The 230686-nt window shown below is 41.1% G+C and carries 178 protein-coding genes, 9 pseudogenes and 2 riboswitches (2 of these 189 only partly in view); of the genes and pseudogenes, 98 read left to right on the top strand and 89 right to left on the bottom strand.

All coding sequences use genetic code 11. The features are described from left to right. The 5 genes from NSTC731_RS14330 to NSTC731_RS14310 form a co-directional block, all read right to left on the bottom strand. Nucleotides 1-260, bottom strand: partial view of an HAD family hydrolase gene (locus NSTC731_RS14330; protein ID WP_445631389.1) — the 5' portion only. The gene continues 475 nt to the left of window position 1, outside the view; only the first 260 of its 735 coding nucleotides appear in the window; its start codon is at nt 258-260; its stop codon lies beyond the left edge, outside the window. A gap of 161 nt (nt 261-421) precedes the next feature. Next, nucleotides 422-1486, bottom strand: a complete 1065-nt coding sequence (locus tag NSTC731_RS14325; protein WP_445631388.1) for a 30S ribosomal protein S1 — start codon at nt 1484-1486, stop codon at nt 422-424. A gap of 377 nt (nt 1487-1863) precedes the next feature. Beyond that, nucleotides 1864-1971, bottom strand: coding sequence for a photosystem II reaction center protein T (locus NSTC731_RS14320; protein WP_084227385.1), 108 nt, complete (start codon nt 1969-1971; stop codon nt 1864-1866). Between the two features lie 113 nt (nt 1972-2084). After that, a complete protein-coding gene (psbB, locus tag NSTC731_RS14315) occupies nt 2085-3614 on the bottom strand; it encodes a photosystem II chlorophyll-binding protein CP47 (RefSeq protein ID WP_445631387.1) in 1530 nt (509 codons plus the stop codon). 538 nt (nt 3615-4152) lie between these two features. Further along, on the bottom strand, nt 4153-4479 hold the full coding sequence (locus NSTC731_RS14310) for a hypothetical protein (protein ID WP_289795423.1): 327 nt from the start codon (nt 4477-4479) through the stop codon (nt 4153-4155). Between the two features lie 659 nt (nt 4480-5138). Here NSTC731_RS14310 and NSTC731_RS14305 point away from each other — a divergent pair. After that, nucleotides 5139-6791 carry an ABC transporter substrate-binding protein gene (locus NSTC731_RS14305; RefSeq protein ID WP_445631386.1) on the top strand — a complete coding sequence of 551 codons (1653 nt, stop codon included), beginning with the start codon at nt 5139-5141 and terminating at the stop codon, nt 6789-6791. A gap of 370 nt (nt 6792-7161) precedes the next feature. After that, complete coding sequence (locus NSTC731_RS14300; protein ID WP_445631385.1) at nt 7162-8187, top strand: ABC transporter permease; 1026 nt, start codon at nt 7162-7164, stop codon at nt 8185-8187. On the opposite strand, the gene NSTC731_RS14295 is transcribed toward NSTC731_RS14300, so the two are convergent. Then, nucleotides 8184-8789: a hypothetical protein gene (locus NSTC731_RS14295; protein ID WP_445631384.1), complete on the bottom strand. Its 606-nt coding sequence runs from the start codon at nt 8787-8789 to the stop codon at nt 8184-8186. The genes NSTC731_RS14300 and NSTC731_RS14295 overlap by 4 nt on opposite strands. Before the next feature lie 41 nt (nt 8790-8830). Then, on the bottom strand, nt 8831-9373 hold the full coding sequence (locus tag NSTC731_RS14290; RefSeq protein WP_445631383.1) for a hypothetical protein: 543 nt from the start codon (nt 9371-9373) through the stop codon (nt 8831-8833). A gap of 190 nt (nt 9374-9563) precedes the next feature. Between NSTC731_RS14290 and NSTC731_RS14285 the strand changes: the two genes are divergently transcribed. From NSTC731_RS14285 to NSTC731_RS14265, 5 genes are all read left to right on the top strand, one after another. Further along, nucleotides 9564-10634: an AAA family ATPase gene (locus NSTC731_RS14285; RefSeq protein WP_445631382.1), complete on the top strand. Its 1071-nt coding sequence runs from the start codon at nt 9564-9566 to the stop codon at nt 10632-10634. Between the two features lie 83 nt (nt 10635-10717). Continuing rightward, nucleotides 10718-13426, top strand: coding sequence for an ATP-binding protein (locus tag NSTC731_RS14280; RefSeq protein ID WP_445631381.1), 2709 nt, complete (start codon nt 10718-10720; stop codon nt 13424-13426). Between the two features lie 167 nt (nt 13427-13593). Further along, complete coding sequence (locus NSTC731_RS14275; RefSeq protein WP_445628360.1) at nt 13594-14505, top strand: IS982 family transposase; 912 nt, start codon at nt 13594-13596, stop codon at nt 14503-14505. A gap of 30 nt (nt 14506-14535) precedes the next feature. Then, complete coding sequence (locus NSTC731_RS14270) at nt 14536-14808, top strand: hypothetical protein (protein WP_445631380.1); 273 nt, start codon at nt 14536-14538, stop codon at nt 14806-14808. A 35-nt stretch (nt 14809-14843) separates the two neighbouring features. Continuing rightward, nucleotides 14844-15721, top strand: a protein-coding gene (locus tag NSTC731_RS14265; RefSeq protein ID WP_445626187.1) for an IS630 family transposase whose coding sequence is annotated in 2 segments (ribosomal slippage) — nt 14844-15173 and nt 15176-15721 — 876 coding nt in all. Because the reading frame shifts where the segments join, the coding sequence is not laid out codon by codon here. 74 nt (nt 15722-15795) lie between these two features. Here NSTC731_RS14265 and NSTC731_RS14260 read toward each other — a convergent pair. Both NSTC731_RS14260 and NSTC731_RS14255 read right to left on the bottom strand, forming a co-directional pair. Further along, on the bottom strand, nt 15796-16911 hold the full coding sequence (locus NSTC731_RS14260) for an ABC transporter permease (RefSeq protein ID WP_445631379.1): 1116 nt from the start codon (nt 16909-16911) through the stop codon (nt 15796-15798). Between the two features lie 169 nt (nt 16912-17080). Beyond that, nucleotides 17081-17962, bottom strand: coding sequence for an Npun_R2479 family HD domain-containing metalloprotein (locus NSTC731_RS14255; RefSeq protein WP_445631378.1), 882 nt, complete (start codon nt 17960-17962; stop codon nt 17081-17083). Between the two features lie 570 nt (nt 17963-18532). Between NSTC731_RS14255 and NSTC731_RS14250 the strand changes: the two genes are divergently transcribed. The 4 genes and pseudogenes from NSTC731_RS14250 (at nt 18533) to NSTC731_RS14235 (ending at nt 26154) form a co-directional block, all read left to right on the top strand. Continuing rightward, nucleotides 18533-19990 carry an efflux RND transporter periplasmic adaptor subunit gene (locus NSTC731_RS14250; protein WP_445631377.1) on the top strand — a complete coding sequence of 486 codons (1458 nt, stop codon included), beginning with the start codon at nt 18533-18535 and terminating at the stop codon, nt 19988-19990. A 148-nt stretch (nt 19991-20138) separates the two neighbouring features. Continuing rightward, nucleotides 20139-23360, top strand: a complete 3222-nt coding sequence (locus NSTC731_RS14245) for an efflux RND transporter permease subunit (RefSeq protein ID WP_445631376.1) — start codon at nt 20139-20141, stop codon at nt 23358-23360. 303 nt (nt 23361-23663) lie between these two features. Continuing rightward, nucleotides 23664-24699, top strand: a pseudogene (locus NSTC731_RS14240) (IS630 family transposase); the annotation flags it as partial. Nucleotides 24700-24777: 78 nt separating this feature from the next. Further along, nucleotides 24778-26154, top strand: coding sequence for an alpha-amylase family glycosyl hydrolase (locus NSTC731_RS14235; RefSeq protein ID WP_445631375.1), 1377 nt, complete (start codon nt 24778-24780; stop codon nt 26152-26154). A 170-nt stretch (nt 26155-26324) separates the two neighbouring features. On the opposite strand, the gene hisD is transcribed toward NSTC731_RS14235, so the two are convergent. Then, entirely contained in the window at nt 26325-27602 is a 1278-nt protein-coding gene (hisD, locus tag NSTC731_RS14230) for a histidinol dehydrogenase (protein ID WP_445631374.1), read from the bottom strand. A 135-nt stretch (nt 27603-27737) separates the two neighbouring features. On the opposite strand from hisD, the gene NSTC731_RS14225 reads away from it, so the two are divergent. Both NSTC731_RS14225 and NSTC731_RS14220 read left to right on the top strand, forming a co-directional pair. Continuing rightward, complete coding sequence (locus NSTC731_RS14225) at nt 27738-28526, top strand: tryptophan-rich sensory protein (RefSeq protein ID WP_445631373.1); 789 nt, start codon at nt 27738-27740, stop codon at nt 28524-28526. Between the two features lie 164 nt (nt 28527-28690). Then, nucleotides 28691-29386: a pentapeptide repeat-containing protein gene (locus tag NSTC731_RS14220; protein WP_445631372.1), complete on the top strand. Its 696-nt coding sequence runs from the start codon at nt 28691-28693 to the stop codon at nt 29384-29386. 22 nt (nt 29387-29408) lie between these two features. Here NSTC731_RS14220 and NSTC731_RS14215 read toward each other — a convergent pair whose 3' ends face one another. Beyond that, nucleotides 29409-29927: a hypothetical protein gene (locus tag NSTC731_RS14215; RefSeq protein ID WP_445631371.1), complete on the bottom strand. Its 519-nt coding sequence runs from the start codon at nt 29925-29927 to the stop codon at nt 29409-29411. A gap of 764 nt (nt 29928-30691) precedes the next feature. Between NSTC731_RS14215 and NSTC731_RS14210 the strand changes: the two are divergent. Further along, nucleotides 30692-32335, top strand: a pseudogene (locus tag NSTC731_RS14210) (calcium-binding protein); the annotation flags it as partial. A 196-nt stretch (nt 32336-32531) separates the two neighbouring features. Here NSTC731_RS14210 and NSTC731_RS14205 read toward each other — a convergent pair. After that, nucleotides 32532-32708 (bottom strand): hypothetical protein, encoded by a 177-nt coding sequence (locus NSTC731_RS14205; RefSeq protein WP_445631370.1) that lies wholly within the window; start codon nt 32706-32708, stop codon nt 32532-32534. 517 nt (nt 32709-33225) lie between these two features. On the opposite strand from NSTC731_RS14205, the gene NSTC731_RS14200 reads away from it, so the two are divergent. Next, the gene (locus tag NSTC731_RS14200) at nt 33226-34896 is read left to right on the top strand and encodes an MBL fold metallo-hydrolase (RefSeq protein WP_445631369.1); all 1671 of its coding nucleotides are present in this window, start codon (nt 33226-33228) and stop codon (nt 34894-34896) included. A 61-nt stretch (nt 34897-34957) separates the two neighbouring features. On the opposite strand, the gene NSTC731_RS14195 is transcribed toward NSTC731_RS14200, so the two are convergent. The 8 genes from NSTC731_RS14195 to NSTC731_RS14160 form a co-directional block, all read right to left on the bottom strand. Beyond that, on the bottom strand, nt 34958-35269 hold the full coding sequence (locus tag NSTC731_RS14195; RefSeq protein WP_012408115.1) for a DUF6679 family protein: 312 nt from the start codon (nt 35267-35269) through the stop codon (nt 34958-34960). Between the two features lie 576 nt (nt 35270-35845). Next, the gene (locus tag NSTC731_RS14190) at nt 35846-36064 is read right to left on the bottom strand and encodes a hypothetical protein (protein ID WP_194042969.1); all 219 of its coding nucleotides are present in this window, start codon (nt 36062-36064) and stop codon (nt 35846-35848) included. Nucleotides 36065-36332: 268 nt separating this feature from the next. Continuing rightward, entirely contained in the window at nt 36333-37121 is a 789-nt protein-coding gene (locus NSTC731_RS14185; protein ID WP_445631368.1) for a Nif3-like dinuclear metal center hexameric protein, read from the bottom strand. Between the two features lie 32 nt (nt 37122-37153). Then, a complete protein-coding gene (locus tag NSTC731_RS14180; protein ID WP_445631367.1) occupies nt 37154-37903 on the bottom strand; it encodes a hypothetical protein in 750 nt (249 codons plus the stop codon). Nucleotides 37904-38215: 312 nt separating this feature from the next. Then, on the bottom strand, nt 38216-38629 hold the full coding sequence (locus tag NSTC731_RS14175; protein ID WP_445631366.1) for a secondary thiamine-phosphate synthase enzyme YjbQ: 414 nt from the start codon (nt 38627-38629) through the stop codon (nt 38216-38218). 141 nt (nt 38630-38770) lie between these two features. Then, nucleotides 38771-39571, bottom strand: a complete 801-nt coding sequence (locus NSTC731_RS14170; protein WP_445631365.1) for a class I SAM-dependent methyltransferase — start codon at nt 39569-39571, stop codon at nt 38771-38773. A gap of 170 nt (nt 39572-39741) precedes the next feature. Next, nucleotides 39742-40842, bottom strand: a complete 1101-nt coding sequence (locus tag NSTC731_RS14165) for a glycosyl transferase (protein WP_445631364.1) — start codon at nt 40840-40842, stop codon at nt 39742-39744. Between the two features lie 71 nt (nt 40843-40913). Further along, nucleotides 40914-42107: an aminotransferase class V-fold PLP-dependent enzyme gene (locus NSTC731_RS14160; protein WP_445631363.1), complete on the bottom strand. Its 1194-nt coding sequence runs from the start codon at nt 42105-42107 to the stop codon at nt 40914-40916. A gap of 23 nt (nt 42108-42130) precedes the next feature. Between NSTC731_RS14160 and NSTC731_RS14155 the strand changes: the two genes are divergently transcribed. The 3 genes from NSTC731_RS14155 (at nt 42131) to NSTC731_RS14145 (ending at nt 45534) form a co-directional block, all read left to right on the top strand. Then, entirely contained in the window at nt 42131-42319 is a 189-nt protein-coding gene (locus tag NSTC731_RS14155) for a hypothetical protein (RefSeq protein ID WP_445631362.1), read from the top strand. 273 nt (nt 42320-42592) lie between these two features. After that, entirely contained in the window at nt 42593-43957 is a 1365-nt protein-coding gene (locus NSTC731_RS14150) for a histidine phosphatase family protein (protein ID WP_445631361.1), read from the top strand. Between the two features lie 269 nt (nt 43958-44226). Further along, entirely contained in the window at nt 44227-45534 is a 1308-nt protein-coding gene (locus NSTC731_RS14145) for a dihydroorotase (protein WP_445631360.1), read from the top strand. 66 nt (nt 45535-45600) lie between these two features. Here NSTC731_RS14145 and NSTC731_RS14140 read toward each other — a convergent pair whose 3' ends face one another. The 4 genes from NSTC731_RS14140 to NSTC731_RS14125 form a co-directional block, all read right to left on the bottom strand. Beyond that, nucleotides 45601-46692, bottom strand: coding sequence for a hybrid sensor histidine kinase/response regulator (locus tag NSTC731_RS14140; protein WP_445631359.1), 1092 nt, complete (start codon nt 46690-46692; stop codon nt 45601-45603). 255 nt (nt 46693-46947) lie between these two features. Then, nucleotides 46948-47682, bottom strand: coding sequence for a response regulator transcription factor (locus NSTC731_RS14135; protein WP_445631358.1), 735 nt, complete (start codon nt 47680-47682; stop codon nt 46948-46950). A gap of 155 nt (nt 47683-47837) precedes the next feature. After that, a complete protein-coding gene (locus NSTC731_RS14130) occupies nt 47838-51176 on the bottom strand; it encodes a PAS domain S-box protein (RefSeq protein WP_445631357.1) in 3339 nt (1112 codons plus the stop codon). Between the two features lie 263 nt (nt 51177-51439). Then, on the bottom strand, nt 51440-51736 hold the full coding sequence (locus NSTC731_RS14125) for a hypothetical protein (protein ID WP_445631356.1): 297 nt from the start codon (nt 51734-51736) through the stop codon (nt 51440-51442). Between the two features lie 659 nt (nt 51737-52395). On the opposite strand from NSTC731_RS14125, the gene NSTC731_RS14120 reads away from it, so the two are divergent. Then, complete coding sequence (locus tag NSTC731_RS14120) at nt 52396-58263, top strand: PAS domain S-box protein (protein ID WP_445631355.1); 5868 nt, start codon at nt 52396-52398, stop codon at nt 58261-58263. 12 nt (nt 58264-58275) lie between these two features. Beyond that, entirely contained in the window at nt 58276-59355 is a 1080-nt protein-coding gene (locus NSTC731_RS14115; protein ID WP_445631354.1) for a hybrid sensor histidine kinase/response regulator, read from the top strand. Nucleotides 59356-59489: 134 nt separating this feature from the next. Here NSTC731_RS14115 and NSTC731_RS14110 read toward each other — a convergent pair whose 3' ends face one another. The 4 genes from NSTC731_RS14110 to NSTC731_RS14095 form a co-directional block, all read right to left on the bottom strand. Beyond that, nucleotides 59490-60041, bottom strand: a complete 552-nt coding sequence (locus tag NSTC731_RS14110) for a transposase (protein WP_445632092.1) — start codon at nt 60039-60041, stop codon at nt 59490-59492. Between the two features lie 2 nt (nt 60042-60043). Then, the gene (locus NSTC731_RS14105; RefSeq protein WP_445628212.1) at nt 60044-60433 is read right to left on the bottom strand and encodes a helix-turn-helix domain-containing protein; all 390 of its coding nucleotides are present in this window, start codon (nt 60431-60433) and stop codon (nt 60044-60046) included. A gap of 61 nt (nt 60434-60494) precedes the next feature. Further along, a complete protein-coding gene (locus NSTC731_RS14100) occupies nt 60495-61592 on the bottom strand; it encodes a DUF6745 domain-containing protein (protein WP_445631353.1) in 1098 nt (365 codons plus the stop codon). Then, nucleotides 61579-61872, bottom strand: a complete 294-nt coding sequence (locus tag NSTC731_RS14095; protein WP_445631352.1) for a hypothetical protein — start codon at nt 61870-61872, stop codon at nt 61579-61581. Before NSTC731_RS14095 ends, NSTC731_RS14100 begins: the two co-directional genes overlap by 14 nt. A gap of 451 nt (nt 61873-62323) precedes the next feature. Here NSTC731_RS14095 and topA point away from each other — a divergent pair, with 451 nt between their 5' ends. From topA to NSTC731_RS14060, 7 genes are all read left to right on the top strand, one after another. Beyond that, on the top strand, nt 62324-64975 hold the full coding sequence (gene topA, locus NSTC731_RS14090; RefSeq protein WP_445631351.1) for a type I DNA topoisomerase: 2652 nt from the start codon (nt 62324-62326) through the stop codon (nt 64973-64975). 402 nt (nt 64976-65377) lie between these two features. After that, entirely contained in the window at nt 65378-65518 is a 141-nt protein-coding gene (locus NSTC731_RS14085; protein WP_445631350.1) for a hypothetical protein, read from the top strand. Between the two features lie 19 nt (nt 65519-65537). After that, on the top strand, nt 65538-65987 hold the full coding sequence (gene aroQ, locus NSTC731_RS14080; RefSeq protein ID WP_445632091.1) for a type II 3-dehydroquinate dehydratase: 450 nt from the start codon (nt 65538-65540) through the stop codon (nt 65985-65987). Nucleotides 65988-66114: 127 nt separating this feature from the next. Continuing rightward, nucleotides 66115-67056 carry an ADP-ribosylglycohydrolase family protein gene (locus tag NSTC731_RS14075; protein ID WP_445631349.1) on the top strand — a complete coding sequence of 314 codons (942 nt, stop codon included), beginning with the start codon at nt 66115-66117 and terminating at the stop codon, nt 67054-67056. A gap of 229 nt (nt 67057-67285) precedes the next feature. Next, a complete protein-coding gene (locus NSTC731_RS14070) occupies nt 67286-69982 on the top strand; it encodes an HD family phosphohydrolase (RefSeq protein ID WP_445631348.1) in 2697 nt (898 codons plus the stop codon). A 266-nt stretch (nt 69983-70248) separates the two neighbouring features. Then, nucleotides 70249-70677 carry a cytochrome P450 gene (locus NSTC731_RS14065; RefSeq protein WP_445631347.1) on the top strand — a complete coding sequence of 143 codons (429 nt, stop codon included), beginning with the start codon at nt 70249-70251 and terminating at the stop codon, nt 70675-70677. 110 nt (nt 70678-70787) lie between these two features. Then, nucleotides 70788-71363, top strand: a complete 576-nt coding sequence (locus tag NSTC731_RS14060; RefSeq protein ID WP_445631346.1) for a Uma2 family endonuclease — start codon at nt 70788-70790, stop codon at nt 71361-71363. A gap of 108 nt (nt 71364-71471) precedes the next feature. On the opposite strand, the gene NSTC731_RS14055 is transcribed toward NSTC731_RS14060, so the two are convergent. The 3 genes from NSTC731_RS14055 to NSTC731_RS14045 all read right to left on the bottom strand — a co-directional run bounded on the left by NSTC731_RS14055 (nt 71472) and on the right by NSTC731_RS14045 (nt 74643). Further along, complete coding sequence (locus tag NSTC731_RS14055; protein ID WP_445631345.1) at nt 71472-72707, bottom strand: DUF445 domain-containing protein; 1236 nt, start codon at nt 72705-72707, stop codon at nt 71472-71474. Nucleotides 72708-72911: 204 nt separating this feature from the next. Further along, entirely contained in the window at nt 72912-73616 is a 705-nt protein-coding gene (gene ubiE, locus NSTC731_RS14050) for a bifunctional demethylmenaquinone methyltransferase/2-methoxy-6-polyprenyl-1,4-benzoquinol methylase UbiE (protein ID WP_445631344.1), read from the bottom strand. 82 nt (nt 73617-73698) lie between these two features. Then, nucleotides 73699-74643 (bottom strand): response regulator, encoded by a 945-nt coding sequence (locus NSTC731_RS14045; RefSeq protein ID WP_445631343.1) that lies wholly within the window; start codon nt 74641-74643, stop codon nt 73699-73701. 305 nt (nt 74644-74948) lie between these two features. Between NSTC731_RS14045 and NSTC731_RS14040 the strand changes: the two genes are divergently transcribed. After that, nucleotides 74949-76037: a RuBisCO accumulation factor 1 gene (locus NSTC731_RS14040; RefSeq protein ID WP_445631342.1), complete on the top strand. Its 1089-nt coding sequence runs from the start codon at nt 74949-74951 to the stop codon at nt 76035-76037. A gap of 617 nt (nt 76038-76654) precedes the next feature. Continuing rightward, on the top strand, nt 76655-77428 hold the full coding sequence (gene aqpZ, locus NSTC731_RS14035; RefSeq protein ID WP_445631341.1) for an aquaporin Z: 774 nt from the start codon (nt 76655-76657) through the stop codon (nt 77426-77428). 347 nt (nt 77429-77775) lie between these two features. On the opposite strand, the gene NSTC731_RS14030 is transcribed toward aqpZ, so the two are convergent. Next, nucleotides 77776-78942 carry an FAD-dependent monooxygenase gene (locus NSTC731_RS14030; protein ID WP_445631340.1) on the bottom strand — a complete coding sequence of 389 codons (1167 nt, stop codon included), beginning with the start codon at nt 78940-78942 and terminating at the stop codon, nt 77776-77778. A gap of 116 nt (nt 78943-79058) precedes the next feature. Here NSTC731_RS14030 and NSTC731_RS14025 point away from each other — a divergent pair, with 116 nt between their 5' ends. Together NSTC731_RS14025 and NSTC731_RS14020 are read left to right on the top strand one after the other, a co-directional pair. After that, nucleotides 79059-81515 (top strand): ATP-dependent helicase, encoded by a 2457-nt coding sequence (locus NSTC731_RS14025; RefSeq protein ID WP_445631339.1) that lies wholly within the window; start codon nt 79059-79061, stop codon nt 81513-81515. 291 nt (nt 81516-81806) lie between these two features. Next, entirely contained in the window at nt 81807-82532 is a 726-nt protein-coding gene (locus tag NSTC731_RS14020; RefSeq protein WP_445631338.1) for a hypothetical protein, read from the top strand. On the opposite strand, the gene NSTC731_RS14015 is transcribed toward NSTC731_RS14020, so the two are convergent. Then, complete coding sequence (locus NSTC731_RS14015) at nt 82533-82697, bottom strand: hypothetical protein (RefSeq protein ID WP_445631337.1); 165 nt, start codon at nt 82695-82697, stop codon at nt 82533-82535. Nucleotides 82698-82762: 65 nt separating this feature from the next. On the opposite strand from NSTC731_RS14015, the gene rpmI reads away from it, so the two are divergent. The 6 genes from rpmI (at nt 82763) to NSTC731_RS13985 (ending at nt 87840) form a co-directional block, all read left to right on the top strand. Further along, complete coding sequence (gene rpmI / locus NSTC731_RS14010) at nt 82763-82960, top strand: 50S ribosomal protein L35 (RefSeq protein WP_445631336.1); 198 nt, start codon at nt 82763-82765, stop codon at nt 82958-82960. 19 nt (nt 82961-82979) lie between these two features. Next, entirely contained in the window at nt 82980-83336 is a 357-nt protein-coding gene (gene rplT, locus NSTC731_RS14005; protein ID WP_445631335.1) for a 50S ribosomal protein L20, read from the top strand. A 12-nt stretch (nt 83337-83348) separates the two neighbouring features. Then, nucleotides 83349-84164, top strand: a complete 816-nt coding sequence (locus NSTC731_RS14000) for a transporter substrate-binding domain-containing protein (protein ID WP_445631334.1) — start codon at nt 83349-83351, stop codon at nt 84162-84164. Nucleotides 84165-84338: 174 nt separating this feature from the next. Beyond that, nucleotides 84339-84863: a tetratricopeptide repeat protein gene (locus tag NSTC731_RS13995; RefSeq protein ID WP_445631333.1), complete on the top strand. Its 525-nt coding sequence runs from the start codon at nt 84339-84341 to the stop codon at nt 84861-84863. Between the two features lie 305 nt (nt 84864-85168). Further along, a complete protein-coding gene (locus NSTC731_RS13990) occupies nt 85169-87151 on the top strand; it encodes a primary-amine oxidase (protein WP_445631332.1) in 1983 nt (660 codons plus the stop codon). Between the two features lie 119 nt (nt 87152-87270). Continuing rightward, nucleotides 87271-87840, top strand: coding sequence for a peptidylprolyl isomerase (locus tag NSTC731_RS13985; RefSeq protein WP_445631331.1), 570 nt, complete (start codon nt 87271-87273; stop codon nt 87838-87840). 414 nt (nt 87841-88254) lie between these two features. Here the strand turns inward: NSTC731_RS13985 and mutS are convergent, their stop codons facing one another. The 3 genes from mutS to NSTC731_RS13970 form a co-directional block, all read right to left on the bottom strand. Beyond that, nucleotides 88255-90936, bottom strand: coding sequence for a DNA mismatch repair protein MutS (gene mutS / locus NSTC731_RS13980; protein WP_445632090.1), 2682 nt, complete (start codon nt 90934-90936; stop codon nt 88255-88257). Nucleotides 90937-91313: 377 nt separating this feature from the next. Next, the gene (locus tag NSTC731_RS13975) at nt 91314-91778 is read right to left on the bottom strand and encodes a tellurite resistance TerB family protein (RefSeq protein WP_445631330.1); all 465 of its coding nucleotides are present in this window, start codon (nt 91776-91778) and stop codon (nt 91314-91316) included. Nucleotides 91779-92194: 416 nt separating this feature from the next. Continuing rightward, entirely contained in the window at nt 92195-92554 is a 360-nt protein-coding gene (locus NSTC731_RS13970) for a hypothetical protein (RefSeq protein WP_445631329.1), read from the bottom strand. A 114-nt stretch (nt 92555-92668) separates the two neighbouring features. Here NSTC731_RS13970 and NSTC731_RS13965 point away from each other — a divergent pair, with 114 nt between their 5' ends. The 5 genes from NSTC731_RS13965 (at nt 92669) to NSTC731_RS13945 (ending at nt 98559) form a co-directional block, all read left to right on the top strand. After that, on the top strand, nt 92669-93106 hold the full coding sequence (locus NSTC731_RS13965) for a hypothetical protein (protein WP_445631328.1): 438 nt from the start codon (nt 92669-92671) through the stop codon (nt 93104-93106). Nucleotides 93107-93408: 302 nt separating this feature from the next. Continuing rightward, a complete protein-coding gene (locus tag NSTC731_RS13960; protein WP_445631327.1) occupies nt 93409-93825 on the top strand; it encodes a XisH family protein in 417 nt (138 codons plus the stop codon). Beyond that, nucleotides 93813-94148, top strand: coding sequence for a XisI protein (locus NSTC731_RS13955; RefSeq protein WP_445631326.1), 336 nt, complete (start codon nt 93813-93815; stop codon nt 94146-94148). The genes NSTC731_RS13960 and NSTC731_RS13955 overlap by 13 nt, the downstream gene beginning before the upstream one ends. A gap of 313 nt (nt 94149-94461) precedes the next feature. Beyond that, entirely contained in the window at nt 94462-95754 is a 1293-nt protein-coding gene (locus tag NSTC731_RS13950) for a hypothetical protein (protein ID WP_445631325.1), read from the top strand. 1638 nt (nt 95755-97392) lie between these two features. Further along, nucleotides 97393-98559, top strand: coding sequence for a PAS domain S-box protein (locus NSTC731_RS13945; protein ID WP_445631324.1), 1167 nt, complete (start codon nt 97393-97395; stop codon nt 98557-98559). Between the two features lie 11 nt (nt 98560-98570). Here NSTC731_RS13945 and NSTC731_RS13940 read toward each other — a convergent pair whose 3' ends face one another. Further along, the gene (locus tag NSTC731_RS13940) at nt 98571-99260 is read right to left on the bottom strand and encodes a CPBP family intramembrane glutamic endopeptidase (protein ID WP_445631323.1); all 690 of its coding nucleotides are present in this window, start codon (nt 99258-99260) and stop codon (nt 98571-98573) included. Nucleotides 99261-100245: 985 nt separating this feature from the next. Between NSTC731_RS13940 and glpK the strand changes: the two genes are divergently transcribed. The 3 genes and pseudogenes from glpK to argC all read left to right on the top strand — a co-directional run bounded on the left by glpK (nt 100246) and on the right by argC (nt 103665). Next, nucleotides 100246-101760, top strand: a complete 1515-nt coding sequence (glpK, locus tag NSTC731_RS13935) for a glycerol kinase GlpK (RefSeq protein WP_445632089.1) — start codon at nt 100246-100248, stop codon at nt 101758-101760. 233 nt (nt 101761-101993) lie between these two features. Continuing rightward, a pseudogene (locus NSTC731_RS13930) lies at nt 101994-102619 on the top strand (hypothetical protein). A gap of 71 nt (nt 102620-102690) precedes the next feature. Then, nucleotides 102691-103665: an N-acetyl-gamma-glutamyl-phosphate reductase gene (gene argC, locus NSTC731_RS13925; RefSeq protein ID WP_445631322.1), complete on the top strand. Its 975-nt coding sequence runs from the start codon at nt 102691-102693 to the stop codon at nt 103663-103665. Between the two features lie 134 nt (nt 103666-103799). Here argC and NSTC731_RS13920 read toward each other — a convergent pair whose 3' ends face one another. The 6 genes from NSTC731_RS13920 to NSTC731_RS13895 form a co-directional block, all read right to left on the bottom strand. Next, nucleotides 103800-104789: a DUF1350 family protein gene (locus NSTC731_RS13920; RefSeq protein ID WP_445631321.1), complete on the bottom strand. Its 990-nt coding sequence runs from the start codon at nt 104787-104789 to the stop codon at nt 103800-103802. 161 nt (nt 104790-104950) lie between these two features. Continuing rightward, nucleotides 104951-107821, bottom strand: coding sequence for a hypothetical protein (locus tag NSTC731_RS13915; protein WP_445631320.1), 2871 nt, complete (start codon nt 107819-107821; stop codon nt 104951-104953). A gap of 367 nt (nt 107822-108188) precedes the next feature. Next, nucleotides 108189-111953, bottom strand: a complete 3765-nt coding sequence (locus tag NSTC731_RS13910) for a TonB-dependent receptor (protein WP_445631319.1) — start codon at nt 111951-111953, stop codon at nt 108189-108191. Next, nucleotides 111950-113386, bottom strand: coding sequence for a hypothetical protein (locus tag NSTC731_RS13905; RefSeq protein ID WP_445632088.1), 1437 nt, complete (start codon nt 113384-113386; stop codon nt 111950-111952). Before NSTC731_RS13905 ends, NSTC731_RS13910 begins: the two co-directional genes overlap by 4 nt. Nucleotides 113387-113656: 270 nt before the next feature. Next, nucleotides 113657-114220 carry a hypothetical protein gene (locus NSTC731_RS13900; protein ID WP_445631318.1) on the bottom strand — a complete coding sequence of 188 codons (564 nt, stop codon included), beginning with the start codon at nt 114218-114220 and terminating at the stop codon, nt 113657-113659. A 176-nt stretch (nt 114221-114396) separates the two neighbouring features. Continuing rightward, entirely contained in the window at nt 114397-116916 is a 2520-nt protein-coding gene (locus NSTC731_RS13895; protein ID WP_445631317.1) for a beta strand repeat-containing protein, read from the bottom strand. Between the two features lie 948 nt (nt 116917-117864). Here NSTC731_RS13895 and thrC (NSTC731_RS13890) point away from each other — a divergent pair. Together thrC (NSTC731_RS13890) and NSTC731_RS13885 are read left to right on the top strand one after the other, a co-directional pair. Then, complete coding sequence (thrC, locus tag NSTC731_RS13890) at nt 117865-119175, top strand: threonine synthase (RefSeq protein WP_445631316.1); 1311 nt, start codon at nt 117865-117867, stop codon at nt 119173-119175. An 89-nt stretch (nt 119176-119264) separates the two neighbouring features. Beyond that, nucleotides 119265-119540, top strand: a complete 276-nt coding sequence (locus NSTC731_RS13885) for a ubiquitin-like small modifier protein 1 (protein WP_322692526.1) — start codon at nt 119265-119267, stop codon at nt 119538-119540. Nucleotides 119541-119789: 249 nt separating this feature from the next. Here the strand turns inward: NSTC731_RS13885 and NSTC731_RS13880 are convergent, their stop codons facing one another. Both NSTC731_RS13880 and NSTC731_RS13875 read right to left on the bottom strand, forming a co-directional pair. After that, on the bottom strand, nt 119790-120143 hold the full coding sequence (locus tag NSTC731_RS13880) for a hypothetical protein (RefSeq protein WP_445631315.1): 354 nt from the start codon (nt 120141-120143) through the stop codon (nt 119790-119792). A 445-nt stretch (nt 120144-120588) separates the two neighbouring features. Continuing rightward, entirely contained in the window at nt 120589-122256 is a 1668-nt protein-coding gene (locus NSTC731_RS13875; RefSeq protein ID WP_445631314.1) for an iron uptake porin, read from the bottom strand. A 255-nt stretch (nt 122257-122511) separates the two neighbouring features. On the opposite strand from NSTC731_RS13875, the gene NSTC731_RS13870 reads away from it, so the two are divergent. Further along, nucleotides 122512-124887, top strand: a complete 2376-nt coding sequence (locus NSTC731_RS13870; protein ID WP_445631313.1) for a hypothetical protein — start codon at nt 122512-122514, stop codon at nt 124885-124887. Between the two features lie 169 nt (nt 124888-125056). Here NSTC731_RS13870 and NSTC731_RS13865 read toward each other — a convergent pair whose 3' ends face one another. Next, complete coding sequence (locus tag NSTC731_RS13865) at nt 125057-125251, bottom strand: hypothetical protein (RefSeq protein WP_194041136.1); 195 nt, start codon at nt 125249-125251, stop codon at nt 125057-125059. 932 nt (nt 125252-126183) lie between these two features. Between NSTC731_RS13865 and thrC (NSTC731_RS13860) the strand changes: the two genes are divergently transcribed. After that, complete coding sequence (gene thrC / locus NSTC731_RS13860) at nt 126184-127275, top strand: threonine synthase (protein WP_445631312.1); 1092 nt, start codon at nt 126184-126186, stop codon at nt 127273-127275. A gap of 103 nt (nt 127276-127378) precedes the next feature. Here thrC (NSTC731_RS13860) and NSTC731_RS13855 read toward each other — a convergent pair whose 3' ends face one another. Beyond that, on the bottom strand, nt 127379-127846 hold the full coding sequence (locus NSTC731_RS13855) for a hypothetical protein (protein ID WP_445631311.1): 468 nt from the start codon (nt 127844-127846) through the stop codon (nt 127379-127381). A 144-nt stretch (nt 127847-127990) separates the two neighbouring features. Between NSTC731_RS13855 and NSTC731_RS13850 the strand changes: the two genes are divergently transcribed. The 3 genes from NSTC731_RS13850 (at nt 127991) to NSTC731_RS13840 (ending at nt 130436) form a co-directional block, all read left to right on the top strand. Continuing rightward, on the top strand, nt 127991-128890 hold the full coding sequence (locus tag NSTC731_RS13850) for a YihY/virulence factor BrkB family protein (protein WP_445631310.1): 900 nt from the start codon (nt 127991-127993) through the stop codon (nt 128888-128890). Nucleotides 128891-128977: 87 nt separating this feature from the next. Next, nucleotides 128978-129484, top strand: a complete 507-nt coding sequence (locus NSTC731_RS13845) for a DUF4112 domain-containing protein (RefSeq protein WP_445631309.1) — start codon at nt 128978-128980, stop codon at nt 129482-129484. 19 nt (nt 129485-129503) lie between these two features. Next, on the top strand, nt 129504-130436 hold the full coding sequence (locus tag NSTC731_RS13840; protein WP_445631308.1) for an alpha/beta fold hydrolase: 933 nt from the start codon (nt 129504-129506) through the stop codon (nt 130434-130436). A gap of 1049 nt (nt 130437-131485) precedes the next feature. On the opposite strand, the gene NSTC731_RS13835 is transcribed toward NSTC731_RS13840, so the two are convergent. Together NSTC731_RS13835 and NSTC731_RS13830 are read right to left on the bottom strand one after the other, a co-directional pair. Beyond that, nucleotides 131486-132136: a hypothetical protein gene (locus NSTC731_RS13835; protein ID WP_445631307.1), complete on the bottom strand. Its 651-nt coding sequence runs from the start codon at nt 132134-132136 to the stop codon at nt 131486-131488. A 200-nt stretch (nt 132137-132336) separates the two neighbouring features. Next, complete coding sequence (locus NSTC731_RS13830) at nt 132337-133434, bottom strand: D-alanine--D-alanine ligase family protein (protein WP_445631306.1); 1098 nt, start codon at nt 133432-133434, stop codon at nt 132337-132339. An 822-nt stretch (nt 133435-134256) separates the two neighbouring features. Here NSTC731_RS13830 and NSTC731_RS13825 point away from each other — a divergent pair. Then, entirely contained in the window at nt 134257-135948 is a 1692-nt protein-coding gene (locus tag NSTC731_RS13825; RefSeq protein ID WP_445631305.1) for an NAD-binding protein, read from the top strand. A gap of 112 nt (nt 135949-136060) precedes the next feature. Beyond that, nucleotides 136061-136660, top strand: coding sequence for an arsinothricin resistance N-acetyltransferase ArsN1 family B (locus NSTC731_RS13820; RefSeq protein ID WP_445631304.1), 600 nt, complete (start codon nt 136061-136063; stop codon nt 136658-136660). Nucleotides 136661-136775: 115 nt separating this feature from the next. Here the strand turns inward: NSTC731_RS13820 and def are convergent, their stop codons facing one another. Together def and NSTC731_RS13810 are read right to left on the bottom strand one after the other, a co-directional pair. Continuing rightward, on the bottom strand, nt 136776-137306 hold the full coding sequence (def, locus tag NSTC731_RS13815) for a peptide deformylase (protein ID WP_322704675.1): 531 nt from the start codon (nt 137304-137306) through the stop codon (nt 136776-136778). A 154-nt stretch (nt 137307-137460) separates the two neighbouring features. Then, nucleotides 137461-138705 carry an HhoA/HhoB/HtrA family serine endopeptidase gene (locus NSTC731_RS13810; protein ID WP_445631303.1) on the bottom strand — a complete coding sequence of 415 codons (1245 nt, stop codon included), beginning with the start codon at nt 138703-138705 and terminating at the stop codon, nt 137461-137463. 293 nt (nt 138706-138998) lie between these two features. Between NSTC731_RS13810 and dnaA the strand changes: the two genes are divergently transcribed. The 4 genes from dnaA to NSTC731_RS13790 all read left to right on the top strand — a co-directional run bounded on the left by dnaA (nt 138999) and on the right by NSTC731_RS13790 (nt 144579). Continuing rightward, nucleotides 138999-140381 carry a chromosomal replication initiator protein DnaA gene (gene dnaA, locus NSTC731_RS13805; RefSeq protein ID WP_445631302.1) on the top strand — a complete coding sequence of 461 codons (1383 nt, stop codon included), beginning with the start codon at nt 138999-139001 and terminating at the stop codon, nt 140379-140381. A 558-nt stretch (nt 140382-140939) separates the two neighbouring features. Then, nucleotides 140940-142103 carry a DNA polymerase III subunit beta gene (dnaN, locus tag NSTC731_RS13800; RefSeq protein ID WP_445631301.1) on the top strand — a complete coding sequence of 388 codons (1164 nt, stop codon included), beginning with the start codon at nt 140940-140942 and terminating at the stop codon, nt 142101-142103. 377 nt (nt 142104-142480) lie between these two features. Continuing rightward, a complete protein-coding gene (locus NSTC731_RS13795) occupies nt 142481-143143 on the top strand; it encodes a restriction endonuclease (protein ID WP_445631300.1) in 663 nt (220 codons plus the stop codon). Further along, nucleotides 143140-144579, top strand: a complete 1440-nt coding sequence (locus tag NSTC731_RS13790; protein ID WP_445632087.1) for an SAM-dependent methyltransferase — start codon at nt 143140-143142, stop codon at nt 144577-144579. Before NSTC731_RS13795 ends, NSTC731_RS13790 begins: the two co-directional genes overlap by 4 nt. 176 nt (nt 144580-144755) lie before the next feature. Here NSTC731_RS13790 and NSTC731_RS13785 read toward each other — a convergent pair whose 3' ends face one another. The 4 genes from NSTC731_RS13785 to NSTC731_RS13770 all read right to left on the bottom strand — a co-directional run bounded on the left by NSTC731_RS13785 (nt 144756) and on the right by NSTC731_RS13770 (nt 151530). Beyond that, the gene (locus NSTC731_RS13785; RefSeq protein WP_445632086.1) at nt 144756-148061 is read right to left on the bottom strand and encodes a GAF domain-containing protein; all 3306 of its coding nucleotides are present in this window, start codon (nt 148059-148061) and stop codon (nt 144756-144758) included. A gap of 270 nt (nt 148062-148331) precedes the next feature. Beyond that, a complete protein-coding gene (locus NSTC731_RS13780) occupies nt 148332-149504 on the bottom strand; it encodes a TRC40/GET3/ArsA family transport-energizing ATPase (protein WP_445631299.1) in 1173 nt (390 codons plus the stop codon). A gap of 104 nt (nt 149505-149608) precedes the next feature. After that, complete coding sequence (locus NSTC731_RS13775; RefSeq protein ID WP_445631298.1) at nt 149609-149890, bottom strand: hypothetical protein; 282 nt, start codon at nt 149888-149890, stop codon at nt 149609-149611. 245 nt (nt 149891-150135) lie between these two features. Beyond that, on the bottom strand, nt 150136-151530 hold the full coding sequence (locus NSTC731_RS13770; RefSeq protein WP_445631297.1) for a hypothetical protein: 1395 nt from the start codon (nt 151528-151530) through the stop codon (nt 150136-150138). A 605-nt stretch (nt 151531-152135) separates the two neighbouring features. Here NSTC731_RS13770 and NSTC731_RS13765 point away from each other — a divergent pair. Continuing rightward, nucleotides 152136-152873 (top strand): DUF4886 domain-containing protein, encoded by a 738-nt coding sequence (locus NSTC731_RS13765; protein ID WP_445631296.1) that lies wholly within the window; start codon nt 152136-152138, stop codon nt 152871-152873. Between the two features lie 200 nt (nt 152874-153073). Here NSTC731_RS13765 and NSTC731_RS13760 read toward each other — a convergent pair whose 3' ends face one another. The 3 genes from NSTC731_RS13760 to NSTC731_RS13750 all read right to left on the bottom strand — a co-directional run bounded on the left by NSTC731_RS13760 (nt 153074) and on the right by NSTC731_RS13750 (nt 155368). Next, nucleotides 153074-153709 carry a DUF416 family protein gene (locus tag NSTC731_RS13760; RefSeq protein ID WP_445631295.1) on the bottom strand — a complete coding sequence of 212 codons (636 nt, stop codon included), beginning with the start codon at nt 153707-153709 and terminating at the stop codon, nt 153074-153076. Nucleotides 153710-153921: 212 nt separating this feature from the next. Beyond that, entirely contained in the window at nt 153922-154548 is a 627-nt protein-coding gene (locus NSTC731_RS13755) for a DUF416 family protein (RefSeq protein WP_445631294.1), read from the bottom strand. Nucleotides 154549-154594: 46 nt separating this feature from the next. Beyond that, nucleotides 154595-155368: a DUF416 family protein gene (locus NSTC731_RS13750; protein ID WP_445631293.1), complete on the bottom strand. Its 774-nt coding sequence runs from the start codon at nt 155366-155368 to the stop codon at nt 154595-154597. Between the two features lie 193 nt (nt 155369-155561). Between NSTC731_RS13750 and NSTC731_RS13745 the strand changes: the two genes are divergently transcribed. The 3 genes from NSTC731_RS13745 (at nt 155562) to NSTC731_RS13735 (ending at nt 157391) form a co-directional block, all read left to right on the top strand. After that, nucleotides 155562-156236 carry a HupE/UreJ family protein gene (locus NSTC731_RS13745; protein ID WP_445631292.1) on the top strand — a complete coding sequence of 225 codons (675 nt, stop codon included), beginning with the start codon at nt 155562-155564 and terminating at the stop codon, nt 156234-156236. A 160-nt stretch (nt 156237-156396) separates the two neighbouring features. After that, nucleotides 156397-156960, top strand: a complete 564-nt coding sequence (locus NSTC731_RS13740; RefSeq protein ID WP_445631291.1) for a hypothetical protein — start codon at nt 156397-156399, stop codon at nt 156958-156960. Nucleotides 156961-157013: 53 nt separating this feature from the next. Continuing rightward, nucleotides 157014-157391 carry a DUF2358 domain-containing protein gene (locus NSTC731_RS13735; protein WP_322687975.1) on the top strand — a complete coding sequence of 126 codons (378 nt, stop codon included), beginning with the start codon at nt 157014-157016 and terminating at the stop codon, nt 157389-157391. Between the two features lie 256 nt (nt 157392-157647). Here the strand turns inward: NSTC731_RS13735 and NSTC731_RS13730 are convergent, their stop codons facing one another. Continuing rightward, nucleotides 157648-158346 carry a Uma2 family endonuclease gene (locus tag NSTC731_RS13730; RefSeq protein WP_445631290.1) on the bottom strand — a complete coding sequence of 233 codons (699 nt, stop codon included), beginning with the start codon at nt 158344-158346 and terminating at the stop codon, nt 157648-157650. A 536-nt stretch (nt 158347-158882) separates the two neighbouring features. Here NSTC731_RS13730 and bchB point away from each other — a divergent pair. Next, entirely contained in the window at nt 158883-160409 is a 1527-nt protein-coding gene (gene bchB / locus NSTC731_RS13725; protein ID WP_445631289.1) for a ferredoxin:protochlorophyllide reductase (ATP-dependent) subunit B, read from the top strand. Between the two features lie 149 nt (nt 160410-160558). After that, nucleotides 160559-160777 (top strand): hypothetical protein, encoded by a 219-nt coding sequence (locus tag NSTC731_RS13720; RefSeq protein WP_445631288.1) that lies wholly within the window; start codon nt 160559-160561, stop codon nt 160775-160777. A 50-nt stretch (nt 160778-160827) separates the two neighbouring features. Here the strand turns inward: NSTC731_RS13720 and NSTC731_RS13715 are convergent, their stop codons facing one another. The 3 genes from NSTC731_RS13715 to NSTC731_RS13705 all read right to left on the bottom strand — a co-directional run bounded on the left by NSTC731_RS13715 (nt 160828) and on the right by NSTC731_RS13705 (nt 162549). Further along, nucleotides 160828-161628, bottom strand: a complete 801-nt coding sequence (locus NSTC731_RS13715) for a tetratricopeptide repeat protein (RefSeq protein ID WP_445631287.1) — start codon at nt 161626-161628, stop codon at nt 160828-160830. Between the two features lie 256 nt (nt 161629-161884). Beyond that, the gene (locus NSTC731_RS13710; RefSeq protein ID WP_445631286.1) at nt 161885-162259 is read right to left on the bottom strand and encodes a type II toxin-antitoxin system PemK/MazF family toxin; all 375 of its coding nucleotides are present in this window, start codon (nt 162257-162259) and stop codon (nt 161885-161887) included. Further along, nucleotides 162259-162549, bottom strand: a complete 291-nt coding sequence (locus NSTC731_RS13705) for a DUF2281 domain-containing protein (RefSeq protein ID WP_445631285.1) — start codon at nt 162547-162549, stop codon at nt 162259-162261. Before NSTC731_RS13705 ends, NSTC731_RS13710 begins: the two co-directional genes overlap by 1 nt. A gap of 80 nt (nt 162550-162629) precedes the next feature. Between NSTC731_RS13705 and NSTC731_RS13700 the strand changes: the two genes are divergently transcribed. Then, on the top strand, nt 162630-162929 hold the full coding sequence (locus NSTC731_RS13700; protein WP_445631284.1) for a Txe/YoeB family addiction module toxin: 300 nt from the start codon (nt 162630-162632) through the stop codon (nt 162927-162929). Nucleotides 162930-163017: 88 nt separating this feature from the next. On the opposite strand, the gene NSTC731_RS13695 is transcribed toward NSTC731_RS13700, so the two are convergent. The 3 genes from NSTC731_RS13695 to NSTC731_RS13685 form a co-directional block, all read right to left on the bottom strand. Continuing rightward, nucleotides 163018-163794 carry a hypothetical protein gene (locus NSTC731_RS13695; protein ID WP_445631283.1) on the bottom strand — a complete coding sequence of 259 codons (777 nt, stop codon included), beginning with the start codon at nt 163792-163794 and terminating at the stop codon, nt 163018-163020. 415 nt (nt 163795-164209) lie between these two features. Further along, nucleotides 164210-164353 (bottom strand): hypothetical protein, encoded by a 144-nt coding sequence (locus tag NSTC731_RS13690; protein ID WP_445631282.1) that lies wholly within the window; start codon nt 164351-164353, stop codon nt 164210-164212. Nucleotides 164354-164370: 17 nt separating this feature from the next. Next, nucleotides 164371-164793, bottom strand: coding sequence for a hypothetical protein (locus NSTC731_RS13685; protein WP_445631281.1), 423 nt, complete (start codon nt 164791-164793; stop codon nt 164371-164373). 660 nt (nt 164794-165453) lie between these two features. Between NSTC731_RS13685 and NSTC731_RS13680 the strand changes: the two genes are divergently transcribed. Together NSTC731_RS13680 and NSTC731_RS13675 are read left to right on the top strand one after the other, a co-directional pair. Next, on the top strand, nt 165454-168540 hold the full coding sequence (locus NSTC731_RS13680; RefSeq protein ID WP_445631280.1) for a plasmid replication protein, CyRepA1 family: 3087 nt from the start codon (nt 165454-165456) through the stop codon (nt 168538-168540). A 104-nt stretch (nt 168541-168644) separates the two neighbouring features. Then, entirely contained in the window at nt 168645-170465 is a 1821-nt protein-coding gene (locus NSTC731_RS13675) for a tetratricopeptide repeat protein (protein WP_445631279.1), read from the top strand. Between the two features lie 95 nt (nt 170466-170560). On the opposite strand, the gene NSTC731_RS13670 is transcribed toward NSTC731_RS13675, so the two are convergent. Continuing rightward, the gene (locus NSTC731_RS13670) at nt 170561-171775 is read right to left on the bottom strand and encodes an FAD-dependent oxidoreductase (RefSeq protein WP_445631278.1); all 1215 of its coding nucleotides are present in this window, start codon (nt 171773-171775) and stop codon (nt 170561-170563) included. 256 nt (nt 171776-172031) lie between these two features. On the opposite strand from NSTC731_RS13670, the gene NSTC731_RS13665 reads away from it, so the two are divergent. From NSTC731_RS13665 to NSTC731_RS13640, 6 genes and pseudogenes are all read left to right on the top strand, one after another. Continuing rightward, a complete protein-coding gene (locus tag NSTC731_RS13665; RefSeq protein WP_445631277.1) occupies nt 172032-172742 on the top strand; it encodes a pentapeptide repeat-containing protein in 711 nt (236 codons plus the stop codon). Between the two features lie 275 nt (nt 172743-173017). Further along, nucleotides 173018-174493, top strand: a complete 1476-nt coding sequence (locus tag NSTC731_RS13660) for a pentapeptide repeat-containing protein (RefSeq protein ID WP_445631276.1) — start codon at nt 173018-173020, stop codon at nt 174491-174493. Nucleotides 174494-174754: 261 nt separating this feature from the next. Further along, nucleotides 174755-175021, top strand: coding sequence for a hypothetical protein (locus tag NSTC731_RS13655; RefSeq protein WP_445631275.1), 267 nt, complete (start codon nt 174755-174757; stop codon nt 175019-175021). Between the two features lie 284 nt (nt 175022-175305). After that, the gene (locus NSTC731_RS13650; RefSeq protein ID WP_445631274.1) at nt 175306-176604 is read left to right on the top strand and encodes a P-loop NTPase fold protein; all 1299 of its coding nucleotides are present in this window, start codon (nt 175306-175308) and stop codon (nt 176602-176604) included. 485 nt (nt 176605-177089) lie between these two features. Further along, complete coding sequence (locus tag NSTC731_RS13645) at nt 177090-177431, top strand: hypothetical protein (RefSeq protein WP_445631273.1); 342 nt, start codon at nt 177090-177092, stop codon at nt 177429-177431. After that, nucleotides 177428-180953: pseudogene (locus NSTC731_RS13640) on the top strand (nSTAND1 domain-containing NTPase). Before NSTC731_RS13645 ends, NSTC731_RS13640 begins: the two are co-directional and overlap by 4 nt. A 317-nt stretch (nt 180954-181270) precedes the next feature. Here NSTC731_RS13640 and NSTC731_RS13635 read toward each other — a convergent pair. Continuing rightward, entirely contained in the window at nt 181271-181459 is a 189-nt protein-coding gene (locus tag NSTC731_RS13635) for a hypothetical protein (RefSeq protein ID WP_445631272.1), read from the bottom strand. A gap of 36 nt (nt 181460-181495) precedes the next feature. Here NSTC731_RS13635 and NSTC731_RS13630 point away from each other — a divergent pair, with 36 nt between their 5' ends. From NSTC731_RS13630 to NSTC731_RS13585, 10 genes and pseudogenes are all read left to right on the top strand, one after another. Continuing rightward, nucleotides 181496-181723 (top strand): hypothetical protein, encoded by a 228-nt coding sequence (locus tag NSTC731_RS13630; RefSeq protein ID WP_445631271.1) that lies wholly within the window; start codon nt 181496-181498, stop codon nt 181721-181723. Nucleotides 181724-181731: 8 nt separating this feature from the next. Beyond that, nucleotides 181732-182106 (top strand): HAD family hydrolase, encoded by a 375-nt coding sequence (locus tag NSTC731_RS13625; RefSeq protein WP_445631270.1) that lies wholly within the window; start codon nt 181732-181734, stop codon nt 182104-182106. A gap of 346 nt (nt 182107-182452) precedes the next feature. Further along, nucleotides 182453-182692, top strand: a complete 240-nt coding sequence (locus tag NSTC731_RS13620) for a helix-turn-helix domain-containing protein (RefSeq protein ID WP_445631269.1) — start codon at nt 182453-182455, stop codon at nt 182690-182692. Between the two features lie 4 nt (nt 182693-182696). Then, nucleotides 182697-185831 carry a PAS domain S-box protein gene (locus NSTC731_RS13615; protein ID WP_445631268.1) on the top strand — a complete coding sequence of 1045 codons (3135 nt, stop codon included), beginning with the start codon at nt 182697-182699 and terminating at the stop codon, nt 185829-185831. Then, nucleotides 185828-186304 (top strand): response regulator, encoded by a 477-nt coding sequence (locus NSTC731_RS13610; protein ID WP_322692564.1) that lies wholly within the window; start codon nt 185828-185830, stop codon nt 186302-186304. Before NSTC731_RS13615 ends, NSTC731_RS13610 begins: the two co-directional genes overlap by 4 nt. Further along, nucleotides 186304-186612, top strand: a pseudogene (locus NSTC731_RS13605) (response regulator); the annotation flags it as partial. The gene NSTC731_RS13610 and the pseudogene NSTC731_RS13605, both read left to right, overlap by 1 nt. Nucleotides 186613-186648: 36 nt before the next feature. Then, nucleotides 186649-188268 (top strand): hybrid sensor histidine kinase/response regulator, encoded by a 1620-nt coding sequence (locus NSTC731_RS13600; protein ID WP_445632085.1) that lies wholly within the window; start codon nt 186649-186651, stop codon nt 188266-188268. Nucleotides 188269-188847: 579 nt separating this feature from the next. After that, a complete protein-coding gene (locus tag NSTC731_RS13595) occupies nt 188848-190074 on the top strand; it encodes a pentapeptide repeat-containing protein (RefSeq protein WP_445631267.1) in 1227 nt (408 codons plus the stop codon). A 399-nt stretch (nt 190075-190473) separates the two neighbouring features. Next, on the top strand, nt 190474-190962 hold the full coding sequence (locus NSTC731_RS13590; RefSeq protein WP_445631266.1) for a type II toxin-antitoxin system VapC family toxin: 489 nt from the start codon (nt 190474-190476) through the stop codon (nt 190960-190962). Nucleotides 190963-191393: 431 nt separating this feature from the next. Beyond that, complete coding sequence (locus NSTC731_RS13585; RefSeq protein ID WP_445631265.1) at nt 191394-192923, top strand: YifB family Mg chelatase-like AAA ATPase; 1530 nt, start codon at nt 191394-191396, stop codon at nt 192921-192923. Between the two features lie 9 nt (nt 192924-192932). On the opposite strand, the pseudogene NSTC731_RS13580 reads toward NSTC731_RS13585, so the two are convergent. Further along, nucleotides 192933-193562, bottom strand: a pseudogene (locus NSTC731_RS13580) (type I restriction endonuclease). A 211-nt stretch (nt 193563-193773) separates the two neighbouring features. Between NSTC731_RS13580 and NSTC731_RS13575 the strand changes: the two are divergent. The 6 genes and pseudogenes from NSTC731_RS13575 to NSTC731_RS13550 all read left to right on the top strand — a co-directional run bounded on the left by NSTC731_RS13575 (nt 193774) and on the right by NSTC731_RS13550 (nt 198742). Further along, the gene (locus NSTC731_RS13575) at nt 193774-194787 is read left to right on the top strand and encodes a YihY/virulence factor BrkB family protein (RefSeq protein WP_445631264.1); all 1014 of its coding nucleotides are present in this window, start codon (nt 193774-193776) and stop codon (nt 194785-194787) included. Nucleotides 194788-194969: 182 nt separating this feature from the next. Next, entirely contained in the window at nt 194970-195521 is a 552-nt protein-coding gene (locus NSTC731_RS13570) for a DUF421 domain-containing protein (RefSeq protein WP_445631263.1), read from the top strand. A gap of 40 nt (nt 195522-195561) precedes the next feature. After that, nucleotides 195562-196857 (top strand): adenylosuccinate lyase, encoded by a 1296-nt coding sequence (gene purB / locus NSTC731_RS13565; protein ID WP_445631262.1) that lies wholly within the window; start codon nt 195562-195564, stop codon nt 196855-196857. 337 nt (nt 196858-197194) lie between these two features. Continuing rightward, nucleotides 197195-197365: pseudogene (locus NSTC731_RS13560) on the top strand (IS5/IS1182 family transposase); the annotation flags it as partial. Between the two features lie 22 nt (nt 197366-197387). After that, on the top strand, nt 197388-197918 hold the full coding sequence (locus NSTC731_RS13555) for a nucleotidyltransferase domain-containing protein (protein WP_445631261.1): 531 nt from the start codon (nt 197388-197390) through the stop codon (nt 197916-197918). Nucleotides 197919-198202: 284 nt separating this feature from the next. After that, a complete protein-coding gene (locus NSTC731_RS13550) occupies nt 198203-198742 on the top strand; it encodes a DUF4126 domain-containing protein (protein WP_445631260.1) in 540 nt (179 codons plus the stop codon). Between the two features lie 153 nt (nt 198743-198895). Here NSTC731_RS13550 and hemH read toward each other — a convergent pair whose 3' ends face one another. Further along, nucleotides 198896-200062: a ferrochelatase gene (hemH, locus tag NSTC731_RS13545; protein WP_445631259.1), complete on the bottom strand. Its 1167-nt coding sequence runs from the start codon at nt 200060-200062 to the stop codon at nt 198896-198898. A 93-nt stretch (nt 200063-200155) separates the two neighbouring features. Here hemH and NSTC731_RS13540 point away from each other — a divergent pair, with 93 nt between their 5' ends. The 3 genes from NSTC731_RS13540 to NSTC731_RS13530 all read left to right on the top strand — a co-directional run bounded on the left by NSTC731_RS13540 (nt 200156) and on the right by NSTC731_RS13530 (nt 203248). Further along, a complete protein-coding gene (locus NSTC731_RS13540; RefSeq protein ID WP_334840874.1) occupies nt 200156-200779 on the top strand; it encodes a class I SAM-dependent methyltransferase in 624 nt (207 codons plus the stop codon). 95 nt (nt 200780-200874) lie between these two features. Then, complete coding sequence (locus NSTC731_RS13535; protein WP_445631258.1) at nt 200875-201396, top strand: DUF29 family protein; 522 nt, start codon at nt 200875-200877, stop codon at nt 201394-201396. 1021 nt (nt 201397-202417) lie between these two features. Beyond that, nucleotides 202418-203248, top strand: coding sequence for a dienelactone hydrolase family protein (locus NSTC731_RS13530; protein ID WP_445632084.1), 831 nt, complete (start codon nt 202418-202420; stop codon nt 203246-203248). A gap of 12 nt (nt 203249-203260) precedes the next feature. Here the strand turns inward: NSTC731_RS13530 and NSTC731_RS13525 are convergent, their stop codons facing one another. From NSTC731_RS13525 to NSTC731_RS13510, 4 genes are all read right to left on the bottom strand, one after another. Continuing rightward, entirely contained in the window at nt 203261-204202 is a 942-nt protein-coding gene (locus NSTC731_RS13525) for an extracellular catalytic domain type 1 short-chain-length polyhydroxyalkanoate depolymerase (protein ID WP_445631257.1), read from the bottom strand. 113 nt (nt 204203-204315) lie between these two features. Beyond that, a complete protein-coding gene (locus NSTC731_RS13520; protein ID WP_445631256.1) occupies nt 204316-204558 on the bottom strand; it encodes a hypothetical protein in 243 nt (80 codons plus the stop codon). A gap of 279 nt (nt 204559-204837) precedes the next feature. Next, entirely contained in the window at nt 204838-205110 is a 273-nt protein-coding gene (locus NSTC731_RS13515; protein WP_445631255.1) for a hypothetical protein, read from the bottom strand. Between the two features lie 399 nt (nt 205111-205509). After that, the gene (locus NSTC731_RS13510) at nt 205510-208623 is read right to left on the bottom strand and encodes an MFS transporter (RefSeq protein ID WP_445631254.1); all 3114 of its coding nucleotides are present in this window, start codon (nt 208621-208623) and stop codon (nt 205510-205512) included. A gap of 727 nt (nt 208624-209350) precedes the next feature. Here NSTC731_RS13510 and NSTC731_RS13505 point away from each other — a divergent pair. From NSTC731_RS13505 to NSTC731_RS13495, 3 genes are read left to right on the top strand one after another with little or no spacing between them, the layout of a single operon-like run. Beyond that, entirely contained in the window at nt 209351-209554 is a 204-nt protein-coding gene (locus tag NSTC731_RS13505; protein ID WP_445631253.1) for a high light inducible protein, read from the top strand. Nucleotides 209555-209595: 41 nt separating this feature from the next. Further along, entirely contained in the window at nt 209596-209808 is a 213-nt protein-coding gene (locus NSTC731_RS13500; RefSeq protein ID WP_445631252.1) for a high light inducible protein, read from the top strand. A gap of 41 nt (nt 209809-209849) precedes the next feature. Further along, a complete protein-coding gene (locus NSTC731_RS13495; protein WP_445631251.1) occupies nt 209850-210062 on the top strand; it encodes a high light inducible protein in 213 nt (70 codons plus the stop codon). A gap of 465 nt (nt 210063-210527) precedes the next feature. On the opposite strand, the gene NSTC731_RS13490 is transcribed toward NSTC731_RS13495, so the two are convergent. From NSTC731_RS13490 to ntrB, 4 genes are all read right to left on the bottom strand, one after another. Beyond that, a complete protein-coding gene (locus NSTC731_RS13490; protein ID WP_445632083.1) occupies nt 210528-211148 on the bottom strand; it encodes a universal stress protein in 621 nt (206 codons plus the stop codon). 259 nt (nt 211149-211407) lie between these two features. Beyond that, nucleotides 211408-211624, bottom strand: a riboswitch (cyclic di-AMP (ydaO/yuaA leader). Nucleotides 211625-211640: 16 nt separating this feature from the next. Beyond that, complete coding sequence (locus NSTC731_RS13485) at nt 211641-212477, bottom strand: ABC transporter ATP-binding protein (RefSeq protein ID WP_445632082.1); 837 nt, start codon at nt 212475-212477, stop codon at nt 211641-211643. Nucleotides 212478-212527: 50 nt separating this feature from the next. Further along, nucleotides 212528-213970 carry an ABC transporter substrate-binding protein gene (locus NSTC731_RS13480; protein ID WP_445631250.1) on the bottom strand — a complete coding sequence of 481 codons (1443 nt, stop codon included), beginning with the start codon at nt 213968-213970 and terminating at the stop codon, nt 212528-212530. A gap of 87 nt (nt 213971-214057) precedes the next feature. Beyond that, nucleotides 214058-214909 (bottom strand): nitrate ABC transporter permease, encoded by an 852-nt coding sequence (gene ntrB, locus NSTC731_RS13475; RefSeq protein WP_445631249.1) that lies wholly within the window; start codon nt 214907-214909, stop codon nt 214058-214060. Between the two features lie 98 nt (nt 214910-215007). After that, nucleotides 215008-215244: riboswitch (cyclic di-AMP (ydaO/yuaA leader) on the bottom strand. Nucleotides 215245-215659: 415 nt separating this feature from the next. On the opposite strand from ntrB, the gene NSTC731_RS13470 reads away from it, so the two are divergent. Further along, nucleotides 215660-216850, top strand: a complete 1191-nt coding sequence (locus tag NSTC731_RS13470) for a sensor histidine kinase (protein WP_445631248.1) — start codon at nt 215660-215662, stop codon at nt 216848-216850. Nucleotides 216851-216939: 89 nt separating this feature from the next. Here NSTC731_RS13470 and NSTC731_RS13465 read toward each other — a convergent pair whose 3' ends face one another. Then, on the bottom strand, nt 216940-218250 hold the full coding sequence (locus NSTC731_RS13465) for an aminopeptidase P N-terminal domain-containing protein (protein WP_445632081.1): 1311 nt from the start codon (nt 218248-218250) through the stop codon (nt 216940-216942). A gap of 304 nt (nt 218251-218554) precedes the next feature. Here NSTC731_RS13465 and NSTC731_RS13460 point away from each other — a divergent pair, with 304 nt between their 5' ends. Both NSTC731_RS13460 and NSTC731_RS13455 read left to right on the top strand, forming a co-directional pair. Further along, nucleotides 218555-219022: an NUDIX hydrolase gene (locus NSTC731_RS13460; protein ID WP_445631247.1), complete on the top strand. Its 468-nt coding sequence runs from the start codon at nt 218555-218557 to the stop codon at nt 219020-219022. 399 nt (nt 219023-219421) lie between these two features. Then, complete coding sequence (locus NSTC731_RS13455) at nt 219422-220663, top strand: FG-GAP repeat domain-containing protein (RefSeq protein ID WP_445631246.1); 1242 nt, start codon at nt 219422-219424, stop codon at nt 220661-220663. A gap of 105 nt (nt 220664-220768) precedes the next feature. Here the strand turns inward: NSTC731_RS13455 and NSTC731_RS13450 are convergent, their stop codons facing one another. The 11 genes and pseudogenes from NSTC731_RS13450 to NSTC731_RS13400 all read right to left on the bottom strand — a co-directional run. Then, nucleotides 220769-221536 carry an MBL fold metallo-hydrolase gene (locus NSTC731_RS13450; protein ID WP_445631245.1) on the bottom strand — a complete coding sequence of 256 codons (768 nt, stop codon included), beginning with the start codon at nt 221534-221536 and terminating at the stop codon, nt 220769-220771. A 3-nt stretch (nt 221537-221539) separates the two neighbouring features. After that, on the bottom strand, nt 221540-222139 hold the full coding sequence (locus NSTC731_RS13445; protein WP_445631244.1) for an anthranilate synthase component II: 600 nt from the start codon (nt 222137-222139) through the stop codon (nt 221540-221542). Nucleotides 222140-222456: 317 nt separating this feature from the next. Then, complete coding sequence (locus tag NSTC731_RS13440; protein WP_445631243.1) at nt 222457-222912, bottom strand: diacylglycerol kinase family protein; 456 nt, start codon at nt 222910-222912, stop codon at nt 222457-222459. A 153-nt stretch (nt 222913-223065) separates the two neighbouring features. After that, entirely contained in the window at nt 223066-223593 is a 528-nt protein-coding gene (gene ybeY, locus NSTC731_RS13435; protein WP_445632080.1) for an rRNA maturation RNase YbeY, read from the bottom strand. 127 nt (nt 223594-223720) lie between these two features. Then, entirely contained in the window at nt 223721-223876 is a 156-nt protein-coding gene (locus tag NSTC731_RS13430; RefSeq protein WP_094350437.1) for a DUF3285 domain-containing protein, read from the bottom strand. Between the two features lie 130 nt (nt 223877-224006). Next, nucleotides 224007-225129 (bottom strand): peptide chain release factor 2 gene (gene prfB, locus NSTC731_RS13425; protein WP_445631242.1). Its coding sequence is split into 2 segments (ribosomal slippage): nt 224007-225056 and nt 225058-225129, totalling 1122 coding nucleotides; the frame shifts between segments, so codons are not numbered across the junction. A 125-nt stretch (nt 225130-225254) separates the two neighbouring features. Then, nucleotides 225255-226386 (bottom strand): annotated as a pseudogene (locus NSTC731_RS13420) (PCRF domain-containing protein). Between the two features lie 121 nt (nt 226387-226507). Next, nucleotides 226508-226621: pseudogene (locus tag NSTC731_RS13415) on the bottom strand (peptide chain release factor-like protein); the annotation flags it as partial. Beyond that, on the bottom strand, nt 226622-229519 hold the full coding sequence (locus NSTC731_RS13410) for a peptidoglycan-binding protein (RefSeq protein WP_445631241.1): 2898 nt from the start codon (nt 229517-229519) through the stop codon (nt 226622-226624). It lies immediately after the preceding pseudogene. A 133-nt stretch (nt 229520-229652) separates the two neighbouring features. Next, nucleotides 229653-230636 carry a WD40 repeat domain-containing protein gene (locus NSTC731_RS13405; protein WP_445631240.1) on the bottom strand — a complete coding sequence of 328 codons (984 nt, stop codon included), beginning with the start codon at nt 230634-230636 and terminating at the stop codon, nt 229653-229655. Next, a protein-coding gene (locus NSTC731_RS13400) for a toll/interleukin-1 receptor domain-containing protein (RefSeq protein ID WP_445631239.1) crosses the window boundary here: on the bottom strand, nt 230534-230686 show its end. Its footprint extends 1707 nt past the window's final position; the window shows 153 of its 1860 coding nt (coding positions 1708-1860); its start codon lies off the right edge, out of view — the gene reads right to left on this strand; it ends in the stop codon at nt 230534-230536. Before NSTC731_RS13400 ends, NSTC731_RS13405 begins: the two co-directional genes overlap by 103 nt.

The following is a 230686-nucleotide window of genomic DNA, read 5'->3' as shown; positions in this document are numbered from 1 at the left end:
ATATATGCCGCAGCCGCAACTTCTGTTTCACGGCGGCTTGCTACTGATATTAAACCTGCGGGATCTAGAAAATTGCCATTGATGCCAAATGCCATTAATAGGGGTTCCCCAGTTCCAGGAATTTGAGCATCTATTAATCTTGCTGCTTTTTGTGCTAGCGATCGCAAATACGTTTCTGAATCTTCTAGAGTACCGTTTTTGTCAAACAAAATTGCCTGGATATTATCAAAAGTGATATTTTTACATTGAATGGTTGCCATAATATTTAACTTCTAACTACTTTCAATTTTTCTACAGACGCGATTAATCGCGTCTCTCCAAACTTATTCTCGATTCTCGACATAAAAAAAGAGGGTTTTTCCCTCTTTATAAAATGATTTGATACTCTTACTTAAAAACAAGTAAAACTATAAAAAATCTATTACTCTTCAATAGCTGCTGGAATTTCCTCTTCAATTTCCGTCGCTGCTGGAATTGCTGTTTCAAATGCCGCAACTACTGGAATATCTTCGTCAAGTTCTGTTGCTGGTGGAATATCTTCGTCTGCAAGAACTTCCCCCGGTGTAGCCGCAGCAGTAGCACCTTGCTGCTTGGCTAATAGCTGTTCGCGATACTTAGCAGCCATTTCTTCTGCCTTATCATAAACCAAATCTCGGTTTTTAATCATGTCACCGGGTTCGGGTTCTAGCTGCTTGGTAGATAGGGAAATGCGACCCCTTTCTGCATCCAAATCAATGATCATAACTTTTACTTCATCATTGACATTGAACACGCTATGAGGTGTATCAATATGTTCGTGAGAAATCTCAGAAATATGCAGTAGACCACTGACGCCGCCAATGTCGATGAAAGCACCGTAGGGCTTGATCCCACGAACAGTACCAATTACTACTTCGCCGACTTCTAGGCGGTTCATCTTGCGCTCAACCAACGCCCGACGGTGAGATAGAACGAGGCGGTTACGTTCTTCGTCCACCTCTAGGAATTTCAACGGCAGATCCTCGCCGACCAATTCTTCTTTAGGTTTGCGGGTACTGATGTGAGAACCTGGGATAAAGCCACGTAATCCCTCAATTCGTACCAATGCTCCACCGCGATTGGTTGCAAATACGCCAGAACGGACAGTCGCATCTTCTGCTTGTAACTGCCGCACGCGTTCCCAAGCCCGCATATATTCAATACGGCGAATGGAAAGGGTTAATTGACCATCTTCGTTTTCATCGGTAAGGATGAAAAATTCGCGCGTTTCGTTTGACTGTAATACTTCTTCCGGGCTATCCACCCGGTTAATAGACATTTCTTGTATAGGTATATATGCTGCGGTTTTAGCACCAATGTCAATCAGAGCGCCGCGCGGCTCTATACTGAAAACTGTTCCTGGGACAACATCACCAGGGCTAAAATGATAATCGTATTTGTCAAGTAGAGCAGCGAAATCTTCGTGAGTGAATCCAATTTCTGTAGCGGTTAAATTCTGATTGACCATGCTGATTTGTTCCTGGTTCTAGTCTCCGTAAAGGTGGTGCGACAATTGCGATGCGTTATGCAAGCAGTACTATGGCAGCTTACACAAAACATCCTTTTTCATCCTAGCGCAGAAAAGCTAGCATTAACACATATCTACTCCCAAGATTGGAAATTATATCACAATATTTGGTCATTGGTCACTTGTACTGAGCGTCTTGCCCTGAGCGAAGTCGAAGGGAGCCGAAGTATTGGTCATTTGTTATTGGTTAGTAGTGAGAAGCAACATAAAGGACAAAGGACAAATGACAAATGACAAACACAATAATATCCGTTGCCACCATACTTAGTAGCAACGGATATTAAGATTAAATCCGCTTAAAAGTCTGTGGATAGGATCTACTTATCTTTTGGTTTCTCAAAGCGAGGGGGTTCGCGAAATGCGATCGCAAAGAAGAGAGTACCTATACACAGAGTAAAAATCAAGATGTACGCAACGCTTTCCATATTACGATTTCCTCTTTATCCAGCCAGTTGTTAAAGTTTTTAATGCTGAGTCAATTGAGTGCTGAGTCAGAGCCTTAACTCGGAACTCAGCACTTCTTTACTCAGCACTGAAATTAAAGGGCTTCTTTCCGGCGGGTTGACTTGTCACCCACTTTTTGGAATAGACCCCACTCAACTTGCTCTTCAAGATCGGCGTCAACACCAGCAAATACGTCTCGGTAGATTGTCCGAGCGCCATGCCAAAGATGACCAAAGAAGAACAACAGAGCAAATACAGCGTGTCCAAAGGTAAACCAACCTCTAGGACTGGTGCGGAATACACCATCAGAGTTCAAGGTTTCCCGGTCAAATTCAAAGATTTCACCACCTTGAGCTTTACGGGCATACTTCTTCACATCAGCTGGTTCTGTAAAGGTCTGACCATTCAGATTGCCACCGTAGAAACTAACGGTGACACCAGATTGCTCGAAGCTATACTTAGATTCTGCCCGACGGAAGGGAATGTCAGCGCGGACAATTCCATCGGCATCAGTCAAAACCACTGGGAAGGTTTCAAAGAAGTTGGGGAGACGACGCACGGTCAATTCTCGTCCTTCGGAATCTTTGAATACGGCGTGACCTTGCCAAGATTGAGCAATGCCATCACCTTTCACCATTGGCCCTGTACGGAATAGACCGCCTTTGGCGGGGCTATTACCGACATAATCATAGAAAGCCAATTTTTCAGGAATCTGCGACCAAGCTTGCTCAAGGGTTGCACCTTGGCTAACGTTTGTTTGGACGCGGCGCTGAATTTCTTGACGGAAGTAGTTTTGATCCCATTGATAGCGGGTAGGGCCAAACAATTCAATGGGAGTGGCGGCGTTACCGTACCACATAGTACCTGCAACCACGAAAGCAGCAAAGAAGACTGCTGCAATACTGCTAGAAAGTACTGTTTCAATGTTCCCCATCCGTAGGGCTTTGTAGAGCCGTTCGGGGGGTCTAACTGTCAGGTGGAATAAGCCTGCAATAATACCAACAACACCAGCGGCAATGTGGTGAGCCGCAATGCCACCAGGGTTATAGGGGTTAAAACCATCTGGGCCCCATTCTGGTGCTACTGCCTGGGCGGTGCCAGTTAGACCATAAGCATCAGAAACCCATATCCCCGGCCCAAATAGTCCGGTGACGTGAAAAGCACCAAATCCAAAACAAAGGAGACCAGATAAGAACAGGTGAATGCCAAACATTTTTGGCAAGTCGAGAGCGGGTTCACCAGTGCGGGGATCTCTAAAAAGTTCCAAATCCCAGTAAACCCAGTGCCATACGGCGGCTAAAAATAGCAAACCGGAAAGAACAATGTGAGCGGCAGCAACGCCTTCAAATGACCAGAAGCCAGGATCGGTTGATGGCCCGCCAGTAACGTTCCAACCACCCCAAGATTGAGTAACACCCAAACGTGCCATGAACGGCAAGACGAACATTCCTTGACGCCACATTGGGTTGAGAATTGGATCGCTAGGGTCAAAAACAGCTAGTTCGTAGAGTGCCATCGAACCAGCCCAGCCTGCTACTAAGGCTGTGTGCATTAAATGTACAGAAATCAGTCGCCCTGGATCATTCAGAACGACTGTATGTACTCGGTACCAGGGTAGTCCCATCGACTACGCTCCTCCTCGATGAGTTAGTTTACAAAGCAATTTTCTTACTGAGGTTATGAAAGACGAAAATCGCCACTCATAAAACTCTCTCTTGTTTTTTGTTATTGCCACCAGAGTATCACCACAGCTTAGTCTTAATAAGTCAGACAGCGTGGGTGCTTTGGCAATGCTTACTCGCTTCGGGAGGTTTACCTATGTTAGGGTAGCCATCGCCAAGCAAAAATGAGAATGTTTTAAAAAGTGTAACTATTGATGGAATTGTTTGCAAGCGTGTAAATTGATGCGATCGCGTAGCATGTCCAAGTTTTTTCGCTACTAATACCCGTCGAGGATGAAATTTGCTTATCTTTTCTTTACGATGAGAGGGGCATTGGGAATTGGGAATTGGGAATTGGGCATAAAAGGCTTCAAGAAGAGGGAGCAGGGGAGGCAGGGAGTGAGGAAGTTAGGAGACAAGGGGACAAGGGGACAAGGAGATAAACAAAACTCCTAACTCCTAACTCAGCACTCCCAATGCCCCATGCCCCATACCCACTATCTACTGAACCACCAAGTGGATATTTTGCAGTTGACACTTCGCCTCGGCTGTACCCAGGCGTTCGATTACCTGTTCGGCGCTCATCAGACGCTTGAGTACTACTTGACCGATGGTCTGACTACCAATTACTGGTGTTGTTGGCTTCACTTCCACGGTTAAAACGGCTTCTTCAACTCGATAAAGCCAGAGTAATTCATTTTCTTCGACTAAACAAATATTCATTCGCTGAATATCTGGTTGGCGTCGCCATGCGGTTATTTGCCAGAGTCCATCAGATGCCCAGACTCTTGCAACTGCCCATCCCTCAGATAGAAAGAAATACTTCACGGTCTTAGTCTCACTATTTCGACTTTCAATCTGCTGTTAACAATATCGCGATCGCTTTAGTCGCTGATGTTCAAACACACTTCTTTTTGAGAATACAGCCGATCTTGACGAGAAAACCCTTTGTCGGTGTCTATTCCCAAGTAGCAACAAGTAAAATCTCAACGTACACTACTTGGGTTAAGTGTCAAAGCTTAACAAATACCCATTTTTTTAGTAAATATGAATTTACGACAAATTTAACCAACTGTTAAAAAATTTAATTACATAAAAACTTTTCAATACTTAACAAATCTTAAATATTAAATTTTATATTTTATTAATGATTTTTTGTAACCAAATAGTGCACAGGCGTATCCCAATACTGCTCGGTTAACCATTTTTAACTCGGCATAGGGTTTGGGGAAAAGGTTAATGGGTAAAGGTTAAAGGTTTTTTCTTTCCCCTTTTCCCCAAAACCCGACAAGTATTGAGGCGTATCCCGTCGTAGGGATCGCAGTAACAAACTTGATTATGAAGTTGAGTATCTGCCACAAGTTTTTGATTTAGATAGCTACGGAGCGTTCCATCGCAACAAGAACCACTATAAATTGTGAAGATTCAGCATAAGAGTCACAAATGTAGTAAAATTGCTGACCGCTGAGATCAAATATATTATTGCTATGACCTGGTTTTCCTTGTTCGTGAAACGATGGGGTCGGATTACACAATTCCTATCTTTGTTCTGTCTATGTTTATTTTTAGTTGTTAGTTGTGCTCCTCGTCCGCAGTCAACTACGCCGCCATCTGGTTCTGTAAATACTCCTACAGGTGATGGTCGGATTACTATCGGTACAACAGCCAAGCCAAGAACCCTCGATCCGGCTGATGCTTATGAGTTAGCAGCTTTGGGTTTAGTGTTTAATATGAGCGATCGCCTCTATAATTACGAATCAGGAAGCACGGAAATTAAACCCCAACTAGCCACAGCATTACCCAAAGTTAGTCAAGACGGCTTAACTTATACCATTCCTTTACGTCAGGGGGTAGTTTTTCATGATGGGACTCCCTTCAACGCTCAAGCAATGGCCTTTACCATTCAGCGCTTTATTGAAAATAAAGGAAAACCCTCATTCTTACTAGCTGATATAGTAGATTCAATAAAACCGACAAGCGAATATGAGTTGACAATCAAGCTGAAAAAGCCCTTTGCAGCTTTTCCCTCACTGTTGGCGTTTCCTGGAGTGTGTGCCATTTCACCAAAAGCTTACGAAATCGGCGCTGGGAAATTCAAGCCAAATATTTTTGTGGGAACTGGCCCTTACAAATTAGGACAGTATGGTACTGATTCCATCCGATTTGATGCGTTTGATAAATATTGGGGGGAAAAACCAGTTAACAAGGGTGTTAATCTCCAAATTCAAACTAGTCCAGTTAATTTGTTTAATGCTTTCCGTACAGGTGCAGTCGATGTAGCTTATCTGTCGTTGCAACCAGATCAAAATCGAAGCTTGGAAGAAGGTGGTAAAAAAGGGGATTGGCAAGCGATCGCAGCTGAAGGTAGTGTAGTAAGTTATCTGGTATTAAACCGCAATCAAAAACCTTTAGATAAATTAGAGGTAAGACAAGCGATCGCCTCCTTAATTGACCGTCCACTTTTAAACGAGCGAGTATTATTTGGTCAAGCAGATCCGCTTTATAGCATGATTCCCGCAACATTTAAAGTTTCTGTGCCATTATTCAAAGATAAATATGGTGATGCTAACTTCGATCGAGCTAAAGAATTATTGACTACTGCTGGCTTCTCCAAAGAAAATCCTGCAAAAGTGCAAGTTTGGTATCCTTCTAGTTCACCTACTCGTAGTTTGGCAGCACAGACACTCAAATCTCTTGTGGATGTCAAAATGGATGGAATACTGCAATTTGAAGTTACCCAAGCGGAAGGGCCTGCCTTTTTTAAAGATATTGCCAAGGGTTTGTATCCGGCAGCTTTACTTGATTGGTATCCAGACTTTTTAGATCCAGATAATTACGTCCAGCCATTTTTATCTTGTGATAAAGGTTCAACTGCTAAAGGATGCGAAGATGGAGGCAGTCAAACTCAGGGTTCGTTCTACTATAACGAAACTATAAATAAACTGATTGATGGGCAACGCAAAGAACAAAACCCTGAAGCGCGTCAGAAAATCTTTAACGAAATTCAAACGCAAGTAACTACTGATGTACCTTACGTTCCCTTATGGCAAAACAAAGACTATGTATTTGCCCGGAATGGTGTTAATGGCGTAAAACTTAACCCTACCCAAATTTTGGTTTACCAGACACTTAAAAAGTAGTCATTAGTCATTAGTCATTGGTCATTGATCGGTAGTAATTATATCGGTTTGCAGTTGAGTCTAATACAGACCTAACCCGCAATTCTTTACCCCAGTTGCTACAACGGGGAGAAAATATGCCCCTACTAGCATTGAGGAGTAAGATTCAAAGCCTCTCTCCTTGTAGAAGAGAGGTTTGGAGAGAGGTCAAAACTGTACTGCACTCAAGCGAGAACTGCTACAGTCATTTGCAAATGACAAATACTTCGGCTCCCTTCTCTACGAGAGGCTGCGCCAACGACTTCGCTCAGGGCAAGACGCTCAGTACAAGTGACAAATGACAAATGACAAATGACAAATGACAAATAACAAATGACAAATAACTAAAATTATGTCTCGTTCTAAAGCTTTACAATATTACATTGTTTCTCGGTTGCTTCTTGCGCCACTTCAGCTATTAACAATTATCACCATTGTATTTCTCTTATTAAGAGCAACACCAGGAGATCCAGCAGATGCAATACTTGGTGGACGTGCGCCAGAAGCAGCTAAAGAAGAATTGCGAAAACAACTCGGTTTAAACCTTCCGCTGTGGTTACAGTACCTCAATTATTTGGGAAATTTGTTGCGCTTTGATTTGGGAAGTTCTTTGTTGAGTCGGGGAGAGAATGTTTGGGACATAATTGGTCAATATTTCCCGGCGACGGTGGAGTTAGCAGTATGTAGTATGGCGGTTGCACTCATCGTCGGAATTGCAGTTGGGACTCTTTCGGCTTCTCGTCCGGGGACATATTTCGATGTTGGTGGGCGCTTATTTGGGATCATCACCTACGCACTCCCCATGTTTTGGGCGGGAATGCTTTTGCAGTTGATTTTCTCAGTCCAACTGGGTTGGTTTCCTAATTCCAACCGCTTTCCGCCCAATCTTCCGGCTCCCACTCCTGTGACTGGATTGTATACAATTGATAGCTTACTCGGTGGAAACTTCACCCAGTTTTTGGCATCCTTGCACCATCTGGCTTTACCAAGTCTCACTTTGGGAATTTTGCTCAGTGGAATTTTTGAGCGAATTGTGCGAGTGAATTTAAAGCAAACCTTGCAAGCAGATTATGTAGAAGCGGCTAGAGCTAGAGGTATTGGTGAAAATAAGATTTTAGCTTCCCACGCTTTAAAGAATGCCCTAATTCCTGTAATTACAGTGTTGGGATTGACTTTTGCCTCTCTGTTGGGTGGAGCGATTTTGACAGAAGTAACATTTTCCTGGCCTGGGTTAGCTAATCGATTGTATCAAGCGATCGCCGATCGCGATTATCCCACAGTCCAGGGAGTACTCGTATTTTTTGGTGCGATCGTTGTTAGCGCCAGTATTTTAATTGATATTTTAAATGCTTATGTAGATCCACGAATTCGGTATTAAATTTCTTGAGAAATACCACTGGCTAAAATCCCCAGAATTTTATTCACATCTTTGAGATAATATTCGCTTAAATCAATGCTCAATGTTTGTGCTTCTAGTTTCAGGAATTGCCAAATACTGCCCGTTGTGACTGCGCCGTAAATTGTTTTAATCTCACTTGTAGCTTGATCATTAAATATTTGGGCTGCTACCATTTCTGCTGCACACTGACCCAAACCGCCAGTAATATTTTCTTTTTTAGCTTCTACAACTGTAATTACTGGTGCTGTCAAAATTAGAATTTCTGGAGATTTCGTAATAATAAAATCGCAAGTACCGTTTAATCCTTTGGCATTATCGACAGTGAAATCTACTCCAGAAAATAAACCAATTTGTTCTTGTAATTGTCGGCGTAAATCAACTAAAATTGGTGCAATAATCAACTCAGAACGTGCTTTTTCACTATTGCTACCTAAAGCAATATCGAAGTTATAATTGAGTGTTTCTACAAGTAAATTACTCGCTGTTAATTCAGTAACGGGAGCGAAAATATCGCGTTTTTCTAACGTGGTTAAACTAAACTCTTGTTTTGCTTTAGCTAAACTAAACTCGCTGTAAGCCATAAAACTATTACTCGCTTTCCCTTTCAAACAGAAGACTGAAATTACTGTCCAACATCCAAATTAAAGTAGAAACTACTGTCTATAATTCTGTTGCTGCCAACATATTTGACAATAGATATGCTAACTCGGTGCTGTCCTGGTTCAAGCTTCCAAGTTTTTTGGAAGTTACCAATATTATGACAATCAGCATTAATTGGGAAGTTACTAGGAGTGAAAAGTCCATTTTTATAACTCTCAACTCCATTTGGAAACAAATAAACTTTTACTTCTACTCGATTGACTGGAGCTTTAGATGGTATGCAATAGGTTAGATTTGATAATCTTAGAATATCTCCAGCTTTTAAAGATATGCGATCGCGATTTTTTACTTGCTGAGGTTCGTTACTATTAAACTGCACTGTAAGATTATCAATGCATACTTTAGCCACAGTAACTTTATCACACGTTGTAGAAGTGGCGGTGACAGAGAGTGACTCTAGAGAAGATTTGTTCCCAAGCCCCATTATGACAGGCACTCCGGCAGCTGCTATGGTGGCGGTGGCAGCGATAAGAGCAAGTGCAAGCTGTTGTCTAAAAGTTGTCATTTCTCAAACTCCTCAACTTTTGTTCTGTAACACCATCATCACTTGAGACACAGGCTCTATAGGTAGGCGCTAGTAGGAAGTTTGAGTGATTAAATTGTTGTAAGGGAAAGTAGGCAAATGTAGGTTTGTAGGGTAAAGTATTACACTATTGGCTGATTTTGACTTCGCTCTGCCAATTCAATTACGCCTAATGGACTCAAAACAAGCGTTAGCATTCATTAATGCGCTGTTTGCTAAAAAGAATAATCAAGTCTTAAATGAATTGGAAGAACAGCTTTTTTTAGGAATCTGGGAAGGTCAGATTTATTCAGATATTGCTACTCAGACTTTTCTCTCTGAGCAATATTTGAGAGATGCAGGTGCAAATTTATGCAAAAAGATTACAAAAAATTTAGGGATAAAAGTTAATAAGAAAAATTTTAAAAATCAAATTAAATATCATTATCAACAGCATTCAGAAACAACTTTACCTTCCCAACAATCAATTCTAGAACCAATTCATCTAGCACAAGGAGATGAATCACAGTCAGATAATCTATTACCGCGAAATCAAAATCCCTTCATTCCCCTTAATGCCAGAGTAGAAGAAAAGTATTTATTCTTTGACCGAGAGCGCGAAATCCGGCGAATATTTGAGGTGTTGAATAGCGGTAGTAGTGTTGTTTTAATTGGGGAAGAGGGAATCGGAAAATCCTCGCTGCTATGGATGATTTGCCAAGAAGCAGAAACTCGTCTAAACGTTAAACGTCAGCCAGTTTTCTTAGACTTGAATTTATTTCATAATGAAAGTCAATTTTATAGTGCTTTGTGCCACGAGATTGGTATACCCGAAAGTAAAGACTATCAGTTAACCCGCAATTTGCGAAATTATAAAATACTACTGGCTCTAGACAATGTAGGAAAACTAAAGAGAGAAGATTTTACTCGCCAAATAAGGGATTATTTGCGCGGTTTAGCTGAAGGAAGTAATGCTCCGTTGAAACTGATTTTAGCTGCCACTAAACCTCTCAACAACTTATTTAACGATAGTCAGGAGCAAGGTAAGACTTCTCCGTTGGCAGGTATTTGCCAAGAGGAACACATTCATCCTTGGGATGAAGCTACTATCCGTGCTTTTATTACCAACCGTTTGGCTAGAACTTCAGTGAGTTTTACTGAAGAAGAAATCATCCAACTCATCCAAGAAAGTGGCGGACATCCTCGCAAACTGATGCAATTGTGTTATCAAACTTATTCGCGGTATGTGGAGAGTTTGCAATGAAATATAGTGCTTTACATCTCCTTTGCAAAGGAAGGTAATTTAGAGAATTAGGTTTTTTTACAGGTAAAAAAGGAGACTGAATAATGACCCAATACCTCGCTGTACCCCCCTTAGACTTAGCACCTAAATTGAGGCGACCTCTGTCACTTTGGAATCCCTTGGATTATATGCGCCTATTGCACTGGGTATTTTTCTTTCCCCAAGCTTTACGATGGTATACACTTTGGTACACCCAAAACTTGCCGGAAAGATTTTTTATTCCTGAAAATCTGAATTGGAAGAATGCTTGGGGATTATTGCCTAATAAAATTATAGCCAAATTATTTTTACAGGGTTTAATATTAGCGATTATTCTAGCATTAGGTCAGGTCTTTATTTTACAAAAAATAGGTTTTACATTAAATTATTTATATGTATTAGGTGGCATTTTTTTAATATTTATTGGTTATTTTTTCTTTTTATATCTATTTTATCTGTCTAGTTATGAATCGAATAGAAATAATTATTATATAGAAATTTTAAAAAGCTGGATAAGTTGTGGGCTACCTTTATTTATCAATTTAAGTATTACTTTTAATCTATTTTATAGTATTAGTGCTTTGCCATCTAAAGAACAAGCGGCAGATATATTAACTAGTTTAATTTTCTCAGCATTACGATTTGTTTGGTTAAGTATATCTATTCAGACAGCTTTTGTAATTCTAATAGATGTAGCAAATATTGAATCATTTTTTATAATTAGCATATTTATATTTGTATTTATTATAACGAATTTTCTAGTCATTTTTCAAAATCTTCCCGTTGAGTTTGGATTAGTAAAATCTACACTATTTATTTTATTATCAGGTATTGCCTCCATATTAGTTGTATGTTTTATATTCTTACGTCCTGATGACTGGCTTTTAAGTTTATTTAGAAAAAAAAACTTATGTAACGATAATAGAGGGCAGCAATTTCCCCATGTAACTCCAATACCTTTTCCCTATCTATCTGAACAATTAAAAATTTGGTTACATCATAATTGGGAAGAAGGAGCAATAAATGCTAAAAAACTTTTTTCTTATACTTTTCAATTTATACCTATTATTAAAGCTCTTAATCAAGTTTTAGCTGAAACAGATTTAGACCAAGTAGTATATCGTGTAGCACAATTGGCCGAACCTCCTTACAATTGGGAATTGATTCGTTGTCTTTGTGGTTATCTATTTCCTTTATCGTATCGATTGGATACTCCTGTTGCTGCTACTGCTGCTGGATTTTGGTTTTTACATCAAAAAAATCTTCGCGAGTCAACAAAAGCTTTTGCTGTTGTAAGTTCTCTAAATCAAGGCTCAGAGATGTATATTCTTACTCAAACTTTGTTCAACTTTGATAGAGCTAAGAATTTAAATAATATTGCTACTCTTCAAATACCAAATTTTCCAATAGAACGTTTGTTACGCCCGGAGACTTGGAAGGCAATTGCTAGTTTGCGCCGAGTTGCAGAAGATATCAAAGTTATTAAGGATAGTTCGTCTCGTTCTGCCAGAGCCTTTGCCCTTAGCCGTGCTATTGGAGAACTTAAAAGTTTGCGAGACAAATATTATATTTTACCTGAACTTGAACGAGAGCTAATCAACAAAATAGCGATTAATTGGTCAGTAGCCCTAATGGATGTAGCTACTGAGGTAGGGCAAGTTCGCATCGATCATCGTGTGGCTAATCCCTACATAGTTGGCGATCCCGTTCAAGGAAACCTTTTCATTGGGCGAGAAGATGTTATCAAGCAACTACAAGAACTTTGGGTGCTGGGTTATCAACTTCAGTCTGTAGTTATCTACGGTCATAGGCGCATGGGTAAAACCTCTATCTTGCTTAATGCTACTAACCGTCTAGGGTCAGGAATCAAGCTAGCATATGTCAATTTACTGCGTTTGGGAGATAGCCCTCAAGGTGTTGGTGAAGTGTTAATGGCAATTAGTGATGAAATCTCTCAAGCTGTACAACTTGCACCTCCTGCTGATTGTGATTTGCTGAATCTTCCCTACCGAACTTTTGAACGGTATTTGAAACAAGCGGAATCAAATTTAGAAGGTGGACTAATTATTGCCTTAGACGAATTCGAGAAGATTGAAGAATTGATTGATGCTGGCAAAATACCTTCAGACTTTATGGGTTATCTGCGAGGGTTGGTGCAAATGAGTTGTAAAGTCGCTTTTGCCTTTGCTGGTTTGCACACTTTAGAGGAGATGACAGCAAATTACTTTCATCCATTCTTTGGAAGCTTAATTAATATCCATGTCAGCTTTCAAGAACGTGCAGCTACGCGCCAAATTCTAGCTAACCCAGGTAATGAAGACTTCCTCCTCGACTATATACCGGAAGCTTTAGATAAAATTTATGCTTTGACACACGGTCAACCATATTTAGTGCAACTGCTGGGTTTTCAGCTAGTGCGCCGCTACAATGACTTTGTTTTTGAGCAAGGGCGATCGCGTGACCCAGTTTTCACAGTAGAAGACGTGGAAGCAGTTCTCAATAACCCTGAGTTTTTTAAACGGGGACGCTACTACTTTGATGGGGTTTGGGGTCAGGCGGCGCGGGGTGCTGAGGGTCAACAAGCGATTGTACAAGTGCTTGCACCTCACCCAGAAGGGCTAAGTCTGGATGCCTTAGCTCAGTCTACAGGTCTGAATGACACCAATTTACAGGAAGCGCTGAATACTCTAAAGCGTCATGATGTAGTTGAGGAAACTCAGGGAAACTGGCAGATTATGGTAGAACTGTTTCGCCGTTGGGTTTTGCAGCAGTAGAGTAACGTGAGTTCGACGGTTATAAAAAGGTAAAAAGCTTGCGATGTATAGATTTGCAAAACAAGGTTATTCACGGCAGCGATCGCTAAGATTAATTGAGGATTAGCCAAAAAATCACAAAAAAATGCCGAGACTAAAAATATCTAAGAAAAATAAGGGTCTCGGCTATGTCCACCATTGTATCTCGCCTTGATATCACGCAAATCTTCTGGGATGTGGATGATTTCTGCAATCAGTGGCAAAGCTTATGGCAACAAGTACCACAGTTACCATCCACCAAAGGAGAACGTCGCAGTCAGTCCAGGATGCATTTATCGGAAGTGATGACAATAGTAATCGCGTTTCATGGCAGTGGTTATAAGACTTTTAAGGAATTTTATACGTTGCACGTACTACAAAGCTGGCGTGGAGTGTTTCCAAATTTGGTCAGTTACACAAGATTTGTGGAACTCATGCCTTGGTGTTTAATGTTGCTGTGTTGTTTTTTGCATACACGAACAGGAGAAATTACAGGGATTAGTTTTATCGATTCCACCCCAATAGATGTTTGTCACAACTGTCGAGCGCATTCTCACAAGGTATTTAAAGGGTTGGTGAAATGGGGCAAAAATTCTGTGGGCTGGCACTTTGGATTTAAACTGCATTTGATTATTAATGATTGTGGAGAATTACTCGCATTTTCACTAACTCCAGCAAATATCGATGACCGAAAACCAGTCCCAGATATGACTAAAGATTTAATTGGTAAACTCTTTGGTGACAGAGGTTACATCTCTCAAAAATTATTTGAGGAGTTATATGAACGAGGGTTGCAATTAATCACAAAATCTAAAAAGAAAATGAAAAATCGCTTGGTAAAACTGATTGATAAAATTCTATTACGCAAACGTGCTGTGATTGAGTCCGTCAATGACCATCTGAAAAATATATGTCAAATCGAACACTCTCGCCATCGTAGTCCATTTAATTTTTTGGTGAATTTGATGGCTGGTTTAGCTGCTTATACCTATTTGCCTAAAAAACCTTCAATTGATATTTACCCAAAAGATTTGCCTGCGCTACCTCCTGCCATTTTTTAGTTCCGTCGAACTCACGTTAGAGTACGAGCGATGCCTACGGCTGGCTACGCCTACGCAAAAGTTATTTCGGAGTTCGCAAAAGTTATTTCGGGGTTCGCAAAAGCTATTTCGGAGTTCGCAAAAGCTATTTCGGAGTTCGCAAAAGCTATTTCGGAGTTCGCAAAAGCTATTTCGGCGTTCGCAAAAGCTATTTCGGAGTACGTATTTGTTATTTTGAAGTACCCATTTGCTATTTCGGAGTACGCATTTGTTATTTCGGAGTACCCATTTGCTATAGCAACGGACAAGACTGTTAGGACGTAAACTGAGAAGGTAAAAGAGAAAATTAAATACAGTCGATGCCAAAACCCTACAGTTATGATTTAAGACAAAAAGTAATCAATGCGATCGTATTAGATGGCATGACCAAAACTGAGGCGGCGCAAGTATTCCAAATCAGTCGCAACACCATAAATCTATGGCTACAAAGGCAGGCGGAAACTGGAGACTACCAGCCTAAGCCGACTCGTCCCCAGAAAACAAACGCCAAAATTATAGATTGGGAGGAGTTTAGTCAGTTTGCTCAAATGCACGGGGACAAGACACAAGTGCAAATGGCACAGCTATGGTCAGGTCAGATCAGTCCGAGGACGATTTCACGAGGGTTGAAAAAAATAGGTTGGTCTCGAAAAAAAAGTCTTATGGATACCGAGAACGAGATCAGGCTAAACGTGCCATTTTTATCCAGCAATTAGATTTAATTCCAGAGTCACAACGAGTGTATATAGATGAATCAGGAATGGATGCACGGGATGATTACGGTTATGGCTGGTGTCAACGAGGTCAAAGGTTTGAAGCACTCAAGTCAGGACGCAGAACGGGTCGGGTCAATATGATTGCTGCCTACTGCCAACAACAGTTGATGGCACCATTTACTGTGGAAGGAGCTTGTAATCGAATAGTTTTTGAAACTTGGGTTTCCACTTGCTTAATTCCTGTACTCCAACCAGGACAAGTGATTATTCTTGATAATGCCACCTTTCATCATGGCGGACGTATTGCCCAATTGATTGAGCAGGCAGGTTGTCAGTTATTATATTTGCCGCCTTATTCTCCAGACCTCAACCGCATTGAAAAGTGTTGGGCTTGGCTTAAATGTCGTATTCGCCACATCTTATCCTCTTGTTCTGATTTACGACCAGCTATGGAATCTGTTCTCAAATCTGCTGTGTCCTAACTCTACTGGCAACAGCTATATTTCGGAGTACCCATTTGTTATTTCGGAGTACCCATTTGCTATTTATTGAAGGCTTATCTTCTCAAACTACGAGGATCAAGTGCATCTCTCAGCCCATCACCAAGTAAGTTGAATGCCAGCACTGTGAGGATAATCAGCACAGCCGGCGGCCAAATTAGCCAAGGTTGCAACACCAAAATTGAAGCATTGCTAGCTAGAGAAAGCATATTGCCCCAAGAGGGGTCTGGTTGTTGAATACCCAAGCCGATGAGACTCAATATCGCCTCTGCACCAATAAAGCTAGGAATTGCAAGAGTCGCAGAGATAATTACATAACTAGCTGTTTGCGGTAAAACATGACGGATAATTATATAAATTGGGTTCGCGCCCATTGCCCGCGCGGCTTGAACAAATTCTCGCTCTTTAATTGATAGTACCTGTCCCCGAATGACCCGTGCTAAACCAGCCCAGCTAATCACCGAAGTAATCACCACAATCAGCAAAAAGCGCTGGGTACTACTTAAACCTGCTGGTAAGACTGCACCCAATGTCACCAAAAGATAAATACTGGGGAAAGTCATTAACACTTCTGCCAAGCGCATAATGATGCTATCAGTTACACCGCCGAAATAGCCGGAAATTCCCCCGATGAGCAAACCGAGGGGATAAGTAATGATAATGCCAAAAATCCCGATAAACATACTGATGCGGCCGCCATGCAGCAAGCGACTAAATTGGTCGCGGCCTTGGTCATCAGTACCGAAGATGTTGATTTTTGCGCCAGTTGTTGTGCCAAATAAATGCCAATTTAAGGGAATACCAGGAAAAATTGTGACTTCATCCCACGTAGGCGGTAGTGGCAAACTCATCTGCAACAAACGGTATTCTGACCCGGAGACAAATAGACGCAGAGGCGAAGGCTTTTTCGAGTCTACAATGAGTTCGCGATCGCCTGTATCTAAATTCGTATCTCCTTGAGTTGTCGGATAAACATAAGGGCCAATAAACTGCCCTGACTGAGAAACCCAGTGTATCTTGGTTGGTGGCAGCAGTGAACCATTAGGCTGTGAAGCATAGGGGTCATAAGGAGCTACGAAATCAGCTGCAATTACTGCTATATAGAAAATTAACAGCAAAGTTACCCCAAATCGTGCCAAAGGATTTTTCTTAAGTCGTCGCCACCAATCCATAGTAGTTAGGAGTTATAAGTTAGGAGTTATGAGTTATTAAGTTTTTATCTTAATTCATAACTCATGATTAATAATTTTCAACTCCCAACTTTTGTACAGACAAAGGTTAATCGCGTCTCTACTCCTATTTTGTACAGACAAGGGTTAATCGCGTCTCTACTTCCAACTTCTAATTCCCAACTGCTAACTTCTCTAAATACCGCTGCTGTTCTTCCTGTTGTTTTTGATGTTCCACAACAAATACATTTGAGTAGAGATTAGCGAGAATTTGTTTTCCCTGTTGTGTCAATGATAAGTAATGCAGTCCTTCTTGGATATAAGGATAGACGCCATTCCAGTAAAACTTAGCGTAGTTGTTACGCAAATCGGCAGGGGTTTTATAGCCCAAAACTTTATTTACACCAGTTTCTTCAAATTCGTAAAATAAAGAAGTAATTTTCTTTAGGTAACGCGGGTCGCTTAGTTGACCAATCAAATCAGCAGCACGCACTAATCCTGCAAAGCACTTCGTATCTTGATGGTCTTCCGCCGCAGGTACAGGAAATCGAGTCAATTCAATATTGCTTTTAATTGCCTCAGCATCGATTAACTTGTGACCTCCAAACCGCTCATCAATAAACAGCTTGGCTCTATCAACATGATACGGTGTCAGACTGGCATCAGAAGCGCCAGCAGCCACAGAAATCATTTTGCCATTTTTACCTGTGGCATATAAGTTTGCTGTTTCTCGGTCTTGTCGGCAAACTCCTTTAACATAGCCAATATCATGACTGACTAAAGAAATAATACAATGTAACCAGTCTTCACTAGAAACACCGCCTTCCCTGATGTGTTTGCCACGTAAAATTTCTTGTCCCACCAGGGTGACTAAGACAGTGTGTTCAACATTGTGGTAAAGGGCATCGCTATTGGCAATGTTTTCCAAAGCCATGTTACCCGCCCAGGCGATAATATCCTGATAATCATGTTTAAAGCAGCCATAAGTGCGGCGATAGCCGTCTCGAATTTCATTTACGAAGGCATCAATTAAAATTTCAGTGGCATTGAACATATCTGGTGACTCTGGTATATACCAATTTTTTATTGATTTTGATTGATTTCAAAATTCCCTAATCAAGGCCATCCTTGCTGGAATTTCAGGCAATGGAGTTTGCTCCTTTGTAACTCACGCGTACCTGTAGACGCTAGCTTTATCTATGTTTGGATATATAACTTCCTAGCAACACAAAGGCATTAGAGAAATGATTGATTACGTGTAAAAAATAATTTCCTGGTCTACCAAGGTACATAAATACTTTCGATTCTAATTAGATAAATCTAGATCGGCTATATTTAGTTTTTCATATCTAAGCATTGGATGACAGTGATCTCAATACAGATGGTGTGTGACATAGAGTAGCTCTATAAGATGAGAGAATTTTTTTATCATAATCTACATAAAATTTATTATCATTCTTTAACAGTAATTTCTCTTAGCTAAAAGGTTATATTATATACTGTTGTCGATAAAAGACATTCACTATGAAATACGTCATAGTTGATATCGAAGTAAATAAACTTCAAGTTTTTTTAAGAAAATACCAAGGTTTGGTATGTATAAACAGCAAGTAGAGGTGAAACTGTGAGCGATGAAAGTCTTTCAGAAGTTGAGGTGGAAGAAGCTATAACCTCTGAAAATCGGAATTTTTTAAGCAAATCAGATCAAAAGCAAACCAGGGCATGGTTGAAGCCATTATTCTTGGGTGCTGGTTTAGGAATTGCGATCGCCTTGGTTGGAATGAGTGTATTAAATCGTTTTCCATCCCGTCAACAAAGCGCGGTAGCGGATAAAAAAGTTAACCCAGCGATGACTGTCACCACCGCCACAGTAGAAACCGCCCGTGTTGTCCGTACACTCAAAACTACTGGGACTGTAGCCGCGAGTGATTTAATTCCGGTGCTACCGCAAACAAACGGTTTACAAATTAAAAGCATCCCCGCAAATGTCAAAGAAGGAGCTTTTGTCAAACAAGGTCAAGTGTTGGCAGTGTTAGATGGTTCCATACTGCAAAATCAAATTAGCCAAGCAAAAGCAGATGTGGAATCGAAACAAGCAGATGTGGCATCCAAACAAGCCGATTTGGCATCCAAGCAGGCAGATTTGGCATCAAATAAAGCAATAGTCCAGCAAAGACGAGCCGATTTAGCTCAAGCTAAGGCGAGATTGGAGGAAGCAGCCAAAAATTATCAGCGCTATCAAAAACTCGCTGACTCTGGAACAATCAGCAAACAAGAACTTGATACTCGTTCTTACGCTGTGAAAACTGCCATAGAAGTTGTCAACCTGTCCCAAGAAAATATACGTAGTGCCCAGGCTAATATCGGCAGTGCCCAAGCTAACATTAATAACGCCCAAGCGATCGTCAACAAAGCCAAAGCCGATGTTAAAAGCAGTGCTGCGAAAGTGCAACAACTGCAAACTCAATTGGAACAAACTGTAGTACGTGCGCCGGTTTCAGGAGTAATTGCCGAGAAACTAGCTAGAGTCGGTGATGTCACTGGCGTACCGCCGCAAACCCAGGTGGGGACGGTGATTGGTGGCACACAAAAGCTATTTTCGATTATCCGAGATGAAAAGTTAGAACTCCAGGCGAAGGTGCCCGAAACTCAACTAACTCAGGTGAAAATTGGCGCATCGGTGCAAATTACTTCTGATGTCGATCGGCGGGTGCGATCGCAGGGCCGAGTCAGAGATATACAACCACAGCTCAACGATCAAAGACGAGAAGCGACAGTGAAAATTGACTTGCCGCCAACAACTTTACTAAAACCAGGAATGTTTGCTAGTGCTGCAATTACTACTGACTCAGGGATGAAAATGGTAGTGCCACAAAAAGCAGTCCAGTCCCAAGCTGACACAAGTGTAATTGTATTCATCTTATCGGGTGAAAATACAGTCAGCAGCCAGAAAGTCGAGTTAGGAGATCCTGGCAATAACGACACAGTGGAAATCAAGAGTGGGTTACAGTTAGGCGATCGCGTTGTCGTTGATGGTGCAGGCTATCTCAAAGATGGCGATCGGGTTCGAGTTGCAAATTGAAGGGAATAGGGAAAAATGACCAATGACCAATACTTCGGCTCCCTTCTCTACGAGAGGCTGCGCCAACGACTTCGCTCAGGGCAAGACGCTCAGTACAAGTGACCAATGACCAATGACAAATGACAAATCCCAAATCTCAAATTTCCCAATGTCTTTTAATATCTCAGCCTGGTCGATTAAAAAACCTGTTCCCACGATCGTTTTATTTTTAATTTTGACGGTTGTCGGTTGGTTCTCATTCATATCCTTGGGAATTGATATTAACCCAAATATTGATGTACCAACAGTTTCGATCAAAGTTACCCAACCGGGTGCAGGCCCAGCAGAACTAGAATCCCAAGTGACGAAAAAAATTGAAGATGCTGTGGCGGGGTTGGGCAATATCGATTACATGATTTCTACCGTTAGCGATGGGAATTCTCAGACAACAATCAATTTTGTTTTAGGTACAGATAGCGATCGCGCCACCAATGATGTTAGAAATGCGATCGCTCAAATTCGCCAAGATTTACCCCAAGACATTAACGACCCCATTGTGGAACGCCTAGAATTTTCCGGCGGCCCGGTGATTACCTACGCAGTTAAATCAGATCGGCGTTCTGTAGAAGAATTAAGCAATCTCGTAGACCAAACTATTAGCCGCGCCTTGTTGGGAGTTCGTGGTGTAGCCCAAATTCAGCGTGTGGGTGGCGTTGACCGAGAAATTCGCATTAATCTGAATCCAGACCGCTTACAATCTTTAGCGATCACTGCTACTCAGGTAAACGACCAAATCCGCGCTTTGAACATTAATTTACCTGGCGGACGTGCCGAAGTTGGTGGTAGCGAACAAAGTATCCGTACTTTAGGAAGTGCCGTCAGTGTGGATATTTTGAAAACCTACGAAATCGTTTTACCACAAGGTGGTTCCGTACCTTTATCTAGCCTGGGAACTGTAGAAGATAAATTTGCTGATGTGCGCCAAGCCGCCCGTTTGAATAATCAACCTGTGGTAGCTTTTCAAGTCTTACGTAGTACTGGCAGCGTTCTGGTGACTGTGGAAGAAGGAGTGAAAGCAGCAGTCAAACAACTAGAAAAAACCCTTCCCCCCGATGTCAAACTGGATTTAATTTTTACTAGAGCCGATATTGTCCGCCAATCTTACCAAAGCACCATTGATGAATTGATTCAAGCTTCGCTGCTGGCGGTAATCGTGATTTTAGTGTTTTTACGGGACTGGCGAGCAACATTAATTACGGCTGTCACCTTACCCTTGTCAATAATTCCCACCTTCGCAGTGCAGCAAGCCCTTGGTTATACCCTCAACAATATGACTTTGTTGGCATTAGCCCTGGCAGTGGGCAACTTGGTAGATGATGCCGTTGTCGAAATTGAAAACATGGAACGCCACATGGCTATGGGCAAGTCAGCTTGGGACGCTGCTTTTGACTCTTCCGACGAAGTAGGGTTAGCGGTAATCGCCAGTTCAGCGACGATTATTGCAGTGTTTCTGCCCGTTGCCTTTATGGGTGGGATTCCAGGGCAATTTTTTCAACCATTTGGCGTTACCGTTGCCGTTTCCACAATTTTCTCAACTCTTGTCGCGCGGATGGTTACGCCGATGATGGGGGCGTATCTGTTAAAGGAGGCGGAGGGGCAGGGGGGCAGTGTTTCGACTACGCGGCAGTTGAGCGTAGTCGAAACTCAACAACCAGGCAGGAGGCAGGTGGTCACTGAGCGGAGCCGAAGTGAGGCAGGGGCAGGGGGAGTAATAAAAATTTTTAATTTTAAATTTATACTTCCAGGTGGTGGGAACGGAAGTAGAAAACTTGGAGATGAAAAGCGTCGCGGTTTTCAACCTTATAGATCGCTTTTACAGTGGGCGTTACGCCATAGATTGACAACAATGGCGATCGCTTTCGCTTTTTTTATTGCCAGTCTGATGCTGGTTCCCCTGATTCCCAAGGGTTTTGTTGATGATGGCGATTTCGGAATTTCCAACGTATCTATAGAATTACCTCCTGGTTCCACTTTGTCAGACGTTAACAAAGTAGTTACACAAGCAACTGATATTATCCGCCAAAATCCAGTAGTTGAACGCGTACTAGCAACAGAAGAGATCAATTCTGCCAACCTTGCGATTAATCTCAAACCCAGAGAGAAACGAAATATTTCCCAAAAACAGTTTGAGGAACAAGTACGTCCTAACTTTGAACAAATACCAGGAGCGAGAATTAGTTTTCAAAGTCAGTCACCGGGTGACAGTCGCAAAGGTTTATCAATTGTCCTCAGAAGTGAAAATCCCGAAGCTTTGAATCAAGCTGCTGATGCCTTAGAAAAGCAGATGCGATCGCTAGCTGGATTAGTAGAAGTGGCATCTACTGCAAGTTTAGTCAAACCAGAGATTTTGGTAATTCCTAACCCGCAACGGGCAGCAGATTTGGGAGTGACAGTGCAAGCGATCGCTCGGACTGCTTCCCTTGCAACCATCGGTGATAATGAGGCGAACTTAGCGAAATTTAATTTAAGCGATCGTCAAATCCCGATTCGCGTCCAAATCGATCCCGAAGCGCGGGCTGATATCAACACAATCACAAATTTGCAAGTCCCTAGTCAAAATGGCAGATTAGTTCCTCTCATAGCAGTGGCAGATATCCGCTTTGGTAGCGGCCCTGCTACTATCAACCGTTACGATCGCGCCCGTCAAGTAGCTGTAGAAGCGAATTTGCAAGGGCTTTCTTTAGGAGAAGCAGTCCAGACAATCAACCAACTACCTGCAATGCAAAACTTACCGCCAGGAGTAATACAGCAACCATCAGGTAGTGCCAAAATTATGCAAGACATTTTTGGTCGCTTTGGCGGTGCGTTGGGGCTGGCATTAATGTGTATCTATGCAATTCTGGTGTTGCTGTATAACAACTTTCTCCATCCATTATCGATTATGGCAGCCTTACCCTTTTGTTTAGGTGGGGCATTGGTAGCGTTGATGGTTGCTCAAAAACCCTTAGGAATATATGCCTTGATTGGTATCGTGTTGCTGTTGGGGATTGTCACCAAAAACTCGATTCTGTTAGTTGACTATGCGATCGTCAACATGCAAGAAGGCAAAACCCAGCGTCAGGCGCTCGTTGAATCAGGCGTATCACGTCTGCGCCCAATTTTAATGACTTCTTTCGCAACCATCGCCGGGATTCTGCCCTTAGCATTGGGAATCAGCGCGGGTTCTGAAGTTCGCCAACCAATGGGAATTGCCATTATGGGCGGTTTTACAACTTCCACTCTGTTGACACTGGTAGTAGTACCAGTGATATTTAGTTACATTGACAACTTCCAAACTTGGATTATGGATACAACACGCTATGGCTTTGGTAAGAAACCATCGCGTCAATAATGCCCAATCAATTTTGGATTTGTAATTGTTTTGCTCCCCTCTCCTGGTAGGAGAGGGGCTGGGGGAGAGGTCAAAATAGCACTCGTCGAACTCACGTCTTTTTAAGAGGAGATTAAGGGGGGTAATTCGACTTGTGTGTACACCGTAGCCTCAATACATACAGAGAGGGGTTCTTGAGGTTTAATAAGTAACCAAGCGGACATGATATAGGAATCATATTTGATTTCTGAAAAAAACCAAGCGATAATACTGAGATGTGCATCTGTCTAATAAAGAACAATGATAAACCAGCATCTACAAGCCGCGATCGCAGAACTACAAGAATTTATAGATGATCGCCCAGATGCGCGTGAGGTAAGGAAAGCTTTGGCAGTTAAACTGGTTTATCAAGGTTACAAGTATGAAGAAATTCAAATAATTTTAGATGTGTCACTTGGTTCGATAACAAGCTGGAAACAAGCCTACGAGGAATATGGAATTTCGGGGCTGCACTTGAACCACAAGGGAAGAAAAGGCTACTTAACTGCTCAACAACGAGAAGAAATCTTAAGTTGGTTGCAAACAAAGGAGTGTTGGGAACTTGGCGAACTCGAATATAAATTGGCTTTTGAATACGATCTAACTTATGAATCAAAACGGAGCTATTACGATTTATTTGATGCGGCAGGAATTAGTTGGAAGAAAACTACTTCTTTGAATCCAAAAGCTGACGAGGATGCTGTTGCTGCAAAAAAAAAAGAGATTGAAACACTGTTGGCAAGGCATCGGGAGGAAATCGAGACAGGAAAGTTAAAAGTATTACTGCTTGATGAATGTCATTTAATGTGGGGAGATTTAAGCGGATATGTTTGGGGAAGAACTGACCAAGAGATAACAGTGAGAGTTGTTAATGTACGAGATAAACAGACATACTACGGGGCAGTTGACTATTTGAAGGGAGGCTTACTGCTCAAAGCATATAACGCAGGTAACTCAGAAAATACGATTGATTATCTACGTTATTTATTAGATCAGTCGCCCAACCAAAGATTACTTCTTTTTTGGGATGGTGCTTCTTACCATCGTTCACATCTGGTTCAAAACTTTTTAGGCGAGATAAACCTTGGTTTGTCTCAAGAACACTGGAAAATTCATTGTGAACGCTAAAGCCCCTAATTGCCCATCACAAAATCCAATTGAAGATATTTGGTTACAAGCTAAAACTTGGGTAAGGCGTTTCTGTGCTTTGATTCCTTCGTTCTCTCATCTCAAATGGATGTTTGAGTGGTTTCTCCGACACACTACCTTTGATTTTGCCACTCTTCAAATGTACGGAGCTTTTTCAGAAATCAAATACTAGTCCTATATTACTCAATAAAAAGTCAAGTTTCTTTGGCAAACTAATAGTAAAACACAATACGGTTGAGGAGTAATATCTTTGATAATAAATATCTTCATTTGTGCAGTTGTCATCTGCGCAACTTGTATTTACCCGATTAAGACATTAGCAGGAGAAAAACCTTCTGCGATTTTTCATGCATTCGATCAACAGTACATTGATATTGAAAAGTTTGTTTGTGAAATAGGGAAGCAAGGATACTCTCACATTCAAATTTCTCCAGCCCAAAAATCTAATCCTGCTCTAGAATGGTGGGCACGCTATCAACCTGTAGATTACAGCATTATCGAAGGTAGAGGTTCACTCTTAGATTTAAAAGAACTTATTAATCAAGCCCACAGTTGTCAGGTCAAAGTGATTGCTGATGTTGTTTTCAATCACATGGCTAATTTAGATGGCAATGATGATTTTGAAGATTTAACTAAATTTCCAGGTCTTTCTATAAATGACTTTAATTCGGATTCAAATCGTCCAGGGAAAAAATCTTGTAGCATTAATTATAGTGATGGCAATAGAGATTCAGAAATTAATTGTTGGTTAGGTGGACTTCCTGAATTGAAATTTACCAATAATGTTAAAAAAATTCAAAAAGCTCATTTAAAACAATTGCTAGATTTAGGAATTGATGGATTTCGGTTTGATGCTGCCAAACATATCCCAGCAGATGTTCTTAAAGAGTACATCAGCTATGTGGATCGACAAAGTAAAGGCAAAGCATGGAATTATCTTGAGGTAATTGCAGATAGCGACACCAGTGCAGAAAATTATAACTGGATTGCTGCTGTCACAGATTTTGTTCTCTACAATTCAATGAAAAATGCCTTCAGCTTTGGTGGAGATTTGCGTTGTCTGCGAGTTCCTACAGCCATAAACGATCCGCGTAGCGTCACTTTTGGCAGAAACCACGATACGATCCGTGAGATTAATTCTAATGCCATTAACCCCTATAGCGATCCTTCTGACTCTTTCCTGGCAACAGCATATATCTTGGCGAGAGAAAGTGGCACTCCTTTAATACTCAACTGGGATAATCAAGATGTTCCTTTTATCAAATATGGTGTCAAATTCCGCCAAATTATGCATCAACGAGGAACTCAGGGAAAAAATACCAAAGGAAATGTTTTAGCAACAATTGATAGTCCGACTGTATTGCTAATGGAGCGGGGCAGTGAAGGATTTTTTGTTGTCAATAAAGGAGAGAATAAATTTAATATCCCAGCACTGGATTTGACTTTAACGAATTTAGATGGATGTTATCGGGAACTCCGTAATAATTTTACTGTTGCGATTGAACGTCGCCAAGGTGGGAAAAAATTTATAACTCGTTGGGGAAGCTGGAATAGAGGCGGTATGGAAGTTCAAAAACGCGATGCACTCTATTTTGTTCGAGAACCTTTTAATCAATGTCAAATGTAGATGCTCTCTCCTGCCTTCTGCCTGACTTCGGCTTTGCTCAGTGACCACCTGCCTCCTGCCTGGTTGTTGAGTTTCGACTACGCTCAACTGCCGCGTAGTCGAAACACTGCCTCCTGCCTCATCCCAACTACAAAGATTTACGCCGTTTTACTTATCTCAGTTTTTTATTATTACAAGCGTACAGATACACTACCTGCATGGGCTGGCAAACCTTCTGCCTCTGCTAAGGTGACAGCTGCTTTGCCTATTGTCTGCAATGATTCTTTGTCACATTCTAAAAAAGTAATTCGTTTGAGAAAGTCGAACACACTCAAACCAGAAGCAAAGCGGGCAGAACGGGCAGTTGGCAGTACATGGTTGGGGCCTCCTAAATAATCGCCAATCGCTTCTGGAGTATAGCGTCCTAAAAACACGCTGCCGGCACACTTAATTTGATTGGCAAGGAGTTGCGGGTTGTCCACACACAATTCCACATGTTCTGGAGCTAGTTGATTGAGCAGTGGTATACTCTCGGCTAAATCGCTAACTAAAATAACGGCTGCATAATTTTGCCAACTTGCACTGGCAACTTCTCTGGTAGGTAAATCAGTGAGAATTTTCTCAACAGCCTTGATTACTTGTTGCGCGAAGATTTTGGAATCAGTAATTAAGATTGACTGGGCACTAGGATCGTGTTCTGCTTGCGATAGTAAATCCCAGGCAATCCAATCTGGGTTGTTCTGGCTGTCGGCTACCACTAAAATTTCAGAAGGCCCAGCGATGCTATCAATGCCAACAGTGCCAAAGACTTGGCGCTTGGCTTCAGCAACATAAGCATTACCAGGGCCAACTATTTTATCTACTGGGGCAATGCTTTCTGTACCATAAGCTAATGCTGCGATCGCTTGCGCCCCACCAATGCCATATATTTCTGTAACACCGGCAACTTGAGCAGCGGCCAATACAACGGAATTAATCTCACCGCCAGGCATTGGTACTGTCATAACAATTCTTTCAACACCAGCAATTTTAGCTGGTAAGGCATTCATCAATAAAGAACTTGGATAGCTAGCCCGTCCCCCTGGTACATAAATTCCCACTTGCGAGAGTGCTACCCAATTCAATCCCAGTTTTACCCCGACTGCATCGCTGTAAGCAATATCTTGCGGTAGTTGTTTTTCATGGAAAGCCACAATCCTCTCAGCAGCAAATTCCAGTGCAGCCAAGACATCAGTAGGACATTGTGCTGCGTGTTCGGCAATAAAAGTTTCGCTTAAATGCAAAGACTGGAGATTGTTGCGATCGAAGCGGCTAGTATAGTCCTTGACTGCGGCATCACCACGCACTTTGACATCAGCTAGAATCTCACGTACTGTCCCACTAACATCAACTGTAACTTCCCGGCGATCGCTTACAAGGGTTTTGAATTTGACAGAAAAATCTTTGTCGGTAGTTTGAAGTAGCTGCATGGACAGTATCTTAAAAGCAGTGAGGTCAATAATTAGTTTAACTCCTGATTAACTCGCTAGATATGACTGTGGCTTATATGCATCGCTGTTTTTCAGATGTAAGCTAAAAGCACAAAAGATTATGAGTTGACATCTATGCAGCAGTCTACAAGAGACAATTACCGGGATCTTTGGCGACAGCTTGTTACTTTGGCTGCAATCTTTGGTGCTTTTTTTATCAACGTAGTATCGAATGTTTTTCCGCTCAATGGACTTAGTATCGGGGAAATTTCCAATACTTTGTTTAAAAATGTTCTGATTATCCCTGCCAATTACGCCTTTGCTATCTGGGGGCTGATTTACCTTGGGTTGTTTGCTTTTGGGGTATACCAAGCTCTACCTAACCAACGACATGAGCCTGATTTACGTAAGACAGGTTATTTGTTGGCGATCGCCTGTGTTGCTCAAAGTATCTGGGTGTATCTGTTTTTGTCTAGGCTTTTTGCTCTTTCTGTAATTGCAATGCTCTTGATTCTGTTGCCCCTAATTGGTGTTTATGTGCAGTTAGAAATTGGCAAATCGCGTGTACCTTGGCTAAAAAAATGGTGTATTCACTTTCCAATTAGCATTTATCTAGGTTGGATTAGCGTGGCGACTATTGTCAATGTAGCGTGTGCTTTGGATTTTCACAGGTGGAACGGTTGGGGAATTTCTGCTGTAATCTGGACTCTCATTATGGTATTAATAGCAACAGCAGTTGCAGCAGTTATGGTCATCCAGCGTCGAGACATCGCTTATACAGGAGTAACAATCTGGGCACTGGTAGCGATCGCATTCAAGCATTCTGATAACTCAATGCTCAGAAATACCGTATTAGTTTTGGCAATTATTCTAGTTTTAACCGCTACGATTAACAGCTTACGTACCCAACAAGAACATATTTAAGTGTGATGACGTACCCGCCCAGCGTCGGTCAAGAGAAAACTTTTAGCAAGCGTTCGTTAAGCACACACAATAATGGTCGGTTGTTACACACACCAGTCTGATTGTTATTAGTCAGAATAGATACTTGGAGCCATAATTGTCTGAAAAGACCAAAATTTATAAGAATGAAAAATATTATCTCGATTGGTTGGAATAACTGGTTAAAACGGCATAAAGAATCTGTTTTACTATTTGACTCAATTGCTGCGGCTAATGAGATTGCCTTGATGCTTAACGGTAAATGGGATGGCTGCAATGGTGTAATTGTGGCTTCTAGTGATGAGGTAGCTGTTAACACTGCTGCCAAACTATTAAAAGCCACTTGGTGTTATCAAGGCGCATCAAAAGCTGTTTTAAACAGAGTAACAACTGATGAAATTTTACGCCGTTATGCAATCGGAGAAAGAAATTTTGTTAATGCTAATTTGAGGTGTGCAATACTTGCGACCATGAAACTGAGTGAAATTAACTTAAGTTATGCCTCATTGAGTTGGGCAAACTTAAGTCAAGCCAATCTAAGTAAAGCTGATTTAACAGCAGCAGACCTCAGTCAAGCTAATTTAAGTGGAGCCGATTTAAGTAAAGCATACTTGATGAGAGCTAACCTAAGTGAGGCTAACCTGCAACAAGCTTCACTTCAAGGAGCTAACCTCAGTAGTGCTAACTTAAGTGAAGTCAACCTTACTGGTGCAGATTTAACAGGAGCTAATCTGTCATTAGCAGACCTAAGAGGAGCAAATTTTCACTTGTGCAATTTGAGTGGGGCTAACCTAACAAATGCCAAGTTAATTGAAAGTGACTTGGCTTTTGCTCAACAATAATCGCCGAACTCCAATATTATCTCTAGTCAGTTCCACCCCAAGTCCAGGTAGGATTGCCATTCTTTAAACGATTTTTTAGCACTACTAGGGGATAATCATTAGCATCAGAGCCACCAGCCAAATCTAAGATAAAGTAAACTTTACCTTTAACAAAGTGCATTCGTAAATAATTAATTTTTCCAGAGTAGTCTTGCCCGTCAACCTTAGTCATTCCAGCAGAAGCAAAGCATTTAGCATATTTTGGCTTGAGTGTCCCAACCCATGTAACACTAAAGCTATTACTGGCTTGAACAGAGATGTTACTGGTATAGGCACTCAGGTTAATAGAGCCATCTGTTGCAAAACTACCTTCTTGATAAGGACGGGGTTTTTCAGTGACAATCACCTTGTCTGGACAGCTTTGTTTTTGCTCGTTTTCACTATAAACTTTTAGCTCAATATTTTGTGATTGATTTTGTGCTTGGACGCACCAGTTGGACAGCAGAGGCAGTAAACCAATACTTGTGCCTATAATCAAAGTCAAAGGTTTAAATGAAATCATACTCATATCCGAACAAATATTAAATTGAATCTAGTCTTAGATTTTAGTAATTAATTGGGTAAATTCAAGTCAGGGTAATTACTGAGAAATGGAAAAGGGAAATATTAAAGAAGAAACTTTTACCCACAATCCTAAGAAGTCCATTTTTACTAACTCAAGCAAGACGAGACTCGCAAGTTTTGCTTAGAAATTCTCGAAAAAATTGCGATCGCTTGTAAGCTAAAACACCTAACGAACTAGATAGAGCGCAGACTTACACACGCTCTCAAAGTTAATTTAGGCTTGGCATACTTTTTAAACACCCTCAAAGCTAGTCGAGAATATTTTAATTAACCTGAGTACAACAAATCTCTCCTTACCTTGAACTAAATTTTTGAACTAAATTTAAAGTGTGTAACATCTAAGTAAATGCGGTAGTATATGGTTAGTGTTGGGTTATTTAGATGTTCTATATTTCAAAGTAGATATGCACGCAGAATTTACCGGAACGAGGGTATAAAAATCTCCTTTTTTGTCAGTAGTTAACTATTGACTTGAATTTACACCCTGATTAGTGTGTACAGTGCCATTTGACTTAGATAGTTTGAGAATAAATCAGTGCTACTGAAAAGCTTTTTCATAGAGTGAATCTTTGATGAATATTACTGTTCCTAATTTTTAAGTTATACGTCAACTTCGGTGAGTATTTTGTGCCCGAAAACAGCATTAAATTCAAAGTTGAGAACTGAAATTACTGAAAAAATAGAATCAGGTAGGCAAAAGTTATGGCAAACATCATTGGAACCAGCGGCTACGACTTACTACAGGGTGGTACTGGGAATGATACTCTCATTGGTGGTACTGGGAATGATTTTTTAACTGGTGGCGGTGGCAAGGATAAATTTGTTTACGACTTGGGCGACGGCACTGATACAATTACTGATTTTGGTGGCATAGGTAAAGGAACTAACCCGACAGCAGCAGTTATTGCTGAAGTGGATACCATCAAATTTCAAGGTGCAGGATTAACTGCTCAAAATTTACTGCTGATTCAGAATGGCAACGATCTAGAAATCACCTTTGAGGGGAATACTGATACCGTAGTTATTCTACAAAATTTCAAACTAGAAAATTTAGAGAATCTGAAAGCTTCTGGAGGCAAACCAGCAATTGGTAATATCCTGTTTGACGGGCAAAATAGCATCACCGACAGCTTTAATGTCCTCGATTCCAACTCTACTGATACTAGCCTGGGCATCAAGAACACAGTAACTTTCCTCAATGACCTCAACAATAACATTACGGGGTTAGAGGATTCCAATGATGTAGTTAATGGTCAAGGCGGTAATGACAACATCGATGGCTTGAGTGGAAACGATTTGCTCAGAGGTGGGGCGGGTGATGATACCCTCATTGGTGGTGCGGGAAATGATACCCTCATCGGTGGTACGGGGAATGACTCCCTTGTTGGCAATAATCTGCTTTCTGGGGGCTATGGCAATGACTATCTCTCGATCTCGGGCTATGAGAGCTTTAGCTACCCAGACTACGAATACAACTCTCGCTCGTCTGGTAAGAACACTCTCAACGGTGGCGTAGGTGACGATAACTTGAATGCTAGCGGTTCAACAGGCAATAATTTGCTCTCTGGGGACGATGGCAATGATAATCTCTCCATCTCTGGCTACTACGAAGGAGGCAACTACCAAGACTATGACTCTCGCTCGTCTGGTAAGAACACCCTCAACGGTGGTGCAGGTAAGGATACCTTGAGTGCTGGCGGTTCAACAGGTGATAATTTGCTCTCTGGGGGTGATGGCAATGATTATCTCTCCATCTCTGGCTACTTCAAATACACTCCTAGCGACCCGTATTCACCCCGCGATGTCTCCATTACATACGACTCTCGCTCGTCTGGAAAAAACACTCTTAACGGTGGCACTGGGGACGATAACTTGGATGCTAGTAATTCAAAAGGTGATAACTTACTCGATGGTGGCGCTGGCAATGATTATATCTCCGCTTCTAGCGCCTTTGGTAAGAACACAATCTATGGTGGCAGTGGGAATGATATCCTTATAGGTGGTTTTGGTAATGACATCCTTTATGGAGGAACTGGTACTGATACCTTTGTTTTCAATAGTTACAGTAAAGGTGTTGACAGTATTAACGACTTCAACGCGACTAATGAACTGATTCAGGTATCGGCTGCTGGCTTTGGCGGTGGGTTATCACCAGGTTCGCTTAAGACAAGTCAGTTTACCCTCGGAACATCTGTGACGACAAGCAATCAACGATTTATCTATAACAGTGCTACAGGTGGACTGTTCTTTGACCTTGATGGCAGTGCGTCTGGGTTTACTCAGGTAAAATTTGCACAACTATCTACTGGATTGTCAGTCAGCGAAAACAATTTTGTGGTTGTTTAATCGAAATTAGAGACTTCTAAATAAAAAATATCCCAAAACTGATGCAAAGATTCTCTCTGTGTTCTCTGCGCCTGGAATAGGTAGCCTGTGGCCTACGAACGCGAACAGTGTGTCGCAGACAGACGCTTTGCGTAGCAAGATCCCCGTAGGGGTATGCGTCTACGTTTATTGGGATAATTTATTTTTTGGAAATCCCTTAGCACTCTTTAATCACCAAGCAGTACGGTTTGCGAGATGCTATTTTCAAACGAAGATTTTTACGGGCTGTAAACGATTGCTCGTTGTCATATTGCTTTACATCTAGATAGACAGCTTGACCGAAAGGTTCTACAATCTGACTGATTGTGGTAAATTTACCTATTGCCCAATCCATATAAGCATAGTAAAGATTTTCTAGTGATTCCGTTTGATTGCAGAAGCACTAAATTAATATAGGAAAGTCTTTGAGTAAAGGGCAGCAGACAAATGGATGTAAAGCTGATTCTAGCTGGATTAACAGTTATATTTACACTTTCGTGCTTATTTTTTGGCACGAAGAATGGATTCTATGATTCAGATAATTATCATGGCAATGGCTCCGCACATTAAGATAAATCTGTAGACGCTCGATCGACTTCCCGGAGGGTGAGTTGGCTAAGAGCGCTCAAAACTTGTAAAGGGAAAACAAACAAGAGGCAAACTCCTTGAGCTACTAGTTTGATGGCTTCTGGTTAGCCCACCTTTCCGAATCAGTCCGGGTTCGGTGCAGGCGTCCTCCCCAATCAAAAATCTGTATTCTCAGGGTGTAGGGGCGCACGATAAAACTTACCCCTAAGTCACAAAACCAAAATTTGTGTAACTTTTGGCTTTTGGGATATGTCCATGATGATGAGGTTTGAGGGGAGGAGAGCATGAGGGATAATCTATCGGCATCCTCTCGCGTAGATGCTGCGGAACTAGGTAGTGAATTAGAATGTTTCCCCTATAGTGTCCAGCATGACAATGAGGGCGTGTGTTTGTTGGTGAAAATGGGCCCACACCGCATCCTATTGGACTGTGGTTTTGAGGATATTTCATCGCTGGCTAAGGGGCTGACTAAATCGGGACGTGGAACTAGTTCGCCCCTACCAGCAGATTTAGTTTTGATTAGTCATGCCCACCCAGATCATGCTAAAGGCTTACTGGCGCTGCATACAGCTTTTCCCAAGTTACCGATTTATGGTAGTGAGGTAACTAGCAAGTTACTACCGCTGAATTGGGTAGATGAAGACCCTGAGAAAATTTCCCAATTTTGTCATGCCTTGCCATTGCGATCGCCTGTGGAATTTCAAGATGGTTTGGTGGCAGAATTATTTCCCGCAGGGCATTTACCAGGAGCAGTGGCAATTCTCCTTACCTATACCACCCAGCAGCGTACTTACAAGCTACTGTATACAGGGGACTTTTTCTTATCAAACTCCCGACTAGTAGAAGGTTTGCGTTTAGAGGAACTGCGGGGTTTAGATTTGGATGTGCTAATCATTGAAGGTAGTTATGGCACATCCCGTCATCCTCACCGCCGCAACCAAGAAAATCAACTAGCCGAGCGAATTAATCGAGCGATCGCTGACCATTGTTCTGTAATCCTTCCCACCCCAGCTTTAGGATTAGGTCAAGAATTATTAATGCTCTTGCGATCGCATCACCACTTCACCGGACGAGATTTAGATATTTGGGTAGATGGTGCTGTCGCCACTGGATGCGATGCATATCTGGAACTGCTACCCCATCTCCCCCCATCAGTGCAGAACTTCGCCCGTCATCAACCCTTATTTTGGGATGAACGGGTACGTCCCCGCGTGCGTCGTCTACAACCAGAACATCGCCCCAATGTCGGTAAGTCACCTTGTATTGTCCTCACCGACTCGACATCTGATTTAGGCGAACACTGCCAATTAGACACCGGGCCTTGGCTGATTCTCCTACCGGAAAAAATTGATATAAAAGTTAACAAAGAATATTTAGCACCCACCACTGTTGAAACTTATCTCTTAGCTCAACATAGCGATGGCCCTGGTACTACGCAGCTAATTCATAATTTGCGACCCCAGCACGTCATTTTTGTTCATGGTTCCCCTGGCTATTTGGCAGACCTGACTAGCTTAGAGGAGTTGCAAAACCGCTACCACGTACATTCTCCGGCGGCTGATACTTTAGTAGAACTACCCATCGGCGACACATTTTTACAACCGGCAGCACCAGAGACTAACTATGAAGGCGAACTCACAGAGTTAGGAACAGTAATCACAATCACCTTACCGAATGTGATTACTGCCGATCAGCGTTGGCGGCAATTTGCCGATACTGGTTTAATCGAAGCTCGTTGGCAAGGGGAAGAATTAGTATTAAGGGGATTGTCTCAACGAGAACTGCTCAACCAAAACAGCGATCGCTATACCTGGACAGATGTAGACTGTTGTGGTACTTGCCGACATCAAAGGGGGCAGCGGTGTTGGAATCCAGCTTCCCCGTTGTATAACTTTAAAGTAACTCTCGAAGGTTACTGTCCTGCTTTTGAAGGCTTATCTAGTCCTGAGTCCTGAGTTCTGAGTGCTGAGTTAGGATTTATTACTCAGCACTCGATACTCAGCACTCAGCGCTGAATTATTCTGGATTCGAGTCAGTGTAACGGTTGTGAATGCGCTCTGCTTCGGGACAATCTTCAGTCATCAGAGGTTCTACATTACCGCGCGGTACTGAAGCCAATTTTTGCGTTACAGCACCAATGCTCTCGAGACGAACCATTTCTTCCCAAGAACAAACTTCGTCCTCTTCTTCTGTTTCATAGCGTAGGGTCACTAAATCTCCCTCTATGTCTATGATGCGGGCGCGTTCAATCCAGCGTTGCTGGTCCCGCAAGAAAACACATACCTCGCGCCCATCGCAACACAGTTGATAAATCTTGCGGTGTAGCATGTACTGTTTCTGCCTTTTTAAACAACGTAGTTAAACCTGTCAAAATCTGGGTTCTACCCCATTACATTACACCTTTAAGAGGTTAATTTCACTGTTTAGAACAAGTGCGCTTCATAACCCAATCCCAAGATTTGCTTCTATTTGTCAAAATATCAGGATAATGTTGGGTCATAAATCAATGGTTGCTCTAACAATGAACTCAATCTCCCTCCAGCTTATTTTAGGGAATGTCTGCTTCTATAGAAGTCAAACAGTTCGGTACCTGTCCTAACCAGGTTCATATTTGCTGCTGAGTCATTCTTACCATTATGTAATAAAGAATACTCCAAAACAATCGTTGATTGCGGTTGTTTAATTTGCCTACTTTTAATCATTGGCATTACTGGGAAGTCCGGGGACTTGGCTTTACTTTTACCCACTTGTATCTGATCTTAACTCATTCTCTTGCTGACCTTGATACTTTTCAACAACAACACCCAAATAGTTTTGAGTTTTTCAGTCAAAAACCTGAAAAAAGGCAACAGCGTCAGGGAAGAGTAGAGGAAAACACCATGAGAAAATTCTACTCCAGAAGTCTTAGGAGGATTTATGTGGTAAAGGAAATTCTATAAGCACGTTCGACGAGGATGCTTCTCGTTTAATTTTTCCGGCGCGAACTGCATCGTATAGGGCTGCAAGCTCTGGCAAATCCTCTGACTGATAGCATTTAGTGGCTAGCACCTGCTGGAGTAAACCCTCAGATTCAACACTAAGATATCCAGTTTGGAAAGCAGATGCAATAATTGTGCGAATCATCTTGATTAGGGCAGAGTGAGCAAATTATTAGGTCTAGTGTGGAACATTTTCCTTTCTTGCTAATTGATATGAAACATTAATACTGTGTGATTAGTATTACGTCAACCAGTGATTTACATCACAATATGAGTTTTTGATACTTTAATATTACACAGATAAAAGGGCAAAAAAATTTTCAGCATCAATGTTGAAAAGCTGATACTTAACAAAATTAAAATACAACAATTTTTTCGAGAAGCATCTACAAAATCCAATTAAACATCAGCAATCAAGCAAAAAACTGGCGGAAATCTTCATCTTTTTGACTTAATTGTACCCAGTCTAAGTTTAAAGACTGGAATTTTTGCATTAAGCGATCGCAAGCCGGACGTTCGGTAGCGTAATGTCCAGCATCGATTAAAATAAGATTGCAATCGCGGCTTTCTTGAAACTGATGGAATTTACAGTCAGAAGTTAGATAAGCTTGGGCACCTGTTTTGGCGACGGCTGAAATGTAACTAGCCCCCGAACCACCCAAAACAGCAACTCGTGAAATTGTTTGCTGTAAATCAGCAGTTGGGGAAAAAATCAAATTAGGGGGAGAAAGTCGGGTTTGAATGGTGGTGAGTAATTCCTGTAATGTCAGAAATGGTTCTAGCAAACCAACACGACCATATCCTAATCCTGGTTGTGTAACTTCGATGGGGGTAACTTCTTTGAGTTCTAAAATCTGAGCTAACACGTCAGCAGTCCCATCTTGCACTTGGTCAAAATTCGTGTGGGCAGTGTAAATACCAATATTATGGGTAAAGGCTAACCGTACCATTTCAGCGATCGCTTCACCAGTACGTAAAGATTTGAGAGGATTAAAAATCAAAGGGTGATGGGCAAATATCAGATTAGCATTTTTTGCGATCGCTTCCTGCATTACCGCCAAAGTCGGTGTCAAACAGACCAAAACCCGTGCTTTTTCCTGCAAAACTCCTGGTTCAATTTGCCAGCCACAATTATCCCAACTTTCACACCAAGCAGGATTCGCCCATGCTTCAAACCAAGTAATTAAATCAGCAATTTTCATAATTATCTTCTTCAGTAATTTTTAATTACTAATCAGCGTTTCTGTGGTTGAATATTTAATTTTAATGCTAATTGCTGGCGCATTTCTTGGAAAGGTTTGTTCCATACAGGGCTAGCATTCCAGTTCCATACTGTTACTGGAATAAGTTGTTCTTCAGCAAGATAAGTTAATAGACGGTATTCATCTTCTGGTTCGCGAGAAAAAGTGAAGGGGTTGCGGTAGCCCGTTTCACACAGTTTATAAGATACAACCTGACCATGATTAATACGTTGTAAAAGTTCCTTACCTTTGATGAGTAAATAATCTAAAAATAACAGACTAAAAGGCTCTATATGTGCGCGTTTTTCTGGCTCTTTTTGTACCCATCTAGCCCACTCAAACCCATACATAAAATCATGAACATAACGAAAGCGGATTTCTGTTTTATTGCCGAACATCTTTGTTAGACAAACCATCTTTTCACCAAAAACTTTTAAGAATGTAATAGCGCCCTCCTCTGCATTTAAAGCCTGCCTAAGCATACTGCTTACCAGAAAATCGAAATCCCAAAAGATGTTTTCTGGAAAGTTTTGCAATTGAGTGCGGACTATGCTTTCGAGAATTTCTTGAATAGTTGTGATAATTTGAATGTCGGTATTTTGTTCCGCAATCAAATTTCCTAACTCTGCAAAGCTGGTAATTAATGTTTTTTTGGGACTCAGTGATAATAATTTAACAGACTGCTGGGTAAAGATTTCATCAATAAACTGAAAAGTATTAGTTGGTATTAGTTTTTGATTCATAGTAATAGTAATAGCCCAAGCAGGTTACATTAAGTGTTATTTTATATTAAAACAAATAAGTTATTAAACTTATATAAATAAACTTAACTTTTAAGTTTACAAACTGACATGAAATACTCAGTGTATATCTAGTTAATTATCAATAAAGGAATTTTCTCATCCCCAGAGTGTAAAAATACTTAGCATAATCTGGCTAAAGTCAAGGTTTTGGGATTATTGATTATTGACTTTGGACAAGCTGCACAAAAAAAATAGGACACTTGCGTAAGTCCTAATAAAATTTAACTACGATTTCTAAATTTAAGAAATTTGCTATGCAGAAATGTGCACAACTAGTTCTCTAGAATGACTGCGTTGACGATGTTCCCAAATATAAATTCCCTGCCAAGTTCCTAATGCTAAATGACCGCGATTAATAGGTATATGTTCAGAAGTATGGGTAAGTGCAGTACGAATGTGTGCCGGCATATCATCGGAACCTTCGGCATCATGAATGTATTTGCCTGATTCTGGCACAAGTTTTGCCATAAAGTTAGCTAAATCTACAAGTACATCAGGATCGGCATTTTCTTGGATTACTAAACTAGCTGAAGTGTGGCGCAAAAATAAAGTACAAAGGCCAGTTTCTACTCCCGATTCTGCAACTATAGCTGCAATTTTTGCGGTGATGTTTTGAAAAGATTTGCCAGTAGTAGAAATTCTGAGTAACTTTTGATAGTGAGTCATGTGGAATACTGAAATTAAGGTATTATAAGCATATTAAACAACTTGTTCTGGCGATCGCCACACGACTCAACTATTATTAAAATTGACATCTAATCAAAATATCCTGCCAATTAAGAATGTTTACTAACAACAAATAATCTGTTAATTGGCAATTTTAGTCGCGTCTACTTCTAATCTCACTACTGGTGGAACATATATAAAACCCATGCGATCTGAAGGATAAGTTTCCAAGTATGTTTTGCTTATCTCTTCAACAAAATTTTGCTGTAAAGCTTCTGGTATTCTGGCGGTAAAGGGAAACAATATTGTTCGGATAAATCCATTCAATCTTTCCTTTCCTTCAAAAATTCCTTTTGTTGTTGAAAGTAATTTAACATGATTGATTTTTAAACCAACACTTTCTAACCAATTCTTATATTCATTTGGTTCATAAAAACCCCAAGGCCAAGTAAATTGAGCAAAATACTTACTCCAGCTTGCGCTCGACATAACTTTACTCATAACAGTATCTATATGAGAATTATTTGTTTTTCCCGTAAATTGCAGTAATACTCTACCATTTGGTTTGAGACTCCTTTCAATACCTGTAAGAACCGGAATGTGGTCGATAATCCAATGAAGACAAAAAAACGAAACAATCAAATCAAATTTTTTGTTAAAGTTCAAGTTTTTTGCATCTGCAAGTTGGAAACTAAGGTTAGGAAAATCACTTGGAGAAAAGGTTTTTTGAGCAAAATCAATCATTTCTGAAGAATTGTCAATACCTATAACTGAACCATTAGGTATATAACTGGCAATATCAGCAGTGACTTTTCCATCTCCACAACCAATGTCCAAAATACTTTCATTTCCTTTTAAGTTAAGTTTCACTATTGCCTCTTGTGCCCATTTTTGTTGGTCGGAAGAATTTTTGCAATAATCCTCTGGATTCCATTTTTCCATAACGGTAGTTCTCCTTGTGAGCGATCGGCAGTAAGCGATCGCCCCCCATTCACTCTGCAAAAATAACGTATCAAAGTTAACTAGCAGTTAAGTATGCAATCAAGAGGCGAAGGCAATTTCGGCATTTACAAAATTAAGATATATTAGTAATTTCGTAATATCATCTACTATTAGGAATACGCTCTACAATCTCTAGTTTGGTAATAATTGATAACAGCTTGAGCTATAGTTTCATTACCATCCTTAGCAATTGGTTGAGATTGCCTTGGAGGTTGGGGTAACTCATAAAGAAAATTCCAAGTCCCTTGAAAAAACTCAGATGGGGTGATGATTTGATGCTGATTATAATTAGCTATGCCTTCTACTATAAAAGTTGCTTCGGCAAAGTCTTCACGCGGTATGGTGACAATTGGTACTCCTAGTATTGTGGCTTCCGAAAAAGTACTATAACCAGGTTTAGAAACGACTCGCCCACAAATAGGCATAAAATCTACAGGGCGGTATTTGTGGTCATTAATTTTCACTAAATTCGGTAAATCAGGGGCAGAGCGATCGAATACAATAAATTGCCAATCTGGAAATCGCTCTAGGTTATCATAAGGGATTTGCTGTAAACCCAAACCACCAAAGGTCAACAAAATGGTTTTTTCGACTGGTGCAGTTATTCCCCAAAGAGAACGTAAATCATCAGCAGAGTGACGGGGAGAACCGCCTGTTAAGGCGACATCTGTGATATTATTAAAAGCTGGCATTGGTTCGTGGAAAGGAAGACGAAACAGGCGATCGCACTTTGAGTACCAATCACTAATCCAATCTGCAACTGCGGTAAATTCGCCTCCCCAATCTCGGTAGATAAAGTCCCAACCAAAATTACTCATCATCCAACAGGGAATATTTGCAGCTTTGGCAAACCCAGGAGCGAGGAAGGGAATATCTGCCAAGATAAGATTAACGCGATTTTGGCGGATAAAATTCACTTCTGAGGCAATCAGCGAATTTTGATGCTTCTTAATATCTAGCAACTTTTCTAAAGTTGCTACTTTATCCATTGTCAAACTATCTGTTTGCACCACACCCAAATCAAATGCACGAGGACGATAGATAAAATCGCCTTCTATATAACACTCTAGCAACCAGCGTGGGGCAGTACTCACCACAATTAGTAAAACTTCTGGACATAACTTTTGAATTGTTGCAGCTACAGAAGCCGTGCGGGTAGCATGACCAAAGCCGTGGTTAGTTATGGTTATGTATAAGATTGGGCGTTCCATTTTTAAGTTAGGAGTTAGGAGTTAGGAGTTAAAATCATAATCTCTACACGCTAACTTACAACTCCTAACTTTTAATTAATTTTGCAAAAATTTTGAATCGCCTCAATCAATTGGTCGATTTCCGATTCTAAAGTAAAGTAATGAACGCTAGCACGTATACAGCTAGGATCGGCAATTGTCCGAGTTAATATTTTTTGTGAGTCCAAAAATTGCACCAACTTCAAATGAGCTTGAGGCTGATTATTTGCAAGTTGAAAAGAGACTATACCGCTTTCAGGTGGAGAAGTTCGCAAACATTTAATATCAGGTAACGCCGTCAATTGTCGCCAGAGGTACTCGCTATTATGACAAATTTGCTCATAACGTTCCTGTGATGTTCCCCATTGCTGATGAATTGCGATCGCTTCCTTTAAACCAAGATACAACGGATAAGCTAATGTAGACACTTCATATCGTCGCCCATCTGGAAGCCAATCCACAGGTTGAGATTGACTATCTACAACAACACCATTCAAGCCAATAAACGTAGGTTTTAGGCTTTCTCGTGCTTCTGGTCGGACATACAAGCCACCAGCACCCGCAGGGCCACATAGCCATTTGTGACCAGTGAAAGCATAAAAATCTACTCCCAATTCAGTCAAGTTTAAAGGCAATAAACCAGCAGATTGGGCAGCATCTATTAATAGTGCAGAATGATTATTTCTGCATACTTCGGCAATTTTGTCCAGAGGTAAAACTTGGCCGGTATTCCAGAAAACATGACTCAATATTACTAGGCGGGTATTGGGGCGCAAGTGCTGGGAAATAATGGTTACAGGGTCGCCCTCATTTAAAGTCGCTTTTAGGGGACAAGTGGTAACTTCTACAGAGAATCTCCGCGAGATTTCTCTTGCTGTGGCAATTACGCCTGGATGTTCGCAGTCTGAGAGCAGTAGATGATCGCCAGCCCGCCATTCAATGCCCCACATGGCGATATTACAGCCAACAGTGACATTTTGAGTGAGAGTAATTGTTTGGCTTGGTGCATTTAATTCTAAAGCGATCGCTTCTCTTGCGGCTTGAGTTTGAGGTGCTATCCAGCTAAACGCCTCATTGCCAAAGGGGCCTATTTGCTGAACATAAGCTTGAGTTTCGGCGATCGCATCCATTGCCCTTTGGGGCATGGGTCCTTGTCCTCCATAGTTAAAATAAGCCTTATTCCCTAAAGCGGGAAATTGCTCTCGATGACGATGCAGCTTGATTGGTGATGCAGAAATACTAGTCATAATTTACAAGGGATATCTGCTGTTTGCAGGCTATTGATATTCAAAAGTATTTTGACAGTTTCTCATGCCGACGTTACGGCATCCCCTCGACTGGCAATGCTGGTTCCAAGACCTCATGGATTACATCTTTGATGGTATTTCCGGCGATCGCACCCAGTCTATTATCAATAGTGAGTGATAATGACTCTCACGATATCCCTATTCATGCCTAGAATTGCCTCCAGTCTACCATTTCGAGTCAAAGGATGGAACTATTAACAGATAAGAATGAATGCCGCGATCGTAAAAACGGCTAGAATGCTTGTACTGTAAGGAGTCATTTTAACTCAGAGTATTACTTGGAGTAATTAGGAAGTAAGATAAATCTGAGCATATATTGAGCATTGAAAATGAGTATAAATTTATACTTTTAATGTGCAACTATGCACTTAATTAATTATTTGAGCATTAATTGAGTATTTTTTGTAAAAATAAGGCTGAAGCTTTTGAAAAATAAAACTTTAAAGGTCATCATTGTGCGCCACGGTCAAAGCGGTTATAACACCGAGCGGCGCATCCAAGGACGCACTGATGCATCAACATTAACCGAAAAAGGTCGTAAGGATGCAAGTCTAGTAGGCAAAGCCCTCAGCAATATCTTATTTAATACGATTTACAGCAGTCCCTTACAACGAGCGAAACACACAGCAGATATTATCCATAGTGAGTTAGCTACTCATGCTCAAAAATCTGCTGTAGTTCAAGTTTCTGATTTGCTACTAGAAATCGATCTACCTTTATGGGAAGGATTGCTGACTGCCCAAGTCAAGCAAAAATTTGCTGAAGACTACCGCACTTGGCATCAACACCCCGACGAACTGCGGATGCTGCTTAATGATGCAGAAGGAACAAGAGAACATTTTCCCGTTCTTGCTTTATACGAACAAGCACGGCAGTTTTGGCAAGAAATTTTGTCCCAACATCAAGGCGAAACCATTCTCATCGTGGGACATAACGGAATCAATCGCGCTTTGATTAGCACAGCATTAGGAATCCCTCCCAGTCGCTACCACTCAATACAGCAATCTAACTGTGGGATCACCGTATTAAATTTTGCTGGCGGATTGGGCGAACCAGTCCAGCTAGAATCCTTAAATCAGACGCAACACACCGGAGAAACTCTACCCTCATTGCGACCGGATCATCAAGGAGTACGATTGTTACTAGTGCGTCACGGTGAAACCGACTGGAATCGCCAAACCAGGTTTCAAGGACAAATTGATGTCCCCCTCAACGACAACGGTAGACAACAGTCACAAAAAGCCAGCGAATTTCTCCAAGAAGTAGCAATTGATTTTGCTTGCAGTAGCACAATGCTGCGCCCTAAAGAAACAGCAGAGATTATCTTAAAACAACATCCGAATGTAAAATTAGAATTGCAAGATGGTTTAAGAGAAATCAGTCATGGTCTCTGGGAAGGAAAATTAGAAACAGAGATAGAGCAAGAGTTTCCAGGAGAATTGCAGCGATGGCGGTTGATACCAACGCAAGTGCAAATGCCTGAAGGGGAGAATTTGCAACAGGTGTGGGAGCGCAGCGTTGCAGCTTGGCAATCAATTCTGCAAACAGCATCAAATAATCAATTCAAAACTGTATTAGTAGTAGCTCATGACGCTACTAACAAAACCTTGCTTTGTCACATTCTGGGTTTATCGCTGGAAAACTTCTGGAGTTTTCGTCAGGGTAATGGTGCAGTTAGTGTTATCGACTACCCTGCTGGAATCGATGGTTTACCAGTACTGCAAGCAATGAATATCACTTATCACTTTGGTGGAGGTGTACTAGATAAAACAGCAGCGGGAGCATTGTGAGTGCTAAGTGCTGTTATCGTCAGCGGGACGTTTAGCCTGTGAGGAGTTAGAAGGAGTGAGGAGTGAGGAGTGAGGAATAAAGTTAGAAGCAATGACTGAAAAACAAATAACTCAGAAGTAGCTAGACGTAAATAAATTAAAGTTTGTAGTAAGGACTTTAGTCCTATAATCCTTTCTTTGAGCGATGAATCACTCACTACGAACTAGGATTTTACTTTATGTTTAATTATGCCTACCTACTTAACTCCTAACTCATAACTAAAACTTTTATGATTGAACTGCTGCAAAAAGTACGAGTAATTGACCCTGTTTCTGAAATCGATGAACTCTTTGATGTACTGATTGCTGATGGTTATATCCGAGAAGTGGCTTCACACATTTCTGACATCAGTTCCGATACTCAAATCAGAGATTGTCAGGGATTAGTTCTCGGCCCTGGATTAGTGGATTTGTACAGCCACTCTGGTGAACCTGGCTTTGAAGAACGGGAAACACTCTCGTCTTTCTTACAAGCTGCTGCTGCTGGCGGCTTTACTAGAGTTAGCATTTTACCCGATACATCCCCAGTTATTGATAACCCTGCGCTTGTGGCACAGTTGCAGAAGAGGAGAGGGGGGACAAGGGGACAAGGGGGACAAGGGGGACAAGGGGGCAATTTTTCTCCCTTGTCTTCTTCTCTCCCCCTGCTTCATCTCTGGGGTGCAATCACTGTAGATATTGCTGGGAAACAGATGACGGAATTAGCAGATTTAGCGTCTGCTGGGGTTGTTGGTTTTACTGATGGTAAACCTTTAGAAAATTTGGCGCTGGTGCGGAGAGTGTTAGAGTATCTCCAGCCATTGGGTAAACCAGTAGCATTTTGGCCTAGCGATCGCCAGTTAACAGCCAATGGTGTCATGAGAGAAGGGACAAATGCTCTGCGTTTTGGTTTACCCCCAATACCCACCAGCGCTGAAACAACTGCGCTCGCAGCTATGCTTGAATTGGTTGCAACCATCGGCACACCAGTTCATATCATGCGTGTCTCCACAGCTCGCAGCGTGGAATTAATTGCTTCAGCTAAAGCCGCTGGTTTACCCATCACCGCCAGCACCACCTGGATGCACCTTTTACTTGATACTAAAGCAGTTAAGAGTTATCACAGCAGCTTGCATTTAGATCCGCCTTTAGGTAATCCCAGTGATATGGCGGCGTTACGTACAGGGGTACGTGTGGGTGTAATCGATGCGATCGCTATCGATCACACACCCTACAGCTACGAAGAAAAAGTCCAAGCCTTTGCCGAAGCGCCTCCAGGAGCAATTGGTTTAGAATTAGCATTACCTCTTTTATGGCAATATCTGGTTGAAACTGAGGAATTTACAGCTTTAGAATTATGGCGGGCATTGAGTACCAATCCAGCAGAGTGTTTGGGAGAAAAAGTAAGTGCGATCGTACCTCATCAACCAGCGGAACTTACTTTATTTGATCCCCAGCAAACTTGGAAAGTTGAACGGAAAAGTCTTTATACACTTTCACAAAATACACCTTGGTTAGGACAACAGTTAAAGGGTCATGTTGTGCAAACCTGGTGTTAAAAAGCGCACTTAAAACCACTGAATATAACTTGGCTATTTTCTTGTGGTTATATTGGCAAGTACACCCTAGCAAGGCAAACTAACACTTACAATAGTTCCTTTCTCAGGAATGCTAGCGATTGTAAATTCACCACCATATAATTTAACTATATGCTGAACAATAGCCAGTCCTAAGCCAGAGCCTTGTTGCTCCCATAACTTTCGATTAAATTGTACAAAAGCTCCAATTTTGTTAATCTCTTCAATTGTCATCCCTTTGCCATTGTCAATTATATATAAATTAAATTTGCTACCTTCTATCTTACTCATAACTTGAATTTCACTGCTTGGCAAAGAAAATTTGAAAGAATTATCCAGTAATTCTTCAATCAGAATACTCAAGTTTTCTTCTGATAGTTGTACTGTAGATTCTTCGATATCTAACTTTAAATCTTTTGGTCTACAGTTTTCTTTAGCTTTTTTAAAAGCAATTTCAATAAGAATTTTTTCAGCAAAACATCTATCTTTTTTTTCTTTGAATTGACGAGTTTTTTCGAGACTTTTAGTTATTAACTCCAGATTACTATATAATAAAAATCTTTGAACTAGTACATTCAAGCGATTGGCGGATTTGTAAATTAATTCGGCAATTTCGACTTCTTCAGAGTCAGGCATGAACTCACAATTTTGTATTAACAACTGTGACATACCGAGAATACCATTTAAAGGCGTATTTAGTTCGTGAGGTAATGAGTGAGCAATATTCATTCTCAGTTCGTCTAGTTTGGCTTGAGCTTGGCGCTCAACCGAAGCGTGTTTATCAAGACGAGAAGCGATCGCATTGAGTAATTCTTCCGGAGTAAATGGTTTAGTCAAATAATCATCAGCTCCAAAATTCATTCCTTGACGAAAATCTGAACGCTCTGCCTTAGCAGTAACAAATATTAAAGGAATATTGATAGTTGCTTCATTTTGACGTAAAGCAGACAGTACGCTATAACCGTCTAGTTCAGGCATCATAATGTCACAGATAATTAAATCTGGTAATTTTGCTTGAGCAATTTCTAATCCAATCTTACCGTTTGCAGCTATCAAAGTTTCAAAATCAGAAAGTTGTAAAATTTCCTGAATATTTCCCCTGACTTGGGGTTCGTCTTCTATAATTAAAATTGTGTTCATTTATGATTAATAAAAATAAAAGTATCAGTTTTATATTATTGGTATAGCAATTTACGACCTAGTAAGATACGTTTCCAAAGCTACTAACCTTGGTTAACAAGATTTGGTATACTTCAGTTGCTTAGGAAACGCTATATCCACACAAAGCTTATCTTGCTAAACAAGAAAAATTAATTGTCAATAATACCGTATAATCATATTAATGATCTAAGTAAAAACGCCGATCTATTTCAATATATTTGTTGCGCAGATATACTATTTGCTATGGTTAAGCAAATTAAAATTTTGCAAAATATTGGCATTTTCTGGGGTTAATAATGCTTGTAAATTCTTCATTTCATTCAAAAACATCATTTCTCTAGCATACTCTTGTTGTAGGATACTCAAGTAGCGATCGCGCTCAACATCTGATTGAGCTTTTTTCAGCATATAGATTGCCATATTGATATTTGAAAGCGGATTGCCTAAATCTTGTAAAAGTTTTTGTAAAACCTCGTTACATATTTCTGCTAGGTGTTGGCTCTCTTGCAGTTTTTGTGAATTTATCTCTATCTCCTGCTTCAACTTGGTATTTTCTTGATGTTCTTGCTCGTATTGTTGTTTGATTAAAGCTGGTTTTTCTACTCGATCTAATCTGACCTGAATTGCCTTCAAAAGTTCGTCCATAGAGAAAGGTTTCGTCAGGTAATCATCGGCTCCTAATTCCATACCTTGGCGTAAGTCACCACGATCTACTTTTGCAGTCAGAAAAATTACTGGGATAAATTCAGTTACAGGATCTTGGCGTAAGGCCGTTAGCACACCGTAACCGTCAAGTTCAGGCATCATAACGTCACAACATATCAGGTCTGGTTGTTCTGTTTTAGCAAGTCGTAATCCTTCTAAACCATTATTTGCAGTAATAGTATTAAAATCAGAAAAACTTAAAATCTGTTGAATATTTGAACAGATTTGGACTTCATCTTCAATTATTAATATTTTTTTGTTCATTGGCTTCTTCAAATATTGATTTTTACTAGGCATTTTTGCGATATCTACAGACGCAGTAAATACAGTTGTTAAAACTAATTATTCAGATGAGAACTTGGATTTTACATTAGATTCCAAACAATCTCCCGCAGTTTATTGTTCCCTAAAATTATTTACTAATAACACATTCGATATTTTTCATTGAGGAAGTCACTTATAATCAGTGGCAGTTCTACCCTAAAAGTCGTACCTACTCCGACCTGGCTAGTGAGAGTAATTCTTCCTCTATGAAGGTCTATACAGTTGTTGACTATTGCCAAACCTAATCCAGTTCCTGGCGTATTACCAACATTACTCGCTCGGTAGAATGGTTCAAATAAGTTCTGTTGATCCTCTGGTAAAATACCAATACCCTCATCTTGAATTAGAAAAACTGCGCTTTCATCTTGAACTAATAAATCAATTTGAACATTGCTACTATCTGGCGAGTATTTGACAGCATTTGAAAGCAAATTGCTCAAGATTTGTCGCAAAAGTTTCTTGTCTATACAAGCCATAAAGGGATCGTCTATTAATGAGTTCCCTAAATACTGAGGAAAAAAGGTTAGGGTATGTTTTGAAGAATTGAGTTGAATTTCTTCTACCAAAGAACGACAGAAATTAATTAAATTAATACAAGTTGGTTCAAATGCCAATTTTCCAGCTTCAGCCTTATTAATTAGCAAAATATCATCTAATAGTTGAGTAGTATGTTGCACATAAGTCTCAATGCATTGGAGATGTTTATGCTTTTGTTCTTCATCTAGTTTATGGCTAAAGCTTTTTAAGATTCCAGCAGAGGAAGCAATCACAGCTAAAGGAGTTCGGAACTCGTGGGAGGTCATAGAAATGAAACGAGATTTCAACTCACTGAGTTCTTTTTCTTTTACTAAAGCTTTACAAATATTTTCTTCAGCTTGTTTGCGCTCGCGTATATCTTTAACTACACCGATCGCATAAATTGGTTTGCCAATCGGATCTCGAATTAGAGATACCGTTAGATTTATCCAAATTACATTAGCATTTTTATGTAAATAACGCTTCTCAATGGAAAATGTTTCTATTTTTCCTGCTATTAATTGTTGCAATTTATTTAGATGGATTTGTATATCTTCTGGATGTGTGATATCTCTAAAGTTTTTTTGGAGGATTTCTTCTTGGCTATAGCCTAAAAATTCACATAACTTTTGATTAACTTTAACAAAATGTCCATCTAAAGTTTCTAGCTGAATTCCCACAGCTGCTTGATTAAAAATAGCTCTAAGTTCTGCCTCACTTTGTTGTAAGTCTAAAGTGCGTTGTTTAACCCTGATTTCTAAATCTTGATTGAGTTTTTGTAGAGCTTCTTGCGCTCGTTGTCTTTGCAGTTCAGCAGATGCTCTGGCTGCAAATACTTTGAGAATTCCTTCAAATTTATGTTGGTCAGGTATAGGTTTGTCATCTACTATGCATAGTGAGCCAATTGGTTGACCAAAATCATCACTTAAAATAACTCCCATAGAACTTTCAGCTTCCATAGCAGCTAATCTTTTCGCATTAGGAAAGAGTTGCTGAATTCTCGAACTACACTGGTAAAATCCTTGCTTGAGCAAAGTTTCACATATAGTTGATTTTGGGTCATAGCAAATATTGGGTTGTAACTGCCCATCAGACCAAAATCCTAAAGTGTGAGCTTGCTCATCAATTAACTCACTTACTAAAGTATTACGGACATCTAAAGTCGAAGAAATATGCTCAACTAATGCTGGAAAAAAGTCACGTCCAGTTGTAGAAGCTGTACTTTCTATTAAACTTTGTAAGGCTATTTCAGCTTGTTTGCGTTTTGTAACATCGATTCCGATGGCAACGGCGGCTGTGTTTTGTTGATATTTTTGAGCTACGAGCAAATAATTACATGTTTTACCATTAATTTGGACATCAATAACCTTAGAATCTGCTACATCTTGCCTATTTAAAAATTCATGCATAAATTCTGTAAATTGTGGGCTATTTTCCATAAAGCCCAATTCTTGACCAACAAAAGCATCAGGAGTCAAGTTAAAACTTTCAGCTAAATGGCGATTAACCCCTAAATAATATCCATCATCATTTACCCAAGAAACAAACCCAGGTAGTGCATCTAAAACCGTTTGTAATTGCTCTTTTGCTTGTTGTAGATTTTTTTCTGCTAGTTTATATTCTGTAATGTCCTCGGAAATACACAATAGGTATTCGGGTTGATGGTTTTTGTCATACAAAGGAATTTTAGTCATGTGTAAAATTCTTCTGCCAAAACTAGGACTGTCAATAGGTTCTTCAGAAATATCTTGAAGTACACCGCTAGCAAAACTTTCTAGGTCTTTTTGATAGAAAAAGTCTGCTTGTTCTTTCGAGAAGAATTCGTAATCTGTTTTGCCAATAGCCTGTTCTGCTGTAACACCAAAAATATTTTCGCACGTATGATTCCAGAGCTTGATTGTTCCAAAACTTTCTGGTTTAGCATCTTTAACAAAGACGGCTACAGGCAGATTATTAATCATCGATTGTAAAAAGTTGCGAGTCTGTTGGAGTTCCTCTTGTGCTTTTCGGCTTTCAGTAATGTCAATGCCTGTACAAACAATATAATCAACTTGATTATTAGAGTTAAGTAAGACCTTATTTGACCAAGAAATTAAGCGGCGATCGCTATCTTTAGTAACTAAAGAAGTTTCGTAACGTTGAGGGAATTCTCTCTCGGCTAAATTTTGAAAAATATCTTTGATACATTTTGTTGTTTCAGGTAACAGCAGCACATCCCAAACACATCTTCCTTTAACTTCATCGAATGCGTAACCTGTAGCTTGTTCGCAAGTATGATTAAAGCGAACAACTTTTCCGTGGCAATCTAGTACTATAACTAAAGCGTCTGCTAGATTCAAAACGGTAGAAACAAAATTACGCTCCAATCGCAGTTCTGCCTCAATTTTCTGGCGTTCTACAAGTTTAACTCGTGTATGATTGTAAAGTTCGGCTTGTAGAATAGAAACTGCCAGTAGACTAGTGGGAGTAACTAATCCAATTAACTCTTCTCGATCTCCAATAATAGGCAGGTGGCAAATTCGATTTTTTCTTAGCAAATGTAAAGCAGTAAAAACATCTTTAAAATCTCTTAATTTCAATGTTATTAACTCTCTGGTCATCACTTGGGCAACACTGATACCCTCTATATTCTTGCCTTGTGCTGTCAGCTTAATTAAATCTCGCTGTGTAATTATCCCCACTAACTGCGAGTTTTCCAGAACTAAAACACAACTGGTGGCTTGAGATGTGTTGCTACCTATATCTTTACCAGGGTTAGGCAAATAATTGTTATGCTTGATTGGCAAACTATCATGATTAGCTGATGCTTGATTGATTAGTGCAATCACATCTGGAAGCATAATTTCAGAGCTAACAACAAGCGGATGACGAATGATAGTCTGTTGTAAATTATCAGATATGAGAGAGTTAATGAACATTATGTATATATGCTTGGAATGGAATTATATTTAATCAAAAGGTAAATAATATTTTACTTATATTTAATGAAAAAACATCAGTGTTTTCTATGATTTTTTTTATTGATATAAAAATTTATATTGTTTTTAATAATTTTTATTTATTATGAAATATGTTTTGGTTTTTTCCTGGGTTTAGTTATGAGTTGTTACTTGATGTAAAAAAATAACGATCTTTAAGGTAGATGCAGCTTAACTGTAATCCAAGTAATTAGAAGTCAACTTTAAAACATAGGATTATGTTCATAATCCCAACACTTGTTATCCCGCCAGGTTCTACTACTGGATTGACAGTCAAACTTATTCTCAATCCAGGGAATTGATGTAGGATTAGCATCTGAAGATGAAATTATCAAACTAATTGAAGACAATACATAAGAGGTGATAATAAAACTAGAGCTTCCTAGAATAATTAAAGCTACTAGTAACAACACAATATTAACAGAATTCCATTTGTGATTTACAGCTTGTTTAAGGTCTAATTTATGCTGTAACCGACGCTCTATACCTACTAGTGACATTAGGTTAAAACTCCTTTTGGAATTGTACTTAAACTGGAAATTTTCAAGAGAATGAACTGGTTACAAACAAATGTTTTCTAGTAATTATTGTTTGTAATAGTTTTAGTATTCAAAATTTAAATGAAAATGTAATCGAGGAAAAACAGGATTTTTTTTCTAATGAAATTGAGAGTATTTACTTGAATGGCTATTTGTGATTCCTGAATAAATACTGAGTCGCAACTCTAGCTCATCCGTAGGATAGAGGAGATTTTCTAGAAGAATGGTAAGGAACAAGCCAATAAAACCGATGATGTGAAACTTTAAAACAATCTGGCTGATGATAAAAATCACTGCAAAACAGAGGTTTGAGTGTTACTTTTGCGGCTGTTAATTGATGAATTTTGAAGACCGCAAATTTACTGAATCTCTGAGGAGGTGTTTAAGTAAAACTGCGAAGCCATTCGTTTATAACACCTAATCGTAAAGCGATTAAAATGCCAAAATTTTAAGGTATTTGGGCAAAATATCGCGCTAAAGGGCAATATAAAAATATCTCAGGTATTTTGCCTGTTCTATGTTTTTCTTGTCCAAGCGTGATTTGATTTACATCAAGCAATTAAGACGATGATATCGAGCTATAATTTTTTGAAACGCGATCGCGTTTGTATTTTTAACTTATGAGTTATCCTTCTTGCCTCACAATCCTGCTGATTGATGATTGCGCTGAAGATCGGGAAGCATATCGTCGCTTTTTGAAGCAAGACAGCCTGTATACCTACCGCTTTTTGGAATTTGAAACGCTAAGGCCAGCACTGAAATGGTGTCAACAGGAGATTCCAGATATCATTTTGCTAGATTTTGCGTTGCCTGATGGGGATGGACTGAAGTTTATTCAGCAGTTTTGGGAATGTCATAGCAATACTCAAACTGCTGTGATTCTGCTAACAGGACAAGGGGATGAAATCATCGCTGTTCGTGCGATGAAAAGTGGTGTGCAAGATTATCTGGTTAAAAATAAACTCACACCTGAAGTTCTTCAAGGTTCAATTCATCATGCCATTGAACGGATGGATTTGGCTCGACAGTTAGAACAAAGTCGGGAACAACAACAACTGATTGCTGCGATCGCCTTACGGATTCGTCAGTCTCTGAAACTAGAAGAAATTCTGCGTACCACAGCTACAGAAGTACGGCAGTTTCTTAAAGCAGACCGAGTAGTGGTCTATCAATTTCAGCCGGATATGAGCGGTACAATTGTCGCAGAATCAGTGCTTCCTGGTTGGACAGTGGCTATGGGAAAGCAGATTCTAGACACCTGCTTTCACAAGAAAGCCAGAAGTGACTATCGTCAAGGGAAAAAACGAGCAATCGACGATATTTATCAGGCTGGCTTAACCAATTGTCATTTGCAGCTTTTAGAACAATTTGAAGTTAAAGCCAATCTAGTAGTACCTATTTTGGTCAAAGAGCAATTATGGGGATTATTAATTGCTCACCAATGTAGTGCATCTCGTCATTGGCAATCAGTAGAACTAGATTTGTTGGATCGACTAGCGGTGCAAATAGCGATCGCCATTCAACAGGGAAGTGCATATCAGCAATTACAGGCAGAACTAGCAGAACGCCAACGGACAGAAGCAGCGCTAAAAACTAGCGAAGAGAAACTCAAGCTTACTCTGAGTTTTGCTGGTATTGGCTATTGGGAGTGGAACCCAATCATCAATCAAATATTTGCTAGCGAGAATGCAATTCGCTGTTTTGGTTCCGATCTGAGTGATGTGAACTGGACTTATGAAAAGTGGCGGGGTCAAGTCCATCCAGAGGATCGAGAATGGGTTGAGCCGCAACTGAGGCAAGCGATCGCCACCCAAACCGATTATGCTGTGGAATATCGAATTGTCTGGCAAGATGGCAGCATTCATTGGGTATCGGCAAAAGGACGCGGAGTTTACGACGCAACCGGACAACTACTGCGAATGCTGGGCGTGCTGATAGATATTACAGAACGCAAGCTTTCAGAACAAGAACGGCGGCGGGCCCAAATGCTGCGAATTGAATTACGTCTTCTGGAGCAAATTCTCGAAGTCGGCCTAGCAGGTTACTGGGACTGGGATATTCCGGGCAATCAAGAGTACTTGAGCTTAACCTTCAAGCAGATGTTAGGCTACGAAGATCGTGAATTGCCAAATACACCACACAGCTGGCAACGCCTGATTTTTCCAGAGGATTTACCGGGTGTTCTGGAACTTTTTGAGCAACACGTCCAAAGTCGCGGACAAATCCCCTTTTACAATGAGGTGAGATATCGACATAAAAATGGTTCTACCGTTTGGGTCATTTGTTCCGGTCGCGTCATAGCCTGGGATCGAGACGGCAATCCCCTGCGGATGATTGGTTGCCATATTGATATTACACAACGCAAACAGGCAGAAGCTCAATTGTTAGCGATCGCTAATTTGCAACAAGCCATTTTAGATGGTACTGACTATGCCATTATTTCTAATAACTCGAATGGCATCCAAACCTTCAACGCAGCTGCTCAGAAAATGTTGGGCTACACAGCAGATGAAGTTGTTCGGCAAATAAATCCAACTACATTTCACGACCCAGAGGAACTCAAGCAACGAGCAGCAGAACTCTCGTTGAAATTGGGTAGGGAAATTGCACCTGGTAGAGAATTTTTTACTATCGTCACTCAAGACGGAAGCACCTATGAAAACGAATGGACTTACATTCGTAAAGATGGCTCTCGATTCCCTGTATTTCTGTCAGTAAAAATTCTCCAGGATCTAAAAGGAAACAATATCGGATTTTTGGGTATTGCCAAAGATATTACCCAGCAAAAACAAATAGAGACAGCCCTTAGAGACAGCGAACTCCGTTATGCAAATTTGGCAGAAGCGGCTCCTGTAGCTATTTTCCGACTGGATGCCTTTGGTAACTGCATCTATGCTAACGATCGCTGGAGTGAGATGACTGGTAGACCAACACAGGCAGCATTGGGGATAGGTTGGTTACAGGCTTTGCACCCAGAAGACGCCGAGCGTTTGGGGAGGGAATGGTCTCTAAAATTTGAGCAAGAACGTGTTAACCCAAGGGAATTTTATCAGAGTGAGGGCAGACATCTACGCCCAGATGGCAGCATCAACTGGTTCTATGTCCAAGTGCTACCCGAAATTAACGCCAACGACACCATTATTGGCTACATCGGCACACTGACAGATATCAGCGAACAGCAAGCCGCACTGCGCGAACGCAAGCAAGCAGAAGAACAGTTGCATCACCTCTCCGAACGGCTAACCATAGCTATCAGCTCTGGAGGATTTGGTATTTGGGAATATGATTTCGTCCAAGCAAGGCAGATTTGGGACGATCGGATGTACGAACTGTATGGAGTGAGCAACACTGATTTTGACGGTTCTTTTGATGCTTGGTTAAACTGCCTGCACCCAGACGATCGCCCTTATATGTTGGAAACTATAGAGCAAGTTCTGCAAGGAAAGCAAGAATATAATGTCGAGTTCCGCATCGTTCAACCAAGTGGAGAAATTCGTTATCTTAAAGGCTACGGCATTCTCAAGCGTGCCCAACAGGGTGAACCTGTACAGATGATTGGAGTTAACTATGATATCAGCGAACGCAAACAAGCCGAAGAGGAACTTATCCACAATCGGGATTTGCGAGAAGCAATTTTTAACGAATCTGCCGATGCCATCTTTCTAGTCGATCCGCAAACTCTGCTCACCCTAGATTGCAATCGGCGGGCAGTAGAAATGTTTGAGGCGGTTGACAACGCTGAATTGGTCGATATCAATGGGCAGACACTCCAGTTGCGGCCATTCACTACCAACGAAACGGATGCGATCGTCAGAGATATGCACTCAAAAGGTTTCTGGAGCCTAGAGATTGAATATATTACTCTTCAGGGTAAGATTTTCTGGGGAAACATTGCAGCCAAGCCGATTACTGTAGCCGGACGCACCATGAATCTAGTTAGGATAACTGATATCAGCGAACGGAAAGAAGCACAAGAGGCATTGGCGAAATATGCCCATGAGGTCGAAGATTTATACAATAATGCTCCCTGTGGCTATCATTCCCTCGATAGCGAAGGCCGATTGCTCAAGGTAAACGAGACTGAACTGCAATGGTTGGGTTATACCCGTGAGGAAATGATTGGCCAACCCGTGCTGAATTTTTTCACTCAAGCAAGTGGCTTGTCCTTTGCGCAAAACTACCCTCACTTCAAAAAGCAGGGTTCGTTGAAGGATTTGGAACTTGACATGATTTGTAAAGATGGCACAGTTTTCCCAGTGCTGGTAAGCGCTACTGCTGTCAAGGATGCAGAGGGTAACTATGTATACAGCCGCACCACCCTGTTTGATATCCGCGAACGCAAACAGACCGCGCAAGAACTGGAAGAATCACGTAAAATGCTGCAAACTGTACTAGATACATTTCCGCAACGTGTTTTCTGGAAAGACCGCCAATCGCGCTTTCTCGGCTGCAATCCAGCATTTATCCGCCATTCTCAACTGACAATTGATGAAATTATCGGCAAGACCGATTTTGAATTACCTTGGGCCAAGTTAGCACACCTCTACTGTGCAGACGATGCGATGGTGATGAACACCCGAACACCTAAACTAGGCTATGAGGAGCCATTTGAAGGGGATAATGGCGAACAACTCTGGCTGCGAACAAATAAAGTTCCCTTGACCAATAGCGCAGGTGAGGTGATTGGCGTACTGGTATCTCACGAAGATATCACAGAAGGTAAACAAGCAGAAGCACAACTGCGGCAGACAAATGAGCAACTTGCTAACGCCAATGTGGAACTTGCCCGCGCCACTCGTCTCAAAGACGAATTTCTCGCAAACATGAGCCATGAACTGCGAACACCTCTCAATGCTATTTTGGGGATGTCAGAGGGCTTACAAGAAAGTGTATTCGGCTCGATTAATGAAAGACAAGCAAAAGCGATCGCCACTATTGAGCGCAGTGGCAGACATTTACTAGAACTAATCAACGACATTCTAGACTTGTCTAAAATTGAATCTGGCAAACTGGAACTGCAACCAAGTGATGTTTCTGTTAGGAGCCTTTGTGATACCAGCCTTGCCTTTGTCAAACAGATGGCTTTGAAAAAAAGCATTCGTCTTAGTACTCATATTTATGACAATATTGACAGCATCCAAGTAGACGATCGCCGCCTGCGTCAAGTACTGATCAACCTGTTAAGTAACGCTGTCAAGTTTACGCCAGAACGGGGATCTGTAACGCTAGAAGTCAGGCTGGAGGGGGCAGAGGGGCAGGAGGGCAGGAGGGCAGGGGAGCAGGAGGGCAGGGGAGCAGGGGAGCAGGGGAGCAGGGGAGCAGGGGAAGTAAATTCTTCCTTGTCTTCCTTGTCTTCCTTGTCTTCCTTGTCTTCCTTGTCTTCCTTGTCTTCCTTGTCTTCCTCATCCCCCTCATCTTCCCCAAATCTCTGCTTCCATATCACTGACACCGGCATCGGTATCGCCCCTGAAGAAATTGGCAAGCTGTTTCAGCCTTTTATCCAGCTTGACAGCAGCCTTAACCGCCAGTACAGTGGCACTGGTCTAGGTTTGGCACTGGTACAAAAGATTATTACCCTACATGGAGGAACAGTCTTAGTTAGCAGTGAAGTTGGAAAAGGAAGTTGTTTTACCGTCCGTATTCCCTATCGTACCAGCGATAATTTTCTCAGGAAGCAGGTAACTACTTCATTACCCAGCTATCCCTTAATTGCTGAAAATGCTCAAGTTGTGATTATTGAAGATTCTGTGGCCGCGGCCGATCAGATTACTCGTTATTTCAACGAAATGGGAATGCAATCTATCATCTATCCCCAAGGTGAAGGAGCCGTAGAAGAGGTGGTGCGAGTTCAACCTGCTCTAATCATTCTCGATCTGCAACTACCGAACCTATCGGGTTGGGAGGTGCTAAATCAACTCAAAACCAACCCAAAAACTAAAGATATTCCAACGATCATCATTTCAGTTATGGATGAACATAGCAAAGGACTAGCTCAGGGAGCGTTTGAATATCTGGTCAAACCCATTACCCGCGCTCAACTTCAGGTAACTATAGAGAAACTACAACATCCTGCCCGTTTTAACTCGCCAAATTTAATTGTATTGCCAGAAGTCTTTTTAGAAACTCCTTTGATTTTGTTGGCAGAAGATAATCAAGCAAATATTGATACGATGTCCGGCTATCTTGAAAGTCGAGGGTATCATCTCATTTTGGCAAACAATGGACAACAAGCTATTGACCTTATAGGAGTTCAACGCCCTGACTTAATTGTGATGGACATTCAAATGCCAGGAATGGATGGATTAGAAGCAATCCGCCGCATCCGTAACGATCGCCAATTTGTGCATATTCCCATAATTGCACTAACAGCGTTAGCTATGCCCGGCGATCGCGAAACAAGTTTCGCAGCTGGAGCTAACGAATATTTGACCAAACCCGTAAAACTTAAACAGCTTGTAACTACAATTCAACAATTTTTAGGAAGGTAGCGGAAATTCTCGATGGATAGTCAACTCTCTATTTTAGTAATTGATGATGAACCCGATAATTTTGATGTAATTGAAACCTTGCTGGATGGTGAAAACTACCAGCTATACTACGCTCCTAGTGGTCAACAAGCTCTAAACCGCCTCGACAGTTTTCAGCCCGATCTGATTTTATTAGATGTGATGATGCCCGATCTCGATGGGATGGAAGTTTGCCGACGCATCAAAGCCAATCCACAATGGCAAGCAGTGCCGATTATTATGGTGACAGCATTAACCGATAAAGAAGATTTGGCTCGATGTCTGGCGACGGGTGCAGATGACTTTATTAGTAAACCCGTCAATGGTGTGGAATTACGAGCTAGAGTTCATTCCATGTTGCGGATTAAACAGCAATACGACAACATGCAAGTATTGCTAAAACTGCGAGAAGATATGGTAAATATGATTGTGCACGATCTGCGAAATCCACTTACCAGTATTGTTTTAGGCGCAGAAATTCTACGGTTGTCAGGTTTGTCATTTGAACAGCATCAAAGAAAAGTCGATCAAATTTTAGTTGCTGGACAACAACTACAATTGTTGATCGATAGTTTGCTGATAGTGGCAAAGCTGGAATCTGGGAAAATGGTTCTCAATTATACAGAAGTAGACCTTTGTACGCTGTGTATGTCAGCATTGGCAGATATTGAGGCGATCGCTAATCAAAAGAACCTGACTCTGATACGCGAACTACCCGAATCTGGTGGTATTGTTGCAGTAGATGCAGTTATCTTTCGTCGAGTGCTGGATAATTTGCTCTCCAATGCCATTAAGTTCTCCCCGTACAAGTCTCAAGTCACTCTACGGGGAGAGTATTTAGCAGCAGGCGGTGTAAAAGTGCAAGTCGCTGATTCTGGTTCGGGAGTAAGTCTGGAGTTACGACAAATCATTTTCGAGAAGTATGAAATTGGAACTTCGATACCAGAAGTTTCGCAAATTGGTTTAGGATTGGCTTTCTGCAAAATGGCGATCGAGGCACATTCCGGTACGATTACCATCGAAGATAATTATCCAAATGGTAGTATCTTCACTGTATTACTCAAAAATGAATAATTAACTCCCAAGTTACTGCATTTAAGAATTTATAGTATGCCATTTCTGCTAATGTGACATCTAACATGAATAGATTGTCATTACCTTTTTGAACAATTTCTAAATGGGCAAGTCCTTTACAGCAAATTTGAGGTTCATGAGGTACAGTAGCAGCAATTAGTAAACCAATTTTTTAGATGCTTTGGATCAACTAGTTTCAGCGCAATTTTAATTAAACCATCAACGACAGATGCACTCTTGGGAGAAAATTGTTTCAGAAAAGCTTTTAATTGTGACCACCAATGTTCAATTGGATTGAATTCAGGAGAATAAGGAGATAGATAAAGAACACTTGCTCCCACTCCTTCAATCAAAAGCTTAATCTCTTCGACTTTATGAGCAGGTAGATTATCCATTACAACGACTGCACCAACCCATAATTGCGGAAGTAAAAAATGTTCTACAAAAACTTTATATGCATCTCCATCCATTGAGCCGTTTAAAGTCATCACGGCTAAAACCTTCTTTAAGCTAATTCCTCCGATTACACTTATTTTTGCTCCCCGGTAATATGGTTTAAAATTATACGTTCTAGTACCGCGCTCGCTTCTTTGATGAGTTCTAGTTAAGCCAAGTAAAACACCCATTTCATCTATAAATACAAGGTCTTCTGGGTCTACTTGCTTTACTTTCTCCCAATACTCTATTCTCAGTTTTTGGACTCTTTCTGTTTTTCCTTGGCTGCACTTTCACTTTTTTTTCGCGTTAATTTTTGTTTTTGTAATGCACAACACATCACACTTGCACACACCCAAACGTTGTATTTTTCTCCAAAATATTCGCAATATTCCAATAAAGTTGCGTCTGGGTAAATTTGAACCATTTCGGCTAATTCGCTCACGAAATCATCTAACCTACCCTTCATGGCTCCACCTTGCTTTTTAGGTTCTAGATGTCCTTGCACTCTATGAAGTTGGATTAGCTTTTGCACATAGCTTTTTGCTACACCAAATTGCACAGCAACCTTTCTTATTGAAGTACCACCCTTTTCGTAAGTATTTACTATTTTTTCTCGTAAATCGATTGAGTATGCTTTCATTTTAAGTCTTGATACACCAATATTATGTGTACCTCATTTACCTCGAAAGTGCTGTAAGTAATTATGTTTGCACACCAAATTCTTCTGGATCTACGCCCCAATTTACCCAGCTAATTGCTTCCCGCGCTGAGTTGATATTTGGTGGAACTCGCAAGGCGTGAATAAACCCTGTGCTAGGGCAAGTCATCTTTAATAAATAAATCGGCTCGATATCCACATTTTTATCAATTCTTAATAGTGTATATTCTTGCCAGTTGTCTAATTCAATAGCTTGTAGTTCTTGGCAGATTCTAGCGTAACCGATACCCTCAATTAATACTCGCCGTAGTTCGGCGTTTTCCTCTGATAAAAGCCATTGAGATTGCCATTGTTGCGGGTGGATTTTACCGTATTTTTCAGGCAAGGTTACGCCGTGGTAGGAGTAAAGACTATATCCATCGGTAAATTCAATGGCTGGTTCGCCTTCAGCGTGGAGACGATTTTCATTATCGAAGCGCAGGTGAAGGGGGCGATCGCAGACAAGACAAATGTTTTTACCTGCGAAAATCCAGCCGCACTCTTTGACTACTGACTCAAAAGAACTCCATTTAACTCGATCGTACACACAATTCAAAACCGAAATACAAAAATCATTGAAACTTGCACCGCAAGCTAATATTTCATATTCAATGCAGTCATCCTTGGCATTTTCTACTTCAAGTTGTAGTTGACTTTCCAGTTCTCTATCTAATTCGCTCCATAATTCCCAGCAATGGTTACAATTATTTATACTATTCTCTAGTTTCGTTTTTAATTCAAACCTCAGTAGAGAATTAAGTTCGCGATCAATTTGTTTATATAATTCATCCTCTAGATCGTGACATACGTTTGCAGGCGGTAGTTCATAAATACATAATTCCCCCCACAGATCCGAACCATCCCAATCGCTACCAAGTTCTTGTGATAATTTGCTTAAAGTAGTTATCAAAGCAGCATTCGGGCTATCATAAAAAACTATCTTAGGTTCTTCCATACCAATCAAAACATAAGTAGCTTTGATCGCTTCCGCAGCTTTTTCACGATCGATTCTCTCAGTTGAAAGTGCGATCGCTCTCCACTTCTCTCGATAAACTGGAATCAAAGCCTCTTGCTCAGGCGTTAACTTTTCAATCAGCGACATAACGCCAACCTTCAGGCTCGTATTCTCGCTGAATTTTCACCATCCAGTCACCTTGGGGAATAGAAATAGCTTTATGCTCCTCATGAGCTAGCAATGCCGAATCAGAAAACACACGTAAATAGAGTGTGCTATCTTTTTCGTATAATTCCGCATTGCCCTCAGTAATCTGATGTTTATGACCCGTAACTTCGCCTTCTGCCAAAGTTAAGTGAGGTATTTTTTGTCCTTCAACCTGCTGCACAGGTAGTAAGATAACATCACCCTGACGAATTGGTTGCATGGTTTTGCTTTCCTGACATAAGTATAAATGCTATTTCGCTTTTGCTCTCAAGTTTGATTTAATTTTGGCACAAGCTCTATTAAAGTCGGGCATTGGGCATTGGTAAATTCAATAATTATTCTTCCCTTGCTCCCCTCCTTTCTCATCTCTCATTCCCCATACTCTATGCCCCATGCCCCATGCCCAATTAAAAGATATTTTGAAAACTATAGTCGCCAATTATGCGTTAGATAAGTTAAAGATTGAAATAGCTGGAAATTCAAACCCAGCGTATCCTCATTTATCCTCTGGGACAGACTGGGCATTAAGTTCAGCGGATTTTTTCCCAAACAGGCAGTTTATGTGAGGATTAAATCACCGCCCTAAGCGTGACCATTTATCTTGACAATTTGTAAAAGTTACCTCAATTTGACTGTTTAGCTTAGTAGCTCTTGTTTTTATTGAAATTTCCATGTCAACTCTCGTCATCGTCGAATCTCCAACAAAAGCTCGTACCATTCGCAACTACCTGCCATCAGGCTATCGGGTGGAGGCGTCTATGGGTCATGTGCGTGACCTGCCCCAGTCGGCTAGTGAAATTCCCGCTGCCGTCAAAGGGGAATCATGGGCACAGCTAGGGGTAAATGTGGACGCCGACTTTGAACCGGTATATGTTGTCCCGAAAGACAAAAAGAAAATTGTTACCCAGCTCAAAGATGCCCTCAAGGATGTAGATGAACTGATTCTGGCAACGGACGAAGACCGGGAAGGTGAAAGCATTAGTTGGCATTTATACCAATTGCTGAAGCCGAAAGTTCCGACTAAGCGGATGGTGTTTCACGAAATTACCCAAGAGGCAATTAAAAAAGCTCTGAAAGACTGCCGCAATATTGATGAGCAGTTGGTTCGCGCTCAAGAAACCCGGCGAATTTTAGATCGGCTGGTGGGCTATACCCTTTCTCCCTTGCTATGGAAAAAAATCGCCTGGGGATTATCTGCTGGGCGAGTGCAATCTGTAGCCGTGCGACTTTTAGTCACTAAGGAACGCCAACGCCGCGCTTTCCGTGAGGGTACGTACTGGGATTTGAAAGCTAGTTTGTCAAAGGAAAAAACCCCCTTTGCTGCCCAGTTGGTAACACTGGGAGGAACCAAAATTGCTAACGGCAGCGATTTTGATGCCGCAACCGGACAAATTATCGCAGGTCGTAATGTCTTGTTGCTCAATGAAGAACAAGCGGTAGCTCTCAAGGAACGCTTAACTGGGAAAACCTGGAATGTTAACGACATCGAAGAACGCCCAGTGACGCGCAAACCGTCGCCACCGTTCACCACCTCGACACTGCAACAAGAATCTAACCGGAAACTGCGTCTCTCAGCCCGTGACACGATGCGGGTTGCCCAGAATTTGTACGAGCAAGGGTATATTACCTATATGCGGACAGATTCGGTGCATTTGTCAGACCAGGCGATCGCAGCTGCTCGCAGTTGTGTAGAAAAGCTCTACGGTCAACAATACCTCAGTCCCCAACCCCGGCAATACACCACCAAATCCAAAGGCGCACAAGAGGCGCACGAAGCAATTCGTCCAGCGGGTAGCACCTTCCGCACCCCCCAAGAAACTGGTTTGGGCGGTCGGGAACTTGCCGTTTACGATTTGATTTGGAAGCGGACTGTTGCTTGTCAAATGGCTGATTCCCGGCAAACTCAAATTACGGTGCAATTGCAAGTCGAGGATGCTGGATTCCGTTCTTCTGGCAAACGGATTGAATTTCCCGGATACTTACGTGCCTACGTCGAAGGTTCAGACGACCCAGAAGCAGCACTGGAAGACCAGGAAGTAATTTTACCAAATCTAAAAGTGGGCGATCGTCCCGATTGTACAGAGCTAGAAGCAGTTGGGCACGAAACCCAACCACCAGCAAGATACACCGAAGCAACTTTAGTGAAAACTTTAGAAAGCGAAGGTATCGGTCGTCCCAGTACCTACGCCAGCATCATTGGCACGATCGTTGACAAAGGTTATGCCCATTTAGTGAGTAACGCTCTTGTTCCTACCTTCACTGCTTTTGCCGTCACTGACTTGCTGGAAAAACATTTCCCGGATGTTGTCGATCCCAGTTTTACCTCGAAGATGGAGCAAACCCTGGATGACATTGCCACAGGTGAAGCGAAATGGCTACCCTACTTGCAGCAATTCTATCTGGGAGACAAAGGACTGGAAACACTGGTAAAAGAGCAGGAAAGTCAGATTGATGCCACCAAAGCGAGGACTGTAGAACTAGAAAATTTAGATGCCAAAGTCCGCATTGGGAAATATGGCCCCTACATTGAAGTCGAAAACGGTGAAGGGGTGATCACTGCCTCAATTCCCAAAGACTTGACACCAGCCGACCTCGACCCCAAACAGGTAGAAGTATTGCTGCGGCAAAAAATCACAGGCCCTGACCAGGTAGGCCGCCATCCCGAAACTGGCGAACCGATTTATGTAAAAATTGGTGCTTATGGGCCTTATGTGCAATTGGGTGACAAAACCGACGAAAACCCCAAACCGAAACAAGCCTCCCTACCCAAAGGTGTTACCCCAGAAACCGTTACCCTGGAAATGGCTGTTGGTCTATTGGCACTACCCCGGACATTAGGAGTTCATCCAGTTACTGGCGGCAAAATCCAAGCAAGTTTGGGACGCTTTGGCCCTTATGTGGTTCATGACCAGGGTAAGGAGGGGAAAGACTATCGCTCCCTGAAAGCTGCTGACAATGTATTGACAATTAACCTAGAGCGTGCATTAGAACTGCTATCCGAACCGAAAAAGGGGCGCAGTTCCACCAACAGCAAGTCAAAGGCAGCTTTACGCGAATTGGGTACGCATCCAGATGACGGGGAAACAATTAACATCTACGATGGCCCCTATGGTCCTTACATCAAGCATGGCAAAACTAATGTCAGTATCCCAGAAGGTCAAACGGTAGAAGATGTAACCCTGGCGGTGGCGCTGAACTTGTTGGCAGCTAAGACATCGACAGGAAAATCGACTCGCAAAACGAGTAAATCAACGACTTCCAAATCTAAGTCAACTGCGAAATCATCAACAACCGCTGCCAAGAAAAAGGGTACAGAAAACTAGTGATAAGTCAAACAATTTTGGATTTTAGATTTACGCTAGTGTAGCATTAGCGACAAAGGCGTGTCTTTGAGATTTATTTCGCCCATAACGGGCAAGACATGAATCTCAAAATTCTCTTAATCCACAATCTAAAATCTAAAATTCCTACTCAATAGTCTATCTAAAGTCCGATTTTTAACTCTTGACCCTTGATATCCATCCTTGATAGGATACAGTTCATTAGGTTCAAGTGTGATACTCTAAAAAGTAAGGGAAAACACAACGCTAAATTTTAGAAGTGGCTTATGTCCCAAATGCGGGATTGTGTATCAGCCCGATTGGAAGCCAGAGGTGCGAAAGTATGTTTTTTTCTGCGTACCTGTTAATCAAAAATTGAGGTAGTATCTCAGGAGCGGTCAGTTCATGGACTATATAGAAAAGGTGCTGGAAAAGCTTAAGGAATTAGCTCGTAGGTTAATTGAAAGCCTATTAGGGCCAGAGGCTGAACCGGAACCGGAACTGATTCCGATTCCTGTGAACGATCGCTCTCGGCGTCGCCAGTAACCCCACAGTGGTATCGACGTTGCAATCCTTAAGTATTCTGGCACTGCATGGGCCAAACTTAAATTTGCTAGGACAGCGAGAACCAGGAATTTATGGTTCGCTGACACTAGCTGAAATTAACCGCCTGTTAGAAGAAGAAGCATTCAAATTACAGGCGAAAGTTTTTCCTTTGCAGTCAAATCATGAAGGAATTTTGGTAGATAGTATTCATGGCGCGTTAGGGCAACATCAGGGAATTCTGATTAATGCAGGAGCATACACCCACACAAGTGTGGCCTTGCGAGATGCGATCGCTGCTGTTAACTTGCCCACAGTGGAAGTACATCTGAGTAATATTTACCGCCGGGAAGAATTTCGCCATCATTCTTATATCGCCCCAGTTGCGATCGGGCAAATAAGTGGTTTTGGGGTTCAAAGTTACTTATTGGGCTTACAAGCTTTGATAAATCATTTAAGAGTTAGGAGTTAGGAGTTAGGAGTTAGGAGTTGGGAATTAGTAGTAGAGACGCGATTAATCGCGTCTATACAAGAGTTAGGAATTAGCAATCTCTCATTAACTCCTCACTCCTCACTACTCACTTTTAACTATATAATTCATGCGTTACTCTCCTATAAGTCGGTTTAAAGGAACTTTACTCGGAGCAATCCTGGGAGGAAGTTTAGCTTCTGGTGGTAAAGTACAGTTTGAGAGTTCCCTAGATTTAGGTAAAATGGCGATTCTGGGTATCCAGAGTTTGATTGCCTTGGGTAGATTAGATTTAGATAATTGGATAGAGCGTCAGCAAGAAGAATCTCCTCATTTAGTAGTAACTGATGACATCTCGATAAAAATAATTATTGCCACATTACCAGTAGCCCTCTTTTTCCACGAAAATCCGATTAAGCTGCGACAAAACTTGTTGCGTGTGCTGAAAATCTGGGAGGATGACCCAGTAATCAGGGATGGAACACTAGCAGTAGGATATGCGATCGCTCTTGCCCTAACTGAAAAACTTGACCCTCTAACTCTTATCCCACAAACAATTTCTTTTATCGGAGAAACACCGACATCAATCCCAAAAAAATTATTAAGAGTCCAGAATTTATTAGAGCAAGGAGCCGGATTATCAACGACCCAAGCTGAGTTTGCTAAGGAAGAAAAACTTAGTAACACTATTGCTATGGCATTTTACTGCTTTTTGAGTACCTTAGAAGACTTTCGCCTGACAGTTTTACAGGCTACTCACAATCGCAATTCTCAACAAGATGCTACGCTTCTAAATTCACAGGCTACAGGTGCAATTACTGGTGCTTTGTCGGGAGCATATAACGGCATAGGCGGAATTCCCGTAAATTGGCAAGTCTTGCTCTTGCAGAGGAATTCTCCAGTATGGGGACTAACTAGCTTTTCTCAAGTGTTAGAATTGACCGATGCATTTGTAGGGGTATGGTCAGGAGTGTATAATCTTACCTTAAACCCAAAAGAGTTAACAGAGGAGGGATGTGAAATGGCTTTGCTTTCAGTTTACGCAGCTCCTCGCGTTATTCGGTCGCGTTAATCTTAAATTAACCAGATAAGGGGTTAAAGCTAGGCAAACTTCCGCCACAGTTGTATTAATTTCATATACTAGTATTTTTCAGTAAACCCTTGGACTGATTCTGTAGCTAACTATTGTGGTAAATCAGCAATAAAAAAGCCGCACCATCTAGTTACAACCGTCGCAGATCGAACTTTCCTGATGATTGTCTTTTTTGAACTATCAAAGTCGGCAATTGCAGGTAGAGATAATGAAAATGCATAAATTTTTGCAGTTCTTGAACCAGCAATTGACTCACTGGCGGCGACAGTACAAAACACTACGCCGTAAAGGAAAGTTAATGAGAAGTCCCAAAGGTAAAACCCATAGAAGGAAACTTCTAAGGACTATGCTCAAGAATGTATTTCTGTTTTTATCAAAAACCAATGAGAAAAGCGAACGCCGAAAACAAGAAAGAGCGCTAAGGTCAAAGGCAAAATCTGTCAACATTAAGAGTAGTATTTGTACAGTCGCTTTAGATTGGGCATATAAACAGCGTTACTCGGTGATTCTGGCGATCGCTGTAGTGTCTCTTACAGGTATTATTGGGCATAAATTATACAATCAGACTCAACTCAAAGTAGGACATCCTGCGCCCCAAACGATTACAGCGCCTTACACAGCTAGCATCGAAGATCAGAAAAAAACCGAAGCCGAGCGCAAAGCCGTCAGCACAAGCTCCTTACAGGTATTGATGCTTGATGCGCGAATCAACGAAAAAATCAACGAAAATTTGCAACAACTTCTAGATGATGGCAACGAAATTCGCGCTGTTGCTGGAGCTTTTCCTTTTTTCGATCCTGTAGTTTTATCCATCTCCACCCAACGTTACCTCCGCTCTTGTTCTGAGTCGGAATGGCAAGCAGTGCTATCGGCTGTAGAAAATAGTAAAAATCAGCAGCAGAAAAGAATCGGACAAACCACCCCAGCTGCACCCAATCAGAAACGGCAACCACGCATCACATCCAAATCTGATTCCCAGAGTCTACAAAAGACACAGCCAGTAGATTTTTCTCAAAACACTGATTTTACTCAAGCTGTAGCAGAACTAGAATCTTACCGTCTCACAACTCCAGAGAAAAGCTTGTCCTTAGTGATTGCCGAAATTTCCCAAACACGTCAAAGATACATCCAAGCCACTACCAAACTTTTAAAGTTAGAGACTGTTACCCCCGAAGCAGTATATGAAGAATCTCTACTTTTGGATTTATCAGATGTGGAATGGGAAAAAACCCAAATAGGAATCCATCAAAGTATAGAGCGGATTCTCACCCAAGGCATTCCACAGGGACTGCCAAAAAATATCTTGCAAGATGCGGTGAGTTTACAATTACAGACTTTTGTACCAGAATCCGCTGAAACTTTGGCAAAGAATCTGTTGTTAGCTGTACTCAAGCCGAATCTGCAAAAGGATGAAGAACAAACCAGACAAAATGCTCAAAAGGCGGCGGCTGGAGTGCCACCCGTGATGGTGAAAGTACGGCAGGGTGAGGTGATTGTCAAAAAAGGAGCGCAGATTACTGCATGGGACTTTGAGGTACTGGAGCATTATCATTTGATTCGTCGGGAGGTAAAGTGGCAGGAATTGGTGAAGTTGGGAGGCGCGATCGCGATCGCGATTGGCATTTTTGTCTGGGTAGAACGCCATATTGATTACGAATTGCGACAACGCGATCGCCTGTTGGTGTTATTGCTAACTCTGAGTGTGCCAGGAGTAATCGTCATTGGATTGCCCTATACCACTTGGAGCGCCCTTGGTTTATTGTTGGGAAGCTTTTACGGCCCCACTTTGGGGTTGACAGTTGTCGGCCTGCTGTGGCCGATATTAGGCATTAGTTTGGATATGAGCAAGGCTGCGCTTTTAGCTGGGGTTGGGGGAGGAATATTAGGTAGTTACATCGCCCAACGATTGCGATCGCGTGAAGAGTTGGCATTATTAGGCGTTGCGATCGCCTTAACTCAGGGTGGCATTTACCTGTTTGTTAAAATCTTAATTGGTCAAGTATTTGGTTCAACTTGGTATATTGTCTTCCAAGAAGCGGGATTATTTGCTTTATCCGGCTTAGGCTGGAGTGTTATCGCCTTGGGTTTGAGTCCTTATCTAGAAAAAGTTTTTGATTTAGTTACCCCAATTCGTCTAGCAGAACTGGCTAACCCTAATCGCCCTTTATTAAAACGACTCGCTACTGAAACTCCGGGAACTTTCCAACATACCTTACTTGTGGCTACTCTTGCTGAAGCTGCTGCCAAAGAATTAGGATGCAATGTTGAACTAGTCAGGGCTGGTACATTATATCACGATATTGGTAAAATGCACGACCCTCTTGGCTTTATTGAAAATCAAATGGGTGGGCCGAATAAACACGATACAGAGATTAAAGATCCTTGGAAAAGTGCAGAAATTATCAAAAAGCACGTAACTGAAGGGTTGGTAATGGCGCGCAAACACCTTTTACCTACGGCGATTCAAGCTTTTATTCCAGAGCATCAGGGAACGATGCTGATTGCTTATTTCCATCACCAAGCCCAGCAAATGGCTCAGGAAGATCCAAGTTTAACTGTAGACGACGCAGATTTTCGCTACGATGGGCCAATTCCCCAGTCACGGGAAACCGGGATTGTCATGTTAGCAGATTCTTGTGAAGCAGCGCTGCGATCGCTGCAAGTATCGGCTAAATCTGTGGGAGAAAAGCGATCGGTTAAAGATGTCTCCACAGAACAAGCTTTAGCAATGCTAAATAATATCCTGCGTGCCAAGTGGCAAGACAATCAACTCGTAGATTCAGGATTAAAACGGGAAGAGATGTCACAAATTGCCCAGATATTTGTGGATGTTTGGGAGCAATTTCATCACAAACGCATTGCTTATCCGAAGTTAAAGGCTAGTAGCACTGGGCGGAATTCGTAATGCGATGTCTATGCCTACGCACACCTGCTAATAATGTTGTTAAGAGGTTTTTTTTTGAGGTGCGATCGTAGTTTCAATTTGTACCATTTAGTCGATATGTCTCAGATTTTGCAGCAGAAGTAGAACTTTCACCTTTTCTAGCAAGTTCAGCCATCCATTTTTTAGTTTTAAATATTCCGTTCATCAAAGCTTCCTCTGGTGGGAACCTAACTGCGCTTTACAATTAAGTAGATACTGTAGCTAATTACTGCTGGAGGTACTCAAATATGCGGCAGCTAAAATCCGCCGAGTCAATGCCTGGTAGCTATGGCTTGCCCATCTTGGGGGAGACTTTAGAAATATTTCGGGATTTAGAACTGTATCTATGGCGAAGATTCCAGCAGCATGGTTCAGTTTTTAAAACGAGCCTCATGGGGCGTAAACGTGCTTATTTAATTGGCCCTGATGCTAATCGGCTGGTGCTGGTGGAACAGGCGGAAAATATGTCGTCGCGGATCGGGTGGTATTTCTTAGAATCAACATTTGGCAACAATATTTTATTACAAGATGGGGAAGAACATCGCCTAACTCGTCGCTTAATGTATCCAGCATTTCACGGCAAAGCGATCGCTCCAGTTCGTCAGCCTTCTAAAGTTAAAGATACTCTACAAGCATATATTGAGCCTTTGGTGATAAAGCATCCCTTAAAGAGTTAAATTTCTACATGACTGAAAATAGCTGTCTAGTAAGCATGGTAATTATTAGATGGTAAACCTAGTATGTCAACCAAGTGCTACGCTACAGTTAGCAAGCTTGAGAGGCAATTATGACTGCCCTGATTCTGAACCTCAGCCCCACCATTGAACTAACAGATGAGCAGTTCTTCCAACTGTGTCAGAATAATCGAGATTTGCGACTTGAGCGCACAGCAGAAGGAGAATTAATTATCATGCCACCAACTGGATGGGAAAGTGGAAATCGTAATTCAAAACTAACAGCCCGGTTAGAGTTTTGGGCTGATGCTGATGGCACAGGTTTGACTTTTGATTCTTCAACGGGTTTTAAACTCCCCAATGGCGCAAATCGCTCTCCAGATGCATCTTGGGTCAGCCGAGAGCGATTAGAAGCCCTGAATCCAGACCCCGACAAATTTCTACCACTCGCTCCAGATTTTGCGGTAGAATTACGCTCTGCTTCAGACAGCTTAAAGACAGTGCAACAAAAAATGCAGGAGTACATTGACAACGGTGTGCGTTTAGGATGGCTGATCGATCCGCAAAACCAACAGGTGGAAATTTACCGTCCAGGACAGGAAGTTGAGATTTTGCGATCGCCTACTAGCTTATCAGGAGAGGATGTATTACCTGGATTGGTGCTGGATTTAGCACAGATTTTGAGTTAGGCGATCGCTTTTTACTCACATCTCTTCTCAAAAGGCGATTGCTCAATTTCACTCATTTCAAAATCGGCAGAACTTGCAACTCTAATGTAATACAAATTTACAGAAAAATTAATATTGACTTAATACTAAAAACACTGATTGCAATAACCCCACAACCAAACCCAAAATACCACCTAAAGTCACAATTGCTTGCAATTCATTTTTGACAATTCCCTCAATTGCAGCTTCTAAATCAGCAGGTGAAGTTGATTTTACACGATCGACTATCACTTGATCTATTGACAAAATCGGAATTGCTTGCGCCACAATTGCTTCTAAATCTTTTTCCAAATACTTCTCTAAAATTAAAGCCAATTCTTGACTCATGACTTCTAAAGAAGTACTGACAACTGGTGAAGTACTAACACGATTCAGCAGGACTACAGCAATATTTTCCCAATCAACAGAATCAGTTAATCCTTGTAAAAAATCGCTGCCACTATTTTGCAGGTAATGGCGGACACTTTCGCGGGTGGTTTTTCGGAGTTGACGAACCGTACCCATTGGCAAGTTTTGTAATGATAAATTTTGCAGTAATTTGCGAATGCGATCGCGCATTTGCAAATCTTGAGTCAATTCCTGCAAGCGAGTATTAGCAACCTCTTTTTCATCCAAACAAAAAGTTCGTAGCCGTGTAAGAGTATTACGTAAGCCAAACAAATTTGCTACTACCCAATAAGTTCCACTGGTTTTTTCGCGGAAGCCTTCATCGATAATTTGAATTGTGCGATCGGTCAAAAAATCAACTATCGTTTGGCGTAAAAGATCCGGCGGTAAAACTACTTGCAACAACCAATCAGCAAGCCGTGTAGCTTGTTCTTCACTCAGTTGAAATTCCAGCAATATCTGGTCAAAAATTTGATTTATCTGCGCTTCTAAAAAATCTTCACGCCGCGCTAAAACCTTAAGCAATCGTGGCAAAGATTCCCCTAGTAAATCCCGCAAAATTCCCGCTACAATTTTGGCACTTTTCTCGTTTTTATCTGTTTTGATTTGTTCAATTGCTAATCGCAACAACCAAAGAATCGCTGATTGCACGCGTTCTGTTTGCAACAAACGCCGCGCCAGATTTTGCAATTCTTGCGGTGTCAAAAGTGACCCCATGATTGTTTTAGAAATGTTCAAAGCCAAACGTTCCTGGTTGCGGGGAATCAATCCAGGGGTGAAGGGTACTCTTCGTCCAGCAATATAAATTGCTTGGTAAGGACGGAACAACATTTTAATGGCTATATCATTTGTGAAATAGCCAATAATTCCACCCAGTACCGGGGGAGACACATAAAGCCAAAGATGAGACCAGTCCAAGGGAAGAATTAAAAAAGTTAAGAGTTAGGAGAGACGCGATTAACCCTTGTCTGTACAAGAGTCAGGAGTTAAAAGTTAGGAGTTAAGAGTTAGGAGTTAGGAGTTAACAGTAGAGACGCGATTAACCCTTGTCTTTAGAAGAGTTAGGAGTTAGAAATGATAAATTTTAAATGAGAATTTATCACTACTGATAATTCATAACTTTTAACTAATAACTCCTAACTTACTAAGCACTAGCACTCCCATCATACCGTTCGCAATGGGGTAGTGTGTGGCAACTGCAAAACCAACTTGATGAGCTAACTCTATTTGCTCTTTACCGATGGGAAAGCGATCTAAGCTGGGACTGATGTAAGCATATTCTTCTTTTAAGCCTAAATAATTGGCAACTGGTACCACAAAATTGTCCAAATACCACTGTTGAAAGGCGCGTAGCTGAGGATTACTCGGTCGATGAAAGTCTAAAATTGCGGCTTTAGCTCCCGGTTTCAAAACACGGTATAACTCTTGGAGACTGCGGGGAATATCTTTAACATTTCTTAAACCATAGCCCATTGTTGCAGCATCAAATTGGTTGTCGTCAAAGGGTAAATTCAGGACATCAGCTTCTACCCAGGTGATAGCAGGTTGCGGGTACTGCCAATACGAGCGTTCTTTAGCTTTTTCTAGCAGGTTTTGGGAAAAATCCACTCCATACACCTGTCCTGTTGCTCCGATACGCCGTGCTAAACGTAAAGCTAAATCACCACTACCGCAACACAAATCTAATGCAGTATCTCCTGGTTTAACTGCACTCCATTTTACTGCCATTTCCTTCCAGATTCGATGCTGTCCCAGACTCAACCAATCGTTCAACTGGTCATAAACTGGAGCAATACGGTTAAAAATGGACTGAATTTCGTTAGTCATTGGTCAATAAGTCATTGATCGTTAGTCATTCGTCATTTGCCAAAGATAAAGGACAAATGACTAATGACAACTACACAATACCTTAATGGGCGTGACTACTAGTCAGAGCGATCGCTACCAGTTGCGCTGATAAATTAATTAGCACCAATTCATCTTCTCGCAAAGTGCAAGGTTGTTTCCACTGTAGCGACAATACACCTAAAAGTTGATTGCGGTAGCTAATTGGGATGACTAAGTGTGCTTGCACGCCCGTATTTTGGTAGTGAATTGCATCAACTAATTTAGTGTCTTTAAGTACATTTAAGGAAACTTGCATTTGTCCTGTAGCGATCGCTTCCTTGGTTAGTGGGTCAAGAGATAGCCAATTTTCTATTGTACCTGTATAGCTATAAGTTCCTTGAGTTGCAACCAGAGTTTTTCCATCTGTAAGTTGTAAAATACAGCCGTCTGCCCCAAAAGTTTCACTCACAGCCCTAGCAATGGGAGCGAGAGTTTCTTCTAAGCTAGAAGCGGCTTGAGTTACCTGTACCAAAACACTCAGTAACGCCATTTGAGCATGAGCGCGGCGTAATTCTTCTGTACGTTGCTTAAGCAAGTCGTAGGTTTCGGCTGCTCTTTGCACTACTGCCTTCAGTTCCCCTGGGTCCCAAGGCTTGGTAATATATTTGTAGACTTGTCCGGCATTAATTGCTTCTACCAAGTCTTCTATATCAGTAAATCCAGTGAGAATTATTCTTACTGTATCGGGAAACTGAGGTACAGTTTTGCTGAGAAATTCAGTCCCTTTCATTTCTGGCATCCGTTGATCGGAGATAATCACCGCTACCTCCCCTTCTGCCGCCAAAACTTGTAGAGCGTTCACCCCACTATCAGCTTTTAGAACATTAAAGTCACGTCGAAATGTGCGATAAAGTAAATCGAGATTATCTGGCTCATCGTCAACTACCAGTATTTTCAGCTTTTTTGGTCGTTCGAGAGTCATAACTTGAGATTGGACTTTATCAATTTCGAGATTGGGTTTATCCATAAGATTTTCCTTTAAATATTCACTCTCTTGTTATATTCCATACCAAGTTTAGTTGAGAATAGCCAAAAATCGCCAAGGGTTTATACGGAGTTATTTTGCATATTTGAGAACGCTAATAGTGAGCGCTACAGAGGAAATTTATCTGCCCAAATATCTGAAAAAATGTTCCACTAGAAAAACTAACTAAATCAGCAAAACTATGACAGTTTTGATTGTGGATGAGGTGTAAGTCTGGGTATAGATTAGAATAATACTTGCTCATGAGGTGTTAATTAACCTCTCAAGTTGAAGCTTGCACTCCGATTATGACTGATCTACCACCCAACACTCAGAATCCCGAAGATAATGCTAACAATGATGTAGCACAAGAGTTACTGCGAAGACTGAGGCAAAAACAAGGCAACTGGGTGGAATGGGGAGCCGCGATCGCCTCGTTGCTAAAAATCGGTTACAACCCCCAAGAAATTTTTGAGGCGACTGGATTTGAGCCGATTCAACAAAACCAAGTGGTTGTTGGTTCTCAAGTTTACAATTCTTTGGAAAAGTTTGGAGTATCGCAAGAAACGCGATCGCACTATACTACACGTGGCAGCGATGTTTTATACGAGCTACGTTTACTTACTCAAGAAGAACGCGCCGCCGCTGCCGAACTGATATTTGCCCACAATGTTGATGCTGATGAGGCACGGGATATAGCAAAAGCAATTAAAGAGTTTTCCTATTTTCGCACTTTGCCAGAAGGGTTTTCTGCTCATCCTGGAGATGCGGTTGCTCACCAAGTTTGGAAACTAGCACGCCAAAATGCAGATTTACAACAGCGATCGCGCCTAATTGCCAAAGGTTTGCGTTTTGCTCATACGCCAGGTGCAAGGCAAAAAATCGAACAACTACTGACTGATTTTACTACTGTTCCTCAGCGTCCAGCGCCAATTTTACCGTTTTACCGCCTGGAATTTGAAGAACAGTTACCCCGAATTTTGCCTGTAGTAGGAGAGTTGCCATTATCACGCCAAGACTTGCAAGCTGTGCCCATAGTGACAGAAATTGAACCTTTTCGGATGGTCAAGTTTTCTGGAGAGCAAGCTTGGGTACCTTTACCTGGTTGGCAAGTACTATTGGCGGCAGAAGATCCAGTAGTGATTTTAGCAAATAGCGATCGCTTCCCCATCCAAACCCAAAGCCAAACAGAGCCAGTCTTAGTTGTCATAGATCGTGCCCAACGAGAATGGGATGCCTCCAGCTATTTTGTCGTTGAAAATGGTGGTGAATTAGATTTTCAATGGTTTGAAACTGAGCCAGAAATTCCTCTACTAGGACAAATTACGATCATTGTGCGTCCTAAGAGAATTCTGGATGAAGAATTAACTAAGGATTCATGGCAGATTGACGAATAAATTCAATTTTTGACGAGCTAACTGCGTAACACTCCTACGCCTGAAGGTGTGGGAGTGTTGGACATGAAACCAACTAAAGCAAAAATCTCAACACGCTTGAGTTAATGAAAATCGGAGGTTGGTTGAAGAACTAAACCCAACATTTTTGGCCATTTGTTGGGTTTGTCTTGATACCATTACTAGATAAGCAAGCTAAGCAGTTTACGGTTTTTGAAGCTAAGACCAACCGGATTGCAACAACTATATTATAGCGGTTATCGATTTGATAAGAATACCAAAGCCCTTACTGTAAAATCATTTCAGGAAAATTTTTGTTTTTCTTTTCACTCAACTGCATACCGCTATATAAAATGAAAATTATTAAAAAATTAAGTATTTTTTTGGTTATTTGAAATTTTACTGTATTTTCATATTTTATCACGATAATTAACTATTGAGAAAAAAATTCCGATTTTTTTCAATTTAGTTTCATCACAAAATAAAAGCAATAGATTTTCTGTTGACAGCTTAGTTTCATCACAAAATAAAGGCAATAGATTTTCTGTTGACAGCAATGACTTAAAGATTGTGTAACGTAACTATTACTCATTTGTAGCGAAACAAGGAATTTTCCAAAAATGTCTCTCACAAAACGTTGTTTGGCAGAATTTATCGGCACATTTTGGCTTGTTTTAGGTGGCTGTGGTAGTGCTGTTCTAGCCGCAGCCTACACAGCAGATGCTGCAAAAATCAGCGAGAATACTTCTTTTCCGTTGGGGATTGGATTAGTAGGTGTATCTTTGGCATTCGGGCTTACTGTCCTCACAGGGGTTTATGCTCTTGGTCATATTTCTGGTGGTCATTTCAATCCAGCTGTTTCCTTTGGATTGTGGGCAGGTAAGCGCTTTCCGGGATCTGACTTACTACCTTATATCGCCTCTCAAGTAATCGGTGCAGTTGTTGGTGCGGGCATTATCTACCTAATTGCTAGCGGCAAAGCTGGATTTACCCTGACTGGTTCCAACCCACTAGCTACCAACGGTTACGGTACTCATTCTCCAGGTAGTTACACACTATTTGCTTGTTTGATTACTGAAGTTGTGATGACTTTCATGTTTCTACTGATTATTCTGGGTGTGACTGATAGCCGCGCTCCTAAGGGATTTGCACCCCTAGCAATTGGTTTTGGACTCACCTTAATTCACCTAATTAGCATTCCTGTAACCAATACCTCGGTTAATCCTGCCCGTAGTACGGGAGTTGCTCTATTTGCAGGTGTAGAACTTTTTTCGCAAGTCTGGCTGTTTTGGATAGCTCCGATCTTGGGGGCTATTTTAGCAGGATGGTTGTATGTAGCCATCTTTAGTGAATCAACCGTAGGTGAACGGCAAAACGTCAAAGAGCTAGTCTAAAAGTCATTTTCAACTGTACCATCTGGCGCGATATTTCTGGTTTTACAGCAGCCGATCAAAACCACAGCCTGCCGTAGGCATCGCTTGAGATTTCATTTTTAGACTTCTTAACAATCCCCTGACTGAACAAATTAGCCAAGCGTTATTTGTTCAGTCAGGGGATTAAAAGAATGTTCAATTGCTCGCCCAGAAATTGCTTTTTAATGCCAGGATATTCTTGTGTTTTCCCACTTACAAAGACACTAATTAGTTTTGTGTGTCGCCTGAACCGGAAGAATGACCGTAGTCAGGCGCGATCGCTAGCCAATTATTCTTGCTCATAACCAACTTTAAGAACCAATATAAAATCAGTATTTATCGAGTTTCAAGCTAACTCTGTAAGCATGAATAGCTCTATAGTCATTGTCAAACTGTTGTGACAACAACTTCATTAATGTATTTCTTACTGCCACAACAACAGGATTCTCTAATTGAGCAACTTTTCCTATTAGTAAAGATTGTTCAACAATCTTTTTGGTGCGAACCAGCCGCCGCGATTCGTATTGGCGCAAAGCTGCTGCGGGATCTGAATGTTCTAGCAAACACTGAGTAACGACCAGCGCATCTTCAATTGCCATGCACGCCCCTTGTCCCATCGTTGGTAGAGTTGGGTGTGCGGCATCACCAAGTAACGTGATGTTTGAAAAGCTCCATTTGGGAATCGGTACACGGTCATAGAGATCAGTCTTCAAAATACTGGTTTCATCAGTTGCAGCAATGAGTTCAGGAATGGGGGTAGGCCAATCTTGAAACATTTCCTGAAGTTCTTGCTTGGGACCAACAGGTGCGTCGGATTGTCCTTCTGCGGCTTTGGATGCTACATACCAATACATTCGCCCTTTACCAATCGTCACAAATCCGAAGGCTTTGCCGGAACCCAGAAATTCACAAATGTATCCAGGTTTATAAGTGTTAGGTATGTAATTCGTCAGCCCTCGGTACGATGTCATCCCACGATAAATCGGTTTTACTTGACCAAACAGTTGCGATCGCACCTTTGATCTGAGTCCATCAGCTCCAATCAACACATCGCCTTCATCTGCTAAACCAGCAGTAAAATAGGCACGAACTTTGTTTCCAACTAGCTCGAAACGCTCAAATGTCTGACCCAAAACAAAATGCTCACTCGACAGTTTCCGCCAGAGCAGCGAGAGCAAATCAGCACGATGGATGGCTAAGGCTGGCACTTCAAAATGATTGATGCAGAGGTTCATTAATTCTTTGCCCATCTGGGAGAAGAACTGATAATTGGTAATTGGATTGCTCTGGCGTAACACATCGTCCAACACGCCTAACTCCTTTAGGACATGGGTAGCGTTTGCCCAAAGCGCGACTCCTGCCCCAACTTCGCGTAATGTTGCCGTGCGCTCGTAAACAATGGGTTCAAATCCAGCCCGGTAAAGAGCAAGCGCAGTTGCAGTGCCACCGATGCCGCCGCCAATCAAAATAATTTTCTTTGTTGTTAGTATCTTCATATAGCTATTAGCTAATTGGTTTGCAATTAAATATTTGTCACTACAGATAAACAACAATGATTTTTGATATCTGCGGTTTTGGATTAAATCTTAAATTTAAAATATAAAATTTTATAATGTCAGACACTAATTTTACTGCTGCTTTACCTCCAGAATCACTCCACCCAGAATTGTCTGGGCTTTTGCCTGTGTCATCCCTACGGGCAGAAGCCATAGCACGCATCCGCAACAGTCTCCGCCCTGGACAGCAGCAAATGGCTGATTGGCAATCTGGCCCTTTGGCGATTTCAGCCGTTCCTGGTGCAGGCAAATCTACTGGAATGGCGGCGGCGGCGGCGATCGCGATCGCTCGTCAATATGAGCGTTCATCCTCCCGCCGTCAGTTGGTAGTCGTTACTTTTACTCGCTCCGCTGCTGCCAATATTAAAGCGAAGATTCGTAAATTTTTACGAGATGATTTATCTCTACCTCAAACAGGATTTTTTGTCTATACCCTACACGGTCTAGCGTTGAACATTGCCAACCGCCATTCTGATTTGTCAGGTTTAGAGTTAGAAAATGTCATATTAATTACACCGACCCAAAGTCACCGCTTGATCAGAACTGCTGTAGAACAATGGATTGTAAATAATCCAGATGTATATTTGCGGTTATTGGAAGGTCATCAATTTGATGGAGAAGAGACAGAAAGGTTGCGTCGTCAATCGGTATTGCGAACAGAAGTATTACCAGAATTGGCTAATACGGTAATTCATGAAGCAAAAAGTTCTGGGATATCGCCAGAATTGTTGCGGGAGTGGAGTAAGCAAACCACAGACGAATATGCAATTTTGAGTGTAGCGGCGGGATTGTACGAGCAATATCAAAACTTGATGCGATCGCGTGATTTTATCGATTACGACGATATGATTTTAGCCGCACTGCGCGTTTTAGAAAACGACAGCGCCCGCCGCATCGAGCAAAACCAAATATTCGCCGTCTTTGAAGACGAAGCCCAAGATTCTAGCCCTCTTCAGACGCAGCTATTAGAAATTTTGGCAAGTAATCAAGAATATCAGCAAGAAAATTCTCCACTCCTAACTCCTAACTCCTCACTCAATACAGACGTAATGAATCGCGTCTCTTGGCACTCCCCACTAAATTTAGTCCGAGTTGGCGACCCTAACCAGGCGATTAACTCTACCTTTACTCCAGCCGATCCGATTTATTTCCGGCAATTTTGCGAAGAGTGCGATCGCATCGAACGATTGGCAACGATGGATCGAGCTGGTCGCAGTACTAGAATTATCATTGAAGCCGCTAACTTTGCCCTCAAATGGATCAATAATCAGTGGTTAGCAACAACCAAAACTAACAACAAACAACAGATTCCTGACAACCGACAAGTACCATTTCGCTTGCAGACAATTCGCCCTGTGGAAGTTGGCGATCCGCAAGCTAACGCCAACCCCGCACCCGTAGGACGAGGATTAGAACTTTATACCCCGCGTGATATTCATCACACCGTTGAATTGTTATCTCAAAGAGTAATTGAGTTATTTGGTGAAGATCCAACAAAAAATAGTGCCGCGATTTTAGTCCGAGAAAATCGTCAAGGACGATGGTTAGCAGAAGCTTTGACACCTCTGTGCAAAGAGCATAAAATTACACTTTACGATGTGGGAGAACGCGATCGCCGTTCCCATGTTCCTCAAGAGATTTTGGCATTATTGCAATTTTGCGATCGCCCCCACTCCCCCGATTACCTCAAAGCAGCCCTAGAAGCATTAGTACAGCGCCAATTAATTCCTACCCAAGACCTCAACGCCCTTGCTAGTTTGCCAGAAGAGTTTTTGTATCCTGGCCCCCTAGCAGCACCCCAGCCAGAAACAGTACAAAAAGCTGCCCGCTTGTGTCGCAGCTTGCTCCGCGCTCGTTTGGAATTGCCTCTTTACCAGCTAATTTCCTTTCTCGCCTTGACTTTAAATTATGACCAAGCAGAATTGGCAACTGCTGATAAACTCGCAGAACGGGTAAACCAGCAGATAGCTGGCAATAGTTCGATGGGAAGAATGCTGTCAGCTTTAAGTGAAATTGTTAGTTCCGAACGGTTTGAACCAGTGGAAACCGAGGATTCGGAAGAACGTTATACCCGTCGCGGTCAACTGACAATTATCACTATGCATAAAGCTAAAGGGCTAGATTGGGACTATGTGTTTCTTCCCTTTCTCCACGAAAACTTGATTCCTGGCAGATTTTGGGTTCCTCCCCAAAGCCAATTTTTAGGCGACTTTACCTTATCAGAAGTAGCTCGCGCCCAAATTCGCGCTACTCTCCACGAAGAATCCATCATACCGGATGTTAGTCAAGCATGGGAGGTGGCAAAAAATTTGAAAACATCTGAAGAGTATCGTTTACTCTATGTGGCCATGACACGGGCCAAGCTTTTGTTGTGGATGTCTGCGGCGCAGAAAGCCCCTTTTACTTGGAGTAAACCAGACAATTTACAAGAACAAGCACCTTGTCCGGTGTTTCCAGCATTAAAACGTCAATTTCCTGAATGTGTGGTGAATTTAGCGGCAATGAGCAAATAAGTATATCTGTTCACGTGAAAGTCGCACACTGAGCAAATATCCCGCCCAGAACTAAAGTTCCGGGCTGATAGCTAAAGTCCACTCAAGTGGACTGAACTAAATTTCTTCTTTAGTCCTCTAAAAGAAGCCTTTCGTTACGAGACTCGGAATTTATTCCGAGGCGGGATAGATAGCCAACCACTTTTCAAACAACCTCTTATAAGGAAACTGAATTAAGAGTGCAACGTCAAACAAACTATGATTGCAATTGCAATATTATCTGTTAAATTTTTAACAATCAATACATAATATATGAAATCCATCGTCCGAGCATCTGCCGTAATTAAAAGTACCTTCCAGTCACCCAGAGGAATTTTCTTGACGCTAGTGTTGACAAGCTTGCTATCTTGTGGATTCGGAGTCATTGAAAACAATTCTGCTGGGGCTATTCCTTACCCAGACGGCACTCAAATATCCCAATCCCAAGCAAACGAGTTACCAAAAACGATCGCTAATAAAATTTTAGGAGATGCATCCTTCCGTTCCGGTCTACGTAAGCGGGAATTAGAGATTACCCAAGTCACATCGAAAACCTTTGGTAATCCCTGTGAGTTTAAATTTGGAGAAGTTTGTACTAGGGAATACAACCCCATTGAAGGCTGGGAAGTAGTTGTCAAAGTCCGCCAAGATTCGTGGACTTACCATGTAGATAAATCTGGAAAGCAAAGAATATTAGATCCGAAAGTGAGTACTTCACAAACATTGCCAAAAGCGATCGCAGATGCAATTTTGACCGATGCCTCAAGCCGTTCTGGGGTGGAAATTACTGATGTAAAAATTACTCAAACTACACCAAAAACCTTTGGAAATCTCTGCCAATTCAACTTTGGCGAAGTCTGCACTCAACAGTACGACCCCGTGGAAGGTTGGGAAGTGATTGTCAAGGTTAAAGAGCAATCTTGGATTTACCATGTGAATAAATCCACTTCGCAAATAATTTTAGATCCCAAAGCCAACGCTACTGAAAAAAGTAAATAATCAATGGCTTTGGTTTTTCCCCATATCCTGATTCCGTGCTTTGACCATCAAAGCACGGATATAGTCATTTTTACCATTTGTATCAGCTTCGCGATCGCTCCGAAAACTTGCCGTAAAGTCGCGTTTTAGAACTTCGTAACGATCGCCGTTGCTTAAATCCTTCATTTAATTGCAGTTATAGCAATTTTAATAGTATATAATAATGGATCGTGTCGAATCAAAGCTAGACCATGCCTAAACTAAAGACTCGTAAAGCCGCGGCAAAACGATTCCGTGCCACCGGTAGCGGCAAAATCGTCCGTCGCAAAGCTTTCAAAAGCCACCTTTTAGAACACAAATCTTCTGACAAAAAACGTGATATGCGTAAGAGTGCGCTTGTACACGAACGCGACGAACTTAACGTGCGCTTGATGCTCCCATATTTGTAAGTATTTTAGGAAATAAATTATGACTCGGGTAAAACGCGGTAATGTAGCTCGCAAACGCCGCAATAAAATTCTCAAACTAGCTAAAGGTTTTCGCGGTTCCCATTCAACTTTGTTTAGAACTGCCAACCAACAAGTGATGAAGGCGCTACGGAGTGCCTACCGCGATCGCAAAAAGAAAAAGCGCGATTTTCGCCGCCTCTGGATTACCCGCATCAACGCTGCTTCCAGGCAACACGGCTTGAGTTACAGCCAGTTGATCGGTAACTTGAAAAAAGCTGATATCCAACTAAATCGCAAGATGTTGGCACAATTGGCAGTCCTCGATCCAGCTAGTTTCGGCAAAGTTGCACAATTGGCACTTCAAGCTAAAGGATAAAGGTGGTGAGGGATGTATAACAGATGTAACAGACGGCAAACAATTACTCGGTTACATCTGGTATTATCCATCACTATCTTTTGGATTTTTTGCTTTTCTCTAGTGGGAACGGGATTAACTGCATCTGCTGCCGAAATGTCAGAAATTCAGCAGCGGGGCTATTTAAATGTTGCCGTGAAAGATAACTTGCGTCCCTTGGGATTTAAAGATGACAACGGGAATTTGCAAGGCTTAGAAATTGACTTGGCCAAGCGTTTGGCAGTTGACTTGGTTGGTAAAACCGAAGCTGTAAAATTTCAACCTGTAGCGAATCGCGATCGCCTGTCTGTAGTCTTAGACAAGAAAGTTGATTTTGCGATCGCTAGAGTCACAGCAACCGAATCTCGCAGCCGCATAGTTAGTTTCAGTGTTCCCTACTATTTGGATGGCACTAGACTAGTTACAAAAAATACTTCAATTCAGCAGTTGAGCGATCTATCAAAACAAAAGATTGCCGTACTCAATAACTCCAGCACTATTGCTCAAGTGCGGTACTATGTGCCAAATGCCGAGTTAGTAGGAGTGAATTCATATATAGAAGCGCGAGAGCAAATAGAAAATAATGCCGCCGCCGCCTTCGCCGCAGATGCTAGTGTTCTAAGCGGTTGGGTGCAACAATATCCTCAATATCGGTTACTGCCAACTAAGTTATCAACTGAACCCTTATGTGTAGTAATGCCCAAGGGATTGCAGTACGATGAATTAAGACGAAATGTGAATCAAGCGATCGCTCGTTATTTAGAAAAAGGTTGGCTCCAGCAACGCTCTCAATATTGGGGTTTACCGTAAATTGGTCATTAGTCATTGGTCATTGGTCATTAGTCATTAACGAATAACAAGGAACAAAGAACAAAGAACAAATGATCAAAGGACAATAGTCATTAACGAAGAACAAAGGACAAATGACAAATGACAAAGGACAAATAACAAATAACAAACTTTATAATATTTCTATTTGCAGTAATGGATAACAGTCTAGCCGTTGTTTATCTCTCAATTTTGGTGGTGATACTCACAATTGCAGCCGTGGGTGTTTTTCGCCAGATTTTCAAAACTCGCAAGGTTGAAGGCTCTTTTGCCAGATTGCGAAAGAAGTTAGAGAAAGAAAAGGGTACGACTCAAGAATATTATGAGTTAGCCAGTATTTATTCAGAAAAAAAAATGTATTCTCCAGCGATCGCGCTATTTCAAAAAGCTCTCAAAGCTGCTGAAGATGAGGGAGAAGAAAATATCGCCCCTATCTACAACGGACTGGGCTATGTTTATTTTACCCAAGAGCAATATGACTTAGCAATTCGTCAATACAAAGAAGCTCTCAAGTCTAAACCAGACTACGTGACAGGATTGAATAATCTCGGTCATGCCTACGAGAAGAAAAAATTAAATACTCAGGCGTTACAAGCTTACGAAGAAGCACTCAAATTTGCTCCAAATAACTCTATTGCTAAACGTCGTGCTGAATCTTTACGCCGTTTGGTTTCTGCGTAAGATAAGCATAATCCCCGAACCCCCACCCCGCAAGCTTACTGTGTATACATAAGTTTGAAATAGCTCAAAAATCACGGTTTTACCCCACCCTAACCCTCCCCTTATAAAGGGGAGGGAACTAGATTTCTTGTTTCCCCCTTTTATAAGGGGGGATTAAGAGGGGTAATTCGACTTGTGTATACACCGTAGCCGCTTACGGGGTGGGGTTATTTTATAATTAATTTCGCTTTAGCCTCTTAATTTATCGGTTTTCAATCTTAGGTTTGGAAATAGATAACTATAAGTCTTTTGTAAAAATGTAAAAGATGATTAAGCGGCTAAAGCGTTTTTTATGGCTAGCTATTGTTATCCTTGTTGTCATTTTTATCTCAATCGGATTAATGGAAACATTGATGGCTCAACCGCCTTCGATTTCCCATCCTCTCACTTCGCTAACTGAGGTAGAAATTAGCACAGCTGTTTCGGTCATCCAAAGAGAAAAAACTTTGAGCGAAATGGCAGCTTTTCCACTTATTGCTTTACAAGAACCAGATAAACAAGAAGTTATAAATTTTACACCTGGTAAAGTAATTGGGCGAAAAGTTTTTTTGGTAATCTATGAACGTTCAAAAAACAAAACCTTTGAAGGAATTGTTGATCTCAAAAGCAAAACCTTAAGTTCTTGGAAAGAAATACCGTCTGTTCAACCTGCGATCGCTAATTCAGAATATGAACTAGCAACTCAGGTAGTTAAAGCCGATCCCCGATGGCAAAAAGCGATGCAAAGGCGGGGAATTAGCGATTTCGATCGAGTTAAAATCAGTTGGTGGGCACCAGGAATTCTCAGCGAACACGAAGAAGCAACAGGTAATCGTCTTTGTCGGGGCTTATCTTACTACAAAGGCAAAGGCTGGAACTATTACGGTAGTCCGATTGAAGGAGTTTTAGCAACAGTTAATTTGAATTCGGGTAAAATTGCCAGTTTTGTTGATAGAGGAAATGTACCTTTCTCTCAAGAAAACTGGGATTACGATCTCAAATCCTTGGGTAAATTACTTTCACCACTGAAAGCATTAAAAATACTCCAACCGAATGGTAGAAGTTTCCAGCTTGAAGACAATGAAATTAGCTGGCAAGGTTGGAAGTTTCGCTATTCAATACATCCTCGCAATGGATTAATGCTCTACCAAGTGACACACAAAGACGGGGAAAACATTCGACCAGTTTTATACCGTGCTAGCCTTTCAGAAATGGTAGTACCTTATGGCGATCCTAAGCCTACTTGGTCGTTTAGAAATGCCTTTGATGTTGGAGAATATAACTTAGGTTTACTAGCAAATACGATGGAATTAGGTAAAGAAATTCCTGAAAATGGCTTGTTACTAAATGCTGTATTTGCTAATGAGCAAGGAGAACCTTATCAAATACCAGGGGTTATCGGTATCTACGAACGCGACAACGGAATGCTGTGGAAACACTATGAATATAATACTCAGCGTAATGATGTCCGTCGCAGTCGAGAATTAGTGATGAAGATGACGGTAGCCATTGACAACTATGATTACAGCATCAATTGGATCTTTCACCAAGATGGGACTTTGGAAGTCCAAAATGAATTAACGGGTATTGTATTAGCGCAGGGAACGGCTGCCCAAAAGCAATCTGATGATGATTCCTATGGTCGATTAATTGCTCAGAATATCTTTGGAGTCAATCATCAGCACTTTTTCAATTATCGCCTAGATTTCGATGTCGATGGTCAGGCTAACTCTGTGATGGAAATGAATGTGAAAGCTTTGCCGATGGATGAGAAAAATCCTTTAGGAAATGCGATCGCACTTGCAGAAACCCCACTAGCCAAAGAAACGGCTGCTGTGCGCGATTTGGATATGAAAAGCAGTCGAGAATGGATGATTGTTAGTGCAGACAAAAAGAATGCTCTCGGTGCTGCACCTGGATATATGCTGATGCCTGAAGGAAATTCTATATTTTTTCCTGTGGAAGGCTCAAAAATCCGTCAACGGGCAGAATTTGCAACTCATCACGTGTGGGTAACAAAATATAAACCGACTGAACTCTATGCTGGGGGCGATTATCCCAACCAGACGAAACCCGGACAGGGTTTACCGAAATATATTGCAGACAATGAGTCTTTGCTGGGTGAAGATATCGTACTGTGGTACACAATGGGCGTAACTCATATTCCGCGATCGGAAGATTGGCCTGTGATGCCTGTTCACCGAGTTGGCTTTAAGTTAGTCCCTAGAGGATTCTTTAGCCGTAATCCAGCGATAAATTTGCCTGAGTAAAATATTTGTTGGCTCAAGTTTCCTGCCTTCAGGTTTTTTGTTATGTCTAAAGGCGGTAACTTGAATGCTGATAAACTTATATAGTTCAAACATTGGCACTGGTTAAAATAGGATATCTAATGAATTTTCCAGAAATTAATATTCCCGGTGATGGCAAGCTACACGCTCGTTTAATTACTTCCTTGGGTGAAATTGTAGTTCGTTTGGAAGAAGAACGAACTCCCAACACCGTTAAAAATTTTGTCGGTCTAGCAACTGGAACAATCGACTGGAAAGACCCGAAAACAGGTCAATCAGGTAAGGGAACTCCAGCTTACGATGGAGTTCGCTTTCATCGGGTCATCCCTAATTTTATGATTCAGTGTGGCGATCCTCTGAGTCGTTATCTAGATACAGCCAACCGCTGGGGTACTGGTGGCCCGGGATATCAATTTGAAGATGAGTTTCATCCTGAATTGAGACACACTCGTGCAGGTATCCTATCGATGGCTAATGCCGGACGCGGTACTAATGGTTCGCAATGGTTCATTACAGAAGCACCAACGCCTCACCTTGACAACAATCACAGTGTTTTTGGTGAAGTTGTCGAAGGTCTAGATGTAGTTAGCAAGATTGCTAATGTACCTACAACTAGAGATCGTCCGAATAAAGAAGTGGTGTTAGAAAAAGTAGAAATTTTTCGGCAGTAATTAACACCTTGGTTTGTAGTAAGCACTTTAGTGCTTAGAGGATGTTTGAAAAGTCATGATTGATGTATAAAATATTTTTTACCCCACCCTAACCCTCCCCTTATAAAGGCTACGGTGTACACACAAGTCTGAAGTCGTTGATAAATATCGGTTTTACCCCACCCTAACCCTCCCCGATGCATTGGGGAGGGAACCAGATTTCTTATTTCCCCCCAATGCATCGGGGGGATTAAGGGGGGTAATTAGACTTGTGTGTACACCGCAGCCTTATAAAGGGGAGGGAACCGGATTTTCTTGTTTCCCACCTTTACAAGGGGGGATTAAGGGGGGTAATAATTCGGTTAAAATCACAGCTAACTACTTTTAAAACATTCTCTTAGAAAATAAGGACTAAAGTCCTTACTACGAACTTGTTTATCCATCGAGATTTTGCAGTCCTACTGCAATCTTACTGTGTTTTTCAATTTGCCCCATCACTTGTTTTGCGCGTTGAATAACTACGGCTGGTAAACCTGCTAATCTTCCCGCTTCAATTCCATAAGACTTATCAGCACCTCCGGGTTGGACTTGGTGCAAAAAGATAATTTGGTCGGGTAATTCTTTCACTGTCACTTGATAGTTAGCCACATTCGGGATAATGCTAGCCAGTTCATTTAACTCGTGGTAATGGGTGGCAAAAATTGTCCGCGATCGAATATCCACTGCTATATATTCTGCCACCGCCCAAGCGATGGAAAGACCATCAAATGTTGCTGTGCCGCGACCAATTTCATCTAATAATACCAGCGACCTAGATGTGGCATGATTGAGAATATTTGCAGTTTCATTCATCTCCACCATGAAGGTAGATTGACCAGTCGCTAAATCATCTACTGCACCGACACGAGTAAAAATGCGATCGCATATTCCCAATCTGGCAAACCTCGCGGGTACAAAACTACCAATTTGCGCCATTAACTGAATCAATCCTACCTGACGCAAATAACAACTTTTACCACTGGCGTTTGGCCCGGTAAGAATAATTAAATCGGGATTGTCATTTGTCATTTGTCCTTTGTCATTTGTCATTTGTCCTTTGTCACTTGTACTGAGCGTAGTCGTTGGCGCAGCCTCTCGTAGAGAAGTATTTGTTATTTGTTCTTGGTCATCTGCTAATGACTCTTGACCCAATTGCGTTGAATTCGGTACAAAGAACCCCGCTGGTAAAGACTGTTCCACCACTGGATGACGACCATCAACAATGTTTATCTCTCTTCCTGGCAATATTTCGGGACGACAATAACCTTGATGTACCGCTAACTCAGCCAAACCACACAACACATCCGCCGCCGCTACTGCACGAGACAGATTGCGAATTACTTCTGCCTCTTGTGCTACCTCTTCCCGCAACGCTGTAAAAATCTCATATTCCAACTGATTTAAATCTTCTCGCGCCGTCAAAATCCGGGCTTCTCGTTCTTTTAAATCTGGGGTGATATAACGTTCCTCATTGGTCAGAGTTTGCTTGCGAATATAGTTAGCGGGTACAAGGTCTGCTTTGGTGCGAGAAATGCTGATGTAATAACCAAAGGTTTTGTTAAATCCTACTTTGAGTGTGGAAATTCCTGTCTTAGCTCTTTCATCAACTTCCAAGTTGGCAATCCATTGCTGGTCTGCTTCTACAGTTGCTTTTCTTTCATCCAACAAGGGATTTACACTAGGGCGAATTAATCCGCCTTCTTTAATTAGTATGGGTGGTGACTCTACAAGATGCGCGTGTAACTTTTGTGCTAATTCTTCCAACACACTTGGGACTTTTTGCAAAGCTTTCAGGAAGGGAGAACGCGTCTCAATTACTAAGTTGGATAATTCCGGTAAACGTGAGAGAGAATCTGCCAAAGCTACTAAATCTCTAGCATTCGCTGTACCAGAACCCGCCCTTCCTGTGAGGCGTTCTAGATCGTAAATTTGCTTTAACAAATGCCGCAAATCTTGACGCAGGGGCGTATTTTCCATCAATTCTTGGATGGTATCAAGACGTGCCCGAATGCCTTTAATATCAAGTAGCGGTTGCAACAACCAACGCCGCAGAGCACGCCCACCCATTGCTGTACTAGTTTTATCTAACGCCCAAAGTAGGGAACCGTGAAAAGTTCCATCCCGGACGGTTTGGGTAATTTCTAGGTTACGGCGGGTTTGATTGTCAACTATTAGATAGTCGGTGAGAGTGTAGCTGCGGAGTCTTTGAAGAGTGACAGGGTTTTCTTTTTGAGTATCTTCCAGGTATTCCAGAAGACCGCCAGCCGCACGAACGGCGAGGGGAAGACGATCGCAACCGAGTCCTTCGAGCGATCGCACTTTAAATTTCTGCAATAATCTCGGTTTAGCTTCTCCTTGAGAAAAGGGAAGTTGCGATCGCAAACTATAGCAAAATGATGGTGGCAAACACTCAGGAAGATGTGGCGAAGTTTCTCCCGGACGCAGCAAACTACCCAAATCGGGCGCATTTGTCGGAACTAACACCTCTGAAGGTTGTAAGCGCATTAATTCTTGAGTCAAATGTTCTAAATCGCTACCTTGAGTCGTGAGAAATTCTCCTGTAGAGATGTCTGCATAAGCTAAACCCCAATGATTTGCGGCAATTACTACTGCTGCTAAGTAATTATTGCGACTGGATTTGAGCATTCCTTCTTCTAGCAAAGTACCGGGGGTAAGGATGCGCGTTACTTCTCGCCGCACTAATCTCCCAGCAGCTTCAGAAGCATCTTCCACTTGGTCGCAAATTACGACTGCATAGCCTTTTTCTACTAGCATCGTCGCGTAGCGTTCCCAAGCGTGATGCGGAACACCAGACATCGCCACCCGTCCCTGTTCCCCAGCTTGCTTACTAGTGAGAACTAATTCCAACTCTTGCGCTAGTTTGACAGCATCTTGGAAATAGCATTCAAAGAAATCTCCTACCCGATACAGCAATACCGCGTGAGGATATTTATCCTTCGTCTCGACATAATGCAAGTACATTTGACTTAGCTTACTGCGATCCACCTGTAGATGGTCAGAAATAAAAGTACTTGCATCGGGCTTGGTAGATGGAGTTTCGGAGTGAGAGGCGGTCATAGATGCTATCGAGTTATGCACAGAAATTCCACAAGATCCGATGATAACGTGATGTGAAAGTTGAATGGCGATCGCTCAAGGATATTTTACCTTTATCTGAAAAATGTTAATTTTGATACAATGCAAAATTCCCAACTTCTTCATGAAGCCGGGAATCTGAACAACTTAACTCAAACAAAATTATTTCATATTCTAAATTAGCAACCCCAAATTAAAGATGGTAGATGACTGATACCAATTTGAAAAATGATTGCGACAGATGGAAAACTGAAACACTTATTTAATGGAGATTTCACAATCCAAAATCGTTCGACTGAGCGCAGCCGAAGTCTAAAATCTAAAATCCAAAATGGTATGGGGTTGCAAGTCAAAAAATATTACTCTTCTTCCTCTTCTTCGTCTTCTTCTCCAAACACTGCGTCTATAAGTTCTTGTGCGCGTTCGTCTGAAATATTTAAGGCTTCTTGAAGTTCAGAGATATAATCTTGTTCGCTTTCAGGTACTTCTTCGTCAATCCCTACTACTAAGATAGCTGTAATGTATGCAGCTTCCCGATAACCTCTATTGGGTAAGGATTCGATAGACTGAGCGATTAAATCTTCTGGTTCTTCTTCTTCAATCAAGCTGACGACTTTTTCGGTCAATTCTTCAAAGTCTTCTTCAGAGTAATCTTCAAATAAGTCAACCCGACCGAGAAATTCACTCAAAGCATATTCTTCTGTGGAAGAAATACCTTCACCATCAGCCGCAGCGGAAAATAACCCAAGAATTGCGATCGCCACTTCTGGTTCTAGAGCAACTGAACTAACACTACGACCTTTGGGCAACTTGCGTTTAGACATAATTATCCTCTAAAAGTTACGTGATATTTCAGGAAGTCATATTTTGTGATTTATCATGCTTCCTCGATTTATGATTCCCAAAAGAATGCAGAAATATACATTGGGATGAATCTTTTTTTCGTAAAAAATACGCAGAGAGTATATTCATCTGCGTATAAAAACGGTTAAGTTTCCTTAAGCGATGAGATTTTTAGTACTTGTGTACGCTGCGTAGCCTACAAACCAGGGTTTTACCCTACCCTAACCCTCCCCTTATAAAAGTTTTACCCCACCCTAACCCTCCCCTTATAAAGGGGAGGGAACTAGATAGATTTCTTTTTTCCCCCCTTTATAAGCGATGCCCTGAGCTTGTCGAAGGGGGGATTAAGGGGGGTAATTCGACTTGTGTATACGATTAAATTTCTTTTTTCCCCTTTCTAATGTTGATTTGGAGTTCGCAATTGTTGATTTGGAGTTCGCAATTGCTGATTTGGAGTTCGCAATTGCTGATTTGGAGTTCGCAATTGCTGATTTGGAGTTCGCAATTGTTGATTTGGGGTTCGCAATTGTTGATTTGGGGTTCGCAATTGCTGATTTGGAGTTTGCAATTGCTGATTTGGAGTTCGCAATTGCTGATTTGGAGTTCGCAATTGTTGATTTGGCGATCGCAATTGTTGATTTAGCGATCGCAATTGTTGATTTAGCGATCGCAATTGTTGATTTAGCGATCGCAATTGCTGATTGCACTTATTCTCAAACAACAAATAGATATGAAAAATGAGTAAAAATACAGACAAACTCGTAATTATTTCGTTGAACTTTTAATGAAATAAATCCACAAAACTACCCATTTCAGGCAAAAGGATACTCCACTATGTTGAAAAAGGAAATCTTAAAAAAAAGGATATCTCATGTCTTTAAGAACTCGTAGTTCTGCTGCTGTTGACAAAGCCCAACTTCGTCTTGCCTTGCTTAAATCCGTTGATGAAAATCTGGATTTAGGATATGGATTAAACATTGAATCCTACAACCACCTCATCAATACTACCCGTGCGACGTTAGAAGCTCATAACACGCTTGTATCCAATCTTGAAGAATCGCGTAAAACAATAATCCAGATGGATAAAGCCCTCTCCGAAATGTCTGAACGAATGCTAAGTGGAGTTGCAACTATCTACGGCAGAAACAGTATACAGTATTCCAAAGCTGGCGGCTCTAATGGAAAAAGAAATAAAAAATCTATTTCAAAAGTTGCTCCAGTTGTAGCGCTTCTTTCCACAGAACCGGCTCAAGCTGCAATTGCGGATGCGTCAACTAACGGTAAAAACACAACTCCTTTACTGCAATAATCCACTTTTTGCATAAATCTAGTGCGTTGTCAAGCATAAAATTGTGTATTAAATGTAAGTTGGGTTGACATAAGGAAACCCAACATGAATCGTGTTGTTGGGTTTTGCAAAGCCTCAACCCAACCTACTTTTAATCGATCTGAATTTTATAGTGGCGATGTCTACGATGGTCACTGAGCCAAGTCGTACCCCTCCTCTTAAGCAAGCTACGCAAAGCGTCTCCAAGAGTTGTGCGGGCTACGCCTACGCCCTTGTGGAAGAGTCCAATATCATTAATGTCAACTCAACTATAATGCAATATTATGCCAGCAAGAGATATCTTTCACAACGCAGTCAAAAAAGGACTAGAAAAAGAAGGGTGGAAAATTACCCACGATCCCTTACCCGTAAGTTTCGAGTTAGGAGATATGTATATAGACTTAGGTGCAGAAAGAATTTTAGCAGCAGAAAGAGAGGGTGCAAAAATCGCTGTTGAAATTAAAAGCTTTTTTAAAACATCTGCGATTTCTGAATTTCACACAGCTTTAGGACAATTTATTAACTATAGACTAGCATTATCCGAACAAGATCCAGACCGTACTCTTTATTTAGCAGTTCCCATCGATACATATACTTCTTTCTTTACTATCAGACTTGTACAAAACATTATCAAAACATATCAGCTTAAATTAATTAATTATCAGCCTGTAACCGAGGTTATTGTCGAATGGATAAACTAAAAAAATATCAAGAAATAATTCAGCAACTTCTCAAAGAATATGCTGCAATTTCTAGCCAAGACTCAGAAGTTGAAACTCAATTAATTTTTGACACAGAACGCCACCACTATCAACTTGTAAATGTCGGCTGGAAAAACCAACGTCGTGTCTATGGTTGTTTTATCCATTTAGACATCAAAGATGGTAAAGTTTGGCTGCAACACAATGGGACAGAAAATGAAGTAGGAGAAGATTTAGCAAATCTAGGTATCCCCAAGCAGGATATTGTTATCGGCTTTCATTCGCCATTTAAGCGCCAATTTACAGATTATGCTGTAGGTTAAATATCAACAATCAACTAATTAGATAAAAACATCCCACAATCACTTCCATAATTAGTTTATATATTTAGTTTTAACCAGTCCAAAAATATAAATTAGACGGGTTGATTTGTTGTAAATATTTTTGTATTATTAGTTATGTTGTATAAAAACATACTTTTATATCAGCCATAAGAAAGGCGATAAGCTAGGATTAAAATTTCTGGCTGACAGTGGAATGTTGAGAGTATCAACCAAATTCTTTCTGTTCGTTATTGCCAAAACCGGATGCTCCCCACTCACACCCTCTATTTTCCTTGAAAATATCTGAAAATATATGAAATTTAGAACCTGCAAATATCCTTTCGCACTCATCCTAGTCAGCTTCGGTTTTGTGCAGATAGCTGATGCTCAAACTCCTGTAGCTGAAATCTCCAACTTATCTCAAGAAGTTTCTGTACTTCGGAAACAGGGCCCAAAAGGGTTACAAGTATTTCTTAAATCCCATGCTAATACATTAAATACCGCTTCTTCAGGAGCAGTTCTACCTTCTCCTGCACTTCGGCTAGCTTTAGACGAACTTTGTCAACAACGGGACTGTTACGCCTCTCGTTTGTACTGGTATACTGATATAGAACAAGCCAAAGCTGCTGCTAGAACCAGTGGTAAACCCATTCTATCTCTGCGGTTATTGGGTAGGCTGGATCAAGATTTGAGTTGTGCTAATAGTAGATTCTTCAGGGTAGCACTGTATCCGAATGTGGAAATTTCTAAACTGCTTCAAGACCGTTTCATTTTGCATTGGCAATCAGTGCGCCCTGTACCCAAAGTAACTATTGATTTTGGGGACGGACGCAAGTTGGAGCGAACGATTACAGGCAATAGCATTCATTATGTATTAGATGCATCAGGTCGGCCAATCGATGCTATTCCAGGGTTATATAGTCCCAAAGCATTTTTGCAGCAGCTAGAGCAGGCTGAATTAGCAGTAAAAAATTACAGTAAACTTACACCAAGCGATCGCGAGTCTTATTTAAGAAAATACCACAGCGATCGCTTAAATTCTATCCAAGCTCAATGGGTTGCAGATTTATCCCGCCTGGGTATCCAATCTCCCCCTAAGTTGGCAGAAACTCCCAGCAATCCCACTCAACCACCAACAGCAGAAATAGCAAGCTCTCTAGCAGTTTCTAAAATGAGAGTTGAAACGCCAATGTTAACTGCTCTCCAGTCTAATGCTGAACGAAATCAAAACGCCTTGGCTGAAATTACTGACCAGAAAGTTTGGGACAAAATTGCTCAACTCTATGCCCCCGATGTCAAGCTAGATCGAAACAGCATCTCTCTAATTAGAGCTAAAAAGTCTCAATCTGCCAACACTCAAAAAGATAATTTGCCGATAATAGTGAAAAATTTTGAAGCCACAATGGCTTTAGATACAGTCAGAAATGAATATATGTTGCACAGCCAAATTCATCAATGGTTTATGCAGGGTAAGCAAACAAGGAGTGTGGAAGCGCTCAATGAACAAGTATACGGACAACTATTTTTAACTCCTAGTTCTGACCCTTGGTTGGGGCTTTTCCCCAGCGACAGCTACAGCGCCATTGATAATGATGGTATTCGTTAGTAGCTCATAAACCAATACAGTTCAGTTAAGAAAAATTGTAGTGGCGTGGCAAGCAAAAAAATAGTGCATTAGAGCAGGGTGGTTTCATACGAAAAAAGAAAAATACATAAGCCTTCATTTCTTGTTTTGTAGCATGGCTTTTTACCCCTCTCTAAACCTCTTTCCGAAAGGTCGATAGGCTTTGAAACCCAGTTTTAGTTTTTCTCTGGTTGTATGAAATTACCCTGCTTTCCCCGTGGGAGAGGGAGGTTGGGAGGAAGAGGTTTATCAAACTCACGTTAAGTAAAAAGGAGTGATGAGATTTTATTACATTGACACCTCACTCATCACTCCTTGTAACTTGCGCGTTGATTAGCTGTTACGCATTGTTAAATTACACCAGCTTACTACTTCATTTATCCTCTAACTAAAGAGACGGATAATTATTAAGTTCATACGTGATTGACGATACAAACTTTTTTAACTTATTAATATTTATCTTTACAATTCTAGATATAGTAGACCATTGCTTGTTCTTAATAGTTTTACTCTTACCCGTGTCAGATAGTTTTATAATGAATTTGAAGATGGAAAGGCTTGGATTCCCAAGTTCTTAAAGAAAATGGGAAGGTCTGCGCTAAAGGAGAAGTACCTAGCGTCGAGATGAAATCTAACCCCTACAAAGGAGTAAGGTTGGAGTAAGGTTGAAATTTCTAAGCTTTTGGTGTTAGCAATAAAACTTTTAAAACACCTTCTTAAAAAAATTGGGAATCTTGTTATGAATTTTTTATAAAGTTTATTAAGTTTATTAATAGCCAAAGTATTCAGAATCACCAACAAACTTAACTTAGATTCTATCTCTTTGGTAGTAATTGCTTAATTCTTGTGATGGAAGTTGGGTAAAGTCTTATTAGTTATTCTTAGAGGGTGTTTGAAAAGTGTCGTATAGCATATTAAATTGTGACATTACACCCCCAACCCCCCTTATAAAAGAGGGCTTCAAAAGACTATTTCCTCCCCTTTCCAAGGGGGGGTTAGGGGGGTATTAGAGACTTTGGGTAACAAATATAGCTTTCCAAACATCCTTTTAGTAAAGATGGAAACAATTATTATTAGCACTAAATTATTTCTTAGGAGGAATGACAAAGCGGATTCAACAATACTATTCAGAAATTAAGGTTGAGATGTAGAGTTTTCCGAGTGTAGTATCTGCTCTTTGCTAATCGTTATTTTGACTTACTTATCAGTTTAGTCAAAAATTAGCATAATCTTAGATGGCAGATTTGGTACTCGTATTTAGCTGAGTTTACATAATTTTACCACCAAGGGTAGAAGTAATACTTAGCAGAACTCCGTAAAATTTCTAGTAAATAAATATCTCTGTGGATGCTTTGCAATTTGTAGATTCAATTTACTTTGAGCATCTAGGTTGAATGCTACATGTGTCATTTAAAAACTGGCTCATCTGTAGCAACTATAGGATATAAATTGTCAAAAACCCAAAATAAATTAACTTTATTACTTCAATTACATGAAAATTGCAATTTATAACCTATTAAATTTATAATTCAATAAAATTAAGTATACTGCAATTTTTTTCAAGGGTTTACTTAGTAGTTTTTTTACTTAACTTCTGCAAGCAAATGGCGGGAATTTAAGGTGAACATAGAAAAATTTGTCCAACGTACAGAAATATTGCACAAGCGTTTAGCAGATTTATACCAAACTGCTAGTTTATTACCTTGGATTTCGCCTGATTTGTTACCGGAAGCTTTTAAGGAACTCCATAACACCTCAAAAATAGCACAGTTAGCGGCAGAGGAACTTTATCAGCAAAACGAGGAACTAGTAAAAACACGGAATTGGTTAGAAGCAGAGCGCCATCACTACCAAGATTTATTCGAGTTAGCGCCAGACGGCTATTTAGTGACTAATACAGAAGGAATTATCCAAGAAGCTAACCTCACCGTAGCTAAGTTGTTGAATGTTTCCAAGCATTTTTTAGTGGGCAAACCAATAATTAACTTTGTCCTTCTAGAAGAACGTCAGCAAATTCGCAACGAACTGATACAGCTATCGCAATCAGACAAAGTTAAAGAGTTATTGGTACGTTTGCAACAACGTTATGGCGAGCTATTTTATGCAGCTTTGACAGTGACAGTTGTCCGCAATCAGCAGGGTAAGGCAATTTCTCTGCGCTGGATGGTGCGTAATATAACCCAGCGTCAGCAATTAGAATCAGCAATTAAAGACAAGAGTGACATTTTCAACAATCGCCCCCTACATAAATATGATAAAGGAGAAACTATTCCCCTCAACCCATTAGTAATTTGGTATGTTTCTCAGGGTTTGGTGAAACTCAGTACCTACTGTGAAACGGGTGAAGAAGTGCTGATTGGATTGGCAACACCAGGAATGGTTTTTGGTTCTAGTTTGACATCTTTAGACATTTACCAAGCAACAGCGCTTGCTGATGTTAGCTTAGTGTCAATTTATGCAACAGAAATATCAGCTTCTACAACACTGAGCCATACGCTTCTACCAAAAATTAAGCAGCGGTTACAGCAAACAGAATCTTTTTTAGCAATTTCTGGTAGACGGCGAGTACAAGATCGCTTACAACATCTATTACAACTTTTGAAACGAGAAGTGGGTGAAACTGTACCAGAGGGAACTCGCCTAAATATTCGCTTTACTCACGAAGATATTGCTAGCGCCTGTTGTACCACTAGAGTAACAATTACACGATTGATAGGGAAATTGCAAGAAGAAGGTATAATCAGTTTCGACTTCAAAAAACATATTATCTTGAGAAATGTTGATTGATGACATTTTTCTTAAGTAAAGATCAGTTGCCAGCTAATTAGGAAAATTGCTATATCTGCAAAAATATGGCTGATGTATCCAGGCCAAATCGAGCAATAATTTAAGTAGCACCATGACCAAACCGCCCCTGCGAGAAACACTCCCAATGAGCATAATGTTGTCGCACGCCAATCAAAGTAAGCTGCTAAACCAACAACATGATGAATCGTAAAAAATAGTGCAGACAGTACTACAGCTAAAGGACTTGATACCAAAATTTCACATTTACGATAAACAAACCAACGCCAGACAAATTCCTCAAGTAAAGAGTTAACAAATATCCAATACACTGCACCGACTAAGTAAATTACAAAACTGTTCAATCCAATTTGTGTTGCTCGATCGCGAACATATTCAACATCTATCCATTTTGCGCCCAGCAGCCAATAAACAATCAAAATGATGCCTAGCATTAATAGCCCTAATCCGACACCAGCTAATAAATCACGGCTTTTAGGATATTCAAATTTTAAATTTTCTTGCTCGACAAATAATAACCAAATAATGGGTACTAGCAATAACCAGATTTTAGCTAATAAAGCTACTAAATGTCCTTGGAAGCCAGGGAGTATATATAGCTGAGTTGCAATACCAATGCTCGGAACTGGCACAAGTAACAACAGAGCTAGTAGTGCATTTTGATTTTGGTTAGCTTTTAACATCGGGAAACTTTGTTATATTTTGATGGTTTTGAATTTTCAAATACATCTATTTTTAAAATTATAGTTTTTAGATTAAATTAAGATGATTACTTGTAATAAAATCTATATTAACGAGGTTTACTATCAATACTGTTAGTTAAGGTAAGAGACGCGATAAATCACCGTATCGACAAGAATTAGACGCGATAAATCACCGTATCGACAAGAATTAGACGCGATGAATCGCCGTATCGACAAGAATTAGACGCGAAAATCGCCGTATCGACAATAATTAGACGCGATGAATCGCCGTATCGACAAGAATTAGACGCGAAAATCGCCGTATCGACAATAATTAGACGCGATGAATCGCCGTCTCTACAAGAATTAGTCTTTTGTGAAAATGGCGATTTGTGTTTTTATAATGATTTTTCACATCTTGGTGAATTGTATTGAGTTACTATTAATTTTTATATGCAAACTATAAAACATGAGGATCGTCATCAGATTTAAATAAAGTGACACTTTGTATATTGCCACATAAATTTAATCCTAAAACTTATATGAATTTGTGTGTAATATTCCTTTGAACGCAGCATTTTGGTAATTATTTCCTGTGCCGATATACTTACTTACACATAATTCCAATACACAGCGTCTTGCAATGTTGTCAAGGTTTGGGATTTGAGGCGGACATCAATACCTATTGTGCTAAGTACAACTTTGGGGACTTCCAAGAAATAAATTATCCACTCTTGTGGGGTGGGCGACACGAGCGCCCGTTGACAGGGGCGGACAAGATGTCCACCCCACAAGAAAAGTTGTATATTTTTTTATTTGGAAGTCCCTTGCGTAAAATTGTAGCGTTTTTAAACTTACAGAGACGTAACGCTATCCAAACAGGAAATTCAAAATGTACCCAAAATAATGTATATGTGATTGAAGGCGTATTGCTAAAATCGCGATGTCTAGGTTGGGCTACGCCTACGCAACATTAAAAGCGGCTATGCACACACTTGGCAAAAAAACTCTATCATTGGGCTACATCTTAGCACTGGATTTAGGTACGACAGGCAATCGCGCCTTTGTATTTAACGCAGACGGCAAGATTGTTGGACAGGCATATAAAGAATTAACTCAGTATTATCCTCAGCCAGGATGGTTAGAACATGACCCTCAACAAATCTGGCAGGATACCTGTTGGGTAATGCAAACCGCAATTGCAAATGCCCAGATTGTACCATCAGCGATCGCAGCTTTGGGACTAACTGTACAGCGCGAAACCTGTTTGATTTGGGACAAAACTACTGGGAAACCACTCCATAAAGCGATCGTCTGGCAAGATCGTCGCACTGCTCCCCTTTGCCACCAGTTACAAGAGCAAGGCTACGCTGATGAAATTTACGATCGCACCGGATTAATCATTGATGCCTACTTTTCTGCTACCAAGCTCAGATGGCTATTAGACAATGTTACTGATATTGACCTGAACAATGTCTTAGCAGGTACTATTGATAGCTGGGTGTTGTGGAATCTCACAGGTGGAAAAGTCCATGCTACTGACCACAGCAACGCCAGCCGTACAATGTTGATGAATCTTAAAACCTGTACGTGGGATGAGATTTTATTGGATCTGTTGCAAATTCCAGCCCATATTTTGCCCCAGATTCAGCCGAGTTTAGGAGTATTTGGAGTCACTGATGCAACTTTGTTGGGTGCGGAAATTCCGATCGCGGCCATTTTGGGAGATCAGCAAGCGGCTTTATTTGGTCATGGCTGCGATCGCCCCGGTTTGGTAAAATGCACTTACGGTACTGGTAGCTTTTTAGTAGCTCACACAGACGATCGAATTGTGCGCTCACACCATAAACTCATTTCGACAGTGGCGTGGACACAAGCAAATACCAAGGATACTTTAGATGTCGGCTATGCCCTTGAAGGCAGTATGTTTACTAGTGGTGCTTGTATTCAATGGTTGCGCGATCGCTTGAAGTTGATTAAAACTGCTGCTGAAACTGAAGCAATGGCCAATCAGGTAAAAGATAACGGCGGAGTCTATTTTGTGCCAGCATTTAGTGGACTGGGCGCACCTTATTGGGATATGAGCGCCAGGGGAGCTTTTTTCGGCATTACCGCCAGTGTACAACCAGAGCATCTAGTTCGCGCCGTGCTGGAAGCGATCGCTTATCAAGTTCTGGAGGTGGTGCAAGCGATAAATGCATCTAGTAGTACTCCAGTTGGGCGATTAACCGTAGATGGTGGTGCTTGCGAGAATAATTTTTTGATGCAATTTCAAGCTGATGTGTTGGGTATTCCAGTTGAACGCCCAATAATGCGCGATACCACCGTTCAGGGTGCAGCATTTGCGGCAGGTTTAGCTGTAGAATTTTGGCAGAGCTATGAAACACTGGTGAAACAACGGCAAATTGAGCGTGTGTTTGAGCCGAAGAGTGATTTTCCCTTGTCCAAATTTGGTACTTGGCAAAAAGCAGTGAAACGTACTCTAGCTTGGGAGGAGTAACCGAACTAAAAACGAGTTAAAGCGAAAATTCAGATCGTGAAAAGGGGAAGGCGAAGGAAAAAATAACAATCTATTACAATAGACTTCTTGGCATTTGTAGGGAATTGGGTTTGGAGGAAAGGGAAAAGGAATAAAAAAACCTTTCCCCTTTAACCTTTCCCCTTTTCCCGCCTCTTGCAAAAGTTACTTTTGCAAGAGGTCTAATCAACAAATGGATGGAGTATTGATTTATCATGCCCTACAGTCAATTCAACATTGACCGAGTAAAACAAGATTTTCATCTAAATACTATAGAAGGAGTTCGCTTTTTCCCAGACTCAATTGAACCCATTACTCCAAGTTTCAGACTACAAGGTATTTTAGAAGATTTACCGTGGGCGATTCTCTAAAGAGACGCTGCGCGAACGCAGTAGATACAGAAAAAGCTCGTTCAGAGGCGATAATTAGTCCTATATTACTGGAAGTGCGACGCATCTTTAATTCTACAATTAGCGTATTTTCAGGGGAAGAGTTTAACGTCGATCCGAGTATTGGACTTAACGGTGTATGTGAGTTCCTACTTTGCCGTTCGCCTGAACAATTAACGGTAGAAGCACCTGCAATTGTCATTGTTGAAGCAAAAAAATCAGATTTAAAATCTGGATTGGGACAATGCATTGCAGAAATGGTAGCTGCACAGCGATTCAATCAAGCCAGAGAGCAACCTTTAACAGCAGTTTACGGTATTGTAAGCAGTGGAACCCAATGGCGATTTCTGAAACTAGAGGGACAAACAGTCACAATTGATTTAATGGATTATTCGCTTCCTCCTATCGAACCAATTCTGATCTTTTTGGTCTGGATGGTGAAAGCAGGCTAATTTTATGCAAAAATTGCTCGTTAAAATAACTCTTACTTTATCAAATATCATTCCCATATAATCAAAAGCGCATGACTACTAAACCGAAGATTTTCATTGATGGAGAATCGGGAACTACAGGCTTACAAATTTACTCACGCCTCAACCAACGCGATGATATCGAGTTGGTTAGCATTGAGGCATCTAAACGTAAAGATGCAACTGAGCGAGCCAAACTAATCAATGCCGTTGATGTTGTCATTCTCTGCCTACCTGATGATGCAGCCCGTGAAGCTGTTAGCTTAGTCAGTAGTAATACAGTTAAGATTCTTGATGCTAGCACTGCCCATCGCACCGCTAAGGACTGGGTATATGGTTTCCCCGAACTAAATCCAGGACAGCGAGAGAAAATCGCCAGCGCCCAGTTTGTCAGTAATCCGGGCTGTTATCCCACAGGATTTTTAGCTTGTATCCGTCCGTTGATTGCCAAAGGACTCCTGAACAGTAACTTTCCCATCACCGTTAATGCAGTGTCAGGTTACTCTGGTGGCGGAAAGAATCTCATTAAACAGTATCATAGCTTCCACGAACAGCAAGCCGGGGCAGAGTCACTCTACCCCTATGGCATCTACGGTTTGCAGTTTGGGCACAAGCACGTTAAGGAAATGCAACATTACTCAGGGTTAGCATTGCCGCCACTGTTCGTACCAGCCGTGGGCGATTTTGAGCAGGGGATGCTGGTACAGATACCTTTGCCACTGGGGACTTTGGATAATCCACCATCAGGTAAGATTATTCATCAAGCGATCGCTGACTACTACCAAATTGAAAAGTTCGTGCAAGTTGCTCCATTCCAAGATTCTACACTGCTCAGAGACGGAACATTTCTAGATGCGATTGCACTGAACGGTACTAATATTGTTCAGGTTTTTGTATTTGCCAATGACACCACTAAAGAAGTCTTGCTAGTTGCTCGTCTTGACAATCTGGGTAAAGGCGCATCAGGAGCCGCAGTCCAAAACCTAAACATCATGCTCGGTTTTCCAGAAGAGTTGGGATTGTCATGAAAGAGGGTTAGCAAGCAGGGGAGCAGGGAGCAGGGAGCAGGGGAGCAGAGGGGCAGGGGGACAAGTTTCTCCTTCGTCTCCCCCCTCTTCCTTGTCTACCTTGTCTCTTCTCCATGCCCAATGCCCAATGCCCATTATCTTGATTTTTCTTTCAGTTCTTCAAGCAATTGAATTACATTATGCTCAAATGCTTTGTTTCGCTCTGGAACTGATTCAATTAACGGTTTATCAAAAAGATTAACGACATATTTAGCTAGCTGAATACCTAAAGGTCTTAGATGTCCACCTGCTACAGTGTTGCGAAAATCTTGCGGTGGCTTTTGCAGAATATTAGTAAACCATTCACAGGTTGATTTAGCAATATTGTCTGATTTAAAACAGACTAAACCCATGATATTAAATAGCTTACTATCCTTGATTAAATACTGAGTTTCTTTAACAGTTGGTTTCACACCCCAACCAAGATTGTCGATGATATCCGCTAAAAATTGAGGACGAATTGCGCTCCCTGTGTCAGCAATGGCAGGTGCTAAGAGGATAGAAACCTGTCCTTTAATAAAGACACTGTTAATTTGGATATTTTTATGCACATAAGTGTAAATTAATTTTTTAACTTCAACTGTTTTTCGCGTTAGCTCATCAAAGAGAAGATTAATGTCTGCAATCACACTTTCTATCTCTGACTCATCGGAAGTATTAGATAGCAGGTTGCGAATAAACTGCTCTCTATCTTGAGGCTCTGGAGGTAGAGCAGTAAATCCTTCTAACAGCGAGATATATTTACAGCCAAGGCTATGTCCAATCCAAGAAAAGTTTTTATCATCTAGATAAGCTTCATAATCATATCCTGCAACACTTGCCATTTTCACAAGTTCTGGCAGAATTTCATACTGTTCTCTCATGAGAAAACCAGCTTCTAGATAATGGTTAAAAGTAAAATTAAATGGCAAAAGAATAATTGTATATCCCTGCTCAAATAGAGATTGCAGTAGATAACGATAAAAAAGCATAGGGGCAAATGTACCAAAGAAAGCCCCAGCAATAAATTGAATTACCCCTTTAGGCTTTGGATGTAAAGCAACCCAACTGTGAGAAACTGGTTTAAATCTCAGTTTTAGATTCATATTTCCTATAACTTATTTGTAGGTATATGCTGAATCTCCAAACTGAAGTTACTGCTTTTCGGATTATTCAAAAGATATTTTTCAAAAACTGCGATCGCCTCTTACCGTACAGCCAAAACTCTCCTAATGTCCTTAATTACACTAGTTAGCCGTGGTTAAAACTATTTCACCTTGGCGCGAAAGCGGACAAAACCATAAGAATTAGCTGGTGTGCCAGATCCGGTGGCTGCGGGTAAATTAGGAAAACTGGGGACTGTAATATTGACCACTACTGCTCCATTGGTGTTAGTACCGCAGTATGATGGTGTGCCTGATTCGTTAGCTATATAAAAATGCCCGCGATCGCTATCTCCTACATTAGTAAGATAAAGCGTAGGTGTAGTAGAACCAATAGCTAGGGCAATTCCTCGATCTGCTCCTGGTAAGCCACCATCACTAGGAGTCATACCATTAAAAGCAGTCGGAAGAAAATTAACATTAGTTGGAACTAAGTCACAGAATTTCACATTAGTTGCATTACCAACACCATTGGAAAGAAAATATATCGTGTATTCCAATTCATCTCCCGGTTTGACAGTACCAGCATTAATTAATCCTCGCAAGTAGCCAACAGGCCATTTAGGATCGCTATCATCAGTAGCATAAGGTTCTGGTACATAGTTACTGGCATTAGTAGCAACATCACTGCGACCATCCACAATATCAGTTAAATCTTGGTTATTGAGACGGGTGATGCGTTTAATTAACAGCAATTTAGGGTTAGAACTAACAGTATTTACTACTGTAAATAAAGTGGGGTCATCATCTGCCGTACTGGCAGGATTATTACCGATATTTACACCATTATCAGTAATTTGTAAGAACGAATTACCAAGAGTCGGTGGATTATTCGTAGCGCCAGCAGAGTCTGCATCTGTAAAGACTGTACCAACAGTTCCTGTAGGATTATCAGGTGTGTTAAAAGTAGCATTTGCTTGGTTACTAATTGGATTACCGCCATTGGCATTATTAATTGTGGCAGTAATTTTAATGGTAATCGTATCACCTACACGCAGAGTTCCAGAATTTGTTACAGCCACAACATTAGTACCGTTGTAACTGGGATTAATTGTGATATTATTTCCTGAAGTTGCAGCAGTAATTGCGGCACTCACAAAGGTTAATTGTGAGGGTAATAAGTCGTTAATAACAAAGTTAATTGCATCGCTATTACCTGGATTTAGGTTGGAATAAGTAATGGTATATTCGATGCGATCGCCTACTGTCACAGTTCCGCTACTATCATTGTCTGCAAGGAAGCGAACAGATTTGGTTCCTATGACATTTGCTTTAGTGTTAGTAGTAATTACCAAGGGAGTAGTGATTGCTTGACTTGGGAAATATGTCCAAGTATCTATTCCCTTAAAGTCACCATAATTACTACTAAATTCATGCTCTCCTGACACACTATTGATCCCTCTAGCAGCATTACGCGGGTTAGTAGCTCCCGTACCATTTAAGTTAATCGCCGTGCCGTTAGCGGTAGTATAGTTGTTATCGTTGTAATAAACGGTTGTCGATCCAATTTGCTGGCCATTTTGATCTACAAGGTTAGGAAAAGCAGCGGGAGGATTTTCCATTGTGATTTTAAACCCCAGCGGATTATTTTCAGCATCCAACATGGGAAAGTGATATTCACCCGATCGTGTTGTGATTATGGCATTGTATGCTGCATTTCCTGGTAGAGGTTGGAGATTTACCCCACTTGCATTCTTCCCATCCCAAAACACCACATTTGAGCCGACAGACAGCACATTTTGTATTACTCTATCGCTACTAGGGTCAAAAATGCCATCATTATTGGTGTCAATAATTATTTGATAGCTACCAGTTGAGGCAGCATTGAAACTAAAATTGCCTCCCACACCCACAGAAGTTTGGTTCCCACTACCTCCATTACCTCCAGTGAATTTGAACGAAGTCGGTACTGTGGGAATCGTCGCTGCAATAGGAATACTCAAAGAATTAAGGGTTGCGGTGTCTGGCCGATTGAAGAAAACTAGGTGGGTAATGTCTGTTGTCGTATCAGAAACATTTGGATTTTGAACTTGCACATTTCCGGGAAAGATCAAACTATTATTACTAGCACCGCCAGCAGAATGGTAAAGAGTGCTGCTATTTGTTGTGTCAATATATCCCCGGTTATTAGCAAAAAAGATGAAGCCAAAAGGATCGACTCCATTCATGTCAGTTTCGTAACGATACCCATCTTTAGTTTGAATATAGAGCTTAGAGTTGAGTGCTACGGGTGTACCACTACTGGCATTTGCCCCCATATTCATAGCGATATAGTTGGTAAATACTCGCCCTTTTTTGGCAACACCGTTACTATCTCGAACTGTGATATCCCAAGCCGCCACCCCTGAAAATTGAGTATTACCTGTAGAAAATGCAGCCGTTGCAGCTATTGGCGGCGGATTGCTTGCACCAGCTGTATTCGGAGAATGAAATTCAACTTCGTAAATACCTGTTTCTGTAGCGACGAAACTACAAGGAGTATAGCCACCAGCATTAGGTAAAGGGCCAGCCGTTTCTTTGGTTACGGTGTCAATAAAACCAAAACCAGTATTCAAAACATCACAAGAGCCATTTTGACCACCAAAGGGACTGCGATAAACAATATCTTGTGGGTTTGAGAAACTAGTATTCACACTAGAGCCAAGATTAACTGTTTCTCCTTGCTGAACATAAACTTTGAGTATGGTTTTCCGAACAATACCTGCCAGTAATAAATCTGACCATTCCAAGTAAGGTCTGTATCCGCCATCAGAAATTAACTCTTTGCTGCCTTCAGCCAAGCTAGGTTGGATACTATTGCCGAAAATACATAAAAAAAATCCCACGCTACTGAGCCATAGTTTTTGACGGCTAATTGTTAATCGCTTTCCCATATTTTTTTGAACTGGATTGTCCACAGTCAGAAAAAATTTATCATTTTTATCGATATTTACTGTGGCGATCGCTCTGAATTTCTTAAGTAAATATTTCATCATTTATTTCCAATAAAAATACATAATATGTAAGCAATGATATTGAGTTTATAAATATACAAATACCAACATGAAAATTGAAACGTTTTTGCACTAGATTCAAAGCAAATCAAAAATCTTACGACAATATAGGACTCATATTTGATTGGGTGAAAAAACTCAGTACACCTTAGAAAGCTTTCTTTCCTGTTCCCTATTCCCTGCCTATCGCGCTTGCGCTGCGCTTCTCTGCGAGACGCTTTGCGAATGCGCACCACACAAGTAAATTCTCCGAATCAAACCGGATTCCTATAGTATTCCCACAGGGAAAGGTTAAATTCGTATATAGAGATAGAGGTTGCAATGAACATCTCTACATCAAATAACCCTTTTATATTTCACGTTTTGGCATCCCCCTGATTGCGGCCTTGAGTTTACCGATCAAAGTTTTCATCGCTGATTCCTTTGGCTGACGTGCTATAGGTTTTTGTTGTCCAAAGCCTTCAAACAATTCGTTGAGCTTAACCGTAAAGCCTAAATACGCGCCTCCCGCAGAACGTGTTCCTGAGAAATCTCGGTCATCAACTTTACCAAAGACGTAACCAGCCGAAACACGCAGGTTAGGCGTGAGGTAGTAGCCTGTTTCAAGAACAAAGCCTGTCTCACTATAGCTAGACTGACTAATTACACGAGCTTCACCCACCAAATCCCAGCTATATCCCAAACGATAGGTAGCGCGTACTTGGGCCAGATTAGCTGTGCTAGTACCCGCTAAATCGTTAGCTATGTAAGATGTACTGTTACGTAGAGCATACTTACCGTAGAATTCCCATTGCCAGTTAGGAGCGTAAATCGCCTCTAAAGCAAATGTATGGTCTTCGGAACCCGTACCACTACCTAAGAGAATGGTGTCAGGGATGGTTGATGGATTTTTGCGATATTCATAACGCAATAAAGCATTAAATTTATCGCTATTGGGATCGCGGTAGGCTAAACCCAGCTTGAGGTTAGCAGTATCTCCCAATCCTGAAAGCTTTTGATTGGAAGAACCAGCTTGTTGATAACGTACCAAAGCTGTGAGAGCCGGAGAAATTTTACCCGCAGCACCTACGGTAATTACTGTATTACTACCTCCAGAAGAAGAACGATGTTCGTAACGAGCGCTGGCTTGAAACTGCGGATTATCACTGTATTCCAGCCCCACACTGTAGCTATCGCCACCATCAAATCCGATCGCAGATGCAGCTTGACCAAAGGCGTAGGGTTGAGCATATTGTTGACCCGCTAAAGTGCGTCCGAAGAAGTTGCCAAATACGTGTTCGTAAGCAACGTTCAGCCGCAATCCCGAAGCAATAGTCCAACGGTTATTTATACCAATTGCTCCTTGAGTAGTCATTTCGTTAGCGCCACCCAAAATTGAGTAACGACCAGTTAAGGTAGTATCCGAACCGAGTTTGTGTTCGCCGTTGACACTCAAGCTGGTGATGGAATTACCCGAATATTGACCGCTACTGTAATACTGTTGGGCTAAACTGACGTTGACACCAGGAATTACTGCCCAATTCAACCCCAAAATGGTACGGTCTGGGTAAATAGCATTTTTTTGGGAAGATAAGCTCAGTTCATTTTGGGCTTGGAAAGTCAGGTTTTTAGCTAGAGGAACTGAAAAACGCGATCGCAGTTGATCGGAATTACTACTTAGGGTACTGTCGGGGATACGGTCTTCCAGACGACGGTGAATCCAATCCAGATCGATAGTGGCGCTACCCAAGCGTTGTTGAATTCCAGCAGAAATCGTCGTCAGTGAATTATCAACCTTACTACCAGGTATCGCCTCATAACGCGGTGCAAACAGTTCTTCAAAAGTGTCTAAAGGTTGGGGAGCAATCCCAAAATTGTCTTCGTGGTCGTATTGCGCTCTGACGTTGGTAGTTGAGGTGACTTTAGCTGTAACCTGCGCTCCATAACGGGTTTGTCCTGGGACAAAGCTGATAGTGGCATTATTGGCAAAACCTGTATCAGCAAAGCGATAATAAGCACGACCTTGAACTCCATTAGCAATCTTTCCTTCAGCTTCTAAACGGTAAGCATCACCTCTAACTTTTCCCACGACATCAGAATCATTCGTGGAATGGGCATATTCTGCGATTAACCTACCGTTGTCACCCAAAGCAATCAGTGCATCTGCACCGTAGAGTTGAAAGTTGCGCACTCCGTGATTTTCTTGAATGTAAGTTGCTCCTATCCAACTTTCGGAATTAAGTTTGCGGGAAAGATTATATTGCAAACGACCAGCATAGATGTTCCCGTCAGAGTCTTCAGTGTCATATTGATAGCTAACAACAATCCGACGCACCAATACTTGTCCGGTTCGATCGATATCGGTACGAAGAATCGGTTCGCGGAATAATAAAGTACCGCGATCGTAGTCGATTTCGTAGTCTGGGCCTCGGTTAAGTTGTTTGCGTTCTAATACAGTCCCAGGACGATTGAGTTCTTCTAATTCGATAAAGACATTTTCACTACCTGCTTGTAAGAGTCTGCGAGAGAGGAAGTAATAGCCACTAGTACCATCAGGAGCAATAGTGTCTCGTTGAAATCCTTCTAAGTGGTCGCCATAGAAACCTGTAATTTGGAGGTTTCCTAAGTTGTAATTAGCTTTAAAACCGTGGAGTTGACGGGTGATAGAAGTAAATTGCTGCGATCGCCGCGCAAATTCTTCTGTGTTATAGTCACCCCACATCGCATAATCAGGATCGGCGCCAGGAGTACGAGCTGAACGCTCAAAACGCAAAAATACACTATCAATGGAAGGAGCAACTACATCAACTTTCGAGCTATCGCCGTAGACAGGATAGTTTTGCTCGCTGAATTGATAAGTTCTAAACAGGCGATTATCGCAGTTGCAATCTTCATTGAGGTTACGAGAACTGTTGTATGCGCCTGTAAACAACCATTCTCCGATCGCACCAGTGGCAAATATCGCTGAATGGAAATCTAATTGCGTTCCGTTGTTTTTGTCAGGAGGGAGGAAATCACGGAAACTGCCGTAATAATTTGTACCTCTAGCCCCCAATCGTAAATCAATTACCCCAGTAACTAAACTCGGACGCAGTGCCGTTTCAAATTGCAGTTGGGTGAAGGCTTCTAAATCATTTGCGATCGCCCGAATTGTCACAGTTTCCGCTTTTAGCTGCGATCGCAACGTCGCTGTAAATTGCCCCGCTTTCGCCTCCACTTGAAATCCCGGTTCATCGGGTTTGAAGTCTTTCCCAACCAACTCCCCAGCAGTAGGTATAAGGGTGACAATAGCATCACGATTCGAGCGATTGCCAGTTGCATCAAGGAGTTGACCCCGAATTGTCGCCGTAGAACGCCCATCCGCTGGGATACGAGACTCAACTGTTTCTAAAGTTAATTGCTTCGGCGCTCCTCGCACTGCAACTTGCACTGTTACAGGGGGTTCTGTTCCTCCAACAACCTGTGCAGAAATGGTGTTTGTACCTTCTTTTAACGAGACACCATACCATGTCTGCGTTACTAAATTGGTGGTAGCATCAGTTTCCGTCCGTCCCACTAAAGAAGGGTCTACCAACGCGCCATTTACCCGCAATTCCACTTGACTCCCAGCGGGAAACTGTACAATCACCGTGCTTGCTTGTACGTCTACAACACTGTCAGCCGTCGGAGTCAGGATTTTAATTGCTGTAGAGATAGGGACAGTAGGGGACACAGGAAGATTTTCATTTACTCCTTGTCCCTTTGTCCCCGCGTCCTGTACTTCTGCAATTTTGCGTAATTCTCTAGGCAAACCTACAGAAGTTGCTGGTTGAAATGGTAGTATTTCCGTTTCACTCGGCTGGACATTGGGAATTGAAGTATCAGCAGCCGATGCTGAAGAAGTTGAGGTAAATTCGAGAGGTAGAGAATTTAAAGCTTCTCCTTTAGAAGAAGAGAGGTTTTCCAGATGCGCTGAAAAGTCAGGATCTTCGACACTCTTTTCTGCTTGCAAATGGGAATCAGGCAAAATGAGGTTTTCACTAGTGATTTCTGCTTTGACTATTACAGGGTATAAAATAAGACTGAGAGCTACTACTGGCATCGCCCCCATCAATCTCAGGTTAAATGTAGTTATACAGTGCAGTCTGATTTTCATTTCTTGACTGACTCCTGAAATGTTGGGGTGACAGCGAAGTTCATGCGTACTAAGCCACTAGGCTCTAAATGCACCAAGCGAGATTGGCTATTTCGTTCGCGGAATTTTTCGTTATGAGCTAGGATGTAACCCGCTACACTGCTAAGGTCTAGTACACCTGTGTGGTATCCAGGTAAGACGTTAGCTAGGGAGAACAAACCATTAGGATCTGTAGTGATGCGGTTTCCGTCCTCCAGAAAAATCACTGCATTGGCTACTCCAGGTTCACCACGCTGTTGTTCTCCGTCAAAGTTTTTATCAACAAACACCCGACCGATAATCGTGCCACAGTCAGAAACGATTCCTGGACGAATTTTCAATTGGTGGGTTGCTGGGCCATCCTTAGTACTAAAACGGTTATCAGTTCGTTGACCATTAACGATCGCACTGTTGCGACCAGTACCACGCAGCGCATCAGCTGTTAATTGAGCAGCGTAGGCAATATTCAAGACTTTCTCTGGGGAAATTGTTACGTCTGTGCGGAATGTCACTGTGTTACCATTGCGTTCTGAAGCGATCGCAACTGGTTGACCGTCCAACTCTCCCCGCACCGATTTCGGCAAGAATTGAAATCCTAAAGGTAGGTTGTCGGTGACAAATATATTATTCAAACCAGCATCAGCAAGATTTTTTACTGACAGGCGATAGATTACCGTATCTCCAGGTTCAGCAGTAGCGCGATCGCCTGTTTTAATAATCTGTAACTGATTGGCTTGACACAAATTTGTAGTGAATTCAAAGGCTAATAAATCCAGTCCCACCGTTTCTGCATTGGGAACTAAAACCACTGTTTGCTCTACTCTGGTTTCACCTGTAAGACTGATTGGTTGACCATCTAGAGAACTGGCCACATATCGCACAACACCATTACCTTGTGTTCCAGTGTTAGCAAGGATTTCAATCTTGACCCGTCGCTGTTTATAGATAGAATTTGGTGGTGGATTAACTACAAAAATGTAGGTTCTACCTGGAGCGGTTTGACCTTTATTCGGATCGAGTAGGAAATTGTAGACACCCGCAGGGTTATTCGTAACGAAGTAGGGATTACTATTCTCAGTATTTGGAGATTTACCACCAGGAACGTTGTTATTGGGAATATCTGGTAACTCTGTTCTAGTCAGAGAAACTAAGTTGCTCAATTCTGTCCCCGTTGGGTCGCTAGAGTTAGGTTCGTATACCCCAACTGAAAAACCTGTATAGTCAGGTAAAATTGTCCCAGCGCAACCTAAAATCCGTCCTAATGGATCGAGTAAGGGGATAGGACTAACATTAATTTGCTCAGAACTTCCTTGATATTGATAATTGCTAGCAGAATCTGTATAAGTATAAGTAGCTTGATTTATTAATGGCAAAGACGCAACCAGATTGTTAGTCTGTTGCGCGATCGCTGGCATAGATATAGTAGTATGCAAAAAACTTCCCAGAAGAACAGTAGCTGTTAACCGTCGCCACCAGCTACCGCTAGAAGTAATTTGCTTATGGTTTTGAGGACGGCTCACTTAACACATCTCCTCTGAAATGTCAAGTTTGTTGTTAATAAAAGCACTTATTTATTTGGGGAAATCCAGTTAAGCTAAAATCCTTTAAAAATCTCGTTTCCAGATAAAAATCTGAAAATATTTTTGATTGCGGTTCTTTTGGGAGTTAGTAAGGCGGCGTGTTAATCAGCGCACTTGAGTTTGATAAGTCGCCTTGACTGTTGTTTTCGCAGCAAGTGACGGAATCTGGAAACGAATATGAGTGTAAGCAATGGCTGGGGCTGGTTTGGTTTCCACTTTGCCGCCAGGAAGAGTAACTTTAACAGTGGGATTTTCGACGAAGCTACGCCCACCATCAATGCTGTAAGTTATTTTGGCATTTTTGGCGACATTGGTAGAATTAAGCACGTAGACCATTCCTTTAGGAATAGGTTGATTGAAAGTCAAATTCTTCACTGGGCGATCGCTCTGATTTTCGCCAATCAAGGTATATCGCAATACATCTCCTGGTCGCACCACAACTTGACCTTTTAAAGGTTCCCATTTTTGGCTTTGCTTACCTTGTCGATCCTGAGCCACCACTTGCTTTTCTGCTTCTAAGCGCAATTGAATTTGCCCTTGAGTTTTGATATTCTGAGCAACAGCACTTTCTGAATGCCATACATTTGCGATTCCCGGAATTTGACCGATAAATGGAACTGTGGCAATGAGAGCAAATGCTCCTAAACCTGCAAAAGAAACACGCTTCATATAAATCACCTCAAAAAACTTCCAGAATGTGAATTGTTGACTTATCTTTCCCAGCTTTTGCTCAGAAAAAGTCACTCTCCTATTTGCTTGCTGTTTGGGGTTGGGATCGGGTCAAATGCTTCGCAGACTCTTCTGTACCAGAGTGTGCAAACTTCAAAGTCCCCAATCCCAAGGAATTAGTTCACCTTGCGTTGGAAGGTAAATGTTCTTTGAATACCCGGTGCGATCGTGCCAGTGACAGTATCTATGTACTTAGCAACATCAGTGTTTGCCGTAGTTCCAGTTTGGTCGATACCAGAGTTAGTAGCTGGATTACCGCTGAAAAATTGGATGGTTGCACTCCCGGAATCCTTAGCTGAACCAACAATGTTGCTAGTATCAATTTGACCGCTAGCATCGTTGTCTAATGCCCAGTTATTGGGGCTTTTCGTACCATCTTCAGTAATCACAACTTTATTAGCATTCAAAATCACATTCCCAGTTCCAGATTGAGGATCGGAAATATTTGTGTATTGAATTTGGTACTCAATAATGTTTCCTGGTGAAGGCTTCTTCGGATCGATACTGAATGTGCTATCATTCCCCTGGACTACAGGCCCAGTACCTTGTAAGACTCGTGACATTTTCAGCAGTTTCAGGAAACCAGTGTAGACGCGATCGATAGTGATGTTGGATGAATCAAAGGTATTATCGTTGCCAGTATCCTTAATTCCATCACCGTTGGTATCTGTCGTATAGTTGTCAATCGAAGCAATTATGGGTACTGGGAAGCCTTTACTAATATCAGTAGATAACTGCGTGCCTGGAGGTAAATCAACTTCCACACCATAGTTGATACTTGCACCAGGAGCAACGTTGGGGATTGTAATTACTGTACCAGTTGTGCTGAAAACTCCATTATTGTAGGTATAGACAGCAGACTGACTATTATAGGTAATAGTCACCTTTGTATTATTTGGTAAATCTCCTGGAATTGTTGGTGGCGTCGGCTCTATCTTCAAGACACCTGCATCAGTACCACTATTCTTAATAGTGTTGGTGAAGCCAACTGATTGTGGGTCAAGTGTACTGCCTGGTGCTGTACCAGCAGGAACGAGAGAAGATTTGTTAGTGAAATCATCGTTGGTTCCACCTGATGGCCCAGTAGCATCTGGGGCATTTTGCGGCCCGTTGAGTAACGCTGAAGCAATAGGCGCTTGCACTGTGAAGACGTTCGCCTCACCGCCTGTACCAGTACCGCTGTTGTTATTACCCGTGTCAGTTCCAGTTTCTGGAGATGCTGGAGTATTAATATAGCCATCATCAACGTTGCCAGACGGTAAAGTATCGGGAATACCATCACCATTGGTATCTGTACCCGTAGGAGGTGTCATACTACCTGGGGAACCGTCATAGTTGCTAGGGTTTTGGTCGCCAGATTCGTCGTATACTGGGAAATTGCTACTGGGTGTTTGACCAAACAATTGAGCGATATTAGCGACGATTAAGGGTGAAGTTGCAGTTGATTCAACGGCTAGCTGAATCGAGAAGCCATTCACTGTTGTCCCAGGAGCGATGGAAGTAATAGTCGCTGGATTATTGATAAAACCAACGCGAGTGACTGAGGCCAAGGGTGGTGCTGTCGTAGTCCAACTAGCTGTATTAGCATTAGTTCCAACTGCGGTAGTTGTATAAACTGTTTGCCAACCAGGAGGTGCAGTTGGTGCTACTGCTAAATCTGTACCCGCAGGAATCGCATCAGAAACCAAGATATAAGTGCCAGCAACACCATTAACATTGATGCTTGTACCCGTCAAAGCTGCTGGTGTAATTCCCTGTCCTGTGGGATCGTTGGACTCAACTCGCAAACTCAAATCGTAGGTCAATTTATCATCTGTAATTGCAGTTGTGCCAGCATTGTTATAGCCACTGCGAGTCTTGAGAATGGTGGCTAAAGCATAGGTCTTCACCGTTAAACCAACCTTAATTTGCTCGGTAGCGCTAGCTTCCCGCGTACCATTAACTGGTGTGCCAGATACCTCACCAGCACTACCATCGGGGTTATCTACAGTAAATATGTCACCACCATCAGGACTCCGCAGTTGGTTTTGAGCATCACCAGGAGTATTACCAAGAGTAACAGTAATGACATCATTGGTTTGAGCGCCAGCTTGTACAGTTACTGGCACACGTACTAACACAGTACCGTTAACCGGAACAGAAGGTGTGTCTACGCCACCTTGAGGGACGTTTATCCAATTTAGACCACCATCGGTGCTATATTGCAGGCTATTAGCTGTACCACCTGGTAATGTGCCAGAAACTGTACCCGGCCCAGTTGTTGTCGCTTGGTTGGGAATGTGGAATTTGGTGGGGTCATTACCTACATTGGTCAAGGTGTAGGTGTAGGTTAGTAAGTCGCCAACTCCAACAGTTCCGCCATTGTTATCTGTAACTCCAGACCCTGTAACGGTGATTCCAGCAACCTCTGCTACAGTGACAACGACAGTGTTAGAAGTGGCATTTATAGTTGTCCCTGGACTGTTGGGATCTTCGTAGGTTGCTGTTGCAGTGTTACTAATAGATGTACCCGCAGTCGTTCCGTCAGCTAATACGGGTGCGAGAAATTGAAAAAGGCTACCAGTTAATAATGCTGTTGCTACTAGAAATTGGTAAAGTTGACGCTGCTTATTTACGGATTGATTTCTATTTACCATATAAGTAGTTTGTTTGCTGAACTTGTATCTCGGATTTTGAGACAGGATAAGGTTCGGCAATTCCCTTTAAGGAATTACCGATTATGGCTGCCCAAAACGTTGAAGTTTTGGGAATACATATTTAAGGAGTTAAATTATTGACACTCCTGGGAAATTATATTGAGACAATAACCAGAAATAACTTGTCTATAGGAATCAAATCGGATTCCTGAATCACTCGTAGAGACAGGGGACAGGGAACAGGGAACAGGTAAAAAGGAATAAAAGTGTACTGAGTTTTTTCACCCAATCAAATATGAGTCCTATAGTGGTTTTACGCTTACCCTTGAGAATCAAAGCTGGCAATCGCAAATATGTGTAATTTATTACTGTATTTTGCTTAGTTAGAGATGTAAATAGCAATGTAGCTTTTAAAGCAAAAAAAATCTTCCGTATAAATAAGTAATTTCTATAGCTATCAATGAGTGCATCAAAGCTGAAAAATTAACTTTATTGTGGCAACACACATAGCAATTTGAGTGGGTTGATTCAGATGCTAAAAACACTAAAACTTATATATATAAATGTTTTTGAGTCTTTATTATCAGAAATATATACTGCCCTGGAAAGTCATTTAGATCAAAAAAATTGAAAATTAACTAGGCAATCTAGATCGCTTAAATAGGATAGCAATTTCAAAAAATGCAATTTAGTCATAAAAAAATGCGATTTAATCATAGCATTTTCCAGTGTTAATGCTGAATAATAAAAGCTATTTTATTTTTTCATAACATTAAAAATATACGTATAAATACTAAAATTAGAGATTACTAGTATTAAAATTTTACAATAATCATTCCTCTCAATACCAAACATACCCGACTAAAAATGTCGGGTATGTTTGACTGGTATTTTTGCTCGTGTTAGTATCAGGCGACAAGTGACAGACAAACAGGGAAAGCTAGTTTTATGACTCAGGCAATCAAAACCCAAACCCCAACCCAAACCAGCACTGCCTACTTTCAAGCCTTGAAGTGTAAAGAATGTGGTGCGGAATACGAACTCAAAGCCAGTAATGTTTGTGAGTTATGTTTTGGCCCGTTAGAAGTCAAATATGACTACAGTGCCCTACGTCTGACTGTCACTCGTGAAACAATTCAAGCTGGGCCCAATTCCATTTGGCGCTACCGTCCCTTTTTGCCTGTCGCAACCGACAATGTTATAGATGTGGGAACGGGGATGACTCCCTTGGTTCGTTCCCACCGTCTTGCCCGTCGCCTGGGTCTAAATAAGCTTTATATAAAAAATGATGCCGTGAATATGCCGACCTTAAGCTTTAAGGATCGGGTGGTGTCAGTCGCTCTATCCAGAGCGCGGGAGTTAGGTTTCACTACTGTTTCTTGTGCTAGCACTGGTAATTTAGCAAATTCTACAGCGGCGATCGCAGCTCATGCCGGTTTAGACTGCTGTGTGTTCATCCCCGCAGATTTAGAAGCTGGTAAAATTCTCGGTAGCTTGATCTACAGTCCCACCCTCATGGCCGTCAAAGGCAACTACGATCAAGTCAATCGTCTTTGTTCGGAAGTTGCAAATACACATGGCTGGGGTTTTGTCAACATTAATCTGCGTCCTTATTACTCTGAAGGTTCTAAGACACTAGGTTTTGAAGTTGCAGAACAACTAGGCTGGGAACTACCCGATCGTGTTGTTGCTCCTTTGGCATCTGGTTCGCTCTTTACAAAAATTTATAAAGGGTTCCAAGAATTTGTTGAAGTTGGTTTAGTAGAAAATAAGAGCGTCCGTTTCAGTGGCGCTCAAGCTGAAGGTTGTTCGCCCATTGCCCAAGCCTTCAAAGAAGGACGCGACTTTATTAAACCAGTTAAACCGAATACAATTGCGAAATCCCTAGCAATAGGCAATCCAGCAGACGGTATTTATGCTGTGGAGCTAGCTCAGAAGACTGGTGGTAATATTGAGTCAGTCAATGATGCCGAAATTATTGATGGCATCAAGTTGCTGGCAGAAACCGAAGGCATCTTCACAGAAACGGCTGGTGGTACAACCGTGGCCGTGCTGAAAAAACTGGTAGAAGCTGGCAAAATCGATCCAGATGAAACCACCGTGATTTACATCACAGGAAATGGTTTGAAAACCCAAGAAGCAATCCAAGGCTACATTGGTGAACCCTTGACTATTGATGCAAAACTCGATAGTTTTGAACGTGCGCTAGAGCGATCGCGTACTCTAGATCGCTTGGAATGGCAACAAGTCCTCGTTTAGTTAGGAGTTATGAGTTATGAGTTTTTTATTCATAACTCCTAACTCTTAAATTGTATTTTTCACTTTTAACTCTTCACTTTGTACTTAGTATGGCTGTAACAGTTTTAGTTCCTACAACTCTTCAGAATTTGACTAATAATCAAGCTAGTCTAGAATCCAACGGTAGCACCATTGCTGAATTGTTGGATTCCTTAGAACAAAGCTTTCCTGGTATTAAATCCCGGTTGTGCGATGAAGAAGGCAAGCTACGTCGATTTGTAAATTTTTACGTTGATAGCGAAGATATTCGCCATTTAGATGGTATTAATACAACACTTAAAGATGGCGATGAAGTAAGTATTGTCCCAGCTGTCGCCGGTGGTTAATACACAAAACACCAAATAAGGTAGAAGCCTAATTAGACAAAGCTTTGCAACATTGACTTGTTCCCAGTTCCCGACTGGGAATACTTATTAAGAGGGCTGCCGCCTCTCTTACTCGCGGTACAAACAATGCAGCCAGCATTTCCAGGCGATTGTTAGGTGAAAACAAGAATTTCACCCATATGGCTGATGTTGACACTAATAAGCAATACCGCACAACTTAATCTTGTGGGACTGATTTTACTTGACTAACTATACAGCAATGATCTGAACAAGTCTTTGTTGCCAAGACTCATTGTTATCAATAGTTAAGATAATCCGCTTGTAAGATTCATCTTGCAATTCAATGGTTAAATAATTTGTTTCTCGATTCACATACCAAAACTCTTTACCTCGGTTAGTGTAATAAGTTCCAGCTTTAATCACTCCAGGAATAAAACTACCAGGGGCGCGCAATTCTCGCCAATTACTTTGGGGTTCGGCTGTTGTAACTCGTTCAATATGAGCTAGTGATATTTGCCAAAGCTTATTCAAACGAACAGCTAGCAGTTGCTCTTTAAACGTAAATTCTATCTGCAATTTATCATCAACTATACTTAGGTTCATGATGAACTTTTTCGTCAGTAATTTTTGTCTAGTATTACCCACAAAAGTCCAATTATAAACAGTATTTGCTAGGCATTAGCAAGTGCAAAAATTATTCCTTATAGCTGTAAAAATACTGATAAAAATTATAGCTTATGGCAGATTAATTTTCTATTATTACATATTTGGTCATATCAAAGCTGAATTTATCAAGTTTCAGCATATTTGCAAACAACCTATAGGAAGATGTCTGATGAATATAATCGTGAATAAATTAATTTGAGATGTTGTTATATACTGGATTGATATCGAGATTTGGCGGTGAATCAAACGCTTTTTTGTATCTCTTGAAAATCAGGTATATAGCATTAAAAAAGATATATTTAATAATTGATTAAGACCAATTGAATTTTTAATTTAAGTGCTATCAAGACTTAAATTATATAATATTTATTTGCAAGCAGGATTAAAAACTAAAAGTACTCCGCAGAATGCCGACAGTAACTGAGTCACTATCTGGTGTGTTACCAGGCTGGATAAGATGAATTATTCCTGGTGTAATGCTAATATTATCTGTTAACTGAATACGATAAAATGCCTCAATTTGAGTGGTCGTGCCTGGTTGTCCACCTGCTCGTCCTAAGCCTGTATTGATAAAATCAGGGACATTATTTCCTACAGGTAAGTCACTACGAGTGATTTTAGGAGGTTGACCAACATAAATTCCTCCTAAATTTCCTTTCTTCAATAAATCAGGGAAATTCAGAAACAGCATATAATTTGTTGTTTCTACACTTCCCGACTGCCCAGGAATATAAGATTTAGTATAACCACCCCACGCACCTGCGCTAATGCGGGGAGAAATTTGCCAAGTAAGAGTTGCACCCACGGCGTTAGTTTGTAGCGGTGCTGATTTTCCGGTAGTGGTATTAACTGTAGTTAAGCATTCATCACCAACAAAGGTTAGCAAACAACCATCTGAAGCGTAATTGTTAACGTAATATAAACTTAAATCTAGAGTATTAGTTGGTGTCAGCAGTAATTGCACACCTGTAGTGGTGGTTCCATCAAATAAACCGCTACCTTTACCGGGATTTCCTGGTTGATAACTAGTATAAATTGCCTGCAAACTAGCGCGTTTAGCAAATTGCCAATCAATAGCTATACCGCCGTGACCATATCCCATATTTAAAATTGGGTTTCTTTGGGAAAAATAAGATAATGGCCCTGTTGCAGCGCTTTCTACCCGATTGGGGCCTCGGAAAGCAGCTGGCATACTTACGCCTTCTGTTCCTACCATTACTGCTAATTTATTTGTCACCAGCCAATGAAAATTTAGGTCACTTACAATTAAGCTATCTGTAGGAAATTCGTAGCCAAGTAAAACATCATTCCGAGAAACACTATTGGTAAATCTAGGCGCAGTTGTTCCGTTACCATCTAAAAGACCTGTAAACAAGTAACTACTGGGAGTGATTTGACTAGTTAAATACAGCTGCGCCAGGGAAATAACATTAATATTTGTCCCTGCATCATCTGTATCCTTTTGTCCATCTCTAGGATTAACATCACCACGATTGTTAGTTCGTCCTTGAATACCAACTATCAGTAATCCACTGAGTTTAGTTGTTGTTGAGAATTGGTTGGCTTCAATTTCAGCAGTTTTGGCTTCTAAATTATCAACACGACTCCGCAAAGTTGCTAATTCAGGGGCAAATTCTGACTGTAATTTTTGTAATATTGCTAAATCTTCGCGAGTGACTAAATCGTTGGTGGCTGTAGTGATTAATTCGTTGACTCTATCTAAACAAGCGTTTACACCCGCAGCAAATTCATACCGAGTTAAGGCGCGATTACCGCGATAGCTGCTATCTGGATAGCCGGCTATACAACCATAGCGTTCCACCAAAGACTGTAAGGCTTGGAATGCCCAATCGTTGGGTTGTATATCCTTGAGTTGAGATACCGATGTAACTTGGGCCATCGGTTCTTCTGGGGAAATGGAGGAGGATGAGGGAATAATATTATCGCCCTGAACTCCTATTTCCTGAGTGGTTTCTGGATTGATGTATTCTTGTGCTAATGCTTTTTGTGCAACTCCATTTACTCCCACAATTAGTAACCATGCGAGCATCCAGGTTTTGCGATAACTGCGGCTAATAAGTCTACCTTTCAATTTTTTACACTCTGCTCACATACTTAAGTGAAGAGTGTATGCGCGATTGTCTAGGGTTCACATGGGGACATTTACGGATTTTGCCCCAAATTAGACTTAATGCTTCTGGGCAACTTTTGCAAGGGCGAGTATAACAGGGTATTGGGTATTCGGGACTGGGGACTAGGAAAAAGTTTCTCAATCCCTAATCCTCAATTCTCTAATCCCGAATCTATGGCAAATCGTTCACGCAAGCTGAAGCCAAAAGCCTCTAAACCAAATCAACCTCATGCTGGTGCGATGAAACGCGTCGCTAAAAAACCCCAGAAAAAGCTAAAACGAGGAAGTTGGTTGTCATCAATATTAGCGATGCCTACGGCGGCAGGCTACGCAATTATCTTAAGTAGTGCTAGTCTAATTATGGCTTTTGCCTGGATTAGTGTTCTCTTCATTTTCAATCCAGACGAGGTAAGCTGGCTAAATAAAATTTTACCTGCATGGGCACAAATCCCCCTTGGTAAGCACGAACGTCCCCAAACTCTCAAACAAATTAAACTCGATTTGAGTAAAAAAAACCAAATATTTGGGAAAACCCTGCCTTTAAATCAGGATGTGAAAACTTCATTTTTACTACCAGTTTTTCAACAACGTGCTAATTGTCAATCTGATTGTGAAGAACTTGTGGAACTCAGGGTTTACGAGCGCTCAGAAGAGTTAGAGTTTAAATCTCAGTCAGAAAGTTACTATTATCTAGCGACTCAATTATCTATAACTGGTCCAGATGAATCCTTTGTGATTTCTTCTTTGCTTGATGGAACTTCAGAACCCCAGGATATCAGTATTCCCCTACCTTTAACTGAAGTGCAACGCTTTGAAGGTAAGACACCATCATCAGGGGTTTGGTTTGATTTGCGGGGTAAACGCCAACAAGCAACTGATACGATCCGCTACGGTTATGTCGTATACTACAATCCAGAACGCACCAATTTACTACAAATGTTGTCTTGGACTAGTCCTAATGGACAATTGCCGAAATGGCAGCAGGTAACTGGTGATGGTACAAAAGAGTTAGTTATCGATCAAACAGTAGGTTTAGAACCGCACTTACAGGTTTACCAAGTCAAGCCTTTGAAGTTATTCCTCAAACCAATTCAATTGGAGGCGATTAGCCTCCAATCATCGACCTTCAAGGATTTTGGATACCAAAGTGCCTTGTCAATTGCTCGTAGCGGATTGTGGACACCAGCCTTTGAATGGTTGAAATTCATCAAGAAACAGCGCAAAGGAGTTTTACCAGAAGCGGCGCAAGCACAAATGGATTTGATTCGCTTGCATTCTCAATTTACTAAAACCCAAGCCCAGAAAATTTGGGCAAGTCCTAGTCAAGAAGTGCTAGCAGATTTGATTGATGGTCGTTGGGAGAAAGCGTTACAGGTGTTTGAAACCTCGCCACATAATGCCCAAGAAATTGCTACTCTACTCAAAGCTGATGAAAAACGGTTATGGAATCGCACAGTGGCGGCGTTGCAGGTGAACCCAAATAGACGAGAGGTGCAAGCTTGGTTCGCGTTAATTTTAGCAGTTCAGCGAGGAGAAGAACACGCTAATTCTTGGTTAAAAGCGCAACCAAAAATTACAAAAGAGAATCTTGCCTATATTCAAGGTCTATTATCAAGACTCAATGGTAAGGGAACATCGCAAATATCCTCGACTCACCCTAGTCAGATTGTTGGTACGGTGCAACCAATTGCTCAAGTTACCAACACCGAATGGCTGCAACCAAATTCCCCAGCAGATTTGAAACTTACGGATAACCAAGTTTGGTATCAGGTGGAGGTAAGTGCATTTAATGACGGGAAACGCTGGCTAAATTTTCCTTTTGAGAATTTCAACCCACCAAAAACTGACGCCGCCAAATTTTTCTGGAAAACTTTGGGAATCAGTTCTGACCCGGAAATCCAGATTGTAGTTTGGTTGCCAAATGGAGAGCAAAAAATTACTATAGCCGCTATCAAAGCGGTGCAACTACGGGGTAAAGTTTTGCGCCTATTAGCTGCTGGGCCAAAAATTCCAGATAATCAAAATGATGTTCTCCAACCCAAACCTTTAGCTTTGACAAATGCCGCATTGGAATGGGTGCAACCATCTCCTATTACTTTACGAGAACTGCATCAACAAAATCCCCAAGGGGTGAAGGTAATGCTATCGAGTCTGTGGCAATCTTTACAAAAATCCGGTGAATTTCCGGTTAGTGCTATTCCTAGCTTTGAACAGATGCAGGAAAAATTGGGTGATTGGCCCGTTCAAGTGATTGATTTAACAAATAACGCTCAACCAGAAATAATCTTGACTATCTCACCAGAAGCAATAGCATCCTTAAGTCAGGGGACATCTGAAATTCAGGGAGAAAACACAGAGCAGCGCCGCGATCGCACTATAATTTTGTCTGATGCAAATAAAGTTATTTACACTGATTTTACAGGAAATTACTTACAAAGACTCTCTGCGATCGCCAAGATTTCAGGGGTGCAATCCTTAGCTTTACTGGTAGAAAATGCTCATAACTACAGTTTGAGGCGCTGGTCAGATAAAAATCAGCGCTTTGAATAACGCACCCCTGACTCAAATTTCCCCATTACTCAAATTTAAATTAAAGAGGGGAAAAGCGTAGGCGTAGCCCTTCTCCTGTCGGAGACGCTGCGCGTAGCTTGCTTCCACGAAGTGGTACGGCTGCGCTCAGGAACCACCCGTCGTAGACATCGCTATCTAGAAGACTGACTTATTCTTCTTTTTGGTTGGTTTCGGCTAGACGTTGGTGCTTCAGGTTTTCCAACTGCTGCAACAAAGAGTCTACCTCTGCTTGTAAATGCATCAATTTAGCTTGCTGATCGTCTTGATAATAAGACTTGGTTAACTTACTGACCCAGGCAGTCTGGGACTCGCGATCGGAAACACTAGATAAATAAGTAGGCATCGTTAATTAAATCCACTATTTAACTCACACCATTAGAAATATTATAATAATGCTCTTTTAAGCTTTATTAAATAATTGTATATTTTCAATCAATTACTCTAATGGATTTTGGGTTCAATCATAAAAGACGGTGATTATAATGGCTGTGTTCCAAAAAAACACTGACTCAAGTGTGTAAAGCATCCTTCCACGGGAAGGTACTTAAGAATAGTTAATTTATACTCTGTCTATTATGGTTGTACAAATGATTATCGCTGTTTTTGAGGAATTTACGCAAGAAATTATATGTAGACTATATCAAGAATTATCCTAAATCATGAAAAAATGTAGGGCGAAGCACTGGCACTTGGTGCAGTCTCTCGTAGAAAGGGAGGTGGAAGGCTAACATCAAAAAGAGACAGCCTCTTAAGTATTTTCCTATCTTCACTAAAACACATAGAGTAGGAAAATACATAGATATGATTGAATAAAATGATTCACCAAATGCGACTAAAACCACGGATAAAGAAGAGTTTTAGAGAGTTATGACGTAAGTCTGATATAGAAATCAGGTTTAATTCGGAGAATTTATTTCTATAGACAGGGAACACAAAATAAAAAATAGGATAAACACGTACTCAGTCTTGTTCAAAAATCAAATAAGAGTCCTATAGATTTACAGATGATTTTTTACCTTGTCAGTCTCCTCTGAGGTAATTTGTTGAACCGAAGTCGCCGTGGCAGTTTATGATAAATTAACGTTCTAAATAAAATAGTCAGTGAAACGCTTGCACCACAAAAAATAATATTCTTAACAAGATTCTTTGGGATTAGGAAACTCTGAACAGCCAGCTGGTAACGAAAAATCTACTTTCTTCCTGTTTCCCATTTTGCGCTTCCCGATCCCACACTTTCTAAATATCCAATCCTTACATTAAGAAATTTTAAATCCCGTGACTTTGAGCCTGTCTGTTGCTACATCTCATCGCCAACCCTGGCCTGGACTGATAGAAGCCTATCGCGAATACTTGCCTGTCAGCGAAAAAACACCGATTGTGACTCTGTTGGAGGGTAACACGCCTCTAATACCAGCGCCAGCGATCGCAGAACGCATTGGCAGACAAGTACGGGTTTTTGTAAAATATGACGGTCTTAATCCCACCGGCAGCTTCAAAGACCGAGGGATGACTATGGCAATTTCCAAGGCCAAGGAAGCAGGGGCAAAAGCAGTCATTTGTGCCAGCACGGGCAACACCTCAGCCGCCGCCGCCGCTTATGCCAGACGCGGAGGTATGAATGCTTTTGTACTGATTCCCGACGGTTATGTAGCACTGGGCAAATTAGCTCAAGCATTGTTGTACGGTGCAGAAGTATTGGCAATTAAAGGTAATTTTGACCAAGCTTTAGAAATTGTCCGCGACATGGCCGAAAGCTATCCGATCACTTTGGTGAATTCAGTTAATCCCTACAGACTAGAAGGACAGAAAACAGCAGCCTTTGAAATTGTCGATGCATTGGGTGATGCACCAGACTGGTTGTGTATTCCCGTGGGCAATGCGGGAAATATCACAGCATATTGGATGGGATTTTGTCAATATCATCAAGCCAGAAAGTGCGATCGCTTACCCAAGATGATGGGATTCCAAGCCGCAGGTGCAGCCCCTTTAGTCCACGGTCAGCCAGTGGCGCATCCCGAAACCCTAGCGACAGCAATTCGGATTGGCAACCCTGCAAGTTGGGAGTTAGCGATCGCAGCCCAAACCGCCAGTCAGGGAAATTTCCACGCCGTTACCGATGCCGAAATTCTCGACGCCTATCGACTTTTGGCAGCATCAGAAGGTATCTTCTGCGAACCTGCTAGCGCCGCTTCTGTCGCTGGGTTGTTGCAGGTGAAAGACCAAATTCCTACAGGAGCGACAGTGGTTTGTGTCCTCACAGGCAATGGTTTAAAAGACCCAGATACAGCTATTAAACACAATCACAGTCAATTTAAACAAGGTATCGCAGCAGAACTGGGCGCAGTAGCTGAGGCAATGGGATTTTAGGGCATTGGGTGTTAAGAGTGCTGAGTTAGGAGTTAGGAGTTAGGAGTTTTATTTATCTCCTTGTCTCCCTTGTCCCCTTGTCTCCTTCATCTCCCTCACTCCCTCATCTCCCTGCTCCCCTGCTCCCTGCTCCTGCTCGTTCGCGCGTCAGGCTATCAATAGCATCACCCAATGCAGTAGTAAGGCTATTGCGGGTTTGGGCATGATTGTCCTGCTCAGTTTTCAAAGCTTGCAAGAGGCGATCGCGTTCTTTAATTGCGGCGATCAGTTTAGCTTGCAAGTCTTCCACAGATTTTAGCTGTTCTATTTCTTGTTGGATAGTTGCTGGTGTCCCAGCAGCTAGTGTGTCTATTTCAAGACCTTGGAGTTTATGCAGTTCTGCTTTGAGAGAAGCGATCGTCTGTTGGGAAAGTTGAGTATCTGTACGGCGTTGTTCTGCTTCTGTGTTGTAAAGCTGACGCCATTTTTGGGCACTTTCCCAAGCTGTATCGCGCTCGTGTTGAAGCTGTGCCATCTGCTCTTTGATTACCTGGATTTCTGTCAACCACTGTTGTGTTAAATCTTGATTCATACATTAATAGTCATTAGTCATTGCTCAATGGTCATTAATTAGAAACTCTTGACTCAGTATTCTTGCGGTAGAAAGTATAGATGCGATCGCTACGCAAAATTTAGCACAGTAGTTAATAAACCCAACCAGTTTTAACTCTAAATTATGCCAAAGCTTCGTTTTTTTCGCTTCTTTCGCCACCTCAATTGGCGCACGATTAAAAAAACTTTTTCCAGAACAATCGAAAGGCGACTTTTTGGACTCGCCTCGGAAATCGCCTTTAATGCCATGCTATCGCTGTTTCCAGCAATTCTTGCTATCATTACAGCCATTGGCTTATTGGCAGAATCTTTACAAAACACCTTTAAACAGCTGGCGGCACAAGTAAGTCAAGTCTTACCCGAACAAGCTCTGGATCTGATTCGTGATTTTGCTACCACAGAAATTACTAACTCCAAAAACAGTGGTTTATTTTCTCTAAGCTTTGTATTAGCAATTTGGACTGCTTCTGGGGCGGTGAGTACTGCAATGACAGCCCTCGATCAAATCCATCAAATTCCTCCAGAAAACATCCGTCCTTTTTGGAAAGCCAAGCTTGTCTCTCTGGGATTAACAGTTGGTACTATGTTGCTTTTAGTATTGGCTTCTTTCTCAGTGTTTACTAGCGACTGGCTTTTGGGAATAGTAGTGCGGGAAAATAGTTCTTTAATCTTTTTGTTGCATCTTTGGCTACTGTTACGCTGGCCTTTAGCTTTAAGTATTGTCGCTGTCGCTTTTGGCTTTGTCTATCGCTATGGCCCAAGCAAGTGGAACTCAGGCACGCCAATGATGCCTGGAGCAATTTTAGCAGCTGTTTTTTGGGCAATGTTGTCTGCCCTATTTCGGCTGTATGTGGCGAATTTTGGCAATTATAATAAAGTATATGGTGCTGTAGGAGCAGTGATAGTTTTAATGCTCTGGCTGTCAATGAGCGCTGCTGTTCTGTTAATCGGCGATCAGTTGAACGTAACTGTCGGCGAAGATATGCGCTTAAAAGCCCAGCCGCAATCGCAAGTCAAATATTAATTCGTAAATCCTTGAGAAAATGATTGCAAAAGCTCAGTAGGGGAGTAAAATATCTAACGATTCAATACAAAGTTAGCGATCGCCTCCATGCCTGATTCTCCTGCTCGATTTCCGATGATTGAACCTGATGCCAAAGCACCCACCTTGAAGCGCCTGCGTCAGCTAAGTCGGCTGCTGGATAATATTATTACCATTCCTGGCACAAAGATTGGTTTTGGTTTAGATCCAATTTTAGGACTCATACCGATTGGTGGTGATTTTTTGGGAATAATGTTTTCTAGCTACATTATTCTAGAAGCAGCACGGCTAGGCGTATCTAGAGCCACTCTAGGTAAAATGGTTTTGAACGTAATCATTGATGGCTTGGTAGGCGCTGTCCCAGTTTTAGGAGACTTTTTTGATGTTGCCTGGAGAGCTAACACTAATAATATCAAGCTCTTGGAAGAATACTTAAAGTTTCCTAGCGAGCAAAAGAGTGCAAACAGATGGTTTATCTTTGCCGTTTTGGCTGGATTATTGCTCATCTCCATTGTCTTAGTAGCATTGCCTGTGATCCTAATTAGAATCCTGTGGAACGCCTTTACAGGCGGTTAAATTGTTTATTGATAAAAGAATGAAAGATTGGTGGCAAGCTACTTTTCCCAAAGGGCGGCAAAGTTTAGTTATTAGTGACGCTAAAGGGTATCCTGTACAAATTGCTTATGGCGAAAGAGGTAGAGGTAAACCGCTCATTTTATTACATGGTATGGGGAGTTGGAGCTACAATTGGCGGCACAGCGTAGCAGCATTATCTAAATATTACCGAGTAATTTGTTTTGATGCCAAAGGTTTTGGTTTTTCCGAAAAACCATTGTCTCGTAAAGAACACAACGGTCATCAAGTTATTGAATTTCAAAGAATTATTCAGGCATTATGTGATGAACCCGCAGTCATTGTGGCAGAATCTTTAGGGGGATTAGTTGCCCTTGCTCTTGCTCAAGAAAACCCGCAGTTAATCGGACGGCTTATAGTAGTAAATGTACCTGTTTTTGCCGAACAGCTACCTCATTGGTCTATGTGGTTGCTTGCCCAAACGCCCTTAGAAATAATGCAAACAATTGACTCCTTACGTCTGGCATATTTGTTTGCACCTCTATTTAAAGAAGTTATGGCAATAGAAAGACGTAGGGTATTATTCGATCCCTCAATTTTAACGCAGGAAGATATCTATTGGATAACTTACCCGTTTACTGAATTGCCTGGTACGATCGCAAAAGTTGCCGAAGAGTTACAAATAGCCGCGCGAGAAATTGAGAATTGGCAAGCAAATAAGCCCAATATGCTCACCAAAATTCAAAATAACCTGAGTGCAATTAAGTGTCCCACACTAGTTTTGTGGGGTGAGCAAGATAGTTGGTTTCCTGCTAGTCATGGTCAAAAATTACATCAACATATCCCCAATTCCAAATTACAGATTTTATCTAACTGTTGTCATGATGCCTCAACAGGGGCTTCTGCGGTGTTGAATAAAACGATTCTTAAGTTTTTACAAGATACTAATTTTTAAAGAAGAAAACAGATACGCCAGAATTCAGTAATATTAATCCGGTGATTCAGACGCTCTCTACTTCGCGCAGCGTGTTGCAGATAGACGATGCGCGTAGCTTGCTTTTGTGCAGGAGTGCTACTGTTGCGCTATATACCAGTTGCACAAAATTCATTCTGACTCCTGAATCCTGACTCCTGAATTTTGTTTTGATAAAAAGAGAGTGGGAGGAAGCATATCAGTCAGCTTTCAAACTCCCACTCTATCATTTGCTGCTGAAGTGAACAGGAATGTATACAGACGTTACCCCTATTGGGGGCTAATGCGTAGTTCAACAACGCCTGCACGCATTTAATATTCCTGTTGCAGCAAATGCCAAACCTAATTATTGAACTTATTTACTGAGATAAATCCTCTGCAAATAATTGTTATAGATAGCTTTTTGTTTTTGTAAATCACTTAGTAAATAGTGTTTTACAAAAGGAATCCTCTTAGGTGGTAGCCCCTGATAATCAAACCCTTGAAGTCGTTTATCTTCATACAATTTAACTTGAATCGTCAAAAGCTGGTTGCCATTTTGGCAAGTTTTTAAATATCCTAATTGCTCATATCTAACTTTTTAAAAGCAGTTAAACCGCTATATAGCAAATTAATTATTCGTACATTATCTCGTTCCTAGTTTCAGATTGGGAATGCTTAATGAGAGGATCTACCTCCCGAACTCGCGGCAGAGCCACCAAGAGCAGCATTTCTAGCCAGAGGCTAGAAACGAGATTTTTGGCATACCGTGCCCCTACACCTTCAATACTTTTCGGATAAGCCTAATAATCTCTCTTTTGGTCTGGGAAAAGGTTAAAGGGGAAAGGGGAAAAGGTAAATTCAAACCCTTTCCCTTTCCCCTTTCCCCCTTAACCGAAAAGTATTGCCTACACCTTGCGATATGACCTCGTACCACATCTGAATGGAAAACGCTATAACAAGATTCCCGACTTCTTAAAGAAAGTCGGGAATCTAAGCCAAGCTAATTGGCAAAAAGTGTTAATTTAACGGGGTTTTACTTTACCGTAGTATTAATACTGGCGTAAAATAGCAGACAATGAACTATTTTTACGAAGATCCATCAATTCTGCTAAGGGTTCTGTGCGCGTATCCAGGTGGTGCTTGTGTTCTGCTGGGAGAACAGTTACCAGATGCTTTGTTTTCGGTTGCATCTGCATCAGGGGCATTAGTTGTGGCTGTGGCACAAAAATTGGCTGACTCTTGGGAAGATTTGGTTCCAATTTTTGGTAATGCTTCTGTGCCAAGCGTACCTGATGGCGATTAACCTGTTTTTGAACTTTTTGCGGTTGCTTGGTGCGGTTAAGCACTCGGAAAATCAGCAAAGAACCACCGCCACAGCTGAGAACGATCGCAGCAACCATCCATAAAGGTGTAGGATTGCTATTCTCAGAAGGCGGACTGATTGGTTCTTCAACTATAACTGGGATTTTTTCTGGTTCTTCTTGTGGCACGGGGCCAGCATTACCTAAGCTATATAAAGCAAAGGCACCACCTCCCATAAACATGGCTAAACACCCGGTTAACAATAGCCAAGGATGATGTGCAACCAGATATATCAGAACATTCGAGCTGTTTTTTAGTCTCGATTTCCTGTTTGTCAGCTCTGGAGTAGCCCTTTTTAATTGGGTTCGCTCGCGCTGTACACTCTGACTTTTTTCCATGATTACTTTCAGATTTGTACCCCTCTAGTGAATAAATTGTACTGGAGGAGTCAAGCATCAGGTATCCGTAACAAAATTTAGATTTAAGTAGCTTTTTTGTAAGACATAAGCTACCAAATCTGGCTAAATTTTGCCAAAGTTCTGTATTTATTGTGGCTTTTTACCGTAATAATCGGAAATCAGTTTGCTTCTTTGTTCTGTCAGCTAGGAGAATGCCTTTCAAGAGCAAGTTGAATTAACCGATCGACTAATTCTGGAAAGGAGACTCCACTCTGTGCCCAGAGTTGAGGATACATACTCGTTGCAGTAAAGCCTGGTAAGGTATTGATTTCGTTAATAAATACTTCTTGTGTTGCTTCCACATAGAAAAAATCTACCCTTGCTAACCCAGCAGCGTCAACAGCAGCAAAAGCTTGCAAAGCCATGTCCTGAATTTGACGAGCGATCGCCTCTGGAAGCTGGGCTGGGATCAGTAAATCTGCTCGACCCTCAGTATATTTAGTTTCATAATCATAAAAATCGCTGTCATAAGTAATCTCTCCAATGACAGAGGCTTGGGGTTGCTCGTTACCTAAAACGGCACACTCAACTTCTCTAGCGACTACCCCAGCTTCTACAACTAGTCGGCGATCGTAACTGGCAGCACTATCTAAAGCGGCTTCTAATTCTGGGCGCGATCGCACTTTGGCAATACCCACTGATGAACCCAAATTAGCAGGCTTGACAAAAGCAGGATAACCTAATGTTGCCTCAATTTCATCACACAGTTTCGGAAATACGCACGGATTAGACCAAACCTGCGATCTAGTTACCGCCTTGTATTTTACCTGTGCTAATCCTGCTTGCTCAAAAGCCATTTTCATGGCAATTTTATCCATTCCCATTGCCGAACCTAACACCCCAGAACCGACAAAAGGGACTTGCATCAAGGTGAGTAACCCTTGAATCGTTCCATCTTCACCGTTGGGGCCGTGGAGAATGGGAAACCAAACATCTACTTGGGCAACTTGAGAGGGAGATTGCCAATTGCTCAGAGTTTGGGCTTGAGGGTTGGATGTCAGATTTCCCTCAGAAGTTGATGCCGATTCCAGTAACGGACTGCCGGTTGCTAAAACCTTTTCGGGTGGTTCTCCTGCTAGCCAGCGGCCATCTTTTTGGATGTAAAAAGGCAATATTTCGTACTTACTAGCATTTTCCCCAGCACTCAAGGCGTTAGCGATCGCCCGTGCTGATTTGATCGAAACTTCATGTTCTCCCGAACGACCGCCAAACAGTAACCCCACCCGCAGCTTAGTCATTTTCGGCTCCTCCACACTTCTCAAGCAGATAGCGTATCACAACCTACAAAAATTGCCATATTTTTCTAGATTATTTTATCGAGGAAGGCAGGGGGAGCAGGGGAGAAGTTGCAGTAAGTTTTTCCCCTCTGCTTCTCAGCCCCCTGCCCCCTGCCTTTCAAGGACAGGCTTTTAGGCTTTCGATAAATAGTTGAGAATGTTCTCAATTATTGAACGTAGTTTTAAGTTCTCAGACAATGGTTTTGGTTTTAAAATCCCAAAAATTTGTCTAATCAAAAAAACCTGCCCCAGAAAGCCCCTGCCTCCTGCCTCCTGCCCCCTGCCCCCTGCCCTTTCAAGGGCAGGCTTTTAGGCTTTCGATAAATAGTTGAGAATGTTCTCAATTATTGAACGTAGTTTTAAGTTCTCAGACAATGGTTTTGGTTTTAAAATCCCAAAAATTTGTCTAATCAAAAAAACCTGCCCTCTGCCCCCTGCCCTTTCAAGGGCAGGCTTTTAGGCTTTCGATAAATAGTTGAGAATGTTCTCAATTATTGAACGTAGTTTTAAGTTCTCAGACAATGGTTTTGGTTTTAAAATCCCAAAAATTTGTCTAATCAAAAAAACCTGCCCCAGAAAGTGCCCCCTGCCCCCTGCCCCCTGCCCCCTGCCCTCTGCCCCCTGCCCTCTGCCCCCTGCCCCCTGCCCCCTGCCCCCTGCCCCCTGCCTCCAATTAAAACAATCGTGTTGTCAGCTACAGTAATATTCCAGAAAAATGGGCAACAATCAATATTGATAACTAACTAGAAATGCAGCCCTACCTGTAAAAGATGCTGCCGTTTCATGAAACCCAGAATTATTGTTTGTGGCTTAGGACGTACCGGATATAAAACCTTTCGTCTGCTAAGACATCAGGGAGCCTTCGTTGTTGGCATTCATCATCAATCTATCCCTGGCGAAACCGCAGGAGATGTGATTGTTGGAGATTTACAAGCAGCTTCTACCCTGACAGCAGCAGGAATTCAACAGGCACATACTTTAGTCATCGCTGGATCTAAAGATGCTCTGAATTTGTCTATTATGATGCAAGCGCGGGTGCTGAATCCCCAGATTCGGATTATTAACCGTTTTTATAATACAAATTTGGGTGAGCGCCTAGATCAAAGTTTGCCAGACCATTTGAGTATGAGTGTTGTCGGATTAGCAGCACCCGTATTCACCTTTGCAGCGCTGGGAAACCGAGCGATCGGACAAATTAAATTATTTCAGCAAACTTGGCCAATTCACGAAGAATACATCGATCAAAACCACTTCTGGAAAGGTCGAAAGCTGAGTGAATTGTGGTCAGACCGATCGCGGATGCTAATTTATTACTTACCAGTCAAAGGTGAGATGGATTTAGTATCAGCTGTCATAGCTGGCCAAGAGATTCAAGTAGGCGATCGCATAATTATTGGTACACAACCCCGCATCCGTTCTCCCCGGAGATCGTTGATTAGAAAACTGCTGAAAGTTATGACTAATCTGAGGCAGTTTCAGGAACATGGGCGATCGGTAGTGGTGGGTGCTATTGCACTATTGACGGTTATTGCGATCGCTACATTTACCTATATGTCGGCTGAGTTGAGTTTGTCTCCTGTGGATGCTCTATATTTTTCTGTCGGCATGATTACGGGAGCGGGTGGCAATGACAAAGTAGTAGAAAATGCTCCTAACAGTATTAAGTTATTTACTGTTATTATGATGCTGGTTGGAGCAGTGGTGATTGGTATTTGGTATGCCATGCTCACCGATTTTGTCTTAGGAAGCCGCTTTAAGCAATTTTGGGATGCAGCCCGAATTCCCCAGCGATCGCACTACATTGTCTGTGGCTTGAGTGGTATTGGGGTGAGAATTGTTCAGCAACTCCACGCCAGCGGACATGAAGTTGTCGTTGTTGAACCCGACTCCAACAGTAAATATATCAACACCGCCCGCGAACTCGGTATCCCTGTGATTCAGGGTGATGCCAGCTTCCGCACAATACTCAAAGCTAGCAATATAAACTCTGCCGCCGCAGTGATTACTGTTACTAGCAATGATGCTACCAATTTGGAAATTGCCCTCAAAGCCAAAGGTTTGGCACCCAGTATTCCGGTGATTGTTCATTATGGCGATCCTGATTTTGCTGGCATAGCCCAACAGCTATTTGGCTTCGATGCAGTGCTGAGTCCGGCTGAATTAGCAGCACCAGCTTTTGCCGCCGCTGCACTAGGGGGACGTATCCTGGGCAATGGCATCACAGCCGATAGTCTTTGGGTAGCTTTTGCCACTGTAATTACAGCTTCACACGTCTTTTGCGGTCAGTGGGTGAAAGACGTAGCAATGTCTGCTGACTGTGTACCTTTGTACGTAGAAACAAATCACCAAACTCTTCACGGCTGGGATTTATTAGAAACAAACCTCAGTGATGGCGATGTTTTATATATGACTATGCCAGCTACACGGTTGTATCAATTGTGGCGGGGCGAGCAAGTTTGTGAAGCACACGCTTAAGACAATTCCCAGAGTCATTGCACCCTCATGCGTGACTTTGATGTAAACTTAAGCCAAAAGCCTTTTCAAACCTAGTTTCTAGCCAATTATTAAAATCCAAAAAGGATCTGTTGTGAAAGCTGCAATTAGACTAGCTAACGAAAGTGATGCTTTAAAAATGCTGGCAATTTATGCGCCTGTTGTGTGGGAAACTTCAATTTCCTTTGAGATAGAGCCTCCCAGCAAAACAGAATTTGAAAAACGCATCAATAACTATCAACAGCAGATGCCTTGGCTAGTGTGTGAAATTAACGGTGAGATTCTAGGTTATGCCTATGCTACTCCCTATCGGACTCGTGCTGCTTACCAATGGTCTGTAGAATCATCCGTGTATGTAAATGTTGAATATCGCAGAAAAGGAGTTGCTAAAGCTTTATACACTTCTCTTTTTGGCTTGCTGCAACTCCAAGGATTTTATAACGTTTTTGCTGCGATCGCTTTACCCAACCCAGCAAGTGTAGCTATGCATGAAGCTGTCGGTTTTTTGCCTCTAGGTGTTTTTTACAGAGTTGGATATAAATTTAGTAAGTGGCACGATGTTGGCTGGTGGCAACTATCTCTGCAACAAGAGCCACCGTTATCAGTAAATCAGCCTCTTTCTTTGCCAGAAGCTCAAAAATCATCTCTGTGGAATCAAACTTTAAAAAATGGACTCTTGCTACTTCGCGTTTAACTTGGTGTTGCCCTTAGCTATTTAACATTTATACATAATTTTCCGTAAAGGTCGGGAAGGGGGTTAGGGGGTTAGGTTAATCGTTTGCTTTTTCACCACCACTCCCCACTCCCATTTATTTGTTAACTACTCGTTGTTGGTATTCCTGCTCAGTAATCATATCAAGAGTGTTCTCTAGGCGATCTACAAATACAATACCGTCGAGATGATCGTACTCGTGTTGAAAAATCCGAGCGATAAAATCGGTTAATTCTTGTTTTTGTAAATTGCCTTCAGAGTCAGTGTATTCTACTTCAATAGATTTATAGCGAGGAACTAACCCCCGAATTCCTGGAACACTTAAACAACCTTCCCAATCTTTGACAACTTCAGTTGAATGAGCAATGATTTTGGGATTAATCATGGCAGTAGGTTCCATTTCCGGCGCGTTGGGATACCTGGCATTGGGACGGGAAGCCACAATAAATAAACGATAGGATTGTGCTACTTGAGGCGCAGCAATTCCCACGCCGTTAGCCTTGGCAACAGTGGCGATTAAATCTTCAATTAATTTTTGAATCTGCTCATCTTGAATATTTTCAACCCAAGCAGCTTTTTGGCGCAATGTTGGATTGCCTAATTGAATTATTGGCGCTAATTCAGTCATGATAAAACTCCTTTAGGTAATGGGGCATGGGGCATGGGGCATGGGGCATGGGGCATGGAGAGAGTGAAGTATGTCAGTTATTTTTCAAATAACCAATGACAAATGACCAATGACAAATGACCAATGACCAATGACAAATGACAAATGACAAACATCATCCTTCACGTCTGACTGGCAAAGGAGCAGGTTGAACTGCTACTTGGACAATTTGCCCATTGCGTTCCACTTCTATGGGTAATTTAGTACCGATTTTGCTCTTTTCTACTAGCTTTTGTACTTCTTCAATTTTAGTAACAGGCTGGCTGTTAATGCTTTTAATCACATCACCTACTCGTAGACCAGCTACAGATGCAGGCGATCGCGGCACAATCTCAACCAGCAAAACGCCTTCATCTGCTGTAAGATTTAAGCGATCGCCTGCAACATTTTTGATTCTTTCTTTATTTTCTGGTGTCAATGTCACCATCTGCACACCCAAATAAGGATGATCCACCCTGCCTTTAGCGATTAATTCTTGGGCAATCCTTTGCACGGTGTTAATGGGTATAGCAAATCCCAAGCCTTGAGCACCTCGAATAATCGCTGTATTCATTGCAATCACTTGACCACGAGCATTGAGCAATGGGCCACCGGAATTACCAGGGTTAATTGCAGCATCTGTTTGGATGTAATCAACCCGCTTGTCACTTGCACCGATATCGCTACTAGAACGCCCTGTAGCACTAATAATTCCAGATGTGACGGTATTATTCAAGCCTAAGGGATTACCAATGGCAATTACAGCTTCTCCTGGTTGTAAGGCATCGGAGTTACCCACAGCTAGAGTTGGCAGATTGTTGGCATTAATTTTGATCGTTGCCACATCCGTTACTGGGTCTTCACCCAAAACTTTCCCATCAAAAGTCCGGCCATCTTTTAGTATAACAGTCACTCTATCAGCACCATCTACCACATGGGCGTTGGTAACAATTTGACCGGAAGAATTAATAATAAATCCAGAGCCGCTACCGCGCTCTACACGTTGTCTAGGCTGTGGCGCTCCCTCTCCAAAAAACCGCCGGAAAAATGGATCGTTGTTAAATTCGTCTGGTACGCGAGAAGTGATTGTTCGGGAAGAATCAATCCGAACTACCGCAGGCCCCACCTGTTGCACTACTTTCACAACAAAATTAGGATCTCCAGACGAAGAGAAAATCTGTGGGGGGACAATTACCGGATTCGGTACTGTTGTGTTTTGGGCTTGAGTATCGCTTTGCTGATTATCAACAGTCTTAGCAGGTAAAAGAGAGCAGCTCCCCAGGAACACCACTACTACCCCGTATGAGAGCATCCACAACCTCTGGGGTAAACCCCTGGTTTCAATCTTTTTGGGTTCTGAGTGATGGTTTGTTATCTTCATGTGTCGTTGCTTCTCCGTGTCAATGAGAGTGCTGAGTTAAAAGTGCAAAGTGCTGAGTTAAAACCGCTCATTAGGGACGATGCATATACTGGGTACAAAAGCTCTGAGAAATTTTATTTTACTCACCACTTAGCACTCAGCACTCGGTTTGGTCAGTGGGTGCTAGGATCTTGCCTACTGGGTAGATCCCAAAATGGTTACAACTTAAAAGCTTATTTTAGGTCTAGCGTGTCTCAATGCTAAATTAGTGCTTTCTCTTCTATTGTGACGATTAGCAGCAAAGGTGGTGGATAATGGAAATTCCCATAGAAAGTCTGTGGATTCAGGTACTAGAGCGCTTAAAGCTTGAACTATCCCGACCTACCTTTGAAACTTGGATCAAAACTGCTAGTGCAGAGCGATTAGAAAATAATTGTTTGATTATCCGCACTCCTAACCCATTTGCTCGTAATTGGTTACAGAAGTATTACATCAATACTATTGCTCATGTAGTCCAAGATATTCTCGGTCATCCCGTGGGAATTTACATTACCGTTGATCAAGGCGATCAAGTTTCTCATTTTAGTGAACGAGAGGTTGCTTGGGAATCACCAAATTCCAGCAGTATTTCTGAAGCTGTTCCTAATCATAATCATCAAACTACTGACTTAAACTCTAAATATGTCTTTTCGCGGTTTGTAGTTGGTGCTAACAATCGTATGGCTCATGCTGCTTCTTTGGCAGTTGCAGAATCTCCAGGTAAAGAATTTAATCCTTTATTTTTATGCGGTGGTGTCGGCTTGGGTAAAACTCATCTGATGCAAGCTATTGGTCATTATCGCTATGCAATTTTTCCTAATTGTAAAATATTTTATGTTTCTACTGAGCAATTTACTAATGATTTAATTACAGCTATCCGTAAGGATAGTATGCAAAGTTTCCGAGAGCATTACCGAGCGGCTGATGTTTTATTAGTTGATGATATTCAGTTTCTTGAAGGAAAGGAATATACCCAAGAGGAATTTTTCTATACTTTTAATACTTTACATGAAGCTGGTAAACAAGTTGTCATTGCTTCCGACCGTCCGCCTAACCAAATTCCTAGCTTGCAAGAACGTCTTTGTTCTCGGTTTTCTATGGGTTTAATTGCAGATATCCAAAAGCCCGATTTAGAAACGAGAATGGCAATTTTACAGAAAAAAGCTGAGGATGAAAATATTAGTCTTCCCCGCGATGTGATAGAGTACATTGCTTCTAACTATACTTCTAATATTCGAGAATTAGAAGGAGCTTTAATTCGGGCGGTGGCTTATATTTCTATTTGGGGCTTACCGATGACGGTGGACAATATCACGCCAGTTTTAGAACCGCCTAACGAAAAAATGGCAGCTACCCCAGAAGCAATTTTAAAGGTGGTGGCAGATAATTTTGATGTTTCAATAGATGACCTCAAAGGTAACTCGCGACGAAGAGAGATAAGCTGGGCGCGTCAATTAGGAATGTATCTGATGCGCCAACACACGACCTTGAGTTTGCCGAGAATAGGCGAGGAGTTTGGTGGTAAAGACCATACAACGGTAATCTATAGTTGCGATAAAATTACTCAACTTCAGCAGAGCGATCGCACCTTAGTACAAACTCTACGTGAATTGAGCGATCGCATCAATATGACTAGCCGTTCTCAAAAACCATCCTGAAGATTTATTTTAAGTTTTCCACAAGCAGGAGTCTGAATTATGAGCTTTGACGGGTCAAGAATATTAAGTAACGTCTAAAAATTGATTAAATTTAACTTATATTGTGCAAAAAACTGGGGAAAACTTGATATTTTACAGTGAAAATTTAATTGAGTATAATTACCTTGTGGAAAAACTCAAGTACTTTTCCACAAGTTTTCCACAAGGTAAACTTGCCTAACTATAATTGCAATAGAAATTGTGGAGTTTTCTAGTAATCTGTTAAGTTTGCTGAGTTTGTAGTCAGCGCTTTAGCGCTCAAATCAAGGACTAAAGTCCTTACTACAAACTTATTCACTCATCAAATAGATTTTAGCTAGCTGACGATCGCACTTTCATGGAAATACTTAAGGGTTTCTTATACATGGAAGAATATGTGTTGCAGATGTTTAAATTGTTACAGTTTGCAGTAAAGAAGCAATACTGATGGCGGATTATACTTACATGCTAATCAAACAAATAGCGATCGCCTATAAACATAAGGATGTTACGATATCTTTCACAAGCTGTATCTGACTTATGAAATTAGTTTGCTCCCAAAGCGATCTCAGTACAAACCTCTCACTCGTTAGTCGTGCAGTCCCCTCACGACCAACTCATCCAGTACTTGCCAATGTGCTGTTACAAGCGGATGCTGAAACTAACCAAGTAAGCTTAACAGCCTTCGATCTTAGCTTGGGAATCCGCACCAGCTTTAATGCAGAGGTATGGGAAAGTGGGGCGATCGCACTTCCTGCTAAGTTACTTGTAGACATCACCTCTCGTCTTCCAGAAGGCGAAATCACTTTAGACGATGAATCAGCCTTGACAGGTGCAACATCTGGTGGAGAAGGTTTAATTGTCACACTCACACCCAAAAGCGGACATTACCAAGTCCGAGCAATGGGGCCTGAAGAATTTCCCGAACTACCTGTAATTGAAAATACAGAAGTAATCCATCTCACCACCACTGCATTAATTGAGGGATTACGGGGTTCATTGTTTGCTACTAGTGCTGATGAAACCAAGCAAGTACTCACGGGTGTGCATTTAACAGTTAAACAAGACACCCTAGAATTTGCAGCTACCGACGGACATCGCCTCGCAGTAGTAGAAACTAGCAACGAGCGTCCTCTAGAGGGAACTAGTCAACTAGAGGTGACAGTACCAGCGAGAGCATTACGCGAACTCCAACGGATGCTAGCTCATAGCGCTTCATCAGATGAACCTGTAGCTTTATATTTCGATCGAGGTCAAGTTGTATTTGGATGGCAAAATCAACGTTTGACTAGTCGTACATTAGAAGGGCAATATCCTGCATATCGACAATTAATTCCGCGCCAATTTGAGCGACAAGTGACAATTGAACGGCGACAATTTGTCAGCACTTTGGAGCGGATTGCTGTATTAGCCGATCAGAAAAATAATATTGTTAAACTCAGTATTGATAGCGAAGCTCAAGAAATTACCTTATCTTGTGAAGCTCAAGATGTAGGCAGTGGTAGAGAATCAATGCCTGCACAAATTTCTGGTGAAAATATCGAGATTGCCTTTAACATTAAATATTTGATGGAAGGCTTGAAAGAGTTACCATCTTCTGAAATTCAAATGCATTTGAATCAAAGCCTAACTCCAGTGATTTTTACACCATTGAGTGGTTTGAAAATGACCTATTTAGCTATGCCTGTGCAACTTAGAAGTTAGAGGTGATATCATGTCCGCATAATTAGTTATGATTCCCACGTCATTGCACCCCACCCCTTAATCCCCTCCCCGCAAGCAGGGCTGATTCATTCCCTAAAAGGCACTGATTTACAAGCGTTCCAAGCAAAAAAATCAGGTGACTTAAAAATCTGATTGGGCAGAAAAATGACGATTGCACTTAAATTTACTGGTTGAGGTGGTAGTTTTTGTTTTTCCCACTCAAGCAAATTTCTGACTCATACTCTTGACAAAATCCCTGAAATTTCGGATGAAACAGCCCTGCTCTTTGCTTGCGGCAGGGCTGATTCATTCCACAAGAGTGAGAAGTTTGTCAATAATATAAAATATGGTGTTTAACCCTGTGTTTTCCTTTACCTATGCCGATTTTGACAGCAGAAATCCTCTGTTTAGAAGCTGAAATATTTTCATTAGCCGAGTCTCAGCATCCAGAACCTCTGCTGTATGGTGTTACTGATGGAAAAGCTGTCGGAACTTACCTGGAACAGAAATTTCGACTTTACTTAAAAGCTAAGTACGATTTCATACAAGGTAACTCTGCGAGTGGTATTGATTTTCCGGGGTTGCTTATAGATATGAAGGTAACAAGTGTTAGACAACCACAATCATCATGCCCATTCAAATCTGCACGCCAAAAAATTTTTGGGCTTGGCTATTCGTTGCTTATCTTTGTCTACGATAAGGCAGATAATAGTATAAACCGCACGGCTACTCTGAATATTTTGCATACGATTTACGTAAGTGCTGAAAGAACCGCAGATTTCCAGATGACACGTGGAATTTCTAGTATTTTAGAGAACGAAGGTAATAAAGATGACCTAATTGCTTTTATGCTCGACCGCAATTTGCCAGTTGACGAACTTGAAGCAAGTAACATCGCGAATGAAATATTGAGAAATCCACCTTTACAGGGATTTTTAACGATTTCCAATGCTTTACAATGGCGACTTCAGTATGGGAGAGTGATAGAACGTGCTGGTCAAGAAAAAGGTATAATTACCGTTTATAGAGCTAATCCCTGATGCGTACTGTTCAAAAACTTAAAGTAGAATACGGCGATTTTCAAACGCCGATAGAATTAGCCGATCGGGTATGTAAAAAGTTAGTAGAGCTTGGTGTTAAGCCACATATTATAATTGAGCCTACTTGTGGAATAGGAAATTTTGTTGAAGCTGCTTCATCTTGTTTTGACTCAGCAAAAAAAATTTTAGGAATTGAATTAAACCTTGATTACTTTAGACAGATTCTAGAAGAAGAAAAGTTTTTACATGACCAAAGGATTGAAATTAAATGTGAGGATTTTTTTCAAGTAGATTGGTTATCACTAATAGGTGAATCAAATGAAGAAATATTAGTGCTTGGTAATTTACCTTGGGTAACAAACTCACAACAGGGTAGTATTGGGGGCGTAAATTTGCCTAAAAAGAGCAATTTTCAAAATCATACTGGTTTAGATGCAATTACGGGAAAAAGTAATTTTGATATATCAGAATGGATGCTCATACAGTTTGTACAATACTTACAGAAACATAACAGTTATCTAGCGGTGCTTTGTAAAACTTCGGTTTCTAGAAAAATTTTAAATTATATCTATTCGGAAAAGCTAAATCTTGCTTACTGTGCAGTTTATAAGATAGATTCTAAGAAATATTTTGATGCTGCTGTTGAAGCTTGCTTATTTTTCTGTAAATTTGATTCCAACTCACAAAAATATTATTGTGATGTATTTGATAGTCTTGAAAGCTCAGTTTGCTCTCGTATAGGCTATTTAAATAATATTCTGGTTAGGGATTTGATTACATTTAAAAAAGTAGAAAGCTTATACAATAAGCAATCAAAAACAAAATGGCGTTCTGGTATTAAGCATGATTGCGCTAGCGTCATGGAATTTCGCAAAAATAATGACTATTTTATAAACGGGCTAGGAGAATCTTATGAACTCGAAGAAACTTATATTTTCCCTTTAGTTAAAGGTTCTTCTGTTGCCCAAAATAAAACAAAAGTGACCGATCGATATATTTTAGTTCCTCAAAGTTTTGTTGGCGAGTCTACTGAATTTATAAAAGATTTAGCACCTAAAACATGGGCATATTTAGAAAAGTATGAAAGTCTTTTAAATAATAGGAAAAGTAAGATTTATCAAAATAGCCCCAGATTTTCTATTTTTGGTGTTGGCTCATATACTTTTGCACCTTGGAAAATAGCAATCTGTGGACTTTATAAAAAATTAAGTTTTAGATTAATTGGTAAAATAAATGACAAGCCTCCTATTTTTGATGATACTGTTTACTTTCTCAGCTTTGTTGATGAGAAAAGTGCATACGAATCATATAAGCTTTTAACTTCTTCATTAGCAAAAGATTTTTATTTATCTCTAATATTTTGGGATGAAAAACGTCCAATTAAGTCTACTATTTTAAATAGCTTAAACTTGGCAGCTTTAGCAAGGTTAGTATGATAATGTGTTGTTTAACAATACAATTATTGCTTGTCATCAAAATCCAATTACTGTAGTATGAAATATCATTTAACCTTGATTTAGAACCCCAAGTTCTTCAAAAATTTGGAGATCGGTAATACGCTTTAGTTAAAGGTAAAAGTTTTTGCCAATGACAAATGACAAATGACCAATGACTAATGACGAATTTGTTTAATCGGAATTTCAATCCAAAATTCTGTACCTAACCCCGGCTGAGAATCACATTTCAACACACCACCATGTTTATCTACAATAATCTGGTAACTAATCGATAACCCCAAGCCAGTGCCTTTTCCCACTGGCTTAGTTGTGAAAAATGGATCGCAAATTCTTGCCTTCATAGCTTCGGGTATTCCTGGGCCATTGTCTGCAATGCGAATTACTACACTCTTGATTTTGCCTTCAAGTTCTCCAAAATGAGTACGGATAGTAATTTGACTACTATGAGATTTTGATTGAGATTGCGTGTAATCTTCTAAAGCATCGATCGCATTGCTTAAAACATTCATGAATACTTGATTTAGCGGCCCGGCATAGCACTCTACTAAGGGAAGGTTGCTGTATTCTTTGACTAATTTAATCGCCGGACTTTCTGGTTTTGCTTTCAAGCGATGTTGCAAAATTAGCAAGGTGCTATCAATGCCCTCATGAATATCAACTGGTTTTTTTTCTGCTTCGTCAAGACGAGAGAAATTCCGTAAACCCAAGACAATCTGCCGGATGCGATCGACCCCAATTTTCATGGAAGATAGAGTTTTGGGCAAATCCTCGATGATAAATTCTAAGTCGATCTCGAAGGCGCGATCGCTAATTTCAGGACTAGGGTTGGAAGTATTTTGCAAATAAAGGTCTAGAATACTGAGTAAATCTTGGGTGTAATCGTTGACATGATTGATGTTGCCATAAATGAAGTTCACGGGGTTATTAATTTCGTGAGCCACACCAGCTACCAATTGACCTAATGAGGACATTTTCTCAGTTTGGATCAGTTGGGTTTGAGTTTGCTGTAAATCATGCAAAGCTTCAGCCAGCTTTTGCGTCTGCTCTTTGGTTTGATTATGTAATTGGGCTTGTTGGAGTGCAACCCCAAGCTGATTGGCAATTTGAGTAATAAATTTAATTTCTGAAGCTTCCCAATGGCGGGGTGCAGAATTCTGGTAAGCTGCTAACAAGCCCCATAGCTGTTGCCCGATAAATATAGGTGCGATCGCATAAGCTCTTGCTTGAATTTGTTCTAGAACTGCAACGTGGCATTGAGAGTGGCCAACTTCATAGATATCATCAACTGCAAAAGTTTCATTGTGACGATATCGCCCACCTTGGGTTTCCTGCAAATAGCTATCTTGCCAAACTGTCTTGGTATCTGAACTTACTAACTTTAACCAGTTATCGCCTACAAACTCAGCAATATATTCACCACTCCAATCAGCCTGGAAGCGGTAGACTGCAACTCGATCCGCTTGTAGTGATTTACAAATTTCTTGGGTAGTTGCCTGAAAAATCGCATCTAGATCGAGAGATTCTCTAACTTTCGCCACAACTTCAAACAATACCCGTTGTTGTTCTGCTGCTTGTTGCAAATCTAATGTCTGTTGTCGTGTCTGAGATAGTAAATCAGCTTGCTGGAGTGCTACGCCCATTTGGGCAGCAATCTGACTGAGGAAGTTAACTTCAGAAGTTTTCCATTGCCGAGGGCCAGTGTGTTGATAAGTTGCCAACAAACCCCAAAGTTTTTGTCCAACAAAAATCGGCGCAAGCACAAAAGCGTAAATTTGAAACTGCTCTAGATTGTCGATATGACACTGAGTAAACCCCATCTTGTAGATGTCATCGACTGCAAATGTTTCATTGTGGCGGTAACGTCCTCCTTCTGTATCTTGTAAGTAGGTATCATTCCAAATAGTATTAATACCTAGTTCGGACTCATTCGACCAGTATGGACTAGCAGCCTCGAAATCTCCGACAAATTCACCACCCCAATTAGCATCGAAACGATAAACAGAAACGCGATCGGCTTTGATTAATTGACAAACTTCTTTAGTTGTGGTCTGAAAAATCGTATTTGTGTCCAAAGATTCTCGAATCTCGGCAATAACTTTAAACACAGCCTGTTCTTGTTCAGCTGTCCGTTGTAACTCAACAGTGCGTCTTCTAACCTGTTTTTCTAAATTTTCATTAAAAACTTGTACTTGTTGGTGTAGTTCATACTGCTGAACTGCGGAAGCAAAATGTTTACTGAGGTTTCTAGCCAGTTCAATCTCGTCAATTGTCCATTTTTGAGCTTGTGCTGTTTTAGATTCGCGCCAAACCTCAAAGGATCGCCGGGGATACTGTTGCCTTTGATCGCACTCATGCTGTCCCGCCCATAAAGTTTCTGTATCTACTTCATTGCGGAAAATACTTAAGTAGCCCAACAACTGCTGACGATACTGGAGTGGGATCATCAATATGCTGCGAATTTTAGTTGGTTGAAAAGCAACTTGCAAACTTCGCAACCCAGGAGTGTTATATATATCTGAAATCGCCCAAACATCGTAGTTAGTAAACTTGTAGTGTTCCTGCCAGAGACTATATTGCTCGATTAGTGGATATATAGTTTGTTCTGGCATTACAGGTTGTTCTCCACAGATATAAAGCTTGATACAGCTATTTCCTGGTATTAAGCATTCTGTTAAGCTGGTGACGTTGCCATTGTGGAAATCAAGAGCTTCATTTCTAATACAAAGCCTGCCACCAACACCATTAAAGGCAGCAACAGCAGCTTCTAGGGCTGGCTGTAAGACAATCGTCGGCAGTGAATGTAATAGGGTAGCAATGCGGTTAACGATCGCTTCTCGTTCGGCTGTTTTGCGAACTTGAGTGTGAAGGGTACTTTGAGCGATCGCCATTGACAGCTGCTCGACTACTATTTGTATTGCTTCTAGCTCATATTTTGAAATCGAACGCGCTTCAGAATTATGAGAAACCAGCAGCCCCCAAAGTCGATCTTGATAGAGAATAGGCGCTACTACAGAGGATTTTACCCCCATTGCCGTCAAATATTCAATATGGCAGGGGTCTACAGGGCGGTAACGGATCTCCTCTGAGATATCTCCATTATCCAAGTCACGCAGGTGAATTTGACCAATCTCTTTAGTCTCAACATTCACAACAGAACGCACGCGTGATTTGATAAATAGTTCGCGGGCATAAGATGGGATGTCATCGCAAGGAAAATTTAGCCCTAGTAGCGACGGCAAACAATTTTTATTAATTGATTCAGCAATCACTTGACCACTACCATCGGGATGAAATTTGTAAATCATCACTCGATCGGTTTTTAATAGCGATCGCACTTCTGTCGTTGTCACTGTGATAATTTCTTCTAACTCTAAGCTTCGTCGGATACGGTTTGTAATGCGGCGTAGTAAACTTTCTTCATCGCGACATAAGGGCAAATCTTGTTCGGGATTGGAGGTCATTGTTATAGCAAAATAAATTAATAATTTGAAAACTGGCATAATTAAATCTAAAGACATTGTGAAATTTATTTCATCATTTTGTCTTCAGTAAAACTACGGTCAAATCATTAATAAAAATATTTTTTTGGCTTTGATTAAAATTCACCAAAAAATCATAAAAACAGACGCTAAAAAGATTGCGTCTGTACTAGCTACAAGAGAAATTTCTTGCATTTTAGTTTTAACTTTTTGTTGACAAAGTAACGTTCAACAAAATTCAACTCTTGTGTTCTAAGCAAAGCGGATTTTTAGATAGTCATTTTCCATCTTTGCTCCCCCTGGTTGTAGTGCTGCTAAGGCTTGTGGCAAAACTAAGTTACGACGATGGTTGCCAATAGTAATGTTTAATTCGTCTCCAGTTTTACTGAGTTGAACTTGGTCTTTAGGAATACCAGGTAAGTAAAGTTCTAAGCTGTATTGATTTTCCTCTTGCACTACTCTAAGAGTTGTTTCTTTGTAATAAACCTGAGTTGGATCTTCATCTTTATAAAGAGTTTCTTTCAGGCGTTCTAATGAAGCTAATCCACACATTTCCTCAGAAAATAGGGGAACTTCTTTTACAGGTAGAGGGTGAAAATCATCGTGAATTTCTCGGCGATATTGCTCCTGACTTTCCTTCCAACGTTGGAAAAATGGATCTTGGACTTCGCTCGGTATAATGCGATTAGCCACGACTAAATCTGTTGCAACGTTATATAAACTCAGATAAGCATGGGCACGGAGAGACTCTTTAATCACCATTTTTTCGGGATTTGTTACTAGACGCACTGAGGTTTGAGTGTTATCTGTTAATACTTTTTCCAGAGCTTCAATTTGTTCGTAAAACTCATAAGGTGCATCCATTACTTCTTTATCAGGTAGCGAAAAACCAGCAATTGGTTTAAAAAAAGGTTCAACCAGAGGTCGAAGTGCTACCGAGATGTTTTGAAATGGTTTGTAAAAACGGCGCATATACCAGCCACCGACTTCAGGTAAACTCAGCAAACGCAGTGCTGTGCCGGTGGGGGCTGAGTCGATAATTAAGACATCAAACTCACCTTCATCGTAATGGCGCTTCATCCTTACCAAGCCAAAAATCTCATCCATGCCTGGTAAAATTGCCAATTCCTCCGCCTGTACGCCATCTAAACCCCTTGCCTGTAAAACTTGGGTAATATAACGTTTCACAGCACCCCAGTTTCCCTCCAGTTCTTGCAGCGCATCCAGTTCCGCACCCCAGAGATTTGGGCGAATTTTTTGGGGTGCGTGTCCCAATTCCATATCAAAACTGTCTGCAAGAGAGTGGGCGGGATCTGTACTTAAAACCAACGTCTGATAACCTAGTTCCGCACAACGGAGTCCAGTTGCAGCCGCGACAGAAGTTTTGCCCACGCCGCCTTTACCAGTCATTAAAATTACACGCATAGATGCTTTTATCCTGCCTGAGAATTTTTTACATTTATTTACATTATCGACTGTTTAAGGAAAATAAATGTTGTTTCAACACGTCTAGGCATTATTATGAGTATTCACCCTAACTCATCCGTTAGGTTTTGCTGCAATAACTGGTCAAGCTTAGTTTCCAGTGCTGAGAGTTTTTTAAGAATTGTGGGGCGATCGCCATCAATAGAAATTAGTAAATTGGTTATTCTCTCTTGTATATTCGTTAACTGTGCGACTGCATTCTGAATTTGGAGCATTCCTTCTCGGAGTTCTTGGCGTTCTTGTCGTGCTTCCGCCATTTCATCTAACATAGCTTGGACTGTTTTAGCATTACTCTCAATTAGATGTTTGAGTTCTTTATCAGTCATTGCGATCGCGCTTTGCAGTTGAGTTTATTATTAACTCTAAAGTATTGAGGGATTTTGTTTCAATCCCCAGTAGGGCAGTTGTGCTACTATGCACTATGGTTGAATTATCTAAAAATTGCGATCGGGGTTGTTTACTCGCATACAAAAAGTGAAGTGTTATTGTTGCACTTCAGATAACCGACTGCTGCGGTTATCAAGCCCTCATCCCACTCCACAAAATTGGATAATTTATTTGTTGGAAATTCCTAATTCACAGTCCCAAGCACATTTTGCTGTAAAGGAACGCCACTAAAAGCAATTTCCTCAACATTCAAGACATTCAAGGTGAACTCATCACGCTTAATGGTGTAATTGTTCGGGCTGCCTGTACCTGTAATAATGTAATCACTTTTGAGATCGGACAGAATTAGCTTATCCGATCCCGATCCACCATCGATCGTGGCATTACCGTAACCAACATCAAATATGTCATTTCCACCTCCACCCTTAATCAAGACATTGGCAATAGCACCCCCTTGATCGGAAACAGTATTACCGTTAGCATCAATTCGACGAGCTTTGAATTTATCGTTACCGTTTCCGCCATCAATGGTGCCGCCTTGAATGCCAATGCTGGTACCATAGCCAGTAAGGATATCAGCTCCTGCCCCTTGATAAATAATGCCATCAGTATTAAGAATACCTGTGCCTTGACTAATGCCAGTGCCAATAAGGGTATCATTGCCATCGCCTAAATTGATTGTGCCACTGTTAATAATGCCTATACCTACACCAGGTGCAAGCTCCACTGGCCCTTGCCCAAAAGGGTCATCAGCGTAGAACCCTGCACCGCCTGTGCCTGTGCCAGAGAGATAGTCGTTTCCCTGCCCAACAGCGATCGTGCTACCCTTGCTGTTGGAGATGCCTACACCCCTACCCGCATCGTACGATCTAAAAGGTTCTTCCATTGCATCACTGCCCTTGCCGATACCAACAATAGAATCGTTTCCTTTCTCTCCACTAATGTTGCTACCACCACTGTTGAAGATACCTGTACCTTCTCCTCCAGTACTACTAATTCCACCAGTTCCAGTTCCCTTGATGGAATCGTTCCCTTCTCCTCCATTAATGTTGCTGCCCTCAGTGTTAGAGATTCCGATCGCATTCCCCTCAAATACTCCAATTCCAGTTCCAAAGATAGAGTCATCCCCAAATCCTCCATCAATGCGGTTTTTGTGAATGTTTTGGATGCCTATCGCGATGCCTATTCCACTTCCGTCACCTCCGGTTCCGGTTCCCTCGATCAAATCTTTTCCATCTCCTCCATTAATGTAACCACCCTGAGTGTTAGAGATACCTGTACCAGGTTGAAAGTTTCTATAGCCGGAACCACCACTGCCTGTGCCAGAGATAGTATCGTCTCCACTCCCTGCATTGATGATGCCACTGTTAGCAATGCCTGTGCCTGTGCCACCAACGTCAGTGTCGTCGCCGCCGGTGCCACTACCCTCGATAGTATCGTTACCTGCTTTAGTATCGATGACTCCGTTTTTTAGAACCTCAATTCCAATTGCTGGGATTGCGTTATCCTCTTGTCCCACCGCTAGATCGGAACCAGAAGTGCCTATGAATGGGGGTAAAGAAACAATTAGTCTGGACATAATATAATTTTCCGCAATTGTGTGTGTTGAAGTTTTAATCTCTGAAAATCTTGCTCTTTGAAGAAGAATTTTCTAAGTTTATAAGCAGTAGTTTCTAAACAACGATTAAGCAATAACAGATCGAGTACATGACAATTCATCTTCATCAAGCTAGTACCTGTTTACTTTACGTTGGGCGCACAAATTTTATGCAGAGCCAGCCAATTTTTTATAAAAGTTCATAGTCTGCCAAAATTACAGAAATTACGGGTAGCGTCAAAATCAAAGACCCAAATCAAATTAGTCAGCCAACCGTAGTTGTTCGCTCTCCCCCATCAAAAAACGATTAAGAGGCAAGGGGGATAGAGGAGTGTATCTAGTTCATCAACTAAAGTAATTTTGGATAATTGAGGCAATATGATTGCAAAATAACTTACAAAGTTTTACGTTAGGTAAAATTTGCAATCTCTTGGGAAAAAATTTCATCAACTCATCAATAGCCAGAACTATTTCCAAAAAAATCCTGTCCAAGAATAAGTTATACTTCAAAGATTTTAGGGATGATGAGCAATACCAAGATAGTATATGTATGTTTATTCCTCTTTTTGATAATTTTCTTGTTTAATATGCTAGCAAGGCAGATTCAGAGAAATTCTTTACCCGTAGGCGAACAACAGGTAATCAGAGTTTTATTTATTGGGAACAGTTATACATATTTCAACGATCTTCCTTGGTTGACACAACAGTTAGCTGCCTCGGCAAAAGAAACTAAAACCTTAGAAACTGAAATGGTTGTGATTGGTGGAGCGACACTTCAAAACCACTGGAAACGTGGTAAAGCACTCAAACTTTTGAAAGCGAAACGCTGGGATTATGTAGTACTGCAAGAGCAAAGTACTTTACCAATTACTAATCCCCAGGAAATGTACAAGTACGCTACTCTGTTTGATGCCGAAATTAAACGAGTTAATTCCCAAACACTATTTTACTTAACTTGGGCAAAGCAAAATAAACCAGAAACGCAACAGATATTGACTGATGCTTACACGAACATTGCTCAAGAACTGAAAGCTAAAGTTGCACCTGTGGGAATAGCTTGGCAAAAAATCCAAGAAGCGAATCTGAAATTAAACCTTTACAGTTCGGATCGAAGCCACCCTAGTCCGATTGGATCGTATGTAGCAGCGTGTGTATTCTATACAACATTTTATGGTAATAGTCCTGTAGGCTTGACTCGTCGTATATATAGTAGCGACTCTAGTACGCCACAAGAAAACAATAGAATTGAGTTAGAAAGTTTAAGTGAAACAGATGCCCAAATGATTCAACAATTAGTTGAGTACATCGTCACAAAGAATTCATAAGTCCCAGTTGTTGCTCCAATATATCTAATTGACCGTACTTTAGATTCATTGATTTTTCCTTTATACTGCTCTAAGATAATGCGATCGCAAATAAATTAATTGCTAATTCTCAAATTCTGCAAGCAGTTTTATAACAATACTTTTTATTTTAGTTACGTTGCGTTTGGACGTAATTGCACTTTGCTGAAAGAGGGCAATCATTACAAAGAGGATTTTTTGCCCTGCAAATTATCGCTCCAAAGTCTAGCAAGGTTAGATTCCATTTGCCATTGTAAAAACTCAGGAGTTAAGGTGGGAGTTTCTCGCAAGCGCCGCAAGTCTTCGCTTTGTTTTGCCATTTCTCGTACTGTAAACGGATGGTTGGTAACTATTTCTTCCTCGGAAATATCTTCCGAGTTTTCGTCTTCAGACTCGCATGTTAAATAATCTATATACTCAAAAAGAGTTTGGTGTATTTGTTTTGCTACTAAAATAGTCTGTTGTGCAGTTGGATCTAAACAAAGTTCTAAAGTATTGAGAATTGCATCCGCGGCTCTCTGTCCTTCTGGAGTTTCTACGTTTTCATAGTCGGGGTAGCTTTGGTCGGAATCAAAATAAAGTTGACGAAATCTTGCCACATCAACCTTTTTTCCTGCCAAAAATTCCCAGATTTCATCGAGTGCTATTCTAAATAAATCTTCTCCATCCCAATCATCTTCTCTAGCTGCTCGCAAGTAAATATCATAGTGTGGATACAATCTCTCGCAACAAGCTGCCGCAAATGCCACTCGATGCATCGGTGTAAAAGCTTCTAGTTCTCGCTCCAATATATGGAATTGACGGTATTTTAGATTCATTTTTATAGTTTAAGCTGCTCTGCATTTAATTTGTATAATTAGGGCGGGCAAGATGCCGACCCCACAAGAGTTTTATTTGATTTGATTATTTAATTTAGATGATTTTCAATTTAGTTGTATGTCAGCAGTTATTAAAACAATTATTAATTGATGTGAGAATTTTCTGCTATGTTTTCTTGAATTCTATACTCCTACCCTTCACGATTGTTTTCTCAACTTAAATCTAACAGACTTTTACCACCATTTTCAGAAGAAGTACGCAGCCATTGTAAAAACTCAGGAGTTAAAGTGGGAGTTTCTCGCAAGCGCCGCAAGTCTTCGCTTTGTTTTGCCATTTCTCGTACTGTAAACGGATGGTTGGAAACTATTTCTACTAGTTCTTCGTGAGACATATCTTCTGAATATCCGTCTTCACACTGGCATAAATAATCTATATAGATAAAAAGAGTTTCATGTATTTCTTCTACTACTAAAATAGTCTGTTGTACGCTTGGATCTAAACAAAGTTCTAAAGTATAGAGAATTGCACTTGCGGCTCTCTGTGCTTCTGGAGTTTCTACGTTTTCATAGTCGGGGTAGCTTTGGTCGGAATCTGAATAAAGTTGACGAAATCTTGCCACATCAACCTTTTTTCCTGCCAAAAATTCCCAGATTTCATCGAGTGCTACTCTAAATAAATCTTCTCCATCCCAATCATCTTCTCTAGCTGTTCGCAAGTAAATATCATAGTGTGGATACAATCTCTCGCAACAAGCTGCCGCAAATGCCACTCGATGCATCGGTGGAAGAGCTTCTAGTTCTCGCTCCAATATATAGAATTGACGGTACTTGAGATTCATTTTTATAGTTTAGTTGTATTGTCAATATTTGTTGGAACGATTTTTCTCAACTTAAATCTAGCAGACTTTTACCACCATTTTGAGAAGAAATACGCAGCCATTGTAAAAACTCAGCAGTTAACGCGGGAGTTTCTCGCAAGCGCCGCAAATCTTCGCTTTGTTTTGCCATTTCTCGTACTGTAAACGGATGGTTGGAAACTATTTCTACTAGTTCTTCATGGGACATGTCTTCTGAGTATTCGTCTTCACACTGGCATAAATAATCTATATACTCAAAAAGAGTTTCATGTATTTGTTTTACTACTGAAATGGTCTGTTCCGTAGTTCGATCTAAACAAATTTCTAATTGTAATAGTTGTTCGTGTGGAATGTCTTGCGAGTTATGGCCTTCAGACTCGCATTTTAAATAATCTATATACATAAAAAGAGTTTCGTCTATTTCTTTTGCTACTAAAATAATTTCTTGCGGAATTTGTTCGAGACAAAGTTCTATAGTCTCACAGACAATCCACGCACCTCTCTGTCCTTCCGGAGTTTCTTCGTTCTCATACTCATAGGGATATTCTTCACAATTAGACAATAACTCACGAAATCTAGCCGCATCAATTTTTTTACCTGCCAAAAATTCCCATATTTCGTCAAGTGCTTCTCTTATAGGGTCTTTTTCATTCCAGCCTTGTTCTTTTATTTCTCGCAAGAAAATGCCATAGTTCGGAAACAATCTCTCGCAACAAGCTGCCGCAAACGCCACTCGATGCATCGGTGGAAGAGCTTCTAGTTCTCGCTCTAATATATCGAATTCACCGTACTTTAGATTCATTTTTATAGTTTAGTTGTATTGTCATTTGAAACGATCGCTAATCAACGATCGCATCTTAAATTTAAATTGCTGGTGATTATTAATACAGTTGATTATCAGGGCTGTTCCTACAACTGCGGCTTTACATAACTGTTAGTTTTTTTTGAAAGCTGGGTAGTATAAATTACCGAAAAAACTAATTTGGCATATAGTGATGTTCAAAACTAAATTATCAGAATTCCATAATTCACCAGAATTTTATACCTCAAAGTTAGCCGATCGCCATATTGGAGCGATCGCAGCTTTAATTTTAATTAGCTTACTGAGTTCATTGAGTGGAACACCATTTGACCATAACATCTCTAACGGCTGGGAAGCCCTTGTCTGGGGATTGGCAGATCCAGTAATTAGTTTGAATTGTTTAGTTGGTATTGTTGCGATTGGCTTACTCTCATCTGTATTTGTTCGTGGCGCTGCGATCGCTGGATGTTTTGTCTTGGCAACAGTTTTAGGCATTGTAATTCATATATTTCAGCTAAATTTACCAGGCACAGAAATAGCCATCGCCATTTCTACCATCGTTTTTGGTACTATGCTGATGATGCCAAATCAACTAAACTTTCTGGTGCTTGCGCTGATGAGCATCAGTGCTGGTTTATTTCAGGGTTATGCTAATGCTGAATCTATTATTGGGGCAGGAACAATATCAGTCGTTGCCTATATACTAGGCATTACCTTAACTCTGTTTGCCGTTGCCATGAGTGCTAGAGAAATTGGTGTTGGAATGGGTATGGGAGAGATAAACCGAATTTTACCCTGGAAAATCAGCCTTGCTGGTTTCGCTTTGTGTGCGATCGGTATCGTGTTTTTGAGCAATTCGCTTATTTAAAATTTAAATCAGATATTTCAATTCAGTGGAATACATTCATTCGTGGGGGCGTACACCTAGCTGTGCGCCCCCACTGCGTTTTTAAACTGGATCGAGCTTTCTAGTGAATATGTTGATGCACCTCTGCGCTAATCTAGAGGCTATATATAAATCAAAAGTTATGACACCTGAAGAAATTGCGGCTACGCTTACAGAATTATTTGACACATCGGCTGTTACTACGACTGCTCCTGGATCGTGGCAAGTAGACACTCCTACTTTTCGGCTGTTGGTGCTGCTTTCCGAAGATAATACTTGGCTGCGAGTTTTACTGCCTATTCTGCCCATCCAAGAAGCCCAACCATTTTTAGAACAGTTCCTAGAAGCCAACTTTGATGACACTCAAGAAGTACGTTACGCTTTGCATGAAAGAGTAATTTGGGCGGTATTTCAACATCACAGCAAAACTTTAGTGAGTGCAGATTTATCCAATGCAATCAACCGACTTTTATCTCTCCATCAGGCTAGATTAGATAATGTCTTTAATCAACTAGTTGAAAGCCGCATCCGGCAAATTATTCAAGTAGCAAAACAGCAAGGACAATCTCTGCAAGCTACTATGCAAAGTTTAGAACGCTTTTACGCAGAAGGAATGATGGGCGAAATAAATCAAACTTCACAAGCGCAAGAAGAAGTCTTAACTGCTTGGCGGCGTCAGTTAGAACGTTTATGGAATGAGGGTTAATTTCAGTTTTTCAGTTTTCATATTCAACCAATTTACAAATATATTTATCTATCATGAATCTCGTTGAAATCCTCAAAGAAGACTATCAAAGATTCCCAGTCAATCAAACTTACAGCATTTATGCCCCAGAGGTTTATTTTCAAGACCCGATGAATAAATTCCGTGGTGTTAAACGTTACAAAGCGATGATTAATTTTATCGAAACTTGGTTTTTAAATCCCAAGATGGACTTACATAATATTCAACGTTTAGGAGACACAATCAAAACTGAGTGGACACTTAGTTGGAATACTCCTCTCCCCTGGAAACCACGGATCTCTATTCCCGGTTGGAGTGAATTAGGTCTTAACTCTGATGGTTTGATTATTTCCCATATCGATTATTGGAACTGTTCCCGCTTAGATGTGGTGAAACAGCATTTTTCCTCTTGAAAAAGTGGATGATTCAAATAATATAATTACCATCAAAATCTTCATGGTTTGTAGTGAGGACTTTAGTCTTCTCTGACGAAATGCTACGCAAACAAAATTAGGACTGAATTCTGGCTATTACACTAGATGTAATCACGAAAGTCATTAATTATGATGACGGCTGCCAAAAATCCGGAAATTTCTGCTGAATTAACTATACATACTAAAGCAGAAGAATTTGGTGTGCAAACATAATTGGTTAAGATATTTTTCCTATTTATAGGGGGTTAATCCTACCCAATTTATTGATAAAATCCTCATGTTCAGCAGACTGCAAACCTGCTTGTAAAACCTTCAACACACCCTGCATATTACCTGCTAATAATTCCGTCACCGCTAACCACAACCCTGGAAATACCCGACTTCGCAAAATGCCTTCATTGTCAGGTACTAACTCCAAATATTCACCCTGTTCCAGAGAAAACCAAGTCAACTTTTGGTCTAAAACTTGCCAAACAATATATTCTTTGACACCGTTGCGACGATAAGCCTGTTTTTTGCCATGAAGATCGATAGCCGCACTACTAGCAGCAATTTCCACAACTAACTCTGGCGCACCTTCAATATAATCATCTTCACTCAGCCGCGTTTGACCACCTGCTTCCGGTACAATCAACAGAACAACATCGGGTTGAGGTTCGTTATCTAAGTCTAAGCGGACGGTAGGTTCAACTCCCAAGGCTACACCAGGAGTTGCAGCTTCGTAAGTACCAAGGCATGTCAAAATCCAACCATGCGGTTGACCGTGACTTCGGAAACGCAGAGCAGCTGGCATAATATAGACAATCCCTTCGATTAATTCAGCTTTTTTCAGGTTAGGGGTGGCATTGTAGCGACGCTCAAATTCGTAGCGGGTGAGTTTGTCGCCATTTTCCAAAGGAGGAATTGTCCAAAGTTGGGAGGGTGCTTTCACCATAATTGTTGTGAAAATGAGCTTGTGTACATCTTAGCGAATTAGGTAAAAACGCTGCCGAGAAGGAAATGAAGGATTTCTGACCTCACTTCCATTCCTCTCTCCTTTTAGAAGTGAGGCTTTGAATTTTACTCTCTAAGGCTAGTAAGGAAGGGGCTGTTCTTGTTAGGTCTAATTTAGTGAAACATTAAGATTTTTTTACAAAACCAACAGAAATGTTGTTGAAATTGATAGCTGTATCCCAAGCAGTAAATAAGTTCCAGCCAGATCGCCTCACCTAAAACCCGCAACAAACCTTATTTTTTTTCAGCCAGCAGGTTTGAGAAAATCAGAAACGATTTAATAATCAAGTACTTATAAGTAAATGGGCTGAATTCAAAGATAATACCTCTCTCCAAACCTCTCCCCTTCTCTAGCAACGGCACACTGAGCGATGCCTACGGCGGTAAACTACGCACTGAAGGGGTTGGTGGTAAGCTCTCATCTTATTTTTTATGCCCACTTACTTAGTTATTTGAGTTTAAAAGGGAGACACAAACATGAAATTGGCTTACTGGATGTATGCGGGCCCAGCCCACATCGGCACTCTGCGAATCGCTAGCTCTTTTAAAAATGTTCATGCGATCATGCACGCCCCCCTTGGCGATGACTACTTTAACGTCATGCGCTCCATGCTATCGCGGGAAAGGGATTTTACTCCGGTGACAACCAGTGTCGTCGATCGCAACGTTTTGGCCCGCGGCTCCCAAGAGAAGGTGGTAGATAACATCACCCGCAAGGATGCTGAGGAACACCCAGATTTGATTGTGTTAACTCCCACCTGCACCTCTAGCATTTTGCAAGAGGATTTGCACAACTTTGTCGAACGGGCGCAGTTGGAAGCAAAAGGAGATGTCATGCTGGCGGATGTGAACCACTACCGCTACAACGAACTGCAAGCCGCCGATCGCACTTTGGATCAAATTGTCCAATATTACATCGAAAAAGCCCGGAAGCGGGGCGAATTGGCAGAGGGCAAAACTGCAAAGCCCTCGGTGAACATTATCGGTACTACTACCCTTGGTTTCCACAACAATCACGACTGCACCGAACTGAAACGGCTAATGGCTGACTTGGGAATTGAGGTAAATACCTTAATTCCTGAAGGTGCTTCGGTGAATGACTTGAAAAAGATGCCCCAAGCCTGGTTTAACCTAGTGCCTTACCGCGAACTTGGTTTAACCACAGCTCGTTACTTGGAAGAACAATTTGGCACACCTTATATAGACATTACTCCAATGGGTGTAGTGGAAACTGCCCGTTGTATTCGCAAGATTCAGCAGATAATTAACGCTCAAGGTGCAGAAGTTGACTATGAAGACTTCATCAATGAGCAAACCCTGCATGTATCTCAGGCTGCTTGGTTCTCCCGTTCGATTGATTGTCAAAACTTGACTGGCAAAAAAGCTGTGGTCTTTGGTGATAATACCCACGCCGCCGCCATTACCAAGATTCTGGCGCGAGAAATGGGGATTCATGTTGTTTGGGCTGGAACCTACTGCAAATATGATGCAGATTGGTTCCGCGAACAGGTGAGCGAGTATTGTGATGAAGTGCTAATTTCCGAAGATCATGGTGAAATTGGGGATGCGATCGCTCGTGTCGAACCCTCTGCCATTTTTGGTACGCAAATGGAACGCCACGTTGGTAAGCGTTTGGATATTCCCTGCGGCGTAATTGCTGCACCAATCCACGTCCAAAACTTCCCCATTGGTTACAAACCATTTATGGGTTACGAAGGCACGAATCAAATTACAGATTTGATCTACAATTCCTTCACTTTGGGAATGGAAGATCACCTGTTAGAAATCTTTGGCGGTCACGATACCAAAGAAGTTATTACTAGGGGAATTTCTGCTGATTCTGATTTGAATTGGACAAAAGATGGTCAAGCAGAATTGAATAAAATTCCGGGATTTGTGCGCGGCAAAGTGAAGCGTAATACTGAGAAATTTGCCCGCGATCGTGGTTTTAAAGAAATCAACGCTGAGGTATTGTACGCTGCGAAGGAAGCTGTCGGGGCATAGGTTAACGAGTTAGCTTATTATTGTTTTAAAGTGAGGAGTAAAAAATACTCCTCACTGTTTATAAAGCATTATTTCAATTACAAATAATTTTACATATATTTAATAGACGGAATATGTATAATAAAAGCTGATAGTTTATCTGTATATTTATGAAGTTTATTCGAGTTGGCGATCGGCTTATTAACTTAAGTGCCATAGCCACTATTGAGCTTTTTGAAGATAAGATTATTATGCTATTAGCAAATTCTACTCAAGAGCGTCTTGAATTTTCTGGGCAAATAGCCCAAGATATCAAAGATTACTTTAATAATCAAAAATTAGTGGATATAGTACCACCACCACCAAGACCACCTCTAGAAGCAGTATAAAACTTGGTATTATCGCTAAATTATCTATATTCATACAGTAACAAGACTTTTCATAGTGTTAATTGTCTCTTTTCGCAATCTTTAATAGTATTTAATGTAGTTTGATAGCCTTCCATATCACCTTGCTCCAAGAAAAAATTTGCAGCCTTCTGCAAATCATCTATTGCACCTCTCTGATCACCTAACATATAACGACCGATAGCACGATATGAGTAGGCTGGAGCAAAATTAGGAGCAAATTTTAATGATTGATTAAAAAGCTCAATTGCTCTTTTAGCATCTTTATTCATAACAGAGATCAGTCCTAGACCATAGTAAGCGTAGAAATTGCTAGGATCTAATACAAGTACTTGATTATAATCTTCCATTGCTCTGGAATAATCTTCTAAAATGGCATAAGCAAAGGCTCTATATCTATAAGCATCTACTAATTTAGGATAATTGATAATCACTTGAGTGAAGTCTTGAATTGCTATTTTATGGTATCCTGCTCTTAAATAAGAAAGTCCCCGGTTATAACGAGTAAACCCATCGTTTGGATTAAGACCTAATACCCGATTGCAATCTTCAACTGCTGCTTTGTAATTTTCCACTTGAAGATAAACAAATCCCCGGTGAGAATAAGCTACAACATGATTAGGATTGATTTTTATTGCTTGGTTAAAATCTTGAATAGCCCGGTCATAGTCTTTTAATTCAGTACGGACAAGACCTCGCTTAAAGTAAGCAATAGCATTATTGGGATCAAAACTAATTGCTTGGTTAAGGGCTTCAAGTGCTTCCCCAGTATTGCCTCGCTCTAAACTACTGTCTCCCCAGCCAGCCAAAAACATACTCAAAAAATTTTTCACTTTCTTTTACTCTCCGGTAGCTAATCTTATTCTGAAGGTTAACTAATCAGTTATATCTCAATAAATTTCAGATAAGCCCAAAAAACATACGTATGTGGGCGATTAATCGCATTTCAATTTTATGTTTTAGAATTATTGAATAGCCTCGGAGATTATACGGTTTAAGGTTTATTAATATATAATATATTCATGGAATTTTAGAGTAATTATACTCATAAAGATTAAACTTATGGGTGATTATCGTCATCCTATAAAATTAAGGACTAATTATGCGCTGAAGTCCAGTCAAGACAGGCTCATACTCGTCAGGTGTCAAACTCCCTCGATAATCAACAATACGGTTAACATCTAAAACTCTGACTTGATCTAATAAAGCAATAGATGGTGAACTTAATCCAGCAACTCCTGCTGCAAAACGTGGATATAAATCTGGTGAAGCGATTGCCCACGTTTGCCCTCTATCAGTAGTCATGGGAATTACAACTATTAACGAAAAGCGAGGTATCCCCAAGCGGTTTGGGAACCCTACAACAATTGCAGGTCTATAACCCTCTTGCTCACGACCTTGAGGGTTTTGTTGAGGAAAACGTGCTGTTACAACATCCCCAAACTGTAAAGAACGAGTTGTCATTATTCAACAATTACTACTCCCATCCCAGGAACATACTTAACAGGTAAACCTTTATCTAGTTCGCCGGGTTGCCAATCATAAGGTTCATAGCTACCCAAATTTGATAAGTCAGTTTCTAGCCATCCCATATCAGATTCTTCATCTAATTCTTCACTGATTACAGATAGCCGAGTTTGTTGACGATTTTTCTTTCGCCATTCTAAAAACTCAACAAAATCTAGAACTTGCTGCTGTGCATTTTCTGGAAGGCGTTCTAGTTTATCCAAAATCTTTTCTTTAAGAGAATCCATGCTTGCAACCACAATCTTTACTGAACAGTGTAACTCATAGCCCCTATTTTTCAGAATAGGGTTGCGTCAGAAGTTGGGAATTGACGAAGAAGAAGGATGAAACCCAACCCCAAGAAAATAAAGTTCGAGATGCTGTATTTCATCCAGAATTTCGGGAAGACCTCGTATATTGGGTAGAGACAAACCGCAAAACTGCGCTTCGTGTTTTTAACTTGGTTGAAGCGATTATGCAAGATCCTTTTACAGGTATTGGTAAACCTGAACCATTGAAATACTTAGATTCAGATGCTTGGTCGCGGCGACTTACTCAAGAACACCGGATTGTTTATCTAGTAAGTAACGACCGAATTGATTTTCTTCAAGCTCGATATCATTACTGAAAATGCTAGTTATATTTGGTAACAAGACTGAAAAGTTTTTTGCTTTTCAGTCTGTGAGAATTTATTGCACAGTTGTGTTAACTGAGGCTTAATTTAGTTTTTGTTTTTGAATTTGTTCCCATTCCCCTTGAATAGTTTGTAATGTCTTCAAGGTGCGATTTAAACGAGCTTTCTTTAACTCAGGAGTCTCTTTTTGGAATAAACTTGGAGAATTGATTACTTTATGTAGTTCAGATTGGGTAGAATGCAAGCGATCGCTCAAACAGCGTTCAAAGATTTCACCATTATCACTACTCACATTTTCTACTAATTGACGATATATATAGTCTTTAGAACTGATTTTATCTTTAAGGTCAGTATTAATAATTTCCTCAATCAACTTGTGGTAGCAGTCAGATAGTGCGGTTAGCATAGGTTCTGCTGCTAGATTATTTGTTTCAGAAGTAGATGGATCGGATATTTCTTCTTTAGTTGGCGTTACGAAAGTTTCCTCAGAAGTAGGGGATTCTTCTTTAGTGGGTGTTGGTAAAGTTTTCCGAGAATTTGTAGGTGAAGAATTTGCTTTATAATTAGATAAATAATAATCTGCTAAAGAGCCACAGAGAAACTCTTCACGAAAGCGGTTTATTTTGGCACGTGACTGGATTTTGCGGTAACGACGTTTCTGATACCATAAACCAGAAACTAGTAAGCCTGCAATGGCTCCTATGCCAACTCCTGCCAGAGCAACTTTAGCATCTTCTAAACTTTGATTTTGTTGCCCAGATTCAACAGTCGCATTAGAAGATGTACTTTCAGCAATAGCATAGTTACTCACTGAACTTAGCTGCACGCTAGTGGCGATCGCCGCAGTCGACAGTATCAATCTAAATACTAACTTTGATTTCCACATAATTTTACAGCTTAAAAATATGTTGTCTATTTCTGGAGACTAACCGCCTCCTCAAGGAGTGAATAGTTAATAATCAAACTAACTAGATATCTCTTTTACTAAAGAAGTTCCACTTCACTTATATAAAAAATAAACTTTCTCAACAGTAGTTTCCACAATATTTTCTTATTTTTTAACATTATTTGTTCGTCTAGGATTTTTGACAAAGCCATAGATTATATACTATTTCTCAAAGTATCTGTATGAGTTATTTCGTTAAATGGTTGTGATTTATAGCGATCGCATAATCAAGCAGCATAGAGTTCAGTAGGCAATAGTCGAGGATGTGCGATCGCTATAAGCTCTGTACTGGTATCGCATATTGCTGGGCATAAAGTCTATAATGACATTAAATTGCAGGTGCTACAGCAGAAATTGAAATAAATAGCACTAGTATCTCATCGGTAGTGTAGTGTTTGCGATCGTCATAGTCCATTGTAGACATCGCCTCTTGAATTTGGAAAGTATGAGCCAATAAAATGTAAACTTTCAAAGACTTGCACCAAGTTTCTAACTACTTTGTTCTTTAATTTCTCTGTGCGTAGTTCTATTTATAGAATAGGTGCTTCCCCGAAAGCTCAACTTATGAGTTGCTTGTGGTGTAATGATTCCAGTCGATTGGGTATTAAAATCGGCGCCAACAATATAAGCACATCCCCGAAAGCTCAACTTATGGGTTATTGATGCTGTGGTTTCCCCATCTAATTTGGGGTTGAGGTCATGATGATAGGAAGCTCCACGGTAGATTAAGTGATAATCTGGTTCTGATTTGAGTACTGGCTGTTGTGTAGATTGTGTTTCTCTGTTGACTATTTTGTTTGTATAATACTCATAGCTTGCACTGATAATAATAAGAATTAATAGTAGAAGTAAAATCTGCCAAGGAGCTAACATTAAACCCAAAATCAGGCTGATAGCTGCAAATACAGTCACTAAATGTGAGATTTCATTATTTCTATTTTTAAATAAAAAATAGCCAGTGATGAAACAAACACACGGAAAAATGAAAAAGTACAAAGCCATATTTCCTACATTCGCAACTAAAAGCAAAGGGTTTATAAAGCAGATTAAACTTATTTTAAAAGTTGTTGTTTATTTTACCTCCAATCAGCTTGAGAAGTTACCGTACTACTGGAGTAAAAGTTTTACGTTGAGGTATCTGTATTAGCTGCGATCGCAAAGAAAAATTAATACTCAAGACTATCTCAAACCTTTGGAGCGAGGTTTAAAGGCTATGTAGAGTGAGCGTTTTGGATTCAGAGAGGTTACAGGCGCGATCTAGAGTGGATGCTCAGTGTAAAGCCTTTGCTGAAGTATATGAAGATATTACCTCATAGCGATGTTATTTTGCGATCGCATTCCTTAACGTAGAAATTTACTGATAAATAAAAATTAAAAGCGAACAAATATCACAATACAAAATTATTACTTCGGGGATCTAATAGGCAGAATAACCCACTACAGTTATAACCGATGTGTCTCCGGCAACGAAGTAAAAAAAACATCATAAAAGCCTCGCAATCTCGCGTATTAAAAAAAAGCAGATGCATGTTACTGTTTTAATCTCATTGTCTTCCTTTCGCGCCTTTCCCTATGCATCTGCACTATTTACACCCCCAACACCTTGAAGAGTTAGTCAAGAGTAGTGGTATAGACTTACACTTAGTGCATCTCAATTTTAGGTCGCTCCAAGGTGTAACAGCTTATGAGTACCTATTGATTTCTGAGCTACTCCCCCGCACCAATACCGGAATGGTGAAAAGTAGTTGGTTGCAGCGTTACGCTCACATCACAGAAGGTGGTTGGTGGTGTTCGGGACTAGACCCTCTGAATAATTGGCAAATGATGGAATGGGGATGCTTTAAGCCAAACCAACCCCGACAAAATCACAATGGCAAGTCCATCAAGTACGAGCATCCGCCAAGTACGCCAACGCGAGTGTTTTGTTTGCGGGTAACGTTGCAAGTGTGGCAGCAAGTCGCTGGGCGTTACAATCTGGTCATGCCTGATAATATCACTATTACTCCTGATGGCGAGGCTGGAGGCTTTTGGCAATGGGTGATGCAACAGAACATTCCCCTTATCATCTGCGAGGGTGTAAAGAAAGCAGCCACGTTGTTGACGCAAGGATATGTAGCCATTGCCATTCCCGGAATTACCAGTGGTTATCGAGTTGTGAAAGATGAATTTGGTAAAGTTACCCGTCGTCAGCTAATTCCTGATTTAGCCGCGTTTGCGATTACAAAGCGCAGTTTTTACATTTGCTTTGATTTTGAAACTCAACCCAAGACAATTGCTGCTGTAAACAATGCTATTTCTCAACTTGGCTGTTTATTTCAGCAAAAAAATTGTCCTGTAAAAGTCATCGAACTTCCAGGAATAGAAAAAGGAGTTGATGAGTTTATTGTTGCTAAGGGTGCAAATAATTTTGAGAAAGTTTATCGCCAAAGTGTTGATTTAGAAATCTATCTTGCTCAAACCAAACCCCACACCGAGTTAAGTATTCCTGCTGCACTTACCTTTAACCGTCCTTATATAGGTGAAATACCTTTCCCCACCTCTGGATTAGTAGGAGTCAAATCAGCGAAAGGAACGGGGAAAACTACGGCATTGCAAGGCGTTGTTCGACAAGCAAAAAGTCGAAACCAACCCGTTTTGTTAATTACTCACAGAATCATACTTGGACGATTCTTGTGTGAAAAAATTGGTATTCAATGGGGAACACATAAAGACGATGCAGAGAAAAAGATTAATAAAACACTTACCCCCGCTCCTCCTATCCTACGCTCTCTATTCCCTCAGCAATCTCTCGGCTTGTGCGTTGATTCGATTTGGAAACTTAACCCAGAACATTGGCGAGGAGCAATAATAATTTTAGATGAAGTGGAGCAATCTTTATGGCATCTTTTAAATAGTAATACTTGTAAGCACAAGCGGGTAAAAATATTAAAATTATTCCAACAATTAATAGCTACAGTTTTAACAACTGGAGGATTAGTAATTGCTCAAGATGCTGATTTGTCAGATGTCTCACTAGAATATTTGCAGGGATTGGCAGGAATTAAATTAACACCTTGGGTAGTTCTCAATCAGTGGAAGCCTCACCAAGGTTGGGACGTAACTTTTTATGATTCACCAAACCCAACACCGCTAATTCACCAATTAGAATTAGATTTACTTGCTGGACGTAAATGTTATGTTACTACCGATAGTCGCGCTGGGCGTTATAGTTGTGAAACAATTGAACGTTATTTGAAAGAAAGGCTACAAAAATTACGGCGGCAATTTCCTAAAACTCTGGTAGTTAGTAGTTACACTACAAATACACCGGGTCACGCAGCAGTTGATTTTATCGCAGCGATTAATCAAAAAATATCGGAATATGACGGCGTTTTTGTTACCCCTAGCCTTGGTACGGGAATTAGTATTGATGTCCAACATTTCGACCGTGTTTATGGCATTTTTCAAGGGGTAATTCCTGACTCGGAAGCAAGACAAGCGCTAGCAAGAGTCCGGGATGATGTACCGCGTGTTGTCTGGTGTGCTAAACGAGGTATTGGTTTGATTGGTAGTGGGAGTACAAATTATCGCTTGTTATCTGATTGGTATCAAGAAAATCAAAAAGAAAACTTAGCTTTGTTGAGTCCTCTACATAAAATAGATGTGGATTTACCCTTAGTTTATGACCCGATTCATTTGCGGACTTGGGCAAAGTTATCTGCAAGGGTAAATGCTTCTATTCGCCTCTATCGGCAATCGATGCAAGATGGTTTAATTACTGATGGGCATCAAATTCAAGTGCGGAGTAATGCAGTCCATAATAATATTATTCGAGATTTACGTCTGGCATTTTTGGCAACCGATGCCGATGATTTAGCTACCCGCAAAAGGTTAATTTTAGAAATTGTTAAAGTTCAAAAAGATTGGGCACAAAGTCGTCAAAAAGCTAAAGAAATTAAACGCAAAATTAAAGAAATTAAGCAGCAAAACCAACTATCGGTAGCAACTGCTGTTGCCAATGCTAAAGATATCGATTATGTGGAATATGAGCAATTGTTAGTTAAGCATTCCCTAACGGATGGAGAACGCAACCAAATCAACAAATATATTCTCAGGCAAAGGTATGGTGTAGAAATTACTCCTTGGCTGAAATTGCAAGATGAACACGGATATTATCGTCAGTTGTTAATCCACTATTATTTAACTCACGAAAGCGAGTATTTTCACGTTAGGGATGAACAAGAATGGCATCAGCAATTATCTTGGGGTGAAGGAAAAGTTTTTCTCCCAGATTTAAAAACTTACACGCTCAAAGTTGAAGCTATGAGAGCTTTAGGAATGCTCCAGTTTCTCGAAGAAAAACGCGAATTTACTGAAAACGATACAGATTTGATATTGCTGAAAAATATTGCTTTTCAGCATAGTAAGCATATTAAAAGAGCGCTTGGTATTAATTTAGTCGGCGAGAAAGAGCAAGTTTCAGCAATCAAAATACTCGGTAGACTATTAAATTTGTTGGGTTTGAAGCTGAAACGAGTGAATCAGGTTTATCAAATTGATTTAGAAACGCTATATGATGGCAGACAGAAAATATTTGCTGTTTGGCATCAACGAGATGAGGTGATGTTGGCTCATGTTAAAATATATAGTGATAATTTGTTAGTCTCTGCTTTTAAATAAACCTCGTTGCAACAATTAGAATAGTAGTTGGAATGATTTTAAAAACATATCGTTAACAATCCCGATGCTTGAGGCTAGAAAATGTCAAAAGCCAAAAAAATTATATGAATGCGGAAGATTTTTTTAAACAAGGATTAAACCACAATTTGCAAGGAGACTATCAAGGCGCGATCGCAGCTTACACCCAAGCAATCAAGCTAAATCCTGACTATGCCGAAGCTTACCATAATCTAGGGCTGATTTTAAGTGGTCAACTCAAAGATTATCGCAGTGCGATCGCTAACTTCAATCGCGCCATCGAAATTAATCCCAATTTTGCCACAGCCTATTACAATCGGGCTAATGCTCGTTACTTTTTAGCCGATTATCAAGGAGCGATTGCAGATCATAACGTCGCATTACAAATCGATCCCAATCTGGCGCAATCTTACCACAGCCGCGGCAATGCCTACTTTGCTTTGGAAAACTACGACAAAGCGATCGCAGATTATATCCAAACAATCGAAATGAGTACCCAATTAGCTGATAATATCAATATTGATATTGCCAATGCTTATCATAATCGAGGCGTAACTCGTTTTGAACGCGGCGATCGTCAAGGAGCCATCGCAGATTTTCAGCAAGCTTTACAATGGCATCCCCATTTTGCCGCAGCTTACAGCAATCGCGGCAATATTCACCATATTTTAGGCAATTATCAAGAAGCGATCGCTGACCATAACCAAGCATTACAATTAGATCCTAACTTGGCAGAGGCTTATCATAACCGAGGTAATGCTCACTACGCTTTAGCAGATTATCAAAGTGCGATCGCAGATTACAACCGCGCCCTAAAAATCAATCCCAACTTTGCCGGAGCGTACTATAATCGGGGTCTAGTGCTTGCTCACCTCAAAAATTATCATGAAGCAATTGCAGACTTTAATCAAGCATTAAAGCTGAATCCTGATGATGTGCAAGCTTATTGTGAGCGTGGTTTGGTTCGTAGTACTCTTGAAGACTATGAAGGTGCGATCGCAGATTACGATCGAGCATTACAAGAAAACCCGACTCTAGCTTTAGTATATGGCTTTCGGGCAAATGCTCGTCGGCGATTGGGAGATTATCAAGGTGCAATTGAAGATAGCAATCGCCTATTACAACTCAATCCTAATTTAGCAGAAGGATATTGCGATCGCGCGGCGGCTCGTCGTTCTATAGAAGATCATAAAGGCGCAATTAAAGATTACGATCGAGCATTGCAAATTAATGATAACTTAGCCGCAGCTTATTATGGTCGGAGTATTGCCCGTGAAGCTCTGCACGATTTACAGGGTGCAATTGATGATAACACTCAAGCCATAGAGCTTGTTCCTGACTTTTCTCAAGCGTATTGCAATCGGGGAAATGCTCGTCGTCTTTTAGGGGATGAACAAGGAGCGATCGCAGATTATAATCAAGCATTAAAAATTAATCCTGATTTAATTGAAGCATATTACAACCGAGGTTCCACTCATTATGCTTTAGAAGAATATGAAAGTGCGATCGCAGATTACACCCAAGCTTTGCAAATAAATCCCCAATCTGCTGCATTTTACAGCGATCGCGCTAATGCTCGCTATGCCTTAGAAGATTATCAAGGGGCAATAGAAGATTACAGCCGAGCGATCGCGCTTGACCCCAGCTTTGCCGAAGACTGGTACAATCGGGGTCGTAGCCGTTCTCTGTTGGGAGACTTACAAGGAGCGCTTGCAGACTTAAACCAAGCTTTACAGCGTCAGCCTAATTGGGCTTCAGCTTACATCCTGCGAGCAGATGTCTACCGGAATTTGGGAGACTCTCAGCGAGCAATTAAAGATTTTCAGAAATCCGCAGACTTGTATTACCAAGAAGGAAATATCCAGTATTATCAACAAATTGTTGAGCTTATTGAACAGCTTCAATGAAGAAATAAGGGAGTCGCAAGACAAGATAAATCATGACAAAGACGCGATAAATCGGCGTCTCTTGTCTTAACCGAACAGTATTGCGTCGTCTCTTCCTACTCCTTTGTTTCTTCAAAGCGAAAGCGTTCTATGAAGCGGCGGTCAATCCAATCTTTGTAATGCCACAAGAGTTTGTGGGGTGGTAAAGTAAAAGTGCCTCTGGTTGCGATCGCTCGTTTGTCTCCCGTCCCAATTAAACTCAAATATTGTTTTTGTGGCTTATAAGGTTTGAGCGGCTTGTCTAATAAAATTCGCTGTAAATTCTCAAACAAAGGTTTACCTTGTCTAACAGCAAATACCCCAGCTTTCGGACGCGGATGATTTACCATTGTGGCAATATCACCAGATGCAAATACCTGCGGGTGCGTTTGAGATTGCAACGTGTCTTCTACCAAAATAAAACCTTGCTCATCAGTTCCTAGTCCAGCGTTTTTTAACCATTCGGGTGCTGATGCTTGTGTTACCCAAAAAATCTTATTGCACTCTACTGTCAAACCAGATTCACATTTAATTTCAAATACTTTTTTAGCTTTATTCTGGGTTTTAGGTGCAATTTTACACACAGTTTCTCCCAGATGTAACTTAATCCCTCGGTCAGTTAAAATTTGCTGAAGTTGATGCCGTACTGATTGATGATAATTGGGCATCAATTCTTGTCCGCGCTGGAATAAATGAACTTCTAGGTTTTGAATAGGTTGTTGAGTTTCATCCAAAATCCGATGTAACCGAGATTGCATCGATAGCGCTAATTCTACACCGCCCGCGCCACCACCTACGATCGCAATCCTAATTGCTTCTTGAGGATTTTTACTTACAGCTGCAATTAGTTCATACCAATGCTCTAATAACTGCGATACTGGTTTAGCTGCGATCGCATATTCTGCCGCACCTGATACAGACAGTATGGCTGGAGTGCTGCCAATATCAATAGACAGCACATCAAAATCTACCGCCAGTCCGTTATCACAAAGAACTTTGTTGTTTTTTAAGTCAAGGGCAACTACCGTGTCAATATACAATTGTACTTGAGCAAAGTTCGCCAAGGGTTGCAAGTCAATATGGCATTCATTGTGGCTGTAAAATCCGGCAATATGTCCTGGTAACATTCCAGAGTAGGCTGTCTCTGATGCTGTGGTAATCAGTATTAAACGTACTCCTGTTGACGGTTTGATACCGAGCATTTTTATAACAATAGCATGGCTGTGACCGCCACCAATTAACACCAGATTTTTAACTATTGGTTGTATAGTTTGCTGAGTTTTAATAGTCATCTTTAGTTAATCAATGATTATAAATAAATCAAAATTATCATGATGAGAGTTAATTGTCCGTGAAGACTAAAGACTAGTGAATACAACTGATTTTTGGAAATGTCTACTGGCAAAGGAAGTTATATTTTCCATTTTGTTGTTTGCATACAGTAATTTCAGTACTAAATATCTATGAAAATAATAGATGTAAATAGTTTAATACATAAAAATTAAATATTGAAATTTGTTTCTATTAATTATTAATGTCTTTAATCCCATGAAAAACATTTTATCAAAAAGTCACATCCAGCTATCCCAAATATTCCTGCGGATACCTGTTTTCCAGCAACAAGTCAAACAAAATCAGCATCATTCGCTAAAACGACGCTTAAGAATAGCAAGCGAACAGCTAGAAAATAACACTATAGAAATCAGTCTAGCTGTAATTAATGATTTAGAACAAATTGCTTATAGCTATCCACAGTACCATTGGACGATCGTAGATATTCTTACTAGTTTTGTACGAAAAAATGCTCCTTATATGCTCCAAGAGGAAGTAACGAGCCACCTGTCAACAAAAATTCGTTTAGATATTCAAGCCGCGCTGACTGTTATTGCTAGAAGAGATGCAAACAAAGACCCAGTAAATGAGCAACTTGATTTGAGCTTCACAGATATCAAAGGAGCAAACTTGAAAGGGGCGAATCTACAACAGATAAATCTCTATCAAGCTAATCTAGCTGGGGCTAATCTTAGAGAAGCTAATCTAGCGGGGGCAATACTTAGTGCAGCTAATCTAGAAGGAGCTAATTTATATCTAGCGAACTTAGAAGGAGCAATCCTCAGTGCAGCTAATCTAGATAAAGCTAACCTTTCTAAAGCTAACCTGCATCGTGCCAGTTTATATCTAGCTAGCTTGCATGGAGCAATTCTCTATGACACCATACTTGATCAAGCAAACCTCAGAGAAACCAAATTCTCTGAGTAATATCATATTCGCTTGATTGCTGATTGAAAAATTTTTCCCTACTCTTTAGTAGAGACGCAACTAACTGCCTTGCCTCTCTCCTGATTCTCTATTTTCAGCGTAATTCGTAACTTTTGTAGCGCAAGCGTTTCTTAATGTGTGACGTAAAATTATATTAGATATAATTCCTTAGTTCAATGAGTGTTTTGACACCTATTATAAATTTCTGCTAAATGCTATACTATTTTTCCTCAACATCTAAGTAATAATTCTAGGTTGTAAGGAAAATTTTTACCATGTCTTCTAAAAAGACAGACGCTCTTTTGAATTGGTTGATAACTTTAACAGCTGTATTTGGCTGCTCGTTGACTGTAATTTTCTTTGTCTTGTCCAATATTAAAGAATTGTCAATTCAAGAAAAAATCCAGTATAGAAACCAAGCTTTAACAACTACTGCAATAGTTTTTCTGGCATCGGCAGCAATGTTTAATACTTATTATGCAGCAAGGCGTGCCCAAGCTATGCAGAAGAGTGCGATCGCATCTGAGAAAAACTTAGAAATTGGCTTGCAAAATGCCAAGCTCAATCAAGACAGATTGATTGCAGAACGCTTTATGGGCGCAATTGCCCAGCTTGGCCATGAAAAAGTGGAAACTCGGACAGGTGCAATTTATGCTTTAGAAAGGGTTGCTCAGGATTTTCCTCAAGAACACTGGACAATTATGGAAATTCTCACTGCCTTTGTACGAGAGAATGCACCCATCCAGCACGTAAAAGGCGAGCAACAAAAGCCGGAATATCAAGGAGCAATTTACTCAAGTCGGCGTAGAAGTGGGCCGCGTCCAACGCCGCAGTTCGAGCAAAATCTCCATGAAGAATTCCCCAAAATACGCACCGATATTCAAGCAGCCCTGACTGTTATCGGCAGGCGTAATTTACTCGAAGACCCAAAAGATCAAAAACTTGATTTACGTAACACCGATATTAGACAAGCAGACCTACTAAAAACCAACCTGCAACAAGCAGACTTGCGTGGGGCTGACTTGAGTGGGGCTGATCTGCGTGGGGCTGATTTGAGTGGATGTGACCTTAGTGGCGCTAAACTCATTAGGTCGATTCTTTATGAAACCAAGTTACTAAAAGCTAGTTTATATGGAGCCAACCTTTGTTGGGCTAACCTGAATCGTACTAACCTCTCTGGAGCCAACCTGCGTTCAGCCAACCTCTCCGGTGCAAGTCTGCGTGCAGCTAATTTACAGGGAGCGAACCTTTATAAAGCTAACTTACAACAAGCGACCTTAAAAGTTGCTGACCTCTCTGGAGCAAAGTTGTTTTTAGCCAACTTGCAAGGTGCAAAATTGGGTAAAGCCAACCTGCACCAAACGGGTTTGATTGGTGCTAACCTCTGTGGAGCGAACTTAAATGGAGCTAACCTTTCTGGCGCTAACTTAAATGCAGCCAAACTCCACCAAACAGAAGTCTATTTTGCCAACCTCTCAGAAGCTAGCTTAACGGAAGCTGACCTGTATCAGGCTAATCTAATTGGAGCAAACCTTTATAGGGCAACCTTTTATCAAGCTAACCTGACTCAGGCAAACCTGATGGGAGCTAACTTTTCCCAAGCTAACCTCAATGATGTCAAATTGGAAGGGACTATTTTGACAGGAGCAAAAAACTTAGAGTTGGATCAGATTAGAGAAGCAGTTGGCGATCGCACCACTCGCTTACCTGATTATATCGAAGCACCTACACATTGGCGGCAATCGGGTTAAGCGATCGCAGCATCATTAGTTATTTGGGCGTATTCTACCGTTTTCACTTAATGCTATAGTTTTTCCAAAAAGTCTCCCTAACAATTCTGAAGATGAAGAAAATGAAAGCTATGTCTGATAACAGCACACACCAGCCAGAAATTTGTTTATAGTTTTAATTTTATTTATTAGATTATTTATTCATTTAGCAAAAAATAAGAAATAGATGAGAGTAGTGCTGTGCCCTCTATGGCTTGTAGGAGAATGTAGAAGAGAATAATCTTGCCTACAGTATTAATCAATGTTGAGGGAAAAACCATGCAATCAGCTTTACGTATCACAACCAAAGTTTTACCAGGAAACAAAATAGAAATTGAAATTCCAGAAGCTGAAATAGGCGATAGCGTTGATGTATTTGTGATTTTACCAGAAAAAACTGAACCCAAACATCGTTCTGTACTTGAGATTATAGAAGAAAGCCGTAGGAGACACCCTTCTCGAACTGCTGAGGATATAGACAGACAACTACAAGAAGAACGCTTATCATAATTAAAAATTAGTAGACCAAATTAAACTCATTTTTCAGGCGATCGCACAATCATCCTACCGGAAAATCTTCAACCACCTGAACATTGGAAAGCTTAAGTTTCACCCTTAGATACTGAAACTTTGAACCTTTGAGCATCATCGTCAAACCTCTAAGCTTCATCGTTGAACCTTTAAGACAAAAATAATCACTCAATCTGAAAAAGTTTTTTCCGAAATAGCCGCTTTATCGTCTGTATAATCACTGAAATGGGCAAGAGCGTTAGGCTGATTTCGGGTAATTTGTGATGAAACTAGATTTAGTCAGGTTTTTTCAAGCTTGCAACCCCAGTAAAACTCTGGTCGTGAGCAAACCGGAGGATAGACAATATTATATTGATTTCTCTAAAGTGCGTGGTGCCAAGATTATTGAGGAACTTGGGCGAACTATCACCCGCCTTGCACCTGAAGAACCCACTTGTCAATTGTTTACCGGACATATCGGTTGTGGCAAATCCACTGAATTACTGCGGCTAAAGGCAGAGTTAGAGCAGCAGGGATTTCATGTGGTTTATTTCGAGTCTAGCCAAAGCCTGGATATGGCTGATATTGATGTTACAGATATTTTATTAGCAGTAGCTCGTGAAGTTAGTCAAAGTTTGGAAGCAATCAAAATTAACCTCAAGCCTGGATACTTTCAAACTCTGTTTACTGAACTTGGTGAATTTTTGCAAACGCCGATAGAACTTGGGGGAGAGTTATCTGTAGGTATTGCCAAAATTACTGCCAAAACGAAAGATAGTCCCAGACTTCGCTCTCAGTTACGGCAATATTTAGAACCGCGCACCAACGGCATTTTAGAATCAATTAACAAAGAATTGCTCAAGCCTGCTAGAGAAAAACTCAAGCAGCAGGGTAAAAAAGGACTGGTGGTAATTATAGATAATCTCGACAGAGTGGATAATTCTCAGAAACCTTCCGGTCATTACCAGCCAGAATATCTCTTTGTGGAACGGGGCGAACAGTTAAACCAGCTAAATTGTCATGTTGTTTATACCATTCCGTTAGTGTTGATTTTTTCCAACGCTTTAGGAAGGTTAACAAATCGCTTTGGCGTAGACCCCAAGGTTTTGCCGATGGTTCCTGTGCAATTACAAGATGGTTCGCAATTCTCACAGGGAATTGTACTGTTACAACAGATGGTTATGGCAAGGGCTTTTCCTGGTGTCAGTTGGGAACAAAGTCAGAATTTAATTACTGAGGTTTTTGATAGTCCTGATACATTAGAGCGACTTTGCCAAGTTAGCGGTGGTCATTTGCGTAACTTGTTGATGTTATTGTTTCGCTGTCTTCAGCAAGAAGACCCACCTTTGTCGCAAGAGTGCGTAAATAGAGTGATTAAACAGCGCCGCAATGAGCTAACTTTGGCAATTACGCCCGATGAATGGGAAGTACTGCGTGAGGTGGCGCAAGAGAAAAACCTAAGAGGTCATGAAAGATACGAACTTTTGCTCCGCAGTATGTTTGTATTTGAATACCGGAATGAGGATGGTTCGTGGTTTGATATCAATCCGATTTTGGCAGAAGCCAAAGAATTTAGGTTATAAATCGGCATATATGAACAATTACCCCCCTTAATCCCCCCTTATAAAGGGGGGAAACAAGAAATCTAGTTCCCTCCCCTTTATAAGGGGGAAAGGTTAAAGGGGAAAGGGGAAAGGGAAGGGGGAAACAAGAAATCTAGTTCCCTCCCCTTTATAAGGGGAGGGTTAGGGTGGGGTAAAAGACTTGTGTGTACACCGTAGCCTTTATAAGGGGGAAAGGTTAAAGGGTAAAGGGAAAAGAGAAGGGGGAAACAAGAAATCTAGTTCCCTCCCCTTTATAAGGGGAGGGTTAGGGTGGGGTAAAACCTTGGGTTTTTCAGTTATTTCCTAAAAACCTAGCTTGATAAGACTTTCCTCGTTCCCAGTCTCCGACTGGGAATGCATTCATTGAGTCTCTGACTCAATGCCAGATTAGAGGCAGAGCCTCAACGAGGAGCATTCCCATGCAGAGCATGGGAACGAGATAATAACGTTAGCTAGATCAACAAGTGCGGGAGCCGTTTCAACAAGTGCGGGAGCTGCATCAACAAGTGCGGGAGCTAGATCAACAAGTGCGGGAGCTAGATCAACAAGTGCGGGAGCTAGATCAACAAGTGCGGGAGCTAGATCAACAAGTGCAGGAGCTATATCAGCAAGTGTGGGAGCTAGATCAACAAGTGCGGGAGCCGTTTCAACAAGTGCGGGAGCCGTGTCAGTTGTCATCTTCACAACTACAGCTTTTACAACTAGCAGAAATCGTCCGTCATCCTTTCTGCCCCCTGCCTCCTACCTCCTGGCTCAAAACCCGTAGCTTTGTACTTTATGCAAAAGAAAACTGCTGTATGTTATGAGTAATCAGCAAGAGCCAGAAAATTTAGCCTTTGACAATGAGCATTCATTGCAAACTCTGGTGCGAACAATTACCCTTTCTCAGGAAACATTTTCGCTGATTTTACTGCGCTGTAACTATGCTGATTTACGTCAGCGGATGGTAGAACGTCTGCGCCAATTATCTCCTGTACACATTCATGAAATTACTTTACCTGCATCAGTCAAAACGCTTTACACAAATATACGCGAACAGTTGGGAGATGAACAGCCACCAGCATTAATGATTTTTGGTTTGGAGTCGGTTAAAGATATTGATACAGTTCTGACTTCAGCTAACCAAGTGCGGGAGGAGTTTAGAAAGAACTTCCCGTTTCCGATATTGTTATGGGTTAATGATTCAGTTCTGCAAAAATTTATTCGATTAGCAACTGATTTAGAAAATTGGGCAACGATCATTGAGTTTGAAAACCCTACGGATGAGTTAGTCAACTTTCTCCAGCAAAAAAGTGATGAAATCTTTGCTGGTGAAGTAACGCCTAATCTCCAAATGTGCCGAGAATTAGAAACTGCTCGTCAGGATTTGCAAAATCGAGGAGAAGTATTAGAAGCAGCACTTCAAGCAAGTTTAGAGTTTTCGCTTGGCTTGAATGATTATCTACACGATCAAATAGATTCTGCTTTAGCACATTATCAACAAAGTTTGGAGTTCTGGCAACGAAGTAATTATTTAGAACTACAAGGTATATTACTCGTTAATATTGCTTTAGTTTATAACCGTCAAGCTGAAAAAAATCAGACAGAAAATCAACGCTATTGGCAAGAGTCGAGAAATTACCTTGAGCAAGCTATTGAGATTTTTGAACAAGCACAACGTTCTGATTTAGTCGCAAAACATATTACTAAACTGGGTGGAGTTCTGCAAAATTTACAAGCATGGTCAGAGTTGCAAAGCCTTGTGGATAAATCTTTGCCGCTACATCAAAATTATGGCACGTCGTTGCAGTTGGCTCAAGATTATGGTTTTTTGGCAGAGGTAGCTTTAGAGCAATCACGTTGGGATGAAGCTCATCAGCTCGCAGGGCAAGCATTACAAATATTAACTGAGATACCTAATTTACAATCAAATGAATTTGAATTGTATCGGTTTATTTTAGCAAAAGCTCAACAGGGTTTAGGTCAATATCAAGTAGCAATTAATAGTTTAAAAACTGCAAAAGCTAAAAGTAATCATCAGTACAACCCACAATTATATATATCTATATTAGAAAGGTTGCGCTTACTCTACTTTGAACAAGGTGAATATCTCAAAGCTTTTCATATTAAGCAAGAGCAACTACAAATTGAACAGCAGTATGGTTTTCGCGCCTTTGTTGGTGCATCTTATCTCAATCCGCAGCGACAAGCAATTAGTTCTGCATTGCAAGTAGAAAATCCTGAAACCATTGCTGAAGAAATTGCTGCTTCTGGTCGAGGACAAGATGTAAAGCGGTTGCGAGAAAGAATTGGCGGGACTGAGCATAAATTGACTGTAATTCATGGTCAGTCAGGAGTGGGGAAAAGTTCAATTTTGCAGGGTGGATTAATCCCAGCGTTGCAACAGCAAGCTATTGGCGAGCGAGATGCTTTACCCCTTCTGGTGCGAGTTTATACAGATTGGGTGGGGATGTTGGGGCAGAGTTTGGCTAAAGCTTTTGAGGAAGTCAGAGGTAATCAATTATCTGTTAATCTTGATTCTTCAACAGCTATTTTAGAACAATTACGAAGAAATACTGACCGGAATTTGTTAACGGTTTTAATATTTGACCAGTTTGAGGAGTTTTTCTTTGTTTATCCAGACCAAGGTCAACGACGAGCATTTTATGAGTTTTTACGAGTTTGTCTAGATATTCCTTTTGTGAAGGTAATTCTGTCTTTGCGGGAAGATTATTTACATTATTTATTAGAATTAGACCGTCTGTTTAATTTGAGTGCAATTAATAATAATATTCTCGATAAACATATTCGCTATTATTTGGGTAACTTTTCACCAGCCGATGCTAAAGCAGTTGTGCAGAGTTTAACAGAACGCTCTCACTTTTACTTAGAACCTGCATTGATTGATGAATTAGTCCGAGATTTAGCAGGTGAGTTGGGGGAGGTACGCCCGATTGAGTTACAAATTGTGGGGACACAATTGCAAACTGATAAAATTACAACTTTAGAAAAGTATCGTCAGTTTGGCACGAAAGAAAAACTGGTTGAGCGATTTTTAGAAGAAGTCATTCATGATTGTGGTGCGGAGAATGAACAGGTTGCTCGACTGGTTTTATATTTACTTACAGATGAAAATGGTACTCGTCCCCTGAAGACTCGTGCTGAGTTAGCCGCAGATTTGCCAGCAGAAGTTGATAAACTAGATTTGGTTTTAGAGATTTTTGTGGCATCAGGGTTAGTATTGCTGTTACCAGAATCGCCTGCTGACCGTTATCAATTGGTGCATGATTACCTTGTGTCGTTTATTCGCCAACAACAGGGCAATGAGATATTAGCACAACTAGCTAGAGAGCGAGAACAACGCTTGCAAGCAGAAGAGAAGCTGAAGCTTGAACAAGATGCAAGGCAGATATTAGTTGATGCTCAACAAGAAGCCAAGCGACAAATTCGCCAAGGGCGGATGCAGTTGATGGTGAGTTCTGGTTTAGCGGTATGTCTATTATTATTGGCAGGTATATCATCAAGATACGCATTCAATAAAATTCAAGTGGCTAATAATAATAAGCGACAGGTAGAGCAGAAGTTTCAAGAAGGGGAGAAGAATAAGCAATTCCTACAAGCAAAATTAAAATCAACAACACAAGAGTCGTTGGCTTATAAAGTAAACTTGGAAGAGCTAAAACGGGAAACCTCAGAATTACTAGAGAAAAATGCCCATGCACGGGAAAGCGCAAAAAATGCTGAAGTAAAATTACAACTAGCACAGACAGAACGAGAGCGAGCAGAATCTCAAGTTAAGCAAGCCCAAACCACTCTCAAGCAAATGCAAGCAAGACTTACACAAACAAAGGAAGCAATAAAAGTAGCGGGTGTACAGTATCAAAAAGCACATCAAGATGCGGAAGAAGCACGTCGAAAAGCATCTCAACAAATAAAAGCAGCAGATCAAGAAGTAAAAAAAGCACATCAACAAATAGAAGCAGCAGATCAACAAATAGAAGCAGCAGATCAAAAAGCACAAACAGCAGATCAAAAAGCACAAACAGCACATCAAGAAGCACAAACAGCACATCAACAAGCAGCAAGTCGAGAAATAATAAATAATACACAGGCGGCAACTGCTGCAAAAATTCAAAGTATATCAAGGCCGAGGCAGTGTCAATAGTGTGAGTTTTAGCCCGGACGGCAAAACCATCGCCACGGCATCAGATGACAAGACAGCGCGGTTGTGGCCTGTGGAGAATTTAGACCACTTGCTAGTGCGGGGTTGCAATTGGCTGCATGATTATTTGCAGAATAACCCGAATTTGGGTGAGAGAGACAAGCGTCTTTGTGATGATATTAAGTAATATGATGTCGGTTAATTTAGTTATGATTACCACAGTCATTGCACCCCACCCCTTGGTGAGGGGCTACCGTGTATACACAAGTCAAATTACCCCCCTTAATCCCCCCGATGCATTGGGGGGAAATCGGAAATCTAGTTCCCTCCTCTTTGCAAGCCTTGGTGCAGTCGCAAGCAATCGATGTCTGCCGAGAGGAAATCGGAAATCTAGTTCCCTCCCCTTTGCAAGCGATGCCCTGAGCTTGTCGAAGGGGGGAGGGTTAGGGTGGGGTGATGCGCATTGGTGTCAACTTAACGTGAAAGCCAGCCGAGAACAAGCTTTTAGATATTGTCTCGGTTGTCTCGTTCCCAGTCTCCGACTGGGGATGTTCGTCGTTGAGGCTCCGCCTCAAGACTTGCGGCAGAGCCGCAACGATCGGCATTTCCAGCCAGAGGCTGGAAACGAGGTTTGAAAAGTGCAGCTTTGGCGGGGTGGGGTGATGCGGATATTATGGTTACTTCAAAGGACATGATATAAATAATTGGCAAAAGTCTGGCGATTCTCCTTTGGAGACGCTAGGCGATCGCACTCTACTCGAATTGTCTCATGCGATCGCTCCAAAGGTTTCTCAGTTTTGCTCAAGCTATCTGCACCTTCTAGAATTATCTGATTCCCAAAGTAGTGCAGAATTAAATGGTGAAGAAGGAACTGGCAAAGCGATCGCTCAACTACGCAAAAAACTATTATTTGACAAATACAGCAGATTACTGCTGCCAATGGTGGCAGAAACTTAATATTAAAGATGCAAAAATCGGGATTGCATCTGGTTGTCGCTAGTTCAGCAAGTTCTGAAGAACTTGAGATCGCGTTCAAAATTACTCAAGTAGATGATTTGCTATCGCAAGTAACTACATCCGATGATGCCGAAGCATCTAAACTTGCTCCTGAAATTGTAGAAGCTGCCTTGAACAAAGGGCAAATGACACCTGAAAAAGTCGTGCTGCTAAGAGATTCTCCCTACGATATTGAGTCTGCCGACAAAGCCGGAGTAAATGTAATTGCTTTGCGTTGCGGTAGCTTTAGCGATGAACAACTATCGCTTGCGATCGCAATTGACAACGATCCAGAAGATTTACTACAGCACTATGATTCTTCAATTCTGGGTGCAAATGTTTAAATAGTAAAAAAGTACTAAAAGGGTAAGCGATCGCAGTCAATTCATCAACGAAGTTGTGCAATATTGTAAGCTGTTACGCATTAAAATTGCACATTAACTAATGAGGGTTGTCCTTTGTTATTTGTTCTTTGTCCTTAGAAACACAAAACACAAATGACTAATGACTAATGACCGTTTATACGGAGTTTGACTTGTGTGTACACTGTAGCTTTTTTAAGGGGGGGTTAGGAGGGATCGATAAGTGCCTAAAATTACAGCCATTCACTTTTAAAATATTCCCTGAGTAAGAGACAATGAATAAGACATCTGTCCTACGCTAATTATCCTATGGGGATAAAACACAGAGATGTCTCTAACAAAGCGGCTGGAAATTTTAGATTTAATTCGGAAACTTCGTCAGCAGCTCAATCTTTCTCAGAAACAGTTTGCTGCTAAAGTAGGAGTTTCTTTCAAAACAGTCAACCGTTGGGAGAATGGGCATACAGTCCCTTCACGCATAGCGCTAAAACTAATAGAAGAAATGTTACGGAAGATGGGTGAACCTGGCAAAAGACTGCTAACTCAATATTTTCCAGAAGCAGAGTAGGGTTATGAGTCGTAAGGCAAGGGCATCTGAATCGCAAATAATCTTTACTGACGGTAGAGACAAGGGCGCATTCATCCGGGAGAAACTGCTGCATTATGGTGTTGCTTCCCTATCCGTTGTCTTAGCACTATGGACAACTCTGCTACTCAATCCATATCTCACTTCAACGCCTGCGGCACTGTTTTTTGCTGCGGTGATGGTGAGTGCTTGGTACGGTGGCTTAGGGCCAGGGTTACTTGCTACCCTTTTGTCTACTTTTGCAGTCAATTACTTCTTTTTTAAGTCACTTCACGTGCAGAACATTACAAATCTGAATATTGTAGTTCCCTTGGTAGTGTTCATGCTGACAGCAGGGTTAATCAGCTGGCTTAACGAATCACGCCGCACAGCCCAACGGCAAGCAGAGGCGAGCCTGAAGTCACTACGCGAAAGTGAGGCACGGTTTAGTCGCTTAACCGAGTCCAATATTATTGGGATGATTGTGGCTAATCTGAACGGCTTAATCGTTGAAGCCAATGATGCCTTTCTCAAAATGCTCAATTATACACGCGAAGATTTGCGCTCTGGTCGAATCCGCTGGGGCGATATTGTTCCACTCCAATATATTGAGGTAAGCGAGCGAGCGATTCAAGAACTGACAATGACTGGGAGTTGTAAGCCCTTTGAGCAGGAATACATCCGCAAAGACGGCTCTTTAGTTCCTGTTCTACTTGGTTTTGCTAAACAGGGAGATCGGACAATCATTGGTTTTGTACTTGACTTAAGCGAACGCAAACAAGCCCAAGCAGAAGCCCAGCATCTCTCCCGCCAAGCAAAAGAAGCCCAGAGCATTTTGCAAATGCTCCTAGAACACGTCCCAGAGGGAATTACGATCGCTGGTGGCCCCCCTGATTTCCCAATTATCGCTAACAGCAAACTCGCGCAAAAACTTTTGGGCAGACCAAATGAATCTCTCGTTGGTATGTCTTGTGAATCTTATGTTCAGCTTTACAGTCTGTTCTTGGCTGATGGTGTAACGTCGCTCACTTTAGAGCAATTACCTTTATACCGTGCTACGCGTTATGGAGAAACCATCCGCGATGAAGAATGCATCATTGAACGTCCAGATGGTACTACAATTACAGCGATCGCCAATGTCGTACCAATTCGAGATTCCCAAGGTGAGATTATTGGTGCAATAGATTGCTGGCGCGATATCACCAACCGTAAGCTCATAGAAGAAGCACTGCGCCAACGAGAAACAGAACTTCGTTTAATTACAGATACGCTGCCAGTTCTGATTACTTTTGTAGATTCAGAACAACGCTACCGCTTCAACAATCGAGCCTATCAAGATTGGTTTGGGCATTCAACGGCAGAAGTTTATGGAAAGCATCTTTGGGAAGTATTGGGTGAATCCGCTTATGAAGTGCTTCGTCCTTATGTGGAACAAGTACTAGCAGGAGAGCAGGTTACTTTTGAAAGTCAAGTTCCTTATAAAGATGGTGGCACACGTTACATTAATGCCATTTACGTTCCCCAATTTAATCAACAGGGAATCGTTGAAGGGTATGTGGCGTTAGTCACCGACATCAGCGAACAGCAAGCTGCGCTACGCGAACGCGATCGGGCAGAAGCTGCGTTGCGCGAAAGTGAAGCTCGCTTTCGCCAAATGGCAGACACTGCTCCCGTACTAATTTGGATGTCCGGCACTGACAAACTTTGTAACTACTTTAATAAACCTTGGCTAGATTTTACCGGGCGGACTCTGGAGCAAGAGATGGGCAAAGGGTGGACTGAAGGTATTCATCCTGATGATTTTCAGCGTTCCTTAGATACATACACCCATGCCTTTGATGCCCGACAAAATTTTCAAATCGAATATCGTCTCAAACACTGTGATGGCGAATACCGTTGGGTTTTTGATACTGGTGTGCCTCGGTTTGCACCAACCGGGGAATTTCTTGGCTATATCGGCTCCTGTGTTGATATCCACGATCGCAAGTTGGCAGAAGAAGCGCTACGTGACAGCGAGGAGCGATACCGAATTTTAACGGAAGTCTCACCGCAGGCCATTTGGATGGGCAGTAGCGATGGTGGTATTACTTATTGCAATCAACACTGGTTAGATTTCACCGGACTGACAATGGAGCAAACCGCTGGGTATGGCTGGATTTATGTCATTCACCCCGACGATCGCGATCGCGTCTTTAAAAGTTCGATGCAGGCTGTTGCTAACGCCACCAACTACGAAATAGAAGTTCGCTTTCGTCAAGTTTCTGATGGTAGCTATCGTTGGCATATTGTCCGGGGTTTACCATTTCGAGATGCAAACGGACAGATTATCAAATGGGTGGGCATCGCCAGCGACATTCACGATCGCAAAGTTGCCGAAGCCGCCCTGCAACAACTCAACGAAATGCTAGAGCAACGGATTCAAGAGCGCACTGCCCAACTCGAAGCCGCTAATAAAGAACTCGAATCTTTCTCTTACTCAGTTTCTCACGACTTGCGGGCACCACTGCGCCACATCGCCGGATTTGTCGAATTGCTTCAGAAACGCCAGACCTCAACAAGTTTAGATCGAACAAGTCAGCGCTATTTGAAAATAATTGCCGACACTGCCAAACAAGCAGGGATACTGATCGATGAATTGCTGACATTTTCTCGGATGGGGCGCACCGAAATGCGCTACATCAACTTGAATATGGAGGAATTGGTACAAGAAGTAAAACGCGACTCGATCGCAGAAACCCCAGGACGGATAATCTATTGGCACATCGAGCCACTGCCAGAAGCGCAGGGCGATCCCTCCATGCTGCGACTGGTGCTTCGCAACTTGATAGGCAATGCCGTAAAATATAGCCAGACTCGAAACCCAGCAGAAATTACTGTTGGCAGTATTGACAATGAAAACGAAGTTATCTTTTTTGTACAAGATAACGGCGTAGGCTTTAATATGCAATATGTCCACAAGCTATTCGGAGTATTTCAACGTCTGCATAGCGACCCACAATTTGAAGGCACTGGTGTTGGATTGGCAAACGTGCAACGCATTATTCATCGGCATAATGGTCGAGTTTGGGCAGAGGCTGTAGTTGACAGTGGCGCCACCTTTTATTTCTCGCTGCCTAAATTGTCCAAAGAGGAGAGTGAATGAAAGAACTGAAGCGAATTTTGCTAATTGAAGACAGTGCCAACGATGCAGAGTTAATCCTAGCCGCCTTGTCAGAAAACCATCTCGCCAATGAAGTAGTGGTGGTACGTGATGGCGAAGAAGCATTAGATTATCTTTATCGCCGGGGGTTGTTCCGGTTGCGAATGGAAGGGTATCCTGTTGTAGTGTTGCTCGATTTGAAACTGCCTAAAGTTGATGGACTAGAAGTGCTGGCGCAACTCAAATCTGACCCAGTAATGCGAGTAATTCCAGTGGTGGTACTGACCTCTTCTCGCGAGGAGCCTGACCTAGTTCGCTGCTACGAGCTAGGGGTGAATGCTTATATTGTCAAGCCAGTAGATTACCGTGATTTTGCCGATTCTATTAAAGGTGTTGGCTTGTTTTGGGCAGTGATCAATCAGCCTCCAGTTGGTGCTTTACCTCCGGCTCCTCATCCTCAAAAGGAGAGCAACTGATGAATGTCCTGCGTTTCCTCCTCTTGGAAGATAGCCTGTTAGATACAGAGCTTGCCCAAATGATATTAACTGAAGGGGGAATTAATTGCGAACTGATCCGAGTCGAAACCGGTGCTGATTTCCTAGCTGCTTTGGAAACAGAAACTTTCGATTTAATTCTTGCCGATTATGCCTTACCATCTTTTGATGGAATTTCTGCCTTGGAAATTGCCCGAAATCACTATCCAGAGGTTCCTTTTATCTTTGTCTCTGCCGTACTAGGTGAAGAATTAGCGATCGAAGCTTTGAAGAATGGTGCAACCGATTATGTATTAAAGCAACGATTAGGGCGGTTAGTTCCCTCGGTGCAACGCGCATTGCGGGAAGCTAAGGAGCGGCGTAAGCGCAAGCAAGCAGAGGAGTCTTTACAAAAAAGTGAAGCCAAGTATCGCCAAATTGTTGATACCTCTTATGAGGGAATTTGGATGATTGACTCCAAAACCCGAACCGAGTTTGTGAATCAGCGGATATCTCAGATGTTGGGTTATCCGGCAGCAGAAATACTCGGTCGTTCTATATTTGATTTTATCGTGGCTGATGAGATCGCCGATGAAGCAAAACTGGAGTGGTTCAAAGGAGAAGGAAGCGATCTCAAAGAAGGGCGATTGCGTTGCCAGGATGGTTCGTACATCTGGACACTGATTTCTGCAAGAACGATTTTGAACGAACAAGGTGAGTGTTTAGGTGCGATCGCCATGCTAACTGATATCACCGATCGCAAACGCAGCGAATCAGAACGCGATCGCCTTTTGCAGCTTGAGCAAATAGCTAGGGCGGAAGCTGAGGCTGCTAACCGAATCAAAGATGAGTTTTTGGCAGTACTTTCTCATGAATTGCGATCGCCCTTGAATCCAATTCTCGGTTGGGCAAAACTATTGCAGAGCCGGAAATTTGATGAGGCATCGCTCAACAAAGCACTGAAAACTATTGAGCGCAATGCCAAATTACAAGCTCAATTAATTGAAGACTTACTAGATGTTTCTCGCATCCTCCAAGGCAAACTCAGCCTCAACACGATCCCAGTCGATCTGGTATCCACGATTGAAGCCGCAATGGAAACAGTGCATTTAGCAGCAGAGGCTAAAACTATTCAGATTGAGACGAAGCTCGATCCAAATGTGGGCAAAGTTTTGGGCGATCCAGCCCGCTTACAGCAAGTTTTCTGGAACCTTTTATCGAATGCCGTCAAGTTTAGTGAGACTAAGGGAAAAGTAAATGTGCGATTGCAGCGCATCGACACTCAAGCGCAGATTACCGTCAGCGATACAGGTAAGGGCATTCACCCTGACTTTTTACCTCATGTATTTGATTACTTCCGTCAAGGTGACAGTACAACAACTAGAAGGTTTGGTGGATTAGGGTTAGGTTTAGCGATCGCTCGTCACTTGATCGAGATGCACGGCGGAACAGTTTGGGCGGAAAGTCCTGGTGAGGAGCAAGGAGCGATTTTTACAGTCAGGTTGCCGCTAATCGAAGACAGTACGACAAGCGAGGATGACACAAATACTGATTCCTCAACTGCCGCTTTTTCCTCCTCTCCCCTCATGGGTTTACAAGTGCTGGTTGTGGATGACAATGATGATACCCGCGACTTTTTCAGCTTTGTGCTGGAACAGTTTGGCGCGATCGTCACCGCAGTGGCATCAGGAGATGAAGCATTACAAGCGCTAACCCAGTCAAAGCCAGATATCTTACTCAGCGATATTGGAATGCCAGAGATGAACGGCTATATGTTGATGCAACAGGTGCGGACTCTGGAAGCAAAAGTCGGAGGAAAAAAGATGCCTGCGATCGCTCTGACTGCTTATGCAGGTGAAATCAATCAGCAATACGCACTAAAAGCAGGATTTCAACAGCACATTGTTAAGCCTGTAGCACCAGAGGAATTGCTCGTGGCGATTTCTAACTTAGTCCAATCTACTTAGGTTAGGGTTTGCGATCGATCTGAGTAATTGAACTGGCTTAAGGTTACAGATTTGAAACTATTCTTCACAAGTAATATGGTCTTTTTAATTGCCTGGAATACTCCTGGTAATCCAGAAAAATGTTGTGCTCCAACAGCGTGTTGATATAAAAAGTTTATTCTCTTGTCAAAAATTTATATCACCTTATTGACAGTACCTTTCAAGTAATTGAACTACACTACTTTTCATTCTCCGTCTGGATTGTGGACTAAATACCTGAAAATTTTATCAAATCAATCTGAGTGAAAAAGAGTGTAGAGATGTAGCAGTACTAAGTCTCTACAAGGTTTCTGGATATAGCATATTTAACTTCACTAGATGTCTAATCATTCGTGAATAATCAGATCCCTGACTTCTCTAAAAAGTCGATAATCTTGTCGATCGTGAATGATTCAGGATTGGTATATAGATAATTTTTATCTAATAGATTTAATAGTTCGCCAATTTTATCCGTGTTTGTACTCTATCATAACTTTACGGATACTCTTAGAATCAACCTAAATTTATTTCCGTAAGGAGTCGGATATGAAGACTTATGACATGTCTTTCATAAAAACCAATGGACTCACGACTTTGTTGGCATTTGTCTCAGTTATATTTATTTTATCATTCACTTTAATTATATTATTTTTTGAAAATATTCAAGGATTTTCAAATCAAGAAAAAATTGAATACATTACTCAAGCATTAACAACGATTGCCATAATTATTGGGGGATTGGCATTAATTCTTAATGCTTACTATACCTCTAGACTCTCTCTAGAGGAGAATCACAGCTTGTTAACGCAACTACTAACTGAAACACTAGCTTGGGATAACAATATCGGAAATTGTATCAATCAGACACAACTAACTCCCCAAGAAATTGTTTCCGAACGCTTTTCTAAAGCAATTGAACAACTGGGAAATGAAAAAATTGAAACGCGATTTGCTGCAATTTATGCTTTAGAACGAATTGCCAAAGATTCCCCGAAAGATCATTGGACAATTATGGAAATCCTCGCTGCTTTTATCCGCGAGAATGCCCCGGTGAATAGAGAATATGAGAATGAGTCACTACAATCATCAAAACTTCCTACAGATATTCAAACAGCCTTAACTGTCATTGGCAGACGTGATTCATCTAAAGATCCAGTCAATCAGAAACTCGATTTACGCAATACAGACCTTAGCAATGCAGACTTAACAGAAGCTAATCTCTCTAGAGCAATTTTTGTCGGAGCTAACTTGCAATGGATCAATTTTACCAAAGTAAACCTTTCTGAAGCAGACTTATCTGTTACCTGTCTTTGTGGCTCAATCTTTTATGAAGCCAACCTGCAAAAAGCAATCCTCCCAGAAGCCAATCTTCAAGGCGCAGTTCTTAGAAAAGCGAACCTTTCCCAAGCCATCCTTTACGATGCCAACTTGGAAGGCACAGTTCTGTGCGATGCCAACTTGGAAGGAGCAGTTCTTTGCGATGCCAACTTAGAAGGAGCAATCCTTTGTGATGCCAACTTAGAAGAAGTTAACTTTGAGGGTAGCAATCTCCAAGATACAAACTTGATTGGCAGTAACTTGCAAAGGGCAAAACTTGCTGGCGCTAATCTAGAAAGTGCATTACTGAGTACAGCTAACCTCCAAGAAGCTAATTTCCAAGAAGCTAACCTCTGTGGAGCCAACTTGAGCGGCTCGGAAAATGTAGAATCACAGCAGATTGAACAAGCAATTGGCGATCGCACAACCATCCTACCGGAAAATCTGAAAATACCCCAACACTGGCGGTAATAACAAGGTAAATTTTCAGCATCTAAAACTTGATTACACGATAGGGAGGTATAACTATGCGTCCCTATCGTGTTTAATTTAGTACCCAAAACTAAAAAATTCCCAAAAACCTGATAAATATTCTCTATCAGTCTAAATTTGACGCAATTTTAATCACTAATAATTATGAAACGCCGAGAGGTTTTTAATTAGTTGCGATCGTCATTGTCGGTTGAATTGCAAAAACTCGGTGAATTTGGTCGTCAGACCGCTAATTCCCTCCTTATTATAAGGTTATGGTAGTTTTGCGACTGAGCGATCGCCGATCTTATAGATTGGGTTGACATAAGAAAATCCAAGACCCTCAGAAGGAGAATTAAACGCTGTAGGATGAGGGATAAATAAATTCTAGAGATTTCTGTGAGCGAAACTGTCTATATTGAAACTAGTATTTTGGGATACTTGACTGCCAGATCGACAGAAAATTTGATTTTGGCAGCAAACATGAAAATCACGCAAGATTGGTGGAATATTCGTCGCGGTTCTTTTGTCCTTTATGCTTCTGAGATTGTAGAAGACGAAGCGGCTAGGGGAGATGCAGCGATCGCGGATCAAAGGCTGAATTTGTTAGAGTCTTTAACGTTTCTCGATCTCACAGAAGAAGCGATAGAGCTTGCACAAGAGTTTTTGCAACAAAGCAACCTACCACCAAAAGCCTCTAATGATGCTTTGCATATGTCATTAGCAACAGTTTACGGTTTAGACTACCTGTTAACATGGAACTGTAAGCATATGGCAAACGCCCAAATCCAGAGAAAGCTATCACAAATTAGCTCTAAACTTGGATATGAATTACCAGTCATCTGTACACCCTATGAGTTAATGGGATACGATTTTACAGGAGAATAATCTATGTATAAAAATGAAATTTTAGAGGAAATTCATAAGTACAGAGAGGAATATGCTAGCTCATTTAACTATGACCTGAACGCAATCTTTAACGATCTACGAAAGAAACAGATTGCTCATGGGCGTAAAGTTGTAAAACTTCCGATCAAACGTCAGTCTAACAAGTCACTACACCCGACGCAAACTGAGAGCGTGTCTACCTTAGCGTAGAGTATCTTTGCGCGAGTGAGTTCAGCTTTGATACTGTTGAGGGATCTGACTTTTTAAACATTATTATCGCGTTTCTTGATATTGTGCGATCGCACCACCACAACTCACTGCACCCGCTTCTGTGGGCGTAGCAATGCCAAAAAATTGTCTATGTGGTTTTACTAATGCCAATCCACCAACTCATCTGCTAGAGATTTTAAAGGTTTACTGTTATATAAGCAATGCTTGCTAGAGTCTGGAGTGCATCAATTGTGGGCATCGATGCCGTCAAAGTCGGCGTGGAAGTCGATGTGTCAGGGGGATTACCGGGAATTGTTGTCTTGGGACTTCCAGATTCAGCGATTCAAGAGTCCAGAGAAAGAGTCAAAGCAACTTTAAAAAATACTGGCTTTGCCTTTCCGATGCGAAAGATAGTAATTAATTTAACTCCGGCAGATTTACGCAAAGAAGGCCCCTGTTTCGATTTGCCTATCAGTGTAGGAATTTTGGCGGCTTCTGAGCAAGTTAGCGCTGATTTGTTGGGGGATTATCTATTTTTGGGCGAAGTCTCTTTGGATGGCAGTTTACGTCCTGTGGCTGGTGTATTACCGATCGCAGCAGCAGCGCCAAAGATGGGAATTGCAGGTTTAGTTCTCCCTGCTGATAATGCCCAAGAAGCAGCAGTGGTTGAAGATTTAGCTGTTTACGGCTGCAAACATCTGTCTGAGGTGGTGGATTTTTTAAATAATCCGGGGCGTTACAAACCTGTGCAGATCGATAGTACAACAAAGATAGCAACAGTATCCTATCCTGGCGCAGATTTACATGATGTGAAAGGACAAGCTCATGGGCGTCGTGCTTTAGAAATTGCTGCGGCTGGTGGGCATAATTTAATTTTTGTCGGGCCGCCTGGTAGTGGGAAAACGATGCTAGCAAGGCGCTTACCAGGAATTTTACCGCCGTTGAGCTTTGCCGAATCTTTGGAAGTGACTCGCATTCATTCGGTAGCTGGTTTATTGAAAAATCGTGGTACATTGGTACGCGATCGCCCTTTTCGCAGTCCCCACCACTCAGCATCCGGGCCTTCTCTGGTGGGTGGCGGTAGTTTCCCTCGTCCTGGCGAAATATCATTATCCCACAATGGGATCTTATTCATGGACGAATTGACAGAATTTAAACGTGATGTTTTAGAGTTTCTGCGTCAACCTTTAGAAGATGGTTTTGTGACGATTTCCCGCACCAAATTATCAGTTGTTTTTCCCGCACAGTTTACTTTGGTAGCGAGTACCAACCCCTGTCCTTGCGGTTACTATGGCGATACTATCCAACAGTGTACTTGTTCTCCTCGGCAACGCGAGCAATATTGGGCAAAACTTTCCGGGCCGTTGATGGATCGGATTGATTTACAAGTGGCGGTGAATCGCTTAAAACCAGAAGAAATTACTCAACAACCGACGGGGGAAGCATCAACATCGGTGCGTCAACGAGTACAAGAAGCACGCGATCGCGCAATTACTCGTTTTCAAGGAGAAGCAAATCTGCGTTGCAATGCCCAAATGCAGAGCAGTCATCTGCAAAAATGGTGCAAGTTAGATGATGGAAGTCGCAATTTATTAGAAGCAGCAATTAGAAAATTAGGTTTATCGGCAAGAGCAAGCGATCGCATTCTCAAAGTAGCACGGACTATTGCAGATTTGGCAGGAGAAGATCAGCTAAAAACCAATCATGTAGCGGAAGCGATTCAATATCGCACGATAGATAGAATGCAATAAAAAGGAACGCTAAGACGCAGAAGAAATTAACTGACCAATACGCTTGAGAATTTGCAAAACCGCGTACAGTTCTCTCACGGATACAAAGGGAGCAAAAACTCCTGGCAAATCGTACTATGGTGTATTTGTTTGCGTCACTTTGACAAATAAAATATCGTCTCCATTCGTCATCATTCCAAACACAGGTTTACTGGGATTGGGGTTAGCCATCATATAAGCTAAAGCTTGCGGTACAGCCGACCAAACTGAGAGTGTGGTTTTTTTCGACTCCAACACCATCACCCACAACCGATCTTGTAAGACTAAAACATCAATTCGTCCGCGCAGTATCTCCTCGCCATCATTCAGCATTACTTCCACGGATGATTCAGCCTTGATTCTGAAAGGAGGATCGTAAAATCCAGAAAGTGCAAGTATTGGTGACACCAACAACAATATGACTGTCCCTTCTAGTAAATCACCTCCGGCACGGTGATAAAGATATCTGCGCCGCACGACATCCACAGAAGCTTTTTCCGCTTCTGTAATTTCAGACAACCCCTCATACCACTCTAGGAAAAATTGCTCGTTTTCAACACGGACAAAACCAAATCGATTTTCTGCATCCTGAAGAGTGGTAATTGCTGTGGTCTGTGTCATTGCTTCGATCAACATCAGCGCATCTTTAATTATCGCTAATTAGCGCCGCAGCTACGCCTGCCGTAGACATCGCATTGTTATGTCACTATAAAATTCTAAATTCCTCCCCAAGGACGCTTCACAAACACCCTTGGGAGGATGCCGTAACTCAGCAAATCAGTATCCAATATAGCAGGGACTAAGCAACATCCCTTACAAGGAGACTGATTGGATGAATTTGCAAGAAATTTGGAAGTTACTACAAGAGACATTCAAAGAATGGAGTGACGATAAAGCCTCGCGGTTAGCGGCGGCGTTAGCTTATTACACGATTTTTTCCATTGCACCATTACTAATTATTGTAATTGCGATCGCAGGTGCAGTATTTGGAGAGGAAGCGGCAAGAGGTCAAATTGTCGGACAAATTCAAGGTTTAGTCGGGGTAGATGGCGCCAAGTTTCTCGAAACTGCCATCCAAAATGCTAACCAACCAAAGACAGGAGCGATCGCTTCGATTATTAGTGTCTTAGTTTTGTTATTGGGCGCTACAGGCTTATTTACTGAGTTGCAAGATGCGATGAACACGATTTGGGAAGTGAAACCCAAACCTGGACGTGGCATAAATAACATGATTCGCCTCCGCGTTTTGTCCTTTGCAATGGTGATTGGAATTGGCTTTTTACTTTTAGTTTCTCTAGTAATTAGTACGATATTAACAACCTTAGTAACATACTTTAGTAACTTATTGCCAGGTTTCGATTTCATCTGGCAGATTGCTAATTTAGTCATCTCTTTTGCAATAACTACAGTACTGTTTGGACTAATTTTTAAAGTTCTACCAGATGTCAAAATTGCCTGGAGTGATGTTTTAATTGGAGCGGCTCTCACCTCAGTTTTGTTCTCTATTGGGAAATTTTTATTAGGACAATATTTAGGTAATGGCAGTTTTGGATCGACCTATGGTGCTGCTGGTTCACTAGTGGTGATTTTAGCTTGGGTTAACTATGCCGCACAAATTCTTTTCTTCGGTGCAGAATTCACTCAAGTTTATTCCCGAAGGTATGGCAGCGGCATAGTTCCAACTAAAAATGCTGTACATATATCTGATAACACAAACTATAATGGCAAGGCTCCAAGAGAACAAGCATCGAGTCAGAAAAAGCCATCTTCTCGCTTTATTAATCGCTTTTTTCAGTATTTTAGGAAGCCTAAACGCTTAAAAAAGAGAAGAAATCAGCGTTTTTAATCTTTAATTACTGGAGATTTATATTTATAAATCTAATAGATATTGTATCTAATATCACATCAAAGTAATTAATTATTCTTGCCATAGGTTATAAATAAAGTATTCAGCAATTCTGAATTCTGACTTTTTTTATACTGGATTTTTTCCAGAAGCCCATTGAACAAGGAAGAAAATCAGTGCTAATGGAAAAATGGTTTTTTATCAATTGGCAAGCAATTTTTATTCCTAGCATCAGCATCTTTGAGTTGATTATCCGCGGATCGCTAGTCTATTTATCGCTGTTCTCAGTGCTACGCCTACTTCCTAGCCGACAATTAGGAACACTAGGAATTACTGATTTACTCGTAGTTGTATTATTTGCAGAAGCTGCTCAAAATGCTATGGCAAGTAATTACACATCAATTACTGAAGGCGCTATCCTGGTAGGAACAGTGATTTTTTGGAGTTACTTGCTGAACTGGTTGGGTTACAAACTTCCCCAGTTCCAACGTTTCATGAATCCGCCACCGCTGCTATTGGTAAAAAACGGTCGGATGATTGAACGCCATCTGCAACGAGAGTTAATTACAGATGATGAGTTGATGAGCAAGTTACGTCAGCAAGGTGTGGAATTTTTAGCTGATGTGAAGTTCGCGTATATGGAAGCTGATGGCAGGATTAGTATTATCATGTCGGATTCAAAAACTGCTTCCGTCTCTGAGCAAAAAGTAGCGTTAAAAAGCGATGTACATTAATTAGACTGTAAAATATGACGGTTGTATTCTGTGCCGAACTGTGATTGAGCGTTATACTTTGCCCGAAATGGCTAATCTGTGGAGTGAAGCCTATAAACTAAAAACTTGGCTGCAAGTCGAAATTGCTGTTTGTGAGGCTCAAGCTGAACTTGGTTACATTCCATCTGAGGCGGTTGAGGAAATTAAGGCCAAGGCAGATTTCGATCCAAAGCGGGTGTTGGAAATTGAGGCTGTAGTTCGCCATGATGTCATTGCTTTTTTGACAAATGTCAATGAATATGTTGGTGATGCCGGACGCTACATTCACCTGGGTTTAACTAGTTCGGATGTTTTGGATACAGCTTTAGCACTGCAATTAGTTGCCAGTCTGGATATATTATTGCAACGTCTGGAAGATTTGATTCAGGTAATTCGCCAAAAAGCACGGGAACATCGTCAGACAGTGATGGCTGGCCGATCGCACGGTATTCATGCTGAACCGATTACTTTTGGTTTTAAACTAGCTGGTTGGTTAGCAGAAGTGTTGCGACACCAAGAACGTCTGAGAATACTCCGCCAAACGATCGCTGTCGGTAAAATTTCTGGTGCAGTCGGAACATACGCGAATATTGAACCGCGTGTAGAAGCGATCGCTTGTCAAAAACTCGGACTCGAACCTGATACGGCCTCAACTCAAGTTATTTCCCGCGATCGCCACGCTGACTACGTGCAACAATTAGCTTTGGTAGCCGCAACCATTGAACGCTTTGCTGTAGAAATTCGCAATCTCCAAAAAACAGACGTTTTAGAAGTTGAAGAATTTTTTGCCAAAGGTCAAAAAGGCTCCTCAGCTATGCCACACAAGCGCAACCCCATCCGTTCGGAACGACTGACGGGAATGGCACGACTCGTCAGAAGTCATGCCGGTGCAGCTTTAGAAAACGTTGCTTTATGGCATGAGCGAGACATTTCTCACAGTTCTGTAGAACGGGTAATTTTGCCAGATGCTTGTACTTTGACGCATTTTATGTTGTCAGAAATAACCGATTTGGTGAAAAACTTATTGGTCTATCCTGAGAACATGAAACGCAATCTCAACTGTTACGGCGGCGTTGTGTTTAGCCAAAAAGTGTTACTGGCTTTGATAGACAAGGGAAGCAGCCGAGAAGAGGCTTATGCGATCGTTCAAGAAAGCGCTCACGCCGCTTGGAATCAGCCAGAAGGAAACTTCCAAGACTTGATTAGCAAAGATCCGCGTGTTACCCAAAAGTTGTCTCCAGCAGAACTAGAGCTTTGTTTTGATCCCCAGCAACATCTGCGGCATTTAGAAGAAGTTTACCAACGATTAGGTATTTAAGATTAATTTACTTGTAGTAGGAGTTTAGGCACTTACTATAAGTAAATTACCCCAAAAATATGCAGATATCATCAAAAAAGATATATAGCCGTAGCTACATAGGCTAGGACAATGTTGATTGCTAAAAGCCTTGATTTCAAGCTTGTTTATACTCAAGAACTGCCTTGAAAATAAGGCAGGAGGCAGTGTTTCGACTACGCTCAACAACCAGGCAGGAGGCAGGAGGAAAAGACATTTTCATTGTTCCTTGTAAGCGCAGCTCATAGAATCTCTTGCAAAAATGTTTTGTCGTATAATTAAAAATTTGGCAATTTGCGATTAGGAAATTTGATTAGCAGTGAAAATAGAGAAAGCTAAACACCTTACTTCAAGAAAATTTAAGCCTATGACTGGAGTAAGCTGTCAAACCTTTGAGTTAATGGTGGATGTAGTTAAAGCTGATGCTCAAAAGAAAAAGAAAACAGGTCGTCCTAGATTAATTATTGAAGACCAAGTTTTAATGGTGATTTAGTATTGGAGAGAGTGCTCAGATGCAAGAATATGAGCCTGAAATGACTGCACAGGAAGTGATTAAGATAGTGCAGCTTTTTGAGGAGAATGCAATTGAAGTTTACATTGATGGGGGATGGGGAGTTGATGCTTTGCTTGGAAAGCAAACTCGAAGCCATACTGACTTAGATATAGCTGTTCAGCACAAAGATGTGGCTCAAATAAGAGTTTTGCTTGAAACTAGAGGCTATCAGGATAAGCTTTGCGACGATACACGCGATTGCAACTTTGTTTTGGTAAATCACCAAGGGAATGAAATCGATATTCATTCGTATACATTTGATTCAACGGGTAATCATGTTTATGGCATTGAATATCCTTATGACTCACTATCCGGACATGGCTTGATAGCTGGATATCCCGTAAGATGTATATCGCCTAAGTGGATGGTGAGGTTCCATACTGGATACGCGTTTGATGAAAACGATTACCGCGATGTTAAGGCGCTCTGTTACCATTTCGGCATCATGCTGCCTTTGGAGTACGAGGAGTTTGAGAAGAACTGTGGATAATAGACTTCTTGGCATTTGTCGGGGTAAAGGGGAAAGGGAAAAGGAATAAAAAAAACCTTTTCCCAATCAAGATGAGTCCTTTTTCCCGCAAGAGTGCAAAAGTTACTTTTGCAAGAGGTCTAATGTGTAGGATGAGCCTGTTAAAAAAACTGCGCCTGAATTCTGTTATATAAAGGTACCAACAATATTTAATATTGCAATCTGTTGGATGCTCGAATTCTTGCTAGCACTGGGTAGTATACATTACAAATACTTAGTTATTTATTAATACTACGAGTGCTTTGATGATTGAAATCCTAGCCACACTTTCTGCCTCTGCGGCAGCAGGAATGAGAATAGGCATACCTTTGCTAATTATTGGATTATTGCAGGGTAGCAGCTTGTGGTCACAAGTTCCAATCTTATCTCACATTTCTCCACCAATATTATTATGTTGCCTCACCAGTTGGTCATTAATTGAATTATTAGCCTCAAAAAAGCTTTGGGGGCAAAGATTGCTCCAAGTGGTTCAGTTATTCATGTCTCCCCTTGTAGGGGCGATTATGGGGTTAGGAGTAGCGACAGCAACAGCAACCCCAAACTGGTTGATTGCCATAATTGGAGGTTTATTAGCTTTGGTACTCCAGCTCGTCCAAATTGGTTGGTTCTATCGGTTACGTGGCTTACCGTTGTGGGCAGTCTTCCTTCAAGATACCTTGTGCATTGCTCTAGTACTATTTGCCTTTGATGCTCCTTGGCAAGGAGGACTAATTGCTTTAATACTGCTTTGGTTTGCAGTTCGTAGTGCTAAACAGTGGTATGACTGGTATCGGCTAAAAAGTTAGGAGTTAAAAGTGAGAAGCGATGCCCTGAGCCTGCCGTTCGCGGAGCGTCTCGTAGAGAAGGGTTAGGAATGAAGATAGAAGTTAAAAGTGAAGAGTTAGCGAGAAAAATTAAAAACTCCCAACTCCCAACTCCTAACTCCTAACTCTTTTCATTTACTGCAAAAGCCCAATCATGTGCAAGAAGCCGTGACCGGTAATCAGCTCTACGATTAAGGCAATAAAACCCAGCATCGCAATCCGACCATTCCATACTTCAGCACTAGTTGTCAGACCCCATTCCCAACGCTCTTGAGGGTACATTTTGACCATTTTCTTCATTTGAGCAGCTTGCGAAAGCTTGAAACTGGGGTTTTTCAGTGCATCAATCACTAATTCGGCTAGTGCATTAATAAATACTGGATGGGTATTGGGAGCCGGTACGCGGCGGAAATTGTGAATTCCTGATTCTTCGGCTACTTCTCGATACTCAATATCAATTTCTTGTAGTGTCTCGATATGCTCTGAGACAAAACTGATTGGCACGACAACCAAATCTTTCACGCCTTGCGCGCCTAGTTCTTTGAGGGCATCTTCAGTATAGGGTTGAAGCCATTCTACTGGCCCGACACGACTTTGGTAAGCTAAGGTGTGGGCATTGGGTCGATTGAGAGTCTGCATAATCAACGCAGTACATTCTTCAATTTCCACCTGGTAAGGATCGCCTGCTTCTTCAACGTAGCTTTTCGGAACGCCATGAGCGCTGAAGAATATATGAACTTCATCCGGGTTGGGAAATTGCTCAAGTTCCTGGGCTATAAGTTGCGCCATTGCTTGAAGATAGCCTGGTTGTTTGTACCAAGAAGGAATAACGGTGTAATCAATCGGTTGAAGTTTTGGATCTTCTCGCCAAAGCTTGTCTAAAAGCCGGAAGCTGGAACCACTAGTGCTGATAGAAAACTGGGGATATAGTGGTAATATTACTAGGTGTTCTACCCGATCTTGGGTAATTTGTGCGATCGCCTCTTCTGTATAGGGATGCCAATAACGCATTCCCACGTAAATATTAACTTCTTGCCCCAAAGAACCTAACTGTTCTTTTAGAGCTTCCCCTTGGGCTTCTGTAATCTGCCGCAATGGGGAACCACCACCGATTTGCTTATAATTTTCTTGAGATGTTCTGGTTCGCCGCGTGGCAATAAACCAGGCTAGGGGCTTTTGCAACCAGCGAAATGGTAGGCGAATAATTTCCGGATCGGAAAATAGATTGTACAAAAAGGGCCCGACATCTTCTAGCTTATCAGGGCCACCGAGATTGAGTAATAAGACGCCTACACGACCCATAGCAGTTACTTTCCCCCAATCTTTTCAGGTTTTTTACTAATGTTAACAATATATCTTTATTAAATATAAAGCTTAATAGCAAGGAAATATGCAATGGCAACAATTTTAAGGGATTGGAGTTACCGCTATCAGTGGTTATATGATGGTATCTCTCGTTTAGCAGCCTTAAGTGTAGGTGGTGAAGCACGTTTTCGGCAACTTGCTTTGCAAGGCTTAACAATTCACTCAGATTCTCAAGTTTTAGATTTATGTTGTGGTAGTGGTCAAACAACAGAGTTTTTAGTAAAAAATTCACAAAACGTAACAGGATTGGACGCTTCACCCAAGTCTTTGCAACGGGCGCGGCTAAATGTACCGGAAGCTTCTTATGTAGAAGCTTTTGCTGAAGAGATGCCATTTGCAGATAATTTGTTTGATGTGGTACATACCAGCGTTGCCTTACACGAGATGCAGCCTCAGCAATTACGAAAAATTATTAATGAAGTTTATCGGGTGCTGAAGCCGGGAGGAGTGTTTACGCTGGTGGATTTTCACGCTCCGACAAATCCGATATTTTGGCCTGGGATATCAGTGTTTTTGTTGTTGTTTGAGACGGAAACGGCTTGGGAATTACTGAAAACTGATTTAGCTGAGTTGTTAGCTAAGACTGGCTTTGAAGTGAGTAAGTCAACTTTATATGCAGGTGGGAGTTTGCAAGTGATACAGGCGAATAAGTGAACAATACTACTTTATTAATGGCAGCGAAGAGACTTTGCTATTAATAAAGTATAGGTTGTTTTTATATAGTACTTAAGCAGGTAGGCAAAGAAAAAATGACGCAGGAACTAATAGACCTCAAAAAGAGTATTTTGGAAGGACGTTATGCAGATGCTTTAGCAATTGTAGACGAATTAGAAGGCATGAGTAAACAAGCTATTCTGCGGAATATCCGAGCTTATTTAAGGATTCTGCTGATTCATCTGATTAAAAACCAAGTAGAACAACGATTAACTGGTTCATGGGCAAATTCTATTCGTAATTCAATCCGAGAAATTAAAAGTCTTAATATCAAAGATAATAAAAAATCTTACTATATTAATTTAGGTGAGTGGGAGAGTTTGATAGAAGAGGAAGTGATTGAAGATGCGATCGCTGATGCGAGTGATGAAGTAATGAATGGAGTATATAATCAATTTCAACTATCTGAAATAGTAGATAGAAAACAAATTCTTCAGACTGCGTTGAAGTTTTTGGCGCTAACTTATTCCTATTCAGCTAAGGAGTTACCCGCAGTTTTAGCTGAAAATTTAACTCAGTTATCCGGTGGAGAAGATTGGAAAACAGGTAAGCGATAAAAAAATATTTTAATTCTTAATAGGAATTTTGATGAATTACAATTTTGTCATCATTATGATTCTTTTCCACCCATTACTATATTTCAATCTCTAATAGAGATTTTGAGAAATTGTAATAAGCCAGAGAACCAGGATTTTAAGACACTCTGGCGGCGGCGTTTCAATCCCTAATAGGGATTTTGATTAATTGCAATTCTACCAACTCTGTAGATACTGCCAACGTTCTTTGTTTCAATCCCTAATAGGGATTTTGATTAATTGCAATGGAGGTGCGATCGCTATTCATGCTCTTTGGATATGTTTCAATCCCTAATAGGGATTTTGATTAATTGCAATTTTTAGGGTTAGAAACTAAAGCTCACTTTTACACAGTTTCAATCCCTAATAGGGATTTTGATTAATTGCAATAAAAGAGCCAGGAATCAATTTAGAGTTACTTGGCGGCGTTTCAATCCCTAATAGGGATTTTGATTAATTGCAATGGGCAATTAAGTGGCGGATTTCAAATAGCAGCAGGTATGGGTTTCAATCCCTAATAGGGATTTTGATTAATTGCAATTCAAGGAACAGGTGTTGAAGCTTACCAATCTCAATCGACTGAGGTTTCAATCCCTAATAGGGATTTTGATTAATTGCAATGAAAGCTACCCTTAAAACCGAGATGGTGTAGCGTGGTGCGTTTCAATCCCTAATAGGGATTTTGATTAATTGCAATAGCGGGAGCCTGAAAGCCAAGCTATATTTAGTTTTCAAGGTGCGGTTGCGCGATTCTAGAGCAATCATAGCATTAGAGAATTTCTTTGGGAAGAGTGTCAGGAAAGGTTGAAGGCTGAAACTCAATTATTGTAAGCATTTCAGAGATTGCGCGGATGAATTTGGACAATTGGTGGGGTGAAACGCTTGCTGGTGTTGAGATAGAAGCACTTTTTTTCGGGTGTGAAATTTGTACACCTACCCTTACGCGCATTTGACCATACAGTAATCTAAATATAAAGGAACTTAGTAATTCAACGTAGAGATGATGAAAGAACTAACGCGCCGCAAATTTATTGCAACAGCGACAGTGGCGACAGGTTTTGCCCTTGCAGTACAACCCATTTCTGCCGGAGTCATCACTACTGATGCCAAGGGGTTAGTAGCTGGTGCAGTGAAAATTCCTGTCAAAGATGGCGAAATTCCTGCCTATAGAGCAGCACCGGCTAGTGGTGATAATTTCCCAATTGTTCTGGTAATCCAGGAAATTTTTGGCGTACACGAGCATATCCAGGATATCACTCGTCGCTTTGCTCGGTTGGGATATTTAGCGATCGCACCCGAATTATTTATCCGTCAAGGTGATGTCTCGAAGTTAAGCAACATAGACGAAATTCGTCCAATTGTCGCCAAAGTGCCAGATGCCCAAGTATTATCCGATCTTGATGCTACAGTAGACTGGGCAAAGAAGTCAGCTAAGGGTAATGGCCAGAAGTTGGGAATTACAGGCTTCTGTTGGGGCGGTCGTATTACTTGGTTATATGCTGCACATAATCCCCAGGTGAAGGCTGGTGTAGCTTGGTATGGGCGACTTGTGGGCGATGCTACCGAACTTCAGCCCCAGTATCCTGTCGATATTGCATCAAAACTGACAGTCCCGATTCTCGGACTTTATGGTGGCAAGGATACAGGTATTCCTGTTGATACAGTAGAGCAGATGCGCGATCGCTTAAAGTCCAGCAGTAGCAAATCTGAAATTATCGTCTATCCCAATGCACCCCACGCATTTTTTGCCGATTATCGCCCCTCCTACCGCGAACAAGAAGCTCAGGATGGTTGGAAACGCCTCTTGGCATGGTTTAAGGAAAATGGTGTTTAAAAAATTAGCTACTTATGAACTGTGACGCTGAAAAAAGTCCCAAATTGTTTCACTGGCGTTCAACCCTAGCTTGGCATTGAATTTGTTTAGGTTCTCGTCAGTTGAAGAACCACCAGGCCAGAAATGTCCACCGTTGACTACCGCTAGCTGCCAGACTTCGGAATTGCCAGTACAACCTGTGTAGATAGCGGTTTTCACTTTATCTTTAGGAAAATTTGGAGATGCATTTGATAAGGTACATCGATCGTGCGATCGCCAAAACTCTACCATGTCTGAGATCGAAACCAGCGCTCCTCTTCGAGTGTGATCATCACCTTCATAAAGGACATCGCGATCGTTTGTACCGTTGATCGTTAACATCGATATGGGAGTTTGAGGCTGGCAACTAGGTTTAAGTCTAACTGGGAGCGAACCAGCTACTGATGCAAAGCCAGCAATTTTATCAGGTAACTTACAAGCTAGTGCTTGGGTAAGTATACCACCTCTAGAAAAACCGGTGGCATAAACTTTATGACTATCAATATTAAGTTGCTGCTGAAGATGATTAATCAAAGCACTGACAAACAAAACATCATCTACTTTTCCTTGACCGTTACCTCTGAGGCTCCATTTTTGGTCAATTCCATCTGGATAAACAACAATAAATCCTTTTTGCTCTGCTAATTTATTGAAGCGAGTCACGTTACTGATAGACCGACCATTACCCTCATCTCCATGAAACACTAAAACTAATGGCATCGGGCGGTGTAGGTTATAAGATTTTGGAGTGTAAAAATAGTAAGTACGTAATTTACCTTGATTGTGTAGTTCTCCATAATTATCACCAATCAAGATTTTTTCTTTAGTTATATTTTTTTCGTCAGCCTGAATGGAATCGCAGGCTGTTACGAAACTAATTCCTAGTATAAATATTAAAAGTTTTTTTAAAAGATGATAATTTGGAGAGATATTCATGTTGATTCAATTGACTTATGTTAACTACTTGTATTTAATTATAAGTCTTATTTAGCAACAAGGTTTTAACTAATAGAGGCTAACAACTAAAGTTGTTAGCCTCTATTTAGATATTAAACTCTGACATTTACATAACGAGCAGGAACTCTAACTTTAACCCACCTGTTACCGCGTCGTACTGTTTCCCAATGTGCAGGAATTAACTTCCGTTGATATCGGGCAACAATAGGTTTACGCACAATAGCAGTTCTATGAACATTGGGTCTGACAATGATTTCTGCTGCTGATGCTTGTGACGGTAAGGAGGAAATTGCAAATGGGAGAGCAAGTAATGTACCTAATAAAATACGTTTCATATCCAAATCTCCATCAATTAATTTGCTTGAGTTTTATACAGCATTTATCAATAATTTGCGAACAGATAGTCTTACTCATTAGCTTTACAGTAAGCTTTGTTTGTTACACGACTTAATTGATTTGCTGTATTGCTCTCAGTTTAAAATGCTGAATAAGAAAACACAGTGTAATAAAGTCATAATGTCAGTATGACTTTATTCACATTTTAAACTTTGGACAAAAAAAAGGAGTTTAAAATTCCTCCTTTTTAGTATTATTTTTTACTTAATTATGTATATTTACAGGATTCTGTATGCAATCATTCCAATCAATACGGCAAGACCTAGCGCTCTGCGAAAATAATTAACGCCTTGAAATAGCTCCATCCACGCCCAAGTAAACAATGCGCCATTTGCCACAAAGTCTAACACTGTATTGATTTTACCACTTGTAAAAACTAGAGTGAGTAAACTAGCTACTATCCAAAGAATAAGTGGTGGGTTTGGCATTTGAGCCACAACAATTTTGCCACTGCTGTCACGGAAGGTTTTATCAACTAACGTGTTTTCCATTGTTTGAAATTACTACTTAGGTAAAATTATTAACTTGCAAAAATTACGAAGTAATTTATTGATAATAGGCTGAGATTTTATTGCAAGTCATTTAATAAAATTAAAACATTAAACCAATTCTATTTTCACCCATCTAATTGCTGAGATTAGAGCAGTAAAGGATATTCATATATGACTATATTGAAAGACATACTGGTAGCAATTCAATTAACGATTGCAACACATCCTTGGGTAAAGACGCGATGAATCGCGTCTCTACAAATGGTCTATTTGTTGCATTCTTCTTTCCAATTGGTATTACACAAATGCCAATACGTATTTTTTTACTTTATTCTCTACGTCCTTAAAATAGAAAAGCCTCCCATAATGGGAGGCTGAAAAGTTAGCGGAGACAACTTGTTAAACTACAGCGATCGCTCCTCCTAATGCAGAGAAAATGGCGGAGACGAATGCTGTGGCAAACAGCCACCACGCTGCTGTAGCTGCGGCTTTGCGGGTTTCTTCTGCTTGCCGCTGTGCTTGATGCTTTACTTGTTCTAGACGGCGTTGGGCTTCGTGCTGTATGCGTTCTGCACGTTGTAATACTGTGTTGCGTGCCCGTTCAATTTGGTCGATGATTCGGTTGGCATCTTCTTCGGAGATATCCTCACGAGAACTCATAATTGCCACTAGGGTATCACGGTCAAAGGAGGACAAGCGATCGCGCAGGGCATCGAAACCTGCCTGAGGATCGTCAAAAACTGTGCGAATATCGCGCTTAATACTATCATAGTTAAGTTCCGGGCGATCCAGGGAGTTGAGATAGTTGCGAATGCGGGCAAAAACCCCATCAATTGCATCTTGAATGCCGCGTTGGATGCTGCGCACTTGTTCGACAAATTGATCCCTTACGGACACTATATTATCGGCAATCCGTGCTGCTTCTTCATCAGAAATATCTTCCCGAATTTTCAGCAGGGCAATGATGGTATCACGGTCAAACTGAGAAAGGCGATCGCCAAAACTTTCTACGCCGACTCGCGGATCGTGCAACAATAATTGCAAGTCGCGTTTGATACCTTCAGGATTGAGTTCTTCTTTACCAGTTTGGCGCAGATACTCTTCCAAATAACCTTTGAATGATTCTACTCTTTGCTGTGTACGGCTAGCTAGGCGACGAGGCGCGCGCACAAAGTTACGAATTGAAGTTTGGGTGGAATCAATGATTTCATTGACTTGTTCTTCACTCAAGTCTTGGCGTTGACTGAGCAATTTCACCAGTGTATCCCGGTCTACCTGTGACAACCGACGGCGCAATGCGACGGCTCCTTCTTTGGGATTTTCAAACAATCTGGTCAAATCTCGCTGAATACCTTCAGGATTGAGTTCTTGTTTGCCAGTATTTCGGAGATAATCTGCGATCGTTGTGGTTACAGAGTCGTATTGCTCTTTAGCTTTATCGGCTACAATTTGAGGTGTGTGGCGAATATTATACCATGATTCCTCAGTAGCATTGATGATTTGATTAACTTGATCTTCACTCAAATCTTGCCGTTGACTCAACAATTGTACTAAGGTATCGCGGTCAAAGCGAGACAAGCGTGCCCGAATTGAGCTAATTCCAGCTTGCGGATCTTCTAGTAGCTTTTTGAAGTCGGCGCGGATGCCATCAGGATTCAGTTCTGATTTGCCGGTGTTACGCAGATATGATTCTACATTTAACCACAGGGTTTCTGCTTGATATTGTGCCTGTTCTGCTAGTCCTTTGGATTCTACCAAAACGCGATCGCGTTGTTTTTCCAACTCATCGACAATGCTATCTACTTCATATAACTGGACATCATTACGTTGTAGCAATATCTGCCGAATTTCTTGACGGTCAAGGTGGGCTAGCCGCAATGTCAGGGTTTCATAATCTGCCTCTGAGTCTTCCAACAGTGGTTTAAAATTCTGCTCAATGCCTTCGGCTGTCAAATCTGCCTTGGGAGTAACCAGTAGATAACTTTCTACTGCGCGTTGCAAGTCTTGGACTATATCTCTTTCTTCAATAGCTCTGACTGTTACTAGCACTTCTTGGCGGACAGTTTCTAGCTGATTAGCAATGCGTTGAATTTGACCTTGAGTCAGCAATCCCCGTTGTTGCAAAATTTTGACGAAATCATTGCGGGATAGTCGTTCTAGTTCCCTACGGACGATTCCTGGATCGGCTGCTGGATCGTAAATGACATCATGAAATTCCTGGGCAATTCTTTCTGGACTCAGTTGCCAAGCATAAGTATTGTATAGGTAATTTTCGACATCAGCCCGAATTGGGCTATAGGGTTGTGATGGTGTTGGCAAGCCTAACTTATCTGCTTGTTCGGTGACTTTATCTTTAGCGCTAGTAAGACTACCTAAGATTTTTTCTACATCCAAATCAGACAAATCTGCACGTCCCAACACAATGCCGGTTAAGGCAGATAATCCTTGCTGGAGTGTACTTTGAATTGGCCCGCTAGCTGCTTTTTGGTCAGATTCTTTGGAACCACCCTTTTCTGCTAGTAACCGTTCCAACTTGGCGTTGAGTTCATCTGTCTTGCTTTGTCCTGCTGGGAGTGATTTCAGATAATCCATCAACTCACCTAAACGGTCTTGGGTGGCTGGTTGCTGACTTACCACTTGCTGCCAAACTTTATACAAGGTATCAGCAATGCGGCTAACGTCTTTTTTGGAAAGATCGGTGCGGCTGCTGACTAACTCGATAAACTTTTGGCGGTCGATGTTGCGGATATCTGGAGTCCCAGCGATCGCTTTGAATTGCGGATCGTTGAGTAAATTTTCAAAATCACTCCGAATCTTTGACACATCGAGTTCTGGAGGACGTATCTTATCTAAGTACTCTTCAATGTTTTCTCGGATACTTACGGGGTCGATGGCGCTTCCTAGTTCTCGACGGACAGCGGCGGCGGCGGCTTCAGCTGTGGCTACCACTTGGTTATTTACAGCTTTCGCACCTAGTGCGGCGGTAGCAGTCCCCATAATCGCTTGAAACCCAGATGTTGCCGTATTCACAACTGAGCCAATTAAGGAGCCTACGGTGGTGGAACTTACCCAAACTAGGAGCAAAAAGTAAGCACCCCAAATTACTAAGCCGAGAGTCGCTCCCAATCCTCGATCTGAGATGACAAGGCTCAATTTTACTGCTAGGTAAGAAGCGATTAATAAGGCGACAGTCACAGTGACTAATGTCCAAATTCCCACTGCTGTGCCGATTTTGCGAATATTGCCGCCCAAACTTCCGACTTCTCCATTATCTGAATCCGAGTCAGATGAGTGCCCCAGGTAGGAAATACCGGCTGCAAGGGAGAGATTAGTTAGAACTAATTGGAAAGCAAAGGCAAGAATCACGCCGGAGATTAAAGCCACAAAAAAGCGTGGCCCCGAAAAGAGAACCGATGCTTGTTCTGGTGTGACGTTTGAGCGTTCTACTGGAACCTGTGCTAACCACAATAGTGGTTTATAGAGTCCCACCATGATTTCCGTACTTTGGAACATTGGATTTCCTTCTACCTACTAAGTTTAAATTTGGGGGAATTAAGAATTTCTTGAGAAGCAACTCTTAGTATTTATTATGTTTGTACCTATGGCAATACCTAACTCTTTAGATCACAATCGTAGAATTTACCTCTTTAAAGCATCTCTCCAAGGGCTGAAAACCTCATACAGCGGAAGATATAACTTTTGTTATCTCTTGATAAAAAACATAATTAAATGGCAAGCAATTTTACTTACTTACTGCTAATTTTAATTTTAATTGTTTAATTTATAGTGAGTAACTCTATTTTCAAAATAGTTTACTTTTAAAGAGTTTAGATTTATTTAAATATCTATTTCTATCACCCTCTCTAGGTGGATTTATTTATAATAATACGTTTGAGCATCGGTCAGCAGAAGTGCTTGTCTTTTATGCCTATAGACAGAAAGCATTCTAGTTATTAATAGCTACATTAAAGTTAACAAACGAATTGTTGAGGCAAGGAAATGGCAACTCCTTTTTCTAAAAATTTGCCAATAATATCAACATAATATAATAGTTGCGATCGCAATGATTTTCTGTTTGATTAGACTCCTCAAGCCTAAATTTTAAACAGTCGTTTTGCAATGATTGGCTTTCTTGCCTATTTAATTTGGGATTTAGTTGGCTATAGAGTGAGTTTTGTACTTGATTGGTTACGAGAGCATTTAAAGAATAAAAACCAACTTGATTAGGAAGGAAAAAACAATGAAAACTCGTTCCTCTACTGATTTACCAGTTGTTGCACCGGAATACAACGGCATAGACCGGAATGCATTTTTGTTTGGTTGGACTCCTCAAGCAGAAATTTGGAATGGTCGCTTGGCGGCTATTGGCTTTGTTGCCTATTTGCTTTGGGATTTAGCTGGTTATAGCGTCTTGCGTGACGTTTTACATCTGATTGGCTACTAGAAACTAAACACCTAAAAACCTATTAGATATTGGAGAAAAAAATGGCAACTCAAGAAACTCGTCCTTCTACTGATTTACCAGTTGTTGCACCGGAATACAACGGCATAGACCGGAATGCATTTTTGTTTGGTTGGACTCCTCAAGCAGAAATTTGGAATGGTCGCTTGGCGGCTATTGGCTTTGTTGCCTATTTGCTTTGGGATTTAGCTGGTTATAGCGTCTTGCGTGACGTTTTACATCTGATTGGCTACTAGAAACTAAACACCTAAAAACCTATTAGATATTGGAGAAAAAAATGGCAACTCAAGAAACTCGTCCTTCTACTGATTTACCAGTTGTTGCACCGGAATACAACGGCATAGACCGGAATGCATTTTTGTTTGGCTGGACTCCTCAAGCAGAAATTTGGAATGGTCGTTTGGCAGCAATTGGCTTTCTAGCCTATTTGCTTTGGGATTTGGCTGGTTATAGTGTCCTGCGCGACGTTTTACATCTGATTAGCTACTAGTAGTTCGCCAAGCGAACGCAAGCGGGGTAAAGGGGAAGGGGGAAGGAGGAAAGGGTTTAAATCCCTTACCCTTTACCCTTTTCCCTTTCCCCAGCACTCACCCAGCATTTTTGGGTTGCCAGACTGCTAGTCGTCTGCCACAAACATTATCACAGGTTAAGATATGTTTGTAGTAAGCACTTAAGTGCTTATAGCGCTTCCCATTCAGAGACGGTACAAGATTGCACCAATTTGGCAAATTTACCAAGATTGTTAATTCGTAGGTTGGGTTTTGTTCTTCAACCCAACCTACAGGTTTTTATTTTTTAGCCTTAGCAGTATTGCATTGGCTTCTATAAATGCTTGCCAGTTTTCCACATACTACTTATGGAAGTTTATTTATTGAGTAGCAAAAAAGTCACTTACAACTAGGTGACTTTTCTATGATCAAAATTTGACAAAAATTACTGAAATTTTAAAGAGTGATTATTCATCAATACTACTGGGAATACCCAAAACAGCACAGGGAAAATTAGAACCTAGAGCTTCAATCATTGGATGATTGACAGAGTTACAACCTAGAAACAGAATATCAGCCGCTTCTGATTCAACAACTTTGCTAAGTTCTGTAGAAATGCAGCCAAACCGCAAATGAGATTTGAAAGAACCCTGCCATTCTTCAGCCAAACTCCGGGCTTGCCAGAGAATTATATCTGCTTGTTGTAGAGGAGCGATCGCTGTCTGTAATTTAGGTTGAGTCAATACCTGTGTGACAGACTTTGATACTTCACTAACTTCACATTCTAATGAAGATTGTTGTTGGGGAAAACTCAAGATATTTGGATACTGATTGCTTTGATTATTTTCCACTACATAAACGGCTTGAACTGTAACTTCTGTATTGGTGGCCAAACGTGTTTGATGGGCAATCCAAAAGGCAATATCTAATGCCGTATGACTGTTGGGAGATGCATCATAAGCAACAATTAGATTAATTGCTTTCGCCTTTTGAGGTTTTTTAGAAAAAGGTTTGTTTGGTTGTGGCAACAGTACCATTTGTTCAATTAAGTCATCTCGGCCTGTGGCACTTTGCAGACGTGCTAACATTGGCTTAATTTGCACAGCTTTACTTCTCCTAATGAAATGAATTAGCAATGAGAAGCAGGGCGACCAATTTTATATTTTGAATTTCGGCTAGGCTCAGTCCTTCCCTGCGGGACGCTACGCGTAGCCTTGCTTCCCCGGAGGGGTACGACTTCGCTCAGGAACCATCGAAGGATTTTAGATTGAGTGACGATAACCAAAATTTCAAATCTTAAATTAGTCAAGGAAACCCCAATAATAACTGTATTACAGCCAAGGTCTTGGGGGTTCCTTCCATTGCCTACGGAGTTAGCTGACGGGCTAAGACTGGAAGGTGTCTCTCTCTTAAGAGTGCTGAGTGCTGAGTGCTGAGTTAATATTAATAATTATTAACTTCTGACTCTTAACTCCTCATTTTCTATGAGATACGCCCCACACACAATATGGTTCCTCCGTTCCAAATGCAGCTTTCATGGATTTGAATTAGGCTACCCGCTAAAAAAATGATAATCTAATTTACTCGTCTTGGGCAAAATATCGATCGAGGAAATTTAAGGCGTGGTTGCGGAGTTCAAAATACTCTTTTGAGTTTCGCATAGCGGCGCGATCGCGTGGATGCTCAAAAGGAACTTCTAAAATCTCCCCGATATTAGCAGCTGGCCCATTGGTCATCAAAACGAGGCGATCGGACATATAAATTGCTTCCTCTACATCGTGGGTAATCATCATCACTGCTTGACGATTATTTTCCCAAATATCCAATACCTGCCGCTGTAATTTCCCACGAGTTAGTGCATCTAGTGCCCCAAAAGGTTCATCCATCAGCAACATTTTGGGACGAATAGCTAAGGCTCTGGCAATACCTACTCTTTGTTTCATACCTCCAGAAATTTCATCAGGATATTTGTCAGCCGCCGCCGTCAAGTTTACCATTGCCAAGTGTTCATTTACAATGCTAATTTTCTCGGCACGATTAGCATTTTTTAGCACTTCATCTACGGCTAAACGGACATTTTCTCGCACTGTTAACCAAGGTAACAGCGAATAGTTCTGAAATACCATCATCCTTTCGGCTCCTGGCTCACGAATTTCTTTTCCATCTAGCCTGACTGAACCGGAAGTTGCTTTTTCTAAACCAGCTACTATCTTTATGAGAGTTGATTTCCCACAACCTGAGTGACCAATTACAGAAATAAATTCATCTTCATCAATCGTTAAATTGACTTTATCTAAAACGACAAAGTTATCTTTATCAGGTGTCGGATAAGACTTGACTAAATTTTCAATTTCTAAAAATCCAGCGCGGGGTATAACTTCGGTCTGGGTATTAATAGGTAATGAGGTATATTCCATCATCAAAGGCTCCGGAAATAATTTAGTCAATCAATATTTGAACTTGGGAATTAAGACATGAAAAAACGAGTGGGAGCGTTAGCCCTGATGGCAAAACTATTCAGATAACCCACCGGATCGCTGGGGTCGAAGCCTTTCTTATCTATAAATACCTCTGGTGGTTCGACCTTGTAATCATCCTTGGGACATTGAATGCCCATTTCCGATGCTATCTCCCGATATAAATCTGCTCTCCAGCCAAGTTCTGCTAGTTTCTCGGCATTTTTGGGGAATTGCTTGATTTGTCCCCACCGCGCTGCTTGTGTCATCAACCAGATACTTCTCGATCTCCATAAGAATGTGGAGTGTTCTCCTGGCTGTTTTGGAAGGTTGTCAGGAATATCGAAGAAAATCGTGGTGTCAGCGGCTTCGATGGTGCGGTCTTTGCCGTCAAAGCCGCCATAGTTATAGTTGCCGAGAATTCCCGGACTTGTAAATTTTGCGATAGGGGCATCTTTCTTTTTGGGTCTTGCACCTGTAAAGGAACGTTCTGTAAGCAGTTCGGCTACTTCTTGACGGTTTTCTACTTTGCTGCAATATTGGCAAGCTTCAATCATTGCCTTGACTAGAGAACGATAGGTTTTGGGATATTTGTCAATGAAAGATTCCATCACGCCCAACAAACGATCTGGGTGTCCCAACCAGACTTCTTTACCTTGTGCAAAGGTAAAGCCGATGTTTTCGTTACCTGTTATTGCTCGTGTATTCCAAGGTTCTGCAACCATGTAAGCTTGCATGGCACCAATCCGCACGTTTGTTACCATTTGGGGTGGCGGAACGATGATGATCCGAAACTCCTTAAGCGGATCGACACCAGCAGCAGCGGATAGGTAGCGGACAAAGTATTCATAAATAGCCGAACTCAGCACTACTGCCCAAACTTTTCCTTCTGGCGGTTGCTTGTCAAAGTAGCCTCGAAAATCGCGCCCAAAGGCTTCTAGCGCGCCATCACCATATTGTTCTTGGTATTCGTACCACGGACGCAGCCCAAAATCCCACATGGCTTTGTCCATTGTCATGGCATTACCGTGGCGATGGATGGTCATGGCTGCACACAAGGGAGCGTGGCGTGCGCCTTCAGCACCAATTCTGGCGTTGGTGACGGCACCAGATACCACGGGCGAAGCATCCAGGCGACCAAAAATTACACCGTCGCGGGAGGTGGCCCAACTGGCTTCGCGGTTGAGTGTAACGTTCAAACCATATTTGCGGAAGAAGCCTTTTTTCCAGGCGATCGCAAATGGCGCACAATCATTAACGGGAACGTAACCAACTGTAAGATCGGGTTTTTCTAGGTCGCTGCTTTTAACTACTGGTTGCACAGCTAAGGCTTCTTCGGTCAATCCTTTGGCCGATCTATCTCCTGAAATGCCACAGGAAGACAGCGTCATTCCCGCCGTTGTTGCTCCTATTCCCTTGATAAAATCTCGTCGAGTCCAGTTAATATCACCCATTCTTGTAGCTCCATTGGTGATTAATTGCTCACGCTTCAGGCGCAGAGTCTCGTTAAATCTTGCTGTTTTGATAGCAGGCTAATTTTGTTAGTTGGAAGTTTTAGGACGATGGGTTACTAATCCTTGGATTATGCCCACGGCATAATCCAGAATTAACCCAGTTACACCAATTACCAACACAGCTAAAAAGACTGAACTCAGGTTTAAGCGACTCCATTCATCCCAGACAAAGAAGCCGATACCAATACCGCCTGTGAGCATTTCCACAGCGACGATTACTAGCCAAGCTATGCCTAAACTAATTCGTAAACCTGTAAAAATATACGGCAAGCTTGCAGGCCAAATTATTTTTGTAATCCGTCGCCAACGGGGCATTTCGATGACTCGTGCTACATCTAAATAATCTTGGGGAACGCTAGAAACTCCTAAGGCGGTATTAATAATTGTTGGCCATAAAGAGGTAATAAAGATGACAAAAATGGCTGAAGGATCTGCTAAATTGAAAATTGCTAAGGCGATGGGTAGCCAAGCTAGGGGCGATACAGGTTTAAAAATTTGCACGATCGGATTGAGCGCTAGCATTGCCGATTTGGACATGCCAATTAGAAACCCCAGAGGAATCGCTACTACCGCACCCAACAAAAAGCCTATTAATACCCGGCGCAGACTTGCTATTAACAACCAACCAATTCCTAAGTTGCCTGGACCTCGCTCATAGAAGGGATTTAAAATGTAGTCGAGATTAGCGATTAAAGCTTCTGGTGGGGTGGGCATCAATTCATGGTTGGCAAGTGCAACAATCCACCACAACACAATTATTCCCAAGAAACCCAATATAGGTATAAAGAAAACATCCCTAACAATAACAGGTTTTGTTTTTTTCCAAGCAGCTTGTCCAGCGATCGCGGCGATCGCAGCCAAATTTAGTTGAAATATCATTTACGACCTCAACAGATTTAAGTGCAGGTACAAAAAATCCGAGCAGTACCAGCCTTGGACACCGATGAGATCGGAACATCATAAATAATGCCGTCTCTTCAGTCTCCTCTCAATGCCTACGAAGTTAGCTGACGGGCTAGGGCTGAGAGATGCCCTTCACAAGAAAGTTATGAGTTATGAGTTATAAGTTATGAGTTACAAATTTAAGTATTTAGTAAACTAACTTCTAACTCCTTACTTCCAACTCCTCACTTTCTATGAGATACGCCCCACAATTTGGTTCCTCCGCTCCAGCGTTATGCACTGTGACACGCCGAATTAGGCTGACTTACTCTAATGGATACTAAATTATGCACAATATAACATCGATCCTCAGTAAAAGCCATCTATCTTATGAAAAATATTGTTTATTTTAATACTTAGATCAAGTATTACTAACTAGTCTTTAGTATTAAATACTACTAAAATTTCTAGTTGTGTTGTGAGTGAACTCCTTGCACAGCCAGCTAAACAATATATTCAAGTCCAGTATCAAGAATATTACGTGCTTAATTAATATTTTTTAATAGAAAACAAAGATACTGATAAAATTTTATATACGGCTACTTAATTAGCAAATAAAATAACATATATAATCTATTCCTTTTGATAGGTGAACTAAATTGTTAAATTTGGTAAAAATCCACTGCACTCGCTAAACTAATTGGATATGGAAGTTTACTCATCTATCTTTTAGCTGAATTTAACATAATGGATTTTAGTCAAGTACTGGCTGAGAAAACGGATAGCATCGTCGATAAATGGATTTTAGCGGTTCGCAAGGATAGACGGATTGAAAGTGCTGACGATCTATCTTATACAGCGGTAAAGGATCACGTCCCTGATGTTTTGAAAGCTATGGTGACAGTGCTTTCAAAATTTCAGGATAATGATATTCAGTCAATAGTTACTGCCAGTTTTCAGCATGGAGCTATTCGTGCCGAACAAGGCTTTGATCCAGCAGAAATCGCTAGAGAATATCATCTGCTGCGAACAATAATACTTGATGCTCTACAAGCAGATTTATTGGAGGGAACACCTGTAGAGATAATTCGTTCTATGCGTTTGATTGACGCTATCCTAGACGAAGCGATCGCTCGATGTTTCAAGAGTTATGTTGAGGAACGCTTGCGGGAATTACAGCAGTTGCAAGCATCACTAAGGCTCCATAATGAGGAACTAACGCGGTTAATTACCGCCAATCAAGAGTATCTTTCTCAACTAGCCCACGAATTAAAACATCCTCTAACTTCTATTATTGGTTATTCGGATCTGTTTTTACGCCAACAACGACGAAAGGCTGATATAAAAGACAACTATACTAATTTAGAACATATTGAGCGGGTACTACGCAATGGTAGACAGTTACTCCATTTAATCAATGATGTACTAGAACTTTCCCGCTATGAGGCAGGACAGATAAAAATCCAATTAGCGCCTACCGATGTGCGGGAATTAATCGATAATATCTGTCAAATGTTGGAACCTTTAGCTGCGGGAAAAAATTTACAAATTGTAGTCGATTGCGATCGCATCCCTGAAAAATTAATCACAGATTCTTTTCAGTTGCAACAAATTGTTACAAATCTTCTTAGTAATGCGATTCGTTATACAGAGTCGGGGACTATTATCATCATGTGTCAGGTGTTGGAGAAGCAGAGATGGGCGATCGCCGTTTCTGACACTGGAATTGGCATTGCACCCGAAAACCAAGGCCAAATATTTGAACCCTACTTTCGCGTCAGTTCTAGCGATCGCCCCTATCTTCCTGATAGTACAGGATTGGGATTAGCGATCGTCTCACGTTTAGTAAAACTATTGCAAGGTCAAATTAACCTAGCCTCCCAGGTAGGCGTTGGCTCTACTTTCACCGCGATTTTTCCTTTAGAAGTGGAGCTTTAAAAATATTGGGCGACTGGAAATCGCAGCTATACAAGCAAAGTCCACCTGCGTGGATTAATACAACGTGAATTCGATGAACTCCCCATTTTTTATCTTTCGATTTCATCTATTTCTTTAGGAACCCCCGCAGTTAACACCTCATGTCCCCCAGGTGTAACTAACACATCATCCTCAATCCGAATACCAATCCCAACCCATCGAGGCTCAGTCTGTGGCTGGTCTTCTGCTAGTTTGGTATCTGGCACAATATATAATCCTGGTTCCACTGTCAAAATTTGACCTGGTTGTAAAATCTGTGGTTTGTCTTCACCATGCTGATAAACACCGACATCATGAACATCCAAACCTAACCAATGACTGGTGCGATGCATATAATATGGTTTATATTTCTCTTCTTCAATTAACTTATCAATTTCACCTTTGAGGATGCCAAGTTCGACTAAACCTTCTGTGAGAACGCGCACTGCTGTATCGTGAACTAACTTGAAAGGATTACCTGGTTGGACTTGAGCGATCGCTTGTTTTTGCGCCTCCAAAACAATCTCATACAATGTCTTTTGTTCTGGCGTAAACTTACCTCCAACCGGAAATGTCCGGGTAATATCCGAGTTGTAATAACCGTAAGCACAACCGGCATCAATTAGCAGTAATTCTCCATCCTGCATTTGACGATTATTTTCAATGTAATGGAGTACGCAAGCATTGACACCAGATGCCACAATCGAAGGATAAGCAGGTCCCATTCCACCCCGGACTCGAAAGATGCGTTCCATCTCCGCTTGGATTTCGTACTCATAACGTCCCGGCGCGGCGATTTCTTGGGCGTAATTGTGTGCTTCGGTGGCGATCGCAGCTGCTTGACGCATCAATTCCAACTCAGCTTCGCTTTTGAGCAATCTCATGCTGTTGAGAACAGGGCCAGTATCTTCAATAGCGATCGGCCCAGTACCGCGCTTCGGATAAGTCCGCAGTAAACTTTGATAATGTTTCAGGATTTGATCGTTAAAATTGCGATCGCGTCCTAAGTGATAGTAAATCCGGCTGGCTTTTTCTAAATACTGCGGTAACTTTTCATCTAATTCTTTAATGGGATACGCTTCATCAGCACCATAAATTTCCTTGGCTGCATCTACCCCACAAAGATAACCAGTCCATACTTCTTTTTCGCGATCCTTCGGTTGGACAAACAGCACAAACCGATGTTCTGCATGATGCGGCGCTAACACTGCTACTGCTTGTGGTTCATTGAAACCAGTCAAGTAAAAAAAATCACTATCTTGACGATAAACATACTCGACATCGTTGTGCATCACTGCCATTGGCGCACTGCAAAAAATGGCTGTACCATCACCAATTTTTGCCATTAATTGCTCGCGACGCTGCCGATATTCTGCTTGCATAGTTGATGTACTTTTAAAAAGTATTGTAGTATTTGACACTTTAACAACTATAATATGCACTGCTTATGCCTCTTAATAGTTGCTAATCTAAGTTATTCTAACCAATATTTGTTTCCACTCAAGTCATAAATTCTTGGAGAAGAATCAATTATCTCGAAAGACTCAGTTTTCCTACTTTTTAAACAATTCGGAAATCTTGTTGTTATCAAAAGATTTAGGATATTCATGAAGTTAAATAAGTTTTAAACGTTTATTTTATACAAATTTTGGTATTTAATACATCTAACAACATACAGTAAAAAATATGTCTACTCAACCCTTAATAAAAAAAGCGAGCGCTTACGTAACCAACCAAGATGAATTAATGGTGTTTACACATACTGATTTTCCTGAAGCTGGTGTACAAGTACCTGCTGGTACAGTTGAAGAAAATGAAGAGCCATCTGAAGCTGTACTGCGGGAAATTTATGAAGAATTCGGTGTAAAGGGAGTTAGTATTATTGAGTTATTGGGTATTTCTCAATACAATATGACTCCCTATCGGGATGAAATTCAAGAACGTTATGTTTATCATCTTGAATTAACTCAGTCTACACCATCTACTTGGCGGCATTGGGAAATACATCCAAGTACCAGCAAAAACCCTATAGCCTTTGATTTTTATTGGGTTAAATTAGATAGCTCAAATTTAGGTATAGCAGGTGGTCAAGGTTATTTTTTATCTAAGCTTGTTCACAAAATAAAAAACAGTCATGATTCAGCTATTACTTAAAAAAGTGCTAAGAAAACAAAGGTAAGATTATACAAAATATATTAGGAATAATGTAGCGATCGCTTCTCTCTTAATTAAGCCTATCTAATTATAGATCAAATTCGTAGATAGATTTTTTATACAACCTTCAAATGTCAAAGAAAGTAGATAAAACAATTATTTTTATATATAAATAATCATATATTAATTACAAAATATATTTTGCAAATGCTTATATAGAACTTGAAAATTTTAGAATAATAGTTTAAAACAAACAAAGATTTATCTTCAAAGAGTGACATTAATAAATAAAAAATAGTTATAAAAAAAGTTTGAAAACCAGGTAAATGTTATTTCGTTACAGAAAGAGATTGGCAAAAAAAGTTAAAAAAATATGACAGCCAATAATAAAAATTCACCATGCCTGTAAATCAAAATTCCTCACCCTTAGCTTTGAATACATCTCGATTAGCATCAGAGTCTTTTGCAAAATCAGAAATCTTGACAACTTCTCTTAAGAGTTTAAATTATGATTTAGGGTTTGGAAATAAGAGTTCTTCGCTAGCACTAGAAAGTCAACCAGTGACTGTGCCTGTTAAAACGTCAGCAAATCCCAATCCTAATCCTTACTTAACTAGTGCGGCAATTACTCCTGACTTTAACGGTGATGGCAAAACGGACAAAGTTTGGGTCAACTCTTCAACAGGTGAGATTATCATTCGGTTGATGGATGGCACAAAAGTTATCGAACAGGGTTCTTTGGGTCAATTTGACCTATCCGCCTATGATTACAAAATTGCTGACTTCAATGCTGATGGCAAAACCGATTTCTTATTACGCAATAAGACAACCGGTGAGAATAGCGTTGTCCTGATGGATGGTACTAAAGTTGGTAGTGCGGCTGCTCTAAGTAGCGTCGATCCAGCTTGGACTCCTCAGATTGGCGATTTCAATGGCGATCGCAAAACCGATATCTTCTGGCATAATACCACAACTGGCGAGAATGCTATTTGGGAGATGGATGGCACTACAGTTCTGAATGCAACTGTTTTAGACACTACAGACGCAGCGTATACTCCTACCATTGTTGATTTCGACGGCAATGGTAAGAGTGACATCTTCTGGCGCAATCAGACAACTGGCGATAACGTCGCTTGGTTTATGGATGGTACGCAAAAGACTGACTTTGCTCTACAATCACAAGATGCCGCCTGGACTCCTAGCCTTGGTGATTTCAATGGTGACTTTAAGACAGACATTCTGTGGAGAAACGCTCAAACTGGTGAGAACAAGGTTTGGACGATGAATGGCATTTTAGTCACAGAAGGTGCTTTAAAGACACTTGACCCAGCCTGGACTTCCAAAATTGGCGATTTCAACGGTGATGGCAAGACTGATATCTTCTGGCACAATGGAACCACAGGTGAGAATACTGCTTGGTTGATGGATGGCACAACAGTTGCAACTGAAGCTTTCTTACCAGCTAATAACGCAGCCTTGACACCATCACTTGGCGATTTCAACGGCGATGGCAAGACTGATATCTACTGGCGCGATCAGACAGCAGGTACAGACACCATTTGGACTATAAATGAAACGACAGCAGTTGATAATCCCATCAGCGACGCAGATAAGCTGACCGGAGAGTGGTATACGTTCTAAAATCAGAATTCAGAATTCTGAATTGAGGAGATGGAGGCAGGAGTGATTATTTTCCCCCTGCTTCCTCTGCTTCTTTCCTAGTCGCCAATCCCCAGTCCCCTTTATTCAAAATTTGTAACTTAAAACTTGAATCTCGCTATTCTCCGGCAAATCTTTAGGGCTAATAGAAATACTATCTGCACTGCTACGCCGCACTTTCATACCTTGCATCAAGGTCAGAAAATTATCTAGTGGTGAAAGATCGCATTTAGCAGCATCAGCAGCCTGTGTCCGGTAATGAGTCGGAATCACTAACTTGGGATTTAATACTTGAACAGCCTGCTTTGCTTCTTCAGCATTGTAGGCTTTTGCACTGCCTCCCACTGGAATAAATGCCACATCGGGACGCCCCATCAGGATTTTTTGCTCAATAGAAATGGGTGCAGCAGCCCCGCCTAAGTGTAGGATATTAATTCCGCCTTGCTTCCAACTCCAAGCAGTATTTGAGCCAAACTGCTTACCACCTTTGCGATCGTGGTCTATGGCAATTCCTTGGAATTTAATGCCTTTAAACTCATAAACTCCTGGTTCATAGATGAGTTTTGCATTTCCCGGTAATACATCCACAGCACCTTCATCTAGCAGTTGACTGCTAATCAAAACCAAATCTGCTGCAACTTTTGGTGGACGATATTTAGCAGTGCAACCGATTGACCGAAATGGATTGACGAGAACTTTCGCACCACCACCAGTAAAAAGAAAGCAAGTATGACCCAACCACTGAACTGATAAACCGCTAGATTGTGCGTCAGCTTGGGATTCAGAACCTAAGTTAGTAACCAAAACTGTTACCAACCCCGCCCCAGCATAGCCCATCAACTGTCGTCGTTTCATTAATTATGCTCTTGAGTGTAACTGTTCCAGAAAATTTCGCAATAACTGTTTTCCTGAAGATGTCAGGACACTCTCTGGATGAAACTGGACGCCCTGAATGTGAGGATAGTTCCGGTGTCGCACTCCCATAATGGTGTTATCTTCAACCCAAGCGGTGATTTCTAACACATCTGGGCAAGTCTCACGTTCGATTACCAAACTATGATACCTGGTGGCGGTCAGAGGATTTTCTAATCCCCGGAAAACCCCCACTCCAGTGTGAGACACCTGAGAGGTTTTGCCATGCATCAACTCTGGAGCAGGAATTATTTTACCACCGAATACTTGACCAATGCCTTGATGTCCCAAACAGACACCCAAAATTGGTAATTCTTGTCCTAGCTGTTCAATCAATTCTAAAGAAATGCCGGCATCTTCCGGGCGACCAGGCCCAGGAGAAATAACTACAGCTTCTGGTTTTAATGCCTGAATTTCGTCTATGGATATCTTGTCGTTACGAAAAACTTTAATATCATCTGCCACTGGGAACTCTGATGCTAATTCTCCCAAGTACTGCACTAAATTATATGTAAAACTATCGTAATTGTCGATAACTATAATCAAAGCTTATCACTCCTGGTTTTACCACTCATCAGTTGTAAAAAGCATAGATAAGTATCTCATGCTATTTGTTCATTAGGTGTAAAAATAATGCTGACGTAGACGTGTAAGTATAAAGCGGCTACTCTACGGCTACTTTCTAAAGATTATCCAAATCCTTTAGCCAGGATGCTTGGCGCGTTGGCGTAGACCGCACTTCGAGTGAGCTTCAGTGACCATTGTAGACATCGCACGATTTAAATTTTGAATATATTCTGCAAAGGGAATTCGGACAGAGTGTGATTCTCTTAATGAGTCACTTAGCGATGCCTAAATTACGTCTACAAAGCCGATATAATTAACCTTACTAGAGGAGGGAGCAATAGCGTACCTGCTACTAGCATCGCTACGAAAGCAGAGACAAGTACTGCACCAGCCGCACAATCTTTAGCAATTTTTGCCAAATCATGGTATGTCTGCTTAACGGTTAAGTCCACAACAGACTCAAGTGCTGTATTTAGTAACTCTAATGCTAAAACTAAACCACTAGTTATACCAATTACCGCTATTTCCACCGCTTGCAGATGCAAAAAAACGCTTAAAGCGATCGCCATTGCACAAACACTTACGTGGATGCGAAAATTACGTTGAGTTTGAAAACTATAGCTGATTCCAGCCCAAGCATATTTAAAACTAATAAATAAATTAGAGGCTACTTTCCAGGAGAATTCCCGTTCGTTAGACACCAGTGTTTGTAACGAGGTAGGCGTTGGTGATGGAGAAATTTTTTGGGACATAGACTTAAAAACACAAGAACAGAGTTGCTACAGTGGGAATATTCGCCGATCTTAATGGCAGAATTAACTTTGAGGCAATCTTTAAGCAATTTTCCACAGAAGTATTATAAAAGTATTACCCAAAATTAACATTAAGAGATACTTCAATTACTGCTATTCAATGTCAATAGCAATACCTATTGCATTCAGCAATCCCACTTGCTGTTTTAACATTCGCTCCAAACTTTTTTCATCAGGATGATCCCAGCCCAACAGATGCAATAAACCGTGAGCAGCTAACCAAGCTAGCTCAGTTGATAAGCTATGTTCCTGTTGTTGAGCTTGGCGTTGTGCTGTATCTACAGACACAATAATATCACCTAAGTATAATGGGACAGAGGCAAGCATTTCTTTGCTTTGAGGAAAATTCACCTCCAAAGCAGCAAAGGCTAAAACGTCTGTCGGCTTATTTTGCTGACGATACTGAGCATTCAGTTCTTGAATTTGCAAGTCATCTGTCAAACGCAGCCCAATTTCATAACTTGGCGCTGGTGGAATCTGAGGGTGAAGTATTTCCAACCAGTGATTAAACCAGTTTTTCCAAGTTTCAGGGGTAATTCGGGCATCAGTCTCGTCAATTTTTACAGATGTTGTCGGGGACAACTCATAAAAATACTCCTCCACATATAGTTCAACTCTCAGGGGCACACAGTCTCCTTGTCTGAGGTTTACGATTTGTTGTTAAAACTGTCCTAAGTCAATTGGTCATCTGTCCTTTGAAATATAAATGACTAATGACTAATAAAAATCCTCACCAGTTGCGTAATGCTTAGTGAGTGAGGTAAGCAAGACCAACAAGCAGAGCTAAAAGCCCTACAGCAGTCAATCCAAAATGCTTTAGGGAAGTTCCACCCTTGCGCACCATGTTTCGCATGGCGAGTTTGACGTAGCTAGGTTGAGGTTCTGTTGAAGGTGAGTTGCTCATAATTATTTGCCTACAGACTCTTTTATAACTGTAACAGTTGGTCTGGGATAGAATTGCGATCGCCCATATATTGCTAAGGCGTTTCTGTATGAAACGCCTTAGTAATCAGGGTGTTATGGAATGAGCGCCTCTATGGCGAAGTATTTTCTACTAGTTTATTTTCTTGGCGCAGATAAGCTTGGATGAATGTATCAAGTTCGCCATTCATCACATCGCCAATCGCTGTCATTTCCGTATTTGTACGTAAATCTTTCACCATTTGGTAAGGGTGAAACACATAGTTACGGATTTGGTTTCCCCAAGAGGCTTCTACCATATCGCCACGAATTTCAGCAATTTCTTGGGCGCGTTGCTCTTTGGCTATGACCAACAGCTTTGCTTTGAGGCGATTTAAGGCTTTTTCTTTATTTTGCAGCTGCGATCGCTCTTCTGTACAGCGCACGGCTATACCCGTGGGTAGGTGAACAATCCGCACCGCAGTTTCTACTTTGTTGACATTTTGCCCACCTTTACCACCAGAGCGAGTTGTGGTGATTTCCAAATCTTTGTCTGGAATATCCAATTGCACAGAGTTGTCAATCTGTGGCATCACTTCCACCCCGGCAAAACTGGTTTGGCGCTTGCCGTTAGCATTAAAAGGTGAAATTCGCACTAAACGATGTGTACCCATTTCCGATCGCAAATAACCATAAGCATAGCGACCGGTAATTTCTAGGGTTGCCGATTTTATTCCGGCTTCATCACCCTCCGACTCTTCAGCTAAAGTTACCTTATAGCCGTGAGCTTCGCCCCAACGGGTGTACATCCGCATTAGCATAAATGCCCAGTCTTGAGCATCTGTGCCACCAGCACCAGCAGTAATCGTCAGTACAGCACCTTCCGCATCATAAGGACCAGAAAGTAACTGTTGTAACTCCCATTGATCTAGGTCACGATTGAGTTTGGTGATGGTAGATTCGGCTTCTTGGAGTAGTGCCTCATCAGTTTCTAACTCCAACAATTCAACAACTGCCTTAGTATCTTCGAGATTGGCGTACCAGCGATCGTATTGCTGAAGATGGGCTTTCAGATCGTTGAGTTCTTGTAGCGTTTGCTGGGCTTGGGTTTGGTTATCCCAAAATTCTGGCTGTGCAGATATTTTTTCGAGGTCTTGAATTTTAGCTGTCAGTGCAGGTACGTCAAAGATAGTCCTGGGTTTTACCCAGGCGGTTAGACAACGTTTCGATTTCGCGTTTGAGTTCTAAAACTTCCATAGTGCTTGCTGAATGATAGATAGAGCGCTTTGGATTAAGAAATTGCTCTTTATTCTACTTGTGTTTCTTGATTTTAGCTGTAGTTGGGTAAATTTTTTCTGCACTACTTGTATAAGTTACAAAAGTTACTTGAAATTATCAAGCGCTTCTTTACTCACTGAAGTAGCGTGATTTAGCTGTTGCAGATAGGCTTTGATAAACAAATCAATTTTCCCGTCTAATACCTCTGCCGCAGCAAGTGTTTCTACATTGGTACGTAAATCTTTCACCTTGGTGTAAGGATGCAAGATATATTCACGGATGAGCTTGCTGGATAGAGACTTTATTAGCCGAGGTTGAATTTTGTCAATCTGGACACCTTGGGATAGTGCGATAGCAAACAGTTTACTCTTGAGAATAGCTAAGGCTTTCTCTTTGTTTTGCATCTGACTGCGCTCATTATTAGAAAATACACTAATCCCGGTAGGAATATGAAACACCTGTGCCCATGTTTCTGGGCGGTTAACATTCCCCTGATGCCGGGGCAAAGTAATTTCTAAATGCTTTTCTGGAATCTCAAAATCAACAGACTCATCTAAAATCGGGCTGACTTCTACGCTGGCTAGGCAAGTATGCCGTTTGCCATTGCCATGAACAGGAGAAATTCGCTCTATTCTTGCATGAGTTCCTTGTTCCGATTTTAGTCAGCCGTAAGCATAACGCCCTGTAATTTCTAGGGTGGCATGTTTGAACCCTCCTAAATCACCTGCTGACTCTTGCACTAGATATACTTTATGATTATGATTTACTGCCCAACGATGATATAGCTGTAATAACATAGCTGCCCAGTCTTGAGCATCTATACTTCCAACCTCAGCCGTAATTGCCAAGAATGCCCCCTTTTGGTCGCAGGGATCGGACAGAAATTGTTCTATTTCTACTGTTTCAAGTTCTTGTTGAAGTTGGGTAAGGTTGCTTTGTGCCTCTTGCAACAATTCCTCATCAGCAGATAATTCTAGTAATTCTAGTGCAGCCTTGATATCTTCTAGAATGAAGTGCGATCGCTGATATTGTTTCTTTTTAGCGTTGAGGAATTCAATTTCTTGAAGTTTTTGATAGAAAGTGACAGAATTATTCCAAAAAGTAAGTTGAGCAATTAATTGATTCAAGTCCTCGATTCTTGCACTGAGTTCTTGCAGGTCAAAGACAGCCTTCAGCTTTGGTCAAGATATTAGACAACCTTTCTACTTCGATTTTGATATTTGAGAGTTCTAGCATAGTTTTACTCACTTTAGGCTGAACTTGTCTACGTATTATACTATTAAAACGATAAAAAACCGTAGTTGCTGAAAATTTAACAGACACCTTGGGCTAGTGCGTAGGCGTAGCCAGCCGTAGGCATCGCAAACAATTTACTCTTAAGAATAGTCAAGGCTTTCTCTTTGTTTCGCATCTGACTGCGCTCTTGATTACAAAATACACTAATTCCAGCAGGAATGTGAACCATCTTTACCTATGTTTCTGTTGCGGAATGTGGGTTTTTAGGCGGCTTAGGGTTGTGTAGCGGTTTGTCATCTGTAGATCCTCCCCCCAAATTGTTTGCTGCTAATCCAAAGTGTCCTGTCTCAAACCACTTAGACTTGAGCAGCGACCACCAATCATTTGTCAACCCTTCCAATACGTAATCATAAGGAAGCCAACCATAGCCCCCTTCACCCCAATCGGTTCCCCAAGAGTTTCTAATTAGCAATGCTCCTTGTGACCGTCTACTAGCATCAGCATTCTCTATTATCTTATGGTCATCGTAGCCAACTGCAACAACAGCGTGACCTCCTTTTACCTTATCGTTTTTAACTGGATATGGAATATAACCACTTGGGTTTAAATCCTCAATGGAATAATACATAGTAAACCCAAACGCGCAGGGAAAACCAGCGGCTAAAGCTGCTTTAATTCGCAATAATAGTATATATTCTGTAGTGCCTGGAGGATTTAGGCGGAAATATTTCAGCGCTTGATAACTTTGACCAAAAGAGTAGCAAAAAGGGGTTGGTTCCTCATCAAACTTATCTTCTATATAAGGCCAGTACTCTTCTGGGGGTACGCCAAATAACGCCATTGCCTGCATAGTTTGCCGAAGAGATGCTCCTACATCACCTTGACGATGCATGAGATTACGTGTCGCTTTATAAAGGAAAAGCCGAGAAGCATCGACATACCTATCAAAACTTCTTTTCTCAAAGTATTCCATTAAAGCAACACCAGCATGTGCCGTACATGAATCCAATGAGCCTTGGTCTTCAATTGGAGAACACCAAAAGCTTAAATCTACAAATTCTGGCATTAATAAATATACAGTTACCTTCTTGCCATCTTCTTGTTTTTCTCTGATAGATTCCTGTAAATTACCTTCTACCGGAAGTAGTAAATCACTTTGAAATTCTGGGTTTTTATCCAAATATTTTAGTTCATCTTGGAGTTCTGGAAGTATTTGGATGACTGTTTTCAGATTTTTTTGTTGATTTTTTAAATAATTTTCTTCCTGAAGTTGAGGATTATAATTAAGACTAACTTCTAAATTTCTGATATTTACTTCTAAATTTTTGATGGACTTAAATATCTCATCTATCTTCTCTAAAGACTTTTTTAAAGAAGTAGCTAATCTCTCATTTTCATTTTTATCATTATTTGATTCAGCAGAAATTATTTGACAGATATTTTTCAGGGAGCTTTGGAAATTTAAAATTGCTGAAAAAGCTATATATGAAGATACTGGATTTAAATCCCATTCTTTAAATAAGTTTCTTTCCTGTCCTGCTTGAGAAAAAATACTAGATTTTTTCCATAACTTTTGCTGAAAAGCTTCATTTTTGACAGCATCATTAATTAATTGCTGATTCTCTTGTGAATTATTTTCTTTACGAAGAACGTTAACGTATTCTGATTTATCAAACCATTGATCTAGCTTATTTAATACCTCTCTTACTGCTTTTTCAAGATTTCTATGTTGAGCTAAAGGAGAAATTAGTTGAGCAACCAATTTAACTATCATATCAATTGATCGCTTCAATGCATTTTTGTGTTCAGCAATATCAGACTTATTAGTATTTGTAGCTGGTTGTAATTCTTTTTCAGCATTAGTCTCTGTAGTTGGTTGCAATCCTTTTTCATTAACAAAATCTTCAGCTTGAAATTCAGAAACTTCAAAAACTCTTAAAATGATTTCATAAAGGTTTATGGGTATTGCTAAGGATACAGGTAAAACTTCTCGCCGCTGTTGTTTTTTGAGCGCAACTAGCTCACATAATACTTCTAAGGTTTTTTTCCAATTATCTAGACCATCTACTGCTAGTCCATATTTAGCCTGAAATGATTTGACTGCTGTCTGTGTCTGTAATCCAAAATACCCTGTTACTTGTCCATCAAATTCTCCTAACTCACGTAAAAGCTTTTGTAGTTTTTTAACTCGATCGTCACCGTCAGATTTTTGCTGTTGTGCATTATATCTCTGAAATAGATCATTTAAAGCTTTGCTTGTATGTTCGCAAACTATTCCATAAATACCATCAAAGTTTGAAGCATCATGCCAATGATATTGTGTTTGGAATTCTTGAACCGCATCCTGTGTGAGATAATCAAAGAATCCTATTATTGCCCCGTTATTTTCTCCTAAATTTTTCAGATAACCCAGTTTATTCAGTTTTATTTGAATGGCTTTAATTTCTGGATCAAACATTCCCAACTTTTTAATTGTTTTTTCCGTGCCTTCATATTGAGAAGTTTTTTCTGCTTCTAGACTTTCTAGTATTTCCAAAGTTTGGTTTAAAGTATAGAGTGTTACTTGATCTACAACACTGTCAGTACTGTCATTTGAGACAACACTATCAACACTCTTATCTGAGACACTTGAGAGTCCAAAAATCATCTTGAGTAGTTTTACTGCCTTCTCTGTATTTTTACCAAAGTAACCATATTCCATATATTCTGATTCTGAAACAGCTTCTTGAAACTGAGCAATATTCTCTTGCCACACAGCTCCAAATTTATCCTGATGTTTACTAAATTTCAGTAACTTCTGTTGAAGATTGTAGACTTCTTGACCTGCACAACCAGGAGCTAAAAATATTTGTTCTTTAATAGCCTTGGCGTTGACTAATTTTAAACCTTTACTTATTTTTTTCTCAAAGTTTTTCAACTTGGGAACAAGTGTTTTTGTGGAAGGTTCCTTTAATTCATTTTTTATTGAATCTAAGAATAGTTTAAATAATTCTTCTAGATTAGTTTGTAAATCATTATCATTACTTATCTGTATATTTTGAACATTCACAATTAACTTCTGATTGATTTCGTCTATGCCGTAGTCTCTAAAATCGGGGTAGTCTGGTATCCAGCCTGTTGCTTTTTTATCCACGGTGATTTCCTCTCAGATTTCTGCTGTTATGGTTATCTATCGTCCTAGTTCTTTTTATGCAAAAAAATATTTAAATTTTATTACTTTTCTTGAAGTATTTAACCACGTGAAATAATAGTGAAAATTGGCAAAATCAGGATTTATTCGGAGTTTTAACTCCATCACAAAGATAGCGATCGCTTTGACCCTGAGAATTATTCGCTAGATAATCATGCAGCCAATTGCACCCACGCCCGATCAAATTATCTAGGGTGAGATTTTCTACATTCCACAAAATAGCTGTACCATCTTTACTGCCAGAAACGAGAGTCTTACCATCAGGGCTGAAACTGATCCCATTCACCTCACCACTATGACCAGTAAGAGTAATAATCAAAGTCCCGTCTCTGTGCCAAAGTTTCACTGTTTTGTCATCACTAGCAGTGGCAATCATCTGACCGTCAGGACTGAAAGTTACTTGCCAGATAGCTGCACTATGCCCATCAAGACTGCGGATCGCCCGACCGTTAAGCTGCCAAAGTTTTACTTTATTATCTGCACCAGCACTGGCAAGGGTCTGACTATCAGGGCTAAAACTGACGCTGTAGACAGCAGCATTATGGTTGATGGTGTTAAACGGCTGACCTTGCCGATTCCAGAGTTTCACTATCCCGTCATTACTACCAGTGGCAATTATTTTGCCGTCTGGACTAAAAGTGACGTTATAGACAGTAGCGCTATGGTTTAGGGTGTTAATTAACTGACCCTGGCGATTCCAGAGTTTTACTGTTCTATCTTGACCAGCAGTGGCAATTGTTTTGCCGTCTGGGCTGAAACTCACGCTATGAATGCGAATGCGATCGCTATGCTTTAAAGTCTTAAGCAGTTTACCCTGCCGATTCCACAGTCTTACCACCCCTTCGTCAGAACTGACAGCAGCAATTATTTGACCATCTGGGCTAAAATTCACATCCCAGATGTTGTATTCATTAATCTTCAGCGATTTAATCTGCTTACCTTGCTGATTCCAGAGTTTCACCGTTCCGTCATCACTGGCGGTAGCGATATCGCTTTCCCGTCGAGTGAGAAGTTGACGCGATTGACACCAGCCTGATGCCCAATAAGAATAGTTTGCCAAGGGCTGTCAATTTGCCATAGTTTCACTGTCCGATCTTGACTAGCAGATGC

It is taken from the genome of Nostoc sp. DSM 114167 (assembly GCF_052692655.1).
This window is presented reverse-complemented; position numbering and strand designations above follow the sequence as displayed.

Excerpts from the sequence above, each read along its gene's own strand:
- NSTC731_RS14325 (WP_445631388.1), bottom strand. The coding sequence starts at position 1,486 with ATGGTCAATCAGAATTTAACCGCTACAGAAATTGGATTCACTCACGAA.
- NSTC731_RS14320 (WP_084227385.1), bottom strand. The coding sequence starts at position 1,971 with ATGGAAAGCGTTGCGTACATCTTGATTTTTACTCTGTGTATAGGTACT.
- psbB (WP_445631387.1), bottom strand. The coding sequence starts at position 3,614 with ATGGGACTACCCTGGTACCGAGTACATACAGTCGTTCTGAATGATCCA.
- NSTC731_RS14305 (WP_445631386.1), top strand. The coding sequence starts at position 5,139 with ATGACCTGGTTTTCCTTGTTCGTGAAACGATGGGGTCGGATTACACAA.
- NSTC731_RS14300 (WP_445631385.1), top strand. The coding sequence starts at position 7,162 with ATGTCTCGTTCTAAAGCTTTACAATATTACATTGTTTCTCGGTTGCTT.
- NSTC731_RS14295 (WP_445631384.1), bottom strand. The coding sequence starts at position 8,789 with ATGGCTTACAGCGAGTTTAGTTTAGCTAAAGCAAAACAAGAGTTTAGT.
- NSTC731_RS14290 (WP_445631383.1), bottom strand. The coding sequence starts at position 9,373 with ATGACAACTTTTAGACAACAGCTTGCACTTGCTCTTATCGCTGCCACC.
- NSTC731_RS14285 (WP_445631382.1), top strand. The coding sequence starts at position 9,564 with ATGGACTCAAAACAAGCGTTAGCATTCATTAATGCGCTGTTTGCTAAA.
- NSTC731_RS14280 (WP_445631381.1), top strand. The coding sequence starts at position 10,718 with ATGACCCAATACCTCGCTGTACCCCCCTTAGACTTAGCACCTAAATTG.
- NSTC731_RS14275 (WP_445628360.1), top strand. The coding sequence starts at position 13,594 with ATGTCCACCATTGTATCTCGCCTTGATATCACGCAAATCTTCTGGGAT.
- NSTC731_RS14270 (WP_445631380.1), top strand. The coding sequence starts at position 14,536 with ATGCCTACGGCTGGCTACGCCTACGCAAAAGTTATTTCGGAGTTCGCA.
- NSTC731_RS14260 (WP_445631379.1), bottom strand. The coding sequence starts at position 16,911 with ATGGATTGGTGGCGACGACTTAAGAAAAATCCTTTGGCACGATTTGGG.
- NSTC731_RS14255 (WP_445631378.1), bottom strand. The coding sequence starts at position 17,962 with ATGTTCAATGCCACTGAAATTTTAATTGATGCCTTCGTAAATGAAATT.
- NSTC731_RS14245 (WP_445631376.1), top strand. The coding sequence starts at position 20,139 with ATGTCTTTTAATATCTCAGCCTGGTCGATTAAAAAACCTGTTCCCACG.
- hisD (WP_445631374.1), bottom strand. The coding sequence starts at position 27,602 with ATGCAGCTACTTCAAACTACCGACAAAGATTTTTCTGTCAAATTCAAA.
- NSTC731_RS14225 (WP_445631373.1), top strand. The coding sequence starts at position 27,738 with ATGCAGCAGTCTACAAGAGACAATTACCGGGATCTTTGGCGACAGCTT.
- NSTC731_RS14220 (WP_445631372.1), top strand. The coding sequence starts at position 28,691 with ATGAAAAATATTATCTCGATTGGTTGGAATAACTGGTTAAAACGGCAT.
- NSTC731_RS14215 (WP_445631371.1), bottom strand. The coding sequence starts at position 29,927 with ATGATTTCATTTAAACCTTTGACTTTGATTATAGGCACAAGTATTGGT.
- NSTC731_RS14205 (WP_445631370.1), bottom strand. The coding sequence starts at position 32,708 with ATGGATTGGGCAATAGGTAAATTTACCACAATCAGTCAGATTGTAGAA.
- NSTC731_RS14200 (WP_445631369.1), top strand. The coding sequence starts at position 33,226 with ATGAGGGATAATCTATCGGCATCCTCTCGCGTAGATGCTGCGGAACTA.
- NSTC731_RS14195 (WP_012408115.1), bottom strand. The coding sequence starts at position 35,269 with ATGCTACACCGCAAGATTTATCAACTGTGTTGCGATGGGCGCGAGGTA.
- NSTC731_RS14190 (WP_194042969.1), bottom strand. The coding sequence starts at position 36,064 with ATGATTCGCACAATTATTGCATCTGCTTTCCAAACTGGATATCTTAGT.
- NSTC731_RS14185 (WP_445631368.1), bottom strand. The coding sequence starts at position 37,121 with ATGAAAATTGCTGATTTAATTACTTGGTTTGAAGCATGGGCGAATCCT.
- NSTC731_RS14180 (WP_445631367.1), bottom strand. The coding sequence starts at position 37,903 with ATGAATCAAAAACTAATACCAACTAATACTTTTCAGTTTATTGATGAA.
- NSTC731_RS14175 (WP_445631366.1), bottom strand. The coding sequence starts at position 38,629 with ATGACTCACTATCAAAAGTTACTCAGAATTTCTACTACTGGCAAATCT.
- NSTC731_RS14170 (WP_445631365.1), bottom strand. The coding sequence starts at position 39,571 with ATGGAAAAATGGAATCCAGAGGATTATTGCAAAAATTCTTCCGACCAA.
- NSTC731_RS14165 (WP_445631364.1), bottom strand. The coding sequence starts at position 40,842 with ATGGAACGCCCAATCTTATACATAACCATAACTAACCACGGCTTTGGT.
- NSTC731_RS14160 (WP_445631363.1), bottom strand. The coding sequence starts at position 42,107 with ATGACTAGTATTTCTGCATCACCAATCAAGCTGCATCGTCATCGAGAG.
- NSTC731_RS14145 (WP_445631360.1), top strand. The coding sequence starts at position 44,227 with ATGATTGAACTGCTGCAAAAAGTACGAGTAATTGACCCTGTTTCTGAA.
- NSTC731_RS14140 (WP_445631359.1), bottom strand. The coding sequence starts at position 46,692 with ATGAACACAATTTTAATTATAGAAGACGAACCCCAAGTCAGGGGAAAT.
- NSTC731_RS14135 (WP_445631358.1), bottom strand. The coding sequence starts at position 47,682 with ATGAACAAAAAAATATTAATAATTGAAGATGAAGTCCAAATCTGTTCA.
- NSTC731_RS14130 (WP_445631357.1), bottom strand. The coding sequence starts at position 51,176 with ATGTTCATTAACTCTCTCATATCTGATAATTTACAACAGACTATCATT.
- NSTC731_RS14125 (WP_445631356.1), bottom strand. The coding sequence starts at position 51,736 with ATGTCACTAGTAGGTATAGAGCGTCGGTTACAGCATAAATTAGACCTT.
- NSTC731_RS14120 (WP_445631355.1), top strand. The coding sequence starts at position 52,396 with ATGAGTTATCCTTCTTGCCTCACAATCCTGCTGATTGATGATTGCGCT.
- NSTC731_RS14115 (WP_445631354.1), top strand. The coding sequence starts at position 58,276 with ATGGATAGTCAACTCTCTATTTTAGTAATTGATGATGAACCCGATAAT.
- NSTC731_RS14105 (WP_445628212.1), bottom strand. The coding sequence starts at position 60,433 with ATGAAAGCATACTCAATCGATTTACGAGAAAAAATAGTAAATACTTAC.
- NSTC731_RS14100 (WP_445631353.1), bottom strand. The coding sequence starts at position 61,592 with ATGTCGCTGATTGAAAAGTTAACGCCTGAGCAAGAGGCTTTGATTCCA.
- NSTC731_RS14095 (WP_445631352.1), bottom strand. The coding sequence starts at position 61,872 with ATGCAACCAATTCGTCAGGGTGATGTTATCTTACTACCTGTGCAGCAG.
- topA (WP_445631351.1), top strand. The coding sequence starts at position 62,324 with ATGTCAACTCTCGTCATCGTCGAATCTCCAACAAAAGCTCGTACCATT.
- NSTC731_RS14085 (WP_445631350.1), top strand. The coding sequence starts at position 65,378 with ATGGACTATATAGAAAAGGTGCTGGAAAAGCTTAAGGAATTAGCTCGT.
- NSTC731_RS14075 (WP_445631349.1), top strand. The coding sequence starts at position 66,115 with ATGCGTTACTCTCCTATAAGTCGGTTTAAAGGAACTTTACTCGGAGCA.
- NSTC731_RS14070 (WP_445631348.1), top strand. The coding sequence starts at position 67,286 with ATGAAAATGCATAAATTTTTGCAGTTCTTGAACCAGCAATTGACTCAC.
- NSTC731_RS14065 (WP_445631347.1), top strand. The coding sequence starts at position 70,249 with ATGCGGCAGCTAAAATCCGCCGAGTCAATGCCTGGTAGCTATGGCTTG.
- NSTC731_RS14060 (WP_445631346.1), top strand. The coding sequence starts at position 70,788 with ATGACTGCCCTGATTCTGAACCTCAGCCCCACCATTGAACTAACAGAT.
- ubiE (WP_445631344.1), bottom strand. The coding sequence starts at position 73,616 with ATGACTAACGAAATTCAGTCCATTTTTAACCGTATTGCTCCAGTTTAT.
- NSTC731_RS14045 (WP_445631343.1), bottom strand. The coding sequence starts at position 74,643 with ATGGATAAACCCAATCTCGAAATTGATAAAGTCCAATCTCAAGTTATG.
- NSTC731_RS14040 (WP_445631342.1), top strand. The coding sequence starts at position 74,949 with ATGACTGATCTACCACCCAACACTCAGAATCCCGAAGATAATGCTAAC.
- aqpZ (WP_445631341.1), top strand. The coding sequence starts at position 76,655 with ATGTCTCTCACAAAACGTTGTTTGGCAGAATTTATCGGCACATTTTGG.
- NSTC731_RS14030 (WP_445631340.1), bottom strand. The coding sequence starts at position 78,942 with ATGAAGATACTAACAACAAAGAAAATTATTTTGATTGGCGGCGGCATC.
- NSTC731_RS14025 (WP_445631339.1), top strand. The coding sequence starts at position 79,059 with ATGTCAGACACTAATTTTACTGCTGCTTTACCTCCAGAATCACTCCAC.
- NSTC731_RS14020 (WP_445631338.1), top strand. The coding sequence starts at position 81,807 with ATGAAATCCATCGTCCGAGCATCTGCCGTAATTAAAAGTACCTTCCAG.
- NSTC731_RS14015 (WP_445631337.1), bottom strand. The coding sequence starts at position 82,697 with ATGAAGGATTTAAGCAACGGCGATCGTTACGAAGTTCTAAAACGCGAC.
- rpmI (WP_445631336.1), top strand. The coding sequence starts at position 82,763 with ATGCCTAAACTAAAGACTCGTAAAGCCGCGGCAAAACGATTCCGTGCC.
- rplT (WP_445631335.1), top strand. The coding sequence starts at position 82,980 with ATGACTCGGGTAAAACGCGGTAATGTAGCTCGCAAACGCCGCAATAAA.
- NSTC731_RS14000 (WP_445631334.1), top strand. The coding sequence starts at position 83,349 with ATGTATAACAGATGTAACAGACGGCAAACAATTACTCGGTTACATCTG.
- NSTC731_RS13995 (WP_445631333.1), top strand. The coding sequence starts at position 84,339 with ATGGATAACAGTCTAGCCGTTGTTTATCTCTCAATTTTGGTGGTGATA.
- NSTC731_RS13990 (WP_445631332.1), top strand. The coding sequence starts at position 85,169 with ATGATTAAGCGGCTAAAGCGTTTTTTATGGCTAGCTATTGTTATCCTT.
- NSTC731_RS13985 (WP_445631331.1), top strand. The coding sequence starts at position 87,271 with ATGAATTTTCCAGAAATTAATATTCCCGGTGATGGCAAGCTACACGCT.
- mutS (WP_445632090.1), bottom strand. The coding sequence starts at position 90,936 with ATGACCGCCTCTCACTCCGAAACTCCATCTACCAAGCCCGATGCAAGT.
- NSTC731_RS13975 (WP_445631330.1), bottom strand. The coding sequence starts at position 91,778 with ATGTCTAAACGCAAGTTGCCCAAAGGTCGTAGTGTTAGTTCAGTTGCT.
- NSTC731_RS13965 (WP_445631328.1), top strand. The coding sequence starts at position 92,669 with ATGTCTTTAAGAACTCGTAGTTCTGCTGCTGTTGACAAAGCCCAACTT.
- NSTC731_RS13960 (WP_445631327.1), top strand. The coding sequence starts at position 93,409 with ATGCCAGCAAGAGATATCTTTCACAACGCAGTCAAAAAAGGACTAGAA.
- NSTC731_RS13955 (WP_445631326.1), top strand. The coding sequence starts at position 93,813 with ATGGATAAACTAAAAAAATATCAAGAAATAATTCAGCAACTTCTCAAA.
- NSTC731_RS13950 (WP_445631325.1), top strand. The coding sequence starts at position 94,462 with ATGAAATTTAGAACCTGCAAATATCCTTTCGCACTCATCCTAGTCAGC.
- NSTC731_RS13940 (WP_445631323.1), bottom strand. The coding sequence starts at position 99,260 with ATGTTAAAAGCTAACCAAAATCAAAATGCACTACTAGCTCTGTTGTTA.
- glpK (WP_445632089.1), top strand. The coding sequence starts at position 100,246 with ATGCACACACTTGGCAAAAAAACTCTATCATTGGGCTACATCTTAGCA.
- argC (WP_445631322.1), top strand. The coding sequence starts at position 102,691 with ATGACTACTAAACCGAAGATTTTCATTGATGGAGAATCGGGAACTACA.
- NSTC731_RS13920 (WP_445631321.1), bottom strand. The coding sequence starts at position 104,789 with ATGAATCTAAAACTGAGATTTAAACCAGTTTCTCACAGTTGGGTTGCT.
- NSTC731_RS13915 (WP_445631320.1), bottom strand. The coding sequence starts at position 107,821 with ATGATGAAATATTTACTTAAGAAATTCAGAGCGATCGCCACAGTAAAT.
- NSTC731_RS13910 (WP_445631319.1), bottom strand. The coding sequence starts at position 111,953 with ATGAAAATCAGACTGCACTGTATAACTACATTTAACCTGAGATTGATG.
- NSTC731_RS13905 (WP_445632088.1), bottom strand. The coding sequence starts at position 113,386 with ATGCCAGCGATCGCGCAACAGACTAACAATCTGGTTGCGTCTTTGCCA.
- NSTC731_RS13900 (WP_445631318.1), bottom strand. The coding sequence starts at position 114,220 with ATGAAGCGTGTTTCTTTTGCAGGTTTAGGAGCATTTGCTCTCATTGCC.
- NSTC731_RS13895 (WP_445631317.1), bottom strand. The coding sequence starts at position 116,916 with ATGGTAAATAGAAATCAATCCGTAAATAAGCAGCGTCAACTTTACCAA.
- thrC (WP_445631316.1), top strand. The coding sequence starts at position 117,865 with ATGACTCAGGCAATCAAAACCCAAACCCCAACCCAAACCAGCACTGCC.
- NSTC731_RS13885 (WP_322692526.1), top strand. The coding sequence starts at position 119,265 with ATGGCTGTAACAGTTTTAGTTCCTACAACTCTTCAGAATTTGACTAAT.
- NSTC731_RS13880 (WP_445631315.1), bottom strand. The coding sequence starts at position 120,143 with ATGAACCTAAGTATAGTTGATGATAAATTGCAGATAGAATTTACGTTT.
- NSTC731_RS13875 (WP_445631314.1), bottom strand. The coding sequence starts at position 122,256 with ATGCTCGCATGGTTACTAATTGTGGGAGTAAATGGAGTTGCACAAAAA.
- NSTC731_RS13870 (WP_445631313.1), top strand. The coding sequence starts at position 122,512 with ATGGCAAATCGTTCACGCAAGCTGAAGCCAAAAGCCTCTAAACCAAAT.
- NSTC731_RS13865 (WP_194041136.1), bottom strand. The coding sequence starts at position 125,251 with ATGCCTACTTATTTATCTAGTGTTTCCGATCGCGAGTCCCAGACTGCC.
- NSTC731_RS13855 (WP_445631311.1), bottom strand. The coding sequence starts at position 127,846 with ATGAATCAAGATTTAACACAACAGTGGTTGACAGAAATCCAGGTAATC.
- NSTC731_RS13850 (WP_445631310.1), top strand. The coding sequence starts at position 127,991 with ATGCCAAAGCTTCGTTTTTTTCGCTTCTTTCGCCACCTCAATTGGCGC.
- NSTC731_RS13845 (WP_445631309.1), top strand. The coding sequence starts at position 128,978 with ATGCCTGATTCTCCTGCTCGATTTCCGATGATTGAACCTGATGCCAAA.
- NSTC731_RS13840 (WP_445631308.1), top strand. The coding sequence starts at position 129,504 with ATGAAAGATTGGTGGCAAGCTACTTTTCCCAAAGGGCGGCAAAGTTTA.
- NSTC731_RS13835 (WP_445631307.1), bottom strand. The coding sequence starts at position 132,136 with ATGGAAAAAAGTCAGAGTGTACAGCGCGAGCGAACCCAATTAAAAAGG.
- NSTC731_RS13830 (WP_445631306.1), bottom strand. The coding sequence starts at position 133,434 with ATGACTAAGCTGCGGGTGGGGTTACTGTTTGGCGGTCGTTCGGGAGAA.
- NSTC731_RS13825 (WP_445631305.1), top strand. The coding sequence starts at position 134,257 with ATGAAACCCAGAATTATTGTTTGTGGCTTAGGACGTACCGGATATAAA.
- def (WP_322704675.1), bottom strand. The coding sequence starts at position 137,306 with ATGACTGAATTAGCGCCAATAATTCAATTAGGCAATCCAACATTGCGC.
- NSTC731_RS13810 (WP_445631303.1), bottom strand. The coding sequence starts at position 138,705 with ATGAAGATAACAAACCATCACTCAGAACCCAAAAAGATTGAAACCAGG.
- dnaA (WP_445631302.1), top strand. The coding sequence starts at position 138,999 with ATGGAAATTCCCATAGAAAGTCTGTGGATTCAGGTACTAGAGCGCTTA.
- dnaN (WP_445631301.1), top strand. The coding sequence starts at position 140,940 with ATGAAATTAGTTTGCTCCCAAAGCGATCTCAGTACAAACCTCTCACTC.
- NSTC731_RS13795 (WP_445631300.1), top strand. The coding sequence starts at position 142,481 with ATGCCGATTTTGACAGCAGAAATCCTCTGTTTAGAAGCTGAAATATTT.
- NSTC731_RS13785 (WP_445632086.1), bottom strand. The coding sequence starts at position 148,061 with ATGACCTCCAATCCCGAACAAGATTTGCCCTTATGTCGCGATGAAGAA.
- NSTC731_RS13780 (WP_445631299.1), bottom strand. The coding sequence starts at position 149,504 with ATGCGTGTAATTTTAATGACTGGTAAAGGCGGCGTGGGCAAAACTTCT.
- NSTC731_RS13775 (WP_445631298.1), bottom strand. The coding sequence starts at position 149,890 with ATGACTGATAAAGAACTCAAACATCTAATTGAGAGTAATGCTAAAACA.
- NSTC731_RS13770 (WP_445631297.1), bottom strand. The coding sequence starts at position 151,530 with ATGTCCAGACTAATTGTTTCTTTACCCCCATTCATAGGCACTTCTGGT.
- NSTC731_RS13765 (WP_445631296.1), top strand. The coding sequence starts at position 152,136 with ATGCTAGCAAGGCAGATTCAGAGAAATTCTTTACCCGTAGGCGAACAA.
- NSTC731_RS13760 (WP_445631295.1), bottom strand. The coding sequence starts at position 153,709 with ATGAATCTAAAATACCGTCAATTCCATATATTGGAGCGAGAACTAGAA.
- NSTC731_RS13755 (WP_445631294.1), bottom strand. The coding sequence starts at position 154,548 with ATGAATCTCAAGTACCGTCAATTCTATATATTGGAGCGAGAACTAGAA.
- NSTC731_RS13750 (WP_445631293.1), bottom strand. The coding sequence starts at position 155,368 with ATGAATCTAAAGTACGGTGAATTCGATATATTAGAGCGAGAACTAGAA.
- NSTC731_RS13745 (WP_445631292.1), top strand. The coding sequence starts at position 155,562 with ATGTTCAAAACTAAATTATCAGAATTCCATAATTCACCAGAATTTTAT.
- NSTC731_RS13740 (WP_445631291.1), top strand. The coding sequence starts at position 156,397 with ATGACACCTGAAGAAATTGCGGCTACGCTTACAGAATTATTTGACACA.
- NSTC731_RS13735 (WP_322687975.1), top strand. The coding sequence starts at position 157,014 with ATGAATCTCGTTGAAATCCTCAAAGAAGACTATCAAAGATTCCCAGTC.
- NSTC731_RS13730 (WP_445631290.1), bottom strand. The coding sequence starts at position 158,346 with ATGGTGAAAGCACCCTCCCAACTTTGGACAATTCCTCCTTTGGAAAAT.
- bchB (WP_445631289.1), top strand. The coding sequence starts at position 158,883 with ATGAAATTGGCTTACTGGATGTATGCGGGCCCAGCCCACATCGGCACT.
- NSTC731_RS13720 (WP_445631288.1), top strand. The coding sequence starts at position 160,559 with ATGAAGTTTATTCGAGTTGGCGATCGGCTTATTAACTTAAGTGCCATA.
- NSTC731_RS13710 (WP_445631286.1), bottom strand. The coding sequence starts at position 162,259 with ATGACAACTCGTTCTTTACAGTTTGGGGATGTTGTAACAGCACGTTTT.
- NSTC731_RS13705 (WP_445631285.1), bottom strand. The coding sequence starts at position 162,549 with ATGGATTCTCTTAAAGAAAAGATTTTGGATAAACTAGAACGCCTTCCA.
- NSTC731_RS13680 (WP_445631280.1), top strand. The coding sequence starts at position 165,454 with ATGCATCTGCACTATTTACACCCCCAACACCTTGAAGAGTTAGTCAAG.
- NSTC731_RS13675 (WP_445631279.1), top strand. The coding sequence starts at position 168,645 with ATGAATGCGGAAGATTTTTTTAAACAAGGATTAAACCACAATTTGCAA.
- NSTC731_RS13670 (WP_445631278.1), bottom strand. The coding sequence starts at position 171,775 with ATGACTATTAAAACTCAGCAAACTATACAACCAATAGTTAAAAATCTG.
- NSTC731_RS13665 (WP_445631277.1), top strand. The coding sequence starts at position 172,032 with ATGAAAAACATTTTATCAAAAAGTCACATCCAGCTATCCCAAATATTC.
- NSTC731_RS13660 (WP_445631276.1), top strand. The coding sequence starts at position 173,018 with ATGTCTTCTAAAAAGACAGACGCTCTTTTGAATTGGTTGATAACTTTA.
- NSTC731_RS13650 (WP_445631274.1), top strand. The coding sequence starts at position 175,306 with ATGAAACTAGATTTAGTCAGGTTTTTTCAAGCTTGCAACCCCAGTAAA.
- NSTC731_RS13635 (WP_445631272.1), bottom strand. The coding sequence starts at position 181,459 with ATGTCCTTTGAAGTAACCATAATATCCGCATCACCCCACCCCGCCAAA.
- NSTC731_RS13625 (WP_445631270.1), top strand. The coding sequence starts at position 181,732 with ATGCAAAAATCGGGATTGCATCTGGTTGTCGCTAGTTCAGCAAGTTCT.
- NSTC731_RS13620 (WP_445631269.1), top strand. The coding sequence starts at position 182,453 with ATGTCTCTAACAAAGCGGCTGGAAATTTTAGATTTAATTCGGAAACTT.
- NSTC731_RS13615 (WP_445631268.1), top strand. The coding sequence starts at position 182,697 with ATGAGTCGTAAGGCAAGGGCATCTGAATCGCAAATAATCTTTACTGAC.
- NSTC731_RS13610 (WP_322692564.1), top strand. The coding sequence starts at position 185,828 with ATGAAAGAACTGAAGCGAATTTTGCTAATTGAAGACAGTGCCAACGAT.
- NSTC731_RS13595 (WP_445631267.1), top strand. The coding sequence starts at position 188,848 with ATGTCTTTCATAAAAACCAATGGACTCACGACTTTGTTGGCATTTGTC.
- NSTC731_RS13585 (WP_445631265.1), top strand. The coding sequence starts at position 191,394 with ATGCTTGCTAGAGTCTGGAGTGCATCAATTGTGGGCATCGATGCCGTC.
- NSTC731_RS13575 (WP_445631264.1), top strand. The coding sequence starts at position 193,774 with ATGAATTTGCAAGAAATTTGGAAGTTACTACAAGAGACATTCAAAGAA.
- NSTC731_RS13570 (WP_445631263.1), top strand. The coding sequence starts at position 194,970 with ATGGAAAAATGGTTTTTTATCAATTGGCAAGCAATTTTTATTCCTAGC.
- NSTC731_RS13555 (WP_445631261.1), top strand. The coding sequence starts at position 197,388 with ATGCAAGAATATGAGCCTGAAATGACTGCACAGGAAGTGATTAAGATA.
- NSTC731_RS13550 (WP_445631260.1), top strand. The coding sequence starts at position 198,203 with ATGATTGAAATCCTAGCCACACTTTCTGCCTCTGCGGCAGCAGGAATG.
- hemH (WP_445631259.1), bottom strand. The coding sequence starts at position 200,062 with ATGGGTCGTGTAGGCGTCTTATTACTCAATCTCGGTGGCCCTGATAAG.
- NSTC731_RS13540 (WP_334840874.1), top strand. The coding sequence starts at position 200,156 with ATGGCAACAATTTTAAGGGATTGGAGTTACCGCTATCAGTGGTTATAT.
- NSTC731_RS13535 (WP_445631258.1), top strand. The coding sequence starts at position 200,875 with ATGACGCAGGAACTAATAGACCTCAAAAAGAGTATTTTGGAAGGACGT.
- NSTC731_RS13530 (WP_445632084.1), top strand. The coding sequence starts at position 202,418 with ATGAAAGAACTAACGCGCCGCAAATTTATTGCAACAGCGACAGTGGCG.
- NSTC731_RS13525 (WP_445631257.1), bottom strand. The coding sequence starts at position 204,202 with ATGAATATCTCTCCAAATTATCATCTTTTAAAAAAACTTTTAATATTT.
- NSTC731_RS13520 (WP_445631256.1), bottom strand. The coding sequence starts at position 204,558 with ATGAAACGTATTTTATTAGGTACATTACTTGCTCTCCCATTTGCAATT.
- NSTC731_RS13515 (WP_445631255.1), bottom strand. The coding sequence starts at position 205,110 with ATGGAAAACACGTTAGTTGATAAAACCTTCCGTGACAGCAGTGGCAAA.
- NSTC731_RS13510 (WP_445631254.1), bottom strand. The coding sequence starts at position 208,623 with ATGTTCCAAAGTACGGAAATCATGGTGGGACTCTATAAACCACTATTG.
- NSTC731_RS13505 (WP_445631253.1), top strand. The coding sequence starts at position 209,351 with ATGAAAACTCGTTCCTCTACTGATTTACCAGTTGTTGCACCGGAATAC.
- NSTC731_RS13500 (WP_445631252.1), top strand. The coding sequence starts at position 209,596 with ATGGCAACTCAAGAAACTCGTCCTTCTACTGATTTACCAGTTGTTGCA.
- NSTC731_RS13495 (WP_445631251.1), top strand. The coding sequence starts at position 209,850 with ATGGCAACTCAAGAAACTCGTCCTTCTACTGATTTACCAGTTGTTGCA.
- NSTC731_RS13490 (WP_445632083.1), bottom strand. The coding sequence starts at position 211,148 with ATGTTAGCACGTCTGCAAAGTGCCACAGGCCGAGATGACTTAATTGAA.
- NSTC731_RS13485 (WP_445632082.1), bottom strand. The coding sequence starts at position 212,477 with ATGGAATATACCTCATTACCTATTAATACCCAGACCGAAGTTATACCC.
- NSTC731_RS13480 (WP_445631250.1), bottom strand. The coding sequence starts at position 213,970 with ATGGGTGATATTAACTGGACTCGACGAGATTTTATCAAGGGAATAGGA.
- ntrB (WP_445631249.1), bottom strand. The coding sequence starts at position 214,909 with ATGATATTTCAACTAAATTTGGCTGCGATCGCCGCGATCGCTGGACAA.
- NSTC731_RS13470 (WP_445631248.1), top strand. The coding sequence starts at position 215,660 with ATGGATTTTAGTCAAGTACTGGCTGAGAAAACGGATAGCATCGTCGAT.
- NSTC731_RS13465 (WP_445632081.1), bottom strand. The coding sequence starts at position 218,250 with ATGCAAGCAGAATATCGGCAGCGTCGCGAGCAATTAATGGCAAAAATT.
- NSTC731_RS13460 (WP_445631247.1), top strand. The coding sequence starts at position 218,555 with ATGTCTACTCAACCCTTAATAAAAAAAGCGAGCGCTTACGTAACCAAC.
- NSTC731_RS13455 (WP_445631246.1), top strand. The coding sequence starts at position 219,422 with ATGCCTGTAAATCAAAATTCCTCACCCTTAGCTTTGAATACATCTCGA.
- NSTC731_RS13450 (WP_445631245.1), bottom strand. The coding sequence starts at position 221,536 with ATGAAACGACGACAGTTGATGGGCTATGCTGGGGCGGGGTTGGTAACA.
- NSTC731_RS13440 (WP_445631243.1), bottom strand. The coding sequence starts at position 222,912 with ATGTCCCAAAAAATTTCTCCATCACCAACGCCTACCTCGTTACAAACA.
- NSTC731_RS13430 (WP_094350437.1), bottom strand. The coding sequence starts at position 223,876 with ATGAGCAACTCACCTTCAACAGAACCTCAACCTAGCTACGTCAAACTC.